This is a genomic window from Pseudomonas zanjanensis (assembly GCF_014268745.2).
GTDB lineage: Bacteria > Pseudomonadota > Gammaproteobacteria > Pseudomonadales > Pseudomonadaceae > Aquipseudomonas > Aquipseudomonas zanjanensis.
In genome coordinates this window covers 3,154,482-3,385,167 of the sequence record NZ_JABWRB020000001.1, presented here as the reverse complement: position 1 = coordinate 3,385,167, position 230,686 = coordinate 3,154,482, and the positions used below count along the sequence as shown (strand labels likewise).

Sequence of the window (230,686 nt, the reverse complement as noted above, 5' to 3'; positions counted from 1 at the left end):
CTCGATGACCTTCACGTTCGGGGTTTCGCTGGCGGCGATCATGCGGTCGGCGAAATCGTCGTGACCGACGCCGTTTAGCACGATCACGTCGAGGCCGCCGATACGCTTGATGTCTTCGGCCCGGGGCTCATAGGCGTGGGGGTTGAAACCGGCCGGGATCAGCGGCACGACCTCGGCCTTGTCGCCGACGATGTTGGCCACGTAGCTGTAATACGGGTGCAAGGTGATACCGATGCGCAGGCGCTTGGCTGTTTCGGCGCTCACCGGCGAGGTGAACAGGCAGGCCAGCAGGCCGATCAACAGCAGGCGCAGCAAGGGTCGGCGTTGGGATGCAATAGGCATGGGCAAACGGTCTTCTCTCGAATGAAGGCGTGGGGTCAGTGCCGGTGCTGGCGGGTTACGCCGGCATCGTATTGCGCGACGATCTGTCGCCAGCCAGCGGCGGACAACGCCGCGTCGTCCAGTATGGTGGGCGTCGCGAGGGCGGCTCCGCGGTTGAGCCAGATGTCCGGGGCGGCGTCGGACGCTTCGCCGATGCGCATCAGAAACGAACCGGCCACGGACGAATTGGCACTGGCGCCGAAGTAGGCCTGGTCCTGCAGTTGTTGCCAGGCATGGCCGCCGCGGCTGACGGAACTGGCGTCCTGGGCGAACGGCGCAAAGCCTTCCTCGGCCAGGGTTTGCGGGGCGGGCAGGGTATGTTGGTCTTCGCGCAGCAAGCGGATTTCATCCAGGGTCACCCGCAGGTCGGCATAGATACCTTGCTCGGCGGCGCTGAGATCGCGGCGGGCGTCGAGTTGGTTCGAGGCCAGGTGAGGGGCCTCTTCGGCTTTGCCATGCCACGCCACCACGGACCCGGCCACCAGCACGATGACCAGGCACAGCAACAACACATACAGGGTTTCATGACCCGCGCCGGCGGGACGGATGACTTGAGTCGTGGCGTTGCTCATGGGGCCTCGATGTCGGCTTGGTCGATTTCCACCACGTGGCCGGGGCCGGCGTCGAAGAGTACGTAGAATTCAGCGTTCGGTTTCTTGAAGGTCAGCTTCGAGTCGGCGCCGAGCTTGCCCGGGACGAGGATGGTTTCGTCATAACCGATCACGTCGAGGGTCACCCCCGGCGCACCGCTGCCGTCGGAAAAACCACCGGTGCATTGGATCTGCTCGGCGTCGATGGCCTTGCACTCGCACATCGGGTTGTGGGCCAGGACGCTGGTGCTTGCGCCCGCGCATAACAGCAGCGCCAGGCCCTTGGATAAGGCGCGAAGGGTCATGGTTTGGCTCCTTGATTCTTCAGCCAGGCAACAGTGGCCGGGGAGGCCTGGCTCAGGGGGATGGAAGCCTGATGCATCGAACCGTCCCAACCCTCAAGGGTTATCCACAGTTCGGCGTCGGGCTGGGTCTTTGCCGGGACTGGCAACAAGGCACCCATACGGTAGGGCGAGCCGAAGAAAATCACCCCGGCGGCCCTAAGGCTGCGAGGTTTGCCGATGCGCAGGTAGGTGGCCTTGACCTGGCCGATACAGCTTTGGCACAGGGCCGCGTTGAAGTGTTTCATGGGCCCGGCAGGCCCTTGGACGCGTGGGGCTTCGTTACGAAATTCCGCCAGGCGCAGGCTCCAGGGGCCGACCTGGACTTCGCCGACTTCCCGCTCGCCCAGCCCGGCATCACCGCGGAACAGCGCGGCTTCGGAGAGGTATTTGGGCATGAACCCCAGGGGGATCAGCAGCAACAGCACGTTGAGGTGGAAGCGCCATTTATGCCAGAACAGGCTCAGGCGCGACGGTGATGAAGCGGCATTGGATGGGTTCACAGGCTGCCCTCCGACGATTCGCGGTGGACGGACGGCTGCAATGCCTGCGTGAGGCGGGCGCCACGGGTAGATTTCTGGCTACGCTTGAAGGCATTGGCGGTGGCCAGGGCCGTGCGTTTGGTCCAGATCAGCAGCCCGCTGAGGACCATCATGCTCATGATCAAACCGAAGAAAAACCAAATGAGCTTGATCCAGAGGCCGCCAAAATCCCCGGTGTGCAAGGGCCGCATGGATTCGGTGACGAACTCCAGGGGCGTGCGATCGGACAGCAGCCGCGAGGCGGCCACGTCACCGTTGTAGGGGTTGATGGTGGCAGTCTGGAACATCAGCGGATACCAGCCGCGGCCGCCGATTTCCAGATGGCTGTAGGCATTGGCGGGCAGGCTGATGAAACTTGCTTCCAGTCCCGGGATGCGTTGCTGGGCGATCTCGATGGCTCGGTCCAGGTTCAACAGCGGGGGTGGCAGGCCGTCGACGGATAACGGCACGTTTTCACGGGCCACTACCGGGATGACCGGTTCGCTGGAAATGGAGATCTGGTTGTCGCCCAGCAAGGCCTGGATCAGGAACCAGGTGCCGGTGACGGAGATGACCGCGATGAACCAGATCGACCAGATCCCGCTGAGCCGGTGGAAATCACCCCAGAAAATCCGCGCGCCATGGCGAATTCGCAGGGTCGGACGCAAGAAGCCTTTCCAGAAACGCTTGTAGACCACCAGCCCGGTCACCAGGGACGCGAGCAACGGCAGGCCCAGGAACGACACCAGGTACCAGCCCCAGCTGTAGCCGTTGGTGAACGGCACCAGCCACCAGCCATGCAGGGCGCGGGTGAAGGCCTGGAAGTTGAACGTCGGCGCCGAGCCCTGGATGGCGCCGCTGTACGGGTTGACGTAGACCGTGTCGGGACGTCCGTCAGGGTAGGTCACGCCGACTTCCAGGGCAAAATGCGACTCGTCCGGGCGAATGATTCTTTGCACCTGGGTTTGCGGCTGGGCCTGCTTGATCGCGCTGATGATCTGGTCGTAGCTGAGCAGCGCGGCATCGTCCGAAGGCTTGCTGGCGCGCATCTCAGGGTTGACGAGCCAGACGATCTCCTGGCTGACCACCGCCAGGGTGCCGGTGACGCAGACAATGAGCACGAAGAACCAGATGGGCAATGCCAGCCAGCTATGGACCAGGAACCAGAGTTTGGAGCGGGATTTCTTCGACATGATTGAGCGTCTTGATTCGATGAAAGGTTCCGTATTACGGGCTTCGTAACACCAGTGAACCCAAAAAGCAGGCCGTGGCTTTTGCCGACGCGGCCTGCTGCATCTAATTAAGACGAACGAGCGATCCCAATCCTGAAGGGAAAGATGAAAGAAAATGTTTCGTGTTTAGTTTTAGTGCCTCTGTGGTCAGGAACTGAGCCCCCTGGCCACGGACGGTCAGCCTTGTTGAAACATCTCCCTGGCCCGTTGCTCGATCTGTTCCTGGCTCAGATCCTCTTTGTGTGTCGCCAGGAACCATAGATGCCCATAGGGATCCTTCAAAGTGCCGGTGCGATCCCCATAGAACTGGTCCTTGACCTCGGAAATCACCGTGCCGCCCGCGGCAATGGCCTGGGCGAATGCGCTGTCCACATCTTCGACATAGAGATGCAGACCGACCGATGGCGATGTGTCCGGGTTACTCAGCGGGCCTTGATCGCAAGGCGTGCCGAGCATGATCGGATACCCGTTGATCCGCAGTTCGGCATGCCCGATGCCGCCATCGGGCATGGCCAAGCGCATGACCTCGGTGGCATTGAAGGCTTTTTTATAGAAATCGATGGCTTCGGCGGCTTTTTGAATGCCCAGGTAGGGCGTGATGTTATGGAAACCTTGGGGAATAGCGTTGACGCCCATGACGTTTCTCCTTTTGTTATGGGAGGCGAAGAGAGTCTTCGTCGATTTGCGCCCCTCCACTATAGGCCTGCGAGCCTGGGTGGGCGTGGAGCCCGACGAACGCTTCAGGGCTATTCCAGCAGATGAGCTCCCGGCCCCTGCTGGCCCAGCACATCGCCCTGATTGCGCAGCGGACACGCTTCCATCGACAGGCATCCGCAGCCAATGCAGCCGTTGAGTCGATCACGCAGCGCCATCAATTGGCTGATGCGCTCGTCCAGGTCCTGGCTCCACTGCGCCGACAAGGTCTGCCAGTCGGCGGCCGTTGGGGCACGGTTGTCCGGCAGTTTTTTCAACGCCTCGCCGATCTCCGCCAAGGGAATGCCCAGGCGCTGGGCGACCTTGATCAGTGCCACGCGGCGCAATACCGCCCGTGGATAACGACGTTGGTTGCCCTGATTGCGCGTGCTTTTGATCAGTCCCTTGGATTCGTAGAAGTGCAGGGCAGTCACCGCCACGCCGCTGCGGGCGGCCACTTGGCCAACGGTGAGTTCCTTGTGGACATCGATTTGCGCCATCGCCTCAATTCACTGCTTGACCTTGACTTAACTAGAGGTTTTACCCTGCACGCCTTCGGATCGCAAGATCCGCCTGACCTGCATAGGGGACCTTTCATGCAATCGCCAAGGAACAATCGCAGTTTCACCCAGCTGATGGAATTCGACATCGAACCTCAATGGCAGCAGGCGCTGGTCACGGCCTTGTCGGAACAGACCGAGCGCCTGGCCCGGGACCACCAGGGTTTCCTGAGTGCGAGTATCCAGGCCAGCGAGGATGGTCGGCGCGTGCTCAACTATTTGCAGTGGCAAACCCGCGAGGCCGGCGAGGCGGCGCTTCGAAGCTTCGAAAGTGGCGACTCGGGTTTCTGGCGGCTGATCCAGGTTCATCGAGCCAAAGCCGTCACATTCGGCTCGTTCCAGGTGCTACGCAACATTGAGCGCAGCCTGGACAACGCGCTGCATTGCCAGTTGGTCGATTAAGCGCAACGGCTGATCCAAGTAGGCAATACCCACTATCGAGAGGGTTGATTTCTGCAGCGCAAGGCCGGCGGGTAGCCTTTGTTCATCGCCCAACTCCAGAACACCGGACACCTGCCATGAACCGTACCTTAGCTGTTTTGCTGCTGTTGACCGCCACCCTCTTGGGCGGCTGCGCCAGCTCCTCCCCGGAGCTGCGCCCCTACACCGCCGACGAGACTCGCGAGCTGGCCCTTGAAGCCTTGAATCGCCGAGGCCTTTCGTTCGAGGAGTACCACGCAAAGAAAGCCGAGCTGCTCGGCTCGTCACAGAAAAACGTGGGGTTCGACGATCAAGGCCAGATGAGCGCCGAGCAGGTCGTGCAACAGCCAGGTCGGTCAAGCTAAGGGACTGTACCGCTCAAAGTTTTGCCTAACTGTCCGTGGGTTTGGGCCAGGACGTGGGGTAGGGTCGTGACTTGACTGACCGCCCCTGATGGACTGACCTGACATGACCCTTTCGCTTGACCTGCTGCTGGGCTTCGCCCTGTTTGCCCTGGTGACTTCGATCACGCCCGGCCCTAACAACACCATGTTGTTGGCCTCGGGTGTCAATTTCGGTTTCAACCGCACCATTCCGCACATGCTGGGCATTACCTGCGGCTTCTTTTCCCTGGTGCTGGCGGTAGGCCTTGGCCTGGGTGCGGTGTTCCAGACTTATCCACTGCTCTATACCGTGCTGCGCTACATCGGTGCCGCATACCTGTTGTACCTGGCGTGGAAAATTGCCCACTCCGGTCCGGTTTCGGACAGCCAGCCGGGGAACGATACGCCGATCAGCTATTGGGGCGCCGCGGCGTTCCAATGGGTCAATCCCAAGGCCTGGATCATGGCCATCGGTGCCATCAGCACCTACACGCCACTCCAAGGCTACTTCTTCAATGTGCTGGTGATTGCGGCGGTGTTTGCCTTGATCAACCTGCCAAGCGTGAGCCTGTGGGTGGTGTGCGGCAGCCTGTTGCGCAACCTGTTGCGGGACCGTCGCTGGCTGCGCGTGTTCAACTGGGGCATGGCGCTGTTGCTGGTCGCTTCGATGTATCCGTTGTTGCTCGAAAGCATCAGTTGAGGGCTGAGCTTCGACGCGATGCCTGCTAAGCTCGCTGTTCAGGAGCGTTCCTACGCACTTTTAAATGAAGTCCGACTTCTTTAAGGTCTTTGATCAGGTATTGCTAGTCTCGAACCCAACGAGGGCGCCTGGTCCCGGAGCAGGCTCTGCGAGTTTCCTATGAATAAACGTCCTTTGTATTTCGACTACGCCGCCACCACGCCGGTGGATGAGCGGGTCATCCGAGTCATGGTCGAGTGCCTGGGTTTTGACGGCAACTTCGGTAACCCAGCTTCCAGTTCCCACGCCTTCGGCCAGGAGGCCCGGCGCTCGGTGGAGCGTGCCCGCCAGCAGGTGGCGCAGTTGGTGGGGGCCCAGCCCGAACAGATCGTCTGGACGTCCGGCGCCACCGAATCCAACAACCTGGCCCTCAAGGGTGTGGCCCAGGCACGGGGTGCTTGCGCCGGCCACATCATCACCAGCTTGATCGAGCACAAGGCGATTCTCGATACGGCGCGCCAACTCGAAGAGAGCGGCGTCGCGGTCACCTGGCTGGCGCCGGACGCCGAGGGCCTGGTCAGCCCACAGGCGGTTCGCGAGGCGTTGCGTGAAGACACGTTCCTGGTGTCGCTGATGCTGGTGAACAACGAACTGGGCACCGTCAACGACGTCATCGCCATCGGCGAGATCGTTCGCGAGCACGGTGCGTTGTTTCATGTGGACGCCGCCCAAGGCGCCGGCAAGGTACAGATCGACCTGTCCCGCTGGCCGGTGGACCTGATGTCTTTTTCCGCGCATAAAATCTACGGCCCCAAGGGCATCGGTGCGCTCTACGTCGGCGACCGTGCCCGGCCACGGCTGTCGGCGCAGATTCATGGCGGTGGTCATGAGGGCGGTTTGCGTTCCGGGACCCTGGCGACCCACCAGATTGCCGCCATGGGCGCCGCATTCGAATTGGCAGCCACGGGATTCGACGAAGAACTCGCTAAAGTCGCCCGATTGCGCAATCGATTGCTCGAGCCGCTGCTGGCCTTGCCCGGAGTGTGTATAAACGGCAGTGCAAGCTGCCGGATTCCCCACACCCTGAGCCTGACGTTCAACGAAGGTGAGTTCAATCCGGCGACATTGGGCGCATCGATTGCGTTTTCCGCGACCTCGGCCTGCAATTCGGCGCAGAACACGCCGTCCCACGTGCTGCTAGCCCTGGGTCACGATGCCCGGGCGGCCGGGCGGACCATTCGCTTGAGCTTGGGGCGCTTTACCACCGAGCAGGATATCGATGAGGCGGTGCGGTTGATCAAGGCCGCGTGCGCGACTGCGCCGGCATTCTGGGCCACCACTCAATAAGCCGTCTTCGGCATCGAACAACAATTTCAATGAGCAGGAGAAACAATGAGCACCGAGCCTTTGCCCCATGGACTGGTTCCCCAGCGCCTGGCCCGAATCCGTCAACTGATGAGCCGAGAGGGCGTTCACGCGTTGCTGGTGCCATCGGCCGACCCGCATCTGTCTGAATACCTGCCGGGTTATTGGCAGGGACGACAATGGTTGTCGGGGTTCCATGGTTCGGTGGGTACCTTGATCGTCACCGGCAGTTTCGCCGGTGTCTGGGCCGACAGCCGTTATTGGGAGCAGGCGACCAAGGAGCTGGAGGGCAGCGGTATCGAGTTGGTCAAGCTCATTCCGGGCCAGCCCGGTCCGCTGGACTGGCTGGCCGAACAAACGCCCGAGGGCGGGGTGGTCGCGGTCGATGGTGCAGTCATGGCCGTGGCCTCGGCCCGCATCTTGGGCGGCAAGCTCGCCGAACGCGGCGCGCGGTTGCGCACCGACATCGACCTGCTCAAGGAGGTCTGGGACGATCGCCCTAGTTTGCCGGATCAACCGGTCTATGCCCATTTGCCACCCCAGGCGACCGTCAGCCGCGTTGAAAAGCTCGCCAAGTTGCGCGAATCCCTCCAGGAGCGTGGTGCCGACTGGCATTTCATCGCCACGCTGGACGACATCGCCTGGTTGTTCAACCTGCGCGGTGCGGATGTGTCGTTCAACCCGGTGTTCGTCTCCTTTGCCTTGATTAGCCAGCAGCAGGCAACGCTGTTCGTGGCCCTGGACAAGGTTGACGCACCGTTGCGGGCCGTTCTGGCGCAGGACGGCGTGACCCTGCGTGATTACAGCGAAGCCGCCGCCGCGTTGCGTGAAGTGCCGGACGGCGCGAGCCTGCAGATCGATCCGGCGCGGGTGACGGTCGGTTTGCTGGATAACCTGGGCAGCGGCGTGAAGCTGGTCGAAGGCCTGAATCCAACGACGCTGGCTAAATCGCGCAAAAGCCTGGCCGACGCCGAGCACATCCGTCGCGCCATGGAGCAGGACGGCGCGGCGCTCTGTGAGTTTTTCGCCTGGCTGGAAGGAGCCTGGGGCCGCGAGCGCATCACCGAGCTGACCATCGACGAGCACCTGACCGCCGCCCGCATGCGCCGGCCAGACTTCGTCTCCCTGAGTTTCAACACCATCGCTGCCTTTAACGCCAACGGCGCGATGCCTCATTACCACGCGACGGAAGAAGCCCATGCGGTCATCGAAGGTGATGGCCTGTTGCTGATCGATTCCGGCGGCCAGTATTTGGGAGGCACCACGGACATCACCCGTATGGTGCCGGTCGGAACACCCACCGCTGAGCAGAAACGTGATTGCACGCGCGTGCTCAAGGGGGTGATTGCCCTGTCCCGGGCCAAATTTCCGCGGGGTATTCTTTCGCCCTTGCTCGATGCCATTGCTCGGGCGCCGATCTGGGCGGAGCAGGTCGATTACGGCCACGGCACCGGCCATGGCGTAGGCTATTTCCTCAATGTCCACGAAGGCCCGCAGGTGATTGCCTATCAAGCCGCTGCCGCGCCGCAAACGGCAATGCAGGCCGGGATGATCACCTCGATCGAACCGGGCACTTATCGTCCCGGCCGCTGGGGTGTGCGCATCGAGAACCTGGTGCTGAACCGCGAAGCCGGAAGCAGCGAGTTCGGTGAGTTCCTTGAGTTCGAAACCCTCACCCTGTGCCCGATCGACACCCGCTGCCTGGAACCTTCGCTGCTGACCCAGGATGAAAAAGACTGGTTCAACGCCTACCATGCCGAGGTTCAGCGTCGATTGAGCCCATTGCTGGACGGTGACGCACTGCAATGGCTCAACACCCGGACGATGGCGATCTGATCTATAGGATCAGGCGAGGGCTTCACGGACGAAGTCCAGCCGATCCTGGCCGAAAAACAGCTCGTCGCCGACAAACATGCTCGGGGCGCCAAATATGCCCCGGCCGATGGCTGCTTCGGTGGCGCTCTTGAGTGCTTGTTTAACCTGCTCGTTGCTCGTCAGGGCCAGCACGTAGTCGGCGTCGAAACCGCCTTCGTTCAGGACCGATGCGACAGTCGCCGGGTCATTGAGGTTGCGGGCGTCCACCCAAAAGGCGCGGAACAGGCAATCGACGAATGCCTCGAAGCGTTCGGGGTGGCGCAGTTGCATGCCGGTCACTGCGCGCATCAGCAACAGTGTGTTGACGGGAAAGTGTGGATTGAACTGGAACGCGACGCCGTAGCGTTTGGCGAAGCGATTCAGATCCTTGAACAGGTAAGGGTTCTTGGCCGGCACTGTTGCCGGCGATGCGTTGCCGGTCGCCTTGAAGACGCCCCCCAATAACATCGGACGGTAGATCAACTGGCTGTTTGTCTGTGCACACAGCGTTGGCAGCTGGGTGTAGGCCAGGTACGTGGTCGGACTGCCCAGATCGAAGTAAAACTCCACGGATTTGCTCATGGTAACTGTGCTCTTGTTGTTATGAGGGGAGGGGTTACCAGCGTTCGCTCCAGGGGCGCAGGTCCAGCTCGAAGGTCCAGGCGTCGCGGGGTTGGCTGTGCAGGTACCAATAATTGTCGGCAATGTGTTCGGGGTTCAGGATGCCGTCCTGATCCTTGGTGGCATACTTTTCCGGGAAATGATCGCGGATGAAGTCGGTGTCGATAGCGCCGTCCACCACCACATGAGCCACATGGATATTCAGCGGTCCCAGTTCACGGGCCATGCTTTGGGCCAGCGCCCGAATGCCATGCTTGGCCCCCGCGAATGCGGCGAACCCCGAAGCACCACGTAATCCCGCTGTTGCCCCTGTAAACAGGATTGTCCCGCGCTGGCGCTTGACCATGCGCTTGGCCACTTCCCGTGCGTTGAGAAAGCCTGAGAAGCAGGCCATTTCCCAGATCTTGAAATACTTGCGCGCGGTTTCTTCCAGGATGCTGCAGGGGACGTTGGCGCCGATGTTGAACACGAAGGCTTCGATCGGGCCGATCTGGTTCTCTATTTGCTCGATGAGTGCGATCACGTCGTCTTCTTTGCGTGCGTCACAGGCAAACCCGTGGGCTTCGCCGCCTTCGGCGCGGATGCCGTTGACCAGCGGCTCGAGTTTATCGGCGCTGCGACGGGTCACACAGGCCACGTAACCTTCCTGGGCGAAGCGTTTGGCAATCGCTCCGCCAGTGGCATCGCCTGCGCCAACAACCAGTACGACCTTCTTGTTATTCATGGTTAGCCTCATTGGTAAACGATCGTTAACTAAACGGACGTTATGCTAAGATCCCGCAAGCGTCAAGGTGAGCGATCAGGGGCAGGACCATGCGATATTCAGCCAATCACAAAATGGAAACCCGCGAGAAACTGCTGGCCAGCAGTGCCGTATCCGCCAAGAAATCAGGTTTCTCCACGGTCGGTGTCGATGGCCTGATGAAAGCGATCGGGTTGAGCGGCGGCGCGTTCTACAGCCACTTTTCATCCAAGGATGAGCTGTTCAAGGCCATTGTTGAGCGGGAACTGGCCCAAAGCCTCGACCGCTTGAGCGGCGACGGTGCCATGGACTCGATGAAACTGGAGCGCTGCCTCAAGCAGTATTTGAGCATGAGCCATATCGAGCAGCCCGAGGCAGGGTGTGCGTTGCCGGTACTGGGCGCTGAGATCGCACGATCGGATGTCCAAGTGAGGGAGGCGGCGCAAACGTGGATCTGTCGCTTGCACGAAAGTTGGGCACGGATATTGGGAAGCGACAGCCTGGCCTGGGCCATTCTGTCTCAATGCGTGGGGGCGTTGGTGGTTGCGCGGATGCTGGTCTCGCCGCAGGTCCAGCGTGACGTCCTCAGGTCCAGCCATGAGGAAATCAGTCGTCGAATGGCCGACCAAGGGCTCGACTAAGGTCGCTTATTTGCAGATGACAATCATGCTGCGGCTGGTATAGCCGGCGGGATTGAGGCCGAAGGGATAGTCCCCGGGTTCTTCGACGGCGTCGCCGGACTTGGCAATGACCTTGTAACCCTTGGGAGCGCATGAGTTGGCGGCGCTGGCGGCGCACTGGTCCCAGGATGAGGACAGGCCGGAGCAGTTGATGTGCAGGCCTTTTTTGCCGCGCTTGACTTCAGTTTTCGATGTCGCCGCACAGCCCGCTACTGCCAGTACGGCGATCAGTATCAAAATTCGTTTCATTCCCGTCCTTATAATCGCCGCGGATCTTGTGTCCGCGTACGATCGTGTTCGCTCTTGCGTGAAGCGTTCATGACGTCCTGTATGAAAAAATCCATGTCTGACATTAGGTTACGGACCTAAACATGGCCTAAATGCGCGGCAAATACCAGAGCTTCGTTAAATCCTGCTTCAATCTGCCGCGACGGCAGGCTTTGCCGTGTTGGCCATGGTCAGCGTTGCACCCACCGACGCGAGGATGATGCAGGTGATGGCCATCCACTGGGCCAGGGACAAGTACTCATGAAGAAAGACGAGTCCCGACAAGGCTGCGATTGCCGGTTCGATGCTCATCAGGGTGCCGAAGGTGCGGGCAGGCATTCGAGTCAGGGAAATCATTTCCAATGTATAGGGTAGGGCTGTGGACAGGATGGCGACGCCGATGGCGATTGGAATCAGGCTCGGTGTGAGCAGTGCGGCGCCCGCGTGGACAATGCCGATGGGCGCGACGAACAGGGCCGCGATCATGACCCCCAGTGCAGCGGTCTGCACACCATTGTCCGCTCCGGCTTTCTGGCCAAACAGGATGTACAACGCCCAGCAGAAGCCGGCACCGAGTGCGTAGCCGGCACCCACCAGGTCGATACTGGCGCTGGTCGCGCCGGTCGGTATGAGCAGCAACAGACCCACCACTGCCAGGGCAATCCAGAGAAAGTCGATGGCCCGGCGCGAGGCGTAAATGGCGACTGCCAGAGGCCCGGTGAATTCCAATGCAACGGCGATGCCCAGCGGAACGGTACGAACTGACATATAGAAGAGGAAATTCATGCCGCCCAGTGCCATCCCATAGACGATCACCGTGCGCAGGGACTGGGCGGTGAGCTTGGCGCGCCAGGGGCGTAGCATCAACAGCATGATGAGGCTGGCAAAGATGAGTCGCAGCGTCGTAGTCCCTTGTGCGCCCACTACCGGGAACATGCTTTTGGCGAGGGAAGCCCCCGCTTGAATGGAAGCCATGGCTATTAATAGCAAGGCAACCGGGTACAGGGTGGAGGCCAGGTTGCGATGTGAAGGGGGTGTCATTGCGAAGTGTCGTCCAGAGTAAGGGCGGAGAAGCTCAGTTGAGCAGTATATTGCGCATCTGCAGCGATTCCGTCTATATAGCGGCCATATTTAAGTGCCGTCTCGACGCGTTAGATAGAAAAATCAAATTAAGGGTTGACGGCAGATTCTGGAAGTCTATAATTCGCCCCACTTCCGGCGCAGTCGAAACGGAAAACTCCTTGAGATTCAATGAGTTAAGTAGGTTTCGAAGGTATAGGGCTTCAGTTCATCGAAGCTTGGAAGGAGCAGATAGGGTGGTGATGTTTGGCTCTATCGGCGGTTCGATCTTCTCGGTCGAAAGCGGTGAAAAAGAGGTGTTGACAGCAGCGAGTAACGCTGTAGAATTCGCCTCCCGCTAACGAGAGATCGGAAGCGCAAGTGGTTGAAGTTGAAAAGGAAACTTTGAAAACTTCTTAAAATAACCGCTTGACAGATACACGGGGCGCTGTAGAATGCGCGCCTCGGTTGAGACGAAAGACTCAGCCAGCCGCTCTTTAACAACTGAATCAAGCAATTCGTGTGGGTGCTTGTGGAGTCAGACTGCTAGTCAACAGATTATCAGCATCACAAGTTACTCCGCGAGAAATCAAAGATGTAACCAACGATTGCTGAGCCAAGTTTAGGGTTTTCTCAAAACCCAAAGATGTTTGAACTGAAGAGTTTGATCATGGCTCAGATTGAACGCTGGCGGCAGGCCTAACACATGCAAGTCGAGCGGTAGAGAGGTGCTTGCACCTCTTGAGAGCGGCGGACGGGTGAGTAATGCCTAGGAATCTGCCTGGTAGTGGGGGATAACGCTCGGAAACGGACGCTAATACCGCATACGTCCTACGGGAGAAAGCAGGGGACCTTCGGGCCTTGCGCTATCAGATGAGCCTAGGTCGGATTAGCTAGTTGGTGGGGTAATGGCTCACCAAGGCGACGATCCGTAACTGGTCTGAGAGGATGATCAGTCACACTGGAACTGAGACACGGTCCAGACTCCTACGGGAGGCAGCAGTGGGGAATATTGGACAATGGGCGAAAGCCTGATCCAGCCATGCCGCGTGTGTGAAGAAGGTCTTCGGATTGTAAAGCACTTTAAGTTGGGAGGAAGGGCATTAACCTAATACGTTAGTGTTTTGACGTTACCGACAGAATAAGCACCGGCTAACTCTGTGCCAGCAGCCGCGGTAATACAGAGGGTGCAAGCGTTAATCGGAATTACTGGGCGTAAAGCGCGCGTAGGTGGTTCGTTAAGTTGGATGTGAAAGCCCCGGGCTCAACCTGGGAACTGCATTCAAAACTGTCGAGCTAGAGTATGGTAGAGGGTGGTGGAATTTCCTGTGTAGCGGTGAAATGCGTAGATATAGGAAGGAACACCAGTGGCGAAGGCGACCACCTGGACTGATACTGACACTGAGGTGCGAAAGCGTGGGGAGCAAACAGGATTAGATACCCTGGTAGTCCACGCCGTAAACGATGTCAACTAGCCGTTGGGAGCCTTGAGCTCTTAGTGGCGCAGCTAACGCATTAAGTTGACCGCCTGGGGAGTACGGCCGCAAGGTTAAAACTCAAATGAATTGACGGGGGCCCGCACAAGCGGTGGAGCATGTGGTTTAATTCGAAGCAACGCGAAGAACCTTACCAGGCCTTGACATCCAATGAACTTTCCAGAGATGGATTGGTGCCTTCGGGAACATTGAGACAGGTGCTGCATGGCTGTCGTCAGCTCGTGTCGTGAGATGTTGGGTTAAGTCCCGTAACGAGCGCAACCCTTGTCCTTAGTTACCAGCACGTTATGGTGGGCACTCTAAGGAGACTGCCGGTGACAAACCGGAGGAAGGTGGGGATGACGTCAAGTCATCATGGCCCTTACGGCCTGGGCTACACACGTGCTACAATGGTCGGTACAGAGGGTTGCCAAGCCGCGAGGTGGAGCTAATCCCACAAAACCGATCGTAGTCCGGATCGCAGTCTGCAACTCGACTGCGTGAAGTCGGAATCGCTAGTAATCGCGAATCAGAATGTCGCGGTGAATACGTTCCCGGGCCTTGTACACACCGCCCGTCACACCATGGGAGTGGGTTGCACCAGAAGTAGCTAGTCTAACCTTCGGGAGGACGGTTACCACGGTGTGATTCATGACTGGGGTGAAGTCGTAACAAGGTAGCCGTAGGGGAACCTGCGGCTGGATCACCTCCTTAATCGACGACCGCAGCTGCTCCATGAGCTCCCACACGAATTGCTTGATTCATTGAAGAAGACGATAGAAGCAGCTTTAAGCTCCAAGCTGATAGCTCACAGCTAACAGTTACAAGCTCGAAATTGGGTCTGTAGCTCAGTTGGTTAGAGCGCACCCCTGATAAGGGTGAGGTCGGCAGTTCGAATCTGCCCAGACCCACCAATTTTGTTATGGGGCCATAGCTCAGCTGGGAGAGCGCCTGCCTTGCACGCAGGAGGTCAGCGGTTCGATCCCGCTTGGCTCCACCATAAACTGCTTCTGAAAGCTTAGAAATGAGCATTCCATCAAGGTGATGGTGAATGTTGATTTCTAGTCTTTTGATTAGATCGTTCTTTAAAAATTTGGGTATGTGATAGAAAGATAGACTGAACGTTACTTTCACTGGTAACGGATCAGGCTAAGGTAAAATTTGTGAGTTCTCTTAGTTGAGAAATTCGAATTTTCGGCGAATGTCGTCTTCACAGTATAACCAGATTGCTTGGGGTTATATGGTCAAGTGAAGAAGCGCATACGGTGGATGCCTTGGCAGTCAGAGGCGATGAAAGACGTGGTAGCCTGCGAAAAGCTTCGGGGAGTCGGCAAACAGACTTTGATCCGGAGATGTCTGAATGGGGGAACCCAGCCATCATAAGATGGTTATCTTGTACTGAATACATAGGTGCAAGAGGCGAACCAGGGGAACTGAAACATCTAAGTACCCTGAGGAAAAGAAATCAACCGAGATTCCCTTAGTAGTGGCGAGCGAACGGGGACTAGCCCTTAAGCTTCTTTGATTTTAGCGGAACGCTCTGGAAAGTGCGGCCATAGTGGGTGATAGCCCTGTACGCGAAAGGATCTTAGAAGTGAAATCGAGTAGGACGGAGCACGAGAAACTTTGTCTGAATATGGGGGGACCATCCTCCAAGGCTAAATACTACTGACTGACCGATAGTGAACTAGTACCGTGAGGGAAAGGCGAAAAGAACCCCGGAGAGGGGAGTGAAATAGATCCTGAAACCGTATGCGTACAAGCAGTGGGAGCCCACTTTGTTGGGTGACTGCGTACCTTTTGTATAATGGGTCAGCGACTTATTTTCAGTGGCGAGCTTAACCGAATAGGGGAGGCGTAGCGAAAGCGAGTCTTAATAGGGCGTCTAGTCGCTGGGAATAGACCCGAAACCGGGCGATCTATCCATGGGCAGGTTGAAGGTTGGGTAACACTAACTGGAGGACCGAACCGACTACCGTTGAAAAGTTAGCGGATGACCTGTGGATCGGAGTGAAAGGCTAATCAAGCTCGGAGATAGCTGGTTCTCCTCGAAAGCTATTTAGGTAGCGCCTCATGTATCACTGTAGGGGGTAGAGCACTGTTTCGGCTAGGGGGTCATCCCGACTTACCAAACCGATGCAAACTCCGAATACCTACAAGTGCCGAGCATGGGAGACACACGGCGGGTGCTAACGTCCGTCGTGAAAAGGGAAACAACCCAGACCGTCAGCTAAGGTCCCAAAGTTATGGTTAAGTGGGAAACGATGTGGGAAGGCTTAGACAGCTAGGAGGTTGGCTTAGAAGCAGCCACCCTTTAAAGAAAGCGTAATAGCTCACTAGTCGAGTCGGCCTGCGCGGAAGATGTAACGGGGCTCAAACCATACACCGAAGCTACGGGTATCACGTAAGTGATGCGGTAGAGGAGCGTTCTGTAAGCCTGTGAAGGTGAGTTGAGAAGCTTGCTGGAGGTATCAGAAGTGCGAATGCTGACATGAGTAACGACAATGGGTGTGAAAAACACCCACGCCGAAAGACCAAGGTTTCCTGCGCAACGTTAATCGACGCAGGGTTAGTCGGTCCCTAAGGCGAGGCTGAAAAGCGTAGTCGATGGAAAACAGGTTAATATTCCTGTACTTCTGGTTATTGCGATGGAGGGACGGAGAAGGCTAGGCCAGCTTGGCGTTGGTTGTCCAAGTTTAAGGTGGTAGGCTGGAATCTTAGGTAAATCCGGGATTCCAAGGCCGAGAGCTGATGACGAGTTACCCTTTGGGTGACGAAGTGGTTGATGCCATGCTTCCAAGAAAAGCTTCTAAGCTTCAGGTAACCAGGAACCGTACCCCAAACCGACACAGGTGGTTGGGTAGAGAATACCAAGGCGCTTGAGAGAACTCGGGTGAAGGAACTAGGCAAAATGGCACCGTAACTTCGGGAGAAGGTGCGCCGGTGAGGGTGAAGCACTTGCTGCGTAAGCCCACGCCGGTCGAAGATACCAGGCCGCTGCGACTGTTTATTAAAAACACAGCACTCTGCAAACACGAAAGTGGACGTATAGGGTGTGACGCCTGCCCGGTGCCGGAAGGTTAATTGATGGGGTTAGCTAACGCGAAGCTCTTGATCGAAGCCCCGGTAAACGGCGGCCGTAACTATAACGGTCCTAAGGTAGCGAAATTCCTTGTCGGGTAAGTTCCGACCTGCACGAATGGCGTAACGATGGCGGCGCTGTCTCCACCCGAGACTCAGTGAAATTGAAATCGCTGTGAAGATGCAGTGTATCCGCGGCTAGACGGAAAGACCCCGTGAACCTTTACTATAGCTTTGCACTGGACTTTGAATTTGCTTGTGTAGGATAGGTGGGAGGCTTTGAAGCGTGGACGCCAGTCTGCGTGGAGCCATCCTTGAAATACCACCCTGGCAACTTTGAGGTTCTAACTCAGGTCCGTTATCCGGATCGAGGACAGTGTATGGTGGGTAGTTTGACTGGGGCGGTCTCCTCCTAAAGAGTAACGGAGGAGTACGAAGGTGCGCTCAGACCGGTCGGAAATCGGTCGTAGAGTATAAAGGCAAAAGCGCGCTTGACTGCGAGACAGACACGTCGAGCAGGTACGAAAGTAGGTCTTAGTGATCCGGTGGTTCTGTATGGAAGGGCCATCGCTCAACGGATAAAAGGTACTCCGGGGATAACAGGCTGATACCGCCCAAGAGTTCATATCGACGGCGGTGTTTGGCACCTCGATGTCGGCTCATCACATCCTGGGGCTGAAGCCGGTCCCAAGGGTATGGCTGTTCGCCATTTAAAGTGGTACGCGAGCTGGGTTTAGAACGTCGTGAGACAGTTCGGTCCCTATCTGCCGTGGACGTTTGAGATTTGAGAGGGGCTGCTCCTAGTACGAGAGGACCGGAGTGGACGAACCTCTGGTGTTCCGGTTGTCACGCCAGTGGCATTGCCGGGTAGCTATGTTCGGGAAAGATAACCGCTGAAAGCATCTAAGCGGGAAACTTGCCTCAAGATGAGATCTCACTGGGACCTTGAGTCCCCTGAAGGGCCGTCGAAGACTACGACGTTGATAGGCAGGGTGTGTAAGCGCTGTGAGGCGTTGAGCTAACCTGTACTAATTGCCCGTGAGGCTTGACCATATAACACCCAAGCAATTTGCTGACTCGAAAGAGCACCAGATTGCGGTGTGTGAAGACGAAACGAACCGAAAGTTCGAATCTCACAAAACACCGAAAGCTATCACATACCCAATTTGCTGAAGCGAGGCCATCAGGCCATGACTCAGTACCCGAATTTCTTGACGACCATAGAGCATTGGAACCACCTGATCCCATCCCGAACTCAGCAGTGAAACGATGCATCGCCGATGGTAGTGTGGGGTTTCCCCATGTGAGAGTAGGTCATCGTCAAGATTAAATTCCGAAACCCCTATCTGCTGATGCAGGTAGGGGTTTTGTTTTGCCCGTAATAAAAGCGCTGACCAAAAAAAGGATGACCTGCAGAGGTCATCCTTTTTACATCCCGGCTATCAAGCCTCGGGTACAGGGCAGCTCAGATCCCCTTCCTTGCACTTGAGATAGGTTTTGAATGCCTCGACCCGGGCTTTGGTCTGGGCGGTGATGCAATTGCCATAGATCAGCGGATAGACGCTGCCGCCCTCGACGCCAGAGGCGGAGAATTCACATTCGGCATCACGGAAGCCTATCCAGGCACGCTGTGCCTTGACCAACATTTTCGTGGCCTCTGGATTGTCCTTCAGGCGTGCGGTGATCTGCTTGTACAAGCTGTTCAGCTCGTTGTCGGCGGCTTTGCTTTCCTTGGCTGCGCACTGGTTCATTTCGCCTTGGGTGATGGCGTTGGCGCAGTCGTCGGCCTGGGCGGCGGCGACAAAAAGCAACGGTGTCAGGGCCAGAAGCCAGCGTGGGGACATGTCGGGTCTCTCCTTGAGGGGTGGAAAACGCCGGGGGAGTTTACAACGCTTCATACTGTTTTAACGTCGGCAGCGCTAAACAACTCTCTGATACAACTTTCCGGTTGGTCTTGTGGTCTTACAAGCCTACTGTTTGAACACAGGAGCTGACCCATGCATTCATCCGACCGCATTGAACGAAAGATCCTGCTCAAGGCCCCGCGCTCCCAAGTCTGGCGCGCCCTGGCCAATGCCGAAGCCTTCGGCCAGTGGTTTGGTGTCGCCCTTGAGGGGAAACGGTTTGTGGCAGGTGAGCGTACCCAGGGGCAAATCACTTACCCAGGTTACGAACACCTTATTTGGGACGTCGCGGTGGAGCGGGTGGAACCCGAGCGAGTGTTCTCGTTTCGCTGGCATCCTTACGCAGTCGAACCGCAGGTGGATTATTCAAAAGAATCTGAAACCCGGGTGTTATTCGAACTTGAAGACATGGATGGCGGTACTTTGCTCAAAGTCGTGGAGTCGGGTTTCAACAACATCCCCGAGGCTCGCCGACTCAAGGCTTTTCGCATGGACAGCCGTGGCTGGGATGAGCAAATGGCCAATATTGAAACCTTCCTGAACAAGGCTTGAGATCGAACGGCTGGTGGCGCTAAGGGTTTTCGGAAGGGCAGGTATAGCGAATGTCTTACACGAGATGGTAGCTATGTCGTCTATTTCGCTTTGGATCCGAGGCGTAATCTGGACTCATCCACTGAAGCACAGGAAGTGCTCAGGATCAGGGACGATCGACCATGCAAGGATTAGCTATCGACAGGGAGTCGTAATGGTCTTGGAAAAACCCGCTTCGGCGGGTTTTTTTTCGTCTGCTGGAAAGTGTCAAAGGGTTCTATAGCGAAACGCTTACACGGCGTTGCTGCTTTCTCGTCTTTTCCCAGGACACCGGCAGGCCTAATCTATGTTCATCCACTGGGTACAGGGAGTGCTCAGGGTCATGGATGATTGGACCAGGCATGGAATGCCGGACAGGGAGTCAAATTGGTCCTCAAAAAACCCGCTTCGGCGGGTTTTTTTTCGTCTGTGAAAAAGTAGCCTGATGTGCCAAACGTAGGGTCAAGCGCCACTGGCTTGCAGCGCCTGGGCACGCAAACGAGCGATGTCCTTGCTCGGCGAGGCGCCAAATAGACGGCTGTATTCGCGGCTGAACTGCGAAGGACTTTCATACCCCATCTTGTAGCCGATTGACGAAACATCGCTGCTCTGCGCCAACAACAACCGGCGGGCCTCTTGCAGGCGCAGCTGTTTCTGATATTGCAGGGGGCTCATGGCGGTCACGGCCTTGAAGCGGTGATGCAGGGCCGAAGGGCTGAGGTTGATCATTTGTGCCAGGCTGTCGATGCTCAGCGGCTCGGCGTAATGGCTATTGAGCCACTCGATGGCGCGGCTGATGCGATGGGTCTGGGTGTCGGGAATGGCAATATCGTGCAAGCGTCGGCCTTGGACGCCACGCAGCAGCCGGTAGAAAATTTCCTGTTGGGCCAGCGGCGCGAGCGTGGCGATATCGTCCGGGCTGTCCAGCAGCCGCAGCAAGCGCAACACCGCGTCCAGCAATGGCGCATCGATGCGATCGAGGAACAACCCGCGTCCGGTTCTTTCGCTCGGCACGCCGATGGGACTGGCGTCGGCAATCAGGCGACAGATCTGTGCCGGATCGATGTCGAGGCGGATGCACAGGTAGGGGCGCTCGGGACTGGCTTCGATCACCTGGCCGGCCAACGGCAGGGTCACCGAGACGACGAGGTAATTGAGCGGGTCATACACGTAGCATTCGTCCGCCAGGCGCACTTCCTTGCGCCCCTCGACAATCACGCACAAACCAGGCTTGTGCACGGTGTGCAGGGCTTCGGTTGGCTCGTCGCTGCGGATCAGGTGCAAGGCCTCGATGGCCGTGGGATGGACGCCGAAGTCTGGAGCGAAGCGCATCATCAGGCTCGCCAGTTCGGCGCGACGCTGACTAACGCCGTCGTCTGACGCCATGTGGATGGACGTGGATACCGACATGCCGATCAATCTCCCAGGCCAAATGAGTGGACCGCGCTAGTAAAACCGATTGCGCGGTTGTCGGCCAGAGTCGGATTTATCGCTACAGGATCGTGCAAGTGCGCAGGAGGATCCGACTAACCCAGGCAAAGGTCGGTTGCCTAATCTGGACCTGTCAAAACGCTCCCACCCGGGGGCCAACACGTCCAGACGAGGAAACCATCATGTCCGATATTCAAAACAAAGTCGTGGTCATCACCGGCGCCAGCAGCGGGATTGGTGAAGCAGCGGCGCGGTTGCTCGCGGCTCGCGGTGCTCGTGTCGTACTCGGCGCCCGGCGTATCGATCGTTTGCAAGCGCTGGTGCAGGAACTCGAAGCCGCCGGCCAGCAGGCGGCCTGCAAATCCGTGGACGTGAGCCGCCGCGATGACGTCCAGAGCCTGATTGACTTCGCTGTCGAACGGTTCGGTCGGGTCGACGTGATCATCAACAACGCCGGGGTCATGCCGCTCTCCAAACTCGAGGCGCTGAAAGTCGAGGAGTGGGACCGTATGATCGACGTCAATATCCGTGGCGTGCTTCACGGCATCGCCGCCGGCCTGCCGCTGATGCAGCGCCAGCGTAGCGGGCAGTTCATCAACATCGCATCCATCGGTGCCTACGCCGTCAGCCCGACGGCCGCTGTGTATTGCGCCACCAAGTACGCCGTGCGGGCGATTTCCGAGGGCTTGCGCCAGGAAGTCGGAGGCGATGTGCGCGTGACGGTGATTTCCCCCGGCGTGACCGAGTCGGAACTGGCCGAGAGCATTTCCGATGAAGGTGGGCGTGCCGAAATGCGTGAGTTTCGCAAGATCTCCATTCCGGCCGAAGCCATCGCCCGGGCTATCGCCTATGCCATTGAACAACCCGCGGATGTGGACGTCAGCGAACTGATTGTGCGACCCACTGCCAGCCCGTTCTGAATCGAGTTGACCCGGCAGGAAAACCCTTTGTGGCGAGGGAGCTTGCTCCCGCTGGGTTGCGAAGCGAACCCAAGATTTTGCGACTGCTGCGCAGTCGAGCGGGAGCAAGCTCCCTCGCCACAATGGGACTGCCTCAAGGTTGTGTCCAACCCGACATCGTCTGTGCCTCGGCTTGGGGTTTATCGTTACGCCAGTTCCAACCGCGCCGCAGCACGCTGGGTGATTTGCGAGCGCACCCGGAACGATTCGGCCGCACGCCGTTGGGCTTCTTCCAGGACGCGCGTCGGCGCGGTGTCCGGGCTGCCGGCGGTAAACGGCGGGGCAGGGGCGTATTCGAGTTGCAGTTGGACTAGCTCGGCGGTGTCCTGGTCGAACAGTTCGGCCGCCAGGGTCAAGGCAAAATCGATCCCGGCCGTGATGCCGCCCCCGGTGAGCAGGTTGCCGTCGCGGACCACGCGATCCTTGACCGGCGTCGCGCCCAGGGTTTGCAACAGGCTGTGATAGGCCCAGTGAGTGGTGGCGCGCTTGCCTTGCAACAGGCCTGCCGCACCGAGCACCAACGCACCGGTGCACACCGAGGTGATGTATTTCGCGTCGGCGGCTTGTCGCTTGATGAAGGCCAGCGTCTGCTCGTCTTCCATCAGCGGCCCGACGCCGGTCCCGCCGGGGACGCAGATCACATCGAGCTTCGGGCAGTCCTCGAACGTGGTGGTGGGCAGCAGTACCAGCCCGGTGCTCGCGGTGACTGGGGCCAGGTCCTTCCAGATCAGGTGGACCTTCACGCCTGGCAACGAGGCCAGCACGTCATATGGGCCGGTCAGGTCCAACTGCTGGACTTGGGGGAATAACAGCAAACCGATCTGCAACGTCATGTCGCGTTCTCCTTTGGATGATGCCCGAGGGGTGGACGGTTTTACTTTAGATCCGTAGGCTCTGGCGTATACGCCAATAAGCCCACGAATCACGCCAATATGCCTAACCCACCGAAAACCGTTCATGTCCTGGCCTTCGCCAACGTGCAAGTGCTGGATGTCACCGGGCCCTTGCAGGTGTTTGCCTCGGCCAACGATTTGGCTCGCCAGCAAGGCCTGCCGCTGCCCTACACACCAACAGTCATCGCGGTGGGTGGCGGGGCGGTGATGTCCTCGGCGGGGTTGGCGCTGATGGCCGAGCCGCTGCCGAGCGAGGGCAGCGACACATTGCTGATTGCCGGTGGCTGGGGCGTGTACGACGCGGCGAAGGACCCGGCGCTGGTGGCCTGGGTCAAGGCGCACGGCCTGCGTTCGCGAAGGGTGGCGTCGGTGTGCACCGGGGCGTTCCTGCTGGCCGCCAGCGGTTGGCTGGACGGACGGCGCGTGGTGACGCACTGGACCCGCTGCGAGCAACTGGCCGAGCAACATCCGCAATTGCGGGTCGAACCCAACCCGATTTTTATCAACGACGGTCCGGTCTGGACCTCGGCCGGGGTGACGGCCGGCATCGACCTGGCCCTGGCGCTGGTCGAGGAGGACTTGGGCCGCGCGGTGGCGCTGGAGGTCGCCCGGCAACTGGTGGTGTTCCTCAAGCGTCCTGGCGGGCAATCGCAGTTCAGCGTGACGTTGTCGCTGCAAAAACAGGGCAGTCGGTTCGATGACCTGCACGCCTGGATCGCCGAAAACCTCACCCGTGACCTTGGCCTGTCGAGCCTGGCCGCCGAGGTGGGCATGAGCGAGCGCAGCTTTGTGCGTCACTACCGCGCCGACACCGGCCAGACCCCGGCGCGGGCCGTCGAGTTGATTCGCGTGGAAACCGCGCGCCGTTTGTTGTCCGACACTGCGGTGTCAATCAAACGGGTGGCGGTGCAATGTGGTTTTGGCAGTGAGGAAACCTTGCGCCGAAGTTTCCTACGGGCCATGGGCGTGACACCCCAGGCCTATCGCGAGCGGTTCGCCGTCAACCCTCAAGCAGATCCAGCAACGCCTTGAGCGTGGCCTCGGGGGCTTCCTGGGGAATGTTGTGGCCGACACCGGCGAGCACTCGGCGCTCGTAAAAACCGCTGAAATGCTCGGCATCTTCATCGTGCTTCGGCGCGGGCCCCACGCCGTCGTCGCCCCCGCACAGGGAAATGCTAGGCACGCTGATGGCCGGTTGCGCCGTCAATTTTTCCTCCATCCACTCCAGCGTCGGATCGCCCGGTGCGTACATGAAGCGATGGCGGTAGGAGTGGATTACCACGTCGACGAAGTCCGGGTTGTCGAACGACGCTGCGCTGAGGGGATACAGTTCGGCGCCACGTTTCCAGGTCGGCGACCACAGGCGCCAAAGCAAGCCACACAGCTCGCGCCGGTTCTGGGTCAGGCCCTCGACACCCCGGGCCGTGTGGAAGTAGTACTGATACCACAGCCGATGTTCGGTTTCCGGGTCCAGCGGTTGCCTGGAGCGCGGAATATCCTGCAGGTTGTAGCCATCGCCGGTCACCAGGCAGCGCACGCGCTCGGGCCACAGCGCCGCGACGATACACGCCGCCCGACCGCCCCAGTCGTAGCCACACAGCGCCGCTTGGGGGATGGAGAGTGCGTCCATCAGGTCCAGCAGGTCCTGGGCCAGGGCGGCTTGCTGGCCGGAGCGCAGGATGGCCGGGTTGTTGAAACGGGTCGGGCCGTAGCCGCGCAGGTAGGGCACGACGACCCGATAGCCACGTTGGGCCAGGGCCGGCGCGACTTCGTCGAACGCCCTGGGATCGTAAGGAAAACCGTGCAGCAGGATGATCGGGTCGCCGCTGGCGGGACCGTGTTCTTCGTAGGCAATGCGCAGCAACGGCGTGACGGCGAAGTTGATCCTGGGCTCAAGGTTCATGTCGGCCTCCGGCAGTGTGCGGTTGTGTTCAGGCAGGTTCCTGGTTGACGTATTTGGCCCGATCCGGCGTGAACGTCACAATCATATTGGTGTTGGAACAGGTCAGGGTGCGCTCCTGGGTCAGGTCGATGTCCAGGTCTTCACCGCGCAGGCCCTGCCACTGGGCGAGGTATTTGAGGCAACCGAATTTTTCGTTTTTCTTCAAGCTGCGGCTGACGCCACCTTTCCACCCCAGCACCGGCAACTCCCCGGCCACACAGCGTTGCGCCAGTTCGGGAAACTTCGCCGAACGTTCGCGGCCGATTTCCCAGCACTTGATCAAGCCCCGGTCGTGGCCTTCCCAGAGGTCTTCGCGGGTCAGGCCTGTTCGGGGTGGGGTGGTGATGGGGCGTTTGATATGGGTCATGTCAGGTCCTTGAGTCGGGTTTTTATCGGGCAGCTCCGCTGCACCCGTGAGAGCGTCGATCTTAGGAGGGGTTGGCGGGGCTGGCAACTCGAAAGGGGGCGTAACGCTAAATGGGTGACTTGCGGTGATTGCTTTTGTGGCGAGGGAGCTTGCTCCCGCTGGGTTGCGAAGCGACCCCATACCAGACGCTGATTCTTTGGAGGCTAGAAGATTTTTGCGCCTGCTGCGCAGTCGAGCGGGAGCAAGCTCCCTCGCCACAGTGGTGCGGTGTTCCTACAAAAAAATAGGTGAACCGGAATTTTCTGACGAGTCGCGTCGGTTGTCGGTTCGGAAGGGGCGGGGATAGGCTTTGCCCGTCGCTGCAAAATCAGCGACCGGGTTTGGTCGCCCGGGTTTAGAATGGCGCACAATGCCGCGCGAGCGGCTGTCTGCTTTATGGCTGACTGTGCGTGGGAGGGCTTCGGGCCCTGCCGGGTATCCATTCCCTGGTCGACCAACCTGCGTACAGTTCGCCACCCTTCTGCTTGGTCGCGGAAATGGCGAACTCCACTTTCGAATGGAGATTCACATCATGGTCAAGATCACCCCCAACCCACCACGCGCCGAAAACCTCTCTGCCTACACCACCTTCGATACACAAAAACTCCGTGAAGCCGCCGACCGGGCGCTGAACATTCACTTGTCTCCTCCCGCCCCACCCAAGCCCGACACCCAGGACGGCCAGGTTTTCACCGTGGTTCCCGGCCTCAATACCGAATCGGTGCTGACCACCCTCAGCGAAACCCTGGCCTCGGCCGATGCGCTGGTCAGTGACCTGGGGTTCGAGTTGGAAGGTTCCCGGCGCCATGTAGCGCTGGGGATTCAGCAATTGATCGAACTGGCCAGGTTGCTGGCCAACCGAGCGTTGGATGACCTCGAACTGGCTGACTCAACACAATAGCCAGCCCACCGTTTTCCCTGTGGCGAGGGAGCTTGCTCCCGCTCGACTGCGCAGCTGGCGCAAAATCTTGGGGTCGCTTCGCAACCCAGCGGGAGCAAGCTCCCTCGCCACAGGGCGCCGCGTTCAGCCTGAGGGCCAATTCAGCTCACGGCTGCCAATGATTCTTCTCGCCGCTCAACTTGCGGTCCAGGAAGCTCGCCGCACTGATCAGCGCCAGGTGGGTCAGGGCCTGGGGAGTATTGCCCAGGTGGTAGCCGTGGCTGTCGAACTCTTCGGCGTACAACCCCAGCGGGTTGGCGTAGCGCAGCAGTTGTTCGAATTCCAGCTGGGCTTTTTCCACGCGGCCGGCGCGGGCCAGGCATTCGACGTACCAGAACGAGCAGGCGGCGAAGGAGCCTTCGGTACCGCTGAGACCGTCGATGGGGCTGTCGTCGTTGCGGTAGCGGTAGACCATGCCGTCGCGCACCAGGCTTTTTTCGATGGCGTCGAGTGTCGACAGCCAGCGCGGGTCGCGGGCGCTGACGAAACGCACCAAAGGCATCAACAGCATTGAACCGTCCAGGGTGGTGCTGCCCAGGCGTTGGATAAAGTGCTGGTGTTCGTCGTTCCAGAAGTGGGTCCAGATGTCTTGGTAAATGGCCTGGCGCGTCTCGTCCCAGCGAGCGAACGGGGCGGGCAGGGAGCGTTTTTCAGCCAGGCGGATGGCGCGGTCGACGGCGACCCAGCACATCAGCCGCGAGTGCAGGAAATGCTGTTTGTCGCCGCGCATTTCCCAGATGCCCACGTCCTTGTCCTGCCAGACAGTGCATACCTGGTCGATCACCTCGACGGTGTGTTTCCAACCTTGATGGGAAATGGCTTCGCCGTATTTGTTGACCAGGTACACGGCGTCCATCAGCTCGCCGAAAATATCCAATTGCACCTGTTGGTAGGCCAGGTTGCCGATGCGCACCGGTTGCGCGTTGCCGAAGCCGCTCAAGTGCGGCAGCTCGGTTTCCGGCAGTTCCTGCCTGCCGTCCAGGCCATAGAGGATGTTGAGTTTGGTCGGCTGGTCGCAGCAGTCGCTGACCCGGCCCCGCAGCCAGCGCATGTAGGCGTTGGCTTCGTCGACGAAACCCAGGCGCATGAACGCATAGACCGTGAACGAAGCGTCGCGGATCCAGGTGTAGCGGTAATCCCAATTGCGCTCGCCCCCGCGGGTTTCCGGCAGGCCGAAGGTGGCGGCGGCGAGGATGGCGCCGTGTTTGCGCGAGGTCAGCAGTTTCAGCGCCAGGGCCGAGCGGTTGACCACTTCGCGCCAGCGCCCGCGATAGTTGGATTGGCCGATCCAGCCGCGCCAGAACGCCAGGGTCCGCTCCAGGCACATCGCGCTGGCATCGTCCTGCAGGCGCGGGTCGTCGATGCCGCCCAGCAGGAATTCGGCGCGCTGGCCCTGTTCCAGGGTGAACTCGGCCACGGCGGTGTTGCCGTCCAGCGTCATGGGCTGATCGCCGCATAAACGCAAGCTCGGATGCCCCGGCGCGCTGAAGCAAATGTGGCTGCCGTCCTGGCTCGCGATCGTCGCGGCCCGGGCATAGTCATGCCGCACCGCGCAGCGCAGGCGAAACGTTGCACTGCCGACGGTCATGTGGACCTTGCGCATCAGCACCGGCAAATCGTCTTCGCTGTCGCCGATGGGCAGCAGGTCGGTGATTTCCACCACAGCGCCGTCGCTCAGCCAACGAGTTTGCAACACGTTGGTGTCGGGCAGGTAGATCTGTTGCCGACGGGCGTTCGGCAGGTCAGGCGCGAGTTGGAAAATGCCCGCCTCCGGAGTATCGAGCAGGGAACAGAAGATCGACGGGCTGTCGAATTCCGGCCAGCAGAAGAAATCGACGCTGCCCCGGTCGTTGACCAGCGCGGCGCTGCGCATGTCGCCGATGATGCCGTGGTTCTCGATGGGGCTTTGCGGTTCGTCATGATCAGCCATTGCCGCGAAACCCCGGATAAAGGCTCATCCCGCCATCGATGAACAGCGTGGTGCCCACCACATAATCGGACCAGTCCGAGGCCAGCCAGACCACCGCATTGGCGACGTCCTCGACATCGCCGACGCGACCGTAAGGAATCAGCTCCAGCAGTTTCTGCTCCTGCTCGCCCTCGGTGGCTTCGCGGTTGATGGCCGTGCGGATGGCGCCAGGGGCGATGCTGTTGATGCGGATGCGCTGGTGGCTGGTTTCCTGGGCCAGGCTCTGCATCAGCAGATCGACACCGCCCTTGGACGCGGCGTAATTGACGTGGCCGGCCCAGGGAATGCGCTGGTGCACCGAGCTCATGTGGATGATTTTGCCGGCGGCCCGGGACACGCCCTGGCGAACGCCCTGGCGGTTGAAGATTCGCAGGGCGGCGCGGGCGCAAAGGAACTGGCCGGTGAGGTTGGTGCCGATCACGGTGTTCCAGTCTTCCAGGCTCATATCGACGGCGGCGGCGTCTTTTTGCAAACCGGAATTGGCCACCAGGATGTCCAGGGTGCCAAAGGCATCGAGGGCTTCGGCGAACAGGTGCTCGACCTCCTGTTCCTTCGACACGTCGGCCCCCACGGCGATGGCGCGGCCGCCGTTGGCGTTGATTTCACGGGCCAGTTCTTGCGCCGGCTCGGCGTTGGAATGGTAGTTGAGCACCACGGCGGCACCCACATCTGCCAACGCCTTGGCCGCGCCTGCGCCAATGCCGGAGCTGGCGCCGGTGACCAGGGCAACCTGTCGGGCGAGGGATATCTGCATGGTCTAGCACCTTGAGTTGAGGGCCTTACCTGCTGACTGGTTTGAGGTGGGTGGAGTTCAGTTGGGTGAGGTGGTCTTCATATTCCAGGTCCAAACACAAACCTGTGGCAAGGGACTGTGGGAGCAAAGCTTGCTCGCGAAACAGGCGACTCGATTTCCGAAAGACCGCATTGTCTTCATCGCGGGCAAGCCTTGCTCCCACAATCTGTCTGCCAGAAAAAGAATGTGCTTCAGGGCCGCTGTTACCACCCCCGCCCCGAATTCACCCAGAAATTAACCGACAACGACGTCGACACCGACTCCACCTGGTGAAACCAGCCTTCCGGCAAAAACAGCAAATCTCCAGCCTCCAGCGTCACGCGCAGGAAGGTCACGTCACGGGCCCGGGGGAAGCGTTGGTAGTCCGGCGCGTCCGGGTTGAAATCGCAGCCGTCCAGCCCGCCTTGGGGCGCCGTGGACCAGGTGCCCAGGGCTTCGCGATGATGAGGCGCGGCGAGGGTGAAAGTTTTCTGGCCCCAGACCTGGGCGAACAGATTGTCGGTGTCGTCGCGATGCAGGGGCGTCAGGGTGCCCTTGGGGCCGATCCAGATACGCGGTGGGATGAACAACGACGGGTCGAAGTAGGGCGGGTACTTGATCTGCTCCATCAGCTGCGCCGGCAGGATGTTGTTGCCCATGTAGGCCGGTGGTTCACCGTCGGCACCCTTGGCCGCCGGGCTGTCGAGGGAAGCGATAAAGTCGGCCATGGACGTGGAGCGAAAATCCCGCTCGGTGGAGAAGGTCTTCTTCACGTAGTCGCCGTGACGGGTGATGCCTTGCAGCTCGGCGAAATGCACCAGGGATTCTTCGCGGCTGAGCTTGAACAATGGCCAGTCCTGCAGGGCATCGCTGATGACCAGCGGAATGCCGTGGGGCAGGTACTGGGCGCGGAACTGCTGCACCGACAGCCCGCTGCGCGGCCGCCGTTCCACGCTGCGTTGGGTCGGCAGGCTGGCGGTGAGTTTTTCGCTGAAGCGCGGCGGGGTCGGGTAGCGCTTGTTCATGTCGACCTTTTCCACCACGCCACCGCCATGCCGGGCATGGTCGATGATCTGCGGCAGCAACGTCGCCAGGCCCATGTTGCCGCCGATTTTCAGGCGACCGCTGGCGAACAGTTCCTCGACATTGGCCATGCCGGCCATGATCCCGAGGAAGTCCTTCTCCGCCACCTCGATGGTCACGTCGGGGCTGGTGTGGCGGCCCGCCTCGGTGCGGCTGCTGGCCTTGACCTCGGACCAGTACGCCTGGTGCGGGCCGAACACGAATTGGAAGACGCCTTCGATACCAACGGCGCCGGCATTGGCGAACAGCTTGCCCAGGATGGTGTGCAGGTCCACGGCGGTCACTCTTGCGGGTTTTTGGTCTTAGCAGGTAACGAGGGCCCGGATCAGAAATTTAGGCCCTGTCGCTGCGTCATCGACCCTCGCCCTAGCGTGTCGCGACCATGAACAGCCGGGGAAACGGCAGCAGCACCGTCCCATCGTCCTGGGCTGGGTAAGCCTGTTCGATCGCCTTGAGATACTGCGCCAGGTATTGCTCGCGCTGTGTTTCGTCCAGCGGCTCGAGAAACGGCCGCAAGGCGCTGCCCTTGAACCATTCCACCACGCCTGCGGCACCGCCGGCCAAGGGGTGATGGTAGGTGGTGCGCCACACATCGACGCGGCTGCAGTGGGGCTTGAGCATCGCGTAATAGGCGCTGGCATCCGCCATCTCGGTACGCGAATCAGCCGCCGCGGCCAGTTGGCTGGCCCAAGGCCCGTTGGCGGCGATTTCCCGCATCAAGCGGTGGGAGGGCTGGTGCAGGTTGTCGGGCATCTGGATCGCCAGGCTACCGCCGGGGGCGAGTTTGCCCATCAGCGCGGGCAGCAGGGTGGCGTGGTCGGGCAGCCATTGCAGCACCGCGTTGGCGAAGATCACGTCGAACGGCCCGGGTTCATCCCATTGGCCAATGTCGGCCGTATCGAATGCCACGGCGGGCAAGCGCTTGCGTGCGGCGTCGACCATGTCGCTGGAACTGTCCAGGCCGCGTACCGTGGCGCCGCTGAAATGTTCCACCAACAACTCGGTGGAGTTGCCCGGGCCGCATCCCAGGTCGATCACCGTGCGTGCCTCCACGGGAGGAATGGCGGCGAGCAGGTCCCGGGACGGACGGGTGCGTTCCTGTTCGAAGGTGACATATTGCTTGGCGGACCAGCCCATGGCGTTCTCCTGTGCAGTGATCGAGATGTCGCCAGTATAAGGTCGTGTGGGAAGATGAACCGCGTTATCGTTCATCGCGGGCAAGCCTTGCTCCCACATGCCTGGCTCTCACATGCCTTGCTCTCACAAGCCTTGCTCCCACATGCCTCGCTCTCACAAGGGGTAGGCATCTTGTCGCGAACGTCACGGTTTTGACTAATTCCATGGGTTAGGATTTCGTTATCCTCCCTACACGACCGATCGGAGAAAACCGCAGTGACCCAACTGACCCTGCTGTGCCTGCCTTATTCCGGCGCCAGCGCGATGGTGTATAGCCGCTGGCGGCGCACGTTGCCGCAATGGCTGCACGTGCAACCGGTGGAATTGCCGGGGCGCGGTGCACGCTTCGACGAGCCACTGCACACCGACATGGGCCCGTTGGCGATGCAACTGGCGCGGGAGCTGCACCCGACGCTCCAGGCCCCGTACGCCTTGTTCGGCCACAGCCTGGGCGCGCTGCTGGCCTGCGAAATTGCCCATGCCCTGCGTGAGCTTGGCAGCCCGGAACCGGTGGCGCTGTTTGCCTCCGGCACCGCGGCGCCGACGATGCGCGCCGACTATGATCGCGGTTTTGCCAAGGCGAAAACCGACGCTGAGTTGATCGAGCAACTGCGCACCCTCAATGGTACGAGCGAGGAGATCCTGGCCAATGAAGAGCTGATGGACCTGACCCTGCCGATCCTGCGGGCCGACTTTTTGCTGTGCGGTCGTTTCCAGCCACGGCAACGGCCGCTGCTCAAGTGCCCGGTGCATGTATTCGGCGGCACGGCCGACAAGGCCACCACGGAGCAACTGATGGGCTGGCGGCGGGAAACCACGGGCAGTTTCTCGGTGGACATGCTGGCGGGCGGGCACTTCTTCATTCATGAGCACGAGGCCAAGGTGCTGCGGCTGATCAAGGATCAGTTGAGCGTGCATCATCGGCGGCATGGGTTGGCGATCAGCGCCTAGCCCGTTCAAGACCCGCTTCTGTGGCGAGGGAGCTTGCTCCCGCTGGGCGGCGAAGCCGCCCCAAAGAAACTTGCAGTAGTCCAGACAGACCGCATCAGCCGGTTTACGACTGCTGCGCAGCCGAGCGGGAGCAAGCTCCCTCGCCACGGGTTTCTTCCTTTCTGACACTTGTTCCCAAGCGCTAATTTTTCCGGTTTGCATTCGTTTCATAGGGACGACTTGCCTTTGTGCCTTGTGCCCACTGATTCCGGATACCCCAGAAATGAATGCTGAAGACGCCTTGAAACTTGCTCGCCGGTTTATCGGGTTGCCCTTGGAAAAGCGCCGGATGTTCCTGGCCGCGTTGGCCAAGGAGGGCGTGGAGTTCAGCGGGTTTCCCATTCCCCAGGGCGTCGAGGCCGAGGACCGCCAGGCGTTGTCCTATGCCCAGCAGCGCATGTGGTTTCTCTGGCAACTGGAGCCGGACAGCGGCGCCTACAACCTGCCCGGGGCGGTGCGGCTCAAGGGCGCGTTGAGCCTGCCTGCGCTGGAGCAAGCCTTCGCCAGCCTGGTGGCCCGTCATGAAACCCTGCGCACGGTGTTCCAGCGCCAGGCCGACGACAGCCTCCTGCAAGTGCCCTCCAGCGCCGCACTGGTGATCGGGCACAAGGACTTCAGCGCCTTGCCGGTTGCCGAGCGCGAGCAGGCGGTGCGCCAGGCCGCCGAAGCCCAATCGCTGCAGCCCTTCGACCTGTCCAGCGGCCCGTTGCTGCGGATCGAACTGCTCAAGCTCGATGATCAAGAGCACGTGCTGCTGCTGACCTTGCATCACATCGTCTCGGACGGCTGGTCGATGAACGTGCTGATCGACGAATTCATTCGCTGCTATGACGCCCATGAGGCGGGGGTGGAACCACAACTGGCCGACTTGCCGATCCAGTACAGCGACTATGCCTTGTGGCAGCGCCGCTGGCTGGAAGCCGGCGAGCTGCAACGTCAACTCGATTACTGGCAAGCGCAACTGGGCGACGAACATCCGGTGCTGGAGCTTCCTATCGATTATCCACGCCCGGTGCTGCCGAGTTATCGCGGTCGTCGCCTGGAACAGGTGGTGGACGCGGCGCTGGTCGAGCAACTGCGCGGCGTTGCCCGCCAGCATGGGGTCACGTTATTCATGCTGCTACTGGGGACGTTCAATGTCCTGCTGCACCGCTACACCGGGCAAGACGACTTGCGCGTCGGCGTCCCGATCGCCAACCGCAACCGCCGGGAAATCGAAGGGCTGATTGGTTTCTTCGTCAACACCCAGGTATTGCGGGTGCAACTGGATGGCCGGACGCGCCTCGGCGACCTGTTGCATGACATCAAGGAAACCGCCCTCGGCGCCCAGGCCCACCAGGATCTGCCCTTCGAACGGCTGGTCGAGGCGCTGAAACTTGAGCGCAGCCTCAGCTACAACCCGTTGTTCCAGGTGATGTACAACCACCAGCCGGAAGTGGCCGACGTCACCACGCTGAAAGTCGGCAGCGGTCTGGAGCTGGGGGTCATCGAATGGGAAAGCCGCAGCACCCAGTTCGACTTGAGCCTGGACACCTACGAAAAGGGCGGACAGTTGCATGCGGCGTTCACCTACGCCAGTGACTTGTTCAACCCCGACACCATCGAGCGTATGGCGCGGCATTGGACGCTGCTGTTGCGCAACATCGTCAACGACCCGCAGCAGCGCGTCGGCGAGCTTGCTTTGTTGGCGCCGGCCGAATATCGGCAGTTAGTCATGGATTGGGGGCGTCACGACGCGACCTGGCCGAGTGATCGCCCGGTGCATGAGCTGTTCGAGGTGCAAGCTGAACGCAGCCCGGATGCCGTCGCCTTGATCTGCGATGGACAACGATTGAGCTATGGCGAGCTCAACGCCCGCTCCAACTGCCTGGGGCGCACGTTGGTGGCGGCGGGCGTCGGTCCGGACGTGCTGGTGGGCATCGCCGTCGACCGGAGCCCGGACCTGGTGGTGGCCATTCTCGCCGTGCTCAAGGCCGGTGGTGCCTACGTGCCGCTGGACCCCCAATACCCGGTCGATCGCCTGCGCTTCATGATCGAAGACAGCGCCAGCCGTTTGCTCTTGAGCCAAAGCCATTTGCTTGAACGGCTGCCGGTGCCCGACGGCGTGCGTTGCCTGTGCCTGGATCAGGCCGAGTCCTGGGTAAACGCTGAACCCGGCAATCTGCAACGCAAGGTGTGGGTCGATAGCCTGGCCTACGTCATGTTCACGTCCGGCTCGACGGGGCGCCCGAAAGGTGTCGGTATCAGCCACGGCGCGCTGAGCAAGCATGGGTTCGCCTCGCAGCACTATTACGGCTTGAGCAGCGCTGATTGTGTGCTGCAATTCGCGACCTTCAACTTTGATGCTTTTGGCGAGCAGCTGTTCGGTCCGCTGACCTGCGGCGCCTCGGTGGTGTTGCGCGGCAACGAGGTGTGGGACAGCGAAACCCTGTACCGCCAGATCGTCGAGCAGGGCATCACGGTCATGGACTTGACCACTGCCTACTGGAACATGATCGCCAAGGAATTTGCCGCTGTCGGTCCGCGTGACTATGCGGCGCTGCGCCAGGTCCACAGTGGCGGTGAAGCCATGCCGCCCGAAGGCGTACAGGCCTGGCGCCGGGCCGGGCTGGAGCAGGTCAAGCTGCTCAACACCTACGGTCCGACCGAGGCCACGGTCACGGCCACCACGCTGGATTGCAGCGATTACGTCTTCAATCGTCGGCCGCTGCCGCTGACCTTGCCCATTGGTCAACCGCTTCCTGGCCGGCATACCTATCTGCTGGACGCGCATCTGGCGCCCACGCCGGTTGGGGTAACCGGCGAGCTGCTGATTGGCGGCGAGTTGCTGGCGCGTGGTTACTTCCAGCGTCCGGCCTTGACCGCTGAACGTTTCATTCCCGATCCGTTTTCCACCACGGGTGCGCGCCTGTATCGCACCGGCGACTTGGCGCGCTTCAATGCCTTGGGCCAAATCGAATACGTGGGCCGCGTAGATCATCAAGTGAAGATCCGCGGCTTGCGCATCGAACTGGGCGAAATCGAAGCGCGCCTGCTGGAACTGGAGGCGGTCAGCGACGCCGTCGTACTGGCGGTGCAAGGTGGCAGCAGCCTGCAACTGGTGGGTTACGTGGTGCCCAAGGATGCAACGCTGGTGTCGGCCTCGGCGGATGAACAGGGCGCTGCGCGGGAATCCCTCAAGGCGCAACTCAAGGACTGCGTGCCAGACTACATGGTCCCGACCCAATGGTTGTTCCTTGGGCAATTGCCGCTGAGTCCCAACGGGAAGCTCGACCGCAAGGCCCTGCCTTCAGCCGATGCCAGCCAACTGCAACAGGCCTTTATCGCCCCTCGCAGCGAACTGGAGCGAGGCATCGCGGCGATCTGGCAGGACGTGCTCAAGCTTGAACAGGTCGGCTTGACCGACAACTTCTTCGAGCTGGGCGGTGACTCGATCATCTCGATCCAGGTGGTCAGCCGCTCGCGGCAGGCCGGGATCCATTTCACCCCCCGTGACCTGTTCCAGCATCAAACCGTGCAAGGCCTGGCGAGCGTCGCGCAACAAGGCGGCAGCGAGCTGCAGATCGATCAGGGACCGGCCAGTGGCGAACAGCCGTTGCTGCCCATCCAGCAGATGTTTTTCGAGGAGGCGATTGCCCAGCGCCACCACTGGAACCAGGCCGTCTTGTTGCGCAGCCATCTACCCTTGCAGGCACCCGCGCTGCTGCAGGCGCTCAACGCCGTGTTGGCGCATCACGATGCCTTGCGTTCGCGCTTCGTCGAAACCCCGGCGGGCTGGCGGGCCGAGGTGGCGCCGATCGTGGTCGATCCTGAGGTGTTGTGGACGGCGGACAACCTGACCGCCGCTGAGCTGCAAGACTTCTGTGCCAAGGCCCAGTGCAGCCTCGGCCTGCACAACGGCCCGTTGCTGCGTGCGGTGCTGGCGAGCATGGCCGATGGCAGCCAGCGTCTGTTATTGGCCGTGCACCACCTGGCCGTGGACGGTGTGTCGTGGCGCATCCTGTTGGAAGACCTGCAACGGGCTTATCAACAGGCCAGCGTCGGCGCCGCCGTCAAGCTGCCGGCCAAGACCAGCGCCTATAAAGCCTGGGGTGAGCATTTGCAGGCCTACGCCACGACCGAAAACGTTCAGTCCGAGCTGACGTTCTGGCAGCAACAACTGCAAGGCGCTGTCGTGGATCTGCCATGGGATAACCCCCAAGGCAGCCGACAAAGCCGTTACGCCAAAGTGCTGCACAGCCGTCTCGACAAAACCCTCACTCAGCAACTGCTGCAACAGGCGCCCGCGGCGTATCGCACCCAGGTCAACGATCTGTTGCTAACCGCCCTGGCGCGGGTGATCTGTCGCTGGACCGGCCACGTCGACACCTTGATCCAACTGGAAGGCCATGGCCGCGAAGAGTTGTTCAGTGGCGTCGACCTGACTCGTACGGTCGGCTGGTTTACCAGCCTGTTCCCTGTGCGCCTCACACCGGCGGATGGCGTGGCCGCCACGATCAAGCAGATCAAGGAGCAACTGCGGGCGATCCCGAACAAGGGCATCGGTTTCGGCGTGCTGCGCTACCTGGGCGACGAGGCGGCGCAAGCCTGTCTCAAGGCCTTGCCATTGCCGTGCATCACCTTCAATTACCTCGGCCAGTTCGACGGCAGTTTCGATGCCCGGGAGGGGGCGCTGTTCAGCCCGGCGGGGGAAAGCGCCGGGCGCGAGCAGAGCCTTGATGCGCCCCTGGACAACTGGTTGGGTGTCGAAGGCCAGGTCTATGACGGCGAGCTCGACTTGCGTTGGACGTTCAGCCATGAGCAATTCGACGAGGCGACCATCGCCCGCCTGGCCGATGACTATACCCGCGAGCTGGAAGCGCTGATTGGCCATTGCTGCCAGGCCGATGCCATGGGCACCACGCCGTCGGATTTCCCGCTGGCGCGCATCACCCAGGCGCAGTTGGACGCGATCCCAGTGCCGGCGACCGCTATCGAAGACATTTATCCACTGTCGCCAATGCAGCAAGGCATGCTGTTTCACACCCTGTACGAGCAGGGCACCGGGACCTACATCAACCAGTTGTGCGTGGATGTCGATGGCCTGGACCCCGAGCGTTTCCGCGCGGCGTGGCAGGCGACAATGGATGCCCACGAAATCCTGCGCAGCGGTTTCATCTGGCAGGGCGAGTTGCAGCAACAGCTGCAGATCATCCACCGCCGCCTGGCGCTGCCCTACACACTGCTCGATTGGCGTCAACGCCGTGACGTCGACCAGGCTCTCAAGGATTTCATTGCCGCTGATCTGGCCATGGGCTTCGACCTGACCCAGGCTGGGCTGCTGCGGGTCACGCTGATTCAACTGAGCGATGAGCGTCATCATCTGATCTTCACTAACCACCATATTTTGATGGATGGCTGGAGCAGCGCGCAGATGCTCGGTGAAGTGCTGCAACGCTATGCCGGTCAACAGCCGCCGCGGCCGGTCAGCCGCTATGCCGATTACATCCAGTGGTTGCAGCGCCAGGACGCCGCCCTCAGCGAAGCGTTCTGGCTGGCGCAACTGGCCGATCTCCAGGAGCCGACGGTATTGGCGAACGCTGCGGCGGCGGGTGGCGAGGTGCGCCGCGAAAGCGGTCACGCCCTCAGGCATTACCAACTGGATGCGTCGGGTACGGGCCGTCTCAACGCCTTCGCCCGTCAGCAGAAAGTCACCGTCAACACCCTGGTGCAAGCGGCGTGGCTGTTGCTGTTGCAGCGCTATACCGGCAGCGACTGCGTGGCGTTCGGCACCACCGTGGCCGGGCGGCCCGCAGAGCTGGTTGGCATCGAGCAACAGGTCGGCCTGTTCATCAACACCTTGCCAGTGATCGCGGGCTCGCGTCCGGACCAGACCGTCGCGGCCTGGCTGGCCGCCGTACAGGCCCGGAACCTGAGCCTGCGTGAGTTCGAGCACACGCCACTGGCGAGCGTCCAGCGCTGGGCCGGGCAGGGCGGGGGCGCGCTGTTCGACAGCCTGCTGGTGTTCGAAAACTTCCCGATTTCCGCGGCGTTGCAACACGGCACCGCCCAAGGCGTGGTGTTCGGCGAAGTCGCCAACCAGGATCAGACCCACTACCCGCTGACCCTGGGCGTGACCCTGGGTGAGACGCTGGCCCTGCACATGAGTTTCGACCAGGCGCATTTCAGCGTTGCAACCATTGAGCGCTTGAGTGCGCAGTTGCTGCTCCTGCTGGAGCGGTTTGCCGAATCCGCCGAGCGTCGCCTCGGCGAGATCGCCCTGGCCAATGACGAGGAGCACAGCGGGCAACAGGCCGCCAATCATCCGCAGCCGTACCCGACCGACATCCCCGTACATCAACGCATTGCCGATCTGGCGGCGCACAAGCCCCACGCCACGGCAGTGATCTTCGACGGCCAGCGTTTCAGCTATGGCGACATCGACCGTCGCGCCAACCGCCTGGCCCACCAGCTCATCGAACTGGGCGTGGGGCCGGAAACCCGCGTTGGCGTGGCCCTGCCGCGCAGCGAAGGGGTGATCGTCGCGCTGCTGGCGGTGCTTAAGGCCGGCGGCGCCTATGTGCCGCTGGACACCAGCTACCCACGGGAACGCCTGGCGTACCTGATCGAGGATTCCGGGCTGGCGCTGTTGCTCACCGACTCCCGGGTGTCGGCGCAATTACCGCTGGAGGGTGCCGACCAGGTGCTGGAGCTCGATCGCCTGGACCTGAGCCAGCAACCGAGCAACGCCCCAGCCGTGTGTATCGATCCGCAGAACCTGGCCTACGTCATCTACACCTCCGGCTCCACCGGCAACCCCAAAGGCGTGAGCGTGGCCCACGGTCCGCTGGCGATGCACTGCCAGGCCATCGGCGAGCGCTACGAGATGCGCGACAGTGATTGCGAATTCCATTTCATGTCCTTCGCCTTCGACGGTGCCCATGAGCGCTGGCTCACCAGCCTGACCCACGGCGCCTCGCTGCTGATTCGCGATGACAGCCTGTGGACCCCGGAACAGACCTACAACGCCATGGGCGAGCACGGCGTGACGGTGGTGGCGTTCCCGCCGGTGTACCTGCAGCAGCTGGCCGAACACGCCGAACGCGAGGGCAACCCGCCGAAGGTGCGCATCTACTGCTTCGGCGGCGATGCGGTGCCCAACGCCAGCTTCGAACGGGTCAAGCGTGCCCTCGACCCGGACTACATCATCAACGGCTACGGCCCGACCGAAACCGTGGTCACCCCGCTGATCTGGAAGGCCGGCCGCGATGTAGCGTGCGGCGCCGCCTATGCGCCCATCGGCAGCCGCATCGGTGACCGCAGCGCCTACGTGCTCGACGCCGACTTGAACCTGCTGCCCCTAGGCATGGCGGGTGAACTGTACCTGGGCGGCAGCGGCCTGGCGCGGGGTTACCTGAACCGTCCGGGCCTGACCGCCGAGCGATTTGTCGCCGACCCGTTCAGTCGCAGCGGAGGCTTGCTCTACCGCACCGGCGACCTGGTGCGCCAACGCGCCGATGGCACTTTTGATTACCTGGACCGTATCGACAATCAAGTGAAGATCCGTGGCTTCCGCATCGAGCTGGGGGAAGTCGAAGCCAGCCTGCAAGCCCTTGAAGGCGTGCGCGAAGCGGTTGTCGTGGCGCAGGAAGGTGCTGCTGGCAGCGGCAAGCGCCTGGTCGCCTATGTGGTGGCCAATGAAGCCGTGCAAAAGGATTTCGCCGAGCACCTGCGCGAACAACTCAAGACGACATTGCCGGCGCACATGGTACCGGCCTATCTGCTGCTGCTCGATCGCCTGCCGCTGACCCCCAACGGCAAGCTCGACCGCAAGAACCTGCCCAAGCCCGACGTCAGCCAATTGCAGCAAACCTACGTGGCCCCGCGCAGCGCGCTGGAGCAGCAACTGGTGTCGATCTGGCAGGACGTGCTCAAACTTGAACGCGTGGGCCTGCGGGACAACTTCTTCGAACTGGGCGGCGATTCCATCGTCTCGATCCAGGTGGTCAGCCGCGCGCGGCTGGTCGGTATCCACTTCACGCCGAAGGATCTGTTCCAGCACCAGACCATCGAGGCGCTGGCCGCCGTGGCACAGACGGGCGCGCGACTGCAATTGATCGACCAGCAACCCGCGACCGGCGAAACCGCACTGCTGCCGATTCATCAATGGTTCTTCGCCCAGCCGATCCCCGACCGCCATCACTGGAACCAGTCGGTGATGCTCAAGCCGACCCAGGCCCTCGATCCCCAGGCATTGGAGCGGGCTTTGGGTGCGCTGGTCGTGCACCACGACAGCCTGCGCCTGGACTTCATCGAGCAGGACGAACGCTGGACCGCGCGTTATCGCGATGTCGAGGCGCAGGCCGCCGACACGCTGCTCTGGCAAGCCGATGTCGCCGATCTCGCCGCACTCGAAGTGCTGGGCAACCAGGCCCAGCGCAGCCTGCGACTGGCGGGCGGGCCGCTGATCCGCGCACTGCTGGCGAACCTCGCCGATGGCACCCAGCGGCTGTTGCTGATCGTCCATCACCTGGTGGTGGACGGTGTGTCCTGGCGGATTCTGTTCGAAGACCTGCAAAGCGCTTATCGCCAGGTCCTCACCGACGCGACGGTGCAATTGCCGGCCAAGACCAGCGCGGTCAACGCCTGGACCGCTGCGTTGCAGGACTATGCCGCCAGCGCACCCTTGCAGGCCGAGTTGGGCTTTTGGCAGCGGCAGTTACAGGGCGCCTCGGCGAGCTTGCCGTGGGACAACCCCGAGGGTGGGCAGCAACAGGGGCAAGCCGTGACGATCCGCACGGCACTGGACAAGAACCTCACCCGGCAATTGCTGCAGCAAGCACCGGCGGCCTATCGCACCCAGGTCAACGACCTGCTGCTGACGGCGCTGGCACGGGTGATGGTGCGCTGGACCGGCGATGACAGTGTGTGGGTGCAGCTCGAAGGCCACGGCCGTGAGGATCTGTTCACCGACATTGACCTGAGCCGTACCGTCGGCTGGTTCACCAGCCTGTTCCCGGCCCGATTGACGCCGGTAGCGGATGACATTGGCGCCTCGCTGAAGCAGATCAAGGAACAACTGCGGGTCATCCCCAACAAGGGCGTTGGCTTCGGGGCCTTGGCGCACCTGGGCGATGACGCCGCACGTCAAACCCTGCAAGCCTTGCCGAAACCGCAACTGACCTTCAACTACCTCGGCCAGTTCGACGGCAGTTTCGATGCGGCCGCCGATGCCTTGTTCGTCCCGACCACAGAGCGCGGTGGCGAGGAAGTGAACCTGCACGGTCCCCTGGGCAGCCCGCTAGCCCTCGACGGCCAAGTGTTTGGCGGCGAGCTGGACTTGAGCTGGACCTTCAGCGGCGAGCTGTTCAATACCGCGACCATCCAGCGCCTGGCGGATGACTATCTGCAAGAGCTCACTGCGCTCATCGTCCATTGCTGCGACAGTCACAGCCGGGGCGTGACGCCGTCGGATTTCCCGTTGGCGCGGCTGACCCAGGCGCAACTGGATACGCTGGTCCCAGCCCCCCAAGCCATCGACGACCTCTACCCGTTGTCGCCGATGCAGCAAGGCATGCTGTTCCATTCCTTGCTTGGGCAGGGCAGCGGCGACTACATCAACCAGATGCGCCTCGACGTCGACGGTCTCGATCCGCAGCGTTTTCGCGCCGCCTGGCAAGCGGTGGTCGATGCCCATGACATCCTGCGTACCGGGTTCTTCTGGCAGGGCGACCTGGAGCAGCCAGTGCAAATCGTCCAGCGCCAGGTCGAGGTGCCGTTCCGTGTGCTCGACTGGAACGGGCGGACGGAGATTGAGGGTGCCTTGCAAACCCTCGCCGATGAAGAGCGAGCCCAAGGCGTGGACCTGACCCAGGCGCCGCTGATGCGCCTGGTGCTGGTGCGCACGGCGACTGATCGGCATCACCTGATCTACACCAACCATCACATCCTGATGGATGGCTGGAGCAGCGCGCAGTTGTTCGGCGAAGTGTTGCAGCACTACCGCGGCGACAGCGTGGCCCGCCCGGCTGGCCGTTATCGCGATTACATCGCCTGGCTGCAACGCCAGGACGCGAGCCTCGGCGAAGGGTTCTGGATGCAACAATTGCGCACACTGGATGAACCGGTGCGCCTGGCCCAGGTGTTTGCGCGCCCGGCCCAGGACGTCTCGGCGAACCTGTACGGTCATCATCATGTGCAACTGGATGCGCAGCAGACCCAACGCCTGGCCGAATTCGCCCGCCAATCCAAAGTGACCGTCAATACCCTGGTGCAAGCGGCCTGGCTGTTGCTCTTGCAGCGCTACACCGGCAAAGCCAGCGTGGCGTTCGGCGCGACGGTGGCGGGGCGGCCGGCGGACCTGGTGGGCGTCGAGGGCCAGATCGGCCTGTTCATCAACACCTTGCCGGTCATCGCCAGCCCGCGTCCGGAACAGACGCTGGGCGACTGGCTGCACAGCGTCCAGGCGCAGAACCTGGCCTTGCGCGAGTTCGAGCACACGGCGTTGTTCGACATCCAGCGTTGGGCCGGGCTGGGCGGCGAAGCGTTGTTCGACAACATCCTGGTGTTCGAGAACTACCCGATTTCCGAAGCCCTGGAGCACGGTGCGCCTGACGGCTTGCGTTTCGGTGCCGTGGATAACCTGGAACAGACCCACTACCCGCTGACCCTGCTGGTCAGCCTTGGTGCCGAGCTGGCGGTGCAGTTCAGCTACCAGTGCGCCAGTTTCGCCCCGGCCTCGGTCGAGCAGATCGGTGCGCATCTGCGGCGCTTGCTGCTGCAAATGACCGCCGGCACGCAACGGCCCCTGGGGGAGCTGAGCTTGCTCGACAGCGGTGAAACCCACCAGCAGGTGCAAGGCTGGAACGCCACCGCCGCCGCTTATCCGGATGAGCATTGCGTCCATCGCCTGTTCGAGGCCCAGGCCCGCCGAACGCCGGATGCCACCGCGCTGGTGTTCGCTGAACAGGCGCTGAGCTACGCCGAACTCAACGTCCGGGCCAACCGCCTGGCCCATCGCTTGATCGAGCAAGGCGTCGGGCCCGATCAATTGGTCGGCGTCGCCCTGGAGCGTGGCGTGGAGATGATTGTCGCTTTGCTGGCCATCCTCAAGGCCGGTGGCGCCTACGTGCCGCTTGACCCGCAGTACCCGGCCGACCGGCTGGCGCACATGATCGAAGACAGCGGCATCGAACTGCTGCTGACCCAACGTTCGCAACTCAACCCATTCGCGCCACCCTGTGGGAGCGAGCCTGCTCGCGATGGCGGTGTTTCAGTCAATGGTGATGGTGGGTGTGCCGACGCTATCGCGAGCAGGCTCGCTCCCACAGGAGTTTGCGTTAACACGCTGGTATTGGACCAGGACGGTGACTGGCTCGACGGTTATGCCTACGAGGCGCCGGCGACGCGCCTGGATGCGGAGCACTTGGCCTACGCCATCTACACCTCGGGTTCCACTGGCAAACCCAAGGGCGTGATGGTACGGCATGGGGCGCTGGTGAATTTCGTCGCGAGTATGGTCCGCGAACCGGGTATCGCCGCCAGTGATCGGGTGCTGTCACTGACCACGTTCTCGTTCGACATCTTCGGCCTGGAACTCTATGGCGCGCTGCTGAGCGGTGCCTGCGTGGTGTTGGTGGACAAGCAGAGTGCCCACGACCCCGAGACGTTGCTCAAGACCATCGACCAGCAACAGGTCAGCGTGGTCCAGGCCACGCCATCGACCTGGCGCATGCTGCTCGACCACCCGGCGTCCGCCTTGCTGGCCGGGCGCAAATGCCTGTGCGGTGGCGAGGCGTTGGCCGAGGATCTGGCGGAGCGGTTGCTGGATGTCGCCGGCGAAGTCTGGAACCTGTACGGCCCGACCGAAACCACCATCTGGTCGGCGGTCTACCGCTTGACCGCCGAGCAGCGCCTGCCGTACCTCGGCCGGCCGATTGCCAACACGTCGCTGCATATCGTCGGCGATCACTTCGCGCCGAACCCGGTCGGGCTCATCGGCGAACTGTTGATTGGCGGCGACGGCCTGGCCCGGGGTTACCACGACCGTGCGGCGCTCACCGCCGAGCGCTTCCTGCCGGACCCGTTCGGCAACGGCGCACGGGTGTACCGCACCGGTGACCTGGCGCGCCAGCGGGGCGACGGCGTGATCGAGTACATCGGCCGGGTCGATCATCAGGTGAAGATCCGCGGTTTCCGCATCGAACTGGGGGAAATCGAAGCCTGCCTGCTGGCCCAGGCGTCGATCCGCGAAGCGGTGGTGGTGCCGCAACAAGGGCCGGGCGGCCTGCAGTTGGTGGCATACCTGATCGCCGCGCATCCAGAAACGGCGGAACCGGCGGCCCTGCGCGACGCCCTCAAGGCCCAGCTCGCGCCTTTACTGCCCGACTACATGATGCCGGCGCACTGGCTGTTGCTCGAACGCTTCCCGCTGACCCCCAACGGCAAGCTCGACCGCAAGGCTTTGCCGCTGCCGGACGCCCAGCAACTGCTGCGTGCCTACGTGGCGCCCGAGGGCGCGCTGGAGCAGGGCATCGCCGCCATCTGGCAAGACGTGCTCAAGCTCGAGCGAGTAGGGCGCGACGACAACTTCTTTGAACTGGGTGGGCATTCCCTGCTGGCGACGCAAGCGACGGCGCGCCTGCAAATGCAGCAAGGCGCCGCGGTGCCCCTGGACTTGCTGTTCAGCACCCCATCCCTGGCCGACTACGCCGCGCAACTGGCGGCCCATCTGAGCCCTCACTCCAGCGACGACCTGAGTGAGATGCATGATTTCCTGGCAGACCTGGAGACCCTTTGAATGACTCAGCTCGATAACCTGTCTCTGGTTCAGCGATTCATCCGTTTACCGCTCGCCCAACGGCAAGCGTTCCTGCACAAGCTGCACAGCAAGCACATGAGCCTGGCGGCGTTGCCGATCCCGGCGATGCGCGACGAGTTCGCGACGCTCGACCTGTCCTATGCCCAGGAACGCCAGTGGTTCCTCTGGCAACTGGACCGCCACAGCGCGGCCTACCACGTGCCCACGGCGCTGCGCCTGCGCGGCGCCCTCGACCTGTCGGCGCTGCAATGCAGTTTCGACGCCTTGCTGGCCCGTCACGACGTGCTGCGTACGGTCTTCATCGACAGCACGGAGGGCCCCCAACAAGTGGTGCAGGCCCACTTGAGCCTGGCGATCGAACCCCAGGTGGTGTCGGGGCCGGCGGATGAGGCTGCGCTCAAGGCCCTGATCGATGATGAAATCGCTGGATTGTTCGACCTGCAACAGGGGCCGCTGCTGCGGATCAAGCTGCTGCAACTCGCCGCGGACGATCATGTGCTGGTGCTGACCCAGCACCACATCATTTGCGACGGTGCGTCGACGCAGATCATGGTCAATGACCTGGTCCAGCTCTACGCCGCTCACCGCAGCGGCCAAGCGCCGAGCCTGGCGCCTTTGCCGATCCAATACGCCGACTATGCGATCTGGCAGCGCAAATGGATGGAGGCCGGCGAGCTGGAGCGGCAACTGGCCTATTGGACCGAACGACTGGGGGACGGCGGCGAAGTCCTGCCGTTGCCAACGGATCGCCCGCGCCCGGCGGTGCAGAGCCATCGCGGCGCACGCCTGGACCTGACCGTTGACGCCGGGCTGACCCAAGGCCTGAAGCAATTGGCCCAGCGCGAAGCCTCGACGCTGTTCATGGTCTTGCTGGCGTCGTTCCAGGCCTTGTTGCACCGCTATAGCGGCCAATCGGACATCCGTGTCGGCGTACCGGTGGCCAACCGTAATCGCCCGGAAACCGAAGGCCTGATCGGATTTTTCGTCAACACCCAAGTGCTTAATGCCCAGGTGCGCGGCGACCTGCCTTTCGACCAATTGCTGGCGCAGGTCAAACAGGCTTCGCTGGGCGCGCAGGCCCATCAAGACCTGCCGTTCGAGCAGTTGGTGCAGGCACTGGCACCCCAGCGGCAGGCGAGCCACAGCCCGCTGTTCCAGGTGATGTTCAACCACCAGAGCGGCGGCGCGGCCCAGGCCCTGCAACTGCCGGGGCTGCAGGTCGAGAGCCTCGACTGGAGTTCCCACACCGCCCAGTTCGACTTGACCCTCGATACTCACGAAACCCACGGTGAACTGGGCGCATCCCTGAGCTACGCCACTGACCTGTTCGACACCAGCACCGTGCAGCGCCTCGCGGAACACTGGCTGAACCTGTTGCATGGCATCGTTGCCAATCCCGGCCAACGCATCGGTGAATTGCCGTTGCTGACGGCCACCGAGCACCAGCAACACATCGCCCAATGGAACCCGGCGCCACGCAGCTTCCCGGGCGAGGCCTGCCTGCATCAGCGCATCGCCGAACAGGCGCGCTTGCGTCCCGACGCCATCGCGTTGCGTTTCAACACCCAAACCCTGACCTACGGTGAACTCAACGCCCAGGCCAACCGCCGCGCCCATCAGTTGATCGCCCACGGCGTCGGCCCGGATGTACGGGTGGGATTGGCCGCCGAGCGGGGCTTCGACATGCTGGTGGGCCTGCTGGCGATCCTCAAGGCCGGCGGCGCCTACGTGCCGCTGGACCCGACGTATCCCCAGGATCGTCTGGCCTACATGATGCAGGACAGCGGCATTCGCTTGCTGCTGACTCAAGCGGCCCTGGTCGATCAATTACCGGTGCCGGAGGGCATGCAGACGCTGCTGCTGCTGGACGCCGATGTCAGCACGTTTGCCGACAGCGATCCGCAGGTGGCAATGGACGCCGCGAACCTCGCCTACGTGATCTACACCTCCGGCTCCACCGGTAACCCAAAAGGCACCTTGCTGCCGCACCACAACGTGTTGCGCCTGTTCGAGGCTACCGAGCCCTGGTTCAACTTCGGCGCGCAGGATGTCTGGAGCCTGTTCCATTCCTACGCGTTCGACTTCTCGGTCTGGGAAATCTTTGGCGCATTGCTGCACGGTGGCGAGCTGTTGATCGTGCCGTATGACGTCAGCCGCTCACCGCAGCAGTTCCATGAACTGCTCTGCGACGCCGGGGTGACGGTGCTCAACCAGACACCGTCGGCGTTCAAGCAATTGATGCACGAAGCCTGCGCCGATGACCGGGCCAACGCCTTGCGTTACGTGGTGTTTGGCGGCGAGGCGCTGGACGTCAAGTCCCTGCGCCCTTGGTTCGAGCGCTTTGGCGATGCCGCGCCGCAGTTGATCAACATGTACGGGATCACCGAAACCACCGTGCACGTGACCTACCGTCCGCTATCAGTGGCGGACCTGGAACAGGATGCCAGCAGCCCCATCGGCGAACCGATTGCCGACCTGTCGTGGTACTTGCTGGACGGCGACCTCAATCCGGTGCCGAAAGGCTGCGTCGGTGAACTGTACGTGGGTCGCGCCGGCCTGGCCCGGGGCTACTTGAATCGTGGCGACCTTACCGCGTTGCGGTTCATCCCCGACCCGTTCGGCGAAAGCGGCGCACGGCTGTACCGCACCGGCGACCTGGCGCAGTACCGCAGCGACGGCGTGATCGAGTACGTCGGTCGCATCGACCACCAAGTGAAAATTCGCGGTTTCCGCATCGAACTGGGCGAGATCGAAGCGCGCCTGAACGCCCTGGATTCAGTGCGCGAAGCGTTGGTGTTGGCCCAGGAAGGGCCGAGCGGCCAGCAACTGGTGGGCTACGTGATCCCGACGCACATCGGCGAGGCCCCAGCCGGCCTGCGCGATGAGATCAAGACCCAGCTCAAGGCCGAGCTGCCGGACTACATGGTGCCGACGCACCTGTTGTTCCTCGAACAATGGCCGTTGACCGCCAACGGCAAGCTCGACCGCAAGGCCTTGCCCACCGCCGACGCCAGCCAGGTCCAGCAGGACTATGTGGCGCCGCGAAGTGAACTGGAACAACAGATCGCGGCGATCTGGCAAGACGTGCTCAAGGTCGAGCGGGTCGGCTTGAGCGATAACTTTTTCGAACTGGGCGGCCATTCGCTGCTGGCGACGCAGATGGTGTCGCGCATTCGCCAGGCCCTCGGCCTGAACCTGCAATTGCGCCAGTTGTTCGAGAACGCCAGCCTTGAGGCTTGTGTGGCGGCGCTGATGGACGGCGACGTGGCACGACCGGCGAGCATCCCGCGTCTTTCCCGGGACCAGGCACCGTTGCCGTTGTCCTACGCCCAGCAACGCCAGTGGTTCCTCTGGCAGATGGAGCCCGACAGCGCGGCGTACCACATTCCGGCGGCGCTGCGGATTCAGGGCGACCTGGACCTGGAGGCTTTGCAACAGAGTTTCGCCGCCTTGGTGCGGCGCCACGAAAGCCTGCGTACCACCTTCGTCCAGGTCGACGAGCAAGCGTTCCAGGTCATTCACCCACAGATGAACCCGGTGGTAATCCCGCAGATGCTCGAGGGCGGCAATGAACAGATCCAGGCCTTCGTCCGCCAGCAGATCGCCCAGCCCTTCGACCTGCAAAACGGCCCGCTGCTGCGGGTCGGCCTGCTGCGGGTGGCGGCCGACGAGCATGTGCTGGTGCTGACCCAGCACCACATCGTCTCCGATGGCTGGTCGATGCAATTGCTGGTGCAAGAACTGATGCAAGGTTATGCCGCGTGCCGCCAGGGTGAGTCCCTGGCATTGGCCGAGCTGCCGATCCAGTACGCTGATTACGCGGTATGGCAACGTCAGTGGATGGACGCCGGCGAGCGGGAACGGCAACTGGCGTATTGGACCGATGTGCTGGGGGGCGAGCAGCCGTTGTTGGCGCTGCCCACCGACCGGCCGCGCCCGACCCGGCAGAGTTTTGCCGGCGCCCGCCTGGCAATCGACTTGCCGCAGGCCTTGGGCCAACAGCTGCGACAGCTGGCCCAGCGCGAAGGCAGCACGCTGTTCATGGTCTTGCTGGCCTCGTTCCAAGCCTTGCTGCACCGCTACAGCGGCCAGCCGGACATTCGTGTCGGCGTGCCCATCGCCAACCGCAACCGGGTGGAAACCGAAGGCCTGATCGGCTTCTTCGTCAACACCCAGGTGCTCAAGGCCGAGGTCGATCCGCAGCAGCGTTTCAGTCAATTGCTGGCGCAGGTCAAACAGGCGGCCATCGGCGCCGAAGCCCATCAGGACCTGCCGTTCGAACAACTGGTCGAAGCCCTGCGGCCTGAACGCAACCTGAGCCACAGCCCGTTGTTCCAGGTGTTGTACAACCACCAGAGCGTGGCTCGCCAGGCACTGCCGGCGCTGCCCGGTCTGGTGATCAAGGCCCAGGAATGGGAAAGCCAGACTGCCCAGTTCGACCTGACCCTCGACACCCTGGAAGCCGAGGGTGAACTCGGTGCGGCGCTGACTTATGCCACTGACCTGTTCGACGCCAGCACCGTGCAGCGCCTGGCCGAACACTGGCTGAACTTGCTGCACGGCATCGTCGCCAATCCCGGCCAACGCATCGGTGAATTGCCGTTGCTGACGGCCACCGAGCACCAGCAACACATCGCCCAATGGAACCCGGCGCCACGCAGCTTCTCGGGCGAGGCCTGCCTGCATCAGCGCATCGCCGAGCAGGCGCGCTTGCGTCCCGACGCCATCGCGTTGCGTTGCAACGCTCAAGCCCTGACCTACGGTGAACTCAACGCCCAGGCCAACCGCCGCGCCCATCAGTTGATCGCCCACGGCGTCGGCCCGGATGTATTGGTGGGATTGGCCGCCGAGCGGGGCTTCGACATGCTGGTGGGCCTGCTGGCGATCCTCAAGGCCGGCGGCGCCTACGTGCCGCTGGACCCGACGTATCCCCAGGATCGTCTGGCCTACATGATGCAGGACAGCGGCATTCAATTGCTGCTGACCCAAGCGGCCCTGGTCGATCAGTTGCCAGTGCCGGAGGCCGTGCAGACGCTGCTGCTGGGCGCTGATGTCAGCGCCTTCGCCGACAGCGATCCACAGGTGGCGATGGACGCCGCGAACCTCGCCTACGTGATCTACACCTCCGGTTCCACCGGTAATCCAAAGGGCACCTTGCTGCCGCACCACAACGTGCTGCGCCTGTTCGAGGCCACCGAGCCCTGGTTCAACTTCGGCGCGCAGGATGTCTGGAGCCTGTTCCATTCCTACGCGTTCGACTTCTCGGTCTGGGAAATCTTTGGCGCGTTGCTGCATGGCGGTGAGTTACTGATCGTGCCGTATGACATCAGCCGTTCACCGCAGCAGTTCCACGAATTGCTCTGCGATGCCGGGGTGACGGTGCTCAACCAGACACCGTCGGCGTTCAAGCAATTGATGCATGAAGCCTGCACTGACTCGCGAAGCAATGCCTTGCGCTACGTGGTGTTCGGCGGCGAGGCGCTGGACATCCAGTCCCTGCGCCCCTGGTTCGAGCGCTTCGGCGATGCCGCGCCGCAACTGATCAACATGTACGGCATCACCGAAACCACCGTGCACGTGACCTACCGTCCGCTGTCGATAGCGGACCTGGAACAGGACGCCAGCAGCCCGATTGGCGAACCGATTGCCGACCTGTCCTGGTACTTGCTGGACGGCGATTTGAACCCGGTACCAAAAGGCTGCATCGGTGAGTTGTACGTCGGTCGCGCCGGCCTGGCCCGGGGCTACTTGAATCGTGGCGACCTCACCGCATTGCGGTTCATCCCCGACCCGTTCGGCGAAAGCGGCGCACGGCTGTACCGCACCGGCGACCTGGCGCAGTACCGCAGCGACGGCGTGATCGAGTACATCGGTCGTATTGACCATCAAGTGAAGATCCGCGGTTTCCGCATCGAACTGGGCGAGATCGAAGCGCGCCTGAACGACCTGGCGTCGGTGCGCGAAGCACTGGTGTTGGCCCAGGAAGGACCGAGCGGCCAGCAACTGGTGGCTTACGTAATCCCGGCGCACATCGTCGAGGATGAAGCTGGCCTGCGCGACCAGATCAAGACCCAGCTCAAGGCCGAGCTGCCAGACTACATGGTGCCGACGCACCTGTTGTTCCTTGAGCAATGGCCGCTGACCGCCAACGGCAAGCTCGACCGCAAGGCCTTGCCCACCGCCGACGCCAGCCAGGTCCAGCAGGATTACGTGGCGCCGCGAAGTGAGCTGGAACAACAGATCGCCGCGATCTGGCAAGACGTGCTCAAGGTCGAGCGGGTCGGCTTGAGCGATAACTTCTTCGAGTTGGGCGGCGACTCGATTGTCTCCATCCAAGTGGTCAGCCGCGCCCGCCAGGCGGGCATTCGCTTTACGCCCAAGGACCTTTTCCAGCACCAGACCGTGCAGGCGCTGGCAAGTGTCGCCCAGGTCGGTGGGGAAGCGTCGGCAATCGATCAGGCGCCGGCTGAAGGATCGACGCCGCTGCTGCCGATTCAACAGGCGTTTTTCGCCGAGGCGATTCCCCAGCGTCACCATTACAACCAGTCGGTGCTGCTGCAACCGGCCAGTGCGCTGCAAGCATCGGTGGTGGAGCAGGCTTTGCAGGCGCTGGTGCTGCACCACGACGCCTTGCGTTTGTCCTTCAATGAAACCGCCGAAGGTTGGCGCGCCGAGCACCGTGAGGTGGCGGCGCAACAGCAAGCTTGGGGGAATGACGGTTTGCTGTGGCAGCGTGACGTGGCCGATGCCAGCGCGCTGGAAACCCTCGCCAACCAGGCCCAGCGCAGCCTCGACCTGCACGCCGGGCCGCTGCTGCGCGGCGTCCTGGCGACCTTGGCCGACGGCAGCCAGCGCCTGTTGCTGGTGGTCCATCACCTGGCGGTGGACGGTGTGTCGTGGCGGATCCTGTTCGACGACCTGCAAACCGCCTACCAGCAGTTGCTCGCCGGCCAAAGGCTGCAACTGCCGGCCAAGACCAGCTCGGTCAAGGTGTTTGCCGAGCAGTTGCAGGCCCACGCCCGCAGCGCGGAACTGCAACAGCAATTGGCCTACTGGCAAGGGCAACTGCACGACGCCCCGACCGACCTGCCGTGCCTCGACCCCGAGGCGATCGGGCAAAACCACGAGGCCGTCACCGTTCATACACGGCTCGACGCGCACTTGACCCGGCAGTTGCTGCAAGAGGCGCCGGCGGCCTATCGCACCCAGGTCAACGACCTGTTGCTCACGGCCCTGGCCCGGGTGATCTGCCGCTGGACCGGTCACGACAGCCTGTTGCTGCAGCTCGAAGGCCATGGCCGCGAAGAGCTGTTCGCCAATGTCGACCTGACCCGCACGGTGGGGTGGTTCACCAGCCTGTTCCCGGTGCGGTTGTCGCCGGCCGTCGAACTGGCGGACTCGATCAAGTCGATCAAGCAAGGGCTGCGGACGATTCCCGACAAAGGTGTGGGGTTCGGTGCGCTGCGTTACCTGGGCGATGACGCCAGCCGGGCGGCCCTGGAAGCACTGCCGGTGCCGCGCATCACGTTCAACTACCTCGGTCAGTTCGACGGCAGTTTCGATCAGGACCAAGGCGCGCTGTTCAGCCCGGCCAGCGAAAGCGCCGGTGACGAGCAAAGCCCGCTGACCACCTTGGGCAACTGGCTGACGCTCAACGGCCAGGTGTTCGAGGGCGCGCTGCGGTTGGGCTGGACGTTCAGCCAGCGACAGTTCGAGCCGGCGACCATCCAGCAATTGGCCGATGACTACGCCAGCGAGCTGGCGCTGTTGATCGCCCATTGCTGCGACCCGACGAACCAGGGCATGACGCCGACGGATTTCCCCCTGGCCGGCCTGACCCAGGCGCAGCTCGATGGCCTGGCGCTGTCGGCGCGCGGCGTGGAAGACCTTTACCCGCTGGCACCGATGCAGCAGGGCATGTTGTTCCACAGCCTCTACGAGGCGGGCAGCGGCCAGTACATCAACCAGATGCGCCTGGACATTGAAGGCCTCGACCCACGGCGTTTCGAGGCCGCCTGGCAAGCGGCGGTCGATGCCCATGACATTCTGCGCAGCAGTTTTATCTGGCAGGGCAGCGAGCGCCCGGTGCAGGTGGTGCACAAGCAGGTGCGCGTGCCATTCACCTCCCTGGACTGGAGCGCCCGTGCCGAAGTCAGTCAGGCCCTGGACGCACTGGCGGATGCCGAACGCGAGCAGGGCTTCGACCTGGCCTGCGCGCCGTTACTGCGCCTGGTGCTGGTGCGCACCGCCGAGCGGCGTTATCACCTGATCTACACCCATCACCACATCCTGATGGATGGCTGGAGCAACTCGCAGTTGCTCGGCGAGGTGCTGCAACGTTATGACGGCCAGGCCCTGCCGCGCCCGGCTGGGCGCTATCGGGACTACATTGCCTGGCTGCAAGGCCGCGACGCCCAGGCCAGCGAAACCTTCTGGCTGGCGCAACTGCAACCCCTGGAGGCGCCGACGCGTCTGGCCGAGACCCGTTTCGCGCCGCTGCAATCGGCGCTGGAAAGCAGCCACGCCAGCCACTATCACCACCTGACGCCCGAGCAGACCCAGCGCCTGGGTGAGTTCGCCCGCCAGCAGAAAGTCACCCTCAACACCGTCGTCCAGGCGACCTGGCTGTTGCTGCTGCAGCACTACACCGGACACGCCACCGTGGCCTTCGGCGCCACCGTGTCGGGGCGTCCGAGCGAGCTCAAGGGCGTCGAACAGCAGATCGGCCTGTTCATCAACACCTTGCCGGTCATCGCCAGCCCGCGTCCGGAGCAAGCGCTGAGCGAGCTGCTGCTACAGGTCCAAGGCCAGAACGTGGCCTTGCGCGAGCACGAACATACGCCGCTGTTCGAGATCCAGCGCTGGGCCGGGCAGGGCGGCGACGGTTTGTTCGACACCTTGCTGGTGTTCGAAAACTACCCTGTGTCCCAGGCCCTGCAAGAGCAGGCGCCCTCGGGCTTGAGCTTCGGCAGCGTGGCCAGCCAGGAACAGACTAATTTCCCGTTGACCCTGGCCGTCAATCTAACTGACATCCTGAGCCTGCACTTCACCTATGCCCATGCTGCTTTCCCTACACACACCGTCGAGCGCCTGGCTAAGCAGGTGGCACACGTGCTCGCGCAGATGGTGAGCCTGCCGGCTGGCGGTTGCGTGGGCGACATCCAACTGCTGGATGCGACGACCCGCGACAGGCTGCTGGGCGACTGGAACGCCACGTCGGTGGTGGAACCGCCTCGGCGCCTGGTCCATCAATGGATCGAGGCCCAGGCCCAAAGCAGCCCCGACGCGGTCGCCCTGGTCAGCGAGCAGGAAACGCTCACTTACGCCGAGCTCAATGCCCGGGCCAATCGCCTGGCCCATGGCTTGATCGAACGCGGCATTGGCCCCGATGTCTTGGTGGGCCTGGCGTTGTCGCGCAGCGTGCAGATGGTCGTCGGCTTGCTGGCAGTGCTCAAGGCCGGTGGCGCCTACGTGCCGCTGGACCCGGCCTATCCCCGGGATCGCCTGGCGTACATGGTCGAGGACAGCGGTATCGCCTTGCTGCTCACTGAAACCGAGGTGCTGCCGCTGTTCGGCGACGCTGCCGTGGCCGCGCTGCTGTTGGATCAACCCGGGCAATGGCTGGCCGGCTACAGCGAGCGCGACCCTGGCGTGGTCATCGACGGCGAAAACCTCGCTTATGTGATCTACACCTCCGGCTCCACCGGCAAGCCCAAGGGCGTGACCTTGCGCCATGCCGCCCTGAGCAACCACATGGCGTGGATGCAAGGTTGCTTGAAACTGACGGCCGCCGACCGCGTCCTGCAGAAAACCGCGATCAGCTTCGATGCCTCGGTCTGGGAATTCTGGCTGCCGTTGATGAGCGGCGCGCAACTGGTGCTCGCCAACCCGCACCTGAACCTCGACCTGACCACCCTCTGGGCCGACGTGGCGCGGTGGCGCATCAGCGTGCTGCAAATGGCGCCGTCGCTGTTGCAGGCGTTGCTGCCCGTGGCGACCCGCGAACAGCTGGCCTCCCTGCGCCTGTTGCTGTGCGGTGGCGAAGCCCTCAGCGCGCACCTGTCGCGCCAGGTCATGGCGCTGTTCGAGGGTGAACTGCGCAACCTGTATGGCCCGACCGAAGCGACCATCGACACCAGCAGCCATGCCGTGGTGCGCGACAGCGAGGACGACGCCGAGCGAATCATCGCCATCGGCCGTCCCATCGATAACGTGCGCACCTACGTGCTGGATGCGGCGTTGCAGCCTTGCGCGGTGGGCGCTGTCGGCGAGTTGCACATCGCCGGTGACTCCCTGGCCCGTGGTTACCACCAACGACCGGCACTGTCCGCCGAGCGCTTCATTCCCGATCCGTTCGCCCCCGTTGCGGGCGGTCGCCTGTATCGCACCGGTGACCTGGCGCGTTATGGCGCGGACGGGGTGATCGAGTACCTCGGCCGGATCGACCATCAAGTGAAGATCCGTGGCCTGCGCATCGAACTGGGGGAAATCGAAGCGCGCCTGCAGGCCGATGCCGAGGTGCGCGATGCGGTGGTGCTGGCGCGGGACGACGTGAGCGGACCGAACCTGGTGGCCTATCTGGTCGGCCAGGACGGCTCCCTGGATTCGGCCAGCCTGGGCGACCGACTCAAGGCGCGACTGGCGGCCCAGGTGCCGGACTTCATGGTGCCGACCCATTGGGTCTTCCTCGACCGCTTGCCGCTGACCCCCAACGGCAAGCTCGATCGCAAGGCCTTGCCGGCACCGGGCACCCGTGCCCTGCAACCGGCTTACCTGGCGCCCCGGAGCGACCTGGAATGCCGGGTCGCGGCGATCTGGCAAGACGTGCTCAAGGTCGAGCAGGTCGGGCTGGGCGACGACTTCTTCGAGCTGGGCGGGCATTCGCTGCTGGTGGTGAGCGTGGTCTCGCGCCTGCAACTGGAACTGGGCCTGACCTTGACCCCGCAACTGATTTTCCAATTCCCGGTACTCGGCGCGTTCGTGGCGCAACTCGAGCCTGCCGGCGAACCCATGAGTACGTCGAAATTGAGCAAGCTTGAAGCGCTGCTCGATGAATTTGAGGAGGTTTGATGGACACCGCTGTCGCACAACGTATTGCCAGGCGCTTCATAACGCTGCCGCTGGAAAAACGTCGCTTGTACTTGCAGAAAATGCTCGAAGAGAACGTTTCCCCGGCGAACCTGCCCATTGCGCCTGTCAGTGCCGAGTTCGACACGTTGTCGCTGTCGTTTGCCCAGGAACGCCAATGGTTCCTCTGGCAGTTGGACCCCGAGAGCGCGGCTTATCACATGCCCACGGCCCTGCGCTTGCGCGGGCCGCTGGACATCGCTGCGCTGGAGCAAAGTTTCACGGCGTTGGTGGCGCGTCACGAGAGCCTGCGCACCACCTTCCAGATCCATGGCGAGCAGGTCGTGCAGCACGTGCACGCGGCGGCGCCGGTGCGTTTGCAGGCCGACGCCCTGGAACCATTGCCGGACGAGACGCAGCTGCGCCGGTTGATCGAAGCAGAAACTCGCCAGCTCTTCGACCTGCAACAGGGGCCGCTGCTGCGTACGCGCCTGCTGCGGTTGGCGGCGGATGATCACGTGTTGATCGTGACCTTGCACCACATCGTTGCCGATGGCTGGTCGATGCAGGTGATGGTCGAGGAATTGGTCAACGGCTACGCCGCCTTCAGCCAGGGCCGCGCGCTGGAACTACCGGCGCTGCCGATCCAGTACACCGACTACGCCATCTGGCAGCGGCACTGGATGGAAGCGGGCGAGCGCGAACGCCAGTTGGAATACTGGACCGCACGCTTGGGGGGCCAGCAACCGGTGCTGGAACTGCCGACCGATTTCCCCCGTCCGGCGGTGATGAGCTATCGCGGCGCGCGACTGGAGCTCGCCATCGACGGGGTACTGGCCGGCGACCTCAAGCACATGGCCCAGCGTGAGGGCGTCAGCCTGTTCATGATTTTGCTGGCCTCGTTCCAAGCGCTGCTGCATCGCTACAGCGGCCAGAACGACATCCGCGTCGGCGTGCCGACGGCCAACCGCAACCGGGTCGAGACCGAGCGCCTGATCGGCTTTTTCGTCAATACCCAGGTGCAGGGCAGCGATGTGCAGAGCGAGGATGCGTTTGGCGCCTTGCTGCAACAAGTGAAACAGACAGCCCTGGGCGCCCAGGCTCACCAGGAGCTGCCGTTCGAACAATTGGTCGAAGCGTTGCAGCCTGAGCGCAACCTGAGCCACAGCCCGCTGTTCCAAGTGATGTTCAACCACCGGACCCAAGGCCCGGCGGGCGAGGGGCCGGTCGGTGCGTTGAAAGTCGAGGGGCTGAGCTGGGATTCTCACACGGCACAATTCGACCTGACCCTGGAAACCGTCGAGCATGGCGAAGGCCTTTCGGCTGCACTGATCTATGCCACCGACCTGTTTGGCGCCGAGACGATTGCGCGCATGGCCGGGCATTGGCAGAACCTGTTGCGGGCCATCGTGGCCGACCCGGCGCAGCGCATCGGTGAATTGCCATTGCTCGACGCAGCCGAGCGCCAGGCCCTGCTCGACGACGGCCAGCGCACCGCGGTGCCGGCGCCCGAGGCGGGTTTTGTCCACCAACTATTCGAGCGACAAGCGGCGCGCACCCCGGACGCCCCGGCGCTGGTGATCGACGGCGAGCGCTGGAGCTACGGCCAACTCAATGCCCGGGCCAATCAACTGGCGGGGAAACTGCAGAGCCTCGGCGTGACTTCCGATGTCCTGGTGGGCATTGCCGTGGAGCGCAGCGCGCACATGCTGGTGGGCCTGCTGGCGATCCTCAAGGCCGGCGGCGCCTACTTGCCGCTGGACCCGGCGTTCCCCCAGGACCGCCTGGCATACATGATCGAAGACAGCGGCATCGAGCTGCTGCTGACCCAACGCTCGTTGCTCAACCAATTCTCGGCATCCTGTGGGAGCGAGCCTGCTCGCGAAGGCGGTGGTTCAGTCGATGGCGATGGTGGGTGTGCCGACGCTATCGCGAGCAGGCTCGCTCCCACAGGGGCGGGGGTTGGCGTTAAGACATTGGTGTTGGATCAGGAGGGTGACTGGCTCGACGGTTATGCCTGTGAGGCGCCCGTGACGCGCCTGGATGCGGAACACCTGGCCTACGCGATCTACACCTCCGGCTCCACCGGCAAGCCCAAGGGCGTCATGGTGCGCCACGGCGCGCTGACCAACTTCGTCGCGAGCATGGCCAAGGCACCGGGCATGACGGCCCAGGATCGGGCGTTGTCGTTGACCACGTTCTCGTTCGATATTTTCGGCCTGGAAATCTACGTGCCGCTGATGGTCGGCGCATGCATCGTGCTGACCGGCCAACACGTCGCCCAGGACCCGTACGCGGTGTTGGCATTGATCGCGGCCGAGCAGGTCAATGTGCTGCAGGCCACGCCGTCGACCTGGCGCATGTTGCTGGACAATGAAAACGCCCAGGGTCTGCGCGGCTGCAAATGCCTGTGCGGGGGCGAGGCGTTGCCCCGGGAACTGGCCGTGCGCATGCTCGCCCTCGGCGGTGAAGTGTGGAACCTCTACGGCCCGACGGAAACCACCATCTGGTCGGCCTTGCACCCGTTGCAAACCCAGGCCGCGCAACCGTGGCTCGGCGGGCCCATCGACAACACCACGCTGTACATCGTCGGTGCCGACCTGATGCCGGTGCCTTATGGCGTGGCCGGGGAATTGCTGATCGGCGGCCAGGGCCTGGCCCGTGGTTATTTCCAGCGCCCGGCGCTGACCGCCGAACGCTTCGTGCCCCATCCGTTTGTCGCCGGCGAGCGTCTGTATCGCACCGGTGACCTGGCGCGCCAGCGTGCCGACGGGATCCTTGAATACCTCGGGCGCATCGACCATCAAGTGAAGATCCGCGGCTTTCGCATCGAGCTGGGAGAGATCGAGGCACGTCTGCTGGAACAGGACAGCGTGCGCGAAGCGGCGGTGCTGGCCCAGGACGCGCCGGGCGGCCAGGCGTTGGTGGCGTACATCGTGCCGAGCGCTGAATTGAGTGACCTGGACGCCACCGCCCAGAGCGGCCTGCGCGACAGCCTCACCACACGGCTCAAGGTCAACCTGCCCGACTACATGGTGCCGTCCCACGTGGTGCTGTTGCCGCGCTTCCCGCTGACGCCCAACGGCAAGCTGGATCGCAAGCAATTGCCCAAGCCCGATGCCAGCCAATGGCAGAAAACCTATGTCGCGCCGCAGACGCCCACGCAGCAGGCGGTGGCGACGATCTGGGCCGATATCCTCAAGGTCCAGCGGGTCGGCCTGGACGACAGTTTCTTTGAACTGGGTGGCCACTCCTTGCTGGCGACCCAGGTGATGTCACGGATTCGCCAGCAACTGAATATTCAGGTGCCGTTGCGCCTGTTGTTCGCCCATCACAGCCTGCGGGCGTTTGTCGAGGCCATGGGCACGGCATCGGCGCACGATGAAGCGAGCATCCCACGCATTGCTCGCGACCAGCCGCTGGCGCTCTCTTTTGCCCAGCAACGACAGTGGTTCCTCTGGCAACTGGAACCCACCAGCAGCGCCTATCACATTCCCGTAGCGCTGCGTTTGCGCGGTGCCCTCGACCGTGCCGCGCTGCAACAGAGCTTCGATGCGCTGGTGGCGCGTCATGAGAGCCTGCGGACCCGCTTCTTGCTCGACAACGAGCGCCCCCTGCAAGTGATCGACGAACCGGCGCCGCTGGCCCTGGCGGTCGAATCAATCGACGCCACTGTCGATGACCAGGCCTTGCGCGGTTTGATCGAAGCCGAAACCCGGCAGTTGTTCGATTTGCAGCGCGGTCCGTTGCTGCGGGTCAAGTGGCTGCAATTGGGGGCTGATGACCATGTGCTGATCCTGACCCAGCACCACATCGTCTCCGATGCCTGGTCGATGCAGATCATGGTCGACGACCTGCTGCAGTTGTACGCAGGTTTCAGCCAGGGCCAGGCCGTGGAGCTGGCGCCGCTGCCGATCCAGTACGCCGACTACGCGCACTGGCAGCGGCGATGGCTGGCGGCGGGGGAGCAGCAGCGTCAACTCGACTACTGGATTGAGCAGTTGGGCGGCGAGCAACCGATTCTCGAACTGCCGACCGACCATCCGCGCCCGGCCCAGCAAAGTTATCGCGGCGCGCGGCTGCCCATCGTCATCGAACCGGCGTTGGCCGAAGCCCTCAAGCGCCTGGCCCAGCAGCACAACAGCACGCTGTTCATGCTCTTGCTCGCCGGCTTGCAGACCTTGTTGCACCGCTACAGCGGCCAGGACGACATCCGCGTCGGCGTGCCGATCGCCAACCGCAACCGGGTGGAAACCGAGCGCCTGCTGGGCTTCTTCGTCAACACCCAGGTGCTCAAGGCCGACATCGACGGCAACCTGCGATTCGACCAGTTGCTCGATCAGGTCAAGCAACGCGCATTGGGGGCCCAGGCCCACCAGGACCTGCCATTCGAACAACTGGTGGAACGGCTGGAGCCAGCGCGCAACCTGAGCCACACGCCGCTGTTCCAAGTGATGTTCAACCATGCCAGCGATGCCCGCCGGGATCTGTCGGCGTTGCCGGGCCTGAGCCTGGAGCCACTGACCTGGGATGCAGGCACCGCCCAGTTCGACCTGACCCTGGACACCTTCGAATACGCCGATGGCCTCAGCGCCGCGCTGACCTATGCCAGCGACTTGTTTGAGCCGAGCACCATCGCCCGCCTCGGCGAGCACTGGCTGAACCTGTTGCGCGCCATCGTCGCCAATCCGACCCAGCGCATCGCCGAACTGCCGATGCTGGACGGGGCGCAGCGGCGCCTGATCGTCGAGGACTGGAACCGCACCTTCGCCGATTACCCGAACCATCTCCCGGTGCATCAGTTGATCGAAGCCCAGGTCGAGCGTGACCCCCACGCCGAGGCGCTGGTGTTCGAAGGGCAGTCGCTGAGCTATGCCCAGCTCAACGCCCGCGCCAACCCGTTGGCCCACGCCTTGATCGCCCGCGGCGTCGGCCCGGATGTGCTGGTGGGCATCTCGGTGCAGCGCAGCGTGGAAATGGTCGTTGGCCTGCTGGCGATCCTCAAGGCCGGCGGCGCCTACGTGCCGCTGGACCCGGATTACCCGCCGGAGCGCCTGGCCTACATGATCGAGGACAGTGGCATCGAGCTGCTGCTGATCCAGAGCTCATTGCTCAATCAATTCTGTGGGAGCGAGCCTGCTCGCGATAGCGGCCTGACAGTCGATATTGATGTTGAATGTGATGGCCTCTTCGCGAGCAGGCTCGCTCCCACAGAGGGTGGTGTCACCACGCTGGTGCTGGATGGGGATGACGATTGGTTGCGCGACAACCCCACCGACAATCCGCCTGCCCGGGTCGTCGCCGAGAACCTGGCTTATGTGATCTACACCTCTGGCTCCACCGGCAAGCCCAAGGGCGCCGGCAACAGCCATGGCGCGCTGACCAACCGCTTGTGCTGGATGCAACAGGCCTATGGCCTGGGCGCTGGTGACAGCGTCCTGCAGAAGACGCCGTTCAGTTTCGACGTGTCGGTCTGGGAGTTCTTCTGGCCGTTGATGACCGGCGTACGCCTGGTCGTCGCGGCACCGGGCGATCATCGTGACCCGCAAAAACTGGTCAGCCTGATCGAACGGGAAACCATCACCACCCTGCATTTCGTGCCGTCGATGCTGCAAGCGTTCGTGCTCGACGCCAACGTCAGCCGTTGCACCAGCCTGTCTCGCATCGTCTGCAGCGGCGAAGCCCTGCCGGTGGATGCCCAGCAGCAGGTGTTCGCCAAGTTGCCCAATGCCCGGCTGTATAACCTCTACGGTCCGACCGAAGCGGCCATCGACGTGACCCATTGGACCTGCCGCGACGAAGGGCGCGATGCAGTGCCCATTGGCGAGCCGATTGCCAACCTGATGACCTACATCCTCGACGATGAGCTGAACCCGGTTCCGAGCGGCGTCAACGGCGAGCTGTACCTCAGCGGCCAGGGCCTGGCCCGCGGTTATCACCGTCGTCCCGAACTGACCGCCGAGCGTTTCGTCGCCAGCCCGTTCGTGGCCGGCGAGCGGCTGTACCGCACCGGCGACCTGGCGCGCTATCGCCCGGACGGGGTGATCGACTACATCGGTCGGATCGACCATCAGGTGAAAATCCGTGGGTTCCGTATCGAGTTGGGGGAAATCGAAGCACGTCTGCTCGAACACGGTGCGGTGCGCGAAGCGGTGGTAGTGGCCCAGGACAGCCGCAGCGGCAAGGTGCTGAGCGGCTACGTGGTCGCCCAGGCCGAGGCAACCGGCAATTGGTCGCAATTGCGTGAAGCGCTCCTGGGCCATTTGCGCCTGAGCCTGCCGGAACACATGGTGCCGACGCACCTGACCCGCCTGGAACACATGCCACTGAGCCCGAACGGCAAGCTCGACCGCAAGGCGCTACCGGCGCCGGACCTGGCCGAGCGCCAAGAGGCGTTCACCGCACCGGTCAACGCCATCGAGCGGGCGCTGGTGGAGATCTGGCAAGGGGTGCTCGGCGCCGAGCGGGTGGGCACCGCCGACAACTTCTTCGCCCTGGGCGGCGACTCGATCAACTCGATCCAGGTGGTCAGCCGGGCGCGTGCCCAAGGCATCGGCCTGACCCCCAAGGATCTGTTCCTGCACCAGAATATCCAGGCCCTGGCGCGGGTCGCCACCGCCACTGACGAAGGGCTGATCGACCAGGGGCCGGTCACCGGCGACAGCCTGCTGGTGCCGATGCAGCACTGGTTCTTCGCCAGTGATATCCCGCATCGCGACCACTGGAACCAATCGGTCCTGCTGACCCCGCGCGAACCGCTGGACATCGCGCACCTGCAACAGGCCCTCGCTCACGTGGTGGCCCATCACGATGCCCTGCGCCTGCGGTTCACCCAGGCCGACGATGGCCGTTGGCACGCTAGCCACCAGGCCATGGATGAGCAGCCCCTGGAGATCTGGCAGCGCACTGCGCAGGATGCCAGCGAGATCGTCGCCATCGCCGACCAGGCGCAACGCAGCCTCGACCTGCAACACGGCCCATTGCTGCGTTGCAGCCTGATCGCGGTGCAGGACGGCAGTGCGCGCCTGCACCTGGCGATTCATCACCTGGTCATGGACGGCGTGTCGTGGCGGGTGCTGCTGGAAGACCTGCAAAACGTATATCGCCTATTGCGGGCGAACCAGGCGCTGGCCTTGCCGGGCAAGTCCACGGCGTTCAAGGCCTGGGCCGCGCGGTTGCAGGACTACGCCCACAGCGAAACCCTGAACAAGGAACTGGATTACTGGGTCGGGCAACTGGACCAGCCCTTGCCGCCGTTGCCACGGGCCCGTCCCGAGGGCAGCCAGGCCGCGGCCCATGGCCGTTCGGTGAGCACGCGCCTGGATGCCAAGCAGACCCAGCGTTTGCTCAAGCAAGCGCCGACGGCCTATCGCACCCAGGTCAACGATTTGCTGCTCAGTGCATTGGCGCAAGTGGTCTGCCAATGGACCGGGCAACCGGCCTGCCTGGTGCAACTCGAAGGCCATGGCCGCGAAGAGCTGTTCGAGGGCGTCGACCTGAGTCGCACCGTCGGTTGGTTCACCAGCCTGTTCCCGGTGTTGCTGACGCCGGCGAGCGACCCGGCCGAATCGATCAAGCGGATCAAGGAACAACTGCGCGCAGTGCCGAACAAGGGCTTGGGCTATGGCGTGCTGCGTTACCTGGGTGCCGAAGCGGTCCAGCAACGGCTGGCAAAACTGCCGCCAGCGCGCATCACCTTCAACTACCTGGGGCAGTTCGACCAAAGCTTCGATGAGCAGGCGCTGTTCGTCCCGAGTGAGGAGGGCAGTGGCGCAGGGCACGGCGACGACGTGGCGCTGGGCAACTGGCTGACCCTCGACGGGCGGATTTTCAACGGCCAGTTGTCCCTCGATTGGACCTTCAGTGGCGATGTCTTCGACGAGGCCACGCTCCAGCAATTGGCCGATGCCTACGCCGTGGCGTTGCAGCAACTGATCGACCACTGCTGCACCGACGGGCACCTGGGCCTGACACCTTCCGACTTCCCGCTGGCGCGCCTGAGCCAGGCGCAACTCAACGGCCTGCCGGTGCCGGTGGCGCAGGTGGAGGACATCTACCCACTGTCGCCGATGCAGGACGGCATGCTGTTCCATACCCTGGCCGACGACAGCTCCGGCTTGTACATCAACCAGATCTGCCTGCCGGTGCATGGCCTGGACACCGAGCGTTTTGCCCGGGCCTGGACCTCGGTGATCGAGCGCGAGGACATCCTGCGCACCAGTTTCCACTGGCAGGATGGCTTGAGCGCGCCGGTGCAAATCGTCCATCGCCAGGTTGAATTGCCGCTGCAGGTCGAAGACTGGCGTGGACAGGACATCAGCGAGCAGGCGATCAGCGCCCGGGCGACCGCCGACTACCTGGCCGGTTTCGACTTGAGCCGCGCGCCCCTGCAACGGGTGCTGTTGCTGCGCCTGGAAGATGATCGCTACCAGATGATCTGGACCTGCCACCACATCCTCATGGATGGCTGGAGCAGTTCGCGGTTGTTCGGTGAAGTGCTGCAATTCTACGCCCACGGGCAGGTGCCCAACCGCAATGGTCGCTATCGCGAGTTCATCGAATGGCTGCAACGCCAGGACCAGGGTGCGCTGGAACGCTTCTGGCGCAGCCGTCTCGATACCCTGGAGCAGGCGACCTCCCTCAACCAGGCGATGTTCCCGCGTCACGCCGAGGCACTGCCGGGGCACGAGGCGTTGTATTCGCGCTGGGACGTGACGCAGACCGCTCGCCTGCAACAGGCCTGCCGCGCCTTGCAGATCACCCCCAATACCTTGATCCAAGGGGCGTGGCTGCTGTTGCTGCAACGCTTTACCGGGCAGGACACCGTGGTTTTCGGCGCCACCGTCGCCGGGCGTCCGGCGGGGCTGGTCAACGCCGATAACATTCTCGGCCTGTTCATCAACACCTTGCCGGTGATCCAGACCCTGGATCCCGAGCAGCCGCTGGATCAATGGCTGCAACAGTTGCAGGCCTACAACCTGGACCTGCGTGAGCATTCCCATGCGCCACTGGCGGACATCCAGCGCTGGTCGGGCCTGGGCGGGCAAGGCTTGTTCGACAGCATCATCGTGTTCGAGAACTACCCCATCGACGAACGCCTGGGCGAGCAGCAGGACACCGGCCTGAGCTTCGGCGAGTCGCGCAACCATGACGTGACCAACTTCCCGATGGACCTGGCGGTCAACCTGGGCGAAACGCTGTCCATCGAGTACCTGTTCCTGCGTAACGCCTTCAGTGTCGAAGCGGTGGAACGCATCCGCCGGACGATGGAAGACACCCTGGAAGCGATGGTCCACGCACCCCACGCGTGCCTGGGCAATTTGCAGCGCTTGTCGGTGGAACAATGGCAGGCCTTCGAACAATGGAGCGCGGCGCCGAACGGCTGCTATCAGCCGCAGCTGTTGCCGGAGCTGATTGGCCGGCATGCCCAGTCGCGACCGCAGGCCACGGCGCTGGTGTGTGGCGACGATTCGTTGAGTTACGGCGAACTGGAGCGCCGGGCCAACCGCCTGGCCCACCGCTTGATCGAACTCGGCGCCGGCCCGGAAGTGGTGGTCGGCGTGGCCCTGGAGCGTTCGGTGGACATGGTCGTGGCGCTGCTGGCAGTGATGAAAAGCGGCGCGGCGTATGTGCCGCTGGACATCGATTATCCACCCGAGCGCCTGGCGTTCATGATCGAAGATTCGGCCATGGCGCTGTTGCTGACCCACAGCCGGGTACAGGGGCGCTTGCCGGATCTCGACGGTTTGCCGCGCCTGGCCATCGACGGTTTCGACAGTCGTGGCTACAGCGACTTGCCGCCGCGCAGCGGTTTGCTCGGCGGCAACCTGGCCTACCTGATCTACACCTCGGGTTCCACCGGTCGACCCAAGGGTGTCGCCGTGGCGCACGGGCCGATGAGCATGCACTGCCAGGCCATCGCCGGGCTGTATGACATGGACGAGGACACTCGTGAGCTGCACTTCATGTCGTTCGCCTTCGACGGTGCCCATGAACGCTGGTTGAGCACGTTGTTCAGTGGCGGCACCCTGGTGATTCGCGACGGCGCACTGTGGACACCGGAGCAGACCTTCGACGCCTTGCACCGCCATGGCATTACCATCGCCTGCTTCCCGCCGGCCTACCTCAAGCAACTGGCCGAATACGCCGCCAACAGCCAACTGGCGCCACCGCAGGTGCGGGTGTACTGCTTCGGCGGCGATGCGGTGCCGGACCAGACCTTCGAGCAAGTGAAGGCGGCGCTGCGTCCGCAATTCTTCACCAACGGCTACGGCCCGACGGAAACCGTGGTCACACCCATGTTGTGGAAGGTGCCGGCCAGCCAACGTTGCGAGGCCGCCTACGCGCCGATCGGGCGGGCGGTGGGCGAGCGCGCCTTGTATGTGCTCGACGACCACCTCAACCCGTTGCCACCGGGCATCGCCGGCGAGTTGTACATCGGTGGCGCGGGCATCGCCCGTGGTTATCATCGTCGCCCGGACCTGAGTGCCGAGCGCTTCGTGCCGGACCCATTCGGCCAGCCGGGCGATCGCCTGTACCGCAGCGGCGACCTGGTGCGCCAGCGCGCCGACGGCGTGCTCGATTACGTCGGGCGTATCGACCACCAGATCAAGGTGCGGGGCTTCCGCATCGAACTGGGGGAAGTCGAGGCCAGCCTGCGGCAACTGGACGATGTCAGCGATGCGTTGGTGATCGCCCGTGACAGCGCCTCGGGCAAGCAACTGATCGGCTACGTGGTCACCCCCGATGGCGTGGCCATCGGCGATCGGCTCAAGGCCGAGCTGCGGGTGCAATTGCCGGACTACATGGTGCCGGCCCAGGTGATCTGCCTGGAGGCGTTGCCGGTCACGCCAAACGGCAAGCTCGATCGCCAGGCCCTGCCGGAGCCGGAGTTCAAGGGCAGCGAGTATGTGCCGGGGCGCAACCGCGACGAGCAACTGTTGGCCAAGGTTTGGGCTGAGGTGTTGCAAGTCGAGCGGGTGGGCATCACCGACAATTTCTTCGAGTTGGGCGGTGACTCGATCCTCAGCCTGCAAGTGGTTTCGCGGGTGCGCAACCATGGCGAGCTGAAGATGGAGCTCAAGCTGCGGGACCTGATGCGCGGCCAGACCATCGAGGCGATTTTCGACCAACGTTCGAACACGCGCGCCGTGACGGCCGAGGATATGACCCAGGTGGCCGCCGAAGGGCAGTTCAACCTGATTCCGATCCAGCAGTGGTGGTTCGACCAGCGCATGAGCGAACCCCATCACTACAACCAGGCACTGATGCTGCGGGCCCGCCAAGGGTTGAACCTGACGGCGTTGGAATTGGCGTTGCGCGGCATGATGCAGCAGCACGACGCCTTGCGCCTGCGCTTCAGCGAAGCCGGCGGACGTCACCTGCAGCATTACCAGGCGCTGGAAGACATGCAGGCGCAGTGGGCCAGCGAACCCTTGCTGTGGCAGCACAGCGTGGCCGATGAGGCTGAACTGGAGTTGTACGCCGAACAGGTGCAACGCAGCCTCGATCTGCACAACGGCCCGGTGTGGCGCACCGCGCACGTGACCTTGGGCAACGGTGAAATCCGCGTGTTGATGGTCATTCATCACCTGGTCATCGACACGGTGTCGTGGCGTTTGCTGCTGCAGGATTTGCAGACCGCTTATACGGCCTACAGTGAGGGCCAGGCACCGAACCTGCCGATTCGCACCAGCAGCTACCGGGCCTGGGCCGAGGGCCTGCAAGCCTATGCGCTGGATTATCCGGCGCAGGAAAAAGCCTGGTGGCTGGAACAGATTGACCAGCCGGGCAGCGAGTTGCCGTGTGACAACCTGCGGGGCAAGAACCAGGTGCAGTACCAGTCGGTGGCGCATTTGAGCTTGTCGGAGCAGCACACCCAGCAGTTGCTCAAACAAGTGCCGGCGGTCTACCAGACGCAGATCAACGACGTGTTGCTGGCGGCGCTGAGTCGGGTGTTGTGCCGTTGGAGCCAGCAGCCTTCGGTGCTGATCCAGTTGGAGGGGCATGGTCGCGAGGACTTGGTCAAGGACATCGACCTGAGCCGCAGCCTGGGCTGGTTCACCAGCATGTTCCCGGTGCGACTGGCCCCGAACCCTGAAGCCGATATCGGCACGTCGGTGCGGGCGGTGCAGCGGCAGTTGGCCGCGGTGCCGAACAAGGGCTTGGGCTACGGCGTGTTGCGCTACATGAGCGGCGAGCCGCTGGCCGCCACCTTGGGGCGTGCGCCCCAGGCCCGGGTGACGTTCAACTACCTGGGGCAGTTCGACCAGAGCTTCGACGACAAGGCATTGCTGGTGCCGGCGGCGGAAAGCTACGGCAGTTGCTACAGCCCCCATGCCGCGCTGGGCAACTGGCTGGAAGTGGTGGGGCAGGTGTATGACGGGCGCCTGGCGCTGCGTTGCATCTTCAGCACCCGCCGCTACCGTGCCGAGACTGTCGAGGGCTTGATGCGTGCTTACCAGGAGGAACTGGAAGCGTTGATCGAGCACTGCGTGGCGCAGGCGGCTTAAATCTTGTCTCTGTGGCGAGGGAGCTTGCTCCCGCTGGGTCGCGAAGCGGCCCCAAGCCTTTTGTCTGGGAACAAAAACTTGGGCCTGCTGCGCAGTCCAGCGGGAGCAAGCTCCCTCGCCACAGGGTTTTGCATGGGCCTGTGTGGCTCAGCTTTTATCCCTGGTTTTTCATAAGGAACCCCTCCGATGTCCCTGCATCCGGAACTCAATGCCTTCCTCGACCTGGCCGAAGAAAGCCAGGCCGAGGGCCCCGGGCCGTTTCACCTGTCGACACCGGCCCAGGCCCGTGAGGCGTTCGAGCGCACCACGGTGCAATTGCGCTGGAGCGCTCCGGCTGATGTGCAGTGCGCCGCGCACTCATTCACGACCCGTGACGGCGCGACGCTGGCGCTGCGCCTGTACCGTCCCGCCACGGCGTCGGCCCAGGCGCTGCCGGTGCTGGTGTACTTTCACGGCGGTGGTTATGTGGTCGGCAGCCTGGAATCCCACGACGGCGTCTGCCGCGAATTCTGCGCGCGGACACCCTGTGCGGTGTTGTCGGTGGGCTATCGCCTGGCCCCGGAACACACTTTCCCGACCCCGCTGAACGACGGCGCCGATGCCCTCGACTGGCTGGCCCGGCAGGCCCACGTCGAGGGTTTGGATATCAGCCGCGTGGCGTTCGGCGGCGACAGCGTCGGCGCGACCCTGGCGACGGTGCTGGCGCTGCAATCGGCCTTGGAACCCGTCTCCCTGGCGGTCAAGCCGTGCTTTCAACTGCTCTGCTACCCGGTGACCGATGCGTCCACCAGCAGCCCGTCCACCGAGTTGTTCGGCGAAGGTTATCTGCTGGAGAGCGACACCCTCGAGTGGTTCTACCGGCACTACGCCAATGAGCCCACCGATCGCCTGGACTGGCGTTTCTCGCCCTTGCTGGCGCCCGGTTGCCCAGGCCTGGCCCCGGCCCTGATCGCCCTGGCCGGCCATGACCCGCTGCTGGACGAAGGCCGCGCCTACGCCCGGCGTTTGCAAGAGCAGGGGGTGAGCGTGGAACTGATCGAATTCACCGGCCTGATCCACGACTACCTGCGCTTGCAGAGCGTGGTGCCGGAGATTGATGAGGTGTATGGGCAACTGAGCCAGGCGCTGCGGGTTGCACTGACTGCCTGAGACACCACCATTCCCTGTGACAGGTCTCAGAATTTACATGCCACGAATACCCTGTGGGAGCGAGCCTGCTCGCGATAGCGGTAGGTCAGCCGGCATTTGAAGCGACTGATACACCGCTATCGCGAGCAGGCTCGCTCCCACAGTTATGTTTGGGTGGTCTGAGGATTTGCATACGCCACAAATCCCTTGTGGGAGCGGGCTTGCTCGCGAAAGCGGAGGGTCAGCCGGCATTTGAAGTGACTGATACACCGCCATCGCGAGCAGGCTCGCTCCCACAGTTATGTTTGGGTGGTCTGAGGATTTGCATACGCCACAAATCCCTTGTGGGAGCGGGCTTGCTCGCGAAAGCGGTGGGTCAAACGACATCGATGTTGACTGTGCTGCCGTCTTCGCGAGCAAGCCCGCTCCCACAGTGTTTTTGGGATGACTTCAAGATTTGCAGGCACAAAAAAACCGGGCCAGGCCTAATGCCTGTCAGTTAAGTGGATAGCACGGGCAAACACACAAACCGTGGCGAGGGAGCTTGCTCCCGCTGGGCCGGTCCGACGCCTCGGGCGTAGCAGCCCCAAAACAGGGCCGCTTCGCGACCCAGCGGGAGCAAGCTCCCTCGCCACAGGGTTACTGCCGGGTTTTATTTCACTTAACGGATCGGCATTAGGGCCCGGCCCGGTTTTTCGTGTGCGGTGTTGCTTAGAAGTCGTAGGTCACGTCCAGCGAGGCCACGCGTTCCTGGCCGTAGTAGCAGCCGAACGAGTAGTTGCAGTTGGACACGTATTCGCGGTCGAAGACGTTCTGCACGTTCAGGCTGGTGGTGACGCCACGCAGGCTCGAGGTGGCCTTGCCCATGTCATAGCTGATGGTGGTGTCGAACACGGTGTAGGCTGGGACGTCGAACGAGTTGGCCGCGTCGCCCGGCTTGCGGCCGGTGTGGCGGGCGCCTGCGCCGAAGGTCAAGCCATTGAGCGTGGCCTGGGTGAAGTGGTAGTTGGCCCACAATGTGGCGGAGAACGGTGCCTGTTGCTCGCTGCGGTTGTCCTCGTTGCCGTAGTTGTCCTTGGTGTAGAACGAGTCGAGGTAAGTGGCGGCGGCCATGACTTCGATGTTGTCGAGGGTGGATTTGATTTCCAGCTCGACACCCCGTGAACGTACCTGGCCCGACTGGATCGAATTCTGGGGATCGGCAGGGTCGCCGGTGACCAGGTTCTTCTGTTTGATCTGGAACACCGACGCGGTAATCATCGTTTTGTCGAACGGCTGGTATTTCACACCCACTTCGTATTGTTCACCCTCGGTCGGCTTGAAGGCATTGCCGCTAGCGTCCGTGCCCGTGGTCGGCAGGAAGGATTCCGAGTAACTGATATAGGGCGCGAGGCCGAAATCGGTGACATAGGTCAGGCCGATCCGGCCGGTGAACTTGTTGTCACGCAGTGAGGAAACGGTGCGTGCCAGCAGGTCCTTGTTATCCACTTCGGCCCAGTCCTGGCGACCCCCCACGGTCAGGATCCACTTGTCCAGCTTGATCTGGTCTTGCAGGTAGACGCCGGTCTGGCGAACGGTGTTGTCCCATTGGGTGTCCAGCGTCGGGGTTACGTCGCTGGTGTCGTAGTTGTTGTTATTGCCGTACAGGTCGATTGGCGCGCCTGTGATGTTGTAGCCCTTGTATTTGCGGTTGAAATGGCGATAGTCCACGCCCGCCAGGGTGGTGTGCTCGAGGGCGCCGGTGTTGAATTTGTATTCCACATTGTTATCGATGGTGTAGGCGGTGTTGTGCTGCTGCCAGTCGAGTTTGTTGCGAGTGGCCTGGGTCTGGTCATTCCCAACGAAACCACGCAGGTAGAAGCCCCGATACTGGTCACGCACATCGGTGTAACGGGCGGTGGAGCGGAATGTCAGGTCATCGGTGAAGTTGTGGCTGAAGTCGTAGCCGAGAACGAACTGGTCACGCTTGTAGTCGTTCCACCGAGTGTCGCCGGAGAAAAAGTCCCGGTCGATCCGCTGGCCGTTGGGGCCGCGCTTCAGGGAGCCGATCATCGGCAGGGCCTGATAGTCTTCCAGGCCGTCATCGCGCTGGATTTGCGCCAGCACCGTCAGCGAGGTGTCTTCATTGGGCGCCCAGGTCAGGCTCGGTGCGAGCAGCATGCGTTCGCTGTGGGTGTGATCGACCTGTTGGTTGCCTTTTTTCGCCACGCCGATGACGCGGTAGCTGAATTCCTTTTGATCGTCGATCGGGCCGCTGGTGTCGAACGCGCCGTTGACCCGGTCGTAGCTGCCCGCGCCCAGTTTGATCTGGCTGCGCTGTTCAGTGGTCGGGCGCTTGGAGACCATGTTGATCAGGCCGCCCGGCTGGTTCTGCCCGTACAGCACCGATGAAGGGCCCTTGAGCACTTCGATGCGTTCCAAGGTATACGGATCGATTTGCGGCGCGCCGCCCAGGCTGCCGGCATAGGGCAGGTAGGCACCGTCGAGGTACAGCTGTGTCGGCGCGAACCCGCGGCTGGTGATTTCATCGGCGATGGTGTTGCGGTCGGTGAAGCCGCTGGTGTCCAGGCCCGGCGTGTAGCGCAAGGCCTGGGTCAGGTTGCGTGCGCCCTGGATGGCGATCTGGTCGGCGGTGACCACGTTGATGGTCTGCGGGATCTCCAGGATCGGCGTGTCGGTCTTGGTGCCGGTGGCGCTGCGGGTGGCGACGTAGCCGTCCACCGGACCGTAGGCCGATTCTGCGGTTTTACCGGTGATGGTTGTGGCGCCCAGTTCCAGCGAATCCCCTGACGTCCTGGCGCGCACGCTGGCCGTGTTGCCCTGGATGGTGAACATGACGCCGGTCCCCACCAGCATCTGCGACAACGCTTGCGCCGGCGACAACCGGCCACTGACCGGCTGGCTGCGCAGGCCCTGGACATCATCGGCGCTGTAGAGCACTTGCATGTTCGTTTGATTGCTCAACGCCTGCAGGGCACTCGACAGCGATTGCGCCGCGATGTTGAGGTCGACTTCCTGTGCCTGGACCTGTGCGCTGAACGGCATGGCCAGTGCCAGGCTGAACGCGGTGGCGCTGAAGCCTGGTTGCAGCAGGCGCCGCATGATCAGTGCCTTGGTAAAACGTGGAATCCCCGGAGTTGCTGGCATGTGTTTCACTCTTGCAGGTTTTAGTTTTAATAGGGTGTAGTTGTGATCGATTCTTAATTAGGACGCACCACCCCAGAAAAACCAGAATGAGAATCGTGATTATTCAGGCGGATGTCAGTTCGGTGATGACGCGGCCGGCTTCCATGCGCACCAATTGGTCGGCCACGTCGAAGTAACGGTCGTCGTGGGAAATCACGATGATGGTCTTGCCCAGGCGCTTGAGGTCCGGCAGCAACTCCGTGTAGAAAATCCGCCGGAAGGTCGGGTCCTGGTCGGCGGCCCATTCGTCGAAGACCAGCACCGGACGCTCTTCCAGCCACGCATTGACCAGCGCCAGGCGCTTGCGCTGGCCGGTGGACAGGTCGGTGGTGGTGAAAGCGCCGTCGCGCACGCTGACCTTGTGGGCGATCTCCAGGCGTTGCAGGTATTGGTTGGCGTCGTCCGGGATATGGGTGTCGCCCTGGACGATGTCGTCGAACAGGTAGTAGTCGGCAAAAATCGTCGTGAACAACTGGCGATAGTCATCGCGGGTCACGGCCGTCACGGCGTGGTCGTTGAGGCGGATTTCTCCTTGCTGCGGCGCGTAGAGGCCCAACAGCAGCTTGATCAGCGTGGTCTTGCCACAGCCGTTTTCACCCACGATGAACACGATGTCGCCCTGGTCGATCTTCAGGTTCACCGGCCCCAGGCGGAACGGCGCGGCGCCTTCCACCGCCGGGAAGCTATAGGACACGTTGCTCAGTTCCAGCGTCTGCACCGGCGTTTTCGGCTGGCCTTGGTCGTTGAGTAACAAGTGGGGTTCAGGGGATGAAAACTGTTCCGACAATTCGGCGATGCGGCGGAAGGCGATCTGCGCACGACTGACGATGGGCAGGGTACCGATCAGGTGTTCCAGCGGGCCTTTCATGTACAGCAACACCAGCACGAAACCGCTCATCACCGCTTTGTCGGCGCTCGGCCATAGCGACTGCAGGGCCAGGGCCAGGCCGATCACCACGAAGAACAGCATCGAGCCGAAGGTCTTGGCGATCACGAAAATGTTCACCGAGCGGATCTGCGTGTCGCAGATCTTGTCGGCGGTGTGCTCGATGCCCGAGACGAACATGCGGTGTCGACGAGGGCGATGGATGCGCAGCTCCTTGGCGCCTTCGGCGATGGCGTTGTAGTGCTTCTGCAACTCGTCCTCGGAGTCGCGCGCCTCCATGAAGCCCTTGATCCCCCGCCCGCGGGCGATGTACTGCACCACGGTGCCGATGATGATCGCCACGACCATCATCAGGAACATCGGCCACGACAGCATTGCCAGGTACCCCATGCACCCAAGGGTGACGGTCAGGGAAATGGCCAGGGGGGCGAAGGCGAAGGCGAAATCGCTGATGGTGTCGACGTCGTGGGTCAACACCGGGATCAGGCGATGGCTGCGGTAGCGTTCGATCTGCTGGATCGGTGCCGACAGGACTTTTTCCCCCAGCTCCTTGCGCAGCTTGGCGATGATCTTCTGGCCGACGTAGTTGGTGCCGATGTCGGAACAGATGGAACTGATCAGGGCCAGCAGGCACAACCCGGCGAACACGCCCACCACGGTGTGACTCAGCCCGCCTTCGGCGTGCAGCACCTGGTTGATGGTGGCCAGCAGCACGGTGACGCTCAGGCCACCGACCATGCCCAGCAGGATGGCGCCGATGACAATCAGCCGGAAGGGTTTGAGCAGGGTGAACAATTCATTGATCACCCCGCGTTTTGGTTGGCTCATGGAGGTTTCCCTGCAAGATGAAAAGGACGAACGCCATCGCGGGGACATTCACCGCATGGGCTGGAGGACGGCGGCACGCCGGATTGGGTCGCGCCCATCTGTAGAACGATTGGACGGGAGGGGGATTTAGCGAGGAACCGGCTGACACACAATTGTGGCGAGGGAGCTTGCTCCCGCTCGGTTGCGCAGCGACCGCAAAATCTTGGGGCCGCTTCGCCCGAAGTGTCGGACCGGCCTAGCGGGAGCAAGCTCCCTCGCCACCGTTGTGTTCGCAGCCCTGGTATTGGCTGTGTCCATGGAATCCAGGATTAAAAGGCCGGCGCCCAACAGAGCCGGCCTTTTTTTTGATCATTTTCGCGAATGATAAGTAAAGTCATTCCGGTTTTGTCAGATGCTGCGTCTTACTTAGGTAGGTGGGCACATCGGGTCGGCCACGCCCTGACACATTGCCCTGGGGCGGGTTCACGTGTGCCGGCGAGCGGCGGGCCCTTCGGCCCCATGGACTTTTACTTCGACCAATAATAGAGAACACGATGTCATCCATTCATGAGTTGAAACCTCTTTTCAAGGCACTCGTCATGTCCCGCGGCCTGCGTTCGCGGCGGGTGTTGGCCGGTTTGGGGTGGGTCTGCGTACTGCCCCTCAGCACTCAGGTAATGGCGCAAGACGTCAGCATCGACATCCCAGCGCAACCGCTGCCGCAGGCACTGCAAGCCTTCGGTCAGCAGACCAACCAGCAAGTGATCTACAACGCTGGCGACATGGCCGGGCTGAAAAGCACCCGCGTCAGCGGCACAATGAGCCCGCAGGCGGCCATCGCCGAGTTGCTCAAGGGCACAGGCGTGCGCTACAGCCTCGAGGGCAATACCTGGATGTTGATGCGCAGCCCTGCCACGGGAGGCCTTGAGCTGGGTGCGACCACCATCAGTGCACAAGCGTTGGACGCGACAACCGAAGGCAGTCATTCCTACACCAGCAAGGCCGTGACCCTCGGCAAGGGCACTCACACCCTCAAGGAAATTCCCCAGTCGATCACCGTGATGACGCGCAAGCAGATGGATGACCAGAACCTGGTCAGCCTCAAGGACGCCGTCAACCAGACCACCGGCATCGTCGGCCTGCAGGGCGTCGGCCAAGGCATGATCCTGTCGTCACGCGGTTTCCAGATCGACGATTGGCAATATGACGGCGTGCCGATCCTGCGCAATAACTATTCGCTGGGCAACTGGGCGACCCAAGACCTGATCTTCTTCGACCGCCTGGAAATCATGCGCGGCGCGGCCGGCTTGCTGCAAGGCACTGGCAGCCCCGGTGGTGCCGTCAACCTGGTGCGCAAGCGTGGCCAGCATGCGCCGACCGTAACCCTGACCGGCAAGGCCGGCTCCTGGGATCACTACGGCCTGCAACTGGACGCTGGCGGCCCGCTGAACCAGGCCGGCAATATCCGCGGCCGTGTCGTCATCGACGAAGACCAGAGCAATTCGTTCGTCGATCATGCGTGGAGCAAGACCCACTCGCTGTACGGTGCGCTGGATGTCGACCTGAGCGAAGACACCACCCTGGGCCTGGCGGTCAGCCAATCCAACGGCGAATCGCGCGGCAACATCCGTGGCCTGCCACGCTACGCCGACGGGTCGATGCCGGACGTGTCGCGTTCGACCTATACGGGGGCGCGGTGGAACCGTTCGGAAATCGATGTCACCACCTACTACACCGACCTGGAGCATCGGTTCAACGATGACTGGGCGTTCAAGGTGGGTGCCGTGTACATGACTGAAGACAACCAGGCGAAAAACCAGCGAGTGCAAAGGGGGGGTGGTCTATTGCCTGATGGCAGTGGCGTGCAATATGCCGATTTCGTGACTGATTTCCAGTCCACGAAGTCTGGTCTGGACATGAACCTGATCGGCAAGTTCGAAGCCTTGTCGATGGAGCAGGAAGTCATGCTCGGCGGCAACTTCTCGCAGTTGGAGACGGATGATCGCTACGCCCGTACATTCAACAGCACCAGCGACTCCATCTTCGACCTGAACAATAACCGGCCGGACATCAGCTATGAGAGTCTGATCAACAGCCCGGGCGGGCGGGGCGTCCTCAGTAAGTACGATATCCGCCAGAAGGGTGTGTATGGCACTTGGCGCGTCAAGCCGATCGATGATCTGACGCTGGTGCTGGGTTCCCGGGTCAGTTGGTATGACTTCAGCTACAAGTCGAGAACCGAAGACTCAACCGGTATTACCCCCTACACGGCAAACACAGGAACTGAAACCGGAGTGGTCACGCCCTACGGCGGTATCATCTATGACCTGAGCCGTGAGTGGGCGGTGTACGCCAGCTACACCGATGTATTCCAGCCCCAGACCGAGGTCGATACCAGCGGTTCGGTGCTCAAGCCCATCGTTGGCACCAACTACGAAGTCGGCCTCAAGGGTGAGCTGATGGACGGTCGGGTCAATACCTCTCTGGCTGTCTTTCGTTACGATCACGAGAACCGCGCCATCCAAGACATCGCGGGCGGGATGGTATGTGAGGGAGGGTATTGCTCGGCAGCCTCGGGGAAAGTGCGCAGCCAGGGTTTCGATGCGGAAATCAGTGGTGAAGTGGTAGACAATCTGCAGTTGTTCGCGGGCTACACCTACAACACCACCAAGTACCTGGAGGAGCCGGGGAAGGACGGTGTTGTCTTCAGTAGCTGGACGCCGAAACACATGCTGCGGGTATGGGGCAACTACCAGCTGACCGGCGACTGGAGCCGTGTCAGCACTGGCCTGGGCTTCACCACCCAAAGCCACACACTGGTTTACCAGGAAAAGACCGACGTACCGGGTTATACCGTGTGGAATGCCCGTGTCGGCTACCAGCTGACGCCAGAAATCGCTTTGGCGCTCAATGCCAACAACCTGTTTGACAAGACGTATATAACGCCCGCTTACAACCAGCTTGATGGCAACAACAACTTCGGTGATCCGCGAAACCTGATGTTCAGCGTGAAGTACACCCCGGAGTTCTGATTCTTGTGGGAATGAAATAGACCTGCCTTGTGCGTGATGCTGTTCACTTAGACAAAACGGCGCTTCTTCAGAAATGGGAAGCGTCTTTTTTTTGTCTTTTTTTTGGGGGGGATTACAGCCAATGAAAAGGTTGGATGTGCCGGCCTCATCGCGAGCAAGCTTTGCTCCCACAGAAGGACTCCGGGTGCGCGCGGATATTGTGGGTGCTGAAGATCCAATGTGGGAGCGAGCCTGCTCGCGAAGGCGGCGTCACAATCAATGAAAAGGTTGGATGTGCCGGCCTCATCGCGAGCAAGCTTTGCTCCCACAGAAGGACTCCGGGTGCGCGCGGATAGTGTGGCTGCAGAAGATCCAATGTGGGAGCGAGCCTGCTCGCGAAGGCGGGATTGCAGCCAATGAAGTTGTTGAATGTACTGGCCTCTTCGCGAGCAGGCTCGCTCCCACAATTTGCCTGCGGTGAACACAAGTGAGGTGGTCGCCGCAGGCATAGTGTGGGAGCAAGCTTGCTCCCACAGGGGGCGCCTACATATCCCGCGCCACCCGAAAACCGATCCAGTCGCCGCGGTCGCCTGGCACCAGCGCATTGCGATTGCCGGAGCGGGAGAACACCGGCGCCTCGCCCCAGTCGTTGCCGCGGATGCGTTTGAATTCGCATTTGCCGGTCAGCCAGGCGCTGCCGTCGCTCGGGGCGCCCACGTAGTTTTCGTTGTAGCAATCGGCGGTCCATTCGTAGATGTTGCCGTGCATGTCATACACGCCGAAGGCGTTGGGTGCGAAGCTGCCGGCCGGGGCGGTGAAGTTGTAGCCGTCGGCGGCGCCGTAGGTGTTGGCATGCTGGGCGATGCTGTAGTCCTTGCCCTCGTCGAACGGGAAGGGGAACGGCCCGGTGCTGCCGCCGCGTGCCGCATACTCGCGCAGGGATTCGCTGACCAGCCGGTATTGCTTGCCGGTCTTTTTCGACAACCAGGCCACGTAGGCATTGGCCTCGGCGAAGTCCATGCACACCGCCGGGTGCCGGTCGGTGTACTGCTTGCGCGGGTCGCTGCCCTGGTAGTCCGGGATGCCGGCCTTGCATGCCCGGCCGGGGCGCTCGTCGCCGTCGGGCATCGTGTAGCCGGTGTCGCGCAGGTAGGCGAACCATTCACCCTTGAGCACCTGGAAGCGACTGATCGCCAGCGGTTTGGCGAACGTCACCGGGTGCATCGGGCCTTCGTCGGGCTCGCGGCCTACTTCGTCTTCCGGGGTGCCCATCTGGAAGGTGCCGGTGGGCAGCACGACCATTTCCGGGCAGTCCTTGCAATCACGAAAGACCTGGCCCGCTTGAGACGCCTGGGCGCCGGAGGGCAGCAGGGCGGCGAGGGCCAGTGCCGGGAATAACGTCAACGAAAAACTGTTCATCCATCTCTCTCGATAAGTCAGGTTCAGAGTGTCTTGCCCAGCAACCCCATGAAGCGATCGATCTCGGCTTCGGTGTTGAGCAGCCCCGGTGCGGTGCGGACCACCGGCCCCGCGTCGCGATGCACGGCGTCGGCGATCACGTGGTTTTTCATCAGGTAAGCGGCGACCTCGTCGCTGTCGCGGCCCTTGACCCGGAAGAAGGTGAAGCCGGCGGACAGCGCCGGGCTAATCGGGGTGACCAGTTCGATCTGCGGCTGTGCCAGCAGCTGTTTTTTCAAATAGCTATTGAGGGCATGGATGCGCGCCTGCACCTCGGCCTTGCCCAATTGCAGGTGCAACTTGAACGCCTCGTCGGCCGCCCAGCGATGCTCGAAGGCGTGGTAGCCGCCCGGGGTCATGGTGGTGGAAAACGCCGTGGCTTCAGAGAACGTTGGAATGATCGGCGTGACGTACTTGAGCTCTTCGCTGCGGCTGCACACCAGGCCCGTACCGCGCGGGCCGAACATCCACTTGTGGGTGCCGGCGATGAAAAAATCGCAATTCATGGCAGGGAAACTGAGGTCTTCGACGCCGAAACCGTGCACGCCGTCCACTACATAAATGATCCGCTGCTCATCGCTGCGGCCTTGGTTGTGCTTGTCCACCAGGGCGCCGATCTTGTCGATCGGCAGCTTCACGCCGCTGCCCGAGTGCACCCAGGTCATGCCCAGCACCCGAGTTTCGGGGCGGATGTTGCGGTCGATGGCCGTGAGGATCTGTTCGTGGCTGGCGTCGTGGGCGTTGTCGAAGAGCTTGATCTTGCGCACCCGTGTGCCAGTCCGTTGGGTGCGCAGGTCGAGAATGGTGTGGGTCGCGTAGTGTTCGTGGACGGTGGTGAGGATTTCCTGGTCGGCCGCCACCTGGACACCGCCGTAGATCATCGACAGGCCTTCGGTGGTGCTGCCGGTGAGGGCGATCTGCGCAGGATTCGCCTGCAGGTAGCGGCCGGCCCAGGTGCGGACGTTTTCCTCGCGTTCTTCGGTGACGCCCAGATCCCAATCCATCAACAGCCCGGGGTTGTTATCCAGGGCTGCGCGGTGTTTTTCGATGGCCTCGCGCACCGGGCGCGGGTGGGTGGTGACCAGGAAGTTGGAGAAGTGCAGGTAGTCCGGGTCCTGGTTGAACAGCGAGCGCAGTTGCGCCCATTTGTCCTTGGGCAGCGGTGGCAGGGGAGCGGCGCTGGCCGTGGCGGGCAGGCTGGCGGCGAGGGGCAGGCCGGCGGCGAGGATCCCGGCCTGCTTCAGGAAGGTGCGACGCTCATTCATGGCTGGGCCGCCTTCTGGGTCGAGGCGATGGCGGGGCGGGCGGCTTTCTGGACCTGATCCCAGACCCGCAGGAAATTGCCGCCCCATAGTTTGGCGATGTCGGCTTCCGAGTAACCGCGGGTCAGCAGTTCGGCGGTGACGTTGCGAATGTCGCCGACGTTCTCCCAGCCTTCCACACCGCCGCCTTCGTTGAAGTCCGAGCTGATGCCGACGTGGTCGATGCCGATCTTGCGTACGGTGTAGTCGATGGCGTCCCCCAGGTCCTTGAGGCTGGCCTTGGGTTCCTCTTCGAGGATGCCGTAGAGCTGGCCGGCATATTCGCCGAACTTTTGTTCCGGCCACGCAGCGATGATCGGGTCGCCGGGCATCAGCGCCATCGCCAGGTTGGGCAGTGGCGGCAGGTCGAAGCGTTCGCGCAGGGCGTTGAGTTTGTCCTGGGTCTTTTGCGTCAGCGGCCGCAGGTACTGGGAAAAACCGACGACCTGCACCACGCCGCCGCTGGCCTTGATCAGTTGCATTTCCTTGTCGCTGAGGTTGCGCGGGATGTCGACCATCGCCCGTGGCGCCGAATGGGAGGCCACCAGCGGCGTGCGGCTCAGTTGCGCGACTTGCTCCAGGGCCTGGGTCGACATCTGTGACACGTCGATGATCACGCCCAGGTCGTTCAAGCGCGTCACCGCTTGCTTGCCGATGTCCGACAGGCCGCCGAGGGCGTCGGGCGAGTCGTTGAAGAACGGCAGTGGACGGGAGGAGTCGGCCCAGTCGTTGTTGCCGATGTAGCTGAAACCGAACATGCGCATGCCCCGTGCGGTCCACAGGTCCAGCAGGTTCAGGTCGTGGCCGAGGGGATAGGCGTTGAGCATGCTGATGAAAATCGCGAACTTGCCTTCACCATGCAGGCGACGGAAATCATCCGGGGTGTAGGCGATGGCGACCTGGTTGGGAAAGTCGCGGACCAGGCCGGTGATGATCTTGTAGCGCACTTCCTGCTGGTTGCGCGCTTCCTCGACGAAGCCGGCGGTGGGCTTGTGTGGCGCGTTGGGGCCGTTCCACAACTCCGGCCAGCCAAACACCGTCAGGGCCGCACCGGACAATTGCCCGCGGTTGGCTTTCACCAGGTCGAACTGGCCGCTGCCGTCCTTGTCGGCTTCATTGCCGGCGGTGCCAAAATCCAGCGGTACGGTGATGTGGCTGTCGAAGGACAGCAGGCGTTCGTGCAGCTCCCTGGCTTCGTTCATGACTTTGACCGGGTAGCCGGGGTTATCCCGCCACCAGTGGTCCCAAGCCGCGACGCCAGCACCGACGGCCAACGCCAGGGCCAGGGGCAGGCCGATGAAAAGAGCCTTTTTCGAACGAGGTGTTGTCATTGCCGATCTCAGTCAGGTTCGCCTTGGAAGGACAGGCGCGGGGCCTTTGCTATCTGGGGAGAACGAGTGGTCGGGCGGGAAATTTAGGCGCTCTCGGGGCGGCCATCGCGAGCAAGCTTTGCTCCCACAGTGGAATTGCAATGCGCTCACCTGTGGGAGCAAAGCTTGCTCGTGATAGTGGCCTTGAAACCCACCCATCTCTTGCGGATGTACTCAGATCCATTGTGGGAGCGAGCCTGCTCGCGATGAGGCCCTCACAGCTGCCTATAAATTTGTCAGCCCACCCAACGTTCTAGCTTGGATAAAGCCCACCCCAGGGCGAACACAGGTAAGGCAATGACGATTTCTCGACGATGGTTCATGGCAGGCCTGGCGCTGACCGGTGCCGCCGTGCCTGCGGTGTATTACGGGCATCGCGAACTGACCCGGCCGGACCCGACCATCACCCCCGGCGAGGCCTCGTTCGACGTGGCCGACGTGGCGGGCCAGCGCCGGGCCGATACGTTGCGGGGCATCTGGACGATCCGTTTCACCGGCCGCGACGCCGGCCTCGAAGGCTTGCCCCAGGACGGTCTGCAGGTCTTCCTCGACATCGGCCAGAGGGGCCGTGGCCTGGTGGGTTACCTCGACAGCGCCGAACGTTTGCGCGCCGCCGATGAACCGCGTTACCGGGTGTTGGGCGATTTGGCCGGCACCGACCCGAAGCAACTGAGCTGGCGGCTGACAGGGGCTCAGCACGACGCGCCGGACTATGAATTCATCATGACCCTGGACGAAGTCTGGGCCGGTTTCGGCAATGCCGGCAGCGCTACCCTCAGCGGTCGCGTGTTGCGCCTGGACCGTCCCCTGGCGCTGCCTGAACAGGACAATCATTTCATCGCCATCAAGCAACGCTTCCCCGAGGCCCGGGAACGCACGCCGCTGAGCCCGGCGCTGCTGGCCTGGCTGGTGTCGCCCGAGCATCGGCTGTTCCATCAGCTCTGGCACGCCTCGCGGGACAAATGGCACACCCTGGACGAGGACAAGCGCAATGCCCTGCGCGGCATCGGCTGGCAGCCCGGCCCGCGGGACCAGGAGCGTGATGCCCGTGGCCCGCGCAAGGATCGCAACGGCTCCGGCGTGGATTTCTTTTTCATGCACCGGCACATGCTCGGCACGGCCCGTTCGTTCCAGCCGCTGCCGTCGTGGCCGCGCTTCCCCTTGCCGCAACCGGAGCTTGCGCGTGATCGCCTTGGGTTCGCCCGCTACCTCGACAACCACGATGGCACGGCCTTGCCGCCGACCTGGTTGGCCGATGGCGACGAGCAGTACGCCCAGTGGGTCAGCGACATCAAGACCGCCGAGACTTATCACAGCAATTTCCAGGTCTGGGAGTCGCGCTACCGCGACCCGCGCTACCTGTCGAAACTGACCCTGGGCCAGTTTGGCTCGGAAGTGGAATTGGGCCTGCACGACTGGCTGCACATGCGCTGGGCCTCGGTGCCCCGTGATCCGTCCAACGGCCACCCGGTGCCGTTCGCCCGCGACCCGGACGACTTCGCCGCGCGCTGGTACGCCCCGGAAAACGACTTTCTCGGTGATCCGTTTTCCTCCCACGTAAGCCCAGTGTTCTGGGCCTTCCATGGCTGGATCGACGACCGCCTCGAAGACTGGTTCCGTGCCCACGAACGTTTTCATCCGGGGGAAGTGAGCCGACTCGACGTCAACGGCGTGCCCTGGTTCGCCCCGGGCCGCTGGGTCGAAATCGCCGACCCCTGGCTCGGCCCGGACACCCACGGTTGCAGCACCACGCCGGGGCTGCAGGTTGGACGTTCGGTGGAGATGGACCCGGAAACCATGAAGCTGGCGCTGCGCATCACCTTCGGCAGCGATGACAAAAAGGTCGCCGAACTGTTCCGCCGCGTGCCGCAGCGGCCTTGGTATGCGCGTAATCTCAAATCCAAACCGGTTTAACCCCAACTTGGACTGATCGTTCCCTATTTGGCCGGATGGACATCTTTGTGGCGAGGGGATTTATCCCCGCTGGGCTGCGCAGCAGCCCCGTTAGCCAGCACCTCGGTGTGTCAGATGTTTTGAGTGCGCTGGTTTGGGGCTGCTTCGCAGCCCAGCGGGGATAAATCCCCTCGCCACAATGTCGCTTGGCTTGAGATTAGTAAGATGTGTCAGCGCGGCGCGGCGATGTCCAGGGCACGGTTCGCCAGCAGCTCACTCAGCTCGACCATCTGCTGGATCCCCAGGGCAAAACTTCGCCGTGCGCCTTCCAGATCAAAGGCCAGTTCGTTGGCCATGGCATTGACCGAGGCGAGGGTTTCGCTGAGGTTGGCCAGCAGGCATTCCAGGTCCGCACTCTCTGCAACGGTGAACAACTGGCCCGGTGGTGGCTTGGGTGTTTCAGGTTTGGGGTCGAGGTAGTAGGCGAGGGCGCGGTCGGCGGCTTCGTCGAGTTTCTTGGAATCGTCTGCGGGAGGGTTGGGGGTGATCTTGAACATGGTGTAACTCCTAGTATTCATTTTCAGGAGCCGGAACCATCGCTACCAAACGATTGGGTGGCGGCCGTACGCGGGTTGGTAGACCGGAGCACTAGGAACCCGGCGCGCCCGAAGACGCCCTGCGCACGGCCACCATGACACAGACACGAGAGAGCATCTGTAGAAGGTGGCGCTTGCGCCTAGTTGACTCGCGGGCTACCAAACCCGATCGCTGACATCAGCGACCCGGAAACAGTAAAAGCCACGAGCCAAGCGCACAAGCCGGCGGATTCTGGCGTAGTTGTAGGCAATGACGCAAGGCAACGTAGCCTCGCTCGGGAGTCCTACATGGCCCGATAAACAGAGCCCAAGTCGAACACCGTTTATGAGAAGTGGAGAGTTATCTGTGGCGAGGGAGCTTGCTCCCGCTGGGCTGCGAAGCAGCCCCCAAACCAGTCCCCTCAAAACACCTGACCCACCGAGGTGCTGGCCATTGGGGCTGCTGCGCAGCCCAGCGGGAGCAAGCTCCCTCGCCACAGAAATAACCCTGGCCACCCTGTATTACTTGGCTTCGAAGGTGGGTTTGAGGCCTACATCACCCGCCAACCCCCACCCAACGCCCTGTACAACGCCACGCTCGCCTGCACCCGCGCCAATCGCAATTGCACGTTCATGTCCTGGGCGGCGTACAGCGTGCGTTGGGTTTCCAGTACCGTGAGCAAATCTTCGGCGCCGGCCTGGTAGCGGCGTTGGGCGATGTCGAAGGCGGTCTGGGCCTGGTGCAGTTCCTCGCTTTGCCATTGCCGTTGACGGTCGAGGCCGTGGATGCCGTTCAGGGCTTTTTCGACGTCGGCGAAGCCGTTGATGATGGCGGCGCGGTAGAGCTCCAGCAGTTCCTCTTGGCGGGCGCTGGCTTTGTCCCGTTCGGCCTTCAGGCGGCCGTTGTTGAAGATCGGCGCGGCCAGGCCAGCGGTGAGGTTGTAGACGTTGTTGCGCAGCAACTGATCGGCAATGTCGGCGCCGGTGGCGAGGCTCAGGCCCAGGGTCATGGTGGGCAGCATGGCGGCTCGGGCCACGGTGATGTCGGCCTGGGCGGCGGCGAGGCGGGCTTCGGCGGCGGCGATGTCGGGGCGACGGCGCAGCAGTTCGCTGGGCACGCCGGCGTCGATGACGGGCCAGTGCAAGCGGTCGAAACTGTCGTCGTCGAGCCTGACCGACTGCACCGGTTGCCCCAGCAGTGTCGCCAGGGTGATCAACGCTTCGCGGGCTTGTTGTTGCACTTGCGGCACGCGGCGTTGCTGGGCCGCTACCAGGCTTTTTTGCTGGGACAGTTCCAGGGCCGTGGCGCTGCCGGCGTCGTAGCGGGTCTGCACCAGATCGAGTACACGCTGGGCGTTGTCCAGGTTTTGTTCGGCGATGCGCTGTTGCTCGCGCAGGGACAACGCCTGGGTGTAGCTGTTGGCGACGCCGCTGAGCAGGGTCAACTCAACGGTCGCGCGGTCGAACTGGCTGGCCGACAACGTCTTTAATGCACTGTCCCGGGCCGCCCGTTTGCCACCCCAGAAGTCCAGCTCATAGGTGGCGCTGAGGTTGGCGTCGTAGTAATCGATGGTCCGGTTGTCTCGATCCACATCCAGTTGGCTATAGCCCTTGCCGCGCATCAACTCCTGGCGATTGCCGTTGAGCCCCGCCGTGACCGCTGGCAGCAATGGCGCGCCGGCGATCACCGCGCTGGCCTCGGCCTGGCGCACCCGGGCCATGGCGGCGGCCAGGTCGTGGCTGTCCAGGCGCGCCTGCTCGATCAAGCGATTCAATTGCGGGCTGCCGAAGTGCGTCCACCATTGCAGGTTTACCGCTTGGGCGCTGGGTGTATCGAGGCTCTGCCAAGCCTGTGGCGGTTGAATGCCGCTGTCGGGCGTCGACGATGGGGTGGCGCAGGCCGCCAGCAACAGGCTGGCGGCCAGGAGGGTCAGGTGCGCTTTCATAAAGTGGGGTTCATTCACTGGTGAGGGCCGCCACCGGGTCGAGGCGGGCGGCCTTGCGGGCAGGCATGAAGCCGAAGACAACGCCGGTGACCAGGGCGCAGCCAAAGGCGCCGAACACCGCCAGCCATTCGAAGGCCACGGCGATCTTGCCCAGCAACAGGGCGCCACCCACCAGCAGGGCCAGGCCGATACCGGCGAGCCCGCCGACCACCGAGAGCATCACCGCTTCGGTGAGGAATTGGCGCAGGATGTCCCGTTGGCGGGCGCCGGTGGCCATGCGGATACCGATCTCGCGAGTGCGTTCGCGCACGGTCATGAGCATGATGTTCATCACGCCGATGCCGCCCACCAACAGCGAAATAGCCGCGATAGCGCCGAGCATCAGCGACAGCGTGCCTTGGGTGCGGGCTTCGGCCTGGATCATCGCGGCGTTGTTGGTCAGCTCGAAATCCTGCTTGCCGTCGTGCAGGCGCAACAGCGTCCGGGAGACCGCCTGCTCGGCCTCCTGGACCTTGCCGGCGTCCCGGGCGGCGATCACCACGTATTCGGGATGGCGGGTGCCGAACAGCCGCACACTGGCGGCGGAGTATGGGATGGCGACGCGATTGTCGGCGTCCGAATCCCCGGAGCTGGCGCCTTTTTCCGCCAGTACGCCGACTACCTGGAATGGCATGTTCTCGATCAGGATGTAACGGCCGATGGGGTCGGCGACGTCCTTGAGCAGTTTCTCCCGGACCTTGTGGCCGATCACCGCCACCGCCGCGGCGCCGCGTTCGTCGGCATCGGTAAAGTAGCTGCCCTCGGCCACCGGCCAATTGAAGATGATCGGGAAGTTCGTATCGTTGCCGCCGACGTAGCTGGTGTGGTCGAGGTTGCCAAAACGCACGCTGGCTTCGGCGCCGTTGACCGGCATGATCCGCTGCACCTCGGGCAGGGCGGCGAGGGCGGCCAGGTCGTATTCGCTGATGATGCCCTTGGTGGCGCGCGGCGAGGGCGCGCTGCCGTTGAGGTAGATGATGTTCGAGCCGAACGCGCCCATCTGCGCCATGACCTGGCGCTTGCTGCCTTCGCCCACGGCCAGCATCACCACCACCGAGGCCACGCCGATGACAATGCCGAGCAAGGTCAGGGCGGTGCGAAAGCGGTTGATCCACATCACCCGCCACGCCGCCTGCACCGCGTCCACCAGCTCGCCTTTCCAGGCGCCGTTGTGTTCGCTGCCGGCGCTCAGGCGCTGGCGCAGGTCCACGGCTTGCAGTGCCTTTGGATTGGCTTGTACGTCGCTGGGCAGGGAGCTGGCGCTGTCACTGATGATCAGCCCATCGCGGATCTCGATGATGCGCTTGGCCCGGGCTGCCACTTCGCGGTCGTGGGTGATCAGGATCACCACGTGGCCTTGGCTCGCCAGTTCGTCGAGCAACGCCATGACCTCGATGCCGCTCTGGCTGTCGAGGGCGCCAGTGGGTTCGTCGGCGAGAATGATATGGCCGCCATTCATCAAGGCCCGGGCGATCGACACCCGCTGCTGCTGCCCGCCAGACAGTTGATGGGGACGGTTGCCGGTGCGGCTGGCCAGGCCCAGGCGGTCAAGCAAAGCGCTGGCCCGGGCGTGGCGCTCGGCGGCGGAGGTGCCGGCATAGATGGCCGGCATCTCGACGTTTTCCTGGGCTGTGCCGGAAGGAATCAAGTGATAACCCTGGAACACGAAACCGAACGCTTCGCGCCGCAGCCAGGCCAATTCATCGCTGCCCAGGTTGGCGACGTCTTCGCCCGCGAAACGGTACTCGCCGCGGGTGGGGCGGTCGAGGCAGCCAAGGATGTTCATCAAGGTGGATTTGCCGGAGCCGGACGCCCCGACAATCGCCAGGAACTCCCCGGCGTGAATGGCCAAGTCGATGCCGCGCAGCACCTCCACCCGAGGGCTGTCGCCGCCGCCATAGGCCTTGCGAATGTCCCGCAGTTCGATCAGGGGCGTATTCATTCAGCCTCCGCTGCCGCTGGCCGAGCCGATCAGCACCCGGTCGCCTTCGCTCAGGCCGTCGAGAATCTGCGTGCGCAGGCGATCGCTGACGCCCGTGCGAACGGTGCGCGGCTGGACATCGCCATTGTCGGCCAGCACCTGCACCTGATTGGCGTCTTGTAGGGCGGCGATGGGCACGGTCAGCACGTCCTTGGCTTGGGCGGCAACGAAAAACACCTGGGCGGTCATGTCGGTCATCAAGGCGCGGTCGGCGTTGTCCACGTCCAGCAACACGGTGTAGAGCACCACCCGTTCGCTGCCGCTGCGGCCACCGGTGGGGCTGCCGCCCTGGCTGGCTTCCAGCGGGCGCGGCGGCACCGGGAGGATCTGGCGCACGGTGCTGCTCCAGCGCCGGTTGCCGCCGGCCAGGGTGGTGAAGTAGGCGGTCATGCCCGGCTTGACGTGGCCGATATCGGCTTCCGACACTTCGGCCCAGACCGTCATCGGCGACAGCCGGGCGATGCGCAGGATCAGCGGGGTTTGCTGCTGGGCGTTGAGGGTCTGGCCTTCCCGTGCGCCGACGGCGACCACGGTGCCGCTCATCGGCGCATAGATACGTGTGTAGCCCAACTCGGCCTCGTCGCTGCGCAGGCTGGCCTGGGCCTGGCGGATCTGGGCCTGGAACATGTCGATGCGGGCCTGGGTCGCGCGCACTTCGGCCTGGGCGGTCTGCACGTCTTCCTCGCGGGTGGCGCCACCGGCCTTGAGTTGCTGCTGGCGACGGAATTTCTGCTGCGCCAGGTCGTGCTGGGCGCGTTGCTCCTGAAGCTGGGCCTTGAGGTTTTCGATGGAAAAGCGCCCGGCATCAAGCTTGGCTTTTTGCGTGGACGGGTCGATTTCCACCAGCAACTGGCCTTCACGGACCTCGTCGCCGGCTTCCACGTGAATCTTCTGGATCTGCCCGGACGCCTGGGCGCCGACGTCGACATAACGCCGCGGTTGCAAGGTGCCCAGGGCAGTGACGCTGTTTTCGATATCGCCCCGGGTGACGGGGGCAGTGACCAGGGGCTCACGACTTGGCGCGACCGCTTGCCACGCGGCGAAGGCCACGGCCGGAAGCAGGGCGAAGGTGAGAAGCCAGGCGCGTCGGGTAGGGCGGGGACGTTTCATGCAGGGTTCCGGCCGGTGATATCGGGCCCGTCGCACGGAGGGCCGGGACGGGGAAGCTGTTCTGGTAGACGAGCGTTCCGGGCGGGAATTTAGCGGGGTGAAATACTTGGTAGCAGTTGGCGGAAGGGCAAACCAATAACCAAGTCAGGTGAAGTTGTGGTGAGGGGATTTATCTGTGGCGAGGGGATTTATCCCCGCTGGGCTGCGCAGCAGCCCCAATGGCGAGCACCTCGGTGTGTCAGATGTTTGAGTGAGCTGGTTTTGGGGCTGCTTCGCAGCCAGCGGGGATAAATCCCCTCGCCACAAAAGCGGTGCTCGGCGCCATTGGAGATGAACGAATCAGCCTTGATACAAACCAACGCTTTAAATCTATATGAGAATTACTATAAATTACGCGATTGAATCTGCCACTATCGTGCCATGCCCTTTTCAGGCATGCCGGGTGGCCCAGGGATAGCTGTCGCAGTCATTGCGCACGGGAGTCATGTTGGAAAACTACTATCGCGAGCTGGTGTGTTTCCTGAACGCCAGGCTAGGCAACCGCCAGGCGGCCGAGGATGTGGTGCATGACGCTTATGTGCGGGTGCTGGAGCGTGCCAGCGACACGCCCATCGAACAGCCGCGGGCGTTTCTCTACCGCACGGCGCTGAACCTGGTGATCGACGGGCATCGGCGCAATACCCTGCGTCAGGTCGAATCCCTGGATGTGCTGGACAGCGAAGAACGCTTCTTCACCCCATCGCCCCATATCAGCTTCGACCATGGCCAGCGCCTGGACATGCTGCAGCGTGCCCTGGCCGAGCTGCCGCCGCTGTGCCGCGAGAGTTTCCTGCTGCGCAAGCTCGAAGGCCTGTCCCATCCGCAGATCGCCGAGCGCCTGGGCATTTCCCGGGCGCTGGTGGAAAAACACATCGTCAACGCCATGAAGCACTGCCGCGTTCGCGTGCGACAGTGGGACGCGCCCTGATTCGATCGTCACCGGTCACCCGGCGGTAAATTTTTTTTCATTGTCCTCGTTCCTCTCAACAGACGACTTGCCGGCGCCTCGAACGCCGGTCAGGTTCCCCAGGCTTTTCGTGCCCTGTTGAGGGGCTTTTCCAGAGGACACTGGACATGACACAGGCAATTGCATCGCCCATCGTTCACGACTTGATCGGCATTGGCTTCGGCCCTTCGAACCTGGCGTTGGCCATCGCGCTGCAGGAGCGGGGGCCGGCCCAGGGTGAACTGGACGTGTTGTTCCTCGACAAGCAGGCCGACTACCGCTGGCACGGCAACACCCTGGTGACCCAGAGCGAGTTGCAGATTTCCTTCCTCAAGGACCTGGTGACCCTGCGCAACCCCACGAGCCCGTATTCGTTCGTCAATTACCTCAAGCACCACGGCCGCCTGGTGGATTTCATCAACCTCGGCACCTTCTACCCGTGCCGCATGGAGTTCAATGACTACCTGCGCTGGGTGGCCGGGCACTTCACCGAGCAGAGCCGTTATGGCGAGGAAGTGCTGCGCATCGAACCGGTGCTGCATCACCAGCAGGTCGAAGCGCTGCGAGTGATTTCCCGCGATGCCCAGGGTGAAGAGTTGATCCGCACCACCCGCTCTCTGGTGGTCAGTGCCGGCGGTACCGCGCGCATCCCCGAGGCGTTCAAGGCGTTCAGGGATGATGCGCGGGTGTTCCACCATTCCCAGTACCTGGAGCGCATGGCGAGCCAGCCGTGCGTGAAGGGCCAGCCGATGAACATCGCCATCATCGGCGGTGGGCAGAGCGCGGCGGAGGCCTTTATCGACCTTAATGACAGCTTCCCTTCGGTACAGGTCGACATGATCCTGCGCGGCTCGGCCCTCAAACCGGCGGATGACAGCCCGTTCGTCAACGAAGTGTTCTCTCCGGAATTCACCGACCTGGTGTTCCAGCAACCCCACAGCGAGCGCGAGCGGTTGGTCAACGAGTACCACAACACCAACTATTCGGTGGTGGACATCGATTTGATCGAACGCATCTACGGGATTTTTTACCGCCAGAAAGTCTCCGGCATCGCCCGTCATGCGTTCCGCACCCTCACCACGATTGAGAAAGCCACGGCCACCGACGCGGGCGTGGAACTGGCGGTGCGCAACAACGCCACGGGCGAGCTGACGGTGCGCCGTTATGACGCCGTGGTCTTGGCCACCGGTTACGAGCGGCAGATGCACCGCACCCTGCTGGAGCCGCTGGCGCAGTACCTGGGGAATTTCGAGGTGGATCGCAACTACAAGCTAATCACCGACGAGCGCTGCAAGGCGGCGATCTACATGCAGGGCTTCTGCCAGGCCAGCCATGGCCTGAGCGACACCCTGTTATCGATCCTGCCGGTGCGTGCCGATGAAATTGCCGGCTCGCTGTATGAACATGGGAACAATCGTGGGCAGGCGCGTCCGGTGCGCGATCGGTTGCTCGCCGCTGTGTAGGCCAGACCTGCGCCAAGTGTCAATCAATGCAAAACCCCCTGTGGGAGCGGGCTTGCTCGCGAAGGCGGTGTGACAGTTGGCATCAATGTCACTGACTCACTGCCTTCGCGAGCAAGCCCGCTCCCACAGGTCATAGGTTTGGCCCTGAAGGGGGCGACCTGGGTCACTTGCAGGAAATTTTTCAGAAACTTCCTACACTCATGTCATGCGTCTGTTCGACAGGCGCATCGACGGTTCGCTGTTCCCTCGTATTGGCAGTCTGAACCCCCAACCGGTCACCCTGACTGAAGTCGGTGGTTTCCGGGCCGACTACGCCATGCGAAACACCTCGAACAGATGAAGCTCCTTCTACGCACGGGCCTGGTGGCGCTGCTGGGCTCATTGAGTATGGCGCCACAGGTGGGCGCGGCGCCTGAGTCGTTGCAGGTGCTCGGGCGCTCCCATGTGGATGATTATTCGGTGTCCCTCGCCGCCGCCGACTGGGGCTGGTTGCGCCAGAAGGGCACGTTGCTGCTGGGCGCCTCGGCGCCGGACTATGCGCCTTTCAGCATCACCGGCAATGGCCGCGACTACGAAGGCCTGACCGCGGACTACGCACAATTGCTGGGGCAACTCCTGCACATCAAGGTGCAGGTCCAGCGCTACCCGTCCCGTGCCGAATCGCTCCAGGCCCTGCGCGGCGGTGAGATCGACCTGCTCGGCACCGCCAATGGCTTCGAAGCCGCCGATCCGGACCTGGCGATGTCCCAGGCCTATGCCGATGACCTGCCCACCCTCGTGGCCCGCATCGACGACAGCCAGGATTTGCCCACGGACCTGGCCGGCAAGCGCGTGGCGATGCTCTATCACTACTTGCCGCCGGAGACGGTCGAGGCGTTTTATCCCGACGCTGCCTTTCAATTGTTCCCCTCGACCTTGGGCGCCATCGGAGCCGTGGCGTTCGGTCAGGCCGACGTCTACCTGGGAGACTCGATCAGTTCCAACTACCTCATCAGCAAGAATTACCTGAACAACGTCCAACTGGCCGATTTCTCGCGCCTGGAGGTGCAGCCGTTCGCCTTTGCGGTCAGCCGCGACAATGCGCGGATGCTGCGCATCGTCAACGCCGCGCTGCAAGCCATTCCTGCCAGCGAACGCATGATCATCCTGCGGCGCTGGAGTGCCGGTGGCGCCAGCATGCCGGGTCAGCAGGCGCTGCATTTCAGCGTCAGCGAACAGCGTTGGCTGGACGCCCATCCGCGGATCAAGGTGGCGGTCAACGAAAACTTCCTGCCGCTGACGTTCTTCGATGAACAAGACCATTTGCGCGGCATCGGCGCCGATGTGCTGGCCCGGATCAGCTTGCGCACCGGTTTGAAATTCGATGTGCAGCGGGGCGATTCGGTTGACGATTTGATCGGCCAGATCAAGAGCGGCAAGGCCGACGTCTTGGCCACCGCCATCCCCAGCGCCGAACTCGAAGATGAGTTGCGTTTTACCCGACCCTACCTGGCGAACCCGTTCGTGCTGGTGGTGCCGCTCAAGGCCAAGGCGCTGACCCTGGACCAGATGGCCGGCAAGCGCCTGGCGCTGGTGCGTGGCAACGTGCTGCGCGAATTCCTGCTGGAGCAGTTCCCCCGGGTGCAGTTGGTGGCGGCGCAGAACGCGGCCGACGCCATGGCCATGGTCGCCGCCGGCACGGCGGACGCGGCGATCAATCCGCTGATCAGTGCCCGCTACATGATCTCCCGCCAGTACCGCGACACCCTGCAAGTCACCAGCACCGTGGGCACCTTGCCCGCCTACGTTGCCCTGGCGACGAACCGGGACGCCTTGGCGCTTCATTCGATCCTGGACAAGGCTCTGTTGAGCATTTCGCCCGAGGAAATGGACGAGCTGACCAACCGCTGGCGCAGTGAAGTGGTGATCGACAACAGTTATTGGCTGCGCAACCGCACCACGATTCTGCGAGGGTTTACCGTTGCTGCGTTGCTGTTGCTGGTGGCCTTTGGCTGGGGCGTTTATCTGCGGCGGCTGCTGGAACAGTTGCGCGTGGCCAAGGAAAGCGCCGACGAAGCCAATCGGGCCAAGACCACCTTCGTGGCGACCATGAGCCATGAGATCCGCACGCCGATGAATGCGGTGATCGGCCTGCTGGAGCTGGCCTTGAAAAAAGCCGACCAGGGCGTCGTGGACCGCTTCGCCATCGAAGTCGCGTCGGGCGCCGCCCATGGCATGCTGGACTTGATCGGCGACATCCTCGACATCGCCCGAATCGAGTCGGGCAAGCTGTCGCTGGCGCCGCAACGGGCCAATCTACGCGGGTTGATCGAGTCGGTGGCGCGGATCTTCGAGGGCCTGGCCTGGCAGAAACACTTGCGTTTGCACTGGGTACTGGATGCTACGGTCGATTGCGACGTGTTGGTCGATCCGTTGCGTTTCAAGCAGGTCGTCTCGAACCTGCTGGGCAACGCCATCAAGTTCACCGACCAAGGCGAAGTGCGCCTGAGTGTGCGCGGCGAGTTGAACCCCGAGCACAAGCACTTGGGCATTTGCCTGCGGGTCGAGGACACCGGTTGCGGTATTTCCCCCGAGGACCAGCGCTGCCTGTTCAGCCCCTTTACCCAGGCCGGCCATCACCCCCAGTCGGCCCGCAGCGGTTCCGGGTTGGGGTTGGTCATCAGCCGCACGTTATGCGAAATGATGGGCGGCACCTTGGCATTACACAGCGTGCCAGGGGAGGGCACACAGGTCGAAGTCTTGCTGGACTTGCCCATGCTCGACGCGCTGTCGACGCTGCCGCCCAGCCAGGACGAGGCGCTGCCGGCGGTCCGGGCGCTGAGTATCCTGGTGGTCGACGACTACCCGGCCAACCGCTTGCTGCTGTCTCAGCAACTGGGCTACCTGGGTCATCGTGTCCAGGAGGCACAGAACGGTATCGACGGCCTGCAGGCTTGGCGCAGCGAACATTTCGATGTGGTCATCACCGACTGCAACATGCCCTTGATGAGCGGCTACGAACTGGCCCGGGCCATTCGCGACGAAGAGCGCGACCGCAACCTGTCGCCCGTGGTGATCCTGGGGTTCACGGCCAACGCCCAGCCTGAGGAAAAGCAGCGCTGCGCCGAAGCCGGGATGGACGATTGCCTGTTCAAGCCCATCGGCCTCAGGGAGCTCAATGCGTGCCTGGCCTCGGTCACGCCGGACGCGCTGGCGCCCCGGCCCCGCGATGGCATCGACTTGGCCGGCCTGGAACAACTGACCGGCAGCGACACGAGCGCCATGAAGGCGTTGTTGGAAGAACTGGTCAGCAGCAATGCCGAAGATCTCGTGCGACTGCTGCACTTGGCCACCCGACAAGACTTGCCGGGCCTGGCGGACCTGGCGCACCGGATCAAGGGCGGGGCGCGGATCATCCAGGCGCAACGCCTGATTGCTGCCTGCGAGGCGCTGGAAGAGGCTTGCCGAGAAGGCAACGTGTCGCTGCTCACCGAAGCCGTGGAAAACCTACGCCAAGCCATCGACCACCTGGCCGAACAACTGAAAACCTACATGGAAGGGGTAAGAACTGAGTAGGAGCTGTAGGAACTGTAGGAGCCGTAGGAGCTGACGAGTGCAACGAGGCTGCGATCTTTCCCCTGACACTTGAGTCCCAAGTGAAAGATCAAAAGATCGCAGGCTTCGCCAGCTCCTACAGAATCCGAGCAAAAAGATAAATGTCTTCGCCACAAGGGCTTCGTCTGGCTTCATTTTAGGAATAGTCCTACATCGCCCTTCAAACGCTTCCTCTAGCCTGAGCGCCCTTAATGTTCTTGAGCCGGTGCCTACCTGGCGCGTTGCTATTGGAAAGCTTGCCATGCCGAACAAAGCACTTCGTATCCTGATTGCCGATACCCAACACACCCATCGAATCGTGCTGGAACGTCTGTTCAATCAACAAGGCTACTTCCGGATTGTCCCCGTGAGCCATTTGCAAGAGTTGCTGACGCTGGTGGAGTACGGCAGCGAGCCGTTCGACCTGATTGTCGTCAACGCGCAGTTGGCAGGCGAGGCGCTGGATTTGCACGATTTTGTTGTCTATAACCCACAGGTTCGCCACGGGATGCTTTACAACGCGCAATCGGCCAGTCAGTCGCCGGTGCCTGTCGCGCGTCGATCGAACCTGCATCTGAGCCCGGCGCCACTGCCGGACCTGGCTTCGCTGCGGCGTTTGATGGAGCGGGTTGATCCTCAGGTCCATGAGCCGTTGCAGGCGTGGGCGCGCGCCCTCAGGCAGGGTCATAGACACTGAACCCGACCGTCGGTCCGCACTGTCAGGTCTGACAGGTGGCAAGGCCAGGCACTTGTGCAAAAGTCCGGTGCGGTCATGGCGCCGGTGCCGTTTGTATTGTTTTGGGGAGTTGCCTTGAAAGACGTGTTGATCGTGGATGACCACCCTGTCATACGAGGGGCGCTGCGGCTCATTTGCCAGAATGAGGCATTCACCCACATCCGGGACGCCAGCGGGGCGGCCGATGCCAGGGCCATCATCAAGGAGGGCGCGCCGGACCTGGTGATCCTGGACCTGGTGATGAACGGTTTCGATGGCCTCGACCTGCTGGTCTGGATCATGGCCCAGTTTCCTGAATGCAGCGTGTTGGTGTTCACCTCCCAGGACGCTCAGCACTTCTGCAACCGCTGCATCTCGGCCGGGGCCCGGGGGTTTGTGACCAAAAAAAGCGACCTGAAGGAACTGACCAAGGCCATCCAGGCGTTGAAGTCCGGTTATGCCTATTTTCCCCAGACATCCGTCCGGCTGGATTTCCAACAACGCAGTGAACAGCAAGCCCTGGAAAGCCTTTCCACCCGCGAACTGTCCATCTTGCGCATGCTGGCCATGGGCATGCGCGGCAAGGACATCGCCGAAAGCCTGTTCTTGAGCCCGAAAACCGTCAGCACCTACAAGACGCGCCTGTTGGAAAAACTCGGCTTGCAATCCTTGGTGGGGCTGTCGGAGTTTGCCAAGCGCAATCACCTTTGAATGAGTGACACCGAAACCTGTGGGAGCGGGCTTGCTCGCGAATGCGGTGTGTCAGCAAGCATTTACTTCACTGACACTCCGCATTCGCGAGCAAGCCCGCTCCCACAAGGGGAAATGTGGGGACATTGTAGTTTTTCCAGATGCTTAATCGTTCTCTGGATAGAACGCTAAAGCCGGTTTTTGCCGTCTAGTGCTTCAAGGGTGTCGGTTTTAAGCTATCTCCATCGAGTTGCAACACCTGATTTGGAGACACGGCATGAAAAACATCATCGGCCTCTACACCAGCCCGCGGCCCCATTGGGTCGGCGATGGCTTCCAGGTGCGCACGCTGTTTTCCTACGACAACCTGGGCAAGCACATCAGCCCGTTCCTGCTGCTGGACCACGCCGCCCCCACCGAATTCACGCCCACCACCGAGCGGCGTGGCGTCGGCCAGCACCCGCATCGTGGGTTCGAAACCGTGACCATCGTCTACCAGGGCGAACTGGAGCACCGTGATTCCACCGGCAGCGGCGGCAAGATCGGTCCCGGCGACGTGCAATGGATGACTGCCGCTTCCGGCATCATCCACGAAGAGTTCCACTCCGAAGCCTTCGCCCGGCAGGGCGGCTTCATGGAAATGGTCCAGCTGTGGGTCAACCTGCCCGCCAAGGACAAAATGGCCCCGGCCGGTTACCAAACGATCCTCAAGGGCGACATTCCGAACATTGCCCTGAAGGACAACGCCGGCAGCCTGCGCCTGATCGCCGGGCGCTTCGAAGGGCATCAAGGCCCGGCGCGGACCTTCACGCCCATCGACGTCTGGGACATTCGCTTGAATGCCGATAAGAACCTCACCCTTGACCTGCACGAAGGGCACAACACCGCCCTGGTGGTGCTGCGGGGCTCGGTCCAGGCCAATGGCCGCGAACGGATCGAGGCCGGACAGATGGCCCTGTTCGACCGGGCCGGCGACCAATTAAGCCTGCAAGCCAATAACGACGCGGTGGTGCTACTGCTCAGTGGCGAGCCGATCGACGAGCCCATCGTCGGCCATGGTCCGTTCGTGATGAACAGTGAACAGGAAATCCACCAGGCCTTCGAGGATTTCCATTCCGGACGCTTTGGCCGGATGCAAGACTGACGCTAGCCACGCAGGGCCAATGTGGGAGCGGGCTTGCTCGCGAAGGCGGTGTGTCAGTGAAGTAAATGTCTGCTGACACACCGCCTTCGCGAGCAAGCCCGCTCCCACAGGAGTCTTGTGGGGGATCTCTACAGCGTCTTCAATCTGTGCCAATCTTCGCCAATCGCCCTCCTGGAGCTGTTCCGATGCTGTTTCTGATCTCCGAGCACCCGTTGCTCTGTGCCCTGGCACTGCTGGTGTTCGACTTGTTGATGTGGCACTTGGTCAGTGCGGATCGGATCTATTGGAAAGTCGGCGCAAGGCTGGTGATTTTTTCGCTGTTCAGCGTGCTGCTGTTCAACGAAGGCCTCAACCCCATGGTGCCGGCGCAGTGGGTCGACGATGTGCCTCGGCACCTGGCGGCGACCGGTTTGCAGATCACCTGGTGGCTGTTCGCCGCGCGAACCCTGACCGTGCTGATCGTGGCGGCGTTGATGCAACGGGTCGGCCACACCGGGCGCTTGTTGCAGGATTTGCTCGGCGCGGTGATTTTCCTCATCGCCGTCATCGCGGCACTTGCCTATGTGCTGGATCTGCCGGTCAAGGGCGTGCTGGCGACGTCCGGCGCAATGGCGATCATCGTTGGCCTGGCCTTGCAGAGCACACTCAGCGACGTGTTTTCCGGGATCGTGCTCAATACCACCAAGCCCTACCAAGTCGATGACTGGATTTCCATCGATGGCACCGAAGGCCGGGTCACCGACATCGACTGGCGTGCCACGCGATTGCAAACCTCCCAAGGCAGCATGGCGGTGATCCCCAACTCGCTGGCGGCGAAAGCCAAGATCGTCAACTTCAGCCGACCCAGCGACATGCATGGCTTGGCCATCAGTCTCCAGGTCAGCCCCCATGCGCGTCCGCAAAAGGTGATCGACGCGTTGGAGCGGGCAATGATCGGTTGTCGTGCGCTGCTTGCCACTCCGGCGCCCTGTGTCACGCTCAAAAGCACCGGTAGCGGCGGGGCGGAATACGAGATCAGCGGATTCGTGGCGTCGATGGGGCAGAAGCGGGAGGTGCGCAATCAACTGTTCGACCTGGCGTTCCGGCATTTGCAAGCGTCGGGCGTGAGTCTGTTGTCCACCAGCGAAAGCACGGCCTCCATCGGCGTGTCGCGCCCTCGGGCGCTGCTGGAAAGCTCGAGCATTTTTTCGACGCTACGCCCGGACGAAAAAGATGTTTTCAGCCAGAACATGACATTACAAAGCTTCCGCGCCGGCGATGTGATCCTGGCGGCGGGAGAGGTCAGCGATCATCTGTTCATCATTGAATCCGGGGTGGTCAGCGTGACCCTCATGCGCAACGGCCAGCCACTCGAGGGCGGGCGCATGGGGCCAGGGGAGGTGATCGGCGAAGCCGGGATCGTCGCCGAGCAGGCGGCGCTGGCTAATTTTAACGCCAAGACCTTCTGCACTCTTTACCGCATCGAGAACAGCTACCTCAAGCCGTGCCTCGAAGCCCGCCGCGACATCAACGACGCGATGAAAAACCTGCTGGACGTGCGCATGCACCTGGCCCAGAACCTGACCCGCGAAGCCCCCAAGCCGATCGCCAAGAAGCGCTTTTTGCAATGGTTGCGCAGCCGGGCCTGACCTCTATCTCGAAGTCTCCACGGTCCCCTGTGGCGAGGGAGCTTGCTCCCGCTGGGTCGCGAAGCGGCCCCAAAACCTGCCGAATGCGCAGCACCAGGCACACCGCACCGGCCGGTTTACGACTGCTGCGCAGCCGAGCGGGAGCAAGCTCCCTCGCCACAATGGCTTGCGTCCATTTCCAGGTTGAGCCTCGGCCTTCATTGGCCACCCGAACTTCCCAACAATTGGCTATTTGTACCGCGCCCCTGCACCGCTAACGTAGCGCTACACCCAATTGCTGTCCTGGAGTTCACCATGCAACCGCGCATCGATTTCTACACCGCTTCCCCCGACGCTTTCAAAGCCATGCTGGCCCTGGAAAATGCCGCCTCGAACCTGGGCCTGGAGAAGTCCCTGCTGGAGCTGGTCAAGCTGCGTTCCTCACAGATCAACGGCTGCGCCTTCTGCATCGACATGCACACCGCCGATGCCCGCAAGGACGGCGAGACCGAACGTCGCCTGTACGCCGTGACCGCCTGGCGTGAAGCGCCATTCTTCACCGGCCGCGAGCGCGCCGCGCTGGCCTGGACCGAAGCCCTGACGCGCCTGAGCGACACCCACGCGCCGGACGCCGACTATGCCTTGCTGAGCGAACATTTCAGCCCCAAGGAAATGGTCGACCTGACCGTAGCGATCAACGCCATCAATGGTTGGAACCGCTTGGCGGTGGGCTTTCGCAAGATGCCTGAGGCCTGAGACGCCTCGATCCAGAAAGGGTGAGCCCTGTGGGAGCGAGCCTGCTCGCGATAGCGGTCTGACAGTTCATGCACCATTGACTGACACACCGCCATCGCGAGCAGGCTCGCTCCCACAGATTGATCATCGATAGGCTCTTTCCTAGGCGCCCAGGCTCCAGTCATCCCGCGCTGGGAACTTCGCCCGTTTGATCTTCTTCTACCCACAAGCGGCGTCAGCCGTCTTTTGCAAAGGAGTCGATCATGCAAATTCAAGTCAATAGCAACGATATCGAAGGCAGCGCCCGCCTGCAGGAGTGGGTGGGCGGTACGGTGGTGGACACGCTGCAGCGTTTCGAGGGGCAACTGGCCCGGGTTGAAGTTCATGTCAGCGATGAGAATGCCCAAAAGGGCGGCGCTGCCGACAAGCGCTGCCAGATCGAGGCACGCCTGCAAGGGTTCTCGCCGATGTCTGTCTCCCACAAGGCCGCAAGCCTCGAACTGGCCGTGGAGGGCGCCGCCGATAAAATGCTGCACGCGCTCGATCATCAGATCGGCAAACTCAACCCCGCCATCGAACCGATGGGACGCGTGACTGCGCCCACTGATGAAGCACCACCCGAGGTGGTGGACGCGATGCTGGAGGAAGATTTCCTCGAAAACCAAGAGGCGCGTGGCAAAGAATAAGGAGGCGATCATGACCGCTCATCAACCTTTCAACCGGCAGGTATTGGCCGAACTCCTGGCGTTCGACGAACAGCCGAGTCTTTCGTTGTACATGCCCACGCACCGTACATTCCCTGAACGCAGCCAGGACCCGATCCGCTACAAGAACCTGGTTCGCGACCTGCAGGCGCAACTGGAACAACAGCACCCGGACCTTGACGGTGCGCCGTTGCTCCAGTCTTTTCACGCGTTGGTGGACGACCAGGACTTCTGGAACTCTAATCGGGACGGCATTGCGGTGTTCGGCGCCCGCGACTACTTCAACGTCATTGCGGTGAATCAACGCTTGCCGCAACGCGCCGTCGCCAACAGTCACCCTTATCTCAAGCCGTTGTTGCGGCTGGTCCAATCCACCGACCGTTATCAAGCGCTGTGCCTGACCCGCAACGAAGTCTGGCTGTATGAAGGCTCCTCGGAGCAGCTAGAGAAAATCGAGCTGGCCGAGCAGGTGCCGCGCAACCAGAACGAGGCCCTGGGCGACGAGCTGACCCCGGGCAACCAACAGGGTTTTCCTAACGGTTTCAGCCGCAGTGGCGAGCGTGGCGATGCGATGATGCATGAGGCCGCCGGCGGCGGTAAGCAGGACGAAATCAACCTCGACCGCGAGCGGTTTTTCCGCGTCGTGGATAAAGCGATCCTGCAATACCATTCGCAACCTTCAGGGCTGCCGATGATCCTGGTGGCCCTGCCGGAGAACCAGGCCGTGTTCCGTGCCGTCAGCCACAACTCGCAACTGCTGGGCCAGGGGATCGAGATAGACCCGTCCAGGCTTGGCGTCGAGGCGTTGCGTGTCCACTGCTCGAAGCTCATGGCCCACAGCTATGCCGATCACGTTGTCGACAGCTTGAATCGCTACGGCATCGCGGTGGGGCAGGGACGGGCACTGGATAACCTGGCCGACGTCGCCAAGGCCGCCTGGGAAGGCCGCGTCGCGCTGCTGCTGGTGGAGGCCGAGCGCCAGGTTCCTGGCCAGCTCGACCTGGACAAGGGACGGTTGCTGATTGACGAGAGCGGCGATGAACTGGCCCCGGATGTACTGGATGAACTGATCCTGGCCGTGACCCGGCAGGGGGGCGAAGTGGTGGTGATTCCACCCGAGCATGTGATGCCGACCGACACGGGCGCGGCGGCGGTGTGCCGGTTCTAGTTCGATCGTGGTTTAGCGCTAAACCCCGTGGGAGCGGGCTTGCTCGCGAAAGCGGCGTGTCAGGCGACATCATTCTCGAATGTGCTGCCGCCTTCGCGAGCAAGCCCGCTCCCACATTATTTTTATGTCAGGCGGTCGGACGGCGTTTGCTTCCTATTAATAGGAAGCATTACTATTCACGCCCCGTTTCCACAGCACGCCGTGATGACCCCCAAGCTGCCCCGCAGACCCGGCTTTTTCGAGCATTACGAAGAGTTGATCGGCACCTGGACCCGTCGCCTGCGCAATCGCCAGCAGGCCGAGGATCTGGCCCACGACACCTTCGTACGGGTGCTTGAGGCCGATTCGAGCGGGGTCGAGCTGCCGCGGGCCTATTTGCATCAGACGGCGCGCAACATTGCAGTGGATGGCTATCGGCGCGAAGATCGACGGGGGGCCATGGAAGAGGCTGTCATCGACCCTGGTCAGTCGTTTTCGGGCGACCCGGAGCATTTCATGCACGCGATCCAACTGGCGGACTCCATCGAGCGGGCGCTTGCCGAGCTGCCTGCCAACTGCCGCACGGTGTTCGTCTGGCAGAAGATCGAAGGCCTGACCCAGGCGGAAATCGCCGAGCGCCTGGGCCTGTCAAAAAACATGGTGGAAAAGTATATGATCCGCACCCTGCGGCATCTGCGCGATCGCCTGGACGGACCAGGCCAATGATCCGTCGCCCTCTTTCACCTGAGCCACAGGACCTTCCATGATGGATAGCCGTGAATGCCCGTGCGGGCAGGACAGGGTTCGCGACGCGGCGGCGCATTGGTTCGTGCGTTTGCAAGCGCCCGCCATGAGTATCGAGGAGCGCCAGGCTTTCAACGCCTGGCTGGACGAACATCCCAACCACCGCGACGAAATCCAGTTGCTCCAAGGCATCTGGAGCGCCACCGACCTGCTGCCCAAGGAACGCCTGCAAGCCTTGTGCGAACCACCTGCCGAACGTCCCAAGCGTCGGCCGCTGTTGCGCTACGCCGTTGCCGCCGGGTTGTTCGCGGTGGCCTTGGGGTTGGGGCTGTTCAGCGGCTTGAGTTCTTCCACCGACTACAGCGGCGAATACGCCACCGCCTTCGGCGAGCGTCGGCATATTGCCCTGCCGGACGGCTCGGTGATCGACCTCAACAGCCGCAGCCGCGTGCGGATTGAATTCGCACACCGTCAACGCCGGGTGGAACTGGCCGAAGGCGAGGCCTTGTTCACGGTCGAGCATGATGCGGGCCGGCCCTTCACCGTCGAGACGGGCAACGGCCAGGTGACGGTGACCGGAACGCGCTTCGATGTGCGCCGTGACGCCGACAGGACTCGGATTGCGGTGGCGCAGGGCAGCGTCAAGGTCCAGGGACGCGCCGCGCCCCCGGCTCGGTTCGTCAGCCTGACGGCGGGTCTGGGCACCCAGATCGATGCCCAGGGCCAAGTCGCCACGCCTTACGCGGTCAACGCCGAGGCGCTCACCGCCTGGCGCAGCGGCAAACTGGTGTTCGACAACGCGCCGCTCAAGGATGTGGTTGAAGAAGTTTCCCGCTATCGCACCCAGCCCCTGCGGGTCGGCAGCGCGGCGGTGGGCAACCTGCGCCTGACCAGCGTGTTCCGCGCCGACGATCCCGAGGCACTGCTCAAGGCGCTGCCGAACATCCTGCCGGTGGCCGTGCGCACGCTGGATGACGGCAGCCAGGAAATAATTTCGAAATAAATTCAGGTTTTTTCCGAGTTCATCGTCTTCTTGTCCAACTGCAACTGGTTTGCATTAACAGACGCGTATTCTTGCGATCAACAGGACAAGGTTCGACGTGAAAAAAACCGCCAAACACCACAACCGTACCCCGGCACGCTGGCTGCCGCTGGCCCTGACCCTAGCGGTCAGCGCCGCAGTGCCCCAGGCGTTCGCCGACCAGGCCGCCACCGCCATTCACATCCAGGCGCAGCCGTTGGGCCAAGCCTTGAGCCAGCTCGGCCAGCAAACCGCGTTGCAGGTGTTCTTCAGCCCCGAGCTGGTGGCGGGCAAGCAAGCGCCGGCGGTGGACGGCAACCTGTCCCCGGAAGCGGCCTTGCGCCAATTGCTCCAGGGCAGCGGCCTGCAATACCAGATCGATAATGGTTCGGCGACCGTGTTGCCGGCGCCCTCGGCCTCCAGCGCTGGCCCGCTGGAACTGGGTGCCACTGAGATCCAGGTGGTCGGTGACTGGCTCGGCGACGCCAATGCCGAGGTGGTGCAGAACCACGCCGGTGCGCGTACGGTGATCCGCCGCGAAGCGATGGTGGAGCAGGGCGCCATGAATGTCGGCGATGTGCTGCGGCGCGTACCGGGTGTGCAGGTCCAGGACGCCAACGGCACCGGCGGCAGCGATATTTCCCTGAACGTCGGCGTGCGCGGCCTGACCTCGCGCTTGTCGCCACGCTCCACGGTGTTGATCGACGGCGTACCGGCGGCATTCGCGCCCTACGGCCAGCCGCAACTGTCCATGGCGCCGATTTCCTCGGGCAACCTGGACAGCATCGACGTGGTGCGCGGCGCCGGTTCCGTGCGCTACGGGCCGCAGAACGTTGGCGGGGTGATCAACTTCGTGACCCGTGCCATTCCGGAAAAAGCCACCGGTGAAATCGGCACCACCCTGGAAACCTCCCAGCGCGGTGGTTGGAAGCACATCGACACGGCCTTCCTCGGTGGCACTGCCGACAACGGCCTGGGCGTGGCGCTGTTGTATTCGGGCGTCAACGGCAACGGCTATCGCCAGAGCAACAACGGCAACGACATCGACGACGTGATCCTCAAGACCCATTGGGCACCGACCGACGTCGACGACTTCTCGCTGAATTTCCACTATTACGACGCGAAGGCCGACATGCCCGGTGGCCTGACCCAGGCCCAATACGATGCGGACCCGTACCAGTCCGTCCGCGACTGGGACAACTTCAGCGGCCGGCGCAAGGACGTGTCGTTCAAGTGGATCCGCGAGATCAACGAGCGCACCCAAGCCGAGGTGCTGACCTATTACTCTGACAGCTACCGTGGCAGCACCATCGCCTCCCGGGATCAGCGCAACCTGGTGTCCTACCCGCGCACCTATTACACCTTCGGCATCGAGCCTCGGGTCTCCCACGTGTTTGACTTGGGGCCCACCACCCAGGAAGCCAGCGTCGGTTATCGCTACTTGAAGGAAGGCATGCACGAAGAAGCCAGCCGCCTGGCGTTGCTGGATAACCAGCCAGTGGTGCGCCCGGGTGCCGACGGCCACGTCTACCAGGACCGTACCGGAGGCACTGAAGCCCACGCGGTGTATATCGATGACAAGATCGATGTCGGCAAATGGACCATCACCCCGGGCATCCGCTTCGAAAGCATCAGCACCGAATGGCACGACCGTCCGGTGCTCGACACCGCCGGCCGTCCCGTGCAGGAAAAACGCCGCAGCATCGACAGCAACGAGCCGCTGCCGGCCCTGAGCGTGATGTATCACCTGTCGGACGCCTGGAAGCTGTTCGCCAACTACGAAACCTCGTTCGGCAGCCTGCAATACTTCCAGCTCGGCCAGGGGGGCGATGGCAACAACACCGCCAACGGCTTGAGCCCGGAAAAGGCCAAGACCTACGAGATCGGTACGCGTTACAACGATGACGTCTGGGGCGGGGAAGTGACGCTGTTCTACATCGACTTCGACGACGAGCTGCAATACATCAGCAACGACGTGGGCTGGACCAACATGGGCGCCACCAAGCACCAAGGCCTGGAAGCTTCCGTGCACTACGACATGGCCGCGCTCGATCCTCGCCTCGAAGGCCTCACCGCCACCGCCGGTTTCACCTACACCCGGGCGACGTATGAAGGTGAGATCCCCAGCTTCAAGGGCCGTGACCTGCCGTTCTATTCCCGCCAGGTGGCCAACATGGGCCTGCGGTACGAGGTCAACCGCTGGACCTACAACCTCGACGCCTTCGCCCAGTCCAAGCAACGCTCACCGGGCAACAGCGTGAACGCCGATGGCAGCTTCAGCGGCGACTACATCACCGATGGCACCGCCGATGGGCAATACGGCGACATGCCGGGTTATGTGCTCTGGAACGTGCGCGCCGGCTATGACTTCGGCGAGCAACTGTCGAACCTGAAAGTCGGCGCCGGGGTGAAAAACCTGTTCGACCACCAGTACTACACCCGCTCCAGCGACAACAACTCGGGCATCTACGTCGGCGCACCGCGCACGTTCTTTGTGCAGGCGAGTGTGGGGTTCTGATCTGGAACCCAGATTCCAGGGGCTGAAAACAGCTTTTGCAGCTCAATACCCTCCTGTGGCGAGGGAGCTTGCTCCCGCTGGGCCGCGAAGCGGCCCCAAAACCTACTGAACACCGCATCCACAGGTTTACGACTGCTTCGCAGCCGAGCGGGAGCAAGCTCCCTCGCCACAGGGAATGGGATGAGGCCTCAACAAGCGGTGCCAGGCCTCAGACCTTCAACACCTTCCCACTGGCCGCCACCGCCACCAGCGATAGCGCAATCAGCCCGAAGGCAATGCTCAAGCTGCTGCCATGGGCAACGAAACCGATCAGCGCCGGGCCGGCGAGGATGCCGGCGTAGCCGATGGTGGTGATGGCCGGCACGGCGATCGCTTCCGGCATCAGGGTCTGTTTGCCGACAGCGGTGTACAACACCGGCACGATGTTTGAACAGCCGGCGCCCACCAACGCATACCCCAGCAACGCTGCTTGCCACATCGGTGCGAGGGTCGCCAGCAGGAACCCCGCCGCAGCGATCGACCCGCCGTAGATGATCACGCGCTTGGCGCCCAGGCGATGCACCACCGCGTCGCCGGTCAGGCGGCCGACGGTCATGGTCAGCGCGAACGCGGCATAACCCAGCCCGGCATAGGCGGTATCCACCGCGCGCTCGGTGGTCAGGAACACCGCGCTCCAGTCCAGCACCGCGCCTTCAGCCAGGAACACGATGAAACACAGGATGCCGATAAACAGCACAACGCCATGGGGAATGGCAAACGCCGGTCCCGAGCTTTCACTGCCATACGGCAACAGGTGCGGCGCCGCCTTGAACAACGCCACCAACAGCACCCCATTGACCACCAACGTCGCCCCCAGCGGCGAAAGTCCCAGGCCGAGCAGGGCGCTCACTCCGGCTGCGCCAATGATCCCGCCAAGGCTGAACATGCCGTGGAAACCCGACATCATGGTCTTGCCGCTGGCCCGCTCGACGATCACCGCTTGCAGGTTCACGGTCGAGTCCACGGTGCCGAGCCCGGCGCCAAACAGGAACAGCGCAGCCACCAGCCAGGGCAGGGAGGTCATCGTCGCCAGCAACGGCAACGCCAGGCAGATCAGGATCGTGCCGCCGCTGAGCACCCGACGGCAGCCGAACCGCGTCGCCAGCGCGCCGGAAATCGGCATCGCCAGGATCGACCCGACCCCAAGGCATAGCAGCAGCAAGCCGAGGGTGCCTTCATCCAGGTTCGCCCGCACCTTGGCGTAAGGCACCAGCGGCGCCCAGGCGGCGATGCCGATGCCGGCGATGAGATAGGCGATGCGGGTGGACATTTGTTCCAGGCGTCCGGGGACAAAGGTAGGCGGGGGCGTGATGGCAGTCATGAAACGTCCTTGGCTTTCGTGCGGTGCGGTGCGGTGATGCAGGCAGGGGGCCTATGCTTGCATATCCACTGACCGCACCGCGACCCCAAGGTGCCGACGGGAATGGCCGGGTTGCCCAGCCAACTTTGCTCCCCCGGCCTTTGCCGACATAAAGTAGCAGCCCTTGCTGGTTGATATTGGGTCTGGTCCATGACGCAGTTTTATGACGCACGCGGCAATATTTATGGGGTCGTTTCACCGCAGCAGGTGCGTGATCACGGCATTGCTCTGCCCCAGTCAGCCGCCCAGGCCGCACAGGCTCGCGAATCCTGGGCAACGGCGGTCGTGCACGCCTTCTGCGCCTGGGCGCCGGGCGAAGCGCCGCCGGATGCCAAGGCCCATCGCAGTGATGGTTTGCTGATTGGCCCGTTCCAGAATGAGCCACCCTTTGATCTGTTGATCGTCAATACCGACGGGACATTGGCCGAGCGCAGTGGTAATGGCTTGACGATTTTCTCCCAGGCCCTGCAAGAACAAGGCTTGATGGCGGCGCCTGGTGATTGCGTGCTGCAGGTTCATCACGATAAACCCGACGGCGTGTCACCGCTGCAAACCTCGGTTCGCGCCGCTGGATTCGAAGGGGTGCAAGGTTTCTGGCTGGACCTGGGCAAACCGCTGTTCGGGCCCCAGGCCGTTGGCGCCCAGGAGGTCGAGCGGGTGATGTTCAACCAGCGTGATGTCAGCCGTGTGGCGGCGCTTGAACGGTTGGACCCGGCGTGGGGCAACAGTCAGTTCGTGAACATCGGCAATCCGCATTGCGTGACGTTGGTGGAGGGGGGCGAGGCGTTGCCAAGCAATGCGCAGATGCGTGCTGCGGCGCTGTCACGGGGCTTGACCCGCATCGCTTATGCGGTGCCCGGTGGGGCTGGTGTTCCATGCACCAGGGGGGTGAATCTGCAATGGGCCCGGCTCGAAGCCGAAGGGCAAATCGCCGCCCGGGTGTTTGAGCGGGGCGAAGGCCCTACCGCGTCCTCGGGCACCAGCGCCAGCGCCGTGGCCAGTGCCGCCTGGCGGGTGGGTTGGGTGAAGGCGGGGGCGGTGAGGGTGGTGATGCCCGGCGGTACGGCGCCGATCTTGTTGGAGGAAGAGGCGGGGGAGCTGGTGCGGGTCAGGTTGTTTGGTGCGGCGCGGCTTGTGCCATAAGCGCTTCTGGACGTTTTGCGGTGTGGCCGAGGCCGTCTTCGCGAGCAAGCCCGCTCCCACAGTGGACCAGTGTCGGACACAACATTTGTGATCACCGAAGGCCCCTTGTGGGAGCGGGCTTGCTCGCGAAGACGGTGGCACATCCAACCTTGATGCAACTGACCCACCGCTATCGCGAGCAGGCTCGCTCCCACAGTGGATCGGTATTGGACACAACTCTCATGGCCACTGAAGATTCCTTGTGGCAGTCAGCCTGGCTGCTGGGCAAACTCCACCACCGGCATCTGCCGCTTCATCAGCACTTCGCCATTGCGAATCGAGTAGAGCGGCAACCCTTGGCTGCGAATCACTTCGTAATCGCTGTCCGCTGAAAGGATCAGCAAGTTCGCCGGGCGGCCCGGTTCCAGTCCGTAGCGCTCGCCCAGGTTCATGGCCTTGGCGCTGTTGTCGGTGACCAGGTCGAGGGCGCTTTGCAGGTTGCGATAGCCGAGCATGTGGCAGATATGCAGCCCCGCTTCCAGCACCCGCAGGATGTTGCCGTTGCCCAATGGGTACCACGGATCGACGATGGAGTCCTGGCCGAAACACACATTCATCCCGGCTTCGAGCAGCTCATTGACCCGGGTGACGCCGCGGCGTTTGGGAAAGGTGTCGAAGCGGCCTTGCAGGTGGATGCTTTCGGTCGGGCAAGAGACAAAATTGATGCCCGAGTGCCCGAGCAGGCGGAACAGCTTGGCGCAATAGGCGTTGTCGTAGGAGCCCATCGCCGTGGTATGGCTGGCGGTGACGCGGGCGCCCATGTCGCGGCTGCGGGCTTCTTCGGCGAGCACTTCGAGAAAGCGCGAATGCGGGTCGTCGGTTTCGTCGCAATGTACATCCACCAGGCACCCGGTACGTTCGGCCAGGTCCATCAGGAACTTCACCGAGCTGACGCCTTGGTCGCGGGTGTATTCGAAGTGGGGAATGCCGCCCACCACGTCGGCACCCATGCGGATCGCTTCTTCCATCAGCTCGCGGCCGTTGCGGTAGGACTCGATGCCTTCCTGGGGGAACGCGACGATCTGCATGTCGATCAAGTGACGGCTTTGCTCGCGCACCTCCAGCATTGCCTTGAGGGCGGTGAGTTCGGGGTCGGTCACGTCGACGTGGGTACGCACATGCTGGATGCCATGGGCGGCGAGGGCCTGGATGGTTTTCTTGGCGCGGGTGCTGGTGTCTTCCTGGGTGATGGTGGCCTTGCGTTCGCCCCAGCACTCGATGCCTTCGAACAACGTGCCGCTCATGTTCCAGCGCGGCTCGCCGGCGGTGAGGGTGGCGTCCAGGTGGATGTGCGGTTCGACGAAGGGCGGGACCACCAGGTTGCCGCCGGCATCGAGGTCTTCCGGGCCGAGGCTGGGGGCCTCGGTCTGGCGGGCGATGCTGGCGATCAGGCCGTTTTCCAGGTGCAGTTCATGCAAGCCTTCGTGGTTGCGCAGGCGGGCGTTGATGATGTGCATCGGGCGAATCCTTTATAGGTCTTGTAGGGGCGCGTCAGCGGTGCGGGTACCCATTACGCCGATCAATAGCACATACGTTAGCGCGCCGGTGGCGATTCCTACCAGTGGCGCGACCCACGGCGAATTGAACGCGGCGAGCGTGCCGAGCCCATAGGCCGCCAGCCCCGGCCAGTTGAACGCCGGCAACCGGGCTTCGGCCAGGCGCGGATAACGGCCGCGCCAGCGGAAGAAGAAATCGGCCATGATCACCCCGCCAATGGGCGGGATCACGGTGCCCAGCAGAATCAGGTACGGCACCAGCAGGTCATACATGCCCAGCAGCGCCAGCAACGTGCCGATCACCGCGCCGCCGAGGGTCACGGCTCTGCGCCGGCGGGTGCGCAGCAGGTTGCAGCCGGCCACGGCGAAGTTGTAGATAGTGTTGTCCTGGGTGCTCCAGATGTTGAGCAGCAGCATCGCCATCGCCGCCATGGCGAAGCCCTGCAGCAGCAACACTTCGACCACGTCCGGTTGTTGATAGACGATGGCCCCGTAGGCGCCGATCAGCACCATCAAACCGTTGCCCAGGAAAAAACCGATCAGGCTCGCCAGCACCGCGACCTTCGCCGAGCGGGAGAACCGCGTCCAGTTGGTCGCCTGGGTCGCGCCGCTGACGAAGGTGCCGAACACCAGGGTGATGGCGGTGGACCAATCGAGGCTGCCGGTGGGCACCACCGCCAGCAAGCCCTCGAAGCCACCGACCTTCACCGTGGCGACCCACATCGACAGCATCAGCAGCAACATCATGGCCGGCACGGCGAGATACGAGAGAATTTCCAGGCCACGATAACCAACATAGGCCGTGGCACAGAACCCCAGGCCGAACAGCACCATCAGCCACAGCACCGTGCCCTGGCCCAATTCGAAATACTTGCCCAGCACCACCGCGGCTGTCGCCGTGCCCCAGGCATACCAGCCGATCTGGGTGAACCCCAAGATCAAGTCACTGAGCTTGCTGCCCACCTCGCCGAAACAGAAACGGCCCATCAATACCGAATTGAGTCCGCTCTTGAAGGCGATGTAACCCAGGCCGGCGGCATAGAGACCCAGCAGCAGATTGCCGATGACGATGACCGTGAGCATCTCGGCAAAACTGAACGCCACGCCGAGCTTGCCACCGGCAAACATCGTGGCGGTGAAAAAGGTGAAACCCAGCAGCACCATGGCCGTGGAAGCCAGGCCCTTGCGCGCGTGCAGCGGTACTTCGCTCAGGGGATAGTCATTGCCCGGATCGTTCTGAGTCATGTGGCGGTCCTTGCGGAAGAGGGGATGTCGCAAGCGTGCAGCGGCCGTGCCAAACGGGTGAGCGTGAGGTTATTTATAGACAATCCTGGGGATTGGGTGGGCGAAGGGGGCGAAAGCGGTGCGGTGGTGATTCAAGTTGGAACACAGTTCTCTCTGCCTACGATCTCTCCCTTGTGGGAGCGGGCTTGCTCGCGAAGGCGGTGTGTCAGCCGATGTATTCATAACTGATACACCGCCTTCGCGAGCAAGCCCGCTCCCACAGGGGGAATGCAGTGTTCTTCAGGTCGGGGAACGCAACGCCAGAAACCGCAACACCGCCGCAACCACCGCTTCCGGCGCATCTTCCTGGACCAGATGCCCGGCATTCGGCACCGGGTGCAGTTGCGCCCCTGGAATCAGTTGGTGCAGGGCCCGGCCGCGCTCGATGGGGATCCACTGGTCCTCCTCACCCCAGAGGATCTGGGTCGGGCAGCGCACGGTCGGGTACAGGCTTTCGACCTCGCGGGTATAGCGCTCGTCCATCTGGGCGATCTGCCGGTAGAGCGCCGCCTGGCCCGGTTCGCCAAGCCATGGTTGCACGTAGGGCGCCAGTTCGGCGTCCGGGATGTCCCGTTTGATCGCGCCGCGAATATAGGTCGGCACGATGGCCCGTTGGATGTAGTCGGGCAGGCCGCTGAAGGCCGCTTCGTGCTGACGGACATGCTGCACGAAGGGCGAACCCCAGGGCGATAGCGCCACAGGATCGATCAGGGTCAGGCTGCGATAGTCCTTGCCGTTGAGCAAATGCGTACGCAGGACCGTGGCGCCGCCGAAGTCATGGGCCACCACGTCCGGGCAATCCAGGCCCCAGTGCTCCAGCAATTGCGCAAGCAGATGGTTTTGCACACCGAGGGACACGTCGGCATCGGGCTGGGCGGACTGGCCATACCCCAGCAGGTCGAAGTAATGCACCCGGTGGGTGGCGAAGAACAGCGGGGCGATGCGGTGCCACACGTAGGAAGAGAAGGGCGTGCCGTGGACGAACACCAGCGGCGGGCCATCGCCGTGGATGGCATAGCGGATGGGGTGTCCGTTGAAGTCGTACGTTTGATCCAGCGGCCAGTGGGTCATGCTTGATACTCCCCTGAAAATGGCTCAGGGGACCAAGCATAGGCCAATGCGATTCAGCAGGGGAGACACCTTTGTGGCGAGGGAGCTTGCTCCCGCTGGGGCGCGAAGCGGCCCTGAAACCTGGCGGCGCGGTGTTTCAGGCGGATTGAGTGGCCTTTTGGATGGGGCTGCTTCGCAGCCCAGCGGGAGCAAGCTCCCTCGCCACAGAAGGCTCCCAGGCCAGGAAGCAGCACCTGTCTTATTCGCCGTGGTAAATGCAACCGCTGGTGCAGGTCTCGTGGATGCGGATGGCGCTGAGTTCCGGCAGCAACGGCTTCAACTCATTCCAGATCCACTTGGCCAAGACTTCGCTGGTGGGGTTTTCCAGGCCAGGGATGTCGTTGAGGTAGTTGTGGTCCAGGCGTTCGTAGAGCGGTTTGAAGATCGCCTTGATCTCCGAGAAGTCGCGAATCCAGCCGGTGTGCGGATCGATATCGCCGCTCAGGTGGATCGCCACCTTGAACGAGTGACCGTGAAGGCGGCCGCACTTGTGGCCGTCCGGCACGTGGGGCAGGCGGTGGGCGGATTCGAAGGTAAACTCTTTGAAGATTTCCACAGGTTCGGGCTCTTTAGATATCGGTCGCGAGGCAGGCGGCGGAGTTTATCAGTTTGATCACGGCGTTGCGCGACCGTGCTGACTAAAGGGTCAGCAAACGCTCGCCCAAGCCACCGTTGGCCGTCAGCTCCAGAAACTCATCACCGAGCCGCCGGCTCTCATCCATCGCCGTGCGCCAATACTTGCGACGGCTCGAGTCATCGCCCATGAAGCGCTTGAAATCGTTGCGGTCCGGCAGCTTGCCGTAGGGCAGGCGCGCCAGGTATTCCCGGGACGGTGCCAGCAGCAACACGTCTTGCAGGCGTTCGACGTTGCCCCGGCGCCAGGGCAGGCCCTTGTCGAACCAGCCGGGAATGACCCGGTCGGTGAAGTGCGGGTACAGTACGATATCCTCGCCGCTGTACGGCAAGTCCAGGTGATAGTCCAGCAAACCGCCGTCGCGAAAGGTGCCGGCACCGGCACCCGGCAGGTCGCGCACGCCTTCCATGACCATCGGGATCGAGCCCGAAGCCAGCAGGGCCTGGCGCAGGTTACCGGCCGCCAGGGGCACGAAGCGCGACGGAAAGTCATTCAGCGGATGCAGGGGTGGGGCCAGGCGCGGGTCATGGATGATCAACCGTTCGAAATGCCGCGACAACCGCCCACGGCCCCGCAGGTTGTCGGCGATCACCGACGACAATCCCAGGCCCAGCCGGCCGCGATGATCCTGGGCGAGCAGACCATGGCTCTTGACGACCATGATGTTGAGCCGGTATCGCGGGTTGTCGAGGATCGAAGTGTCGCGGCCGTCGAGCAAGTCATCGAGCATGCGCTGCGAACTCTGGCTGACCCCGGCCATGGTCACGCCTTTGGCGAAGCTTTGTTCGTTGTACAAAGTGCCCAGGCGTCGGATCCCTTCGGCGGCATCCGGCAGGCAGGCGCTGGCGAAGCGCCACGCCCCCACCGAGGCCCCGATCAGCGAGCGCTCCCGGGGCGCGGCGGGTAGCCATTCGCCGAACAGCGCAAGATCGAGCCCCTGGATGCCCAGGGCCTTGGGGCCACCGGCGGCGCCCGGCAGGATGCCGACGTCGACGGCGTTCAAGCCGGCCTGGCGAATCCGTCCGAACGCACGGGGGCCGGCCTTGAGGGTGAGGGCGGGAAACTTGATGTGGATAGCGGTCATACCGGGCTCGAATACGGGTAGGCGGCTGATTATAACGACACAAGTCAATGTGGGAGCGAGCCTGCTCGCGATAACGTCGGTTCAGCTACATCGATGCCAGGCAGAGAGACCGCTATCGCGAGCAGGCTCGCTCCCACAGAGGATTTTTCACGCATGATGGCCATTCAGTTTCAGTTAAGTTCACCCCGATACAGTCCCCCGGCAAAGATTATAAAAAGGAGACAACCCATGAACCGCCTGACTGCCTTTTTCATCGCGACCCTCATGGCCCTCGGTACGAGCCTGGCTCACGCACGAGACCTGGGCGTGGACGAAGCCCGTAAGCTGCAAGACGCTGGTACCATCCTGTCCGTCGAAAAGCTCGATGCCGCCGCCCTGGCCAAGCACCCTGGCGCCACCTTGACCGAGACCGAGTTGGAGGAAGCGTACGGCAAGTACATTTACCAGGTGGACCTGCGCGATACGAAGGGCATTGAGTGGGACCTGGAATTGGACGCCACCAATGGCAAGGTACTCAAGAATCATCAGGATCTGTAATGAAGCTTAATTTATGCGCCCGCAGCCGATGGGCGCTGGCGTTGCTGGCGTTTTGTTCGCTGGCCGTGGCCCGCGACCTGGACCAGGACGAGGCCCTGCAACTGCGCCAGCAGGGCGTTATCCTGCCGCTGGAGCATCTGTTGCAACAGGCGCTGGACCGCCACCCGGGCGCCAAACTGCTGGAAGCCGAGTTGGAGGAGAAACACGGCGTCTATATTTACGAAGTCGAGCTGCTGGACACCGACGGCGTCGTGCGCGAACTGGACCTGGAGGCCACGACCGGCCGTTTACTCAAAGATAAGGAAGACTGATGCGCCTGCTTCTGGTGGAAGATCACGTGCCCCTGGCGGACGAATTGATGGCCGGGCTTGCACGGCAAGGGTACGCCGTCGATTGGCTCGCCGACGGGCGCGACGCGGTGTACCAAGGCAGCAGCGAGCCCTACGACTTGATCATCCTCGACCTCGGCCTGCCAGGTGTGCCGGGGCTCGACGTGTTGGCCCAGTGGCGTGCTGGTGGCCTGGCGACGCCGGTGTTGATCCTCACCGCCCGAGGGTCCTGGGCCGAGCGCATCGAGGGGCTCAAGGCCGGCGCCGATGACTACCTGACCAAGCCGTTTCATCCTGAAGAACTGCACTTGCGGATCCAGGCACTGCTGCGCCGCTCCCATGGGCAGGTCAACCAGCCGACGCTCAAGGCCGCCGGGTTGCACCTGGATGAGAGTCGCCAGTGCGTGGTCCGCGACGGCACCGACATCCAGCTCACGGCGGCCGAGTTTCGCCTGTTGCGCTATTTCATGCTGCATCCCGAACAGATCCTTTCCAAAAGCCATCTCGCCGAACACCTGTACGACGGTGAGACCGAGCGCGATTCCAACGTGTTGGAAGTTCATGTCAATCACCTGCGGCGCAAGCTGGGACGCAGCGTAATCGAAACCCGTCGCGGCCAGGGTTACCTGTTCGGCGGGCAGGCGCAGTGAGATCCATCCAGCGGCGCCTGAGCCTGGGCCTGATCGGTGTAATGCTGGTGGTCGGCCTGATCCTGGCGCAAACCAGCCTGTGGCTGTTCGAGCTGGGCTTGCAGCGTTACCTGGAAGCCGGCCTGCGCAACGACAGTGAAAACCTGCTGGTGGCCCTGGTGCGCGGCCCGCTGGGCTTGCAACTGGATGAACGGCGCCTGTCGCCGGCCTATCAGCGACCGTTCTCCGGGCATTATTTCCGCATCGATTTTGCCGATGTGCACTGGCGTTCCCGTTCGCTGTGGGACCAGGAGTTGCCCCGGCTCGACCACCCAGGCTTGCACAGCAATCTGCAACTGGGCCCGGAGGGCCAGAAGCTGCTGGTGCTGCGTACCGACTATCGGCGGCTGGGCCAGGGGATTTCCATCAGCGTGGCCCAGGACTATACGCCGGTGCGTGACAGCTTTCGCCGGATGCAACAGGTCGGCCTCGGGCTCGGGTTGGCGGGGCTGTTGCTGATCCTGTTGCTGCAACGCCTCACCGTGCGCCGGGCCTTGCGTCCGCTGGACCGGGCCCGGGAGCAGATTGCCCAGTTGCAGCGCGGGCAGCGCACGCAACTGGACGAACAGGTGCCACGGGAGCTTGAACCGTTGGTCGCGCAAATCAACCATCTGCTGGCCCACACCGAAGACAGCCTCAAGCGTTCGCGCAACGCCCTGGGCAACCTCGGCCATGCCTTGAAAACCCCACTGGCGGTGCTGCAAAGCCTGGCATCGAACGAGAAGCTCGACCCCTATCCCGAGCTGCGCAAACTGTTGCTCGACCAATTGGAGCAGGTCCGCCAGCGCCTGAACCGCGAACTCAACCGCGCCCGCTTGTCCGGCGATGCCTTGCCCGGCGCGCACCTGGACTGCGACGCCGAACTGCCAGGGCTACTGGCCACGCTGAACATGATCCATGGCGAGCACCTGCACCTGAGCTACGTCGCCCCACCGGGCCTGCACCTGCCCTGGGATCGTGAAGACTTGCTGGAACTGCTGGGCAACCTGCTGGACAACGCCTGCAAATGGGCCGATGCCGAGGTGCGCCTGACCCTGACCGAAACCGCCGAAGGGTTCAGCCTGGCGGTGGAGGACGATGGCCCGGGCATTCCCGCGGACCGCCGCGAGCAGGTGTTCAGCCGTGGCACGCGACTGGACGAACAGACCGATGGCCACGGCCTGGGCCTGGGCATCGTGCGGGACATCGTCGACACCTGGGGCGGGCTGTTGGCGTTGGATGACAGCGAGTGGGGTGGGTTGAAGGTTGTGATCGAGTTGCCCAAGCGTTGAGGTCTGCATTAACCCTTTATGCTGGGCCACAGATCCTCTGTCTGACTTGGCCCCTGTGGGAGCGAGCCTGCTCGCGATGACGTCCGCTCAGCCACATCAATGTCTACTGACAGACCGCTATCGCGAGCAGGCTCGCTCCCACATTGGTTTGTGGTGACTGCAAACCTTGTGAAAACCCGCCCCACGGCCCTTGCAGCTTGCCGCCGCTTGCTGCAAAGTCGCGACCTTTTTGTCCGGTGGCTTTCCATCGCTGTGCTTTGAGGTAACGATGATAAATGCAGTAATTGCCGCGGTTGGCGTCATGCTCGTGCTCAGCCTGTCTCGTGTGCACGTGGTGATCGCGCTGATTATCGGCGCGTTGGTGGGCGGCCTGACGGGCGGCCTGGGGATCGAGGCGACGCTCAAGGCGTTCAATGCCGGCCTGGGTGGCGGTGCGACGGTGGCATTGTCCTATGCCTTGCTCGGCGCCTTCGCCGTGGCGATTGCCAAGTCCGGCATGGCCCACGCCCTGGCGGACAAAGCCCTGGCCCTGGTGGATCGCCAGGACGTCGCCGGTGGCTCGGGCGTCAAATGGGTGCTGATCGGTCTGCTGGGCACGGTCGCGGTCGCTTCCCAGAACATCCTGCCGATCCACATCGCTTTCATCCCGCTGCTAGTGCCGCCGCTGCTCTACGTGCTGACCAAGCTGCAGCTGGACCGTCGCTTGATCGCCTGCGTCATGACCTTCGGTCTGATCACCCCCTATATGTTCCTGCCGGTGGGCTTCGGCAACATCTTCCTCAATGAAATCCTGCTGGCCAATGTCGCCCGCAGCGGCGTCGACATCAGTGGCATCAATATCACCCACGCCATGGGCATCCCGGCGCTGGGCATGGTGTTTGGCCTGGCGCTGTCGTTCATCACGTACCGCAAGAAACGCGTCTATGACCTGAAGAAGATCGCCAAGGCCGAGCAAGTGGCCGTGCGCTACAACCCGCTGAGCCTGATCGTGGCCGGGGTTGCGGTGGCGGCGGCATTCGCGATCCAGCTGCTGGTGGACTCGATGATCATCGGCGCCCTGGCCGGGTTCCTGATTTTCTCGCTGTCGGGGGTGGTGCGCTGGCGTGAGACGGACGACCTGTTCACCGAAGGCATGAAGATGATGGCGATGATCGGCTTCATCATGATCGCCGCCTCAGGGTTCGCCGAGGTGATGAAGGCCACCGGTGAAGTCCAAAGCCTGGTGGAAGCTTCGGCGGCCTGGATCGGCCACAACAAGGGCATCGGCGCGCTGATGATGTTGCTGGTGGGGCTGCTGGTGACCATGGGCATCGGCTCGTCGTTTTCCACGGTGCCGATCCTGGCGACGATTTTCGTGCCGCTGTGCCTGCAGTTGGGCTTCAGCCCGCTGGCAATCGTCTGCATCGTCGGCACCGCCGGCGCCCTGGGCGATGCCGGCTCGCCTGCCTCGGACTCGACCCTGGGCCCGACCTCCGGCCTGAACATCGACGGCCAGCATCATCACATCTGGGACACCGTGGTCCCGACCTTCATCCACTACAACCTGCCGCTGCTGGCGTTTGGTTGGGTGGCGGCGATGGTGTTGTAAGGCTGATTCAACAAGACTCAAGGACTGAGTCGCAACCTTCGCGAGCAAGCCCGCTCCCACACTGGATCTGCTGTGAACACAGAATATGTGTACACCAGCAATCCCTTGTGGGAGCGGGCTTGCTCGCGAAGAGGCCCTTGAATCCAGCGACTCTGCCAGCTGACCGTTCACCTTGTCCTACAGTTTTGCCGTGCGCTGCCGTTAATACAGCTAACCACGCCAATAACACCAACAAGAGTGAACAGCATGCGCCTGAGCCTGAAGGCTAAAGTCCTGTCCCTTGCGATACTGCCGGTATTGCTGTCCGCCGTGATCATCAGCCTGACCACGGCTTTCATCTTGAAGGAACAAGCGAGTAAAGAAGTCCAGCAAACCCGCGAGCGCCTGCTCAGCGAGGCCAAGGCCACGCTGCAGAACTACGTGGCGGTGGGCCTGACCGCGATCAAGCCGCTCTACGATGCCGCCGCGCCGGGTGATAACGAGGCGCGCGCCCAGGCCATCAAGCTGCTGTCGAACATCAGCTACGGCAAGGACGGCTATTTCTTCGGCTACGATTCCGAGACCATTCGTCTGTTCAAGGCCAACAGCCCCGATGGCGTGGGCAAGAGCTTCAAGGACAACCGCGATCCGAACGGTGTCTACGTCAACCGCGACCTGGTGAAAGTCGCCAAGGACGGCACGCATTACCTGGAATACAGCTCGCCGCTGCCCGGCAGCAAGGACCTGGTGCCCAAGCTCGGCTACACCGAATACCTGCCCAAGTGGGACCTGGCGGTTGGTAGTTCAGTCAACCTGGACGGCATCGAAGCCCAGGTGGCGCTGGTGGAAGCCAAGGTCCACGATCGCCTGCAAGGCGTGGTACTGAGCATCGTCGGGATCGCCGCCGTGGTGTTGCTGGTGATTGCGGTGGTGGGCCTGGTGCTCGCCAACACGATCCTGCGCCCCCTGCACCTGATGAAAGACAACCTCGATGACATCGCGGCGGGCGAGGGTGACCTGACCCGGCGCCTGGCGATTACCAGCCAGGATGAACTGGGCCAACTGGCCGGTTCGTTCAACCGCTTCGTCGACAAGATCCACGGCCTGGTGCGGCAGATCACCGACATGACCTCGCAACTGACCGGCCTGGTGACCCAAGTCTCCGAGCAGGCCCAGCGCTCCGAGCAGGCGATGGAGCGTCAACGCCACGAAACCGATCAGGTCGCCACGGCGATCAACGAGATGTCCTCGGCGGCCCAGGAAGTCGCTCGCAGTGCCCAGGGCGCTGCCGTCGCGGCCCAGCAGACCGACGAAGAAGGCCAATCGGCCAAGCGCGTGGTGGCTGGCAGCATCCAACAGATTCATGCGCTGGTGAACGATATCCGCAGCAGCGGCGTGTCCTTGGACAGCCTGCAGCAAGATGTGGCCTCGATTGTCAGTGTGCTCGGGGTGATTCGTTCGATCGCCGAGCAGACCAACCTGCTGGCCCTCAACGCCGCCATCGAGGCCGCGCGTGCCGGCGAGGCGGGGCGTGGGTTCGCGGTGGTGGCCGATGAAGTGCGGGCCCTGGCCAGCCGGACCCAGCAAAGTACCCAGGAAATCCAGGGCATGATCGACCGGCTGCAATCGGGCACCCACGCGGCAGTGGAAGCGATGCGTCGTTCCAGCGAGGCCGGCGATGGCACCTCGGAACGGGCCAACGAGGCGGGCGCGTCCCTGGACACCATGGCGCAGTTGATCGGCACCATCAACTCGATGAACGCCCAGATCGCCAGCGCCGCCGAAGAACAGACTGCCGTGGCCGAAGAAATCAACCGCAGCGTGCATCAGATCGCCGTGGCCGTGGACAGCGTCGCCGACGAAACCCAACTCGGCGCCCAGACGTCCCGCAGCCTGGCCGACCTGGGCCAGCGCCTGGGTCAACTGGTGGGGCAGTTCCGCATCTGACCCGGAGCAGCAGGAGCTGCCGAAGGCTGCGATCTTTCGCTCTCGATCCAGATGTTTTCGCCTGGGCTACCAGGCCCTATCGGAAGCGGAGGATCGCAGCCTTCGGCAGTTTCTGCCGGGAGCTAAAGATTTGTGGCATGCAGAATCTTGTGTCCACCACAAATCCCCTGTGGGAGCGGGCTTGCTCGCGAATACGGTGTGTCAGCCAATGTATTCACTTCTGACACACCGCCTTCGCGAGCAAGCCCGCTCCCACATTTGTTCGGTGGCGACTATGGCTCACGCACATCCCGCATCAACAACCCAAACCGCAGATCCACCGCATCCGGGATCGGCACGTACACCACATGCCCATCCCCCGGTGCCACTTCGATGGCCTGGCCCTTGATGTCCTGCAACTGATGCAGGTCGAAGTGAAAGTTGCCCTTGGGGGTCATCAGTTCCATGTGATCACCCAGGCCAAAACGGTTCTTCACCCGCACTTCGGCCAGGCGTTCGCGCCGTTCGCCGGTCAGTTCGCCGACGAACTGCTGGCGCTCCGACACTGAGCTGCCGTTCTGGTAGTTCTGGTATTCGTCATGCACGTGGCGTCTCAGGAAGCCTTCGGTGTAGCCACGCTGGGCCAGGGACTCCAGGTCGGTCATCAGGCTGCGGTCGAATTCCCGGCCGGCCACCGCATCATCGACGGCCCGGCGATACACCTGGGTGGTGCGCGCGCAATAGAAATGCGACTTGGTCCGGCCTTCGATCTTCAAGGAATGCACGCCCATGCGCGCCAGGCGCTCGACGTGTTGCACGGCCCGCAGGTCCTTGGCGTTCATGATGTAGGTGCCGTGCTCGTCCTCGAAGGCCGGCATGGACTCGTCCGGGCGATTGGCTTCCTGGAGCAGAAACACCTGGTCGGTGGGCGCGCCGAGGCCCAGGGTCGGTTCGGGCCGATAGCTCTGCACAATGTCGCCCACGGCATTTTCCACCGCCGGCTGCGCCGAGTATTTCCAGCGGCAGGCGTTGGTGCAGCTGCCCTGGTTGGCGTCGCGCTTGTTCATATAACCGGACAGCAGGCAGCGCCCCGAATAGGCCATGCACAGCGCCCCATGGACGAACACTTCCAGCTCCATGGCCGGGACTTGCTCGCGAATCTCGGCGATTTCTTCCAGGGACAGTTCCCGGGACAGGATGATCCGGCTCAAGCCCTGCTGCTGCCAGAACTCAACGCTTGCCCAGTTCACCGTGTTGGCCTGCACCGACAGGTGAATCGGCATCTGCGGAAAATGCCGGCGAACCAGCATGATCAACCCCGGGTCGGACATGATCAGCGCGTCCGGCGCCATGGCAATCACCGGTTCGAGGTCTTTGAGGAAGGTCCGCAGCTTGGCGTTGTGCGGGGCAATGTTCACCACCACGTAGAAGCGCTTGCCCATGGCCTGGGCTTCGGCGATGCCCAAGGCCAGGTTCCCGTGGTCGAATTCGTTGTTGCGCACCCGCAGGCTGTAGCGCGGCTGGCCGGCGTACACCGCGTCGGCACCGTAGGCGAAGGCATAACGCATGTTTTTCAGGGTGCCGGCGGGTGCCAGCAGTTCGGGGGCGGCGAGGGTCATGGTGGGGTCGGGTCGCAAAAAGCGCGGAGGGTACGCCAGGGCCGGCCAGGCCTTATTGACTTGGATCAAGGGCACAACGCAAGCGTGATGGCACTCCGGCGAGTCCTGGCTGACTAATGTGTATCCCGCCTTTGGACATGGAAAGCTGATGAATCGAAAGATGCTGCAAAACAAAGCCCAGATGTTGCTGCTGGTGCTGGTCACGGTCGCCTTTATCTGGATTCTGCTGCCGTTCTACGGGGCGGTATTCTGGGCGGTGATCCTGGGTATCGTCTTTGCGCCGATGCAGCGCCGCCTGCAGTTCAAGTTCGGTTGGCACCGCAATCTCACATCGTTGTTCACCTTGAGCATCTGTGTGGTCATCGCGATCCTGCCGGTGATCGTCATCAGCATGTTGCTGGTCCAGGAGGGAGCGGCGCTGTACAAGAGCCTGGAAAGCGGAGAGCTGGACATTGCCGATTACCTGGCCCGCTTCAAGGATGCCTTGCCGCCGTACTTCCAGCACCTGCTGGACCGCTTCGGCCTGGGCAACCTGAACGGCTTGCGTGACAAGATCGTCAAGAGCGCGATGCAAGGCAGCGAATTCTTCGCCACCCAGGCCTTCAGTTTCGGTCAGGGTACCTTTCAGTTCCTGGTCAGCTTCTTCGTGATGCTCTATCTGCTGTTCTTCTTTCTGCGCGACGGTGCGGAGCTGGTGCGCAAGGTGCGCACGGCCATTCCCTTGGCGGAACATCAAAAACGCCGCTTGCAGTTGAAATTCAATCGGGTGGTGCGGGCTACCGTGAAAGGCAACCTGTTGGTCGCCATTACCCAAGGTGCGCTGGGTGGGCTGATCTTCTGGATCCTGGGGATCCCTACGGTATTGCCCTGGGCGGTGCTGATGGCGTTCCTGTCATTGTTGCCTGCGGTGGGGGCAGGTCTTGTCTGGGCGCCGGTGGCGGTGTATTTCCTGCTCTCGGGAGCGATTTGGCAGGGCGTGGTGCTGACGTTGTTCGGGGTGTTCGTGATTGGCCTGGTGGACAATTTCCTGCGACCGATCCTGGTGGGCAAGGACACCAAGATGCCCGACTATCTGGTGCTGGTCTCGACACTGGGTGGGCTGGCGGTGTTCGGACTGAACGGCTTCGTGATCGGGCCGCTGATCGCGGCGTTGTTCATGTCGTGCTGGGCCTTGTTTGTCGAGGGCTCGCCGCGTGTGCAACTGCCCTAGGCGTTCATCAGGTAGGGGCCGATACGTTGTGACAGCGCCTCGGCGGCGGGCAGTGAAGTCAGCGGGCCGCTGATGGTCACGCCGTCCTGCACCAGATACCAGCAGGCCAGCAACCCGAGCTCCCGGAGTGGGGCGGGGACGGCGCTGCCAATGACAGACATGATTTGAACCTTGGGCATGGGAAACCTCCATCAATCGATGGGGTTACCTTAAGGCTCAGGGGGAAGGACGGAAAATCAACTGGCTCAATAGTAGGAATCGATGCCGCTCAATCGACGACCAGATCGAGCATGTGCACCACTTCCTGCTCATTGAGCAGGCCCTTGCGCACCAGGTTTTCCGCCAGCAGGGAAAGGAATTTGGCGCTGCGGTGGCCTTCCAGTTGCTTGAGTTCGGTCAGTACGTTGTACACCTTGCTGGAGGTGCACAGGCCGACAATGCGATGGGGGTTTTGTGTGGGCATACCTTCGTCCTTGTTTTTATGAAGCTGTTGTTGGCGGACAGGACCAGTGTGCGGCCCTGTCATGACGCTCACGTGACAGCTTGGGTTGTCGGAAAAAGAAAGCAGGATCCGGACCATATTGCCTTTTTGGTGCCGGATTGTTGTTCCGGCAGCGACCTCGGCCAGGCTTATATGGCCATCCACCTGTTTTTTGCCCACAAAAAAGCCCCTGGATCTTTCGAACCAGGGGCTTCTTGTGTGTTGCTGTCTGGCTCCACGACCTGGACTCGAACCAGGGACCCAGTGATTAACAGTCACTTGCTCTACCAACTGAGCTATCGCGGAATGGCGCGTATGTTACTGATTGGAAAAGAGAAGTCAAGCGTCTATTGCCGGGCGGCGCATTCCTGCTGCCCATTGAAGGACAATCAACGATTGGCAGTTACCGCATGGGCAGGAGAGGGCTACCATGGTTGCCCGGAAGTGGCAGGACGCACTGCCGGCCATTCGCCGACATTGAGGTACGCGCCATGAACCATCTGTTACCCCTTCACACAGCCCGTCGCGCCGAGGTGTGCCTGTGAGTACCGCCCAGATCAGTTTGCCCAAGGGCGTGGGGCCTCATGCCGAGAAACTGTACGACGCCATTACCCAGGCCAGCACCGCCGAGGCGCTGAATCGCGCCGGTGGCAAGGCCGAGGGGTTTGTCCTGGGGTTGGAAAGCACCAAGGCGATCAAGAGCCAAGTGGCCGAGTCGTTGTATGTCATCTATGACGATGCGGCGAGCCAGCGGGCTACGGAGCTGTAGCTTCAGCCAGAGTGTCGTGCCCGGTGCTTTTGTGGTTTTGTTTTTGTGGTTTTGCTTTTGTGGCGAGGGAGCTTGCTCCCGCTGGGCTGCGAAGCAGCCCCAAAATGCTTGGTTAAATCAGTCTGAAATACCGAGGTGGTTGGTTTTAGGGCTGCTGCGCAGCCCAGCGGGAGCAAGCTCCCTCGCCACAGAAACAAAACCACAGAAGCAGGCTACAGAAGCAGGCTACAGAAGCAGGCCACAAAAACATCGGGTCAAAAAAAGGGAAGCCAATGGCTTCCCGTTTTTTCATCCAGCGTCGAGGCGTCAGATCACCTGGACGATGGCCTTGGTCACCGCATCGATGTTGTTCTGGTTCAGCGCGGCCACGCAGATGCGACCGGTGTCCAGGGCATAGATACCAAACTCGTTGCGCAGGCGCGTCACTTGTTCAACGGTCAGGCCGGAGTAGGAGAACATCCCGCTCTGGCGGGCGACGAAGCTGAAGTCGTGGTGCGGGGCGGCCTTGGCCAGCATGTCGACCATCTGGTCGCGCATGCCGCGAATCCGCAGGCGCATTTCGGCCAGTTCGGCTTCCCATTGCGCGCGCAGCTCGGGGCTGTTGAGCACAGCGGCGACGATGCTGGCGCCGTGGGTTGGCGGGTTGGAGTAGTTGGTGCGGATCACGCGTTTGACCTGGGACAGCACGCGGGCGCTTTCTTCCTTCGATTCACTGACGATCGACAGGGCGCCAACGCGCTCGCCGTACAACGAGAACGATTTGGAGAACGAGCTGGAGGCAAAGAAGGTCAGCCCCGACTCGGCGAACAGGCGTACAGCCGCCGCGTCTTCATCGATGCCTTCGCCAAAGCCCTGGTAGGCCATGTCCAGGAACGGTACGTGGTTCTTGGCCTTGACGACCGCCAGCACGTTTTTCCAGTCTTCCGGGCTCAGGTCCACGCCGGTCGGGTTGTGGCAGCAAGCGTGCAGCACAACGATCGAACGGTCGGGCAGGGCGTTGAGGTCTTCCAGCAGGCCGCTGCGGTTCACGTCGTGGGTGGCGGCGTCGTAGTAGCGGTAGTTCTGCACCGGGAAGCCGGCGGTTTCGAACAGGGCGCGGTGGTTTTCCCAGCTCGGGTCGCTGATGGCGACGACGGCGTCAGGCAGCAGTTGCTTGAGGAAGTCGGCACCGATCTTCAGTGCGCCGGTGCCGCCCACGGCTTGGGTGGTGATGACGCGGCCGGAAGCGATCAGCGCCGAGTCCTTGCCGAACAGCAGGGTCTGTACGGCCTGGTCGTAGGCGGCAATGCCGTCGATTGGCAGGTAACCACGGGAAACGTGCTGAGCCACGCGAATCGTCTCGGCTTCGACAACGGCGCGCAGCAATGGAATGCGCCCTTCCTCGTTGCAGTAAACACCCACGCCCAGGTTCACCTTATTGGTACGGGTGTCGGCGTTGAAAGCTTCGTTGAGGCCCAGGATGGGGTCGCGGGGTGCCAATTCGACAGCGGAAAACAGGCTCATTAGTGCGCGGCTCTGAATGGAGAGTGAGGGGACGTGTGGCGCTCCAGCCGAATGCACTAGAGCGGTGCACAAACGGGGAGCTAGTATAGAGGCCATCACCCGGCACGGCGACAGGCGATTCGGCTTTTACGGTAAGTTTTTTCGATTTTTTTCGACCGTTAGTCCTCTCGCCGCGTCAAAGTCTTCAAGGCGTGTAGGACGTTCGTCTTGAAAGCGAAGGCATTCACCTCCACATTGTGTGCATCCCAGCTTTTTCCTCGGGCGACATCAGTCGTTTCGGTCTTTCTCGTTCCTGTCGGCTGGCCGACAGGGGTGAATCCAGAGGTTATGTCATGTCTGAATTCCAGCTAGTCACCCGCTTCCAGCCCGCCGGCGATCAGCCGGAAGCCATCCGCCTGATGGTCGAGGGTATCGAGGCCGGGCTGGCGCACCAGACGTTGCTCGGTGTGACCGGTTCGGGCAAGACCTTCAGCATCGCCAATGTGATCGCCCAGGTGCAGCGCCCGACCCTGGTACTGGCGCCGAACAAGACCCTGGCGGCGCAGCTCTATGGTGAGTTCAAGGCGTTTTTCCCGAACAACGCCGTGGAGTACTTCGTTTCCTACTACGACTACTACCAGCCCGAGGCCTATGTGCCGTCCTCGGACACCTTCATCGAGAAGGATGCCTCGATCAACGACCACATCGAACAGATGCGACTGTCGGCGACCAAGGCGTTGCTCGAGCGCAAGGACGCGATCATCGTCACCACGGTGTCGTGCATCTACGGCCTGGGCAGCCCGGAAACCTACCTGAAGATGGTGCTGCACGTGGACCGCGGCGACAAACTCGACCAGCGTGCCTTGCTGCGTCGCCTGGCGGACTTGCAGTACACCCGCAACGACATGGATTTCGCCCGGGCGACGTTCCGGGTGCGCGGCGATGTGATCGACATCTACCCGGCGGAATCGGACCTGGAAGCGATCCGCATCGAGCTGTTCGACGATGAAGTGGAGAGCCTCTCGGCGTTCGACCCGCTGACCGGCGAAGTGATCCGCAAGTTGCCCCGCTTCACTTTCTACCCCAAGAGCCACTACGTGACGCCTCGGGAAACCCTGCTGGACGCCATCGAAGGGATCAAGGTCGAGTTGCAGGAGCGCTTGGAGTACCTGCGTTCGAACAACAAGTTGGTGGAAGCCCAGCGCCTGGAACAACGCACCCGCTTCGACCTGGAGATGATCCTGGAGCTTGGCTACTGCAACGGCATCGAAAACTACTCGCGCTACTTGTCGGGTCGCCCGGCGGGTGCGCCGCCGCCTACGTTGTATGACTACTTGCCCGCCGATGCCTTGCTGGTGATCGACGAATCCCACGTCAGCGTGCCCCAGGTTGGCGCCATGTACAAAGGCGACCGTTCGCGCAAGGAAACACTGGTGGAGTACGGTTTCCGCCTGCCCTCGGCCCTGGACAACCGGCCGATGCGTTTTGACGAATGGGAGAGCGTGAGCCCGCAGACGATTTTCGTCTCGGCCACGCCTGGCAACTACGAGGCCGAGCATGCCGGTCGCGTCGTCGAGCAAGTGGTACGGCCGACTGGGCTGGTGGACCCACAAGTCGAGGTGCGTCCGGCCCTGACCCAGGTCGATGACCTGCTGTCGGAAATCACCAAGCGCGTGGCGGTGGAGGAGCGGGTGCTGGTCACCACGCTGACCAAGCGCATGGCCGAAGACCTCACCGACTACCTGGCCGACCATGGCGTGCGGGTGCGTTACCTGCACTCGGACATCGACACGGTGGAGCGGGTCGAGATCATCCGTGACCTGCGCCTGGGCACCTTCGATGTACTGGTGGGCATCAACCTGCTGCGCGAAGGCCTGGACATGCCGGAAGTGTCGCTGGTGGCGATTCTCGATGCGGACAAGGAAGGTTTCCTGCGTTCCGAGCGTTCGTTGATCCAGACCATTGGTCGCGCGGCACGTAACCTCAATGGCCGGGCGATCCTGTATGCCGACCGCATCACCGGTTCCATGGAGCGGGCCATCGGCGAGACCGAGCGCCGCCGCGACAAGCAGATCGCCTTCAACCTGGCCAACGGCATCACCCCCAAGGGCGTGTTCAAGGACGTCGCCGACATCATGGAAGGCGCCACCGTGCCCGGCTCACGCAGCAAGAAGCGCAAGGGCATGGCCAAGGCCGCCGAAGAGAGCGCCCGCTACGAGGCCGAACTGCGCTCGCCGAGCGAAATCACCAAGCGTATCCGGCAGTTGGAAGAGAAGATGTACCAACTGGCCCGGGACCTGGAGTTCGAGGCGGCGGCGCAATTGCGCGATGAGATTGGCAAGTTGCGGGAGCGGTTGCTGACCGTTTGAGTTTTGCGGTGGTTTCGATGGCCTCTTCGTCGGAACGCCGCCCGGAGCAAGCCCGCTCCCACAGTTGACCGAGTCGTCCAGGCTGCATGCGATCTCCTGTGGGAGCGGGCTTGCTCGCGAAGGAGGCGACTCGGTCTGAGAGATGCCACACAAATCCCGCTCTCACTGGAGCCCGCCCGCCATCGCCTGTTACCATTCGCCCCCTGTTCGATCTTCGCTTTTATCTTCTTTCCGAGACATGCCATGACCACCGTCCGCACCCGCATCGCGCCTTCGCCTACTGGCGATCCCCATGTCGGCACCGCCTATATCGCTTTGTTCAACTATTGCTTTGCCAAGCAGCATGGCGGCGAGTTCATCCTGCGGATCGAGGACACCGACCAGTTGCGTTCGACCCGCGAGTCCGAACAGCAGATCTTCGATGCCCTGCGCTGGTTGGGGATCGACTGGAGCGAAGGCCCGGACGTCGGCGGCCCGCACGGCCCGTATCGCCAGAGCGAGCGCGGCGAGATCTACAAGCAGTACTGCCAGCAGTTGGTGGACATGGGGCATGCGTTCCCTTGCTTCTGCACCGCCGAAGAACTGGACCAGATGCGCGCCGAGCAAATGGCCCGTGGCGAAACCCCGCGCTACGACGGCCGGGCGCTGCTGCTGTCCAAGGAAGAAGTCGCCCGTCGCCTGGCCGCTGGCGAGCCCCACGTGATTCGCATGAAAGTACCGACCGAGGGCGTCTGCGTCGTGCCGGACATGCTGCGTGGCGATGTCGAGATCCCGTGGGATCGCATGGACATGCAAGTGCTGATGAAGACCGATGGCCTGCCGACGTACTTCCTGGCCAACGTGGTCGACGATCACTTGATGGGCATCACCCACGTCCTGCGCGGTGAGGAATGGCTGCCGTCGGCGCCGAAACTGATCCTGCTCTACGAATACTTTGGCTGGGAACAGCCGCAGCTGTGCTACATGCCGCTGCTGCGTAACCCGGACAAGAGCAAGCTGTCCAAGCGCAAGAACCCGACCTCGGTGACCTTCTACGAGCGCATGGGCTTCATGCCCGAGGCCATGCTCAACTACCTGGGCCGCATGGGCTGGTCGATGCCGGACGAACGCGAGAAGTTCTCGTTGCAGGAAATGGTCGAGCACTTCGACCTGTCGCGCGTCTCCCTGGGCGGGCCGATCTTCGACGTCGAGAAGCTGTCGTGGCTCAACGGCCAGTGGCTGCGGGACCTGCCGGTGGAAGAGTTTGCCGCTCGCGTGCAGAAGTGGGCATTGAACCCTGAGTACATGATGAAGATCGCTCCCCATGTGCAGGGCAGGGTAGAGACCTTCAGCCAGATCGCCCCGCTGGCCGGTTTCTTCTTCGCCGGTGGTGTGACGCCGGACGTGAAGTTATTCGAATCCAAGAAGCTCTCCGGCGACCAGGTGCGCCAGTTGATGCAACTGATCCTGTGGAAGCTGGAAAGTCTGCGTCAGTGGGAGAAGGACAGCATCACCGCGACCATCCAGGCCGTGGTGGAGTCGCTGGAGTTGAAATTGCGCGATGCCATGCCGCTGATGTTCGCCGCCATTACCGGCCAGGCCAGCTCGGTTTCGGTGCTCGATGCGATGGAAATCCTCGGGCCGGACCTGACCCGTTTCCGTCTGCGCCAGGCCATCGATCTGCTCGGTGGCGTGTCGAAGAAGGAAAACAAGGAGTGGGAAAAACTGCTGGGCGCGATCGCCTAAGCGCTCCATGAGGCAGGACATACCCCGGTTTTCCGGGGTTTGTCGGTAAGTGATTGTTATCCCGGCAAAAAATTTTCAAATTTGTTGAAAATAAATTTGACAGCCCTCCGATACGCCCTTAAGATTCGCCCCGTCCTCAGCGATGAGGGGCTATAGCTCAGCTGGGAGAGCGCTTGCATGGCATGCAAGAGGTCGACGGTTCGATCCCGTCTAGCTCCACCAATTTACACTTCAAGGCCTGGCCACACCGGCCTTGAAGCGATCAACACTCAGCGTTGATCAGTTGTATAGAAGGGTTTGCGTCCCCTTCGTCTAGTGGCCTAGGACACCGCCCTTTCACGGCGGTAACAGGGGTTCGAGTCCCCTAGGGGACGCCAGTTTTACAGAAGCGATGTTGCAAGATGTCGCTCCGCCGCGAGGCGAAAAATCCGGGGCTATAGCTCAGCTGGGAGAGCGCTTGCATGGCATGCAAGAGGTCGACGGTTCGATCCCGTCTAGCTCCACCAATTTACACTTCAAGGTCTGGCCACACCGGCCTTGAAGCGATCAGCTCTCAGCACTGATCACGTTAGAAGGTTTGTGTCCCCTTCGTCTAGTGGCCTAGGACACCGCCCTTTCACGGCGGTAACAGGGGTTCGAGTCCCCTAGGGGACGCCACGATTACCCGCTCTGCGGGATTTTATAAGGGTCATTCAATTCTTGAATGGCCCTTTTGTTTGTCTGGCGTTCGGCCAATTTCCTATCCTTGAAAAACACTTCTGACCGGCGGTCAAAATTTCCGCTTGCGGAAAATTATTACATGGATAATATTTCAATCGTAATATTCGGAGGCGACGATGAGCGATAAAAAGGCACAAACCCGTGAACGCATTCTCAAGGCCGCCAGCGACGCGCTGATCCAGCGTGGGCCGGCAGAGCCGAGCGTGGGCGAGGTGATGGGCGCAGCCGGACTGACGGTGGGCGGTTTTTACGCCCATTTCGAAAGCAAGGATGCCTTGATGCTGGAGGCTTTCAAGCAATTGCTCAATCGCCGCCGCGGCTTGATCGCCGATATGGACGGCGAGCTGACAGGCGAAGAGCGGCGCGCCCTGGTCGCCGCGTTCTATCTGTCACGCAAGCACCGCGATTCCACCGAGCAAGCCTGCCCGATCCCGGCGTCGGTCGGTGAACTCGGGCGGCTGCCGGATGCGTTTCGTGAAGTACTCAATGAGCACATCGAGTTGATGGTTGCGCAATTGGCGGCCAGCCCGGAGGACGCCGACAAGGCTTTGGCCGACATCGCCTTGATGGTCGGTGGCCTGGCCCTGGCACGGGCATTGGGCCCGGGAGAGTTATCGGATCGTTTGCTGCGTGCCGCCAAGTCGGCGGTGCGTTGAACTGAGGCGCAAGCCCTGGAGATGAGCGATGGACAGGTTGAGCTGGATTCGTGGCGTCAATGGCACGCTGGGTTGGGTAGCTCCGGGCTTGGTGGCAAAACAGATGCGCTCGCTGTTCATGCGCCCTCGAAACTTGCCGCCACGGGATTGGGAACTGCCGCTGCTGGCGACGTCCCAACGAGTCACCTTGCGCTTCGGTCTCTCGGCCTTACGCTGGGGCAAAGGTCCGGCAGTCCTGCTGATGCATGGCTGGGAAGGGCGGCCCACCCAGTTCGCGGCGCTGATCACGGCCCTGGTGGACGCCGGTTACACGGTCGTGGCACTGGACGGTCCGGCCCATGGTCGCTCGCCGGGTCGCGAGGCGAATGTCCTGTTGTTCGCCCGGGCCATGCTCGAAGCCGCCGCCGAGCTGCCGCCGTTGCAGGCGGTGATCGGGCATTCCATGGGCGGCGCCAGTGCCATGTTGGCCGTCCAGCTGGGGTTGCGTACCGAGACGCTGGTCAGCATCGCCGCGCCTGCGCGCATTCTTGGGGTGCTGCGCGGTTTCTCCCGGATGATGGGCCTGCCGCCGAAGGCGCGTTCGGCCTTCATTCGCCAGGTGGAAAACGATGTGGGCATGCCGGCCTCGAAGATGGATGTAGCGCATTATCAGCTGGACGTGCCGGGGTTGATCGTCCATGCCGAGGACGACACATCGGTTTCGGTCAAGGAGTCGCAGTTGATTCATGAGGCCTGGTTCGACAGTCGCTTGCTGCGACTGCCGCAGGGCGGGCATCAGCGGGTGCTGGCCGATCCTCGTGTCATTGATGGCGTGTTATCACTGCTGGCCGGTCGCAGCCTGCAAGCGCGGCAATCGGCTTGAGCATCCGGTACACTGCCCCGATCCAAATTCGACCGGGAGAGGGGCATGGGCTGGGATCGGGCAACGCCATTCATCATTGATCTTCAGGTCAATGCCGAAGACATCGACGGGCTGGGCCACGCCAACAACGCGGTGTACGTCACCTGGCTCGAGCGCTGCGCCTGGCGCCATTCCCAGCGCCTGGGCCTGGATCTGGTGGAGTACCGGCGCCTGGATCGGGCCATGGCGGTGGTGCGGCATGAAATCGATTACCTGGCGGCCGCCTATGAAGGCGACGAGCTGCAATTGGCGACCTGGATCGTCGACTGGGACCAGCGCCTGAAAATGACCCGGCATTTCCAACTGGTCCGTCCCAGCGACAACACCACGCTGCTGCGGGCCCAGACCACCTTTGTTTGCATCGAACTGTCCAGCGGCCGGCCCAAGCGCATGCCGCCGGAGTTCATCGAAGGCTATGGCGTGGCGCTGAACTCATCTGGCCTCCTCATGGACTGACCCACCGCCATCGCGAGCAAGCTCGGCTCCCACAGGGATTGATGGTGGACTCCAATTCCGTGAACACCTCGGAACCCTGTGGGAGCGAGCCTGCTCGCGAAGACGGCAGCACATCCAACATCAATGCAAGCTGACCCACCGCCATCGCGAGCAGGCTCGGCTCCCACAGGGGATTTGTGGTGAGTGCAGGATTTTGAACGCTCCAGGATCTGTGTGGGAGCGAGCCTGCTCGCGAAGACGGCAGCACATCCAACATCAATGCAAGCTGACCCACCGCCATCGCGAGCAAGCTCGGCTCCCACAGGGATTGATGGTGGACTCCAATTCCGTGAACACCTCGGAACCCTGTGGGAGCGGGCTTGCTCGCGAAGACGGCAGCCCATCCAGCATCACGGCAAACTGACCCACCGCTTTCGCGAGCAAGCCCGCTCCCACGAGGGATTTGTGGTGGATGCCGGAAATGTGGGCAAAATCCGGTAAACTGCCGCACGTTTTTCGTTCGAGTGTGTGTTTCCATGCAAATTGCCCTGGCGCCCATGGAGGGGTTGGTCGACAACATCCTGCGGGATGTCCTGACCCGTGTTGGCGGTATCGACTGGTGTGTCACCGAGTTCATCCGCGTCAACGACCGTCTGCTCACGCCGGCCTATTTCCACAAGCTCGCTCCTGAGCTGCTGACCGGTGCCCAAACGGCTGCCGGCGTGCCGTTGCGGGTGCAGTTGCTCGGCTCCGATCCGGTATGCCTGGCGGAAAACGCCGCGTTGGCGTGTGAATTGGGCTCGGAGGTGATCGACCTGAACTTCGGTTGCCCGGCCAAGACGGTGAACAAATCCCGGGGTGGGGCGGTATTGCTCAAGGAACCGGAACTGCTTAACGAAATTGTCGAGCACGTGCGCCGCGCCGTGCCGAAACACATTCCCGTCACGGCCAAGATGCGCCTGGGTTTCGATAGCCCGGACGGTGCATTGGTCTGTGCCACGGCGTTGGCAGAAGGCGGCGCGGCGCATATCGTGGTGCATGCGCGAACCAAGGTCGACGGCTACAAACCCCCAGCCCATTGGGAGTGGATCCCCCGCGTCCAGGAAGTGGTCAAGGTGCCGGTGTTCGCCAATGGCGATATCTGGAGTGTCGAGGATTGGCGCCGTTGCCGCGAAATCAGCGGCGTTGAGGACATCATGCTCGGTCGCGGCCTCGTTTCCCGCCCTGACCTGGCCCGGCAGATCGCCGCCGCCCGGGCTGGCGAAGAGGTGGTCGAGATGTCCTGGGCCGAGCTGCAACCGATGCTCCACGACTTCTGGGTGCAAGTGGTCGAGCAACTCACTCCTCGCCAGGCGCCGGGCCGTCTGAAGCAGTGGCTGGCGATGTTGACCCGCAATTACCCCGAAGCGGTGGCGCTGTTTACCGCCCTGCGCCGGGAAACCGACCTCGACGCGGTGGGGCATTTGCTGGGAGTTCAGCGCACCGAAGCGGCCTGAAAAAAATTTCAGAAAAACCTCTTGAAAAGTGTTTGGCGGACCCTAGATAGGGGTTACGCGATGCCGAATTCGGGTCGCGGAGACAAAAAACCTTGCTGAATTTTTCAGGAGATTTGAATCATGAGTACTGCATTTTCGCTGGCCCCCCTGTTCCGTTCCTCGGTAGGCTTCGACCGTTTCAACGATTTGTTCGAAACCGCCCTGCGCAACGAACCAGGCAGCAGCTATCCACCCTACAACGTGGAAAAACACGGTGATGACGAGTACCGCATCGTGGTCGCCGCCGCCGGGTTTCAGGAAGAAGACCTGGACCTGCAAGTGGAAAAAGGTGTGCTGACCATCAGTGGCGGCAAGCGTGAAGCCAGCAACGACAGCGTCACTTTCCTGCACCAGGGCATTGCCCAGCGTGCGTTCAAGCTGTCCTTCCGGTTGGCGGACCATATCGAGATCAAGTCCGCTGGCCTGCGTAACGGTCTGTTGAGCATCGACCTGTTGCGAGTGGTTCCGGAAGAGGCGAAAGCCAAGCGCATCCCGATCAACGGGACGCAGCAGCAACCCGCGCTGCAAAACTGATGCATCGCAACTGAAGAAGGGCGCCATATGGCGCCCTTCTTCATTTTGGAGTGATTGCCAGGTTAATTGTGGCGAGGGAGCTTGCTCCCGCTGGGCGCGAAGCGCCCCTGAAACCAGTCAACTCGGTGCGTCATGCTGGTCTGAGGCGAATCTTCTATTTTTGGGGCCGCTGCGCAGCCCAGCGGGAGCAAGCTCCCTCGCCACAAAAGCTCCCATTCCGAACGCCTACGGCAACAACCGCTCAAACGCCTCCAGCGGCAACGGCCGACTGTGCAGGTAACCCTGGTACAAATGGCAATCGAGCCCTTGCAGGAAGTGCAATTGCTCCAGGGTCTCCACGCCTTCGGCAATCATTATCAGGTTGAGGCTGCGGGCCATGGCGACGATAGCGCGGATGATTTCGGCGTCGTTGGGGTCGCTGGTGGCGTCGCGCACGAATGACTGGTCGATTTTCAGCGTGTCCACCGGCAGGCGCTTGAGGTAGGTCAGCGACGAATAACCGGTACCGAAATCGTCCATGGCGAAGCTCACCCCCAATTTCTTGAGCCGGCGCATCTTGGCGATGGTGTCGTCGAGGTTCTGGATCACGATGCCTTCTGTGATCTCCAGTTTCAGCAGCGAGCAAGGCAGGCCGTGGTGGGCCAGGCTGTTTTCGATGCGTTCGACGAAGTCACTCTGGCGGAACTGCCGTGGGCTGATGTTGACGCACAGGCTGAATCGCTGCGGGTCGATCTTGCCCTTGGCGATCAGTTGCTTGAAGCCGTCGCAGGCTTCATCGAGGATCCAGGTCCCGACTTCGAGGATCAGGCCGCTGTCTTCCAGCACTTTGATGAATTCATTGGGCGACTGGGCGCCGAGTTCCGGGTGGTGCCAGCGCACCAGGGCTTCGGCGCCGACGATGCGGTTGTCCCTGGCATCGACCTGAGGCTGGAAATGCAGGCTGAACTCGCCGCGGGCCAGGGCCTGGCGCAGATCGGTTTCCATGCGCAGCCGTTCGCTGGCAGCTTTTTGCATGGTGTTGTGAAACATCTGCGAGGTGTTGCGTCCCGAATCCTTGGCGCGGTACAGCGCGATGTCCGCGCGCTTGAGCAAATCGGTGGGCGTGGAACCGTGGTCGGGGATCAGCGCGATGCCGATGCTAGGCGTGACCTGCAGGCGTTGGCCATCGAGAAACATGGGTTCCGAGAGCAGTTCACGCAGGGTGTCGGCCAGGGTCTGCACTTGCTTGCTGACCTGGCTGCGCGAGCCTTCCAGGCCACTGAGCAAGACCACGAACTCGTCGCCGCCCAGTCGTGCAACGGTGTCTTCCAGGCGCACGCTGGCTTCCAGGCGGGCGGTGATGATTTTAAGCACGGTATCGCCCACCGGGTGACCGAGGGAGTCGTTGATGTGCTTGAAGTGGTCCAGGTCGAGAAACAGCAGGGCACCCCGCAAGTTGTGACGCTTGAGCAGGGCGATCTGCTGGCTCAGGCGGTCCAACAGCAAGGCCCGGTTGGGCAGGTTGGTCAGCGAGTCGTGATAGGCCAGGTGACGGATCTGGGCTTCGGCGTTGCGCAGCAGGCTGACGTCCCGGGCGGTCAGCAGCAGGCAGGCGGTTTCATTGAGGGTGATGGGCTCGACCGAGACCTCCACCGTAAGGATTTCCCCTCGTTTATTGCGCCCGAGCATTTCCTGGTGGACTACACGACCCTTGAGTTGCAGTTCGGCCAGCAGGGCGGCGCGCTGTTTTTCTTCGGCCCAGATGCCCACTTCGTGGACCGTACGCCCGATCACTTCGTCGGCGCGGTAGCCGGTCAGCCGGCAGAAGCCGTCATTGACCTCCAGGTAGCGGCCGCTTTCGAGTTCGGTGATGGTGATGGCGTCGGGGCTGGAATGAAACGCCTTGGCGAATTTCTCCTCGCTGGCCTTGAGGGCGGCTTCGGAGCGTTGCTGCTGCGTGATGTCGCGCAAGGTCGTGACGATGCACGGCTGGTTGCCAACGTTGATTTGCCGGCTGGAAATCACGCAGGTCAGCGGCTGGCCGTCCTTATGGTGAACGACGATGGCGACATTGTTCAGCGATTGTTCACGGATCACCCGTTCGATGCGTTGCAGGCTGCTGCCCGAGGCATCCCAGAGGCCAATTTGGTCGGCACTGAGGCCGATCACGTCGCGGGTGGTCCAGCCAAAAGTCTGGGTGAAGCTGGAGTTGATCTCGAGGAACCGACCACTGTCCTGGTGGGTGACGCAGATCGGGTCGGGACTGACCTGGAACAGCGTGGCGAATTTCTCTTCCGAAGCGGCCAGGCTCTGTTCGCGTTCCACCTGGTCGGTGATGTCCAGCAAGGTCCCGGCCATGCGCAAGGGGCTGCCGTCGTTGTTGCGGTAGAGGCGGGCGCGGCTTTCCAGGTAGCGCGAGCTGCCGTCCGGCAGTTGCACGCGGTAGGTCAGCTGGTAGTTGCCCGCCGGGCCTTCCCGCAGGCTGCGGTAGGCGTTGCGCATGTTATTGCGTTCTTCCGTGGGGACCCCTTCGAAAAACGCATCAAACGATTCGTGGAACGGCTTGGGTTCCAGGCCATGGAGCTGCGCGGCCCGGGCCGAGCCGTAGAGCATGCCGCTGGGGATGTGCCAGTCCCAGGTGCCCAGTTGCGCCGAATCGAGGGCCAGGTCCAGGCGTTCCTGGCTGTCCTTGAGCGCCTGCTCGGCGAGTTTGCGCTCGGTGGTGTCGAGGAAGGTGCTCAGCAGGTACGGCTGGCCTTCGAGTTCGACTTTCTGCGCACTGAGAATCCCGTTATGGATCTGACCGTTGCTGGCCCGGAATTCCACTTCCATGCTGATCAGTTCACCCTTGGCCTTGGTCGCCTCCACCAGTTTCGCCCGCTGCCTGGGGTCAACCCACAAACCCAGCTCCAGTGTGGTGCGGCCGATCACGTCATGCACCGGCCAACCGAACAGGCTTTCGAAATACTGGTTGGCCTCGCTGATCAGGCCGTCTTCCTGGCGGGTCAGCAGGACCATGTTCGGGCACAGATGAAAGAGCGTGGCGAAGCGTTTTTCCGAGCTGCGCAGCGCCTGTTCCCGCTCGCGCTGATGGGTGATTTCGCGAATCACCCCGATCATGCGCGGACGACCGTGTTTGTCGGGCAGCACGCTGCCACTGATCTCCAGCCAGTGCAGGCTGCCGTCGGGCCAGACGATGCGATGGTGCATCGCCTGTTCCAGCGGCGCCCCGGCCACTGCCGCATGAAAGGCGCGCACGGCCCTGGCCCGGTCTTCGGGCAACAGCAGGTCGAGATAGTCCACGTCGGCTGGCAACGGCTGGCGCGGATCGAAGCCGAACAGCGCCTGGGTGCCGCGGGACCAACTGATCCGTCCGCTCTCGATGTCCCACGACCAGGCGCCCAGCCGGGCGCCGTTCAGGGCGGCCAGCAACTGTGGCGCGCTGTCCCAGCTTTGCTCGGACCGCTTCGGGTCGAGCGCCTGGATGCGCGGCAGGGGCGGGAGATGGTCTGCGGGTTTGGGCATTTTTCTAGCGAGCCTTGAGCGGGTGTGGGCATTAAGCACAAGCATTCAAGGCCCTACGGGCGTGGCACAACCTATGCCTTTTTCCTTGGCAAATCGATTTGTGCGTCCAGTAAGGCCATGAAAGCCCGTGCGGCGTTCGATAGCGTCCGTTCGGTGTGCAAGATATAGCCTAGCTGGCGACTGAGCTGTATGCCCGGTAAAGGAATGCGCGCCACCTGTTCATCGAGCATGGTGCGCGGCAGGACGCTCCAGGCCAGGCCGATGGAGACCATCATCTTTATGGTTTCCAGATAATTCGTGCTCATGGCGATGTTCGGCGTCAGGCCCTGGGCCTCGAACAGCCGTTGAACGATGTGATGGGTAAAGGTGTTGCCCCCGGGGAACACCGCCGGATGCAAGGCGATGTCCGCCAGGCTCACCGCGCCCTTCTCCAGCAAGGCATGCTCCGGGGCGACCACGAAATCCAGGGGGTCGTCCCACACCGGCGTGGCCCGTACCAGCGTGTGGGGTTCGGGGGCGAGGGTGATGACGGCCAGTTCCGCCCGGCCATGGAGGATTTCTTCGTAGGCCACTTCCGAATCCAGGAACTGGATGTCCAGCGCCACCTGGGGATAGCGGCGTGTGAACTCTCTCAGTAAAGGCGGCAGGCGATGCAGGCCGATGTGGTGGCTGGTGGCGAGGGTCAGGCGCCCGGTCACTTCGCCGGTCAGGTTGGTCAGGGCGCGGCGGGTGTCGTCGAGCACGTTGAGGATCTGATAAGCCCTTGGCAACAGGGCTCGGCCGGCCTCCGTCAGGCCCACTTCACGACCCAAGCGGTCGAACAGGCGCACCTTGAGCTGCTGCTCAAGACCGGCAATACGCTTGCTGATGGCCGGCTGGGTCAGGTGCAGGCGTTCGCCGGCGCCGGAGAAACTGCCCGTCTCGGCGATGGCAATAAAAGCATTGAGGTTGGCGAGGTCCATGGCGGTTCCGGTTGGATTCCAGTTGGTTATGCAAAGCATGAAAAATATGAATTTGAGTTATTTAATGTAACCCCATAGGATCAGCCTCACAAGCCAAGGGGTTATTGATTCGTTCAAGGCCCGGGGCATAGAAACAAGCTGATGAGGAAACCGTCTGATGGCCGGCAAAACGCTCTACGACAAGCTCTGGGATTCGCATTTGGTCAAGCAGCGCGACGATGGCTCGGCGCTGATCTACATCGACCGTCACATCATTCACGAAGTGACGTCGCCGCAGGCCTTCGAAGGCCTGCGCCTGGCCGGGCGCAAGCCGTGGCGCATCGATGCCAACATCGCGACCCCGGACCACAACGTACCGACCACGCCGGAGCGCAAGGGCGGCATCGAAGCGATTGCCGACCAGGTCTCGCGCCTGCAAGTCCAGACCCTCGACGATAACTGTGACGAATACGGCATCGTCGAATTCAAGATGAACGATGTGCGCCAGGGCATCGTCCACGTCATCGGCCCGGAGCAGGGCGCGACCTTGCCCGGCATGACCGTGGTCTGCGGCGACTCGCACACCTCGACCCACGGTGCTTTCGGCGCCCTGGCCCATGGCATCGGCACCTCCGAGGTGGAGCATGTGCTCGCCACCCAGTGCCTGGTCGCCAAGAAAATGAAGAACATGCTGGTGCGCGTCGAAGGCAAGTTGCCGTTCGGGGTGACCGCCAAGGACATCGTCCTGGCCGTGATCGGCAAGATCGGCACCGCCGGCGGTAACGGCCATGCCATCGAGTTCGCTGGCAGCGCGATCCGCGACTTGTCCGTCGAAGGCCGCATGACCATCTGCAACATGTCCATCGAGGCTGGCGCCCGCGTCGGCCTGGTGGCCGCCGATGAAAAAACCGTGGAATACGTCAAGGGCCGCCCGTTCTCGCCAAAAGGCGCGGAATGGGACATGGCGGTCGAGGCCTGGAAAGACCTGGTCTCCGATACCGATGCCAAGTTCGACACGGTGGTCGAGCTCGACGCGACGCAGATCAAGCCGCAAGTGAGCTGGGGCACGTCCCCGGAAATGGTCTTGGCCGTGGACCAGAACGTACCGGATCCGGCCAAGGAAATGGACCTGGTCAAGCGCGATTCCATTGTCCGCGCCTTGAAATACATGGGCTTGAGCGCCAACCAGGCGATCACCGACATTCAGCTCGACCGCGTGTTCATCGGTTCCTGCACCAACTCGCGGATTGAAGACTTGCGCGCCGCAGCGGTGATCGCCAAGGGCCGCAAAGTGGCCTCGACCATCAAGCAGGCCATCGTGGTGCCGGGCTCGGGCCTGGTGAAAGCCCAGGCCGAAGCGGAAGGGCTGGACAAGATTTTCCTCGAAGCCGGTTTCGAGTGGCGTGAGCCAGGGTGCTCGATGTGCCTGGCGATGAACCCCGATCGCCTGGAGTCGGGCGAGCATTGCGCCTCCACCTCCAACCGTAACTTCGAAGGCCGTCAAGGCGCCGGTGGCCGTACGCACCTGGTGAGCCCGGCCATGGCCGCCGCGGCCGCCGTCAACGGCCGTTTCGTCGACGTCCGCGAATTGATCTGAAGGAGCGCAGCATGAAAGCTTTTACCCAGCACACCGGTCTTGTCGCGCCTTTGGATCGTGCCAACGTCGACACCGACCAGATCATTCCCAAGCAGTTCTTGAAGTCCATCAAGCGCACCGGTTTCGGCCCGAACCTGTTCGACGAATGGCGCTACCTGGATGTCGGCCAGCCGTACCAGGACAACTCCAAGCGGCCGCTGAACAAGGATTTCGTGCTCAACGCCGAGCGCTACCAGGGCGCCAGCGTGTTGCTGGCCCGGGAGAACTTCGGCTGCGGTTCGAGCCGCGAGCACGCGCCATGGGCCCTGGAAGAATACGGTTTCCGCAGCATCATCGCGCCGAGCTACGCCGACATCTTCTTCAACAACAGCTTCAAGAACGGCTTGCTGCCGATCATCCTCAGCGATGCTGACGTGGATGAACTGTTCCAGCAGGTCGAGGCCAACCCTGGCTATCAACTGCAGATCGACCTGGCCGCCCAGACCGTAACCCGTCCCGACGGCAAGGTGCTGGGTTTCGAGATCGATGCGTTCCGCAAGCATTGCCTGCTCAACGGCCTGGATGACATCGGCCTGACCTTGCAGGACGGCGAGGCGATTGCCGCGTTCGAAGCCAAGCACCGGGCGAGCCAGCCTTGGTTGTTTCGCGATGCCTGATTGACCTGAGATTGATGTCGTCAGTGCAGGCCCCTTCGCGAGCAAGCCCGCTCCCACACTGGATTTGCGGCGTTCACAAAACCCCTTGTGGGAGCGGGCTTGCTCGCGAAGACGGCAGTACTGACACCACAAGATTACATCCCAAAAAGGAAGTCCCCATGACCAGCACCGCCCACAGCCAAGTCGTCCAAAAGCAATTCGGTGAGCAGGCCTCGGCCTACCTGAGCAGTGCCGTGCACGCCCAGGGTGCTGAATTCGCGCTGCTACAGGCTGCGTTGGCCGGGCGTGGCGATGCCCGTGTGCTGGACCTGGGGTGCGGCGCTGGCCATGTGAGTTTCCATGTGGCGCCACTGGCTGGTGAAGTGGTGGCTTATGATTTGTCCCAGCAGATGCTTGACGTGGTCGCCACGGCGGCTGCCGAGCGTGGCTTGGGCAATATCAGCACGGTTCGTGGCGCCGCCGAACGCCTGCCGTTCGCCGACGCTGAGTTCGACTTCGTGTTCAGCCGTTATTCGGCGCATCATTGGAGCGACCTCGGCCTGGCGCTGCGGGAAGTACGGCGGGTGCTCAAGCCGGGCGGGGTGATGGCGTTCATCGACATCCTGTCGCCGGGCATGCCGTTGTTGGACACGTACCTGCAAAGCATCGAAGTGCTGCGCGACACCAGCCATGTGCGCGATTATTCGGCCGACGAATGGTTGCGCCAGGTCAGTGACGCGGGGCTGCACACCCGCAGCACCTCGCGCCAGCGCCTGCGCCTGGAGTACCGCTCCTGGGTCGAGCGCATGCGCACGCCCGAGGTGATGCGTGCGGCGATTCTCCAGCTGCAGCGTTCGATGGGCGACGAAGTGCGTGAATATTTTGAGATTGAGGCCGATGGTTCGTTCAGTACAGATGTACTGGTGCTGTGGGCTGAGCGATAGCATTTTTCCCGGCCCGGCCTTGGGTACGAAGCCCGGGCCCGTGTCGACAGAGCAAATGAGGAAAGCATGAGCAAGCAGATTCTGATTCTCCCAGGTGATGGCATTGGTCCGGAAATCATGGCCGAGGCGGTCAAGGTCCTGGAACTGGCGAACGACAAGTACGGCCTGGGCTTCGAACTCAGCCACGACGTGATCGGCGGCGCCGCCATCGACAAGCACGGCGTGCCCCTGGCCGATGAAACCCTGGATCGTGCCCGTGCCGCCGATGCCGTGCTGCTGGGTGCCGTGGGCGGCCCGAAATGGGACAAGATCGAACGCGACATCCGCCCTGAGCGCGGCCTGTTGAAGATTCGCGCGCAACTGGGCCTGTTCGGCAACCTGCGCCCGGCGATCCTTTACCCGCAACTGGCCGATGCCTCGAGCCTGAAGCCGGGAATCGTCTCGGGCCTGGACATCCTCATCGTCCGTGAGCTGACCGGCGGTATCTACTTCGGCGCCCCGCGTGGCACCCGTGAGCTGGAAAACGGCGAGCGCCAGGCCTACGACACCCTGCCGTACAGCGAAAGCGAAATTCGCCGTATCGCCCGGGTCGGCTTCGACATGGCCCGCGTGCGTGGCAAGAAACTGTGCTCGGTGGACAAGGCCAACGTGCTGGCTTCCAGCCAACTGTGGCGTGAAGTGGTCGAGCAGGTGGCCCAGGATTACCCGGACATCGAGCTGAGCCACATGTACGTCGACAACGCCGCCATGCAACTGGTGCGTGCGCCGAAGCAGTTCGACGTGATCGTCACCGACAACATGTTCGGCGACATCCTGTCCGACGAAGCGTCGATGCTCACCGGTTCCATCGGCATGCTGCCGTCGGCCTCCCTGGACGCCAACAACAAGGGCATGTACGAGCCGTGCCACGGTTCAGCGCCGGACATCGCCGGGCAAGGTATTGCCAACCCATTGGCGACCATCCTGTCGGTGTCGATGATGCTGCGCTACAGCTTCAACTTGAACGATGCCGCCGACGCGATCGAAAAAGCCGTCAGCGTGGTCTTGGACCAAGGCTTGCGCACCGGTGATATCTGGTCGCAAGGTTGTACCAAAGTCGGTACGCAGCAAATGGGCGATGCAGTAGTCGCGGCGTTGCGGAATCTGTAATCTTTCGGGCCCACCGCTTCGACGGTGGCCCACTTTTGTATAGGTGTAGTTGCGATGAAACGTGTAGGTCTGATCGGTTGGCGCGGCATGGTCGGTTCCGTGCTCATGCAGCGAATGCTGGAAGAGCAGGATTTCGATCTCATTGAGCCGGTGTTTTTCACCACGTCCAATGTCGGTGGCCAGGGCCCGTCCGTGGGCAAGGACACCGGTGTGCTCAAGGATGCCTACAGCATCGAAGAGCTCAAGACCCTCGACGTGATCCTGACCTGCCAGGGCGGCGACTACACCAGCGAAGTATTCCCCAAGCTGCGTGAAGCCGGCTGGCAGGGTTACTGGATCGACGCCGCTTCCAGCTTGCGCATGCAGGACGACGCGGTGATCATCCTCGACCCGGTGAACCGCAAGGTCATCGACCAGCAGCTGGACGCGGGCACCAAGAACTACATCGGCGGCAACTGCACCGTCAGCCTGATGCTGATGGGCCTGGGTGGCCTGTTCGAAGCCGGTCTGGTGGAGTGGATGAGCGCCATGACCTACCAGGCGGCGTCCGGTGCCGGTGCGCAGAACATGCGTGAGCTGATCAAGCAGATGGGCGCGACCCACGCCGCCGTCGCCGATGACCTGGCCAACCCGGCCAGCGCCATCCTCGACATCGACCGCAAGGTCGCCGAGGCGATGCGCAGCGATGCCTACCCGACCGAAAACTTCGGCGTGCCGCTGGCCGGCAGCCTGATTCCTTGGATCGACAAGGAACTGCCTAACGGTCAGAGCCGTGAAGAATGGAAGGCCCAGGCCGAAACCAACAAGATCCTGGGTCGCTTCAAGAGCCCGATCCCGGTGGACGGCATCTGCGTGCGCATCGGCGCCATGCGTTGCCACAGCCAGGCGCTGACCATCAAGCTGAACAAAGACGTGCCGATCGCCGACATCGAAGGCCTGATCAGCCAGCACAACCCTTGGGTCAAGCTGGTGCCGAACAATCGCGAGACCAGCATGCAGGAGCTGAGCCCGACCAAGGTCACCGGCACCCTGAATGTACCGGTGGGCCGTCTGCGCAAACTGAACATGGGTTCGCAATTCGTCGGTGCCTTTACCGTCGGCGACCAGCTGCTGTGGGGCGCGGCCGAACCGCTGCGCCGCATGCTGCGGATCCTGCTCGAGCGTTGATCGATTGTCGCTGTGAAAGAACCCGTGCCTTGTGAGAGGCGCGGGTTTTTTTATGGAGCTGGATGCATGGGATCAATTGTGGGAGCGGGCTTGCTCGCGAAAGCAGAGTGTCAGTCACTAGTTCTTGGTTGGCACACCGCATTCGCGAGCAAGCCCGCTCCCACAGGGGATCTTTAGTGGCCGCAAGACTTGTGGGAGCGAGCCTGCTCGCGATGGGGCCAACCCAGGCACCGCAAATCCCCCTGCCCAATTGCCTGCCTACCCACCACCCGGTAAAGTGCCGCTCCCCACGTTTTACCTGAGGTAGACCCATGAGCCAGTCCTTTGATATTGCCGTGATCGGCGCCACCGGTACTGTCGGCGAAACCCTCGTCCAGATTCTCGAAGAGCGGGACTTCCCGGTCGGCAGCCTGCACCTGCTGGCCAGCAGCGAATCGGCAGGCAGCTCGGTGATGTTTCGCAATAAAAACGTGCGGGTACGCGAGGTCGACGAATTCGATTTCGGCAAAGTCCAACTGGTGTTCTTCGCCGCCGGCCCGGCGGTGACCCTGAGTTTCGCCCCACGAGCCACGGCGGCCGGCTGTGCACTGATCGATTTGTCCGGCGCGTTGCCGCCCGAGCAGGCGCCGCAGATCGTGCCGGAAGCCAACGCCCAGGTCCTGGCTGGCCTGGGCAAGCCGCTGCAGGTCAGCAGCCCCAGCGCATCGGCCACGGCCTTGGCGGTGGTGCTCGCGCCGCTGCGCGAATGCCTGGATCTGCAGCGCATCAGCCTGACCGCCAGCCTCGCGGTATCGGCCCAGGGCCGCGTGGCCGTGAGCGAGCTGGCGCGCCAGACCGCCGAGCTGCTCAACGCCCGTCCGCTGGAGCCAACGTTCTTTGACCGGCAAATGGCGTTCAATCTGTTGGCCCAGGTCGGCGCGCCGGACGAGCAGGGCCATACGTCGCTGGAAAAGCGCCTGGTCCGTGAGTTGCGCCAGGTGCTGAATCAACCTTTGTTAAAGATTTCCGTCACTTGCATTCAAGCCCCGGTGTTTTTTGGCGATAGCTTTAGCGTGACCGTGCAGTCTGCCAATGCCGTCGACCTGGCCAAGGTGAACGCGGCCTTGGAAGCGGCGCCCGGTATCGAGTTGGTGGAGGCGGGCGATTACCCGACCGCGGTGGGTGATGCAGTGGGGCAGGATGTGGTCTACGTTGGTCGGGTACGCGGTGGGATCGACGATCCGGCTGAACTAAATATGTGGCTGACGTCAGATAACGTGCGCAAGGGCGCGGCGCTCAATGCCGTGCAGGTGGCTGAGTTGTTGATAAAAGAGTTGCTGTAAAAGATACTTGGCGTCAATTTGTCGAATGATTCTAGCTGGGCGCTATGCTTGGTCGGAATGCTGAAGGCGAACATCCCTCTGGGGGACTTCCCGGGGCATGAGTGAAATGATCGCGCGCACCGTCGCTTCGGGGCTGCGCGCAATGCCTTACGGCAGCGGCATCAATACCTTCTCGCTGGCCGAGGAATGTTCAAACAAAGGAAGAGGCTATGGTTCAAGTTCGCAAACTGGTGTTAGCAATAGCGGCCGCCTCGGCGCTGTCCTCCGGTATGGCGCAAGCGCTCGGGCTCGGGGAATTGACCCTCAAGTCGCCGCCGAACCAGCCCCTGGTCGCCGAAATCGAACTGCTCGATGTCCAGCAACTGACTGCCGCCGAAGTGGTGCCGAGCCTGGCTCCACCCGAAGAATTCGCCAAGGCGGGCATTGATCGCCAAGCCTTTCTCAGCGACCTGAGCTTCACCCCGGTGATCAACGCCAACGGCAAGAGTGTCCTGCGGGTCACGTCCAGCCGGCCGTTGTCCGAACCGATGGTCAAGTTCCTGGTGCAAGTGATGTGGCCCAACGGCCGCCTGTTGCGCGACTACAGCGTACTGCTCGACCCATCCAAATTCTCGCCACAGGCCGCCGATGCCGCCCGGGCGAAACCGCCCCAGGTCGTGTCCACGCCGGTCACCGGGGCCACCAAGCCTTTCCAGTACACCACCACGCCGCGCGATACCCTGTGGGAAATCGCCGCGAAGGTGCGCAACGGTGGATCGGTCCAGCAAACCATGCTGGCGATCCAGGCGTTGAACCCGAACGCGTTCATCAATGGCAACATCAACCTGCTCAAGACCGGCCAGGTGTTGCGCCTGCCTGACCCGGTACAAAGCACAGCGTTGCCGCAACCCCAGGCCATCGCCGAAGTGGCGGCGCAGAACGCCGCCTGGCGCTCGGGACGGCGTGGCGTGGCGGGTGCCGGCAAGCAGCAGTTGGACGCCACCAAGCGTGGCCGCGGTGAAGGCGCGCCGGCCCAGGCGGCCGGTCGCGACAACTTGAGCCTGGTGTCGGCCGATGCGGCGAAGGCGGGCGGCAAGGGTGCTGCCGGCGATGCGCAGGCGCTTTCCAACAAGCTGGCGGTTACCCAGGAAAGCCTCGATTCGGCGCGCCGGGATAACGAAGAACTGAAAAGCCGCATGGCGGATCTGCAGAGCCAACTGGACAAGCTGCAGCGCCTGATCGAGCTGAAGAACAATCAACTGGCGAAGATGCAGGCCGAAGGCGCCGCCATTCCTCCGGCTGGCGAGGCACCCGTTGGCGAGGTGCCCCCGGCGATGTCCGCCGAGTTGACCCCTGCGCCAGCGCCACAGGCCCCTGCGGCTGCACCCACGCCGGCCCCGGAAGCGACCCCGCCTGCCACAGCGGTCGAGCCGACGCCTGCCGCGTCCAACGAGCAAAAATACAACGACCTCCTGACCAATCCGATCCTGTTGGGTTTGATTGGCGGTGGCGCGCTGCTCCTGCTGTTGCTGCTGTTGCTGCTTGCCCGTCGCCGCAAGGCCCAACAGGAAGCGGAAAAACACTTGCGCATGGCCCGAGCCCTTGAGGAGGAGGCTGACTTCTCCCCGGAGCTCGATCTGCCCCCGAGCAGCTTCGAGGGCATTGATGTTCCACCGCCTAGCGTAAAACTCGAGCCAAAACCCGAGCCGGCCCCTGCGCCAGTGCCCAAGCCGGCCCCGGTGATCGCGCCTGTGGTGGTCACGCCGCCTATCGCCGCGCCATTGGTGGCGCCGGCCGCCGAGCGCTCCGACGACGTGCTGCCCCAGGCCCAGTCCCATATCGACCGCGGCCGCTTGAACCAGGCCGCCGACCTGCTCGAACAGGGCATCAAGGCCGAGCCCCAGCGCAGCGACCTGCGCCTGAAGTTGATGGAAGTCTACGGTCAGCAGGGCGACCGCGACGCCTTTGTCGCCCAGGAGCGCCAATTGGTGGCCAATGGCGACAACTTTGCCCAGGTCGAACAGCTGAAAAGCCGTTTCCCGGCCATGGTGGTCGCCACCACCGCTGGCCTGGCTGCTGCGGCCGTTGCGGCAGAACTGGACGCGCAGTACGTCAAGGACTTGCTGGAAGACAAATCGCCGACCGATGAGGAGCTGGACAGCGCCTTCGACCTGAGCCTGGATGACCTGGAGGCGGCCCCGGCCGCGCCGGCACCGGAGCCTGTCGCCGAACTGGACGCGTTCCCGGAAGACGACGACCTGAGCTTTGAATCGGTGCTCAAGCAGCAGACCGAGGCCAACGAAAGCCTGGACGACTTGTCGGAATTCGACTTGGACCTGGGCGCCGATGCGCCGACCCCGATCCCTGCGCTCGAGGATGAAGACTTCCTGCTGGACCTGGACGACGACCTCAAGGGCCTGGATGCGCCTGCGACTGAAACGCCAGCCTTGGCCGATGCGCCAGCCGACGATCTTGAGCTGCCGGCGGATTTCGATCTGTCCCTGTCGGACGAAATGGATGCGCACGATGCGCCCAAGGATGCCTTCGAGTCCGAGCTGGACGATGTCAACGCCGAGCTGGATCGCCTGTCCGACAGCCTGGGCCAGCCGACATTCACCGCCGAAGATGCCCTGGTTGGTGCTGAAGACGAACCGGACTTCGACTTCCTCAGCGGCACCGATGAGGTGGCGACCAAGCTCGATCTGGCCCAGGCCTACATCGACATGGGCGACAACGACGGCGCCCGCGACATCCTCGGCGAAGTCCTCAGCGAAGGCGACGCCACCCAGAAGAGCGAAGCGCAGGAGATGTTGTCGCGCCTCGCGTGAGATTGTCGGGTTTAAGCCGATAGGTGTGGGAGCGGGCTTGCTCGCGAAGGCAATGTGTCAGGCGACATCAATGTTGACTGTACCGCCGTCTTCGCGAGCAAGCCCGCTCCCACATTGGTTTGCGGCGTTAACAAATCCTTGTGGGTGCGAGCTTGCTCCGGGCGGCGATCCGACGATGGCGTCAGTCCATTCACCACAGGGCCATCTATTGCACTGGCATCCCGCCCAGCCGGCCTTATAATGCCCGCCTTTGCGTACCTCAGCAGGCTGTAATTCCTTGGCAAACATAGACAACCCGGCCGCCGAAATGGCGGCCGACGGCTTTTTCCGGATCGCCCTGGGCGTTGAATACAAAGGCTCGCGCTACCGTGGCTGGCAGCGCCAGGCGTCTGGTGTATTGACGGTGCAGGAAACCCTCGAAAACGCACTGTCCAAAGTCGCCGATTCACCCGTGTCGCTGCATTGCGCTGGCCGTACCGATGCCGGTGTGCATGCCTGTGGCCAGGTGGTGCATTTCGACACCCAGGTCGAGCGCTCGATGAAGGCCTGGGTCATGGGCGCGAACATCAACTTGCCCCACGACGTCAGCGTCAGTTGGGCCAAGGTGATGCCGGCGCATTTTCACGCGCGCTTCAAGGCCATCGCCCGGCGTTACCGCTACGTGATCTACAACGACCAGATCCGCCCGGCGCACCTGAACGAAGAGATCACTTGGAACCACCGGCCACTGGATGTCGAGCGCATGGCCGAGGCCGCGCAATACCTGGTCGGCGTCCACGACTTCAGCGCCTTCCGTGCCGGCCAGTGCCAGGCCAAGTCGCCGATCAAGGAGTTGCATCACCTGCGGGTGACCCGTCACGGCAAGATGATCGTGCTCGACATCCGCGCCAGTGCCTTCTTGCATCACATGGTGCGCAACATTGCCGGCGTGCTTATGACCATTGGTGCCGGCGAGCGGCCGGTGGAATGGATCAAGGAAGTGCTCGACAGTCGCATTCGCCGTTCCGGTGGTGTCACGGCGCACCCGTTTGGCTTGTATCTGGTGCAGGTCGAATATCGCGATGAATTCGAACTGCCAGAGCGTTACATCGGGCCACATTTCCTCACGGGCTTCTCGGAACTTGACGGCTGACGCCCTCCGCAGCATTTGTTACCATCCGGGACTTTCAAGGATTTGCCCGAGGTTTTAGCCACCATGCCGGTCGTTCGCAGCAAGATTTGCGGGATCACTCGCGTCGAGGACGCGTTGGCGGCGGTCGAGGCCGGGGCTGATGCCATCGGGCTGGTGTTCTACGCCAAGAGCCCGCGGGCGGTGACGGTGCAGCAGGCGCGGGCGATCATCCAGGCCCTGCCACCGTTCGTGACCCCGGTAGGGTTGTTCGTCAATGCCAGTCGTTGCGAGCTGGGTGAGATCCTCGATGCGGTGCCGCTGGGCCTGTTGCAGTTCCATGGCGATGAAACCCCGGCCGATTGCGAAGGCTGGCATCGTCCGTACATCAAGGCGTTGCGGGTCAAGGCCGGTGACGACATCGCCGCCGCTTGCGAAGCCTTTGCCAGTGCCAGCGGCATCTTGCTGGACACCTATGTGGAAGGCGTGCCCGGCGGTACCGGCGAAGCCTTTGATTGGTCGCTGGTGCCACAAGGGCTGAGCAAGCCGATCATCCTGGCCGGTGGCTTGACGGCGGAAAACGTCGCCTCGGCCATTCGCCAGGTTCGTCCGTATGCGGTGGATGTGAGTGGCGGGGTGGAGCAGGGCAAGGGCATCAAGGATCCGGCAAAGATTCGTGCATTCCTGGCTGCTGTTCGCAACAGCCAGTAGTCAATGTGACGGCTGGCAGACTGCCGCCGTCCATACCTGCACTGTACAAAGCAGGCAGGCACCGCCTTCGGGTGGGCCGATAGCGTAGGGGCAACCGCGGCGCAGCGGTTGCCGGGATGGCAGAGGAGGTTGGGCTGCACGCAGGTCATGTTTCGCGCTGACCGTGGTGGCCGTTCGACCCTCGCCGCACAATGAATTTAGCTCAAGGGCATACGCGGGGCCGCGAACCAGAGCGTTCGGGCCGCCGGTACTGGAGAAAGAAAGCATGAGCAACTGGTTGGTAGACAAACTGATCCCTTCGATCATGCGTTCCGAGGTGAAGAAAAGCTCGGTGCCTGAAGGTCTGTGGCATAAATGTCCATCCTGCGAGGCGGTGCTGTACCGTCCCGAGCTGGAAAAGACCCTGGACGTTTGCCCCAAGTGCAACCACCACATGCGCATCGGCGCGCGTGCCCGTATCGATATCTTCCTGGACGCGGAAGGCCGCGTGGAGCTGGGCGCCGACCTGGAGCCGGTGGATCGCCTGAAATTCCGTGACGGCAAGAAGTACAAGGATCGCCTGACCGCTGCCCAGAAGCAGACCGGTGAAAAAGACGCCCTGGTGTCCATGAGTGGCACCTTGCTGGGCATGCCGGTGGTGGTCTCGGCTTTCGAGTTCTCCTTCATGGGCGGTTCCATGGGCGCCATCGTCGGCGAGCGTTTCGTTCGCGCCGCCAACCATGCCCTGGAAAACCGTTGCCCGATGATCTGCTTCGCCGCTTCCGGCGGTGCGCGGATGCAGGAAGCACTGATCTCCCTGATGCAAATGGCCAAGACCTCCGCGGTGCTGGCGCGTCTGCGTGAAGAAGGCATTCCGTTCATTTCGGTGCTGACCGACCCCGTCTACGGTGGTGTTTCCGCCAGTCTGGCGATGCTGGGCGACGTGATCGTCGGCGAGCCGAAAGCCCTGATCGGTTTTGCCGGGCCGCGTGTGATCGAGCAGACCGTGCGTGAAAAACTGCCGGAAGGCTTCCAGCGCAGTGAATTCCTGTTGGAGCACGGCGCCATTGACATGATCATCCATCGTCAGGAGCTGCGTCCGCGCCTGGGCAACTTGCTGGCGCAACTGATGGGGCTGCCGACGCCGAAGTTCGTCGCCGCGCCGATCGAGCCGATCGTCGTTCCGCCAGTGCCTGCCGGGCTATGACCCAACGCACCTTGGGCGACTGGCTTGCCTACCTCGAGCAGTTGCATCCAACAGCCATCGACATGGGGCTGGAGCGCTCGCGAACGGTAGCGTCCCGCATGGGACTGGCCAGGCCGGCACCCCGGGTGATCACCGTCACCGGCACCAATGGCAAAGGTTCGACCTGCGCCTTCGTGGCCTCGCTGCTGCGGGCCCAGGGGCTGAGCGTCGGTGTCTACAGCTCGCCACATCTGCTGCGCTACAACGAGCGGGTGCAGGTGAACGGCGTCGAAGCCACGGACGCCCAGCTGTGCGAAGCCTTTGCCGCGGTGGAAGCCGGGCGAGGCGATACAACCCTGACCTATTTCGAGATGGGCACCCTGGCGGCGTTCTGGTTGTTTGCCCGTGCCGGTCTCGATGCCGTGGTGCTGGAAGTCGGCCTGGGCGGGCGCCTGGACACGGTCAACCTGGTGGACGCCGATATCGCACTGGTCACCAGCATTGGCGTGGACCATGCCGATTACCTGGGCGATACCCGCGAATCCGTGGCCTTCGAGAAGGCCGGCATCTTTCGCCAGGGAGCGCCTGCACTCTGTGGCGATCTCAATCCTCCCCAGCCATTGCTGGACAAGGTCCGCGAGCTCAGTTGCCCGTTCTTTCTGCGTGGGCGGGATTTCGACCTGGCGATGACCGAACAGCATTGGCAGTGGCGCGGCACTGACCCGCGCGGCAATCCGGTGGAGTTACGCGATCTGCCACTGCTGGACCTGCCGATGGAAAACGCCGCGCTGGCGCTCCAGGCCTACCTGTTGCTCGGCTTGCCCTGGGAAGCCGGGCAAATTGTCCAGGCGTTGCAGGCGACCCGTGTGGTCGGGCGCCTTGATCGCCGTCAGTTCGATTGGCAAGGCAAGCGCCTGAACCTGTTGCTGGACGTCGGCCATAACCCCCATGCGGCGCAGTACCTGGCCGAGCGCCTGGCGCGACGGCCCGTGGCAGGGCGGCGCCTGGCGGTGTTCGGACTGCTGTCCGACAAGGATCTGGATGGCGTTGTCGAGGCGTTGAATGCTAGTGTCCAGCACTGGGCGGTGACGCCGCTGGATTCGCCGCGCACGCGTACGGCCGCTGAGTTGCACGGCGCTTTGCAGCGTCATGGCGCTTCAGTGCAAGCCTACTCCAGCGTGGCCGCCGCCCTGGAAGGGCAGTGTGCCCTGGCGACGGCCGATGATGAAATCCTGCTGTTCGGATCATTTTTTTGTGTTGCCGAGGCCCTTCAATGGTTGGCCCGGCGCTCCACGGAGGAAGCTGCAGATGGCATTGCTGGATAAGGCGTACAAGCAGCGCATGGTCGGGGCCCTGGTGTTGGTGGCCCTGGCGGTGATTTTCCTGCCGATGCTGTTTTCCCGTCAGGACGAGCAGCGCCAGGTCACGGTCGACGCGCCAGCCGCCCCCCAGGCGCCTTCGATGCCGCCCGTACAGGTCGAGCCCGTGGTCGTGCCTGAGCCCCAGGCGTTGCCTCAAGAGCCTGTGCCAAGCGACGAGGAACTGGCTGAGCAACCTGTTGTGCCTTCCACGCCGATTGCACCTGCGCCTGCCACGCCGGCTCCCGCCGCGCCAAGCAAACCGTCTGTCGCACCCGTGCCTGTTCCGGCGACGCCGGCGGTCAAGCCGGCCCCGAGCCAGCCGATCACCGCTGCTCCGGCCAAGCCGGACACGACCCAGAGCCGTGTGGATGCCAATGGCCTGTCGGTCAGTTGGTCGGTACAACTGGCCAGCCTGACCAGTCGCGAAAGTGCCGAGAACCTGCAGAAAACCTTGCGCAGCCAGGGCTACAACGCCTATATCCGTTCCGCCGATGGCAAGAACCGGGTGTTCGTCGGTCCGCTGATCGAGCGCGCCGAGGCCGACCGCCTGCGTGACCTGCTCAGCCGCCAGCAGAACCTCAAGGGTTTCGTGGTGCGCTTCCAGCCAGAGCGCGGCTGACAGCGTTTTAGCTGATTTGAATCACGTAGCTTACCGACAGCCCTGCGCTCTGCTAAAATGCGCCGCCTTATCCGTCTGTAGGCTGCACCGTGCCATTTACCTGGGTTGACTGGGCGATCGTTGCGATCGTCGCCATCTCCGCATTGATCAGTCTGAGCCGCGGCTTCGTCAAGGAAGCCCTCTCGCTGCTGACCTGGATCATCGCGGGAGTCGTCGCCTGGATGTTTGGTGGTTCGCTGTCCCAGTACCTCGCCGGATACATCGAAACTCCCTCGGCCCGCGTGATCGCGGGCTGTGCCATCTTGTTTATCGCCACCTTGCTGGTGGGCGCAATGATCAATTATCTGATCGGCGAACTGATTCGCGTCACCGGGCTTTCCGGGACGGACCGGTTCCTGGGCATGGCCTTCGGCGCGGCGCGTGGCGCGTTGCTGGTGGTTGTGGCCGTCGGGCTCTTGAGCCTGGGGCCGGTACAGCAGGATACGTGGTGGCAGGAGTCCCGGCTCGTGCCACAATTTCTATTGGTCGCAGACTGGTCCAAAAACCTGATCCTGGGTTGGAGCAGTCAGTGGCTTGCCAGCGGTATCAGCGTACCCGCTGAAATACCGTTCAAGGAACACCTCTTGCCGACGGCCAAAACGCCGCAGTAAGTGTGTTCAGTTCAGATCCATTAAGTAGGGGTTGCGTCGCATGTGTGGCATCGTCGGTATCGTCGGTAAGTCGAACGTCAATCAGGCGCTGTATGACGCGCTAACCGTGCTCCAGCACCGCGGCCAGGACGCTGCCGGTATCGTGACCAGCCATGACGGCCGGTTATTCCTGCGCAAGGACAACGGCCTGGTGCGTGACGTGTTCCACCAGCGTCACATGCAGCGCCTGGTCGGCCACATGGGTATCGGCCACGTGCGCTATCCGACCGCGGGCAGCTCGACGTCGGCTGAAGCCCAGCCGTTTTACGTCAACTCGCCTTACGGCATCACCCTGGCGCACAACGGCAACCTGACCAACGTCGAGCAGCTGGCCAAGGAGATCTACGAGTCTGACTTGCGCCACGTCAACACCAGTTCCGACTCGGAAGTGATGCTCAATGTGTTCGCCCATGAGCTGGCCCAGCGCGGCAAGCTGCAGCCGACCGAAGAAGACGTGTTCGCCGCCGTGACCGACGTGCACAACCGTTGCGTGGGCGGCTACGCAGTCGTGGCGATGATCACCGGCTACGGCATCGTCGGTTTCCGCGATCCCCACGGCATCCGTCCGATCGTGTTCGGCCAGCGTCACACCGATGAAGGCGTCGAGTACATGATCGCCTCGGAAAGCGTGTCCCTGGACGTGCTGGGTTTCACCCTGATCCGCGACCTGGCCCCGGGCGAAGCGGTCTACATCACTGAAGATGGCAAGCTGCACACCCGTCAGTGCGCGACCAACCCGTCCCTGACCCCGTGCATCTTCGAGCACGTCTACCTGGCGCGTCCGGACTCGATCATCGACGGCATCTCGGTCTACAAGGCGCGCCTGCGCATGGGCGAGAAGCTGGCCGACAAGATCCTGCGCGAGCGTCCGGAACACGACATCGACGTGGTCATCCCGATCCCGGACACCAGCCGCACCGCGGCCCTGGAACTGGCGAACCACCTGGGCGTCAAGTTCCGCGAAGGCTTCGTGAAGAACCGCTATATCGGCCGGACCTTCATCATGCCGGGCCAGGCCGCACGGAAAAAATCCGTACGCCAGAAGCTCAACGCCATCGAACTGGAATTCCGCGGCAAGAACGTGATGCTGGTGGATGACTCCATCGTCCGTGGCACCACCTGCAAGCAGATCATCCAGATGGCCCGTGAAGCCGGCGCCAAGAACGTATATTTCTGCTCCGCGGCCCCGGCCGTGCGCTACCCGAACGTCTACGGCATCGACATGCCGAGTGCCCACGAGCTGATCGCGCATAACCGCACGACCCAGGACGTGGCCGACCTGATCGGTGCCGACTGGCTGATCTACCAGGACCTGCCGGACCTGATCGAAGCAGTGGGCGGCGGCAAGATCAAGATCGAGCAGTTCGATTGCGCGGTATTCGACGGCAAGTACGTCACCGGCGACATCGACGAGGTCTACCTGAACAGGATCGAGAACGCGCGTAACGATGCGTCCAAGGCCAAGACCCAGGCGGTCAGTGCGATCATCGATCTGTACAACAACTGAGTCACCAACCGGCCCCGAGGGGCCGGTTTGCGTTTAACCGATTACAGGAGTGGCAGCATGAGTCAGGATTGGGATGCCGGTCGGCTGGACAGCGACCTTGAAGGCGTAGCGTTCGATACCCTGGCGGTTCGCGCGGGTCAGCACCGTACACCGGAAGCCGAACATGGCGATCCGATGTTCTTCACCTCCAGCTACGTGTTCCGCACCGCCGCCGACGCCGCGGCGCGGTTTGCCGGCGAGGTGCCGGGCAACGTCTACTCGCGCTACACCAATCCGACCGTGCGGGCGTTCGAGGAGCGCATCGCCGCCCTGGAAGGAGCCGAGCAAGCCGTGGCGACCGCCACCGGCATGGCCGCGATCATGGCCGTGGTGATGAGCCTGTGCAGTGCCGGCGATCATGTGCTGGTATCGCGCAGCGTCTTCGGTTCGACCATCAGCCTGTTCGAAAAGTACTTCAAGCGTTTCGGTGTGGAAGTCGACTACGTGCCCCTGGCGGATCTGTCCGCTTGGGATGCTGCCATCAAGGCCAATACCAAGCTGCTTTTCGTCGAGTCGCCTTCCAACCCCCTGGCCGAACTGGTGGACATCGCCGCACTGGCGGAAATCGCCCACGCCAAGGGCGCCATGCTGGTGGTCGATAACTGCTTCTGCACCCCGGCGCTGCAGCAGCCGCTGAAGCTGGGCGCGGACGTGGTGGTGCATTCGGCAACCAAGTTCATCGATGGCCAGGGTCGCTGCATGGGCGGCGTGGTGGCCGGCCGTGGCGAGCAGATGAAAGAGGTGGTGGGCTTCTTGCGCACCGCTGGGCCGACCCTCAGCCCGTTCAACGCCTGGATCTTCCTCAAGGGCCTGGAAACCCTCGGCCTGCGCATGAAAGCCCATTGCGCCAACGCCCAGGCCCTGGCCGAGTGGCTGGAGCAGCAGGACGGCATCGAGAAAGTGCACTACGCCGGCCTCAAGAGCCATCCGCAACATGACCTGGCCCTGCGTCAGCAACGCGGTTTCGGCGCGGTGGTGAGCTTCGAGGTCAAGGGCGGCAAGGAGGGCGCCTGGCGCTTCATCGACGCGACCCGGTTGATCTCCATCACCGCCAACCTGGGCGACAGCAAGACCACGATTACCCACCCGAGCACCACGTCCCACGGTCGCCTGTCGCCCCAGGAACGTGAATCGGCGGGTATTCGTGACAGCCTGATCCGTGTTGCGGTCGGCCTGGAAGATGTGGCGGACCTGCAAGTCGACCTGGCTCGCGGGTTGGCGGCCTTGTGATCGAGCTGGCTACGCCGCCGAGCGGCACTCATGGCCGGGTTGCACTGGTTACGGGCGCCGCACGGGGCATTGGCCTGGGCATTGCCGCCTGGCTTATTTGTGAAGGCTGGCAGGTGGTGCTGACCGATCTGGATCGCGAGCGCGGGTCCAAGGTGGCGAAGAGCCTGGGTGACAATGCCTGGTTCATTGCCATGGACGTGGCGGATGAAGGGCAGGTTGCCACCGGTATCGCCGAGGTGCTTGGACAGTTCGGGCGGCTGGACGCGCTGGTGTGCAACGCGGCCATCGCCGACCCGCACAACATCACCCTCGAAAGCCTGGACCTGGCTTATTGGAATCGGGTCCTGGCGGTGAACCTGGGCGGGCCGATGCTGCTGGCCAAGCACTGCGCACCGTACCTGCGCGCCCATAACGGCGCCATCGTCAACCTGGCCTCGACCCGCGCTGCGCAATCGGAACCCGACACCGAGGCCTATGCGGCGAGCAAGGGCGGCCTGTTGGCCCTGACTCATGCCCTGGCAATCAGCCTTGGGCCGGAGATCCGGGTCAACGCTGTCAGCCCCGGCTGGATCGATGCGCGAGATCCGTCCCAACGTCGCGCGCAACCCCTGACCGACGCCGATCACGCCCAGCATCCGGCGGGCAGGGTAGGGACGGTAGAGGACGTAGCGGCGATGGTGGCGTGGCTGTTGTCGCGCAATGCCGGTTTTGTCACGGGGCAGGAGTTCGTGGTGGACGGCGGCATGACCAAGAAAATGATTTATGAGTGAGGGGCAGCTGCAAGCGGCAAGTTTTAAGCTGCAAGCAGCGTGGTGCGGGTCCGGTGCTTTTACTTGTAGCTTGGCGCTTGCCGCTTGAAACTGTTTTTGAAAAAAATCCAACGCTGCTATTGACTTAGCTTCGGTACCTGCGTAAATTTCGCGGCCTCAACGAAGCAAAGGGTGATTAGCTCAGCTGGGAGAGCGTCTGCCTTACAAGCAGAATGTCGGCGGTTCGATCCCGTCATCACCCACCATGTTTTACGAGAGTTTTGCGAAAGCAAGACGGAAGCTGTCAAAAGCCTCCACCGACGCGCAGCGGTAGTTCAGTCGGTTAGAATACCGGCCTGTCACGCCGGGGGTCGCGGGTTCGAGTCCCGTCCGCTGCGCCATATTTTCCGAAGCAGGTTCGCCTGGTTCGAGATCCAGACCCAAGGGTTTTGATCAGACGAGTTAACTGGACGCAAGTCCATAGCGATACGCAGCGGTAGTTCAGTCGGTTAGAATACCGGCCTGTCACGCCGGGGGTCGCGGGTTCGAGTCCCGTCCGCTGCGCCATATCTGCTTCGAGGCCCACTGAACGCCTTGAAGCTAGGAAGAAAGCTGCAAAGCTCCTTCTAGTCGATAGCAAAGACCCTGGTCGAAAGACCGGGGTTTTTTGTTTTCGGGATTTGAAAGATTGGAACAAGCCCCGTGGCGAGGGAGCTTGCTCCTGCTGGGCTGCGTAGCAGCCCTTGTTGTAGGTGGCCTCAGAACCCCAATTTATCCCGCAACCCGTAATACCAAGCCCCCAACGCCGCAAACGGCGTACGCAACAACTGACCGCCGGGGAAGGGGTAGTGGGGCAGGTCCGCAAACGCATCAAAACGCTCAGCCTGCCCACGCAGCGCCTCGGCCAGGACCTTGCCCGCCAAGTGCGTATACGTCACGCCGTGACCGCTGCAGCCCTGGGAATAATAAATGTTATCCCCCAGCCGCCCGACCTGCGGAAGACGCGACAGCGTCAGCAGGAAATTGCCGGTCCAGGCGTAATCGATCTTCACATCCTTGAGTTGCGGGAATGCCTTGAGCATCTTCGGCCGAATGATCGCCTCAATGTTCGCCGGATCCCTCGCGCCATATACCACGCCGCCGCCGAAGATCAGACGCTTGTCGCCTGTCAGACGGTAGTAGTCGAGCAAGTAGTTGCAGTCTTCAACGCAATAATCCTGTGGTAACAGGCTGCGAGCCAGCTCATCGCCCAACGGCTCGGTGGCGATCACTTGGGTACCACAAGGCATCGACTTGGCCGCCAACTCCGGCACCAGATTGCCCAAGTAAGCGTTACCGGCCACGATAATGAACTTGGCCCTGACCTTGCCCTGCGGCGTATGCACAACCGGGCTGGCGCCACGCTCGATGCGCACCGCAGGCGACTGCTCATAAATCACCCCACCCAGCGACTCCACCGCCGCCGCTTCGCCCAGCGCCAGGTTGAGCGGATGAATATGCCCGCCGCTCATATCGAGCATGCCGCCCACGTACTCGTCGCAAGCCACCACCTCGCGAATGCGTCGCTGGTCCAGCAGTTCCAGCTGGGTATGACCGAAACGCTCCCATAAACGCTTCTGCGACTCCAGGTGACCCATCTGTTTAGCAGTGAGGGCGGCGAATACACCGCCGTCCTTCAAATCACACTGAATCTGATACTTCGCCACCCGCTCGCGAATGATCCGTCCACCCTCGAACGCCATGTTGCCCAGCAACTGCGCCTGCTGAGGACCGACGCTGCGCTCGATCACATCAATGTCGCGACTATAACTGTTAACGATCTGCCCGCCGTTGCGACCCGAAGCGCCAAAGCCAACCTTGGCCGCCTCAAGCACGGTGACCTTGAAACCGTTCTCCAGCAAAAACAGCGCAGAAGACAACCCCGTATACCCCGCACCGATCACGCACACATCGGTTTCGACATCGTCCTGCAGGGCAGGGCGCGACGGCGCCGGGTTGGCCGATGCGGCGTAATAGGACGCTGGGTAGGATGTGTTCGTCATTCTGGAACCTCTGTTTTATATTTTTTACGAATGCGACGATCCTACCCGAGATAAAAATCGGCCGCCAGCCACCCCCGATTCTTCGTTGCGGCAGGGAAATTAAATATTTTGCATATTCATAGGGTTAGGTGAAAAAAAGGTGTTGACACCCCTCCGGAATTCCGTAGAATGCCGCCTCACAGCAGGCACGTAGCTCAGTTGGTTAGAGCACCACCTTGACATGGTGGGGGTCGTTGGTTCGAGTCCAATCGCGCCTACCAAACAAAATCCGCTCTGCTGGGCGGTCTAGAAGGGCTCACCGAAAGGTGGGCCCTTTTTTGTTGGATGCGATTTGCAAAACTTTTGCAAAACTTTTGCAAAACCCCCACCTCAGAACGCCAATTCGGCGCCCACCTCGACGTATTCAATTGTCTTGTTGCCGTGTCCCTCCTGGTAGTGCCTGGTCATCTTCTCATCCGCATGGCCAAGCAGCGCCTGGATATATTCCTGTGGGAAATTCTGCTGCTCGTACAGCCATGCGCCCAAAGCGCGGATCTCGTGAAAAGTGGGGCGCTCGCCGGCCGGCACGTGGTCGTAGGCGTGTGCCGCGTCTCGGGCCTTGCTGAACTCCTTGGTCAGGTAGTCCGGTGTCACCGATGTCCAATGGTCCTTAGCGTCGATCTGCTCCCGACGACGCGCCTTCGGCTTGTAGTGGATCAGGTAAGGCGAAGCCAGGGGCGAACGCAGGCACTCGCCAACTACCTCCCGGAGCGCGGCGCCCATCTTTATTTTGAGGTGGACAGGGTTGTCATAACCCTGGGTCTTGCCAGGCGATACCGTCAGAGTGTTTTTTTCCATGTCGGCAGCTGATTTCAGCCATGTCACGATATCTTCGCGGCGCTGTAGACTGGTCAGCGCCAGGCGGATTGCTCGCTTCAGCCAGGGCGGCGTGGTCGCCGCGTCGATGATCGACTTCAACCCCTCCAGCGTGTGCCGCTGCCGCTTCTTCTCCGCCTCCTTCTTCACCAGAGTCAGCTCGGCGTTATTTCGCTCGGCCAAGCCCTTGGCCACAGCAAACGCGAATATCTGCACCCACAGCCCTCTGTGCTTGGTGTAGGCGTTGTTGCTGAACTGGTCCAGATACTCGGCCATAGCCAGCACGTCCATCTGCCCGATCAGCCTATCTCCAAGGTCCTGCCGGTATCGCTCAATCTTGAATTTGATCTCTTCCAGGGTGCGCGCGGCGTAGCCCTTATCCACCAGCCATTCATCGTGGAAGCGCTGGAGCAAGTTGCTGACAGTCGGCAGGCGATCCCCCGTCAGCAGGGTGAGCAGCGCGCCGTCGTCGACAACGAGCGCCGCCAGTTTCAAGTTCGCCGCCCTGGCTAGTTTTATGGCCTCCTCTATAGGGCGGTTGATGCTCGTCATCAGTCCGGTGATTGGGTTGCGATACCGCCAATACTTCCCGTTGGGGTAAAGGTTCGGCGGTAACTTCCTGTTTTTCAGTGTGCGCGGCCGGGCAGCCATCAGCCGATCTCCATCATTTTGGCCAGCAGCGGGTCAGTAGATCCCATCACTGCGGCCTGGACGTCCACGAAATACATACCGCCCTTCACCTCTCCTGCCACCTCGCCTTCCTCAATCCATTTCTTCAGCTGCTGCACGCTAGGCTTTCCCCCGACGTAGCGCAGCTTCCGGTATTCGCTCACCTCCATAAGCCGGGGGAGCTTTATCGTCATTTGTGCAATGACCTTTGGCATATTGTTGCTCCGTGTCGCGCCTGGCGGCTGAAAGGTTTACGCGGGGCGCGCCTTCTGGATGATGTAAATGAGGATGCAGGCGGTGGCGGCTAGCCAGACCATCGAGCCGAAGCCGGCGGTAATTAGGGCAGCGTCGGACCCGTGCTCGACCATCTGTGGCGCGGCGTAGACGAACCAGAGCAGGGTGATCAGCAGGTACAGCAGGGCGTAGATCAGGACTTCAAACAGCTTTTTCGCTGACATAGGAATTCCTCGCCCGCCGTTCACCGGCAGGCTGTAGGTGGATTGGGGTTAGGAGGTCTTGCGTTTTGGCGGGGAGGGCGGGAAGCCGAAATACATGCGGCGTTTTCCGGTGTAGCCGCACTCCTGGCAACCGCCGGCTTTGTGCGAGGCATACCCATAGCTGCAGGTTGAGCAGTCACAGCTGCATCCTGAGCACTCAACGGTGCACTGGGCTTCCTGCTCGACTTCGCCTGCTCGGGTGATCAGGAAGCTGGAGCGGCGATCCAGGCGAAAGCCCGTGATCTTTTCGGCTTCCTCATACGTGGCGGGCTCCCTGCGGAACCCCCATTTCGCTGCAGGGTCATCGACGATGCGTGTGACCTTCCTCATGGCCTGGGCCCCCTGTATATGAGCCAGGCCATGTAGAGCAGGGGGAGGATCATGGCGTCACCAGTTCGTCAGGGACCTCAAAGAAGCCGAGCCGGCCCTTGAGCGGGGTGAATGGTAGCGGTTTCGGTTCGCGCAGCAGGAGCGCCTTCTGCCCCATGTACCAGGGCGAATCGCTGGAATCGAGGCTGTCGACCAGCTCGACGGAGCCGACTATGCCGCCGCGCTGCAGATCCTCGAACATAGGGAAGTTGCGAAGCACCTCTATGTCAGCGCCCTTCACTCCGACTTCTAGCGCCTCGACGTATTCGGCGCGGGTCATGCCCTTGGAAGCATGTACCAGGAAGCGTCCACGCAACTTTGTGTGCCGGCTGCGGTTCTCGACGTCCTTGCCGCCGTGGATGATCAGCCAGGCCCAGGGTTGACGAATTGAAAGTGCTTTCATGGCGTCACCTCTCGGCGTGCCCACCAGCAGACCGGGCCGTCATCGGTATCGTGAATCGCCAGGCAGAACCAATCCTCGCCTTCGGGGCGGTCAGGCTCCCAGTAGCTGCAGTCCGGGTCGCCCGCTTCGAAGTAGCGCTCCGAGACTGTTTCGTCGCTGTGGTATTCGAGCTCAACCATCCTCACCTGCAGGCGCTGTTCAGCGATCCAGGCTTTGGACTTTTCACCGTCACCCTCTTCAAAGTCGGGCAGGTCAGGGTGTTGGTAAAAGCCGTTCTCGTCGCGCACGACTGGGGCGGCCTGGATCAGTTTGATTTCTTCAGGCATAGCGATTCCTTTGCCGCTATAGCGGCTGACTTTGAAGGGGGAGGGTGGTTTTCTGTTACAGTTAAGGGAATTACAAGGAGATTGATTGAGATGGTACGGACAATAAAGAAAGACAAAACAGCTGGCGAAAAGCCAAAGCTAATATGTGCAGAGTGCCGCATTTCTCAAAATCATGTAGTGCTAACTTCCATGGAAGACTGCATTGACGAGAGTAATTTTGAATCTCAAAAATCGTACCAAATAGTTCAGTGCCTTAACTGTGAAGCACTCTGTTTTCGTAGTGAGTATGATGATTCTGAATCTCATGCTTATGATATGGAAACAGGGGAAGACTTTCATTGGACTGCAGTGGATATTTTTCCCCATAGAACTGCAGGGAGGTTCAAGATCAAAGACTCATTCTTGCTACCGCCCATCGTTCGTAAAGCCTATGACGAACTAGTTGATGCTATGAATGCTGGCCAAACAATTCTTGCGGGCCTAGGGATTCGTGTTGTTCTTGAGTCAATTTGCGTTGATCTTAAGGCTGAGGGCGATAATCTATTCAAGAAAATAAACGATCTTTTGGTAAAGGGTGCGATAACTAAAAGTGATGTTTCGGTTCTTCATAAATTAAGATCGCTAGGAAATACAGCCGCTCATGAAGCAAAGCCAAGTAGCCCAGAACAGCTTGACTTGGCGATGAACGTACTTGAGCACTTATTGCTCGGTACGTATTTGCATCCAAGGCTGGCTGATACTGTTTTCAAAACATGATTTTTGTTCAACGGTAGTTCATAGAAAGTGCAGAACTTCATACCGCCATCTGCTGCCGTTCCTTGCTTAATGCCTGCTGAACTGCGTCAATGATCCACTCCAGGTAGGCGTAATCCGGATTCGGCTCGGTGGCATCATCAGTCAGATACCACCACTCATCCCCGAAGAGCTTTGTCATCAGTTCGCTGTGGGCGCCGTGAAGGTGTTCAATTGATTGGGAGCAGCGCAGGTCTTCAGCCTCATCGAAAAGCTCGCGGGCTTCCTCTGACCCGTAGCAGAACATACGTCTTTCCTTCAGGACTGTGCGCTTGGCCTTGTCCGCCAGAGCCTCGCCACTGAATCGCCTTGAGCGAAGTCCCTGATCGAAATAGCCGATGATGTAGCTGGTGTTCAGCTCGCAGAAGAACTGGCCGATGCTCAGGCCTTCCCACATCCCGCCCCAATACGCCGCCCAGCTCTTGCCCCAGCAGCTGACCGTTATCTTGCCCTTGCAGGGGGCCAAGTCCTCAAGAAACACTGTGATCGGATCGAGACTCTGTGCGCCGGTAACGACCAGTTTAGTGACCGTGGACCGCTGAACCGTCAGAGGCTCGGCCTGTTTGTTTTCCGCGGGCATGGCTATGTCCTTGCCGGGGCATGCCCGGGCTTTTGAGGGTGTCTAGCGAGAGGAGGGGGGCTGCTAAGTCGGTAATGAAAATTTTGGTCGACCGTGCGATGCTGCCGAAAAAGGAGCTCTAAATGAATATCATCGATGCTATCTGGCCTATCCCTGGGCCAATTGCTGCCGCGCTTGTTGCCGGACTTGTCTCATTCGTCGTAACTGTGCTGGCGAAAGATCAAAAAACGTCGGAGTTCAGACAAGCTTGGATCGACGGGCTGAGAGCCGACGTAGCTGATTTTGTGGGCCTTGCAAGAGCCATGCTCGCAGTGGTTAACGCCAAGACAACTCGAAAGGAGGATGCGAGCTCTTATGTGATTGAACGTCATGACGACTTTACAAAGATTTATTCTTTGATAACCAGAATTCGATTGCGCCTAAACCCAGATGAACACGGCGAGATGCTCGAACTTTTGAATACCTTTTTCACTGAAACCCCGGCTATATCTCCCGCAGAAATGAGCGACGCTGTCAAAGGAGTTGTTTCTTGCAGTCAGAAGATCTTAAAGTCGGAATGGAAACGAGTAAAACGAGGAGAACCTGCTTTTCTGTGGCTGAAGAGAGTTTCGCTGGTGTTTATTCTTGCTGCTGTAATTGGTGGGTTTGCGTTGGCTGTTCAGACCTCAAAAGGATTGACCAGCGAAAATAAGCCGCCCGCTCCTCCTGCTTCGGTTGCCACTCCGAAAATCCAGCCTTCGGCGCCTTCGTCTTCGGGTTGATGATCGGCTTGTCCTTGACGTCTACTTACACCGCCTTGGCCCTAATCTACATATCGCGGCATCTCAAGGTTTGTGAGCATGCTCAATGAACTGCTCAGCGTACTGTCGCGCGTCGAACAGTGGCTAGAGCTGGCGAACCGCCCCTAAAGGTGCTCATGGGTTGTCTCAAAGTGCGCATCGGCCTCGCCGGTTGGCGTGATTCGTGATTGGTAGCTATGACTTGTTAGAGCTCACACTGACCGGAGGCCGACATGAGACTGCAAAGCGACATAGATGCACTCGCGGCAATAGAGGAGGACGCGAGGGCGATGCTGAAATGGCTGGGGTTGCCTGACAACACCCAGAAGCTTGCGATGGTCGTATTCCTTCGCCAGGTCATTGATTTGGCGACCTACACCGAGTCGGCGGGGTTGCTTCCAGAGCCGCTGGATTTCAGCTGAGTAGGGGTTAGGGAGTTGAGGACAGGGCCAGTAGCTCGTCACCGCCGCGCCCGATACCTGCGTGCAATTTCACTGAGCGACCAGCCAACATGCCGGCGATCTGCGCATTCAAGTCGATATCGATATCACGTGCTTTGCGGGCTTTTCCCACGCCTTTGTTTGCTAGGTACTCGTCGATCAGAACCTTGTCCTGCGCTTCGACGGCGATAATGTCCCGGCCTTCGCTCGCTGTCGGAGCGGCGTCTTCGCCTTTTGGGACAAGCGCAGTGAGCTTCCCATAGACCTCATTTACCCAAGCCAGGGCGAAGTGATCGCCTGCTGTTTCGGCTGAGTGAGAGCTGCGATGTACGCCTGCACGTACTGCTGCGACATATTTCTTCCGGGCATATTTCACCTTTGTCAGCAGCGCCTCGAACGCATACAGCGCGATGTGCTGGGCAGGTGTCACGCCGACGAAGGAGACGCGGGCGAGGATCCGATCCTTTTCCTTGCAGTACCGCCGCCCGTACAGCGCAGTGCACCCGAACACGCTAGAAACGGCACCGCTCAAGTTTCGCTCCCAAGTGGGTAGGCGTTCGGCCCGGGTAAATCGGGACTCGACTTCACCGACATCGCTCAACTTCACGTCCATCTCGGTAAGCCGGTACTCGCGCATCAGCGCCTGAGCCTGCCGGAGCGCTGTGGCTGCTTCGTTCTCGTTGGCGCTTTGGGCCAGTGCGAGGCAGTGCTTGATCTTGCGGATCGCGCGCTCGAGTTTTTTCTCGTCGATCTGTTGTGCGGACATAGGTAATCCTCACCGGTATAGTTCCGGGATCTACAGGGGAGTGGGTTATGAGTCGTGATTGGGTTGTTTGGCTTGGGTGCTTCTTGCTTTTCGGATGCGGTGCTGTGTGGGCTGAGATACCGATAAAGAACGGTTTTTTTATCGTCAACGACGTGCATGATTTTTTTGAGATTCTCGGCTCTTTAGCTACGGTTGTTGCAGTTTGTGTTGCAGCCGTGAGCATCAATTCTTGGAAGCATCAAGTTAATGCCGTTGCGGATTTGGAATTGGCTCGGAGTTTGGTGTTCTGCTTGCAGCGCTATAAGGACCAAATCATTGGTGTATGGGTAATCGCCGAGTTCGCTGCCTCGCAAGCTAAGGGGGCGGAGACTCCGAATATCGAGCTTTCGACGCTTGTCGATGCTGGTTTCGAGAAGGAGTTGGATAAATTGAGCGCAATCCAATCGGAAATAAAAGATTTACTCTTGCGCTGCCAATCAGCGTGGAAGCTGGATCTGAGTACGGAGTCTAGAAATATTAATCGTTTTTCTGAGCGCTGCTCTCTCGTCGTTAAAAACTATATGCTTTTATCGCGGAAGACTCCTGTTTTTCCTAATATGTCAGTGCGCCTGAGAACCGCAGTGGTTAATCATTGGTCTTGGTTTGAAAACAATAATTTCCACACCTACGAGTCTGCGACCCTACATGTAAGCGACTTAGTCTCTAGGCTAGAGGCGAGGGTTGACAAAAAATTATCAATAGCGTGATTTGAGTTTGTGGGCTATTGGTTATGGCCCGGCATGAGGCCGGATCAGGCTGTAATGCGCTCGCCAATCACGGTGGTGGTGAACTGCACTGTGTACTCGGTGACCAGTTCGAATTCGCCGCCGCAGGTGTCACAGGCCATGTTCTTGTCGCCGTAGTCTTCCGACTCGATGTGAATCACCGTTGCGCAGTGAGGGCACTTGCATTCGTCTTGGGCGCGATAATCCCACTCGTCGTAGTCGCGCTCTGCGACCTTGGCCAGCGCCTCGGCTTTCGCGACTGCGTCTTCGGCGTCCTGACAGGGTTTGCATGTGAAACCGTCAGGGTGGCCCCATGGTGTTTCCGTGAGCTTAGAACGGTGAGTGCCGCACAGGCGGCAAACGTTGTGCTTGTCGCACACCGAGTAACTGTACTTCTCGCCGGTTCCGTTGCACTTGGCGCAGCCAGACACCCAATACCAAGCGCCATCGATACGCTCGGCATAAAGCCCTGTTTCGGGAGGGTCAAGCCTGACCTCAGGCAAGCCATTGGTGTGCGACTTGCCATGCCTGGCTTCGTTCCAGATGTTTGTTTTCCCTGAGCGCAGCCGTTGTGTCCATTCGCCGGGGATTTCCGGGATCAGGATCTTCGTGTTCTTGTCCATGGATTATCTCCAGTCAGGCGCCGCCCTCCGTGGCCGGTGGTGGCAATTTGGTTTGGGTTGGGGTATTACGGGTGACCAGCACCTAACGAATTGAGGCGATTACATGGGCGAGCGGAATCGGCATGGCTTAGCGCGTCACGTACCTAAAGAAATTCGACGTGAGGTTCGGCAACGATGTGGTTTTGGCTGCGTGAGGTGCGGATTAGCGTATTATGATTTTGAGCATTTTGATCCAGACTTCAAAGATGCTTTAAGACATGACCCGGACGGGATAACGCTATTGTGCATGCAGTGTAACCAAAAGCGTGCTAGAAAAACTTTATCTGCTGAAACTGTTGCTCGAGCAAACAAAAATCCAAAATGCAAACAAGACGGTTTTGCTTCCGAGTTGTTTGATTTTGGTCCCGATGGAATTACGGTCAATTTTGCCGGCTCGAAATATTTTAACTGTAGAGTTCTCCTTAGGATCGCTGGCGTTGATGTTTTGTCCATCCGGAAGCCAGATGCAGCAGGCGAGCCAATGCTTCTGAGTGGTTTGTTTTCTGATATTACTGGAGCGACAACGTTAAAGATTGAAGACAACGTGTGGACTGCCGGTGATGAAAACTGGGATGTAGAAGTGGTTGGGCAAACAATAACTATATTTCGTGCGCCAAACGATATTGCATTGAAGATTAAAATCGATCCGCCTGGTTCGATAACTGTTCAAAAAATACAGATGGAAATAGAGGGGTACTACCTCTTAGGAAACGAAGATTTTTTGCAAGTACATGATGCTGGGGGGCTGCGCGTTCATCATGAAGGCAACGTCGCCTACGGCTATGATGTCGCCGTGAATTTATTCGCTCTCGAGTCAGACAATTCCAGTTCTGGTTTCGCCACATGAGTGCTCGGCGAACTTGAACCCATTCTCTCGGCCAATCAGTTGCACTCGCTTGAGGTGCATCTTCAGATCGATGGCGATTTGGCTGGCGGTCTTTCCAGCCGCTACCAGCTCCCGCACCTGGGGCGCGATCTTGTCGCGCTCGGCTCGGAGTTTCGCGTGGTGCGCGGTGGTGCGCGGTGGTGCCGAAGAAGGGTGCCTCTGCACTCACGCCGCTTTCGATCTGCTGGATGGTCTTCCCGCTACCGAAGAACTGCTCCAGCTTCTGGTTCAGGTCCTGGATGATTGCGTCCCGCGGGTTGGGCATTGGCTCGCCGATCATTGCCGGTCACCTGAGAGCGTGACCTTGACGCCGGCGGCTCGCGATTCCAGCTGCTGTGCGAAGTTGACCGCGGCCTTGTAGGTGAAGCGGAAGCCCCGAACCTTATCGGTAGCCAGTTCGACAATGTGGTACGCGCTTTCGCCCTTGGTGACGACCTGGTAGCGAATCTTCTGCACGGGTGGCTCCTTGCCGATCAGGGCGTAGAACTCGGCGGTGGCGATGGTCGAGCGAGCGTGCAGGGCCGCGACCCCGTCGACTCTCTGTTGAATGGATGGATGCATGGCTGATCCCTCGATGGTGGGGTTGCGTTTATTCGTCAGCACTCTGCTCACCTGCCGTTTGCCGTGGGGCGCAGGGGAGAGTGCTGGCGCAATAAAGCCTGTGGGAGCGAAGTGATGTGTTTCAGATGGCTTTTCGATTGCCAGGCCCCGGAATAGAGCGGACAGACCTGTGGGAGCGAGAATCAAAAAGCCCGATCGAGACCGGGCTTTGTTGGCTTCACACAGACCTCCCTATGTGAGCGCTGGGTGCCTTCGTTGGAAGGGCTTGGGGTTGGCTATTTCATGATGGCGATCCTCCGTTGTTCGCTCACTGGGCAGGCAGTGGCCACCTGTGAATCCGCATTGGGGTGTGTCCGGTCGCCACTGGCGGCCCCAGGCTTTCGTTGGGGCAATGGGTCTGGGCCGGACACACTCCGATGCGGCCTGGTGCTGGGGAGTACCAGGTGCTCGGGCAGCCAGCGACAGGCTGCCGCGGGGTGTAGCTATTCGTGAGGTAGGGAAGCTGATAGGGTTTAGGTTCAATAATCAGGGAGCGGATTGAAAAATGGCTGTGACGACGAAATGCCCAAAATGTGATTCGAGCTCTTTTGAGCTATCGACCCAAACTAAAGTGAAGGGTAGCGGCCACGCTATTTACTTCGTTCAATGCGCATCTTGCGGCTGCGCTATCTCCGCGATGAATGCTCAGGAAGTGCATCTTGTTGAGCAGATTGCTAAGAAAGTTGGCGCTCGATAAATTTTGCATTTTTTGTCTTCTGCCCACTCACGGAATGGGCAGAAGTGATGCCTATTGCACGGCGCGCAGCTCGCTACGCAGCACCCAATTGCCAGAGACCTTAGCCATGCAGCCCACTAAGGCTGCATATTTGGTTTCCCTGTCGGTTTGGTAGCCGAAGTAGGAGCATGTGCCGCGATTGACGAGGCTGTTGATCAGCATGCCCGTGGCGAATACCGCACAAGAAATGATCAGAAGCCGCCGCAACCGTCTGGTCACGCCTCGATACCGAAGTCTTTGAGGCGCAGGCCCAGCTCCACGCCGATCTCGGCCAGGACCTTCATTTCCTCGGGACTGATGTTCCCGTCGCCCTCGGCCACGGTCAGCATGTTGACGAACACCTCCTCGGCGTCAGCGGGGTTGTTCTTGATGTCGCGGATCTCGCGCAGGATGTTCATGCGCCCCAGCCGGAAGCCCGCCTGCAGCTGTTCCGTGAACAGGTTTACTGTGCTGGTGATTTCCGACCCAAAGTGTTCCAGGGCCTTGTTGGCACGGATCTGGATATCGATCTGTGCTGCCTCGTTCTTGCTGATCTCGCCATCGGCCGCAGCCACCAGCAGGCAGCCACCGACGATGGCCTGCATCAGGTCGCGATTTTCCAGCTTCTTGACTGCGCGCTTGGCGCCGAACAGTTTCTTTCCAATACCAAACATGGGTTATTCCTCTGGGGTGGGTTACATCCCGCTGCACCCTGTCGCCAAGGTGCAGAAGTGATGCCTTGCCTTCCTTTAAGCGATAAAGACACCATCGTTCGATTCCCCAACTGGACCTTGAGGTTTCGGACTGTCAGCCTGTCCAACGATGATTTCTCGCCTCATCGCTTCGGCAATCGCCGCCGATTGGCGATGCACTCCAAGCTTGAACATGGCGTTTGAAATGCGCTTGACCACCGTCCCTGGTTCTACATCGTGGGTGCGGGCGATCTGTTTGGCTGTGAGGCCCTGCGCGACCAAAAGCAAAAACTGAAGTTCTCTGCGAGCAAGCCCACGGCCGAGATGGCCGATCCACGTGCCGCTCTTGATGATTGATTCCATGCTGCGTGCCTCTCGGTTGATTTCCCAATGCACCCGTCACCAGGTGCATCAGTGAAAAATTCCGCTGTCCCTTCGGCGCTACTGGCGCGGTACGGGCTCATTCAAATTGTTCTTCCAGCCGCGGGCCTTTCGGCTTGATCTCCCGCTGGATAACTGTTTTTGGCGCTTTACGCTGCGCGCCCGGGTCAGTTGCCAACCCTCTGAACCGTTGAGGCCGGTTCATCGCTGCCTTCCATCTGGCCGGTTGTTATCCGGCGATGGAGTTAATTTAGCTTCAAGCTAAATAGGTCGTCAATAGCCGTGAGCTAAATAATTTAGCTTGGTGCCGGGGAGGGGGAAATTTAGGCAATAAAAAAACCCGCACAAGGCGGGCTTTAGAGGTTGGCGCAGAGGGGATTTAAAAGAACATTCCGCTCCAGAAGACTCTGCCAATTAAGCAGATAGATTGGCTTTCCAGCTCCGCCAGCGTGTAGTCCTCATCGGCATGCTCATCCCTGTTGAAGCTGCGTAGGCGGATACCTCCACCAGGGAGACGATAAACCTGCTTCACGCGTAGCTGCCCGTCATGGTTGATGGCATATATGTCGCCGTCGACGATCCCTCGCATATCGCTCTTCCCGCGATCAACGCCGACTGTCGCCCCGTGTCTGAGCACTGGCTCCATGCTATTTCCGTTGATTGGCACGCACACAGCCTGGCTAGCCTGCACACCAATTTTGCTAAGGGTGAACTTGCCGAACCTCAGTTTGAAGCTACTTGACTCTTGAATCACCGTGCGGCCTGAGCCGGCTGAAAGCTCGACCTCCTTAAGGAATGGAACCTCAATTTCATCGTCATCGAGAGGAGTCTGATCATCCCACGCTCGCACCTCTTGGATGTCGGGGTGCTGAGCCAGATTTCTTTCACCGCTAACAGATTGGGCAGCCCTGACATTGTCCAAAAATCCATTCGCTAAGCCTTCAGCCATTTCAATACGACGTGCGAGTTCGTCCCCCAGGTTTCGTACCGGGTTCTTTGACAGGATCTGGCTGAGGACTGATGGAGATGTCCCCCATTTTTCAGCGCACTCCTTCCTGGTCCTGCCGGTGGACAGGGTCTCAAGGTTTTTCTTTCTGATCGCGTAAATATCCATACGCCAATGATTACAGCTCTTAGCTAAATGATAAATATTCTCTAAGCTAAACTCTTGCTTGCTTAACTATTTAGCTAAGCGCTAAGCTTGCGCCGAGATAACTGGAGAAACCCATGACCACAATGCAAGCGTGGCTGAAGCAAGCGGCCGATGAAGAGCGAGATCGAGTAGCGAAGGCGGCGGGTACGAGTGTCGGCTACCTGTACCAGATTGCTGGCGGCCATCGGAAAGCTTCGCCTGAGCTTTGCAAAAAGCTCCAAGACGCAACCGACGGCGTTCTGACCGTCTCGATGATCCGTCCTGATCTTTACCTGCTGATCGTAGGCGCCGATCCGAAATCAGCTGCTTGATTTGGCCATTGTCGGTTTTTTTTCCCAGATTTAGCAGAGCAACGGATTAGCTGTTGATCCATCCAGTAGCGGATTCAAAAACACGAAGGGGAAGGGCATGAACAACACGAATAACGACGCAGGCTATCCGGTTGATGGCGGGGCGGCCGAAAAGCTCGACTACCTCGCCAGCAAGATTTCTACCGCTTCACTTTGCCTATGCCAACCAACAGGTTTTCGATCGCAGCTTGATGGACTCCTGGCCCGCCTACCCACTTGGGTTCGCTTGGCATCGTTCCCATCACTGCTGCCGCGTCGCGCTTCAGCTCCTCGATGTCCAGATGTGGATTCATTGCAATCGCCTTCCCAACAAGTTGCATCGCAACACAAACACCAAGTTCGAAAGGGGTGATTACTTTTTCATCGCTCATGTCCGGCCTCCAATGGCCTTTTCGTGTGGAAGCAAAAAGCTACCACGGATGCGCCGGACACCCATAGCGCCTGAATCGCAGGCATAAAAAAACCGCCTGGCAGGGCGGTTCTTCCAACAACTTGTAAAACACAGTGGGGCCATTATGAGCATGATCATCGCTCCGTGCAATACGGCTGCAAAACTCCAAGGAATCTCGTCGTGAGCGTTCAAGCTATGTCCTGGGCGCTTTCTCTGCCCGTTCAAACTCTCAAGGACTCCAGCGCTCGCCACGTGCTGCTGTGCCTTGCCAACTATGCCGGCTCCAACGGTGCTGGTGCCTTCCCATCGGCCACCACCCTGGCTCAGGACACTGGTCTGTCCGAGCGTACCGTGCGTTACAAACTAGACGTCCTGGAAGAGTCGGGCCTGATCAAAAAGGGCAACCAGGCCATCGCCGCCGTTCACATTGATCGCCACGACCGGCGGCCAGTGGTTTACGACCTTCAGCTTATGCGGGGTGCAAATCCTGCACCCCGTACAGAGCGGGGTGCAAATGACGCAACGGGGTGCAGCTCACAACAGAGCGGGGTGCAGCCTGAGACAGAACGGGGTGCAGAATCTGCACCCAATACGTCAATTAACCATCAAGTAACCGAACAGCAGCTGCAGCGCGAGTTTTCCGATGTGGTTGCTGAGCAGGACAGCCAAGCCCTCGAAGGCACCGATCCCCGTCAACGCTTTTCCATGTTCGCCGAGTGGGCCTACAACCCCAAGCAACTGGAAAGCCAGCTCCACCTGATGGGCCTGAAGTTCGACGCCGTAAACGACGAGATGGTCGGTTCATTCAAGGGTTTTTTCGTCGCGAAGAGCGAAACCCGCGACTCGTCCGGCGGATGGTGTTACCGCCTGGCGAAGTGGATCAAGCGTGGCAGCGCCGTGAAGCGCGGCGAGCCTGCCGACGACATGGACGGTACCGGCGATTGGACTGCCAAGGGGGTGCGCCTGTGAAAACCCCAACCCACGTCAGCGACCTGATTGCTACCCGCCGGACCGATGTCTCCTACCAGGCGCCAGCCGACCCAGTTGTAGCGGAAGTCGATCCCGCGACGAAGGCCGTGATCGATGACCTTTTCCTGCGGTTGCGTGGAGCCTGCGGTGCCTGGCGTCAGTCCTGGTCTACCGAGGCGGTGATGAACGCCGCCAAGCTGGAGTGGCTGGGTGAGTTCATGCGCTCGGGCATCACACGGATGGAGCAGATCGACCACGGCATGCGGGTGCTGAGCGCGAGCAAAGTCGCATTCGTCCCAGCGCCTGGGGTTTTTGTCAGTTGGTGTTTTGCTCCGGAAGGACTGGGTCTGCCCAGCGTGGAGAAAGCGTATGCCCAGGGCTTGCGCAACTGCCACCCGGCGATGCGTGCCTCGGCGAAGTGGATGCACCCGGCCGTTTATCACGCCACGGCCGCCGCCGGCTTTCACAGCCTGCCGCTACTGTCCCGGGAACTGGGGCTTGCCAGTTTCGAGCGGCATTACCTGGCCCAGTGCCGGAAGATTTGGAAAGGCGAGGCCCTGGGCCCAATCCCAGCCGCCGAACTCGCCGCGCCTAAGCCTGAGCGTAACCCCGAGGTGGGCAACTCTGCCTTAGCAGAACTGCGTGCAATGCGCGCCAAAGGAGGTGCCCGTGGCTGATTTCCGTCTCGCCCCCACAGACCCAACGGATTACCGCTACGCCGTGCATTGCTGTGGGCACAAGCTGGACCTGACGGACAAGGCTGATCGCGCCGTAGCGCTGTTCGAACACCGGGCAGCGGCTCAGCAGTTCGGCCGGATGCTGTGGCCGACAACTTTTGAAATTGTCGACCTCCACACTGGAGAGAAGGTATGAGGCTGTCCACGCCGAAACTCTTCAAGCCAAAGGCTAAGCGGGCGAAACCAGTTGATCGCGAAGGCCTGGAGCAGGCCGCGCTGTTGAAGGAGGTCACCCTGCGTTACCCGGCGGCCGCGAAACTGATCTACCACGTCCCGAACGGCGGTCACCGGCACAAGCTGGTGGCGATCAAGCTGAAAGAGCAGGGCGTGAGGGCCGGGGTTCCTGACCTGGTACTGCCGATGGCCCGTGGCGGGTACTTCGGGCTGTACATCGAGTTCAAGGCCATGCCGCCGTTCGACGCGGCCGTTTCTGCCAACCAGGACGCCTACATCCAAGCGCTGACCGAGCAAGGCTATCTGGCCATCGTTTGCCGTGGGCACATCGACGCCCTGGAAGCGATTCGCGCGTACCTGCTCCAACCACTAACGAGGGTCGCTGCATGATTGAGCCAATCAAAATGGCGCCTTGTCCTTTCTGCGAAGGGCCGCCTTGCATCATCGCGCACAACTGGATCACCAGAGAGGAAGTGTTCGAGGAGCACAAGCAGAACGAAGATTTCGACGAGGCGTACGAGGCTCATGTCTGGTGTCACGACTGCGGCGCCCAGGGCCCAAACATCAACACATGCTCGCTCGGCACATTCGAGCAGATCTATGACCTTGAGGTGGCTGACGTGATGCGGATCGCCATCGAGCGTTGGAACAATCGGCACAACAAAGCCCGCAGCTGCTATGACAGCGGCGAAAAACAAGGTTTGAACATCTGGCCGAGGCCTGACCTATGATCACTGTAGCCGTGAAAATCTCCGATGCCGAGATCGCGCGCCAGGCCGCGAACGCAGACGTCTACAGTCTTCGTGACCCGGGCAACCCTGGGCTCTATCTGCGGTTCTCCACTGATCGCACCCGAGGCTCCTGGTACCTGCTGGTCAAACGCCAGTGGTACAAAATCGGTGCATACCCAGGTTTGAGCGCGAAGCAGATGATTGGGGCACTGCCCGATATCCGCCTGCGCATTGCCAGCCACGGCGGGGCGGTGGTGTCCGAGTGGGGCGCTGTGGGCGAGGTGCTGGCGTGGTTCGCTGAGCGCATGGCCAAGGACCGCAACCTGTCCGACAAGCGCAAGAAGACGGCCGCCTCGGCGATCAAGTGCCATTTGATACCGCGCCTCGGTGAAGTGCCGCTGGCCGACCTGGACCGCCAAACCTTGGATCGGTTACTGATGTGGCCGCTTCAGGAGATCCTGAAGATTGACACGGTGCGGCTGGTGTTCCAGCTGCTGGCCAAGGCCTTTCGCCAGGCAATGGTCCTGCGCCTGATAGACAAGAACCCAATGCAGGGCATCAAGTTCAGCGACTTCTCCAAGGCCAAGGTGCGCGTGAAGCCGTCAAAGCTTCGGGTCGCTCACCTTGATGACTTGATCGTGAGCCTGATCGAGGAGTTCGAGACCCATCCCGAGGACGCCCTGCTGGCGCTGCTGATGCTGTGCCATGGCAATCGCGTGGGGGAAACCCGCCTGGCTGAGTGGCCGCACCTGAGCATCGCCGAGCGAACCTGGTTCATCCCACCGGAGAACACCAAGACCCGGGCCGAGCATTCTCTGCCGCTGACCGACCAGGTCTGCGCGTTGCTGGCCAAACACAAGGCCAACCAGCAGTCCGCCGGCTATACGGGCCGTTATCTATTCCCGGGGCGCAACGGCAAGCCACTCAGCGAGAGCCAGACCAGCGCCATGTTCCGGCGTCTGGGCAGGGGAGAGTGGACCAGCCACGACCTGCGCAAGCTGGCTCGCACCGCCTGGGCGGATATAGGCGTCGACCACTTGATTGGCGAGCTGCTGATCAACCACGCCATGGGCCACAACGTGAAGGTCTACATCCAGTCGGATGTGATGGCCCGCAAGCGTGCCGCCCTGGAACTGTGGCACGCCTATCTAGACAGCAAGGGTTTTGCCCTGATTCACGGCTACACAGGTGCTACATCTGGTGAATCCGATAATTCGCTCAAAGCCACGCCGCATAAGGGCTGTGAGGCTACTCACGAATCAACCGTAGGCGAGGTTTCAAAATGATCAAAAAGACTCACGGCCCCGCCTTGCAGCGCTGGCCAATCCCCCTCACCAACTGCCCGTCATGTGCTGGTCAAGGCCACATCCAGGGCGTTTTTCACACGCTTGCCTGCGTCGGTTGTCACTCATCTGGGCAGGTCCACGCGATGACCTTGGAACCACTGCCTATTGAAGAGCTTGTGGTGCAGTTGGGCATGGCGCTACGCCGGGAACGCCGACAGCTCGTCGGCAATAACCCGGCTCGCTGCATCGTTGACGAGTACCAGCAGAACAACAGCCGCGGCCCTGGCGGCTCATCGTTCAAGGGGGATTGAGCCATGGCCATGTATAAAGACGTGATGGGCACTCTGGTGCGGGTGCTGGCAGCGGACAACATCGACAACAGCACCAAGCAGTCCTGGCAGAAGCTGATCGACGCAGACCTGCGCCAGGGTGGCACCGGCAGCACGCTGTCAGTGCGTGACAAGTTTGACTATGACTGTTGCCTTTACGCGCTGCTGCACCGGCAGCTTGAGCCGGCGCAGTGGGATGTGCTGGTGGCCAAGTATTCGACGCACAAGGCTAATAAGGTCAGTGCCATTGGCAGGCTGGTAGCTCGCATGGTTTCTCCGGCACCTCAGTTGTTCATCTACAAGGCGCTGACGGCCTGGGCCATACCGAAGCTCAGGGGTGTGCAGGTAGGGAAGCGATCCACAGACATGATCGTGTTGCCGTCCGAGTTCTACGACATGAATACCTGGGATCTGGCGGGCTCCCCAGAGCGCACGCGCCGCAATTGGCGAGGCGGAATCCACAAGCGGCTTGAATCTCTTGAGGAGCAGGCCGTGATCCATGCCACTGAGATATTCGACCGTGAACAAATCTTTGTTGATGCCGCTTGACCTGTTTGCCGGCTGGCCGTAAATTAATCCCATCATGTCGATCTTGCGTGTGGTGATAATCACCCGAGCGCAACGACACACATAAAGCCCCGCCACTGAGCGGGGCTTTTTCGTTTTCGGCTCCTGCACACCCATCGTTCCGAACTGGGAGTGAGCCAGGAGTCGGATCTATTCGCTCCCCGAAAGGGAGGAAGCTGAGATGCCGAACATGCCAGACAAACCAGACACCTGGGCGATAGCGCTTGCGTGGTTGAGCCAGCATTCGCCAATCCTCTACGCGGCATCGTTGTCCTGTGCAATGGCTGTGCTGAGGATCACCTATGGTGGCGGTACGCGCCGCCAGATGATTGTGGAAGGCGCGATCTGCGGCGGGCTCGCCCTGACGATTATCAGTGGGCTTGAGTTCTTCTCGCTCCCACAGAGCATGGCTACCTTCGTTGGTGGCTGGGTTGGCTTCCTTGGCGTCGAGAAGATTCGCTCGATTGCTGACAGGGTGACTGACTTCAAGTTGCCCAGCCGTAAGGCCGAATGATGGCCTGCACCGGGTGTGCCGCACGCCGAGCCAGGGCGATTAAATGGCTGAGGATCGCAGCGGACCGAGCTGCTTCAGTGCTTTCAACCAAACCTCATGACGGAGCATCACCTAATGGGAAGGCTGAAGACGCTGGGAAGCAGGGTTCAAACCCAGCCTGACCGCCTCGTTGCCGTTAACACCAACTCCTGGCGAGCGACGAAGGAAACCTCTGCTCAGCGTGGCTACGGCTACAAGTGGCAGAAGGCTCGCGAGGGCTGGCTCAATGCTCACCCGCTCTGTGCCTACTGCGAGCGATTGGGTCGAGTGACAGCCGGCTCAGTCGTCGACCACATCGAGGCTCACCGTGGTGACATGGCCCTGTTCTGGGATAGGAACAACTGGCAGACCCTGTGCAAGCCGTGCCATGACTCGGTCAAGCAGGCCGAAGAGGCTGCTGCTTCGCGGTCGTGGTGAGGGGTTGCCAAATGCGATGAATTCCCATCTAACAAGCACTAAAATGGTGCAATTGAAAGATCCTATGGAGGGGGGGGGCTAAATATAGGGGGTATATCGCTTCCAGACCGCGCCCGATCCCATTTGCACTTTTTTTCCCGACCCCAAGGTATTTTGTTAATGGTGTTAACAGACAAACAACGACAGTTTGTTGACGCTAAAGCCCGTGGTGCGTCAAACAAAGAAGCGGCTGAAGCCGCGGGCTGCAAGGCTTCCACGGCTTCCGCCGCCGGTTCGCGCTGGGCTAATGATCCCAAGATTTGCAGCGCAATCCTTGCTCGCCGATCCGAGCTGAGTGTTAAACCCGAAAAGCAGCGAAAACAGAAAACGACCTCCGACGACCAAGCACCTGAAGTGGACGAGGCCGGCGGTGAGTACCTCGACTGCCTGCCCACCACTGAAGATCCTCTTGCGTGGTTGTTGGCGCTGATGAATGAGCCAAGGGCCAAAATTTTCGACCGGCGAAACGCGGCTCAGACGGCTGTTCCCTACGTGCATGGCAAGAAAGGGGAGGCCGGCAAGAAAGATATCAAGGCAGAGGCCGCGAAAGAGGCTGGAAAAGGCAAGTATGCCGCGGGTAAGCCACCGCTTACTGTAGTGAAGAGGTAGCCCATGCAATGGACAACAGCCTGCCCGGATTGGTGGCGGCGCCTCTCTGCCGGCGAATCGATAATTCCACCACCCCTTTTCCCGGCCGAAGCTGAAGAAGGCCTCGAAGTATTTCGCTCGCTGAAGATCGTCGATGCGCCAGGTTGCCCGACAATCGAGTCAGCATGCGCACCCTGGGTTATCGACTTTGCCGGGGCAATTTTTGGTAGCTACAACAGCGAGACAGGCCACCGCCTGATCAGCGAATACTTCCTGTGCATTCCGAAGAAGAACTCAAAGTCTACGATTGCTGCGGCGATCATGCTGACCGCCCTGATTCGCAACTGGCGGCTGGAAGCCGAGTTCATCATCCTGGCCCCGACCAAGGAAATTGCCGACAACGCGTTCAAGCCTTGCGCGGCAATGGTCAAGCATGATGAAGAACTGAGCGATCTGCTTCACGTCCAGCCGCACCTGAAACTGATCACGCACCGCGAGACCGGTGCCACGTTGAAAGTGGTTGCAGCGGATAGCGATGTGGTCGGCGGCAAAAAAGCCGTTGGCGTGCTGATCGACGAGGCCTGGCTGTTTGGCAAGAACGTCAAGGCCCCGGATATGATCCGCGAGGCTACGGGCGGCCTGCTGTCCCGTCCAGAAGGCTTCATCATCTGGCTGACGACTCAGTCAAACGAGCCGCCGGCCGGCATATTCAGGTCGAAATTGAGCTATGCCCGCGGCGTGCGGGAAGGTCGGATTGAGGATCCTCGGTTCCTCCCTGTGATCTATGAATTTCCGCCTGACATGATCGAGAGCGGAGAGGCCCGCCGGCCGGAAAATTTCCACCTGGTAAACCCGAATATGGGCTACTCGGTGGACAGGCCAACCCTCGAACGTCTGTTTATGCAGGCTGAGATGGACGGCGAAGCAGAAGTTCGCGGCTTCCTCGCCAAATTCCTAAACATCGAGATCGGCCTGGCGCTGATGTCGGACAGCTGGGTCGGTGCTGACTTCTGGGAGCCCCAAGCCGAAGCGGGTCTTACCCTCGACTCCCTGATTGAGCGTTGTGAGGTGATCGTCGTCGGTGTCGACGGCGGCGGCCTTGATGACTTGCTTGGTCTCGCGGTGATGGGGCGGGTTAGGGAGTCCAGGACCTGGCTGCATTGGGCTCACGCCTATGCACATCCATCGGTGCTTACACGGCGAAAAACCGAAGCGCCGCGCCTCATGGATCTCGCGGCGGTTGGTGATCTGACCCTGGTGAAAAAGATCGGCGATGACGTCGAGCACCTCGCCGCAACGGTGGCCCGCATCAATCAAGCCGGGTTGCTGGACAAAGTTGGCCTTGACCCCGCTGGCATCGGCGCCGTGCTTGATGCGTTGGCTGACGCGGGCGTCGAGGAAGACAAGATCATCGGCATATCGCAGGGTTGGAAGCTAACCGGTGCCATCAAAACCACTGAGCGGAAGCTCGCCGAGGGGGCGTTTTTACACTGCGGTCAGCCTCTGATGGCTTGGGCCTGCGGTAACGCGAAAGGCGTGCCCTCGGCAAACGCTTTCCTTATCACCAAGCAGGCGTCGGGTACCGCCAAAATTGACCCGCTCATGGCCACGTTCAACGCCGTTTCGTTGCTGTCTCTGAACCCAGAGGCTCTCGGAGGCATGGACGACTACCTCAATAACGGCTTTTTCGGACTAGTAGGCTGACCATGGCATTTCGTTGGTATAACCCCCGGACGTGGGGATTTTTCGGGTACACCGACCCGACCACGGGCGACTATGTCGAAGTGGATATGGAGGTCGGCGGCAAGCGCACCAAAGCCGGCGTCCGTGTGACCACCAAGACAGCCTTGTCGATCAGCATGGTCTGGTCCTGCGTGAAGATCCTGTCGGAATCCTTGAGCGGATTGCCACTGAAGCTATATGACGAGGCCGGTGGCACTCGAACGGTGGTGAAGAGCAAGGATCGGGAGCTCAAACTGCTGCGAAAGCCAAACCCCTACATGACGCTATTGAACTTCTTGAAGTTCGTGGTAGTGAACATGGCGCTGCGGGGTAATGCCTTTGCCCTTATTGAGCGCAACCGTAACGGTGAGGCAATCGGTTTTGTGCCCCTGGACTGCAAGACCATCACGATAGATACAGACGACGAGTTGATCTACTGGGTAACTCCAAAAGACGGGGATAGATTTCCCGTTTCACCTGAGAACATGCTGCATTTCAAGTTGTTCAGCCTGGACGGCATCGTCGGTCTGTCACCCATCGAATACCAGGCGGAAACCATGGGTTTGGCCAAAGCCGGCCAACAATGGTCTTCGCGCTTCATGCGCAAGGGCGGATTTACTGGCGGATACGTGATCTACGAGCAGTTCCTGACCAAGGTGCAGCAGGCCCAGGTCATGGAGAAGTTCCCGGACGTGCGCCAGGGTGACGTGGATGACATCGGGAAGATGGCCATTCTGCAAGGCAACCCGAAGATCGTGCCCGCCGGCCTAAGTCAGAAAGATGCTCAGTTCATTGAATCCCAGCAGTTTCAAGAAGAAGCGTTGGCCGGCATCTACGGCGTGCCTCTCTGGCTGGCGAACAGGGCCGGCAAGACCTCGATTATGGGCTCAAACCTTGAGCAGCAACTCACCGGCTTTATCACCTTCGGCCTGAAGCCCTACATCGACGCCGTCGAGGATGAGTTCAACGACAAGGTTTATCGAAAAAACTCTCGATTTGTCGAGTTTACCGTTGAGGGCTTGTTGCGGGCCGATAGCGCGGGCCGAGCCGCCTATTACCAGGCAGCACTTGGTGGTTCCGGCGGATCAGGGTGGATGACCATCAACGAAGTCCGCGAAAAGGAAAATCAAACGCCCTTGGATGGCGATGAATACAACCGGATCACCCGATGGGAGATGCAGACCAATGTCAAAACTTGAAGTCCCGTTTGAACTCAAGACGGTGGACGACGCTGGTAATTTTGAAGGTTACGCAGCGGTGTTCAACAACGTTGATCTTGGTGATGACGTCATCCTTCCCGGTGCTTTTACTCGAGTGAAGTCCACCCGCGGTGGCAAGTTGAAGCTTGCGCTCTATCACGACCTGACGCGCTTGGTCGGCGCTGCCGACTACACCCAGGACGACCACGGCCTGCTGCTCAAAGGGCGGGTCAATCTTGCGGTCAGTTATGCGCGCGATGCCTACGAGCTGATGAAAGCCGAGATTCTCGACAGCATGTCGATCGGCTTCAACACCATCAAGGAAAGCTTCGAGGAGCGCGCCGGACGCCGTGTCCGGATCATCAAGGAGGCCGAGCTGTGGGAGGCCTCCTTCGTGCCGTTCGGGATGAATCCCGAGGCGCAGATCCTCACTGTGAAATCTGACATTCGACTTTTCGAGAACGCCTTGCGTGAGCGCATCGGGCTTTCTCAGAAGGAAGCGGCGGCAGTCGCTTCGCTCGGCTACTCCGCACTACGCCGTGATGGCGGCAGTGAGGCCACGGTGATCGTGGATGAGCTGAAAGACATATCCACCTTGTTCGCCCACCATTTTGGAGTATCACCATGAGCGAAGTAAAAGAACTGAAGGAATCCCTCGATCTGCAACTTAAAAGCGGTTTCGAAGGGCTGCAAAAGAAATACGACGCCGCTATCGCGGAGGTTGAAAAGGGCAACCAGGTCACCACTGACCTGAAAAGCCAGATCGACAATCAAAAAGGCGAACTGCAGCGAGTCATCGACCAGGTGCAGGATCTGGAGCAGAAAGGCGTCAAGCTGCGCGGCCAACCAGGCGAAGGCAAAAGTTTCATCGACATGGTCAAGGGCGACGACAATTACAAGGGGCTGCAGCAGAAGAACGTCAGCACCGCGCTCATCGAAGTCACGAAGTCTGATCTGGCCTCGATGAAGGAAATGAAGGTCACGAGCGCTGGCGTCGTAGCACCAATCTACGATCCGGTGATTCAACCCGGTATTCGCCAGGAGCTGCGCATCCGCGACCTGCTCACCACCATCCCAGTGACTGGGCAGAGCTACACGTATTTTCGCGAGAACCTGCACACCCGAGGCGCTGGGCCGGTGGCTGAAGGTGGCTTGAAGCCAACCAGCAACGTGACCTTCACCACCGAAACCGATCGCGTAAAAAAAATCGCGGTCTGGATGCCGGCTACCGACGAGGTGCTCTCCGACGTGCCTCAGATGTTTGCGTACCTGCAACAACTGCTGCGCTACGACCTCAAACTCGAGGAAGAAGGCCAGATTCTCAAAGGCGACGGTACCGGCGAGAACCTCAACGGCTTGATGACTCAGGCCACGACCTACAACACCGCGCTGAGCAAGGTCGGCGACACCGCCATCGACCTTGTGCGTCGTGCGATCTACCAGGTCCGCAAGCAGTCGCAGATGTCCGCCGACGGTGTCGTGATGACCGAGCTCGACTGGATGAACATCGAGCTTCAGAAGGATGGCGAAAACCGCTACCTGTTCGCCAACTTGCAGGGTCTGGTCACGCCAATCCTGTGGGGCCGCCCGGTCATCACCTCTGACAGCATGGACGAGGGTGACGTTGATACGGGCGGCGAGTTCCTCGTGGCCAACTTCGCTCGCTCCACCACGTTGTTCGACCGCATGTCGTTCCAGTTCAAGATGGGCCTGATCAATGATCAGTTCATCCGCAACGAGATCGCGCTGTTGGTCGAAGAGCGTCTGGGCCTGGGCGTGCGTCGCAAAGAGGCGCTGGTCAAGGGTCAATTCCCAATCGCGCCGTAATTCACCAAACCCCATGAAGGCCGGCGTATCGCCGGCCTTCTTGTTTCCGGAGGCAATATGAAAGTTAAAGCTCTGTGGGGCTTCGTTGGCAATGCTGAACTGCTCGGCGCTGACTCGCCAAAGGTCTCGCGAGGTCAAGAGTTCGATATCGCTGACGAAGAGTATGCGCACGCCCTGGTCGGCAAAGGGCTGGTCGTTGAGCTCGATGCCAACGGCAAGCCAAAAACCGCCAAACCCAAGGACGGCAAGCCTGCTGCGCCGAAAGAGGCTAAGTAAATGATCGAGCTGGCCACCTTGAAGATGCACCTGCGGGTCGATGGCGACGAAGAAGACGCCTTGATCGGTGCCTACCTCGAAGCGGCCAAAGCTCACATTGAGCAGCACTGCGACCGCAGATTGGTCGAGGCAAATCCGGTTGAGCCCGACGAAATGGGCCTTACCAGGGATGTTGAACAGGCGCTTCTGCTGCTGGTCGGGCATTGGTACGCCAACCGTGAAGCGGTGGTGATGGGCGGGGGGCCGTCAGCGGTTCCTCTCGCAGTCGACAGGCTGCTCTGGTACAGGAAGCGATTCTAATGCAGGCCGGCAAACTCAGGCATCGAATTCAAATCCAGCAGAAAGTAACTGGACAGGATCCGCAAACCGGAGAGCAATTGACTGAGCAATGGGTCGATTTCGCCAAGGTTTGGGCTTCAGTCGAGGATTTGAGCGCTCGCGATCTCATTGCGGCGCAGGCCGGCCAATCCGAAGTCAAATCCCGCATCGTCATACGGTATCGCGAGGGCATAACCCCTGAGATGCGCGTTGTACTGAGTACCGGCGCTATCTGCGGAATCGTTGGTCCGCCGTTGGCCGACACCAACTCACGAAAGGAATACCTGACGCTGCTGGTTTCCTCGGGGGTGAATGATGGGTGATTGGGTCACGTACAACCTCAAGGGTGCCGATGCATTGTCTGCCAAGTTCAAGGGCTTGACAGAGGAAATGCGGCGCAAGGTTGTGTTGCCGGCCGCCAAGGATGCCATGGACATCGTGCTGCTCGACGCGAAGGATCGCGCGGCGCGGATCGACGACCCGGAAACGGCCAACTTCATCCCGGCCAACCTGGCGATGATAGAACGCAAGGCGCTGGGCCAGGAGGTCGGCGCAGTGGTCGTTTCCGTGGGTGTTCGCATGCGCAAGCGAGGGCAGAAGGGCGGCAACACTTTCTACTGGTGGTGGGTGGAATTGGGCACCGAGAAGAACCGGGCAAAACCGTTCCTCCGGCCGGCGCTGGCCAACAACCGCGAGGCGCTGTTCAAGGAGTTCTTGAGCTCGGCCAAGTACCAACTGATCAAGCTGGGGGTGAACTGATGACCGCCCCCATCTTCACGGTGTGCGCCGCGGCACCATTGGTTACTGCGCTGCTTGGCACCGGCCCGACAAGACTGTACCCGCACGGTGAGGCGCCGGAAGGAACCACCAAGCCCTATGCGGTCTGGCAGGTCGTCAGCGGCTCGCCGATCAACTACGTCAACGGCGTTCCGGACACGGATCGATATGGCCTCCAGGTGGACGTTTACGCCGATACGGCATCGTCCGCTGATGCCGTTGTGGGGGCGCTCCGCAAAGTGATTGCGCGGTATGCATACGTCACAGGGTTCGGCGTTGATGACCGGGACAAGGACACGCACAACTACAGAAAAGGTTTCGACGTCGCCTGGCTCGTGAGCCAGTAGACCGCACCAGAAAAAACGACCCGCCCCGGCGGGTTTTTTTATGCCCGTCAAACAGTGATTTCGCAGGAAATCGGGGAGTACGAAATTGACCATTAACACCCAAGGCACGGAGCTTTTCGCGCTGGATCCAGCTGACAACAGCGTCATCGATGTCGGTTGCTTCACCTCGCTGGACGGGATTGACACTGCAATCGCGCAGATCGACGTAACGTGCACCAAATCCAAGGCTCGCGAGTATGAAGCGGGCTTGGCCGAGCCGGGATCTGCATCGTTTGGCCTGAACATCGACCCGAAAAATCCTTCCCATCTGCGACTGCACCAACTGAAGAAAGCGGGAACCAAACTCAAGTGGGTGGTGGGCTGGTCGGACGGATACGACTTTGAAGCGGAAACCGGCATCCCGCCCCTGGTAGGTGCTGAAGGCACGCTGGCTGGCATCGTGCTGAACTCTGCGGGCACGGATTACACCACGGCTCCAGCCGTTGCCATCACCGGCGGTGGCGGTAGCGGTGCGACTGCTACGGCCCAAATTGCCGACGGAAAAGTCACCGGTTTCACCATCACCAACGCTGGTTCTGGTTACACCACCATTCCGACGGTGGCTCTCACCGGTGGCGATGGTACTGGCGCTTCTGCTCGTGCATTGATCAACGAAAGCGCGGACTTCGACCTGCCCAATACCCGGACCTGGCTCACCTTCGAAGGCTACATGAACGCCTTCCCATTCACCTTTGGACTCGGTGATGTCGTGAAGTCCAACGTCGGTATTCAGGTATCCGGCGAGATCGAACTGATCGTTAAAACCTCTGCTTAAGGAAGTCCCATGGATCTGAGTATCGCAGCGCTGGCAGCCGCCGGCGCATTCGCCGCGCCGCCGGTGAAGAAGGAAATCCAATGGCATTCAGGTGGCAAGCTTCAGAAAGCCACGGTCTATGTGGCTCATGAGTCGTATATCTCGGTCACGCAGCGTTGGGATGCGCAGAACCAGGGCGGGGACATTACTGCTCAACGCATTGCTTCTTGCATCGTCGATAAGGATGGCAAGCCGGTGTTCACCGTGGCTGACGTGGTTGGCGGACCGGATACAGGGCATGGTGCGTTGTGCGCTGAGCTCGCAATCGTGTTGCTCGCTGCCATTGGCGAGGTCAATAAGGTGCCGGAGGGTGCCCTGGAAAAAAAATCGACGCCGAGGAAGAGTTCTGGCACGAGCTCGTCCTCGCGGGCGTCGGCGGCCGTACGATCCGGGAAGCAAAGCAAAACCTGACATATGTCGAGGCGCTGGCCTGGATGCAGTACGCCCAGAAGGCGGGCTCGCTGAATCTGGGGCTTCGCGTCGAGCATGGGTTTGCGATGCTGGCGACGCTGCTAAACAACGTGCACGGCGGAAAGGCGACCTTTGAAGACTTCCTTCCTGATCGTGGACAGAAGCCCGAGCCAAAAGCAGCCACGCCGCAGGATCTTTTAGCGCTGCTGCAGTCGGTCAAGAGGTGATTTATGGCTGTTGATTCACTTGGCCAACTGACGGTCGATCTGGTTGCCAACACTGGCGGCTTTGAAAAGGGTATGGACCGGGCACAACGCTCTCTCAAATCCGCCACGCGGGAAGCCAAGTACCAAGCCGACCAGTTGGATAAGCTGGTCGGCCAGATTGACCCAGTCATTGGGGCCTATGGCCGCCTCGACAAAATGGAAGAGCAGCTGCGCAAGCACCGAGCGGCAGGCCGGCTGGACAATGCCGACTTCACCATGTACCTCGATAAGCTGAAGGAGCAGCGTGACGCGGTTGAAAAGGTGGACCGGGTAATGGCCAAGAACGGCCAGACCGCTAAGCAATATGCGGCCAACCTGCGGGGCGTGCCTGCACAGTTCACCGATATCGCCGTTTCCCTGCAGGCTGGGCAGAATCCGCTGACGGTTTTCCTCCAGCAGGGCGGGCAGCTCAAGGATATGTTCGGCGGAGCCGGTCCGGCGGCTAAGGCTTTGGGCGGGTATGTTCTGGGGCTGGTGAATCCGTTCACCGTTGCGGCGGCTGCGGCCGCGGTGCTCGCGCTGGCGTACAAGCAAGGTTCCGACGAGGGAACGGCGTTTACTACCTCGCTGGCAATGACCGGGAATACCGCCGGCACCACGGCAAGCAGCTTGGCATCCATGGCTCGCCAGGTGTCGGGCGCTAGCGGTACGGTCGGCAAAGCATCCGAAGTGCTGGCGCAGTTGGCGGCATCTACGCGCATACCAGTGGCTGCGTTCGAATCCATGGCCGCCGCGGCGATCAAGTTCGAATCGGCTACCGGCATCGCTGCAGAGACCACGGTCGAAAACTTCAAGCGGATCGCCAAGGACCCTACAGCGGAAATTCTGAAGCTCAACGAGTCTATGAATTTCCTGACGGCGACCACTTACGAAAACATCAAGTCGTTGCAGGAGCAGGGGAAGACCCTGGAAGCCGCCGCGCTGGCAACCGCCGCGTATGAAGACGGGTTGAACCGCACATCCACATCCATCAAGCAGAACCTCGGCGTCCTTGAGGCTAGTTGGGGGGCGGTGAGGAATGCCGCCAAAGGGGCCTGGGATGCGGCGCTGAACATTGGGCGTGAGGAAACGCTTGATCAGCAGATCGCGAAACTGGATGAACAACTCAACGCGATCGCCGACAGTGCGGCACTGCGTAGCAAGCGCGATCCCAGAGGAAGGCCAGCGGATCCCTTGAGCAATCTGACGCCCGATGACAGCTTCCGCAAGGACGCCCTTGAGCGGGAGAAAACCGAAAAACTGGTGCTTAAGTCCGAACAGGATCGACGGGCCGCCGCGAAAGGCTTTCAGCAGCAACAACAGCAGCAATCGCTGGAAGACCAGGTGCGCCTGGACAAGCTGCGCAAAGAAACGGAGAGCAACTCGGTCAAGCGTGAACGCGAGGTGGGGGAGTACCGGCTGCTGGTTGAGAGGCGCGTCACACAGTCGAAGGCTTCGGGCGATAAGTCGTTGTTGATCTCTGCAGAGCAGCAGGCGAAGGATATCGCCGCTATCAACGAGAAATACAAGGATGCCAAGACCGCCAAGGCACCGGCGTATCGTGAAGACGCCGGCATGAAGGCGCTTGACCAGGCGAAGCAGCAGTACGCAGTGATCCAGCAACAGAGTGCGCTGATTGGGGATCAGTCGGCGGCGAGCCAGACGCTTGGTGCGAATGCGAAAAAGCTGGTTGAGTGGGAACAGCAGCTGGCCGACATCAAGAGCAAGAAAACGCTCACTGCTGAACAGCAGTCGCTGCTGGCCAACAAGGAACTGATCACCGCCCAACTCAAGCGCAACGCCGCGCTCGAAACTGAGAACACGCTGCGTGAGAAAGCGCTGGAGACCCGTCGAAAATTGTCGGCATTCGATGAGAACCTGAAGAGCCAGCTTTCCAGTGCACAGCAGGGCCTCGACAACAACCTGGCCGGCATCGGCATGGGTGATGAACAACGCAAGCGTTTGCAGGAGCAGCGCAGCATCCAGCAATCCTATCAGTCGCAGATGGACAAGCTGACTTCCGATTACAACAAGAGCAACAAGGACCAGTTCAGCACCGAGCTGTACGACAAGGAAACCCAGGCGTTGAGGTCGGCGCTCGATCAACGCCTGGCCATGCAACACAAATTCTACGCCGATGAGGATGAAGCCCGGGGTGATTGGACGCTGGGAGCATCCTCGGCTTTTCAGAACTACGTGGATCAGGCGAAGGACGTCGCTGGCCAGGCGAGGGCGGCCTTCACATCGCTCTATGACGGTCTCACTGACGCCGCGGTTGATTGGGCGTTCGGTGCCGACCAGAGTTTTGGAGAGGTGGCCACGAGCTTTGCGAAGATGATCGCCAAGATGGCATTGGAGTCGGCCGCATCCGGCGTCTTCAGCAGCATCGCGGGGAGCGCCCTGGGCACGGCAATTGGGAGTGCGTTCGGCGGCGGCAGTGCGCCGGTTTCGGCGGGGAGCACTGCCGCTGGCTATAGCGCCCAATATGGGTTTGATGATGGCGGCTACACCGGCCCAGGCGGTAAGTACGAGCCGGCCGGCATAGTCCACGGTGGTGAGGTGGTAATCCGCAAGGAGGTTGTGGACCGGCCAGGCATGAAGGAATACCTGGTCAATCTGAACAAGCGAGGGTATGCGGATGGCGGCTATGTTGGGTTGTCGGGCGGCTCGTCCGGCTCGCCGGCGGCGCCTGGGCAGATCGTCATCAATCAGTCCTTTGAGGTGCAGAGCGCTGGCGCCGGAGCATCGCAGCAAGACTCTCAAGCCCTGGGCCAAGCCTACGCTGATGTCGCAAAACGCGGCGCACAGCAGGAAATCGTTAGGGAAACCCAGCCTGGCGGAAAAATCTGGAGGCTCGTGAATGGCCGTTGAAACGTTCGACTGGTGCCCAATGGTCGAGTCCACCAGCACGCCGGAATACCGAACCCGCTCTTCGAAGTTCGGCAACGGTTACGAGCAGGTCGTCGGGGACGGCCCGAACAATCGTGTCGACTCCTGGCCGCTGACGTTTGTGGTTAGGGAAGCGGTGGCGCTGGAAATCAAAGCGTTTCTGGATCGCCACGCCGGGCACAAGTCGTTCTTATGGACGCCGCCGCTTGGGGAGCTCTCATTCTTCCGCGGCACTGCACCGTCGATCACGCCGAAAGGTGCCGGGTGGTTCACCCTGACCACTACCTTCACCCAATCGTTTCTCCCTTAAGGGGCAATCATGCCGCTGATCAGTGAAATCCAGGTTCTCGAGCCTGGCAGCGAAGTGCTGCTTTTCGAATTGGACGGGTCTGACTATGGCGCAGATGTCCTGCGCTTCCATGGGCACTCGATACCGTACACGGCTGCGGAACTGATCGCCGCCGGCGCCGCGGCAGATGAATTGCAGGCCAAGTCGATTTACTGGCAGGGCAACGAGTACGGCGCCTGGCCGATGCAGATCGACGGCATTGAATCCAACGGCGACGGCACGGCCGTCCGCCCAACGTTGTCGGTGGGTAACGTCAATGGTCGGATTACCGCCCTGTGCCTGGCCTTCGATGACTTGCTCGAGTTCAAGCTGACCATGCGCCACACGCTGGGCACGTACCTCGACGCAGAGAACTTCCCCGGCGGCAATCCTCAGGCCGACCCAACCCAAGAGACGATCGATGTGTGGTACATCGACCAGAAGACGAATGAGGACGGTGAGACGGTCACTTGGGAGCTTGCCAGCCCTGGTGACGTGGGCGGGGAGTCCATCGGGCGCCAGGCCACGACGCTGTGCCATTGGTGCCTTACCGGCGGCTACCGTGGGCCGAACTGCGGCTACACCGGGCCCTACGTGACAAAGGATGGGGTGGTCACCGATAACCCAGAACTCGACGAATGTGATGCCACGCTTGGCCGGGGATGCATTCCACGCTTCGGCGAGGGAAACGCCTTGCCATTCGGCGGTTTCCCTGCTGTTTCCTTGATCGCCCGGAGCTGACCATGCGCAAACACATCTTGAGCGCGATTCAGTTGCACGCGGCGGCCGAGTACCCGAAAGAGTGCTGCGGGCTGCTGCTGGCGCTGGGCCGGAAGCAGCAGTACCTCCCTTGCACGAACATCGCGACGGAGCCGAGCGAGGAGTTCCGCATAGATCCTGAGGAATACGCCGCGGCTGAAGACCTGGGCGAAGTGATCGGCATCGTTCACTCGCACCCGGACGCCACCAGCAGACCGTCACCGCGCGACCTGGCGATGTGCGAAGCCACGGCCATGCCCTGGCACATCCTGAGCTGGCCGGAGGGCGACTTGCGGACGATAGTACCCACCGGCGAGACGCCATTACTGAAGCGGCCATTTGTCCACGGCGCCTGGGATTGCTGGCAGGTCTGCGCGGATTGGTACAAACGCGAGTGGGGACTCGAGTTCGAGGCCTTTATGCGCGCCGACGGCTGGTGGGAGAGCAAGGACAATGCCAGCCTGTACGAGGCGAACTACGAGGCCGCTGGTTTCTACCGGGTCGACCAGCCACAGCGCGGCGACATGATTGTGATGGAGGTGGGGCGGACGGTTCATCCGAACCACGCTGGTATTTTCCTTGGCGCTGATCCGGTGCTTCCCGGCGAGGATGCCGCTACCTTCGGCCCAGGGCCATTCCTGCTGCACCACCTGTATGGGCGCCCGAGCGAAATAATCGTCTTCGGTGGGCCGTGGCTTGACCGAACCCGGCTGATTCTTCGGCATAAAAATGCAAGCATGTAATCTGTTGACATGCTTGCAAGTGTGGCGCTAAATGCAAGCATACACATCCAGAGTATGCTTGCATGACCGAATTAAAGGGTAAGGCCAAAGGTGGTGCAGCACGAGCGCTGGCACTGACATCAGAAGCTAGAACAGAAATTGCGAAAAAAGGGGCCGCAACTCGCTGGGGAACAGGTGTCGCGCACCAGGGCAACTTTAAGGAGGCGTTCGGCATTGATGTTGAGTGCTACGTCCTTAATGATTCACAGAAAACCGCTGTGATTGGTCAGCGTGGGATGGCTGTAGCTCTCCTGAATTCGGACTCTAGCGGCACCGCACTGTCTAGGTTTGTCCACGGCAAAACCATCTCGAAAGCTCTGGGAGCGAACCTACTAAAAAAAGTGGATAACCCATTGATTTTTAAGGGTTCTGACCCGGGAGCGAAACTGCCTCTTCCTCGAAAAATTCATGGTTACGAGGTAGGCTTGCTGATCGACATCTGCCAGGCGCTCGTGGCGGCTAATGCGCGTGGTGATTTGCTTCCAAGGCACGCGAAAATCGTTGCCCAGGCCCAAATTATTCTGGGAGCGTCTGCTAAAGCCGGTATTCAGGGGTTGGTCTATGCGCTGGCCGGATACGACAGGACCAAAGAGGAAGTCATTGCGGCGTACAAAATGTACGTTGCGGAAGAAGCTCGCGAGTACGAGAAGGAATTCTCCCCAGAACTGTACGAACAGTGGTATCGGTTGTATGGGCTCGTGAAGCCCGAAAGAGGCCGGCCCTGGGAATTCAAGTATTTGACGATCGACCACATTTACAAGCCGTTAGCGAAAAGCGCGGGAAAAGTCTTCAGCTTGGCTAAAGCAAGCAAGCAAGAAAACGGCGAGAAAGGCGATAAGATTCACATGTTTCTCAGTGAGATTGGCGTAAAAGCACTGCGGACCCAGGTAGGCAAGATTATGGGTATCGCATCTGTCTCGAGGAGTCGTGAAGAGTACGAGCGGCACATTGCCGAACAGATTCACGGACAGCGATCCCTTAACCTTTAAGTGCCGACTTCCCCGCTCACTCACAAAGCCCAGCCCACCCGCTGGGCTTTTTCATTTCTGATATCTTGTGGCCATCTTCCACAGGAGTGACCCCATGAGATTGTTCGTAGGCGCGGTAGCTGTCGCTTTGCTGGCGGGGTGCTCATCGCCATCCGACCTGATGTCATCAGCCCCGGCAGTCACTGTTACATCCACCAAGGCGCCGAAAGCCTTCGCCCTCTGTGTGTTCCCTGAATGGCAGGAGCACAACTCCAATGCGAGCATGAGCGAAACGCCGGCCGGATATCGCCTTGTAAGCGGTTTCGCGCAGCAAACTGACGATGTGCTGGACATAAGCCATGCCAAGTCTGGCAGCGTCGCCAAGCTATACCAGCGTGTTGCATGGTCGCAGCTGGGACGAGGAGCTCTTCGAGACTCGCTTCAAAAATGTCGATAAAAACGAAACCGCCGAGAGGCGGTTTTTTTATGGAAGGAGAAGGCGATGGCCGACGCTGTTTCATTCAATTCAGGCATGACTATGGTCAAGCTGTCAGGGTCGCTGGCCAGGAAGTTTGGACGCGATCATCCCAAGCAGATCGACTCTGGAACCTCTCGTGAGGTGTTCAAAGCGTTGAATTGCACCATTGATGGATTCGAAAAGGAAATCAAACGGCTCGCCTCCTTGGGGATGCGCTTCGCTGTGTTCCGCAATCGTAGGAACGTAGGGGAAACAGAGTTTGACCTGGGCGGAACGCGCGAGATTCGAATCGTTCCAGTGGTTGAAGGCAGCAAGCGAGGCGGCGTATTGCAGACTGTAGTGGGTGTGGTTCTGCTGGCGATTTCCTATGTATTTCCGGTTACTGCACCATATTTGACTCCTGCGGGCATTGGCCTCATCGCCGGCGGCGTCATCCAGATGCTCAGCCCCCAGGCCTCCGGACTCAAGCAAAGTGCCGGACCTGAGAACGCACCGTCCTACGCCTTCGGCAGCGCCAAGAACACCACGGCCAGCGGCAACCCTGTCCCGATCTGCATCGGCGAGCGCCGGTGGGGTGGGATGATCATTTCCGCCTCGATCTACGCCGAAGACAAAACGTAAACCGAACGCAGTAAGCAGGCCGCCCATGAGGCGGTTTTTTTTCGCCTGGAGGAAAGCATGGGCGCAGCACGCAAGATCGATATTCATGGCGCGAAAGGCGGAGACAAAAAGCCTAAGTCCCCGACTGAGGCCAGCGACAACTTGCGCTCGACGAACGTGGCGAAGCTGCTCATTGCGGTGGGAGAGGGTGAATTTGAAGGGGTGCCCACGGCTGCCGACATCTACCTGGACAACACGCCGATCAACGACGCCAGCGGCAACGTCAACTTCCCCAACGTGAAGTGGGAGTGGCGATCCGGGTCTGTCGATCAGACCTACATCCCCGGAATTCCATCTGTTGAGAACGAGACATCGTTGAACATCGAGCTGCGCAGCGATGCGGCCTGGGTTCGGTCCGTTACGAACACCCAACTTTCAGCCGTGCGCCTGCGCTTCGCCTGGCCCGCGCTTCAGCGCCAGGACAACCAAGGCAACATTGGCGGCTATCGCATCGAGTACGCAATCGACGTGGCTACCGACGGCGGAGCCTATCAGCAGGTGCTGATAGATGCTGCGGATGGGAAGACCACCACCCGCTATGAACGCTCCAAGCGTGTCGATCTGCCAGAGGCAACCACAGGCTGGCAGATCCGCGTCCGCCGCATCACGCCGAACCAGAACAGCAACAAGATTGCCGACACCATGCTGATCGCCGGCTTCACCGAGGTGATCGATGCGAAGCTGCGCTACCCGAACACCGCGCTGCTGTACATCGAGTTCGACGCCGAGCAGTTCACCAACATCCCAGCCGTCACCGTGAAGTGCAAGGCCCGGAAATGGCAGGTCCCGAGCAACTACGACCCGATCAGCCGCACCTACACGGGCACGTGGGACGGCAGCATGAAGCTGGCCTGGACCAATAACCCGGCCTGGATCACGTACGGCGTTTGCACTGAAGACCGTTTCGGCCTGGGCAAGCGCATCAAGGCGTTCATGGTCGACAAGTGGGAGCTGTACCGGATCGCACAGTACTGCGACCAGCTCGTTCCCGACGGCCTGGGCGGCACAGAGCCGCGCTTCCTCTGTGACATGAACCTGCAAGGCAAGGCCGACGCCTGGACGCTGCTGCGGGACATCTCCGGCATCTACCGCGGGATGACCTACTGGGCCCAGGGCCAGCTGATCATGCAGGCCGACATGCCGCGTGCGCAGGACTTCGACTACGTATTCACCCGGGCGAATGTCATCGACGGGAAGTTCTCCTACGGCAGCGCCTCGGCGAAGACCCGGTATACCCGGGCCCTTGTCAGCTACGACAACCCGGCGAACAACTACGACACCGACGTCATTCCGTTTTCTGATCTGAGCCTTCAGCGCCGCTATGGGGACCGACCAACTGAACTGAGTGCCATTGGCTGCACCCGTGCATCCGAGGCCCAGCGCCGTGGTAAGTGGGCGATCCTGAGCAACAACCTGGACCGCACTGTCACTTTCAAGACCGGCATGGAAGGCGTGATCCCGCTCCCGGGCCACATCATTCCTGTGGCCGATTCTCTGCTGGCTGGCCGGGAGATTGGCGGGCGGATATCGGCTGTGGCCGGTCGTGTTGTGACTCTTGACCGCGACACCCTGGCGAAGGCCGGGGACCGACTGATCATCAACCTGCCCGGCGGGCGCGCAGAAGGGCGCACCGTACAGAGTGTCGCTGGCCGTGCCGTGACCGTGACCGTCGCCTACAGCGAGGCGCCGCGGGCACAGCTTCAGTGGGCGCTGGATGCTGACGACCTAGCGATCCCGTTGTACCGGGTCCTGCGGACCAAGCGCACCACCGAGGGCGACTTCGAGATCAGTGCTCTGCAGTACGAGCCAAGCAAGTTCGCCTTTATCGACACCGGCGCACGCCTGGAAGACCGGCCGATCAGTGTCATTCCGATCACCGTCGTGCCTGCGCCTACGAGTGTCACAGTCGTATCGACCTCCTCGGTTGTCCAGGGGTTGGCAGTGGCCACCATGACAATCAGCTGGCCTGCCGTCGATGGGGCGGTGGCCTATGACGTCGAATGGCGAAAGGACAGCGGGAACTGGATCAAGGTCCAGCGCACCGGCTCGACCAACGTCGATGTAGTGGGCATCTATGCCGGCGCCTACGTTGCCCGCGTCCGCGCGGTGAGTGCATTCGACATCTCGTCGATCTGGCGTAACTCCATGCTGACCGAGCTCAAGGGCAAGGAAGGCCTGCCGCCGGCGGTGTCGTTCCTGACGGCGACCTCGCTGCTGTTTGGCATCGGCCTCAAGTGGGGATTCCCTGCTGGCGCCGAGGACACCCAGCGGACAGAGATCTGGTACGGCCCAACCAACGTCCTGGAAAATGCCACGAAGCTGGCCGACCTGGCGTATCCCCAGAACGATTACAACCTGCAAAGCCTGCTGGCCGGGGCTACGTTCTTTTTCTGGGCGCGCCTGGTGGACCGCACCGGGAACATCGGGCCATGGCACCCAGTCGGCAACGGGGTGCTGGGCCAGGCCAGTTCGAACGCCGGGCCGATCCTTGATTTGATCAAGGGGCAGATCACGGAAACGGAGCTCGGTGAGGATCTGCTCACGGAAATCGAGAAAATACCCGGCCTCCAGGACCAGATCGACGCGCTCGACGACATCCTGCTCTATGACCCGGCCAAGACCTATGTCAAAAACGACATCGTTCGTCAGGGGCAGCGGCTGTACCAGGCCAAGGCCCCCGTGCCGATTAACAAGCCGCCGCCAAACACCACCTACTGGCTCGATGTGGGGCAGTCGGTCGAGACGGCCAATGGCCTGGCTCAGCAGGTGGCGACCAATACCGCTGACATTACCGAGATCGACGGCGTGGTCACCGCCCAGGCCACGGCCTTCGAAGCCTTGCGGGCTGCGTATCGGGACGACAACGGGGAAGGGGAGCTGGCCGATGCCATCAAGGGGTGGACCAGCACCGCGGCTATAGCCTCGGAGAGCAGCGTTCGAGCCTCTGAAAACGAAGCCTCGGCCCGGCGCTTGACCACTTTGGATGCCCAGGTGGCCGGCACCGCGGCGAACGTCACCCTGCTCGAACAGGTGGTCGTCACCAATCAGCAGGCCACGGCGCAGCAGCTTTCCCAGATCAGCACCACCGTTGGCCAGCAACAAACCGCTATCCAGCAGAACACGTCGATCATCAACGACGTGAACGGGAAGGTGAACGCGAGCTGGTCCGTGAAGATGCAGTACAACTCCGGAACAGGGCAATACATCACCGCAGGCGTTGCCTTGGGCATCGAGAACGGCCCGGCGGGCCTGCAAAGCCAGTTCCTCGTGAGTGCTGACCGGTTCGCGATTGTGAACACCATCGCTGGCGGCGCCGTGTCGGTTCCGTTTGCGGTCCAAGGCGGCCAGGTGTTCATGAACTCGGCCTTCATCCAGGACGGCAGCATCACGATGCTGAAGATCGGCCAGTACCTGCAATCGGATAACTACGTTGCCGGCTCGCAGGGCTGGCGCTTGGATAAAGCCGGAAACCTGGAGTTCAACGGTCCAGCACCTGGCGGTGGGCGCCTGACCATGACCAATCGCGCGATCAAGGTCTACGACGAAAACGGCGTGAAGCGCGTGCAACTTGGAGATCTTTCGGCATGAGTTACGGGCTGGAAATCCGGGATGAGAACGGCAACGTCACGCTCGATCCTTCGTCGTTCACGATGAGAGTTGTGTACAGCGGTGTAGTCACTGGAAGTAACTCGAAAAATTTCCAAACTATATCTGTGCCCGGGCTGACACCAACCAACGGGACTGCCTTTGTAGTCCCGATTGGGAGTTACGATATTAATCTGTCTTCGCAGCTTGAAACGGAAGTTATAACCGATGCTGTCCGTGTTTATAGCTATGTTCGTGGTCGCGAGCAGTACAGTAGTACCACTGGCGTAACAATGCGTCTAATCGCCATAAGGTTTTCCTAATGTCTTTCGGACTAGAATTCAAAAACGATAGCAATGTCGTGACTGTAGATTCCGAGTTCACTCGACTCGTTGTTTTGGCGAAGGGTACTTATTCTCCGACACAAGAGTCTGGGCTAGGGTCAGTGACATCGTTTCCACGAACCATTACCAGCCAGGAGCCGCCGCTAGTATTTGTCCGCCCTGCCGGAAGTAGCGGCATAGCTGGTCTGTGCTTGATGCGGGTAATCGGATCCCCCGGCGCTTGGACCGGCTTCTACGTACGGGCCTACAACGAAAATACCTTGCAACCGAACGGTTCATACTTCGCTTGCGGGTTCGCAGCCACTGCACTTGCAGATTTTGGGATGAGGATTTGGGATGGTAGCTCAAAGCTTTTGTTTGATAGCGGCACCCCATACGCTAGATTTACAAGGTCTTTCCAGAACTGGACATATATAAAAAGTGATAACACCTCCCAAGGGGTGACCCGAAGTTATTACCGGGTCAATTTTGATTTCCCGGTTGGCGAATACATGCTCATCAACACGTTTAGCATGCACATGCTGGCTGATGATGGACTTAATCGGGCGTTATATTGTTGGTGGGATTTTTCGGGCGGGAACCTCTACGCGATAACAGTTGGGCCGTCCAATCCAATTGTATTCTTCATGCCCGCTGTATTTGCGAAACTATAAAGGAAATTTTTATGCCCTGGTATAAAGCGGGGACGGTCAACGTCACCCTGAATTCCAATGCCGTTACAGGTACTGGCACCGCCTTCATCGTAAACAGCCGGGTCGGTGATGCATTTCGTGGGCCGGATGGCCGGTGGTATGAGGTCACCAACGTAGCGAGCAACACGGCGATCTCCATCGATCCTCCGTACATCGGCGCGACGGCATCTGGCGGCAGCTATGCGCTGGCACCCATGCAGGGCTACGTCAAGGATTCAGCTGATGCGCTTAGATCCATCGTGAACGCCTACGGCACCCAGCTCGCAGCCCTCAAGACCACCGGCAACTACGACGTGCTGCCGCTCAACAAGGGTGGTACTGGCGGTACGGATCTCCAAACCGCACGCGAAGGTCTGGGGCTTGGGACGGCCGCACCAGCCACGCTGACTACCTCCGCGGCTGATTCGACAGTCGGCCGCGTCCTCAGGGTCGGTGACCACGGTATCGGTGCTGAATCGTTGAATAGCGTGGCCGGGACCACTATCGATGCTCTCAGGTCCAATGGGTTCTATTATGTTGCGTCAGGCGCAAACCAGGGCAGCGCACCTTCCTCTACCAACGGTTATCTTTGGAACAGGAGTATCACGCAGGCTTACGCTATCCAAAATTATTACGTGGTCACAACCGGCGTTGAATACAAGCGAGTGCTCAACAGCGGGACTTGGACGGCCTGGAGTGTGGTAGGTAGTCCTATTGTCGGGACGACGTCTCAGTCTGGCGGGGTTCCGACAGGAGCTATTATCGAGCGGGGTACAAACTCTAACGGAGAATATACCCGCTTCGCTGACGGTACTCAGATATGCATGGTTAGTATGCCTACCATAGCCCAAGCCGTTAACACTGCGTCAGGCACTCTTTTCCAATCGGCAAGCGTCTCTATTACTTGGCCAATGCCATTTTTTGCTACACCTACAGTTTCTAGTTTTGTTGGCAGGAACTCGTCTGACACCATCTCATTAGGAATTACATTGCGCACTGTGTCTAACACAGCGTGCGATTTCAAATGGTGGAGCACTTTCTCTTCAGCATCGTTGGGAGTGTTTGGTTCTATTATTGCAATTGGAAGGTGGTATTGATGAAAATCATACTTAGCCCTCAGCGGCGAGATGACACGCTAGAGGTAATAAAGAACGGCGATGTCCTGACGGTTAATGGCGAAGACTTCGACTTTTCGCCAGTCGGCGATGGCGACACGTTACCGCGGCATGCAATAAATTCGATCTGGTTCGCTGGGGATGTAGATCGAATCAATGGCGAGCTGGTTCTGACACTGCTGCTCCCGAACCCCTGGAACTACAGCCCCGAACAGGCCTTCCCGGTTCCGCTCAAAAATGTCCTGGATGGCCCGGTTGTGTTCCCTGGACCACTTTTCGAGGCTGGAATATGAGCAATATTGACTGGTCCCAACTGATTACCAAAGCCATCAAGGATGCCGCAGCAGCGGCCGCTCAACTGGCCGCAGCGAAGGCCGAGCTATCAGCCCGGAATGCCAGAGCTCTGGCGCAAATCGAGCGCATCCAGGATCGCATCGACACCATCGGCTTCGGCATCGACATCGGCGAGGCAACGCCAGAGGAGGAGGCTGAACAGGTCGCGCTGGGGGCGCCGCTCAAAGCCTGGAAAACGTACAAGTTCGCCCTCGGCAAGGTCACGGTTCAGCCGACTTGGTACCAGGCCCCGGTCTGGCCTGTTGAGCCGCCAATGCCGGAGATTATCGCAGCTCCGATGCTGGCCGCCGCTGAACCCATCTGACGTAACTAGAACACCGCAACCCGCCATCGAGCGGGATTTTTTTTGCTCGGAGAAAAGTTATGACCGCAACCGAGAAGGACCGCGACATCCTCGCGCGCACGCTGTGGGGCGAAGCCCGTGGCGAGAGTTTCGCCGGCCAGGTGGCCGTGGCCTGCGTCATCCGCAACCGCGTGAACGACGGTAAGGATCGTTCGTGGTGGGGCGAGGGCTACGCCGGCGTCTGCCTGAAGCCATACCAGTTCAGCTGCTGGAACAAGAACGACCCGAACTATCCCTACCTGAGCGGCGCCAAGCCGATCCCGCCGAAGCAGTTCGCCCAGGCGCAGCGGGCGGCCGACCTGGTGATCTCCGGCCAGGAGCCTGACATCACCAATGGCGCGACCCATTACTACGCGACCACGATGCCGAAGCCGCCAGCCTGGGCCAAAGACGCAACCCAGACCTTCCGCCTGGGCAACCACATCTTCTTCAAGGACGTGCCATGAGCCCCGCCAGCCTGAAGCTGATGATCGCCGGCATGGCCGTGGCGTTGATTCTGGCCATGAGCGCTACGTGGAAGGTGCAGGACTGGCGGCATAGCGGTCAGCTCGCCGATCAGACCAATGCGCACCTATCCGACCTTGCCAAGATCGGCAGCGCGGCCGCTGATCAGGTCCAGGCAGAGCAGGGCAAGCGTCTGGCCCTGGAGCAGCAGCTCGCCGCAGATGACCAAACCCACCACCGAGTGCTTACCGATGTCCAACGTAATCAAGATCGCCTGCGCGATCGCCTTGCCACTGCTGATTTGCGGCTGTCAGTCCTCCTCGCCGAGGATCCTGCCGGTTGCAACGGAGTGCCTGCCGCCACCGGCGCCGTCGGCGTGGTTCATGGAGCCCGTCGAGCCCAACTTGACCCAGCGCATGCTCAAAGAATTATCGCCATCACCGACACCGGCGACCGGGGGTTGATCGCGCTGCAGGCGTGCCAGGCCTACGCTAAAGAAGTGGGTCGGCGATAGGCCTGATCAGTTCGGGGCCTTGGTTGCGCACATTGCCGACGGCGCGGTCCACCTTGAACCACTCGAAGGCCTCGGCCGGCTCGCCCTGATGCAGGACTATCTGCTCTGCCCGCTCCTTTGGTGTGGCCGGATCCAGCCACTCGCGGGCCAAGTCCGGCGTCAGCACCACCGGACGGCGGTCGTGGATGTCGACCATGCCGCCCACGCTGTCGGCGGTGATGATCACAAAGCCGTCGTGCTCACCCGGCTCACGTCCACCACCGGGGAACTGGCCGATGGACGCGCACAGGACAGGAGCCTGGTCTCGCCGGCGGATCAAGTAGGGCTGCTTCTTGGGGCCGCCCTCATCGACCCACTCAAACCAGTTGTTGATAGGCGTGATTGCGCGGTTCGGCCAGATCGACCGGTAGAACGGTCCGTGGGCGACTTTCTCGACCCGGGCATTGATCGGCGCTGCCCGGTCTTTGGCCCAGGCCGGCCGCCAGCCCCAGCGCACCATATCGGCGTGTAGGACATCATCCTCCAAGTGGAAGAGGGCGAGCTGCTGCGACGGGGCGCCGTTGTACTTCTCCAGCGGCAGGTCGCCGGCGGAATTGACCAAAGCGTTGGGCATGCTCAGGGCCGCCACGAAGTCGTGGATGCCGGAGTACTGCGAGAGTCGTCCACACATGTTCAACCCCCTGAATTATGAAGATAGCTACGGCTCAAGAGCTTGGGGACGAAACCCTGGCCGTCGCATACAGTGCAATCCTCTCGTTTGCCAAAGCGGTCTAGGCACGTCGAGCACTGACGGAATCTCGCCAGTTCCAGAAAGGGCCTGATTCTCTCCACGATGTCGACGTCCCGGGTTTCAGTGGCGACCTGGACGACATCGACCATCCAGCGATACACGTCTGGATCCTCAATAGCTGTGTACACCTTTCCCTGCACCATCCGCCTGGCCTCGATCAGGTCGAACTGCCTTCCGTCTGCCATAGTCAGGACTAACCCCTCGATGCTCCCGGTCTCCGTCGAGGAACTGTATTTCAGCACCAGCCCAGTCTCGTCCCGGTAAACCTTCCCATCATAGGGGCGGAGTGAATCGCTACTGCTTGCATCCAGGCGGAGAACAGAATGGAAAATCGTCCCGATCCTTGGCCCTCCGCCTCGGGGAAGGACGTCATAGCCATATGAGGGCCGGAAAATAGTCGGGTTCGATTGCAGCTCTTCCACCGCGTGCCAGTACGCGGCGTTCGCCATTTCATCCATCTCGAACTGTTCAATCCGATCAATGAGCCCTTCCTCTGCTAGCCGGGCGCTTGACTCGAGGAGGGTGGAACGATGCGCCTCCGGGCTCTCCATTCGGAAGTCGTGGTCGTCGAGGGTTGTTCGCCAGAGCTGGATCCTCAGCGCCTTGGCCTGTTCAAAGTTCATGATGGGGATCGCTTGCTAGGTACTGTTTGTATGTACAGTAATCGAGGCGATGAGACCCGGGCGAGTGTGAGCCGACGAGCAGCGTTATTTCATTCCGGCGCCATCAGCACGGCAAGCGTCAGCTTGATAAATTCTTCGTTCCTGTCGATGGTGTCCAGGGCGCCGCGCACGTTGTCGGCCACGTCAGCCGAGCCGCGTGCCTCTACCCAATTGGATAGCTCCATGATGGCGGCCTCAAGCGCGAGCTGGTTCTCGTTGATTTTGCACAGCAGGGAAGGGAGAAGGTCCGAGTTGGGCATGTGACGACTCCTTGGGCAATGGAGTCAGCGTAGCAGTTTGGGGAAGAGGGGCTTGTCGGCAGGACGCCGGAGGAGGGGCAATACTGTAGGAATATACAAGGCTAAGTTATTGATTCTTATAGGGTGATACGTCGAACTTAAAACACTCGGCGGGGGGAAACTTTCCTTTATTTTTCATGATGTTACACTTGCTTCACGGTCACCTTGACATGGTGGGGGTCGTTGGTTCGAGTCCAATCGCGCCTACCAAACAAAATCCGCTCTGCTGGGCGGTCTAGAAGGGCTCACCGAAAGGTGGGCCCTTTTTGCGTCTGGGGGTTTTTAACGCTGCGACGTAGGAGGTTTCTGAAAATCTCTTCAAGGGCACTAATCTGACCCCAAGCCCCTCGCCGGAGGTTTTCCATCGCGTTACGCTCTGGATGTTTTCAGGAAAAAGGTTTGGTAAACGGTGGATAGGCGTATCGCTGGCTTTAACTACCGGCTGCTCGCTGCCATGCATCGAGCCTTGATTTCACTGTATAGTATTTGAGCAATTCGATAGATTTGGTGACGTTATGACAGTAGCAGCTCAAAGCAAAGGCTCTTGGTCGGGGCCGACCATCGCCATGACTATGGTTGCGGCATGCTTGGTCATGACTGATCAAATGGCGCATGCGGAAGTAGTGCCAGCCAAACAATCAACTGCAGCGAAGCGGACCCAGGCGAATGTGCAGGATCTTGTGAACTTGTGAAAAGTGTTGTTGGCGAACTGCGCAGGCTCGAAACCGACATGAGTAAATACACCAGGATTTTGTGCGAGGCAGACGTTCCAGAATGCCATCTGGAAGACCATCCTTTTGGCTTGATCGCAGACAACCTGAGGTTTGTAGAGAAGAGGCTCCGTGAAGCAGGTATTCCGGTCGGGAGCGAAAAAGAGTTCAATACGCTGCTTCGAGCTGTAGCGAAGGCGCGCTCGGTTGCGGCGATGAATGATTCCCTGATACGTCAACGCACAATCGTCCCGAATGTCATCGAGAGCGATATCGACTTGGAAGGGCTGAAAACCCTGACGACCCGCAACACACAGCGTCTGATCGATCAAGTCGGATAGTGGTTATTCGAGTCGAAATCCATCCTGAATTGCGGGCTGATATCGAGTTGGCACTCGCAGCCCATCCTTTTGCACTAGACCAGATAATTAAAGATTTTACCGTCTGCATGGATAGCAAAGGTCAGACACTTCCCAGTTATATGGGGGTGTGATCAGCCATACCACGAGCCGGCAGCGGCTCGATCCGGCCAACTTCGCCATATTCATATCGCTCTACCACCCCAAAAGTTCAGGGCTTCCGATCGGCAAGCCTACAGAAAATGCGACATAAGGCGGCCGCAGCTGAATGCCGCTTTAGTCTACGTACAGGGCGAGCTTTACGAAGACCGATACATGATCCTGGCTTTTTTCGCGCCGTATGCGCACGACAAGGCGAAGGTCGATGCCGTGATGACTAGGCTTGGGATACTGGCTAAAAAATTCCGAGACGAAAACTGAATTATGATGAAAACCTGTTTGAGGACGCTCGGAGCTCGCCTCGCTAACAGTGTAGTGATCCCCGCCGCTTGGGTATCGGGGCTTGCGATGATAGGACTCTTGTGGGGCATGATAGAGTTTTCGTCCGGTAAGCTTACAGTCGAAGGACGTCAGCTCTTCCTGGCTTCTGTTTCTATTTTTTGCCTCGCTATGTGGCATTTGATACGGCGCAAGAGACGAGCAAAAGCACTTGTAGCGTCCATCAACCTAAAAGAAGGTCTAAGCCTTGACGATACTCAGTTGCTCGGCTTTCCAAGCCCCCTATTTTTTGCCTTTGACCCTTCCAACAAAAAACTCGCTCAATGCCAAAGCGCAACCGGTGACTATCAAATTCGTGACTTCACGTGGGTAACAGGCTGGCAGTTTGAGTGGCAACAGATTAACAGCAAGGTATCGGGCGGCGTTCTTCAAATAGTCGATGGGGCGGGCATGGGCGTTCCAGCCGACGAGATTCGGCGTAGATTCATAAGATTCACATTGGTTCTGATGGTTGCCGATACAAGTCATCCTCCGCTCCGTTTTCCAATGAGCCGGAGCGCAGCTGAAGGGTGGTGTGCCCGGTGCAATGTGCTTTTCAAGTGCTGAACCCGGGAAAGCGGGGGACAGACCGATTATGAGACTGGCCGATTATAGACGGACAAAAATTGTGATCTGTCCCCCTCGGTTCCCCTGAGCCCAAAAGCGTTACCGGCGTTAGCTTCCTTCCGGGAACCTTCAGCTGGTTCCGCATCAACCCGGGGTGGTGTCGAGTCCGATCGTAAGAAGCACAGCAGTGTGAGGAGCAGGATGAAGCGAAAAATGAAGCGGGATAGCTTGGACATTGTCGACACCTGAAGTTGAAGTCGACTCCTATTGTCTATATCCGCTCTCGCAGTTCCACTCAACTCGGTGTAATTACGCTGTGCCAGCTTTTGACGGTCAACAATCGAAGAAGCGAGGACAGACCACAACTATGGGGAAGTTGAGTACAGGTGAGCTCTAATCGTGGTCTGCCCCTAATTCACTCAGCGCCGGGCTTCTTTTATCTGCCTACCGATTCTTGGCCGAATCGTAGACGCTGCTTCGTTCCCGCTTGCCGACGGCCAGCACCAGGATGACAATTCGTCCATCCTCAACGCGGTACACGAGTCGGTAGCCGGCGCCGCGCAATTTGATCTTGTAGCAGTCCTTCATGCCGTGAAGCTCATCTCCTGGCACTCGTGGCTCGGCCTGTCGTTCTTGGAGCTTTCGCAAAAACTGGAGGCGGATGGTGCCGTCGAGTTTGCGCAGTTCCTTCAGCGCTTTCGGATCCCACTCGACTCTGTACTCAACGGCCATTGGCGATATCTGCCTCGGCCTCGCCGATGAGGTCGTCGAGAGATACTCGGACGGGTGTTTCGTTGGCATCGAGCCGTGCCTTGACCAAGTGAACCAGTTCCAGTTCGTCCAGACGCTCAACCATCGCCTCGTACACGTTGGCAGGGACCATATAGCCCATAACGCGGTTGTGATTCAGCACGGCCACGGGCAAGCCGTTGGCGCCGCTCAGGACCGCAGAGGGATTCTTCTTGAGTTCGGATACGCTGACGGCCACATCGGCCAGGATATTCTGCATAGATAAGACTCCGATTTAGGTCGTTATTCTGGTCTTTTGATGCTGTGTAGGCAAGCGTTCAGCGTTCCAATCCCTCGTTCTAAGGTTGGATGGAGCTTGACTGCGCCGGACGTTTTTGTTTCGGGAGAAAGGGGGGCGGGAAAAGGGAAAAGGAGAGGTTTTTTTTGCCGCTGTGGCTTATGAAGGCTCAAGCGAGCGCCGCGAGAGGCATTGACGCAAATTCCTACACAAACCTCGGAAACCAGCGCATTGCAGCATCTGGATAGGCAACTTATTGTCTCTACATCGCCCAGATGGCGATTCGGGTTTGGCGACTCGATTGAATGAAGCGCAGAAGCTCCTGCTCCTTATCAATTGAAGAGGTACTGCTCATGACCCGATACATGCCCATCACCGGCATCGACTGCATCCCCGCAACCCTGCTCATCGACACCGAAGCGCCTCTAGACGTCCTTTTCGAAACCGCCGATTACCGCATCCGCACGGTGACCCAAGTCTTGGAAAATATCGCGTTTCGCTCGGACATCAGCTCAGACACGGTGGTGCTCACTGATTTTTGTAAATTGCTGACCACATCGTTACGCGATGGTTGTGATGTCATGGATGTGATCGGAAGACGATTGCGGGCGCAGGTGGCGGAATAATGAAAACGGGCGACTAATCAGTCGCCCGTTTTCATAAAGCTTGGGAAAAAATTCAAGAGGGCCAGGGAATGTGTCCCGATTGACTGCTGGGCATGGGTCAAGAAGAGGACAAGCCAAAGAACAAGAAGGAACCCACTCTCAGGCTGGTGAATGATTACCCGCATGCCCAGGCTGCGCATGAAGATCAATGCCTAGCGCATGAATGACCTTGAGTACGGTATCGAATCTCGGCTTTGATCCAGGTGCGAACGCCTTCTACAAGCTTTCTCGGCCCCTGCCAGAGTCTTTAGCGATCTGCGCCATGCCTTGGGCCTTGGCGACATAGCCGATCGCTCGGAGAAATTCCTCGCTATCACCATCAGCCAGCACTTGAGAAAGGTATTCACTGATGGTTTCGTCGCTCTCGAGCAGTGCCGCCATGTCAGATGTCGTCAAGTGTTGGCTCATGTTCAAACCTCCTTGCCAATTTCTTCGCTTAAAACCTTGGACTGTCCCCAGTCTTTTGTCCTCAGTCTCTGCGGTTTGTCTGTAAAACCGCGCCTCCCCTTTTTAGGGCGGCTTCGCCACCCAGCGGGAGCAAGCTCCCTCGCCACATGGTTTGTGGTGTCGCGGCTCAGGCAGCCAAAGGCCAACCAATGCGCGCTGCACGGCGCAGGCTCGCCTTAACAACCAAGCGATGAAATGGCGCAATCACGAAGATGTAGGCCCGGCCCAGTCGGTTGTGGCACTGCACCACGGTTGAAAAAACCAGTTGGCGACTGCCTTCCTGCTCTACCTCTCCAGAACACAGGATCGATATGCGGAAGTCGAGGTGCTTGTCGTCCTCTCCCAACACGATTTCAGTCTGGTCGGTGCTGTAGACCTTGAAGATTTGAATCCGATGGGCAAGTGTCGCCAAATGCCTGGCTGTCTTGAGCCCAAAACAGGCAACGACAGTGTCTCGGACTTTCATGAGCCATCCGATCCAGGATGGCTGGTGGGAAAGGATGAATCGAGCGAGCACCTCTGGATCGCTGGATGTGCCCGCTGGGAGTCGAATCGCAAAAGCGTCCGCCAGGTTCGTCGACTTGTAAAGGTGGGTGACGCCGGACCTCGAGGGGACCGGCACAGACATAATGAGCTCAAATTCTCGGGGCATCGGGGATCTCTTCCTGAGTGCTAACTACCAATTAGATGACATGCCATGTCGCGTTTCTTGTTGGGAGGCGGCAAATTCTCCTTGTCGGATACTGAGCCCGATCAGCGCATCATACAGCGCCTGCTGCCCAGCGGGCAGGACAGGGAGCAGCGTCGCACGGCGCTTATTGGCATCGAACCAGGATTCAACCAACCATCCCACCAGATAGAGCGCCGAAAGGCATCCGCCAGCGGTTGCGACGTTGCCCTGGCATACAAGAGGCTGGTCCACGGGCTCAAGTCCCAGGGCTTGCAAGCCTGATCGTGCATCCGGGTGTGTCGTTGCTCGGCCGCTGAGCAGCCCAAGCCGTTGGAGAATGAAAGCGCCGGCGCAGATGGAGCCGATTCGCTGGCGTTTGGGGTCAAGTTCAAACGACGGCAGGAAATCCGGGGAGGCCAGTGCGGCGGGTATTCCTTCCTTGCCGCTGGCGAACAATACCGCGTCGGCACTATTGGCCTCGGAAAGCGGACCGTGCACCGAAACAGGCAGGCCATGCGCCGATGCTACGACAGGGCTGGAACCCAATATTCGGACGTGCCAGTCCTCGGTGTTGCGGCCTAAGATGTCCCACATCAGGAATAGGTCGATATCGGTGAATTGGTCGAAAGCAACCAGGACGATTTTCTTCAAGGCGAGCTCCATGAAAAGTGCTGGCGTGCAAAACGCAACGGCCATCTTTGCTGGTGTTCGCAGGGTATCGATCGGTTGCGCGCCATACACAGCCTGTATGGCGATAAATAAGGAGCGAAATAACGAATGGAAAAACTAACGCGTCACCATTGGATCGCGGCAGGTTTCGAGGCCCTCGACCAGACTGGGCATATTGGCGTGTCAGCCGAGAGTCTATCGCGCCGATTGAATGTGACCCGCGGATCGTTCTATCACCATTTCCGCAATCGCGAAGACTTTGTCCGCACCTTGCTGGCCGCTTGGGAAGAAGACTACACGGAGCGCATGCTCTCTTTTGCGGCGCAAGGTCGTAGCGCGGGCGAAATCTTGAAACGCTACTTGAGTATCGCTGCTGAGAAACAACCTGGGCGTGAAGTTTCCATCCGGGCCTGGTCGCTGCACGATCCGTTGGTAGGCGAGGTTCAGCAGCGTGTTGACGCACGACGATTGGACTTCGCGATACGGACGTGTCGTCGCTTGGCCCATAGGCCAGGCGAAGCAGAAGTGATGGGGCAGGTGGCCCACCTGTGCCTGATTGGGGGGCAGCAGGCGGGGCTGCGGCGTGATGCCGCTCGCTTCAACCGTTTCGTGCATCGAGCCTTTTCGCTTTTCGAAGGGGTTCTTCCACCGTGGCGGTCCAGGTCGTGAGAAGAAATGAGCAGGGGAGTGCCTGACCTGATAGCGTTGTGGGAAAAGGCCATGAATGAGCTGCGAATGGGCAAGCCATGTGTTTCGATGTCTATTCGGGATGAGGACCGATAATGCCGTACAACTACACGAACGGCCGCTACCTGGTCTTCAAAGGCAATGGCAGCGATGGGGCGCCCTTGGGCCGGCTTCATCAGGACGGAATAGTTCGAAATCTTCAGGGTGAGCCGCTGTATTACGTAAACACGGACGAACATGCGTTCAGTTCGGTCGATTTTATCTTTCAAGGCGGTATACAAAAATGTAGCGGCACGTTTTATGTGCTCGGCGACAAAGTTCTGTTCACGTTTTCCGAGATGACGGTTAAGCCACAGGGAAACGAAACCGAGGAAGAGGCGCTTCACAGGGAATTCAAAAAAAGGGCGTTAAGTTTGGCAGGGCAAATCGTCCAGGCGAAAAATGAGATGGTGCAGGCACGCCTGGATATGGCCTGGTCCAATTTAAATCTTTTCCGCCGTTTTCGTGCCTTCTTGACGAGCCGAGCCCGTAGGGAGCGAACATCACCAGGGTGGCGTTACAGCGGGCTCGACAGTGATCATGAGCTCAAATCGAATGTCTCTTCATCGTCACTCGCGACAATGGTTTTGTGCGCTGCGGACGCCAGGAAAACGCGGGCAGACCACGATTATGAGGCGGTCCGATTACACGTGAACTCAAATCGCGGTCTGTCCTCAGCCTTCTGGCGTCCGCCGTTTGAGGTGGGTTCTATAGCTGCACTTGCAGGAAGTCCTCGTCGTAACTCGCGCTGGGAAAACATCCAGTCAATCTATACGCCGCGTTTTGCCCGGACACTCGTCAAATTGATTGGGAATTAAATGAAACAGGTAGTGTTGGCACTTTCGCTGGTCACATTGGCAGCCTGTATGCCTTATCAATCAGTGAGCTCACCAGATCCAAATTGGATGCGTCTGGGTGGATATGAACCTGAAGGCTATCCGAGGACGTTTGTCGAGAACCTAAGCGGCGATTGCTCTTTGGTTACCGAGTCATGGTCTGACAGTAGAATCAACGGTCGTATTCTGTGGAAGAAGCGGCAGTCTCGAGAGCCTGTTGCCTGTCCATAGGCGCCTGTGTAAGGGCTGACTTCGCGTCGAAAAAAGGGGACAACCCACGATTTGAGACCGACAGATTAATGTACGCAATATCGAGGGCTGTCCCAGTTGTTCTGACTCCCGCCCTTGGCTCGTAGCAGCGAAGCAATGGTGCTAAATTCTGCGCGTCCAGCGTGTGGGCCCATCTGGCTCGGCGAGGATATTTAACGCCTCTCTCAACCGATTTTGTGGATATGGAAATTCAATGAACACACCTAAGCTTTCGATTGCGCTGTCCTGTGCTGTTGCAGTTTTGATGTTGAGCGGGTGCGCTGCCTCTGTAAAAAGCGGCGGAACTGAAACGCTCGTCATTCAGGAGTCAGCCAAGCAGAACCTGGTCGTAAACTTTGAGGGGAATAGCAAGGTTCAACAAAACGAGGACTGGCCTCGCTTGAAGCGGGAGTGGAATGACGCTCTGCAAGTCGAAGCAACTCGCGCCGGCTACAGGCTTACAGAGGCTCAGGCATCAAGCCAAGAGGGTAAGGAGGGTGTCGGTATCAAGATCAACGTGACCAATTTCCGTTACCTGACCCCAGGCGCTCGTTACGGAGCAGGGGTCATGGTGGGAAATGCATGGGTCAATTCCAGTGCCGATTACTCGGACCTGAAATCAGGCCGCCTGATTGGAACTCGCACCTATGACACCTCCTCGTCGGCTTGGGAAGGCGTTATGTCGGCCATGACCCAAGAGCAGGTTCAGGCTATTTCTCAGAAAATCATAAGTGACATCAAGAGCGCAAAAGCCAAGTAATGCGATCTTGGGTTTGCCAGTGTTGGTTAACCGGGGCATCGGCGGTGAAAGGTGCGGAGCTCCAGCCTAGCGTTCTGCCGTGCGATGTATTCGTGTCGAAGCTGATGAAACAACGCGCCCGAGGACGATTAATCAATGCCAAAGAAACTTCAGGAAAGCAAAGCAGCGACGGCTGCTGACATTGAGCGCTCCATCCAGGCACTGAACAAAATGGCAGAGCGCCTCTGGGGCGACGGTCGGGAGGCTGAGGCGAAAGCCTTGCTCGATGCCCTAGATGCTTTAAACAGGGCGCTCGACAGGATCAGGATTGGGGAGAGCCGCAGGGTTCTTCATTGAGCATCAGAGTGTTTACGAGATGCCCGCTCATCAACGGTCATCGCGATTGCGCAGCAGCCACTCATCGACGGCGTCTCCGAGCGTTTTCGGGACGCCATCACGTATCCAGGCCATGAAGTCCCGGTCAAATTTAAAGTTGTCGCCGCAGTGCTCCACCATGAATCGGCGGACATTTTGTGTGTTTCGGTAGTGCTTGCAAACTGGCGTATCTCTTGTGAGCTGGTCACTGTGCCAATTAAAACTCATGGGACGGGCTCCGTACTGGATGGTCAGACCTATAAATCCATGACACCGGATGCTTGGCGTCTTGCAAGCGGTATCCACACGTCCACGTAGCCCTTCCCTCGGGAGGGTTCGAAATCCGCGCTGTACTGCTCGAACTCAGGCGCGTCGGCTGTCTCATATTCAGACTCAGGCAACCAGTGATTGAAAATGGTGAAGAACGTCTGATGGATCGTCGAGATATGGCCTTGGTGTCGAAACACGCCATAGTTTTGCTGCGGCACCCTGAAATAGCGAAAAGCCGGAGGAAGACCATCGACGCAGGACACTTCTGTGCCGGCAATGTATTCAAAACTACCGTCCAGTCCAGGGTTACAGCACAGGCCATAGCTCCAGTTGTTGACCTGATCGGGTACCTGTCCCAGGTAGTGGGAGAACGCTTGCCACAAACCGACGATGCCTTCGTTCTTATCGAAGGTATAACGATCCCCCAGACCCGCGATGAAAAACGCTGCCCTGGTTTCAAAGCGAGGTTCGGAGAGTGTTATGAGCTTCCTTTCTTTCATACGTAAAGGCTCCACCAGCGAGAGATGTTCATCCTCGTGCCCACGCACTTGCTTCGGCGTGACCCCAAACAGATCGCAGAAGGCGCGCGTAAACGCTTCATGGGAACCGTAGCCGGCATCCAGCGCTACTTGCAGAATGTCCGGCGCACCTCGACGCAAGGCCAGTGCTGCTTGGCTCAACCGCCGAGCACGGATGTACCGCATCACCGACCAGCCCGTCGACAGCGCAAACAAACGGGCCAAGGCAAAGGGAGACAGGTTGCAATGGCGCGCGACACGTCCCAGATCGAGTTGGGATCCCAGCTCCAACTCGATGTACCACAGGGCCCTTTCGATATTCAGCATGACGGTCCTCCATGAATGCTGAAAGCGACGTTATCAAATGCAGGGGGAGAACATTTGATCGTTCTTGCGGTTTTTGCTTTCTACTGCCGTATAACTGGCTGCTGCCTATACGGGATTAACTCACTCATTCAAGGACCTGGAATGCTCATCGTCTTCAGCGGCCTTCCCGGCACCGGGAAAACGACTATCGCCCATGATCTCGCCGCTACGACAGGCGCCGTGTACCTACGGATCGATACGATTGAACAGGCGATTCGAAACTCGGGGGCGCTTGCGCAAGATGTGGGGCGCAGTGGTTACATGGTTGCCAACGAGCTGGCCCTGAGTAATCTTCGTTTGGGCCGCACGGTTGTCGTTGATTGTGTCAATCCGGTCCTCGACAGCCGAACCGCGTGGAGCGAAGTTGCCTCACGGGCGGGTAGTCGGTTGGTAAATATTCAAGTGATTTGCTCCGATAAACATGAACATCAGCGCCGGGTAGAAACGAGGAAAGGTGACATCCCCGGGCTGACGCCACCTACCTGGCAATCTGTACTGGATCATGAATTTGAGCCATGGGACGAAGCTCCGTTTTGCATAGACACAGCCATGGCCTCTCCGGCGCAAGCGGTCTCGATGATCATCAAGCGATTTCTGTCCAGGGAGTAGGATTGGGACCGGTAGAAGGTTGGCTTCGAAATGAATTGACCGGCGGTCCGACCGTTTGGAATTACCGCCGCCCGGGGAACTCCATTCATCGAGGAATATGTATTCCTCAATGGCGGTGAACACCGCCCGAGGCAAATGGAATGACGTCGTTCGAAGAATTCAGGGCCACATCCCATGAGCTTCTCAAAGAGCTGGATGCCGCGACGATTAAGATGATGATGTTGGTTTCTGCGAAAGAGGTATCCGGTCCTTTTTGGGAAGATGCCGCCCAACGGCATCATGACGCTGTAGATGCCTGGCATTCCTTTCTCAATATCCCTACGGATTTCGCGGCGAGTCCGCCTCTTCCCTGAGGGCGAGGAAAGAAGGGGCGCGAGTCGCGCTCCGCTGTCCTACTGCGTTGAAGGCGCTACAGGGATCCGTTGTGCTCGGACGGCTACAGATTCAGAAGATGGATTTTCCTTCTTGGCCTGGAGTGGGCTGGCAGGAACATCCGGTTTATCGTCAGGCGTGTGCTGCGCGCTCAAACAAATCTGCCCACATCCTACGATCTGATGCGGCTTCCTATGCAGGGATCCAAAAAGCCGCTCTTTAATCGGATAGCAAACGATCTTTCATGCTGATCCAATTCAACCAATACTCCACCCCAATAACCACTCACTAAAAGCCCTCACATCCACCTGCCGCTCCCGCCCCGGCACGCACACCACCGTATATCGCGCGCCCGCCAAACGAACCTCAGGCCGGTAATCAATCAACTCCCCCCGCGCAACCGCGTCGGCAACCAGCACATTGCTGGCGAGCACCAGCCCATGCCCGGCGATCGCCGCTTGCAGGGCGTGCTGTTCCTCGTCATAACGCCGAAAACGCGCATTTTCCAGCCAGCCCAGGGTACCGGCCTTGGTGCACCATGCCGGCCAGTCGATCGCCACCTTGGCGCTGCTCAGCCATGGCACGTCGATCAGTTCAACAGGCGAGCCCGCTGCGGGTGGTTGCCAGCCGGGGCGGCAATACACACCGAAATACTCATCCAGCAACGGCTGTTCGAACAGCTGTGGATCCGGCGTGAACAGGGCGCGGATCGCCAGGTCGATGCTGGCGTCACGTCGCAGGTCCACTACGTCGTTGCTGCTGTGCAGGCTGACGTCGATCTCCGGATGCAACCGATGGAAATCCCCGAGCCGAGGGATCAGCCACAGGCTGGCGAACGCCGGCGTAGTGCTCACCACCAGCGACTGGGCGGCACACAAGGGCGACAGTATTTGCAGGCCCTGTTGGATATCGAGTAGGGCGCGGTGCATGTAAGGGTGAAGGCGCTCGCCGTCGGCGCTCAGGCGCACGTTTTGGCTGGAACGTTCGAACAGGCGTACACCCAGGAAGGCTTCAAGGCTTTTGACTTGATGGGAGATCGCCGCCGGGCTGACGTTCAGTTCCTGGGCCGCGGCCTTGAAGCTGCCCAGCCGTGCGGCGGACTCGAAGCCGCGCAAGGCGGTGAGGGGCAGTTTGGCGAACATGCGGGTGGGTTACTCAGGTTGAGCGTGGCTCAATTTAGCTCAATTGTGCGCGGGGGCTCAACTTGCCAGGCTGTGGTCTTCCAACCCAGCCAAGGAGCCCAGCAATGCAAGGCACGCCCCGTAAAATCCTCCAGGCCATCCTCTATGAAGCCGGCGGTGTGCTGTTCGTGGCACCGGCGCTGGCGCTGACCTACGAACAAGGAATGGGCTATTCAACCCTGCTGTCCCTGGTGATTTCCGCCGTCGCGCTGGCCTGGAACATGCTTTTCAACGGCCTTTTCGAATGGTGGGAGCGTCGCCAACCCAGCCGCCATCGCAACTGGCAGCGGCGGTTGCTGCATTCCCTTGGTTTTGAAGGCGGCTTGACGCTGATCCTCACACCGGTGATTAGCGCATGGTTGGGCATCAGCCTGTGGCTGGCGCTGGTGACCAACCTGGGGTTGTTCGTGTTTTTCTTTTTTTACTCGCTGGTTTTTCAGTGGGTGTTTGATCGAGTGTTTGATGTTCCGCTTTCGGCGCAGGCCGATCAGGGTTCCGTCTCTAGCGCCCGCTGAGTCAGAGTTATGAATTTGTATGGGCCAACCGATATTGGGAATCCAGGTCTTTCGAGCCGCTAATAGATGCCCGGATGGTTTCGTTCGAAAGGCAGCAGACTGCTCTCCCAGATAGTGGCGATTAAATGGCATGATTAGCGCTCACCTAGGGAGAGACGCATGCAATTTTTACAAAAGGAAAAACGCCATTACCTGACTGACGAGTTCATCGGCACGGAGCAGGGGTGTGGCATATTCATACCGGCTAACAAAGCGCTCTACCGTTTCGTGCAAGAAAATCCCAGCCACACCGATCACGCGCAGGTGGCTTCAAAGGCGCTGATCATTGGTCGCAGTCTGGCGGCATCGGTCGAGCGTCGCACCAAGGATGAGGAGGATGGCTATGAAGGCTCCACAGGAGGCTTCTATTCGCGGTTGGCTGAATCTATTTGCAGCTCAGATGTAGGTTTGGAAGCGTCCCTTCTTCCAGTCGGGGAAAGGCTTGCCGGATCTGTCTGTACCGCGGTGGATAAGGTGCATTCCCGGCTCTGCGAGGCCATCAGTGCCGTCACTAACAAGGACGCGAGCAGCTTCGCTTCGAAGTATCTGCACTTCCATTATCCGACTTTGTTTCCAATGGTTGATTCGCGAGCCAGGGAAGCGCTGAAGTGGATCGCGGATGAGGAGGGGCTGGTTTTTGCTCCGACTACGGCGGGCATGTCAAAAAATTACGCGACCTACGTAGATTTCTACATACGCGTTCGTAGCCTGTTTGAAGAAGAACTTGGCCGGGAAATCAGCCTTAGGCAGATGGATAATATTTTGCTTAATCGCTACGACAATTGGGTTTAGGGGACCGTATGAAATGGACTGTGGTCGTTGCGATTGCAATCGCGATTCTGAGCGGGTGCACGACGGCGCCCGCCTGGAAGATATCCAGTGAAAGTGATGTATTCCCCAAAAGAACCAGTTTGGTCGTCACGACTGGAAATTACACAGCGGGTAACTCGTTTCTTAATACATTGAACATATTTCCAGTTGTACGTAAAGAGGGCGAGGAGATCTATGTCGGACTGATGTCCAATGGAGATGTTCGGATTCCGATCGTAACGGCTCAAATATGGATTGATCAGAACGAGGTATGGACAATCTCGTCTCAGGAGACCCCTATGATCTTGGGGAAGCCATCCCTGTATGATGTGTTGAGGCCACGCTCGGAGCTCACAAGGCAAGCCCAGGCGCAGGGTTTGAATATTCACAAAATATTGGGGGGGTGCGCAGTGACTGGAGGGGACAAGGCCAAGGCAATTCTTAAGCAGATGCTCAGGGGCAGCGTTTTAAAATTCAGGACGATTGGTATCGATAAAAACGTGTCTCCGACTCAGGAAGTCGTCTTGGACGAGTCGTTTTCTCAATCGCTCGGATGGGCTGGGATTGATCAGAAGAGTTTATAAACCTCTGCATTGCGTCTGGCCTTGGTTGTATTAGCGGTCCCGGTGGTGATTAACCGATTCCAATCGAATGCGTAGACCGAAAGGGGAATGGATTCTAGTGCTGTGCTGACGCTTTCCTGAAAGGGAGGGCGGTTTTGCTTGGGTCAGTTGAGACTGCCCGGGAAATAAATCCGCGCCCTTGTTTCAGGTGCTAGAAGAACTCATCCAGAAGCCGATAAAAATAAATTCGATCTTGATCGATCTCGATCACTCCATATCGCCGCAGAAACGGCGCCACCCATTGTTCTCCCAACGCCTCGGCGATGTCCCGAGTTGCCAACGCCAGGTCCTGATATCGATCCGCAACCCCCAGCCGACCGCAATCAATGAAACCCGTAAAACGACCGTTGTCGACGATGATATTGGGCAGGCACGCGTCGCCGTGGGTCACGACGAGATCTTGTTCGGCTGGTTGGCGGTTTAGCAATCTTTCAAAGAGTAGGGCGAGGGCGAGTCCCCGATGCTCTTCGTCCAGTTCCTCCTGATCGACAAGCCCGGTTTCCATCCGGGCTCGGGCCTTGGTAATGCGATGGTGGGCGCGATGGTCGAAGGGACAATCGGTCGGGTCGAGTTGATGGAGTTGGCGCAGAGCGCCGGCCATGACGTTGACCTTGGTCGCCTCGTCGATGGGAGCAGACAGCAGGTCAACCCCCGGCACTGCGCTTAACAACAGCCAGTCCCGGTCTGCTTCGTGGGCTTCATCAAGGGCATGAGCGCAAGGGGTGCCGGTAGAGGCCAGCCAACGCAGCCTTGCCGCTTCGTCGCGTAGCTCGTTTAACGCTCCGGCAGGTTCTGTCTTGATGAACACGGCGGGTGCACCGGGAGCATCCAGCCGAAAGACTGCGGCATCCGAACAGCCGACGGTCATTGGCTGCCAGCTGTGATGCTTGAGGCGCTCCCGCCAGCGGCTCGGGAGTTTCGTGATCATCTCTACGTGTAACGGGGTGGTGGTTGATTCGTCCTGGGTGTTCACCACAGCTCCTTGAAGGGTCTGGATAGACCGTTATGAAACCACACATTGGCCCGCCGGGGCAGGGTGCCATGGGGCGGCGACTCGTCTAGACCGGGGTTCCATGCCGGGCTAAGGGTTGCCACACAGATGGTTGGCGACTACCCTGAAAATGTTTGGATTGTTACGGGAGATCTCAAGCGTGGCGATTTTTGGTCAACCCACTTAAGGATGAGGTGAGCACAATGTTTTCTCATGAAGGTACTGCAATAGAGGTATTGCTCTTCATTTTTGGCTTTGCCGGGTTTGCCCTGGCACTGTGGTTTGTTCATGCCTATTTTGAGCGGAAGGCTCAAAGTGGTGTAAAAAAACAACATTCGGGTCATCAGGGCGGTTGAGCCTTGGCTGATGCTGCCTCCCCAACTATTTAACCCTCAGAAACAACAAGCCCGCACACTCATGACGAGGTGCGGGCTCTTGATGACCCAAGCCTGCAATCAGAGACGCATACCTTTGAACGGATTCCAGCCTTGTTCGCCTTTCACTTCCTTGAGGTAGTACGCGTAGTTGGCCATCAGCGCGTACATCATCGACATGGCAACGCTCAGCCCCGTGCTCAACGGCCGCGGAAACTCCATGCCAATGATGGCGAAAATGACGCTCAAGGCGATGTTGATCGCCAGGAAAATACCCAGCAGCGCCAGGTTCTTCTTCCAGAGGCCCAGGACGAACAGGTAGATAGGGCCGAAGAAAAATGCGATCACGTTTGCATTGATGAGTATTTTTTTCTTGAAGCCAGGCAGCGCCTTGAAGGCTTCCTTGTAGCGCGGGTCGCTTGGCGCACCGTAGGTGTCAAAGAAGTCGAAGCGTTCCTGCCACTTGGCGCTGTATTTACCGTTGCTTTGTACTTGTTCAGTCGTGCTCATTTTCAAGGCTCCTGTTTTCCATAATTAATTTTTTCTTTCTTCCAAGAAATCCTGTGCTCTGGTTCAGAGCATTGGCTGCTTTGGTTTTTGTCGCAGAACGCGCGTGAATCTTCAGGGCGCCCATTTTGCCGCTTTATGGCTGGAGGTGTGGAACATTCCGCACTGGCCGCTTGTACGGTCGCCTGGTCTGTGACGGGCTTCACTCTATTGATTCGCTGGATTGCCCGGTAAAAAGTTTTCGGCATACAGAATCAGCCTCATACTCCCAGTTTTACACCGTGGATAACCAGAAGAGGCGATGTTTTGTCGAGCGATCAACCCCATTTGCATGAGCTAACGCTGAAGCACATTTACGACGGTTTCAAGCAACTGATCCCCATTTCTCTTTTTGTCGTCGTGTTCGGCGTTGCTTTCGGCCTGGCGGCTGCGCAAACGGGCTTGAGCGATGCGTCAGCCGTGCTCATGAGCACTCTGGTTTTTGCGGGCGCTTCTCAATTTGCCGCGCTGGATCTGTGGGGGCAGCAAGTGCCGGTCGTTCCGCTGATGATCACCGTTTTCGCGATCAACGCCCGGCACCTATTGATGGGCGCGACACTTTACCCGTGGTTGCGGGAGCTGCCCGTCGCCAAACGCTACGGTGTCATGCTGGTTGTTTCGGACGCCAACTGGGCCATGGCGATGCAGGCGTTCAGTCGGGGCAAGCCGGGGCTGGGGATTCTATTCGGCGGCGGCATTGCGCTCTGGGTCACTTGGATCCTGGGCAGTTGGCTGGGGCTTCACTTTGGCAGCGCCATCGAGAACCCGGTCAGTTTCGGGCTCGATATGGTGATGGGCTGTTTCTTGTTGGCGATGGTCGTGGGCGGGAAAAAGAACCTGCGCATGTTCATCATCTGGACGGTGGCGGCCTGCTCATCGCTATTGGCCTTCTGGTATTTGCCGGCTAACAGCCATGTCGTGGTGGGCGCTTTGGCGGGAGGCGTTCTGGGCGCCGTGTGGATGGAGAAACAACGATGAACATTGAAACGGCGGGTTATGGCACCTTGCTTGTCATCTTGATCATGGCCGCAGTGACCTTGGCCACTCGGTGGGGCGGTGTTTTCGTGATGTCGTTCGTGCCGATCAACTATCGGGTGCAGCAGTTCATCACAGCCATGTCCGGCTCGGTGTTGGTGGCGGTTCTGGCTCCGCTGGCGGTTAAAGGTGACAACGGCGCACGCCTGGCTTTGCTGGCCACCGCAATCGTCATGCTGACCCTTAAAAAGCCGTTGCCGGCAATTGCGGCCGGCATACTTGCAGCGGCTTTAGCCAGACAGTTTTGAACGGCCGAGTCGCCCGCTTACAAACGGGCGACGGAGGCTCATCAACGCCCAGGTCAAAAACTCAGCGCAGCCGCTTCGCCGAACGAGTGATCTTGTACACCTGTCATAAAATGCAGCGACATCTCTTGGGGCGCCTCGATGGGGGGAATTTCAAAACTCCCCACCACCTGTCCCTGAAGCGCACTCAACCGCATCGACTCTTCTTCCTTTAACTTTGCCATTCTCGCGTGGTTCGCTGCGATTTCGTTGAGAGTTGACACGGTACATCTCCGTTTGCTGACCAAGCATTGATTAATTTGCCGCCGCGTCAGAATTATGTCGTTCTTGGCTGCTGAGACAGGCCAGTGCAAACCCTGAGCCAGACATGGTCGCCTGCAGATTCCACCATTCAACAGGTGACGAATGGTGGGAAGACGCGCATCGACGCTGGCAACGATGCAACCATGCCTCAAGAATAAGTCACTGATAATACAAGCCGAGGGTCAATCTGCATCGGTGCGGTAGACGCTTGTCCCCTGTGTTGATTGCCTGTTCATCACGACCACACCGACTCCGATCAGGCTGGTGACCACCGCCAGCAGCAGAATCACTTCCTGCGTCCCAACAGGCGCCGCCAACACCGCGACGAGCAAGCCCGCGAACGGTTGCGACAGGTTGTTGAGCAGCGTAATCACGCCGACGGTCTTGCCAAAGTCCTGTGGGGGAATGACCTGCTGACGGATGCTGCGCATGTACACGTTGAACATCTTGTCGAAGCCGACAATCAGCAGGAAACCGACGACGTAGCCCCAGAGGGTCGGGCTGAGCGCGGTGATGAAAGCGCCGACGGCAATCAGCGTGTAGGAGAGGGCGCCGAGAAGTTTCAAGGGCAAGGTGACCCGGGCCAGGAGAAACAGGATGACGATGGTGGTCACGGCACCGGCCGCCTGCAACCCGGCGTAATCATCTTTTCCGGCGCCATAATGGCCGATGACCATGGCTGCCGACGTGGCGAGGGTGACGCCGATGATCAGGTTGACGCCCACCGCCAGGCTGATGACTTTTTTCAGTTCCGCCAGGTTGCAAATGTGGCCCAGGGCAATGCGCAGCGGGTTCAACCAGAGGTCATGGTGCTGCTCGAAGGACTCAAGGGTGACCGAGCTGGTGCGCTGCCAGTACAACATGGCCAGGTCTGCCAGCAGGAACAGCCCGGCGATCGCCAGCACCACCCAGTGCCACGCCCACACCTCGAGCAACAGCGCTGCAACCAGCGGGCCCAGTACCAAGCCGGTCTGGTCGGCGATTTGCGAATAGGACAGCGTCTTGGTGTAGGTGTAGTGCTTGAAGATGTAAGGCAAGACCACTTCGCGGGCCATGATGCCTTGGGTGGTCAACACGCCACAGAGGGCCGACAGTGCCACGATCCAATAGACACCGCCGAAGACGCCATAGAGCACGACTGCGACGCCGCAGGCTGCGGCGCGATAGACCTGGCTGATGTGCAGGATGCGAATCGGCGGGAACTTGTCGCACAGCGCGCCGCAGATCGGGAACGCCAGGTAGCGCGGCAGGGATTCGACAAAGAACGCCAGGCCCGCCCAGGAGACGCTGTTGGTGGTCTGGAAAACAATCAGCGGGACGATGAACAGCAAGATCTGATCGGCCAACCGCGAGAGGAACATCGAGACGAAAAAAGACAGGTAATCCTTGCGCATGGAGCTCCTTGATTGCGGTGTTCAGGTGTTATCCGTCCAAGCAAGCGACGCGAAGCGTGATATGGAACTAATATCACCGTTAGTCTCTATATCTTTACAGGGGATGTCCCTTTTTCGAGAGAACTGCCATGTTCAAATCGCGCTCGTTGATTGCTGCTGTTACCTGTTTCGCCTTGGCGGCGGGCCCAGGCATTGTTGTCGCGGACCCGGGAAACGGCAAGGGAAACGCTCAATTCGATCAAGGGCCCGGTCAAGGGCAAGGAGGCAAGGGCGGGCAGGGCAACAAAGGTGGGCAAGGCAATCCTGGTAACAAGGGTAATCAGGGCGGTCAAGGCAATCCCGGCAACAAGGGCAACCAAGGCGGCAAGGGAAACCAAGGCGGTGGCGGTGATTGGCATAACGCCCCCAGCATTGACCGGGGCGGCATCCTGGGTGTGATTGGCGGTTATCGCGATTATTGGAGCCCCGGCCCGGCATTGCCGCCGGGCATCCAGAAAAATCTGGCCCGAGGCAAGCCGTTGCCACCTGGCATTGCCAAGAAGCTCGATGGCCGGCTGTTGGGGCGCTTGCCGCACTATGACGGTTATGAATGGCAGCAGGTCGGCACGGACCTGATCCTGGTGGCGATTGCCACTGGCATCATTTATGAAGTGCTCAACGGTGCGTTCGACTGAGTCGGTACTTCCAGTTAGGAAATGAAACCTGTGGGAGCGGGCTTGCTCGCGATAGCGGTGTGTCATTCAACGTTGATTTGGCTGACGCGACGCCTTCGCGAGCAAGCCCGCTCCTACAGGTTTTGTATCAGCTCTCCAACTGCCGCAGGCGTTTGTACAAGGTATTGCGGCTGACCCCCAGTCGTCGCGCCAGGTGCGAGATATTCCCGCCCACGGCCTGAAGCTGGCGGTTCAGGTCCTCGGCATCGTTGAGGTCCACCGTCAGTGGTTCAGGCGTTTCCACCGGTTCCATTTCCAGGTCGACAAAAAAGTCGTCGGGCAGGTGTTCCGGACGGATCGGCTGTTCCTCGGCCATCGCCAGGGCCACTTGCAGCACGCTGCTGACCTGTCGCAGGTTGCCCGGCCAGGGGTGGCGTTCAAACAGGTCCAATACCTCACGGCTCAGGCCGGCCCATTGGGTCGGTTCGCGGTGGTGTTCCCACAGGCGCTTGAACAGGGCCTGCTTGTCGCTGCGTTCGCGCAAGGGCGGCAGTTCCAGGGTCAGGCCGCCGATGCGGTAGTACAAGTCTTCGCGAAACCGCCCCAACTGCACCTGTTCGCGCAGCGAGCGGTTGGTGGCGGAGATGATGCGGATGTCCACCGGGAACAGCTCGGCGCTGCCCACCGGTTGCACGCAACGTTCCTGCAACACCCGCAGCAGCCGGGCCTGGGTCGGCAGGGGCATGTCGCCGATCTCGTCGAGGAACAGCGTGCCGCGGTCGGCCTTGCGGATCAGGCCAATGCTGCCTTTCTGGTTGGCGCCGGTGAACGCGCCTTTTTCATAACCGAACAATTCCGACTCCACCAACTCAGCGGGGATCGCGGCGCAGTTCACGGCAATGAATGGCTGCTTGGCGCGCGAACTGGCCTGGTGCAGGGCCTTGACGAACACTTCCTTGCCGACGCCCGTCTCGCCATGGATCAACAGTGGAATGTCCTTCTCCAGCAAGCGCTCGGCCTGGCGCACGGCTTTCTCCACGCGGCTGTCACCGAAGTGCAGGGTGTTGAGGCCGATGATGTTGCTGGCGGGGGCCGGCGCAGGCGTTGCTTCGGTGAACACGCGTGCCCTGATCGACACCTGACTCGGGCGCCTGAGCAAACATTGGAATCGATTGCTGCCAGACGCTTGCAGGGCGAACGGCAGGCCGTCGGGTTGGTTCAGCAGTTCCAGCAGCGACACCTTGAACAGGCTTTCGATGCTGACCCGTGACAAGCTCAGGCCCAGCAGATTATCCGCGCGTCGATTCGCCGAGAGCACCTGGCCGCTTTCATCGAAAATCAACAGCCCGGCCCACTGGCTGTCGAGGTTGTTCAAACCGGTGTTGAACGTCAGTTGGAAGTGTTCACCGCGAAACAGGTTGAGGATCAACCGGTTCTCCACGGTCTGGCTCATCATCTTGACCATGCCCAGGGTGTGGGACGGCGGCAGGTAGCTGTCGCTGGAGACGTCCAGCACGGCGATGACCTTGCGCTCGGCATCGAAGATCGGCGCGGCGGAGCCGGTCATGAAGCGGTTGGCCTTGAGGAAGTGTTCATCGTGTTCGATGTGCACCGCCTGTTCGCAGGCCAGCGCGGTGCCGATGGCGTTGGTGCCGGTGCAGCGCTCCATCCAGCTCGCCCCGGCGCTGAAACCATGGGCCAGTTTCGGCTCGATGAAGCGCTGGGTGCCCCAGGAGGTCAGCACTTGGCCCTGGTTGTCGGCCAGCATGATCAGGCAATTGGAGTTGCTGAGGATGTTCTCGTAATACGGCAAGACCTCCTGATGGGTGGTCTGCACCAGCGAATGCTGGCTTTCCAGCAAGTGGGCGATGCCTTGGGCGGGCAACTGATCGAAGGCCGGCACGCTCTGGTGATTCAGGCCGAAGGCGCGGCAACGGGACCAGGAAGCCTGGATGATGGCCTCGTGGGACAAGGCAGGAGCAGGTGCGGCCATGGGGCACTCTCGCAGGAGCTGTTTTTATTGTTGTGGCAAGTCTCGCACAGACTCCTTGTGCTGGGGCAGGCCTGAATACCACTTCATACACAGATCCTGTGGGAGCGGGCTTGCTCGCGAAAGCGTCGTGACAGTCGACATTTGTGCTGGCTGACACAGCGCCTTCGCGAGCAAGCCCGCTCCCACAGGATCGCAGCCAGGCTAGCCGAAAACGTTCTTTCAGTGTTGTTCAAAATTGTTCATTGTCAACCCGTCCATTGTTCAGTTGTTCATTCCTGATTGTTCACTTCTGTTCATCAACGAACGCCTTTTGCCTGCCAATCCAGGAAAAAATCAACTTGATCAAGGGTTTGTGATTTCTGGCACGGCTTTCGCTTTTAAGCTCGGGTCGCTTGACTCCAAATAATAAAAAGGCCGAGCCATGTCATTAAAGCTTGAGCACATCTGTCGCACCGTCGAAGGCCAGACCTGGATCGACGATGCCAATCTGAGTTTCGAACCCGGATCCTTCAACGTCCTGTTGGGCCGCACGCTGTCCGGCAAGACCAGCCTCATGCGCCTGATGGCCGGTCTGGACAAACCCGACAGCGGCCGCATCCTGATGAACGGCGTCGACGTCACCCACCGCCCGGTGCGGCTGCGCAACGTGTCGATGGTTTACCAACAGTTCATCAACTACCCGACCATGACCGTTTTCGAAAACATCGCCTCGCCGTTGCGCCAGGCCGGTGTGTCCGAAGAAATCATCCAAAGCAAGGTCCTGGAAACCGCAAGAATGTTGCGGATCGAGAAGTTTCTCAAGCGCCATCCACTGGAATTGTCCGGCGGCCAGCAGCAGCGCACGGCCATGGCCCGGGCCTTGGTCAAGGACGCCGAGCTGATCCTGTTCGACGAGCCTTTGGTGAACCTCGACTACAAGCTGCGCGAAGAGCTGCGCCAGGAAATGCGCGAGCTGTTCCAGGCCCGCCACACCATCGCCGTCTACGCCACCACCGAGCCTAACGAGGCACTGGCCTTGGGCGGCACCACCACGATCCTCCACGAGGGCCGGGTGATTCAGAGCGGCAAGTCGTCTTCCGTCTACCACCAGCCGCAAACCGTGCTGGCCGCCGAGCTGTTTTCCGAACCACCGATCAACCTCATGCCGGGTCGTATTGCCGGCAATGAAGTCAGCTTCGCCAATTTCGTGCATTTCCCGCTGAACGTCGACCTGCGCCCGGTGGGCGAGGGTGAGTTTCGTTTCGGCGTGCGCCCCAGCCATATTTCCCTGGTGCCAAGCAATGACGACGACCTCGAACTGGCGGTGACCGTCGAGGTGGCCGAGATCAGCGGCTCGGAGACGTTCCTGCATGTGCGCAACGAACATTTCCTGCTGGTGCTGCACTTGCCAGGGGTGCATGAGTACGACGTGGACGCGCCGATCCGCATCTACATTCCGACCCATAAACTGTTTGTCTTCGATGCCCAAGGCAAGCTGGTCCAGGCCCCGGGCCTGCGTATTGCGAGGGTTGCCTGATGGCTGAAATTCGTTTGCAGAACCTCGCCCACAGCTACACCAGCACCCCGGCGGGCCCCGAGGACTACGCGATCCGCGAGATGAACCATATCTGGGAGCAGGGCGGCGCCTATGCGCTGCTCGGCCCTTCGGGCTGCGGCAAGTCCACCTTGCTCAACATCATTTCCGGCTTGCTCAGCCCTTCCGAAGGGCAGGTGATGTTCGACAGCAAAGTCGTCAACGACCTGACCCCGGAACGCCGCAACATCGCTCAGGTGTTCCAGTTCCCGGTGGTCTACGACACCATGACGGTGTTTGACAACCTGGCGTTCCCGCTGCGCAACCAGGGCATGGCCGAGGCGAGGGTCCACACCAAGGTGCAGGAAATCGCCGAGGTCCTGGACCTGCAGAACCTGCTGGACAAAAAGGCCCGCAACCTCACCGCCGATGAGAAACAGAAAGTCTCCATGGGCCGCGGATTGGTGCGCGACGATGTGTCGGCGATCCTGTTCGACGAACCGCTGACGGTGATCGACCCGCACCTGAAATGGAAACTGCGGCGCAAGCTCAAGCAGATCCACGAGCAGTTCAACATCACCATGGTCTACGTCACCCACGACCAGTTGGAAGCCTCGACGTTCGCCGACAAGATCGCGGTGATGTACGGCGGCCAGATCGTGCAGTTCGGCACGCCTCGGGATTTGTTCGAGCGCCCCAGCCACACCTTTGTCGGCTACTTCATCGGCAGCCCGGGGATGAACCTGATCGAGGTCACGGCGCAGCCCGGTGGCGTCGGCTTCGCCTCGACCCATTTGCCCCTGTCGGACACCTTGCAACGGCGTATCGCCGAAGCCGAGGGCAAAAGCCTGAAGGTCGGCATTCGCCCCGAGTTCGTGCATGTCTGGGATGGCCCTTACGACGACGCGATGCGGGCCGACGTGGTCCACGTCGAAGACCTGGGCACCTACAAGATCCTGACCCTCAACCTTGATGGCGCACCGCTGAAGGTCCGCCTGGCCGAAGACAAGCCTGTACCGGAAGGCACGGCGTACATCAGTTTCCCGGCGCAATGGCTGATGGTCTATGCCGATGAATATCTGCTCGAATCCACTGGCGAGGTGCAGCCATGAACAAGGTGCAGAACAACAAGGCCTGGTGGCTAGTGCTGCCAGTATTCCTGCTGGTGGCCTTCAGCGCCGTGATCCCGATGATGACGGTGGTCAACTATTCGGTGCAGGACATCTTCGATCAGTCCAGCCGCTACTTCGTCGGCGCCGATTGGTACAAGCAGGTGCTGCTCGATCCACGGCTGCACGATTCGCTGCTGCGCCAATTCATCTACTCGGCGTGCGTGCTGCTGATCGAAATTCCCCTGGGCATCGCCATCGCCCTGACCATGCCGACCAAGGGCAAGTGGTCGTCCCTGGTGCTGATCATCCTGGCGATTCCGTTGCTGATCCCGTGGAACGTGGTTGGCACCATCTGGCAGATTTTCGGCCGCGCCGACATCGGTTTGCTGGGCTCCACCCTTAACGGCCTGGGCATCAATTACAACTATGCGGCCAACACCATGGACGCCTGGGTCACCGTGCTGGTGATGGACGTCTGGCACTGGACGTCGTTGGTGGCGCTGCTGTGTTATTCGGGGCTGCGGGCGATTCCCGACGTCTATTATCAAGCGGCGCGGATCGACCGGGCGTCCAACTGGGCGGTGTTCCGGCACATCCAGTTGCCGAAGATGAAGAGCGTGCTGCTGATCGCCGTGATGCTGCGCTTCATGGACAGCTTCATGATTTACACCGAGCCGTTCGTGCTCACCGGCGGCGGGCCGGGTAACGCCACCACGTTCCTCAGTCAGACCCTGACGCAGATGGCCATCGGCCAATTCGACCTGGGCCCGGCGGCGGCGTTTTCCCTGGTGTACTTCCTGATCATTCTGTTGGTGTCCTGGCTGTTCTACACCGCCATGACGCACTCCGACGCCAACCGTTGAGGCCCGCACAATGAGCAAGAGAAAGCTGATACCCCTGCTGATCTACATCCTGTTCCTGCTGGTGCCCATCTACTGGCTGCTGAACATGTCGTTCAAGAGCAACACCGAGATCCTTGGCGGCCTGACCCTGTGGCCCCACGATTTCACCTTCCACAACTACAAGGTGATCTTCACCGACCCGAGTTGGTACACCGGTTACCTCAACTCGCTGTACTACGTGAGCCTGAACACGGTGATTTCCCTGGGCGTTGCGTTGCCGGCGGCCTATGCGTTTTCCCGTTATCGGTTCCTGGGGGACAAGCATCTGTTCTTCTGGCTGCTGACCAACCGGATGGCGCCACCGGCAGTGTTCCTGTTGCCGTTCTTCCAGCTGTATTCGTCCATCGGCCTGTTTGACACCCATATCGCCGTGGCCCTGGCTCACTGCCTGTTCAACGTGCCGTTGGCGGTGTGGATCCTCGAAGGGTTCATGTCCGGGGTGCCGAAAGAAATTGACGAGACCGCCTACATTGACGGCTACAGTTTCCCCAAGTTCTTCGCCAAGATCTTCATTCCGTTGATCGGCTCCGGCATCGGCGTCACGGCATTTTTCTGCTTCATGTTTTCCTGGGTCGAGCTGTTGCTGGCCCGTACGCTCACCTCGGTGAATGCCAAGCCGATCGCGGCGGTCATGACCCGTACGGTGTCGGCGTCCGGTATCGACTGGGGGGTGCTGGCGGCGGCGGGGGTGTTGACCATCCTGCCGGGCATGCTGGTGATCTGGTTCGTTCGCAACCACGTGGCCAAGGGCTTTGCCCTGGGCCGGGTCTGAGGAGTCGATGATGGAATGGATGAACTGGACCGTCCCGACGGCGGCGTTTTTTGGTGTCATCGCCTTGCTGCTGGTGGGCATGACGACGTGGGAATTGCGTTCGCCGAGTATCCCTCGGCGTGGTTTCCTGCCGATTGCCACGACCCGTGGCGATCGGTTGTTTATTGGTCTTCTCGGTAGCGCCTATCTGCACCTGCTGGTGATTGGCGTGACCGACTGGAGCATCTGGATAGCGTTCGCGTTGTCTTTGGTGTGGCTGTTGGCAGTGATGCGGTGGGGCTAATCGCGACAACGCGACGATCAGGCTCTTAAACCCAAACAGGAGAGGTCTCTATGTTCGATAAAAACAATAAGCTGCGACATAGCGTTTCATTGGCAGCCATGCTGGCACTCAGCGGGCTGAGCGCTACGGCCTGGGCCGACGCCTATGAAGACGCCGCTAAAAAATGGATCGGCAGTGAATTCAAGCCGTCGACCCTGACAGCCGAGCAGCAGCTTGAAGAATTGAAGTGGTTCATCAAGGCCGCCGAACCGTTTCGCGGGATGAAAATCAACGTGGTGTCGGAAACCATCGCCACCCACGAGTATGAATCCAAGGTATTGGCCAAGGCCTTTAACGAAATCACCGGGATCCAGCTGACTCACGACCTGCTTCAGGAAGGCGACGTGGTGGAGAAGCTGCAGACCCAGATGCAGTCGGACAAGAATATCTATGACGGCTGGGTCAACGACTCGGACCTGATTGGCACGCACTTTCGCTACGGCAAGACCGAGTCGATCACCGACCTGATGGCCAACGAAGGCAAGAACTTCACTTCGCCGACCCTGGACCTGAAGGACTTCATCGGTATTTCCTTCACCACCGCGCCGGACGGCAAGGTTTATCAACTGCCCGACCAGCAGTTCGCCAACCTGTACTGGTTCCGCGCCGACTGGTTCGAGCGTGCGGACCTGAAGGCCAAGTTCAAGGAAAAGTACGGCTACGAGTTGGGCGTACCGGTGAACTGGTCGGCCTATGAAGACATCGCCAAGTTCTTCTCCGAAGACGTCAAGGAAATCGACGGCAAGCGCGTCTACGGCCACATGGACTACGGCAAGAAAGACCCGTCCCTGGGCTGGCGCTTCACCGATGCCTGGTTCTCCATGGCCGGTGGCGGCGACAAGGGCCTGCCCAACGGTTTACCCGTGGACGAGTGGGGCATTCGTGTCGAGGACTGCCATCCGGTCGGTTCCAGCGTGACCCGTGGCGGCGACACCAATGGTCCTGCGGCCGTGTTCGCCACCACCAAA

At 60.9% G+C, this 230,686-nt stretch carries 198 protein-coding genes, 11 tRNA genes, 3 rRNA genes and 2 pseudogenes (2 of these 214 only partly in view); 141 read left to right on the top strand and 73 right to left on the bottom strand.

Annotated elements, in window-relative coordinates; genetic code table 11:
* From HU715_RS14260 to soxR, 7 genes are all read right to left on the bottom strand, one after another.
* A protein-coding gene (locus HU715_RS14260) for a metal ABC transporter solute-binding protein, Zn/Mn family (protein WP_186709654.1) crosses the window boundary here: on the bottom strand, positions 1–342 show its start. Its footprint begins 588 nt before the window's first position; 342 of the gene's 930 nt are visible here — the first part of the coding sequence; the start codon lies at positions 340–342; the stop codon falls past the left edge of the window.
* A 35-nt stretch (positions 343–377) separates the two neighbouring features.
* Positions 378–953, bottom strand: a complete 576-nt coding sequence (locus HU715_RS14255; RefSeq protein WP_186709648.1) for a DUF6162 family protein — start codon at positions 951–953, stop codon at positions 378–380.
* On the bottom strand, positions 950–1,276 hold the full coding sequence (locus HU715_RS14250) for a hypothetical protein (protein ID WP_186709646.1): 327 nt from the start codon (positions 1,274–1,276) through the stop codon (positions 950–952). The genes HU715_RS14255 and HU715_RS14250 overlap by 4 nt, the downstream gene beginning before the upstream one ends.
* The gene (locus HU715_RS14245) at positions 1,273–1,815 is read right to left on the bottom strand and encodes a PA2404 family protein (protein ID WP_186709644.1); all 543 of its coding nucleotides are present in this window, start codon (positions 1,813–1,815) and stop codon (positions 1,273–1,275) included. The genes HU715_RS14250 and HU715_RS14245 overlap by 4 nt, the downstream gene beginning before the upstream one ends.
* Positions 1,812–3,026, bottom strand: coding sequence for a PepSY-associated TM helix domain-containing protein (locus tag HU715_RS14240; protein WP_186709642.1), 1,215 nt, complete (start codon positions 3,024–3,026; stop codon positions 1,812–1,814). Before HU715_RS14240 ends, HU715_RS14245 begins: the two co-directional genes overlap by 4 nt.
* Positions 3,027–3,242: 216 nt before the next feature.
* Entirely contained in the window at positions 3,243–3,701 is a 459-nt protein-coding gene (locus tag HU715_RS14235) for a VOC family protein (RefSeq protein WP_186709640.1), read from the bottom strand.
* 110 nt (positions 3,702–3,811) lie between these two features.
* The gene (gene soxR / locus HU715_RS14230; protein ID WP_186709638.1) at positions 3,812–4,258 is read right to left on the bottom strand and encodes a redox-sensitive transcriptional activator SoxR; all 447 of its coding nucleotides are present in this window, start codon (positions 4,256–4,258) and stop codon (positions 3,812–3,814) included.
* Positions 4,259–4,354: 96 nt separating this feature from the next.
* On the opposite strand from soxR, the gene HU715_RS14225 reads away from it, so the two are divergent.
* From HU715_RS14225 to HU715_RS14205, 5 genes are all read left to right on the top strand, one after another.
* Positions 4,355–4,720 (top strand): antibiotic biosynthesis monooxygenase, encoded by a 366-nt coding sequence (locus HU715_RS14225; RefSeq protein WP_186709636.1) that lies wholly within the window; start codon positions 4,355–4,357, stop codon positions 4,718–4,720.
* A gap of 116 nt (positions 4,721–4,836) precedes the next feature.
* Positions 4,837–5,103 carry a hypothetical protein gene (locus tag HU715_RS14220; RefSeq protein ID WP_122568696.1) on the top strand — a complete coding sequence of 89 codons (267 nt, stop codon included), beginning with the start codon at positions 4,837–4,839 and terminating at the stop codon, positions 5,101–5,103.
* Positions 5,104–5,206: 103 nt separating this feature from the next.
* Positions 5,207–5,821, top strand: a complete 615-nt coding sequence (locus HU715_RS14215; RefSeq protein ID WP_186709633.1) for a LysE family translocator — start codon at positions 5,207–5,209, stop codon at positions 5,819–5,821.
* Between the two features lie 159 nt (positions 5,822–5,980).
* On the top strand, positions 5,981–7,147 hold the full coding sequence (locus HU715_RS14210; protein ID WP_186709631.1) for a cysteine desulfurase family protein: 1,167 nt from the start codon (positions 5,981–5,983) through the stop codon (positions 7,145–7,147).
* 45 nt (positions 7,148–7,192) lie between these two features.
* Complete coding sequence (locus tag HU715_RS14205; RefSeq protein WP_186709629.1) at positions 7,193–9,001, top strand: aminopeptidase P family protein; 1,809 nt, start codon at positions 7,193–7,195, stop codon at positions 8,999–9,001.
* Positions 9,002–9,010: 9 nt separating this feature from the next.
* Here the strand turns inward: HU715_RS14205 and HU715_RS14200 are convergent, their stop codons facing one another.
* A complete protein-coding gene (locus HU715_RS14200; protein ID WP_186709627.1) occupies positions 9,011–9,601 on the bottom strand; it encodes a 2-hydroxychromene-2-carboxylate isomerase in 591 nt (196 codons plus the stop codon).
* A gap of 34 nt (positions 9,602–9,635) precedes the next feature.
* Positions 9,636–10,364 (bottom strand): SDR family oxidoreductase, encoded by a 729-nt coding sequence (locus HU715_RS14195; RefSeq protein WP_186709625.1) that lies wholly within the window; start codon positions 10,362–10,364, stop codon positions 9,636–9,638.
* A gap of 89 nt (positions 10,365–10,453) precedes the next feature.
* Here HU715_RS14195 and HU715_RS14190 point away from each other — a divergent pair, with 89 nt between their 5' ends.
* Positions 10,454–11,023, top strand: a complete 570-nt coding sequence (locus HU715_RS14190; protein WP_186709623.1) for a TetR/AcrR family transcriptional regulator — start codon at positions 10,454–10,456, stop codon at positions 11,021–11,023.
* Between the two features lie 6 nt (positions 11,024–11,029).
* On the opposite strand, the gene HU715_RS14185 is transcribed toward HU715_RS14190, so the two are convergent.
* Both HU715_RS14185 and rhtA read right to left on the bottom strand, forming a co-directional pair.
* Entirely contained in the window at positions 11,030–11,311 is a 282-nt protein-coding gene (locus tag HU715_RS14185; protein ID WP_014337379.1) for a hypothetical protein, read from the bottom strand.
* A 168-nt stretch (positions 11,312–11,479) separates the two neighbouring features.
* Positions 11,480–12,370, bottom strand: coding sequence for a threonine/homoserine exporter RhtA (rhtA, locus tag HU715_RS14180; RefSeq protein ID WP_186709621.1), 891 nt, complete (start codon positions 12,368–12,370; stop codon positions 11,480–11,482).
* Positions 12,371–13,040: 670 nt separating this feature from the next.
* On the opposite strand from rhtA, the gene HU715_RS14175 reads away from it, so the two are divergent.
* From HU715_RS14175 to rrf, 5 genes are all read left to right on the top strand, one after another.
* Positions 13,041–14,577, top strand: a 16S ribosomal RNA gene (locus HU715_RS14175).
* A gap of 123 nt (positions 14,578–14,700) precedes the next feature.
* A tRNA-Ile gene (locus HU715_RS14170) sits at positions 14,701–14,777 on the top strand.
* Between the two features lie 10 nt (positions 14,778–14,787).
* Positions 14,788–14,863 (top strand) — tRNA-Ala (locus HU715_RS14165).
* Positions 14,864–15,105: 242 nt separating this feature from the next.
* A 23S ribosomal RNA gene (locus HU715_RS14160) occupies positions 15,106–17,997 on the top strand.
* 157 nt (positions 17,998–18,154) lie between these two features.
* Positions 18,155–18,270: ribosomal RNA gene (gene rrf / locus HU715_RS14155) — 5S ribosomal RNA — on the top strand.
* The 16S, 23S and 5S rRNA genes sit together here with 2 tRNA genes alongside, the layout of an rRNA operon.
* A gap of 116 nt (positions 18,271–18,386) precedes the next feature.
* Here the strand turns inward: rrf and HU715_RS14150 are convergent.
* A complete protein-coding gene (locus tag HU715_RS14150) occupies positions 18,387–18,788 on the bottom strand; it encodes a lysozyme inhibitor LprI family protein (protein ID WP_186710399.1) in 402 nt (133 codons plus the stop codon).
* A 153-nt stretch (positions 18,789–18,941) separates the two neighbouring features.
* Between HU715_RS14150 and HU715_RS14145 the strand changes: the two genes are divergently transcribed.
* Entirely contained in the window at positions 18,942–19,400 is a 459-nt protein-coding gene (locus HU715_RS14145; protein ID WP_186710398.1) for an SRPBCC family protein, read from the top strand.
* A gap of 480 nt (positions 19,401–19,880) precedes the next feature.
* Here the strand turns inward: HU715_RS14145 and HU715_RS14140 are convergent, their stop codons facing one another.
* Entirely contained in the window at positions 19,881–20,828 is a 948-nt protein-coding gene (locus HU715_RS14140) for an AraC family transcriptional regulator (protein ID WP_186710397.1), read from the bottom strand.
* 203 nt (positions 20,829–21,031) lie between these two features.
* Here HU715_RS14140 and HU715_RS14135 point away from each other — a divergent pair, with 203 nt between their 5' ends.
* Entirely contained in the window at positions 21,032–21,769 is a 738-nt protein-coding gene (locus tag HU715_RS14135) for an SDR family oxidoreductase (protein WP_186710396.1), read from the top strand.
* Positions 21,770–21,954: 185 nt separating this feature from the next.
* Here HU715_RS14135 and inhA read toward each other — a convergent pair whose 3' ends face one another.
* Positions 21,955–22,641, bottom strand: a complete 687-nt coding sequence (inhA, locus tag HU715_RS14130; protein WP_186710395.1) for an isonitrile hydratase — start codon at positions 22,639–22,641, stop codon at positions 21,955–21,957.
* A gap of 99 nt (positions 22,642–22,740) precedes the next feature.
* Between inhA and HU715_RS14125 the strand changes: the two genes are divergently transcribed.
* Positions 22,741–23,733: a GlxA family transcriptional regulator gene (locus tag HU715_RS14125; RefSeq protein WP_186710394.1), complete on the top strand. Its 993-nt coding sequence runs from the start codon at positions 22,741–22,743 to the stop codon at positions 23,731–23,733.
* Here HU715_RS14125 and HU715_RS14120 read toward each other — a convergent pair.
* Both HU715_RS14120 and HU715_RS14115 read right to left on the bottom strand, forming a co-directional pair.
* Positions 23,702–24,604, bottom strand: coding sequence for an alpha/beta fold hydrolase (locus HU715_RS14120; protein ID WP_186710393.1), 903 nt, complete (start codon positions 24,602–24,604; stop codon positions 23,702–23,704). The two genes, HU715_RS14125 and HU715_RS14120, sit on opposite strands and share 32 nt — an antisense overlap.
* A gap of 28 nt (positions 24,605–24,632) precedes the next feature.
* Positions 24,633–25,010 (bottom strand): hypothetical protein, encoded by a 378-nt coding sequence (locus tag HU715_RS14115; protein WP_186710392.1) that lies wholly within the window; start codon positions 25,008–25,010, stop codon positions 24,633–24,635.
* 571 nt (positions 25,011–25,581) lie between these two features.
* On the opposite strand from HU715_RS14115, the gene HU715_RS14110 reads away from it, so the two are divergent.
* A complete protein-coding gene (locus tag HU715_RS14110; RefSeq protein WP_186710391.1) occupies positions 25,582–25,950 on the top strand; it encodes a DUF6124 family protein in 369 nt (122 codons plus the stop codon).
* A gap of 145 nt (positions 25,951–26,095) precedes the next feature.
* Here HU715_RS14110 and HU715_RS14105 read toward each other — a convergent pair whose 3' ends face one another.
* The 4 genes from HU715_RS14105 to tam all read right to left on the bottom strand — a co-directional run bounded on the left by HU715_RS14105 (position 26,096) and on the right by tam (position 30,950).
* Positions 26,096–27,919 carry a glycoside hydrolase family 15 protein gene (locus tag HU715_RS14105; protein ID WP_186710390.1) on the bottom strand — a complete coding sequence of 608 codons (1,824 nt, stop codon included), beginning with the start codon at positions 27,917–27,919 and terminating at the stop codon, positions 26,096–26,098.
* On the bottom strand, positions 27,912–28,712 hold the full coding sequence (locus HU715_RS14100) for an SDR family oxidoreductase (protein ID WP_186710387.1): 801 nt from the start codon (positions 28,710–28,712) through the stop codon (positions 27,912–27,914). Before HU715_RS14100 ends, HU715_RS14105 begins: the two co-directional genes overlap by 8 nt.
* A 242-nt stretch (positions 28,713–28,954) precedes the next feature.
* Positions 28,955–30,088 carry a cupin-like domain-containing protein gene (locus HU715_RS14095; protein ID WP_186710385.1) on the bottom strand — a complete coding sequence of 378 codons (1,134 nt, stop codon included), beginning with the start codon at positions 30,086–30,088 and terminating at the stop codon, positions 28,955–28,957.
* Between the two features lie 91 nt (positions 30,089–30,179).
* Positions 30,180–30,950: a trans-aconitate 2-methyltransferase gene (gene tam / locus HU715_RS14090; RefSeq protein ID WP_186710383.1), complete on the bottom strand. Its 771-nt coding sequence runs from the start codon at positions 30,948–30,950 to the stop codon at positions 30,180–30,182.
* Positions 30,951–31,205: 255 nt separating this feature from the next.
* On the opposite strand from tam, the gene HU715_RS14085 reads away from it, so the two are divergent.
* The 5 genes from HU715_RS14085 (at position 31,206) to HU715_RS14065 (ending at position 69,506) form a co-directional block, all read left to right on the top strand.
* The gene (locus HU715_RS14085) at positions 31,206–31,940 is read left to right on the top strand and encodes an alpha/beta fold hydrolase (RefSeq protein ID WP_186710381.1); all 735 of its coding nucleotides are present in this window, start codon (positions 31,206–31,208) and stop codon (positions 31,938–31,940) included.
* Positions 31,941–32,202: 262 nt separating this feature from the next.
* A complete protein-coding gene (locus HU715_RS14080) occupies positions 32,203–44,757 on the top strand; it encodes a non-ribosomal peptide synthase/polyketide synthase (protein WP_186710379.1) in 12,555 nt (4,184 codons plus the stop codon).
* Positions 44,758–55,848, top strand: a complete 11,091-nt coding sequence (locus HU715_RS14075; RefSeq protein ID WP_217884315.1) for a non-ribosomal peptide synthase/polyketide synthase — start codon at positions 44,758–44,760, stop codon at positions 55,846–55,848. It abuts the gene before it with no gap.
* The gene (locus tag HU715_RS14070; protein WP_186710697.1) at positions 55,848–68,357 is read left to right on the top strand and encodes a non-ribosomal peptide synthase/polyketide synthase; all 12,510 of its coding nucleotides are present in this window, start codon (positions 55,848–55,850) and stop codon (positions 68,355–68,357) included. Before HU715_RS14075 ends, HU715_RS14070 begins: the two co-directional genes overlap by 1 nt.
* 186 nt (positions 68,358–68,543) lie before the next feature.
* On the top strand, positions 68,544–69,506 hold the full coding sequence (locus HU715_RS14065; protein WP_186710700.1) for an alpha/beta hydrolase: 963 nt from the start codon (positions 68,544–68,546) through the stop codon (positions 69,504–69,506).
* A gap of 690 nt (positions 69,507–70,196) precedes the next feature.
* On the opposite strand, the gene HU715_RS14060 is transcribed toward HU715_RS14065, so the two are convergent.
* Together HU715_RS14060 and HU715_RS14055 are read right to left on the bottom strand one after the other, a co-directional pair.
* Entirely contained in the window at positions 70,197–72,632 is a 2,436-nt protein-coding gene (locus tag HU715_RS14060; protein WP_186708666.1) for a TonB-dependent siderophore receptor, read from the bottom strand.
* 103 nt (positions 72,633–72,735) lie between these two features.
* A complete protein-coding gene (locus HU715_RS14055; protein WP_186708668.1) occupies positions 72,736–74,385 on the bottom strand; it encodes a cyclic peptide export ABC transporter in 1,650 nt (549 codons plus the stop codon).
* 533 nt (positions 74,386–74,918) lie between these two features.
* Here HU715_RS14055 and HU715_RS14050 point away from each other — a divergent pair.
* A complete protein-coding gene (locus HU715_RS14050; protein ID WP_186708670.1) occupies positions 74,919–77,396 on the top strand; it encodes a TonB-dependent siderophore receptor in 2,478 nt (825 codons plus the stop codon).
* Between the two features lie 522 nt (positions 77,397–77,918).
* Here HU715_RS14050 and pvdO read toward each other — a convergent pair.
* Genes pvdO through pvdM form a run of 3 tightly spaced genes read right to left on the bottom strand, consistent with a single transcriptional unit; the run spans position 77,919 to position 81,465 of the window.
* Entirely contained in the window at positions 77,919–78,794 is an 876-nt protein-coding gene (gene pvdO / locus HU715_RS14045) for a dihydropyoverdine dehydrogenase (RefSeq protein WP_186708671.1), read from the bottom strand.
* A 23-nt stretch (positions 78,795–78,817) separates the two neighbouring features.
* Positions 78,818–80,098 carry a pyoverdine-tailoring periplasmic protein PvdN gene (gene pvdN, locus HU715_RS14040; protein ID WP_186708673.1) on the bottom strand — a complete coding sequence of 427 codons (1,281 nt, stop codon included), beginning with the start codon at positions 80,096–80,098 and terminating at the stop codon, positions 78,818–78,820.
* The gene (gene pvdM, locus HU715_RS14035; RefSeq protein ID WP_186708675.1) at positions 80,095–81,465 is read right to left on the bottom strand and encodes a pyoverdine-tailoring dipeptidase-like protein PvdM; all 1,371 of its coding nucleotides are present in this window, start codon (positions 81,463–81,465) and stop codon (positions 80,095–80,097) included. The genes pvdN and pvdM overlap by 4 nt, the downstream gene beginning before the upstream one ends.
* A gap of 336 nt (positions 81,466–81,801) precedes the next feature.
* On the opposite strand from pvdM, the gene pvdP reads away from it, so the two are divergent.
* Positions 81,802–83,418, top strand: a complete 1,617-nt coding sequence (pvdP, locus tag HU715_RS14030; protein WP_186708677.1) for a pyoverdine maturation tyrosinase PvdP — start codon at positions 81,802–81,804, stop codon at positions 83,416–83,418.
* Positions 83,419–83,627: 209 nt separating this feature from the next.
* On the opposite strand, the gene HU715_RS14025 is transcribed toward pvdP, so the two are convergent.
* The 4 genes from HU715_RS14025 to HU715_RS14010 all read right to left on the bottom strand — a co-directional run bounded on the left by HU715_RS14025 (position 83,628) and on the right by HU715_RS14010 (position 89,048).
* Positions 83,628–83,954: a DUF6124 family protein gene (locus tag HU715_RS14025; RefSeq protein WP_186708679.1), complete on the bottom strand. Its 327-nt coding sequence runs from the start codon at positions 83,952–83,954 to the stop codon at positions 83,628–83,630.
* Positions 83,955–84,523: 569 nt separating this feature from the next.
* Positions 84,524–85,918, bottom strand: a complete 1,395-nt coding sequence (locus tag HU715_RS14020; protein ID WP_186708681.1) for an efflux transporter outer membrane subunit — start codon at positions 85,916–85,918, stop codon at positions 84,524–84,526.
* 10 nt (positions 85,919–85,928) lie between these two features.
* Positions 85,929–87,899, bottom strand: coding sequence for a MacB family efflux pump subunit (locus HU715_RS14015; protein ID WP_186708683.1), 1,971 nt, complete (start codon positions 87,897–87,899; stop codon positions 85,929–85,931).
* Complete coding sequence (locus HU715_RS14010; protein WP_186708685.1) at positions 87,900–89,048, bottom strand: efflux RND transporter periplasmic adaptor subunit; 1,149 nt, start codon at positions 89,046–89,048, stop codon at positions 87,900–87,902. It abuts the gene before it with no gap.
* Positions 89,049–89,532: 484 nt separating this feature from the next.
* On the opposite strand from HU715_RS14010, the gene HU715_RS14005 reads away from it, so the two are divergent.
* From HU715_RS14005 to HU715_RS13945, 13 genes are all read left to right on the top strand, one after another.
* On the top strand, positions 89,533–90,015 hold the full coding sequence (locus tag HU715_RS14005; RefSeq protein WP_186708687.1) for a sigma-70 family RNA polymerase sigma factor: 483 nt from the start codon (positions 89,533–89,535) through the stop codon (positions 90,013–90,015).
* A gap of 146 nt (positions 90,016–90,161) precedes the next feature.
* Positions 90,162–91,496 carry a lysine N(6)-hydroxylase/L-ornithine N(5)-oxygenase family protein gene (locus HU715_RS14000; protein ID WP_186708689.1) on the top strand — a complete coding sequence of 445 codons (1,335 nt, stop codon included), beginning with the start codon at positions 90,162–90,164 and terminating at the stop codon, positions 91,494–91,496.
* Between the two features lie 336 nt (positions 91,497–91,832).
* On the top strand, positions 91,833–95,051 hold the full coding sequence (locus tag HU715_RS13995; RefSeq protein ID WP_186708691.1) for an ATP-binding protein: 3,219 nt from the start codon (positions 91,833–91,835) through the stop codon (positions 95,049–95,051).
* 280 nt (positions 95,052–95,331) lie between these two features.
* Positions 95,332–95,766, top strand: a complete 435-nt coding sequence (locus HU715_RS13990) for a PleD family two-component system response regulator (RefSeq protein WP_186708693.1) — start codon at positions 95,332–95,334, stop codon at positions 95,764–95,766.
* Positions 95,767–95,880: 114 nt separating this feature from the next.
* Complete coding sequence (locus HU715_RS13985) at positions 95,881–96,495, top strand: response regulator transcription factor (RefSeq protein WP_225917599.1); 615 nt, start codon at positions 95,881–95,883, stop codon at positions 96,493–96,495.
* A gap of 256 nt (positions 96,496–96,751) precedes the next feature.
* Positions 96,752–97,618 carry a pirin family protein gene (locus tag HU715_RS13980; protein WP_186708695.1) on the top strand — a complete coding sequence of 289 codons (867 nt, stop codon included), beginning with the start codon at positions 96,752–96,754 and terminating at the stop codon, positions 97,616–97,618.
* Positions 97,619–97,803: 185 nt separating this feature from the next.
* Positions 97,804–99,246: a mechanosensitive ion channel family protein gene (locus HU715_RS13975; RefSeq protein ID WP_186708697.1), complete on the top strand. Its 1,443-nt coding sequence runs from the start codon at positions 97,804–97,806 to the stop codon at positions 99,244–99,246.
* A 294-nt stretch (positions 99,247–99,540) separates the two neighbouring features.
* Entirely contained in the window at positions 99,541–99,981 is a 441-nt protein-coding gene (locus tag HU715_RS13970; RefSeq protein WP_053123536.1) for a carboxymuconolactone decarboxylase family protein, read from the top strand.
* 242 nt (positions 99,982–100,223) lie between these two features.
* Positions 100,224–100,646, top strand: a complete 423-nt coding sequence (locus tag HU715_RS13965; RefSeq protein WP_186708699.1) for an HPF/RaiA family ribosome-associated protein — start codon at positions 100,224–100,226, stop codon at positions 100,644–100,646.
* A 10-nt stretch (positions 100,647–100,656) separates the two neighbouring features.
* Positions 100,657–101,832 (top strand): baeRF3 domain-containing protein, encoded by a 1,176-nt coding sequence (locus HU715_RS13960; protein WP_186708701.1) that lies wholly within the window; start codon positions 100,657–100,659, stop codon positions 101,830–101,832.
* Positions 101,833–102,036: 204 nt separating this feature from the next.
* On the top strand, positions 102,037–102,537 hold the full coding sequence (locus HU715_RS13955; RefSeq protein WP_186708703.1) for a sigma-70 family RNA polymerase sigma factor: 501 nt from the start codon (positions 102,037–102,039) through the stop codon (positions 102,535–102,537).
* 37 nt (positions 102,538–102,574) lie between these two features.
* Positions 102,575–103,558, top strand: a complete 984-nt coding sequence (locus HU715_RS13950) for a FecR family protein (protein WP_186708705.1) — start codon at positions 102,575–102,577, stop codon at positions 103,556–103,558.
* A gap of 97 nt (positions 103,559–103,655) precedes the next feature.
* A complete protein-coding gene (locus tag HU715_RS13945; RefSeq protein WP_186708707.1) occupies positions 103,656–106,094 on the top strand; it encodes a TonB-dependent siderophore receptor in 2,439 nt (812 codons plus the stop codon).
* A gap of 208 nt (positions 106,095–106,302) precedes the next feature.
* Here HU715_RS13945 and HU715_RS13940 read toward each other — a convergent pair whose 3' ends face one another.
* Positions 106,303–107,454 (bottom strand): MFS transporter, encoded by a 1,152-nt coding sequence (locus tag HU715_RS13940; protein WP_186708709.1) that lies wholly within the window; start codon positions 107,452–107,454, stop codon positions 106,303–106,305.
* A gap of 189 nt (positions 107,455–107,643) precedes the next feature.
* Here HU715_RS13940 and HU715_RS13935 point away from each other — a divergent pair, with 189 nt between their 5' ends.
* Entirely contained in the window at positions 107,644–108,636 is a 993-nt protein-coding gene (locus HU715_RS13935; RefSeq protein WP_186708711.1) for a diaminopimelate epimerase, read from the top strand.
* 248 nt (positions 108,637–108,884) lie between these two features.
* Here the strand turns inward: HU715_RS13935 and codA are convergent, their stop codons facing one another.
* The 5 genes from codA to HU715_RS13910 all read right to left on the bottom strand — a co-directional run bounded on the left by codA (position 108,885) and on the right by HU715_RS13910 (position 114,283).
* Positions 108,885–110,132 carry a cytosine deaminase gene (gene codA, locus HU715_RS13930; RefSeq protein ID WP_186708712.1) on the bottom strand — a complete coding sequence of 416 codons (1,248 nt, stop codon included), beginning with the start codon at positions 110,130–110,132 and terminating at the stop codon, positions 108,885–108,887.
* Positions 110,133–110,144: 12 nt separating this feature from the next.
* Positions 110,145–111,416 carry a cytosine permease gene (gene codB / locus HU715_RS13925; protein ID WP_186708713.1) on the bottom strand — a complete coding sequence of 424 codons (1,272 nt, stop codon included), beginning with the start codon at positions 111,414–111,416 and terminating at the stop codon, positions 110,145–110,147.
* Between the two features lie 279 nt (positions 111,417–111,695).
* Complete coding sequence (locus tag HU715_RS13920) at positions 111,696–112,526, bottom strand: alpha/beta fold hydrolase (protein ID WP_186708714.1); 831 nt, start codon at positions 112,524–112,526, stop codon at positions 111,696–111,698.
* A gap of 238 nt (positions 112,527–112,764) precedes the next feature.
* Entirely contained in the window at positions 112,765–113,121 is a 357-nt protein-coding gene (gene queD / locus HU715_RS13915; protein WP_003203918.1) for a 6-carboxytetrahydropterin synthase QueD, read from the bottom strand.
* Between the two features lie 82 nt (positions 113,122–113,203).
* Positions 113,204–114,283, bottom strand: coding sequence for a patatin-like phospholipase family protein (locus HU715_RS13910; protein ID WP_186708715.1), 1,080 nt, complete (start codon positions 114,281–114,283; stop codon positions 113,204–113,206).
* Between the two features lie 228 nt (positions 114,284–114,511).
* On the opposite strand from HU715_RS13910, the gene HU715_RS13905 reads away from it, so the two are divergent.
* The 6 genes from HU715_RS13905 (at position 114,512) to ctpM (ending at position 120,623) form a co-directional block, all read left to right on the top strand.
* Positions 114,512–114,820 (top strand): PepSY domain-containing protein, encoded by a 309-nt coding sequence (locus tag HU715_RS13905; protein WP_186708716.1) that lies wholly within the window; start codon positions 114,512–114,514, stop codon positions 114,818–114,820.
* Positions 114,820–115,131 (top strand): PepSY domain-containing protein, encoded by a 312-nt coding sequence (locus HU715_RS13900; RefSeq protein ID WP_186708717.1) that lies wholly within the window; start codon positions 114,820–114,822, stop codon positions 115,129–115,131. Before HU715_RS13905 ends, HU715_RS13900 begins: the two co-directional genes overlap by 1 nt.
* The gene (locus tag HU715_RS13895) at positions 115,131–115,799 is read left to right on the top strand and encodes a response regulator transcription factor (RefSeq protein ID WP_053123507.1); all 669 of its coding nucleotides are present in this window, start codon (positions 115,131–115,133) and stop codon (positions 115,797–115,799) included. Before HU715_RS13900 ends, HU715_RS13895 begins: the two co-directional genes overlap by 1 nt.
* Positions 115,796–117,109 (top strand): sensor histidine kinase, encoded by a 1,314-nt coding sequence (locus HU715_RS13890; protein ID WP_186708718.1) that lies wholly within the window; start codon positions 115,796–115,798, stop codon positions 117,107–117,109. Before HU715_RS13895 ends, HU715_RS13890 begins: the two co-directional genes overlap by 4 nt.
* Before the next feature lie 271 nt (positions 117,110–117,380).
* The gene (locus HU715_RS13885) at positions 117,381–118,697 is read left to right on the top strand and encodes a Na+/H+ antiporter NhaC family protein (RefSeq protein WP_186708740.1); all 1,317 of its coding nucleotides are present in this window, start codon (positions 117,381–117,383) and stop codon (positions 118,695–118,697) included.
* A gap of 246 nt (positions 118,698–118,943) precedes the next feature.
* The gene (gene ctpM, locus HU715_RS27780) at positions 118,944–120,623 is read left to right on the top strand and encodes a methyl-accepting chemotaxis protein CtpM (RefSeq protein WP_186708719.1); all 1,680 of its coding nucleotides are present in this window, start codon (positions 118,944–118,946) and stop codon (positions 120,621–120,623) included.
* Positions 120,624–120,895: 272 nt separating this feature from the next.
* Here the strand turns inward: ctpM and trhP are convergent, their stop codons facing one another.
* The gene (gene trhP / locus HU715_RS13875) at positions 120,896–122,221 is read right to left on the bottom strand and encodes a prephenate-dependent tRNA uridine(34) hydroxylase TrhP (protein WP_186708720.1); all 1,326 of its coding nucleotides are present in this window, start codon (positions 122,219–122,221) and stop codon (positions 120,896–120,898) included.
* Positions 122,222–122,369: 148 nt separating this feature from the next.
* On the opposite strand from trhP, the gene HU715_RS13870 reads away from it, so the two are divergent.
* Positions 122,370–123,431: an AI-2E family transporter gene (locus HU715_RS13870; protein ID WP_186708721.1), complete on the top strand. Its 1,062-nt coding sequence runs from the start codon at positions 122,370–122,372 to the stop codon at positions 123,429–123,431.
* Here the strand turns inward: HU715_RS13870 and HU715_RS13865 are convergent.
* From HU715_RS13865 to HU715_RS13855, 3 genes are all read right to left on the bottom strand, one after another.
* Positions 123,428–123,610, bottom strand: coding sequence for a hypothetical protein (locus HU715_RS13865; RefSeq protein WP_186708722.1), 183 nt, complete (start codon positions 123,608–123,610; stop codon positions 123,428–123,430). The genes HU715_RS13870 and HU715_RS13865 overlap by 4 nt on opposite strands.
* An 89-nt stretch (positions 123,611–123,699) precedes the next feature.
* Positions 123,700–123,894, bottom strand: coding sequence for a hypothetical protein (locus tag HU715_RS13860; protein ID WP_003203896.1), 195 nt, complete (start codon positions 123,892–123,894; stop codon positions 123,700–123,702).
* 248 nt (positions 123,895–124,142) lie between these two features.
* Positions 124,143–124,218 (bottom strand) — tRNA-Asn (locus tag HU715_RS13855).
* Between the two features lie 235 nt (positions 124,219–124,453).
* On the opposite strand from HU715_RS13855, the gene HU715_RS13850 reads away from it, so the two are divergent.
* A complete protein-coding gene (locus tag HU715_RS13850; protein WP_014337443.1) occupies positions 124,454–124,681 on the top strand; it encodes a hypothetical protein in 228 nt (75 codons plus the stop codon).
* Positions 124,682–124,987: 306 nt separating this feature from the next.
* Here HU715_RS13850 and HU715_RS13845 read toward each other — a convergent pair whose 3' ends face one another.
* Positions 124,988–126,184 (bottom strand): amino acid aminotransferase, encoded by a 1,197-nt coding sequence (locus HU715_RS13845; protein WP_186708724.1) that lies wholly within the window; start codon positions 126,182–126,184, stop codon positions 124,988–124,990.
* 332 nt (positions 126,185–126,516) lie between these two features.
* Here HU715_RS13845 and uvrB point away from each other — a divergent pair, with 332 nt between their 5' ends.
* From uvrB to HU715_RS13790, 11 genes are all read left to right on the top strand, one after another.
* The gene (uvrB, locus tag HU715_RS13840) at positions 126,517–128,532 is read left to right on the top strand and encodes an excinuclease ABC subunit UvrB (protein WP_186708725.1); all 2,016 of its coding nucleotides are present in this window, start codon (positions 126,517–126,519) and stop codon (positions 128,530–128,532) included.
* A 243-nt stretch (positions 128,533–128,775) separates the two neighbouring features.
* Positions 128,776–130,257, top strand: a complete 1,482-nt coding sequence (gltX, locus tag HU715_RS13835; protein ID WP_186708727.1) for a glutamate--tRNA ligase — start codon at positions 128,776–128,778, stop codon at positions 130,255–130,257.
* A 146-nt stretch (positions 130,258–130,403) separates the two neighbouring features.
* A tRNA-Ala gene (locus HU715_RS13830) sits at positions 130,404–130,479 on the top strand.
* Between the two features lie 79 nt (positions 130,480–130,558).
* Positions 130,559–130,634, top strand: a tRNA-Glu gene (locus HU715_RS13825).
* A gap of 53 nt (positions 130,635–130,687) precedes the next feature.
* A tRNA-Ala gene (locus tag HU715_RS13820) sits at positions 130,688–130,763 on the top strand.
* 75 nt (positions 130,764–130,838) lie between these two features.
* Positions 130,839–130,914 (top strand) — tRNA-Glu (locus tag HU715_RS13815).
* Positions 130,915–131,093: 179 nt separating this feature from the next.
* Positions 131,094–131,633: a TetR/AcrR family transcriptional regulator gene (locus HU715_RS13810; RefSeq protein WP_058546579.1), complete on the top strand. Its 540-nt coding sequence runs from the start codon at positions 131,094–131,096 to the stop codon at positions 131,631–131,633.
* Positions 131,634–131,661: 28 nt separating this feature from the next.
* Positions 131,662–132,495, top strand: a complete 834-nt coding sequence (locus tag HU715_RS13805; protein WP_186708730.1) for an alpha/beta fold hydrolase — start codon at positions 131,662–131,664, stop codon at positions 132,493–132,495.
* A gap of 45 nt (positions 132,496–132,540) precedes the next feature.
* Positions 132,541–132,990: an acyl-CoA thioesterase gene (locus tag HU715_RS13800; protein ID WP_186708733.1), complete on the top strand. Its 450-nt coding sequence runs from the start codon at positions 132,541–132,543 to the stop codon at positions 132,988–132,990.
* Between the two features lie 515 nt (positions 132,991–133,505).
* Positions 133,506–134,465 (top strand): tRNA dihydrouridine synthase, encoded by a 960-nt coding sequence (locus HU715_RS13795; RefSeq protein ID WP_186707432.1) that lies wholly within the window; start codon positions 133,506–133,508, stop codon positions 134,463–134,465.
* A 120-nt stretch (positions 134,466–134,585) separates the two neighbouring features.
* A complete protein-coding gene (locus tag HU715_RS13790; RefSeq protein ID WP_186707433.1) occupies positions 134,586–135,038 on the top strand; it encodes an Hsp20 family protein in 453 nt (150 codons plus the stop codon).
* A gap of 225 nt (positions 135,039–135,263) precedes the next feature.
* Here HU715_RS13790 and HU715_RS13785 read toward each other — a convergent pair whose 3' ends face one another.
* Complete coding sequence (locus HU715_RS13785) at positions 135,264–138,542, bottom strand: PAS domain S-box protein (protein ID WP_186707434.1); 3,279 nt, start codon at positions 138,540–138,542, stop codon at positions 135,264–135,266.
* A gap of 71 nt (positions 138,543–138,613) precedes the next feature.
* Entirely contained in the window at positions 138,614–139,504 is an 891-nt protein-coding gene (locus HU715_RS13780) for a LysR family transcriptional regulator (protein ID WP_186707435.1), read from the bottom strand.
* Between the two features lie 157 nt (positions 139,505–139,661).
* Between HU715_RS13780 and leuC the strand changes: the two genes are divergently transcribed.
* The 19 genes from leuC to HU715_RS13685 all read left to right on the top strand — a co-directional run bounded on the left by leuC (position 139,662) and on the right by HU715_RS13685 (position 158,849).
* Positions 139,662–141,080 carry a 3-isopropylmalate dehydratase large subunit gene (gene leuC, locus HU715_RS13775; RefSeq protein WP_186707436.1) on the top strand — a complete coding sequence of 473 codons (1,419 nt, stop codon included), beginning with the start codon at positions 139,662–139,664 and terminating at the stop codon, positions 141,078–141,080.
* An 11-nt stretch (positions 141,081–141,091) separates the two neighbouring features.
* Positions 141,092–141,736, top strand: a complete 645-nt coding sequence (gene leuD, locus HU715_RS13770) for a 3-isopropylmalate dehydratase small subunit (RefSeq protein ID WP_003203864.1) — start codon at positions 141,092–141,094, stop codon at positions 141,734–141,736.
* A gap of 158 nt (positions 141,737–141,894) precedes the next feature.
* Entirely contained in the window at positions 141,895–142,659 is a 765-nt protein-coding gene (locus HU715_RS13765; protein WP_186707437.1) for a class I SAM-dependent methyltransferase, read from the top strand.
* Between the two features lie 66 nt (positions 142,660–142,725).
* The gene (gene leuB, locus HU715_RS13760; RefSeq protein WP_186707438.1) at positions 142,726–143,808 is read left to right on the top strand and encodes a 3-isopropylmalate dehydrogenase; all 1,083 of its coding nucleotides are present in this window, start codon (positions 142,726–142,728) and stop codon (positions 143,806–143,808) included.
* A 54-nt stretch (positions 143,809–143,862) separates the two neighbouring features.
* Entirely contained in the window at positions 143,863–144,975 is a 1,113-nt protein-coding gene (gene asd / locus HU715_RS13755; RefSeq protein WP_053185893.1) for an aspartate-semialdehyde dehydrogenase, read from the top strand.
* A 311-nt stretch (positions 144,976–145,286) separates the two neighbouring features.
* Positions 145,287–146,297 (top strand): aspartate-semialdehyde dehydrogenase, encoded by a 1,011-nt coding sequence (locus tag HU715_RS13750; protein WP_186707439.1) that lies wholly within the window; start codon positions 145,287–145,289, stop codon positions 146,295–146,297.
* Between the two features lie 209 nt (positions 146,298–146,506).
* Complete coding sequence (locus HU715_RS13745) at positions 146,507–149,104, top strand: FimV/HubP family polar landmark protein (protein WP_186707440.1); 2,598 nt, start codon at positions 146,507–146,509, stop codon at positions 149,102–149,104.
* A 307-nt stretch (positions 149,105–149,411) separates the two neighbouring features.
* Entirely contained in the window at positions 149,412–150,236 is an 825-nt protein-coding gene (truA, locus tag HU715_RS13740; RefSeq protein ID WP_003203852.1) for a tRNA pseudouridine(38-40) synthase TruA, read from the top strand.
* Between the two features lie 63 nt (positions 150,237–150,299).
* Positions 150,300–150,923, top strand: a complete 624-nt coding sequence (locus HU715_RS13735; RefSeq protein WP_186707441.1) for a phosphoribosylanthranilate isomerase — start codon at positions 150,300–150,302, stop codon at positions 150,921–150,923.
* 265 nt (positions 150,924–151,188) lie between these two features.
* Positions 151,189–152,109: an acetyl-CoA carboxylase, carboxyltransferase subunit beta gene (gene accD / locus HU715_RS13730; RefSeq protein WP_003179765.1), complete on the top strand. Its 921-nt coding sequence runs from the start codon at positions 151,189–151,191 to the stop codon at positions 152,107–152,109.
* Positions 152,106–153,413, top strand: coding sequence for a bifunctional tetrahydrofolate synthase/dihydrofolate synthase (folC, locus tag HU715_RS13725; RefSeq protein ID WP_186707442.1), 1,308 nt, complete (start codon positions 152,106–152,108; stop codon positions 153,411–153,413). The genes accD and folC overlap by 4 nt, the downstream gene beginning before the upstream one ends.
* A complete protein-coding gene (locus tag HU715_RS13720) occupies positions 153,397–154,068 on the top strand; it encodes an SPOR domain-containing protein (RefSeq protein WP_186707443.1) in 672 nt (223 codons plus the stop codon). The genes folC and HU715_RS13720 overlap by 17 nt, the downstream gene beginning before the upstream one ends.
* Positions 154,069–154,157: 89 nt before the next feature.
* Positions 154,158–154,718 carry a CvpA family protein gene (locus HU715_RS13715; RefSeq protein WP_030142022.1) on the top strand — a complete coding sequence of 187 codons (561 nt, stop codon included), beginning with the start codon at positions 154,158–154,160 and terminating at the stop codon, positions 154,716–154,718.
* Between the two features lie 40 nt (positions 154,719–154,758).
* Positions 154,759–156,264, top strand: a complete 1,506-nt coding sequence (gene purF / locus HU715_RS13710) for an amidophosphoribosyltransferase (protein ID WP_186707444.1) — start codon at positions 154,759–154,761, stop codon at positions 156,262–156,264.
* A gap of 57 nt (positions 156,265–156,321) precedes the next feature.
* Positions 156,322–157,533, top strand: coding sequence for an O-succinylhomoserine sulfhydrylase (locus HU715_RS13705; protein WP_186707445.1), 1,212 nt, complete (start codon positions 156,322–156,324; stop codon positions 157,531–157,533).
* Positions 157,530–158,303 (top strand): SDR family oxidoreductase, encoded by a 774-nt coding sequence (locus tag HU715_RS13700; protein WP_186707446.1) that lies wholly within the window; start codon positions 157,530–157,532, stop codon positions 158,301–158,303. Before HU715_RS13705 ends, HU715_RS13700 begins: the two co-directional genes overlap by 4 nt.
* A 169-nt stretch (positions 158,304–158,472) precedes the next feature.
* A tRNA-Val gene (locus tag HU715_RS13695) sits at positions 158,473–158,548 on the top strand.
* A gap of 58 nt (positions 158,549–158,606) precedes the next feature.
* A tRNA-Asp gene (locus HU715_RS13690) sits at positions 158,607–158,683 on the top strand.
* Between the two features lie 89 nt (positions 158,684–158,772).
* Positions 158,773–158,849, top strand: a tRNA-Asp gene (locus HU715_RS13685).
* Between the two features lie 191 nt (positions 158,850–159,040).
* Here HU715_RS13685 and HU715_RS13680 read toward each other — a convergent pair.
* The gene (locus tag HU715_RS13680) at positions 159,041–160,324 is read right to left on the bottom strand and encodes an NAD(P)/FAD-dependent oxidoreductase (RefSeq protein WP_186707447.1); all 1,284 of its coding nucleotides are present in this window, start codon (positions 160,322–160,324) and stop codon (positions 159,041–159,043) included.
* Positions 160,325–160,507: 183 nt separating this feature from the next.
* Between HU715_RS13680 and HU715_RS13675 the strand changes: the two genes are divergently transcribed.
* Positions 160,508–160,584 (top strand) — tRNA-Val (locus tag HU715_RS13675).
* A 109-nt stretch (positions 160,585–160,693) separates the two neighbouring features.
* On the opposite strand, the gene HU715_RS13670 is transcribed toward HU715_RS13675, so the two are convergent.
* The 5 genes from HU715_RS13670 to HU715_RS13650 all read right to left on the bottom strand — a co-directional run bounded on the left by HU715_RS13670 (position 160,694) and on the right by HU715_RS13650 (position 163,443).
* Complete coding sequence (locus tag HU715_RS13670) at positions 160,694–161,830, bottom strand: tyrosine-type recombinase/integrase (protein ID WP_186707448.1); 1,137 nt, start codon at positions 161,828–161,830, stop codon at positions 160,694–160,696.
* Positions 161,830–162,063 (bottom strand): hypothetical protein, encoded by a 234-nt coding sequence (locus HU715_RS13665; RefSeq protein ID WP_186707449.1) that lies wholly within the window; start codon positions 162,061–162,063, stop codon positions 161,830–161,832. Before HU715_RS13665 ends, HU715_RS13670 begins: the two co-directional genes overlap by 1 nt.
* 36 nt (positions 162,064–162,099) lie before the next feature.
* The gene (locus tag HU715_RS13660; RefSeq protein WP_186707450.1) at positions 162,100–162,306 is read right to left on the bottom strand and encodes a hypothetical protein; all 207 of its coding nucleotides are present in this window, start codon (positions 162,304–162,306) and stop codon (positions 162,100–162,102) included.
* 418 nt (positions 162,307–162,724) lie between these two features.
* Positions 162,725–163,117, bottom strand: a complete 393-nt coding sequence (locus HU715_RS13655) for an ASCH domain-containing protein (RefSeq protein ID WP_186707452.1) — start codon at positions 163,115–163,117, stop codon at positions 162,725–162,727.
* Positions 163,114–163,443: a hypothetical protein gene (locus tag HU715_RS13650; protein ID WP_186707453.1), complete on the bottom strand. Its 330-nt coding sequence runs from the start codon at positions 163,441–163,443 to the stop codon at positions 163,114–163,116. Before HU715_RS13650 ends, HU715_RS13655 begins: the two co-directional genes overlap by 4 nt.
* A 90-nt stretch (positions 163,444–163,533) precedes the next feature.
* On the opposite strand from HU715_RS13650, the gene HU715_RS13645 reads away from it, so the two are divergent.
* On the top strand, positions 163,534–164,199 hold the full coding sequence (locus tag HU715_RS13645; RefSeq protein WP_186707526.1) for a DUF4145 domain-containing protein: 666 nt from the start codon (positions 163,534–163,536) through the stop codon (positions 164,197–164,199).
* Between the two features lie 37 nt (positions 164,200–164,236).
* On the opposite strand, the gene HU715_RS13640 is transcribed toward HU715_RS13645, so the two are convergent.
* Complete coding sequence (locus tag HU715_RS13640; RefSeq protein ID WP_186707454.1) at positions 164,237–164,815, bottom strand: phiTE_072 family protein; 579 nt, start codon at positions 164,813–164,815, stop codon at positions 164,237–164,239.
* A 122-nt stretch (positions 164,816–164,937) separates the two neighbouring features.
* Here HU715_RS13640 and HU715_RS13635 point away from each other — a divergent pair, with 122 nt between their 5' ends.
* Both HU715_RS13635 and HU715_RS13630 read left to right on the top strand, forming a co-directional pair.
* Positions 164,938–165,576 carry a hypothetical protein gene (locus tag HU715_RS13635; protein WP_186707455.1) on the top strand — a complete coding sequence of 213 codons (639 nt, stop codon included), beginning with the start codon at positions 164,938–164,940 and terminating at the stop codon, positions 165,574–165,576.
* 251 nt (positions 165,577–165,827) lie between these two features.
* Complete coding sequence (locus HU715_RS13630) at positions 165,828–166,016, top strand: hypothetical protein (RefSeq protein ID WP_186707456.1); 189 nt, start codon at positions 165,828–165,830, stop codon at positions 166,014–166,016.
* A gap of 7 nt (positions 166,017–166,023) precedes the next feature.
* On the opposite strand, the gene HU715_RS13625 is transcribed toward HU715_RS13630, so the two are convergent.
* The gene (locus tag HU715_RS13625) at positions 166,024–166,800 is read right to left on the bottom strand and encodes a DUF2786 domain-containing protein (RefSeq protein ID WP_186707457.1); all 777 of its coding nucleotides are present in this window, start codon (positions 166,798–166,800) and stop codon (positions 166,024–166,026) included.
* Positions 166,801–166,847: 47 nt separating this feature from the next.
* Between HU715_RS13625 and HU715_RS13620 the strand changes: the two genes are divergently transcribed.
* Complete coding sequence (locus HU715_RS13620; protein ID WP_186707458.1) at positions 166,848–167,546, top strand: hypothetical protein; 699 nt, start codon at positions 166,848–166,850, stop codon at positions 167,544–167,546.
* A gap of 44 nt (positions 167,547–167,590) precedes the next feature.
* Here the strand turns inward: HU715_RS13620 and HU715_RS13615 are convergent, their stop codons facing one another.
* Positions 167,591–168,187, bottom strand: a complete 597-nt coding sequence (locus tag HU715_RS13615) for a hypothetical protein (protein ID WP_186707459.1) — start codon at positions 168,185–168,187, stop codon at positions 167,591–167,593.
* Positions 168,188–168,290: 103 nt separating this feature from the next.
* Between HU715_RS13615 and HU715_RS13610 the strand changes: the two genes are divergently transcribed.
* Positions 168,291–169,073, top strand: coding sequence for an HNH endonuclease (locus HU715_RS13610; RefSeq protein ID WP_186707460.1), 783 nt, complete (start codon positions 168,291–168,293; stop codon positions 169,071–169,073).
* A gap of 315 nt (positions 169,074–169,388) precedes the next feature.
* Here HU715_RS13610 and HU715_RS13605 read toward each other — a convergent pair whose 3' ends face one another.
* The 5 genes and pseudogenes from HU715_RS13605 to HU715_RS27495 all read right to left on the bottom strand — a co-directional run bounded on the left by HU715_RS13605 (position 169,389) and on the right by HU715_RS27495 (position 172,614).
* Positions 169,389–169,673 (bottom strand): hypothetical protein, encoded by a 285-nt coding sequence (locus HU715_RS13605; protein WP_186707461.1) that lies wholly within the window; start codon positions 169,671–169,673, stop codon positions 169,389–169,391.
* A 990-nt stretch (positions 169,674–170,663) separates the two neighbouring features.
* A complete protein-coding gene (locus HU715_RS13600) occupies positions 170,664–171,101 on the bottom strand; it encodes a tellurite resistance TerB family protein (RefSeq protein WP_153388617.1) in 438 nt (145 codons plus the stop codon).
* A gap of 147 nt (positions 171,102–171,248) precedes the next feature.
* Positions 171,249–171,482, bottom strand: a pseudogene (locus HU715_RS13595) (response regulator transcription factor); the annotation flags it as partial.
* 97 nt (positions 171,483–171,579) lie between these two features.
* Entirely contained in the window at positions 171,580–171,705 is a 126-nt protein-coding gene (locus HU715_RS27465; protein WP_264083860.1) for a hypothetical protein, read from the bottom strand.
* Between the two features lie 174 nt (positions 171,706–171,879).
* The gene (locus tag HU715_RS27495) at positions 171,880–172,614 is read right to left on the bottom strand and encodes a S24 family peptidase (protein WP_186707463.1); all 735 of its coding nucleotides are present in this window, start codon (positions 172,612–172,614) and stop codon (positions 171,880–171,882) included.
* Positions 172,615–172,727: 113 nt separating this feature from the next.
* Between HU715_RS27495 and HU715_RS13585 the strand changes: the two genes are divergently transcribed.
* On the top strand, positions 172,728–172,964 hold the full coding sequence (locus HU715_RS13585) for a helix-turn-helix domain-containing protein (protein ID WP_186707464.1): 237 nt from the start codon (positions 172,728–172,730) through the stop codon (positions 172,962–172,964).
* A 179-nt stretch (positions 172,965–173,143) separates the two neighbouring features.
* Here HU715_RS13585 and HU715_RS13580 read toward each other — a convergent pair whose 3' ends face one another.
* Positions 173,144–173,374: a hypothetical protein gene (locus tag HU715_RS13580; protein WP_186707465.1), complete on the bottom strand. Its 231-nt coding sequence runs from the start codon at positions 173,372–173,374 to the stop codon at positions 173,144–173,146.
* A 215-nt stretch (positions 173,375–173,589) separates the two neighbouring features.
* Here HU715_RS13580 and HU715_RS13575 point away from each other — a divergent pair, with 215 nt between their 5' ends.
* The 37 genes from HU715_RS13575 to HU715_RS13400 all read left to right on the top strand — a co-directional run bounded on the left by HU715_RS13575 (position 173,590) and on the right by HU715_RS13400 (position 201,993).
* Positions 173,590–174,363 (top strand): helix-turn-helix domain-containing protein, encoded by a 774-nt coding sequence (locus tag HU715_RS13575; RefSeq protein WP_186707527.1) that lies wholly within the window; start codon positions 173,590–173,592, stop codon positions 174,361–174,363.
* Positions 174,360–175,040 carry a replication protein P gene (locus HU715_RS13570; protein WP_367617210.1) on the top strand — a complete coding sequence of 227 codons (681 nt, stop codon included), beginning with the start codon at positions 174,360–174,362 and terminating at the stop codon, positions 175,038–175,040. The genes HU715_RS13575 and HU715_RS13570 overlap by 4 nt, the downstream gene beginning before the upstream one ends.
* Positions 175,033–175,236 (top strand): hypothetical protein, encoded by a 204-nt coding sequence (locus HU715_RS13565; protein ID WP_186707467.1) that lies wholly within the window; start codon positions 175,033–175,035, stop codon positions 175,234–175,236. Before HU715_RS13570 ends, HU715_RS13565 begins: the two co-directional genes overlap by 8 nt.
* Positions 175,233–175,664, top strand: a complete 432-nt coding sequence (locus HU715_RS13560; protein WP_186707468.1) for a VRR-NUC domain-containing protein — start codon at positions 175,233–175,235, stop codon at positions 175,662–175,664. Before HU715_RS13565 ends, HU715_RS13560 begins: the two co-directional genes overlap by 4 nt.
* Entirely contained in the window at positions 175,661–176,005 is a 345-nt protein-coding gene (locus HU715_RS13555; protein WP_186707469.1) for a Lar family restriction alleviation protein, read from the top strand. The genes HU715_RS13560 and HU715_RS13555 overlap by 4 nt, the downstream gene beginning before the upstream one ends.
* On the top strand, positions 176,002–177,291 hold the full coding sequence (locus HU715_RS13550) for a tyrosine-type recombinase/integrase (protein WP_186707470.1): 1,290 nt from the start codon (positions 176,002–176,004) through the stop codon (positions 177,289–177,291). The genes HU715_RS13555 and HU715_RS13550 overlap by 4 nt, the downstream gene beginning before the upstream one ends.
* Before the next feature lie 143 nt (positions 177,292–177,434).
* Positions 177,435–177,602: a hypothetical protein gene (locus HU715_RS13545; RefSeq protein ID WP_186707471.1), complete on the top strand. Its 168-nt coding sequence runs from the start codon at positions 177,435–177,437 to the stop codon at positions 177,600–177,602.
* 3 nt (positions 177,603–177,605) lie between these two features.
* Positions 177,606–178,169, top strand: coding sequence for a hypothetical protein (locus HU715_RS13540; protein ID WP_186707472.1), 564 nt, complete (start codon positions 177,606–177,608; stop codon positions 178,167–178,169).
* 199 nt (positions 178,170–178,368) lie between these two features.
* A complete protein-coding gene (locus tag HU715_RS13535; RefSeq protein ID WP_153388605.1) occupies positions 178,369–178,701 on the top strand; it encodes a phage holin, lambda family in 333 nt (110 codons plus the stop codon).
* 114 nt (positions 178,702–178,815) lie between these two features.
* On the top strand, positions 178,816–179,157 hold the full coding sequence (locus HU715_RS13530) for an HNH endonuclease (RefSeq protein WP_186707473.1): 342 nt from the start codon (positions 178,816–178,818) through the stop codon (positions 179,155–179,157).
* A gap of 159 nt (positions 179,158–179,316) precedes the next feature.
* Entirely contained in the window at positions 179,317–179,805 is a 489-nt protein-coding gene (locus tag HU715_RS13525; protein ID WP_186707474.1) for a terminase small subunit, read from the top strand.
* Positions 179,806–179,808: 3 nt separating this feature from the next.
* Positions 179,809–181,488 (top strand): terminase large subunit, encoded by a 1,680-nt coding sequence (locus tag HU715_RS13520; protein WP_186707475.1) that lies wholly within the window; start codon positions 179,809–179,811, stop codon positions 181,486–181,488.
* A gap of 2 nt (positions 181,489–181,490) precedes the next feature.
* The gene (locus tag HU715_RS13515; protein ID WP_186707476.1) at positions 181,491–182,705 is read left to right on the top strand and encodes a phage portal protein; all 1,215 of its coding nucleotides are present in this window, start codon (positions 181,491–181,493) and stop codon (positions 182,703–182,705) included.
* A complete protein-coding gene (locus HU715_RS13510) occupies positions 182,692–183,333 on the top strand; it encodes an HK97 family phage prohead protease (RefSeq protein WP_153388601.1) in 642 nt (213 codons plus the stop codon). Before HU715_RS13515 ends, HU715_RS13510 begins: the two co-directional genes overlap by 14 nt.
* The gene (locus HU715_RS13505; protein WP_186707477.1) at positions 183,330–184,532 is read left to right on the top strand and encodes a phage major capsid protein; all 1,203 of its coding nucleotides are present in this window, start codon (positions 183,330–183,332) and stop codon (positions 184,530–184,532) included. Before HU715_RS13510 ends, HU715_RS13505 begins: the two co-directional genes overlap by 4 nt.
* A 57-nt stretch (positions 184,533–184,589) precedes the next feature.
* Complete coding sequence (locus tag HU715_RS13500; RefSeq protein WP_186707478.1) at positions 184,590–184,808, top strand: hypothetical protein; 219 nt, start codon at positions 184,590–184,592, stop codon at positions 184,806–184,808.
* On the top strand, positions 184,809–185,108 hold the full coding sequence (locus HU715_RS13495; protein WP_186707479.1) for a head-tail connector protein: 300 nt from the start codon (positions 184,809–184,811) through the stop codon (positions 185,106–185,108). It abuts the gene before it with no gap.
* Complete coding sequence (locus HU715_RS13490; RefSeq protein ID WP_186707480.1) at positions 185,108–185,449, top strand: phage head closure protein; 342 nt, start codon at positions 185,108–185,110, stop codon at positions 185,447–185,449. The genes HU715_RS13495 and HU715_RS13490 overlap by 1 nt, the downstream gene beginning before the upstream one ends.
* On the top strand, positions 185,442–185,885 hold the full coding sequence (locus HU715_RS13485; protein ID WP_186707481.1) for an HK97-gp10 family putative phage morphogenesis protein: 444 nt from the start codon (positions 185,442–185,444) through the stop codon (positions 185,883–185,885). The genes HU715_RS13490 and HU715_RS13485 overlap by 8 nt, the downstream gene beginning before the upstream one ends.
* Positions 185,885–186,250: a DUF3168 domain-containing protein gene (locus tag HU715_RS13480; protein ID WP_186707482.1), complete on the top strand. Its 366-nt coding sequence runs from the start codon at positions 185,885–185,887 to the stop codon at positions 186,248–186,250. Before HU715_RS13485 ends, HU715_RS13480 begins: the two co-directional genes overlap by 1 nt.
* Before the next feature lie 85 nt (positions 186,251–186,335).
* Positions 186,336–187,064, top strand: coding sequence for a phage tail tube protein (locus HU715_RS13475; RefSeq protein ID WP_186707483.1), 729 nt, complete (start codon positions 186,336–186,338; stop codon positions 187,062–187,064).
* A gap of 9 nt (positions 187,065–187,073) precedes the next feature.
* Positions 187,074–187,514 (top strand): phage tail assembly chaperone family protein, TAC, encoded by a 441-nt coding sequence (locus HU715_RS13470; protein WP_186707484.1) that lies wholly within the window; start codon positions 187,074–187,076, stop codon positions 187,512–187,514.
* Positions 187,430–187,741 carry a phage tail assembly protein T gene (locus HU715_RS13465; protein ID WP_186707528.1) on the top strand — a complete coding sequence of 104 codons (312 nt, stop codon included), beginning with the start codon at positions 187,430–187,432 and terminating at the stop codon, positions 187,739–187,741. The genes HU715_RS13470 and HU715_RS13465 overlap by 85 nt, the downstream gene beginning before the upstream one ends.
* A 3-nt stretch (positions 187,742–187,744) precedes the next feature.
* The gene (locus HU715_RS13460) at positions 187,745–190,630 is read left to right on the top strand and encodes a phage tail tape measure protein (protein WP_186707485.1); all 2,886 of its coding nucleotides are present in this window, start codon (positions 187,745–187,747) and stop codon (positions 190,628–190,630) included.
* Positions 190,620–190,958 carry a phage tail protein gene (locus HU715_RS13455; RefSeq protein ID WP_186707486.1) on the top strand — a complete coding sequence of 113 codons (339 nt, stop codon included), beginning with the start codon at positions 190,620–190,622 and terminating at the stop codon, positions 190,956–190,958. Before HU715_RS13460 ends, HU715_RS13455 begins: the two co-directional genes overlap by 11 nt.
* A gap of 9 nt (positions 190,959–190,967) precedes the next feature.
* Complete coding sequence (locus HU715_RS13450) at positions 190,968–191,717, top strand: phage minor tail protein L (protein ID WP_186707487.1); 750 nt, start codon at positions 190,968–190,970, stop codon at positions 191,715–191,717.
* Between the two features lie 2 nt (positions 191,718–191,719).
* Complete coding sequence (locus tag HU715_RS13445; protein WP_186707488.1) at positions 191,720–192,478, top strand: C40 family peptidase; 759 nt, start codon at positions 191,720–191,722, stop codon at positions 192,476–192,478.
* A 62-nt stretch (positions 192,479–192,540) separates the two neighbouring features.
* Positions 192,541–193,506, top strand: coding sequence for a P63C domain-containing protein (locus HU715_RS13440; protein WP_186707489.1), 966 nt, complete (start codon positions 192,541–192,543; stop codon positions 193,504–193,506).
* Between the two features lie 94 nt (positions 193,507–193,600).
* Positions 193,601–193,942, top strand: coding sequence for a hypothetical protein (locus HU715_RS13435; protein ID WP_186707490.1), 342 nt, complete (start codon positions 193,601–193,603; stop codon positions 193,940–193,942).
* Between the two features lie 45 nt (positions 193,943–193,987).
* Complete coding sequence (locus tag HU715_RS13430) at positions 193,988–194,584, top strand: tail assembly protein (protein WP_186707491.1); 597 nt, start codon at positions 193,988–193,990, stop codon at positions 194,582–194,584.
* A 57-nt stretch (positions 194,585–194,641) separates the two neighbouring features.
* Entirely contained in the window at positions 194,642–198,211 is a 3,570-nt protein-coding gene (locus HU715_RS13425) for a TipJ family phage tail tip protein (protein WP_186707492.1), read from the top strand.
* Between the two features lie 319 nt (positions 198,212–198,530).
* Complete coding sequence (locus HU715_RS27305; RefSeq protein WP_225917597.1) at positions 198,531–199,205, top strand: hypothetical protein; 675 nt, start codon at positions 198,531–198,533, stop codon at positions 199,203–199,205.
* Positions 199,206–199,216: 11 nt separating this feature from the next.
* Positions 199,217–200,320 carry a pyocin knob domain-containing protein gene (locus HU715_RS27300; RefSeq protein WP_225917596.1) on the top strand — a complete coding sequence of 368 codons (1,104 nt, stop codon included), beginning with the start codon at positions 199,217–199,219 and terminating at the stop codon, positions 200,318–200,320.
* A complete protein-coding gene (locus HU715_RS13415; RefSeq protein WP_186707493.1) occupies positions 200,320–200,631 on the top strand; it encodes a hypothetical protein in 312 nt (103 codons plus the stop codon). Before HU715_RS27300 ends, HU715_RS13415 begins: the two co-directional genes overlap by 1 nt.
* Positions 200,628–200,996 carry a phage tail protein gene (locus HU715_RS13410; protein WP_186707494.1) on the top strand — a complete coding sequence of 123 codons (369 nt, stop codon included), beginning with the start codon at positions 200,628–200,630 and terminating at the stop codon, positions 200,994–200,996. The genes HU715_RS13415 and HU715_RS13410 overlap by 4 nt, the downstream gene beginning before the upstream one ends.
* A 59-nt stretch (positions 200,997–201,055) precedes the next feature.
* Positions 201,056–201,481 carry a cell wall hydrolase gene (locus tag HU715_RS13405; RefSeq protein WP_186707495.1) on the top strand — a complete coding sequence of 142 codons (426 nt, stop codon included), beginning with the start codon at positions 201,056–201,058 and terminating at the stop codon, positions 201,479–201,481.
* On the top strand, positions 201,478–201,993 hold the full coding sequence (locus HU715_RS13400; protein ID WP_186707496.1) for a lysis system spanin subunit: 516 nt from the start codon (positions 201,478–201,480) through the stop codon (positions 201,991–201,993). Before HU715_RS13405 ends, HU715_RS13400 begins: the two co-directional genes overlap by 4 nt.
* On the opposite strand, the gene HU715_RS13395 is transcribed toward HU715_RS13400, so the two are convergent.
* The 3 genes from HU715_RS13395 to HU715_RS13385 form a co-directional block, all read right to left on the bottom strand.
* Positions 201,971–202,663, bottom strand: a complete 693-nt coding sequence (locus tag HU715_RS13395; protein WP_186707497.1) for an SOS response-associated peptidase family protein — start codon at positions 202,661–202,663, stop codon at positions 201,971–201,973. The genes HU715_RS13400 and HU715_RS13395 overlap by 23 nt on opposite strands.
* A gap of 2 nt (positions 202,664–202,665) precedes the next feature.
* Positions 202,666–203,406, bottom strand: a complete 741-nt coding sequence (locus tag HU715_RS13390) for a hypothetical protein (protein ID WP_186707498.1) — start codon at positions 203,404–203,406, stop codon at positions 202,666–202,668.
* A gap of 89 nt (positions 203,407–203,495) precedes the next feature.
* The gene (locus HU715_RS13385; RefSeq protein ID WP_186707499.1) at positions 203,496–203,705 is read right to left on the bottom strand and encodes a hypothetical protein; all 210 of its coding nucleotides are present in this window, start codon (positions 203,703–203,705) and stop codon (positions 203,496–203,498) included.
* A gap of 769 nt (positions 203,706–204,474) precedes the next feature.
* On the opposite strand from HU715_RS13385, the gene HU715_RS13380 reads away from it, so the two are divergent.
* The 3 genes from HU715_RS13380 to HU715_RS13370 all read left to right on the top strand — a co-directional run bounded on the left by HU715_RS13380 (position 204,475) and on the right by HU715_RS13370 (position 205,857).
* A complete protein-coding gene (locus HU715_RS13380) occupies positions 204,475–204,795 on the top strand; it encodes a hypothetical protein (RefSeq protein WP_186707500.1) in 321 nt (106 codons plus the stop codon).
* Between the two features lie 93 nt (positions 204,796–204,888).
* The gene (locus HU715_RS27530; RefSeq protein ID WP_186707529.1) at positions 204,889–205,233 is read left to right on the top strand and encodes a type II toxin-antitoxin system YafO family toxin; all 345 of its coding nucleotides are present in this window, start codon (positions 204,889–204,891) and stop codon (positions 205,231–205,233) included.
* Positions 205,234–205,341: 108 nt separating this feature from the next.
* Positions 205,342–205,857 (top strand): hypothetical protein, encoded by a 516-nt coding sequence (locus HU715_RS13370; protein ID WP_225917595.1) that lies wholly within the window; start codon positions 205,342–205,344, stop codon positions 205,855–205,857.
* Positions 205,858–206,301: 444 nt separating this feature from the next.
* Here HU715_RS13370 and HU715_RS13365 read toward each other — a convergent pair whose 3' ends face one another.
* Together HU715_RS13365 and HU715_RS13360 are read right to left on the bottom strand one after the other, a co-directional pair.
* Positions 206,302–206,589: a type II toxin-antitoxin system RelE family toxin gene (locus tag HU715_RS13365; RefSeq protein WP_186707502.1), complete on the bottom strand. Its 288-nt coding sequence runs from the start codon at positions 206,587–206,589 to the stop codon at positions 206,302–206,304.
* On the bottom strand, positions 206,579–206,866 hold the full coding sequence (locus tag HU715_RS13360) for a type II toxin-antitoxin system Phd/YefM family antitoxin (RefSeq protein WP_053123436.1): 288 nt from the start codon (positions 206,864–206,866) through the stop codon (positions 206,579–206,581). Before HU715_RS13360 ends, HU715_RS13365 begins: the two co-directional genes overlap by 11 nt.
* Positions 206,867–207,237: 371 nt before the next feature.
* Here HU715_RS13360 and HU715_RS13355 point away from each other — a divergent pair, with 371 nt between their 5' ends.
* Complete coding sequence (locus HU715_RS13355) at positions 207,238–207,510, top strand: hypothetical protein (protein ID WP_018610855.1); 273 nt, start codon at positions 207,238–207,240, stop codon at positions 207,508–207,510.
* A gap of 138 nt (positions 207,511–207,648) precedes the next feature.
* On the opposite strand, the pseudogene HU715_RS13350 reads toward HU715_RS13355, so the two are convergent.
* From HU715_RS13350 to HU715_RS13340, 3 genes and pseudogenes are all read right to left on the bottom strand, one after another.
* A pseudogene (locus HU715_RS13350) lies at positions 207,649–207,957 on the bottom strand (addiction module antidote protein).
* Positions 207,958–208,123: 166 nt separating this feature from the next.
* Complete coding sequence (locus HU715_RS13345; RefSeq protein ID WP_186707503.1) at positions 208,124–208,648, bottom strand: DUF2867 domain-containing protein; 525 nt, start codon at positions 208,646–208,648, stop codon at positions 208,124–208,126.
* Positions 208,649–208,672: 24 nt separating this feature from the next.
* Positions 208,673–209,317, bottom strand: a complete 645-nt coding sequence (locus tag HU715_RS13340) for a DJ-1/PfpI family protein (protein WP_186707504.1) — start codon at positions 209,315–209,317, stop codon at positions 208,673–208,675.
* A 126-nt stretch (positions 209,318–209,443) separates the two neighbouring features.
* On the opposite strand from HU715_RS13340, the gene HU715_RS13335 reads away from it, so the two are divergent.
* The 4 genes from HU715_RS13335 (at position 209,444) to HU715_RS13320 (ending at position 212,242) form a co-directional block, all read left to right on the top strand.
* The gene (locus tag HU715_RS13335) at positions 209,444–210,004 is read left to right on the top strand and encodes a TetR/AcrR family transcriptional regulator (RefSeq protein ID WP_186707505.1); all 561 of its coding nucleotides are present in this window, start codon (positions 209,444–209,446) and stop codon (positions 210,002–210,004) included.
* A gap of 113 nt (positions 210,005–210,117) precedes the next feature.
* Entirely contained in the window at positions 210,118–210,879 is a 762-nt protein-coding gene (locus HU715_RS13330) for a hypothetical protein (protein WP_186707506.1), read from the top strand.
* Between the two features lie 481 nt (positions 210,880–211,360).
* Positions 211,361–211,906 carry a DUF4410 domain-containing protein gene (locus HU715_RS13325; protein ID WP_186707507.1) on the top strand — a complete coding sequence of 182 codons (546 nt, stop codon included), beginning with the start codon at positions 211,361–211,363 and terminating at the stop codon, positions 211,904–211,906.
* 135 nt (positions 211,907–212,041) lie between these two features.
* Positions 212,042–212,242 (top strand): hypothetical protein, encoded by a 201-nt coding sequence (locus HU715_RS13320; protein WP_013693816.1) that lies wholly within the window; start codon positions 212,042–212,044, stop codon positions 212,240–212,242.
* Positions 212,243–212,272: 30 nt separating this feature from the next.
* Here HU715_RS13320 and HU715_RS13315 read toward each other — a convergent pair whose 3' ends face one another.
* Together HU715_RS13315 and HU715_RS13310 are read right to left on the bottom strand one after the other, a co-directional pair.
* Positions 212,273–212,488, bottom strand: a complete 216-nt coding sequence (locus tag HU715_RS13315; protein WP_186707508.1) for a DUF6434 domain-containing protein — start codon at positions 212,486–212,488, stop codon at positions 212,273–212,275.
* A gap of 29 nt (positions 212,489–212,517) precedes the next feature.
* Positions 212,518–213,375, bottom strand: coding sequence for an AraC family transcriptional regulator (locus HU715_RS13310; protein ID WP_186707509.1), 858 nt, complete (start codon positions 213,373–213,375; stop codon positions 212,518–212,520).
* Between the two features lie 141 nt (positions 213,376–213,516).
* Here HU715_RS13310 and HU715_RS13305 point away from each other — a divergent pair, with 141 nt between their 5' ends.
* Both HU715_RS13305 and HU715_RS13300 read left to right on the top strand, forming a co-directional pair.
* Positions 213,517–214,023: a P-loop nucleotide/nucleoside kinase family protein gene (locus tag HU715_RS13305; RefSeq protein WP_186707510.1), complete on the top strand. Its 507-nt coding sequence runs from the start codon at positions 213,517–213,519 to the stop codon at positions 214,021–214,023.
* Between the two features lie 140 nt (positions 214,024–214,163).
* Positions 214,164–214,376 (top strand): hypothetical protein, encoded by a 213-nt coding sequence (locus tag HU715_RS13300; RefSeq protein ID WP_053123419.1) that lies wholly within the window; start codon positions 214,164–214,166, stop codon positions 214,374–214,376.
* Between the two features lie 276 nt (positions 214,377–214,652).
* On the opposite strand, the gene HU715_RS13295 is transcribed toward HU715_RS13300, so the two are convergent.
* The gene (locus HU715_RS13295; protein WP_186707511.1) at positions 214,653–215,537 is read right to left on the bottom strand and encodes a LysR substrate-binding domain-containing protein; all 885 of its coding nucleotides are present in this window, start codon (positions 215,535–215,537) and stop codon (positions 214,653–214,655) included.
* Between the two features lie 104 nt (positions 215,538–215,641).
* Here HU715_RS13295 and HU715_RS13290 point away from each other — a divergent pair, with 104 nt between their 5' ends.
* The 3 genes from HU715_RS13290 (at position 215,642) to HU715_RS13280 (ending at position 217,524) form a co-directional block, all read left to right on the top strand.
* On the top strand, positions 215,642–216,091 hold the full coding sequence (locus tag HU715_RS13290; RefSeq protein WP_186707512.1) for a PACE efflux transporter: 450 nt from the start codon (positions 215,642–215,644) through the stop codon (positions 216,089–216,091).
* 159 nt (positions 216,092–216,250) lie between these two features.
* Positions 216,251–216,922 (top strand): hypothetical protein, encoded by a 672-nt coding sequence (locus HU715_RS13285; protein ID WP_186707513.1) that lies wholly within the window; start codon positions 216,251–216,253, stop codon positions 216,920–216,922.
* A gap of 8 nt (positions 216,923–216,930) precedes the next feature.
* A complete protein-coding gene (locus HU715_RS13280; protein ID WP_186707514.1) occupies positions 216,931–217,524 on the top strand; it encodes a hypothetical protein in 594 nt (197 codons plus the stop codon).
* A 190-nt stretch (positions 217,525–217,714) separates the two neighbouring features.
* Here the strand turns inward: HU715_RS13280 and HU715_RS13275 are convergent, their stop codons facing one another.
* Complete coding sequence (locus HU715_RS13275; RefSeq protein WP_186707530.1) at positions 217,715–218,491, bottom strand: APH(3')-II family aminoglycoside O-phosphotransferase; 777 nt, start codon at positions 218,489–218,491, stop codon at positions 217,715–217,717.
* Positions 218,492–218,757: 266 nt separating this feature from the next.
* On the opposite strand from HU715_RS13275, the gene HU715_RS13270 reads away from it, so the two are divergent.
* Positions 218,758–218,910 carry a hypothetical protein gene (locus tag HU715_RS13270; RefSeq protein ID WP_186707515.1) on the top strand — a complete coding sequence of 51 codons (153 nt, stop codon included), beginning with the start codon at positions 218,758–218,760 and terminating at the stop codon, positions 218,908–218,910.
* 99 nt (positions 218,911–219,009) lie between these two features.
* On the opposite strand, the gene HU715_RS13265 is transcribed toward HU715_RS13270, so the two are convergent.
* Positions 219,010–219,438: a DUF2628 domain-containing protein gene (locus HU715_RS13265; RefSeq protein ID WP_186707516.1), complete on the bottom strand. Its 429-nt coding sequence runs from the start codon at positions 219,436–219,438 to the stop codon at positions 219,010–219,012.
* 303 nt (positions 219,439–219,741) lie between these two features.
* Between HU715_RS13265 and HU715_RS13260 the strand changes: the two genes are divergently transcribed.
* Positions 219,742–220,452: an AzlC family ABC transporter permease gene (locus HU715_RS13260; RefSeq protein ID WP_186707517.1), complete on the top strand. Its 711-nt coding sequence runs from the start codon at positions 219,742–219,744 to the stop codon at positions 220,450–220,452.
* On the top strand, positions 220,449–220,757 hold the full coding sequence (locus HU715_RS13255; RefSeq protein ID WP_186707518.1) for an AzlD family protein: 309 nt from the start codon (positions 220,449–220,451) through the stop codon (positions 220,755–220,757). The genes HU715_RS13260 and HU715_RS13255 overlap by 4 nt, the downstream gene beginning before the upstream one ends.
* A gap of 53 nt (positions 220,758–220,810) precedes the next feature.
* Here HU715_RS13255 and HU715_RS13250 read toward each other — a convergent pair whose 3' ends face one another.
* Positions 220,811–221,017: a hypothetical protein gene (locus HU715_RS13250; protein WP_027912993.1), complete on the bottom strand. Its 207-nt coding sequence runs from the start codon at positions 221,015–221,017 to the stop codon at positions 220,811–220,813.
* Positions 221,018–221,239: 222 nt separating this feature from the next.
* Positions 221,240–222,451 carry an MFS transporter gene (locus HU715_RS13245; protein ID WP_186707519.1) on the bottom strand — a complete coding sequence of 404 codons (1,212 nt, stop codon included), beginning with the start codon at positions 222,449–222,451 and terminating at the stop codon, positions 221,240–221,242.
* A gap of 128 nt (positions 222,452–222,579) precedes the next feature.
* On the opposite strand from HU715_RS13245, the gene HU715_RS13240 reads away from it, so the two are divergent.
* Positions 222,580–223,125, top strand: a complete 546-nt coding sequence (locus HU715_RS13240; RefSeq protein ID WP_186707520.1) for an anti-virulence regulator CigR family protein — start codon at positions 222,580–222,582, stop codon at positions 223,123–223,125.
* A gap of 127 nt (positions 223,126–223,252) precedes the next feature.
* On the opposite strand, the gene HU715_RS13235 is transcribed toward HU715_RS13240, so the two are convergent.
* Positions 223,253–225,097, bottom strand: a complete 1,845-nt coding sequence (locus HU715_RS13235) for a sigma-54-dependent Fis family transcriptional regulator (protein ID WP_186707521.1) — start codon at positions 225,095–225,097, stop codon at positions 223,253–223,255.
* A gap of 421 nt (positions 225,098–225,518) precedes the next feature.
* Here HU715_RS13235 and HU715_RS13230 point away from each other — a divergent pair, with 421 nt between their 5' ends.
* The 6 genes in view from HU715_RS13230 to HU715_RS13205 are tightly spaced (at most 50 nt apart) and all read left to right on the top strand, a layout consistent with a single transcriptional unit that may run on beyond the window.
* Positions 225,519–226,613, top strand: a complete 1,095-nt coding sequence (locus tag HU715_RS13230) for an ABC transporter ATP-binding protein (protein WP_186707522.1) — start codon at positions 225,519–225,521, stop codon at positions 226,611–226,613.
* Positions 226,613–227,722: an ABC transporter ATP-binding protein gene (locus tag HU715_RS13225; RefSeq protein WP_186707523.1), complete on the top strand. Its 1,110-nt coding sequence runs from the start codon at positions 226,613–226,615 to the stop codon at positions 227,720–227,722. The genes HU715_RS13230 and HU715_RS13225 overlap by 1 nt, the downstream gene beginning before the upstream one ends.
* Complete coding sequence (locus tag HU715_RS13220) at positions 227,719–228,585, top strand: carbohydrate ABC transporter permease (RefSeq protein WP_030142069.1); 867 nt, start codon at positions 227,719–227,721, stop codon at positions 228,583–228,585. Before HU715_RS13225 ends, HU715_RS13220 begins: the two co-directional genes overlap by 4 nt.
* Positions 228,586–228,595: 10 nt before the next feature.
* Positions 228,596–229,396, top strand: a complete 801-nt coding sequence (locus HU715_RS13215) for a carbohydrate ABC transporter permease (protein WP_014337490.1) — start codon at positions 228,596–228,598, stop codon at positions 229,394–229,396.
* 10 nt (positions 229,397–229,406) lie between these two features.
* Positions 229,407–229,679: a DUF2160 domain-containing protein gene (locus tag HU715_RS13210; RefSeq protein WP_186707524.1), complete on the top strand. Its 273-nt coding sequence runs from the start codon at positions 229,407–229,409 to the stop codon at positions 229,677–229,679.
* 50 nt (positions 229,680–229,729) lie between these two features.
* Positions 229,730–230,686, top strand: the 5' portion of a protein-coding gene (locus HU715_RS13205) for an ABC transporter substrate-binding protein (protein ID WP_186707525.1). Its footprint extends 786 nt past the window's final position; only the first 957 of its 1,743 coding nucleotides appear in the window; it begins with the start codon at positions 229,730–229,732; its stop codon lies off the right edge, out of view.

Excerpts from the sequence above, each read along its gene's own strand:
- HU715_RS14255 (WP_186709648.1), bottom strand. The coding sequence starts at position 953 with ATGAGCAACGCCACGACTCAAGTCATCCGTCCCGCCGGCGCGGGTCAT.
- HU715_RS14250 (WP_186709646.1), bottom strand. The coding sequence starts at position 1,276 with ATGACCCTTCGCGCCTTATCCAAGGGCCTGGCGCTGCTGTTATGCGCG.
- HU715_RS14240 (WP_186709642.1), bottom strand. The coding sequence starts at position 3,026 with ATGTCGAAGAAATCCCGCTCCAAACTCTGGTTCCTGGTCCATAGCTGG.
- HU715_RS14235 (WP_186709640.1), bottom strand. The coding sequence starts at position 3,701 with ATGGGCGTCAACGCTATTCCCCAAGGTTTCCATAACATCACGCCCTAC.
- soxR (WP_186709638.1), bottom strand. The coding sequence starts at position 4,258 with ATGGCGCAAATCGATGTCCACAAGGAACTCACCGTTGGCCAAGTGGCC.
- HU715_RS14225 (WP_186709636.1), top strand. The coding sequence starts at position 4,355 with ATGCAATCGCCAAGGAACAATCGCAGTTTCACCCAGCTGATGGAATTC.
- HU715_RS14220 (WP_122568696.1), top strand. The coding sequence starts at position 4,837 with ATGAACCGTACCTTAGCTGTTTTGCTGCTGTTGACCGCCACCCTCTTG.
- HU715_RS14215 (WP_186709633.1), top strand. The coding sequence starts at position 5,207 with ATGACCCTTTCGCTTGACCTGCTGCTGGGCTTCGCCCTGTTTGCCCTG.
- HU715_RS14210 (WP_186709631.1), top strand. The coding sequence starts at position 5,981 with ATGAATAAACGTCCTTTGTATTTCGACTACGCCGCCACCACGCCGGTG.
- HU715_RS14205 (WP_186709629.1), top strand. The coding sequence starts at position 7,193 with ATGAGCACCGAGCCTTTGCCCCATGGACTGGTTCCCCAGCGCCTGGCC.
- HU715_RS14200 (WP_186709627.1), bottom strand. The coding sequence starts at position 9,601 with ATGAGCAAATCCGTGGAGTTTTACTTCGATCTGGGCAGTCCGACCACG.
- HU715_RS14195 (WP_186709625.1), bottom strand. The coding sequence starts at position 10,364 with ATGAATAACAAGAAGGTCGTACTGGTTGTTGGCGCAGGCGATGCCACT.
- HU715_RS14190 (WP_186709623.1), top strand. The coding sequence starts at position 10,454 with ATGCGATATTCAGCCAATCACAAAATGGAAACCCGCGAGAAACTGCTG.
- HU715_RS14185 (WP_014337379.1), bottom strand. The coding sequence starts at position 11,311 with ATGAAACGAATTTTGATACTGATCGCCGTACTGGCAGTAGCGGGCTGT.
- rhtA (WP_186709621.1), bottom strand. The coding sequence starts at position 12,370 with ATGACACCCCCTTCACATCGCAACCTGGCCTCCACCCTGTACCCGGTT.
- HU715_RS14150 (WP_186710399.1), bottom strand. The coding sequence starts at position 18,788 with ATGTCCCCACGCTGGCTTCTGGCCCTGACACCGTTGCTTTTTGTCGCC.
- HU715_RS14145 (WP_186710398.1), top strand. The coding sequence starts at position 18,942 with ATGCATTCATCCGACCGCATTGAACGAAAGATCCTGCTCAAGGCCCCG.
- HU715_RS14140 (WP_186710397.1), bottom strand. The coding sequence starts at position 20,828 with ATGTCGGTATCCACGTCCATCCACATGGCGTCAGACGACGGCGTTAGT.
- HU715_RS14135 (WP_186710396.1), top strand. The coding sequence starts at position 21,032 with ATGTCCGATATTCAAAACAAAGTCGTGGTCATCACCGGCGCCAGCAGC.
- inhA (WP_186710395.1), bottom strand. The coding sequence starts at position 22,641 with ATGACGTTGCAGATCGGTTTGCTGTTATTCCCCCAAGTCCAGCAGTTG.
- HU715_RS14125 (WP_186710394.1), top strand. The coding sequence starts at position 22,741 with ATGCCTAACCCACCGAAAACCGTTCATGTCCTGGCCTTCGCCAACGTG.
- HU715_RS14120 (WP_186710393.1), bottom strand. The coding sequence starts at position 24,604 with ATGAACCTTGAGCCCAGGATCAACTTCGCCGTCACGCCGTTGCTGCGC.
- HU715_RS14115 (WP_186710392.1), bottom strand. The coding sequence starts at position 25,010 with ATGACCCATATCAAACGCCCCATCACCACCCCACCCCGAACAGGCCTG.
- HU715_RS14110 (WP_186710391.1), top strand. The coding sequence starts at position 25,582 with ATGGTCAAGATCACCCCCAACCCACCACGCGCCGAAAACCTCTCTGCC.
- HU715_RS14105 (WP_186710390.1), bottom strand. The coding sequence starts at position 27,919 with ATGGCTGATCATGACGAACCGCAAAGCCCCATCGAGAACCACGGCATC.
- HU715_RS14100 (WP_186710387.1), bottom strand. The coding sequence starts at position 28,712 with ATGCAGATATCCCTCGCCCGACAGGTTGCCCTGGTCACCGGCGCCAGC.
- tam (WP_186710383.1), bottom strand. The coding sequence starts at position 30,950 with ATGGGCTGGTCCGCCAAGCAATATGTCACCTTCGAACAGGAACGCACC.
- HU715_RS14080 (WP_186710379.1), top strand. The coding sequence starts at position 32,203 with ATGAATGCTGAAGACGCCTTGAAACTTGCTCGCCGGTTTATCGGGTTG.
- HU715_RS14075 (WP_217884315.1), top strand. The coding sequence starts at position 44,758 with ATGACTCAGCTCGATAACCTGTCTCTGGTTCAGCGATTCATCCGTTTA.
- HU715_RS14070 (WP_186710697.1), top strand. The coding sequence starts at position 55,848 with ATGGACACCGCTGTCGCACAACGTATTGCCAGGCGCTTCATAACGCTG.
- HU715_RS14065 (WP_186710700.1), top strand. The coding sequence starts at position 68,544 with ATGTCCCTGCATCCGGAACTCAATGCCTTCCTCGACCTGGCCGAAGAA.
- HU715_RS14060 (WP_186708666.1), bottom strand. The coding sequence starts at position 72,632 with ATGCCAGCAACTCCGGGGATTCCACGTTTTACCAAGGCACTGATCATG.
- HU715_RS14055 (WP_186708668.1), bottom strand. The coding sequence starts at position 74,385 with ATGAGCCAACCAAAACGCGGGGTGATCAATGAATTGTTCACCCTGCTC.
- HU715_RS14050 (WP_186708670.1), top strand. The coding sequence starts at position 74,919 with ATGTCATCCATTCATGAGTTGAAACCTCTTTTCAAGGCACTCGTCATG.
- pvdO (WP_186708671.1), bottom strand. The coding sequence starts at position 78,794 with ATGAACAGTTTTTCGTTGACGTTATTCCCGGCACTGGCCCTCGCCGCC.
- pvdN (WP_186708673.1), bottom strand. The coding sequence starts at position 80,098 with ATGAATGAGCGTCGCACCTTCCTGAAGCAGGCCGGGATCCTCGCCGCC.
- pvdM (WP_186708675.1), bottom strand. The coding sequence starts at position 81,465 with ATGACAACACCTCGTTCGAAAAAGGCTCTTTTCATCGGCCTGCCCCTG.
- pvdP (WP_186708677.1), top strand. The coding sequence starts at position 81,802 with ATGACGATTTCTCGACGATGGTTCATGGCAGGCCTGGCGCTGACCGGT.
- HU715_RS14025 (WP_186708679.1), bottom strand. The coding sequence starts at position 83,954 with ATGTTCAAGATCACCCCCAACCCTCCCGCAGACGATTCCAAGAAACTC.
- HU715_RS14020 (WP_186708681.1), bottom strand. The coding sequence starts at position 85,918 with ATGAAAGCGCACCTGACCCTCCTGGCCGCCAGCCTGTTGCTGGCGGCC.
- HU715_RS14015 (WP_186708683.1), bottom strand. The coding sequence starts at position 87,899 with ATGAATACGCCCCTGATCGAACTGCGGGACATTCGCAAGGCCTATGGC.
- HU715_RS14010 (WP_186708685.1), bottom strand. The coding sequence starts at position 89,048 with ATGAAACGTCCCCGCCCTACCCGACGCGCCTGGCTTCTCACCTTCGCC.
- HU715_RS14005 (WP_186708687.1), top strand. The coding sequence starts at position 89,533 with ATGTTGGAAAACTACTATCGCGAGCTGGTGTGTTTCCTGAACGCCAGG.
- HU715_RS14000 (WP_186708689.1), top strand. The coding sequence starts at position 90,162 with ATGACACAGGCAATTGCATCGCCCATCGTTCACGACTTGATCGGCATT.
- HU715_RS13995 (WP_186708691.1), top strand. The coding sequence starts at position 91,833 with ATGAAGCTCCTTCTACGCACGGGCCTGGTGGCGCTGCTGGGCTCATTG.
- HU715_RS13990 (WP_186708693.1), top strand. The coding sequence starts at position 95,332 with ATGCCGAACAAAGCACTTCGTATCCTGATTGCCGATACCCAACACACC.
- HU715_RS13980 (WP_186708695.1), top strand. The coding sequence starts at position 96,752 with ATGAAAAACATCATCGGCCTCTACACCAGCCCGCGGCCCCATTGGGTC.
- HU715_RS13975 (WP_186708697.1), top strand. The coding sequence starts at position 97,804 with ATGCTGTTTCTGATCTCCGAGCACCCGTTGCTCTGTGCCCTGGCACTG.
- HU715_RS13970 (WP_053123536.1), top strand. The coding sequence starts at position 99,541 with ATGCAACCGCGCATCGATTTCTACACCGCTTCCCCCGACGCTTTCAAA.
- HU715_RS13965 (WP_186708699.1), top strand. The coding sequence starts at position 100,224 with ATGCAAATTCAAGTCAATAGCAACGATATCGAAGGCAGCGCCCGCCTG.
- HU715_RS13960 (WP_186708701.1), top strand. The coding sequence starts at position 100,657 with ATGACCGCTCATCAACCTTTCAACCGGCAGGTATTGGCCGAACTCCTG.
- HU715_RS13955 (WP_186708703.1), top strand. The coding sequence starts at position 102,037 with ATGACCCCCAAGCTGCCCCGCAGACCCGGCTTTTTCGAGCATTACGAA.
- HU715_RS13950 (WP_186708705.1), top strand. The coding sequence starts at position 102,575 with ATGATGGATAGCCGTGAATGCCCGTGCGGGCAGGACAGGGTTCGCGAC.
- HU715_RS13940 (WP_186708709.1), bottom strand. The coding sequence starts at position 107,454 with ATGACTGCCATCACGCCCCCGCCTACCTTTGTCCCCGGACGCCTGGAA.
- HU715_RS13935 (WP_186708711.1), top strand. The coding sequence starts at position 107,644 with ATGACGCAGTTTTATGACGCACGCGGCAATATTTATGGGGTCGTTTCA.
- codA (WP_186708712.1), bottom strand. The coding sequence starts at position 110,132 with ATGCACATCATCAACGCCCGCCTGCGCAACCACGAAGGCTTGCATGAA.
- codB (WP_186708713.1), bottom strand. The coding sequence starts at position 111,416 with ATGACTCAGAACGATCCGGGCAATGACTATCCCCTGAGCGAAGTACCG.
- HU715_RS13920 (WP_186708714.1), bottom strand. The coding sequence starts at position 112,526 with ATGACCCACTGGCCGCTGGATCAAACGTACGACTTCAACGGACACCCC.
- HU715_RS13910 (WP_186708715.1), bottom strand. The coding sequence starts at position 114,283 with ATGACCGCTATCCACATCAAGTTTCCCGCCCTCACCCTCAAGGCCGGC.
- HU715_RS13905 (WP_186708716.1), top strand. The coding sequence starts at position 114,512 with ATGAACCGCCTGACTGCCTTTTTCATCGCGACCCTCATGGCCCTCGGT.
- HU715_RS13900 (WP_186708717.1), top strand. The coding sequence starts at position 114,820 with ATGAAGCTTAATTTATGCGCCCGCAGCCGATGGGCGCTGGCGTTGCTG.
- HU715_RS13895 (WP_053123507.1), top strand. The coding sequence starts at position 115,131 with ATGCGCCTGCTTCTGGTGGAAGATCACGTGCCCCTGGCGGACGAATTG.
- ctpM (WP_186708719.1), top strand. The coding sequence starts at position 118,944 with ATGCGCCTGAGCCTGAAGGCTAAAGTCCTGTCCCTTGCGATACTGCCG.
- trhP (WP_186708720.1), bottom strand. The coding sequence starts at position 122,221 with ATGACCCTCGCCGCCCCCGAACTGCTGGCACCCGCCGGCACCCTGAAA.
- HU715_RS13870 (WP_186708721.1), top strand. The coding sequence starts at position 122,370 with ATGAATCGAAAGATGCTGCAAAACAAAGCCCAGATGTTGCTGCTGGTG.
- HU715_RS13865 (WP_186708722.1), bottom strand. The coding sequence starts at position 123,610 with ATGCCCAAGGTTCAAATCATGTCTGTCATTGGCAGCGCCGTCCCCGCC.
- HU715_RS13860 (WP_003203896.1), bottom strand. The coding sequence starts at position 123,894 with ATGCCCACACAAAACCCCCATCGCATTGTCGGCCTGTGCACCTCCAGC.
- HU715_RS13845 (WP_186708724.1), bottom strand. The coding sequence starts at position 126,184 with ATGAGCCTGTTTTCCGCTGTCGAATTGGCACCCCGCGACCCCATCCTG.
- uvrB (WP_186708725.1), top strand. The coding sequence starts at position 126,517 with ATGTCTGAATTCCAGCTAGTCACCCGCTTCCAGCCCGCCGGCGATCAG.
- gltX (WP_186708727.1), top strand. The coding sequence starts at position 128,776 with ATGACCACCGTCCGCACCCGCATCGCGCCTTCGCCTACTGGCGATCCC.
- HU715_RS13810 (WP_058546579.1), top strand. The coding sequence starts at position 131,094 with ATGAGCGATAAAAAGGCACAAACCCGTGAACGCATTCTCAAGGCCGCC.
- HU715_RS13805 (WP_186708730.1), top strand. The coding sequence starts at position 131,662 with ATGGACAGGTTGAGCTGGATTCGTGGCGTCAATGGCACGCTGGGTTGG.
- HU715_RS13800 (WP_186708733.1), top strand. The coding sequence starts at position 132,541 with ATGGGCTGGGATCGGGCAACGCCATTCATCATTGATCTTCAGGTCAAT.
- HU715_RS13795 (WP_186707432.1), top strand. The coding sequence starts at position 133,506 with ATGCAAATTGCCCTGGCGCCCATGGAGGGGTTGGTCGACAACATCCTG.
- HU715_RS13790 (WP_186707433.1), top strand. The coding sequence starts at position 134,586 with ATGAGTACTGCATTTTCGCTGGCCCCCCTGTTCCGTTCCTCGGTAGGC.
- HU715_RS13785 (WP_186707434.1), bottom strand. The coding sequence starts at position 138,542 with ATGCCCAAACCCGCAGACCATCTCCCGCCCCTGCCGCGCATCCAGGCG.
- HU715_RS13780 (WP_186707435.1), bottom strand. The coding sequence starts at position 139,504 with ATGGACCTCGCCAACCTCAATGCTTTTATTGCCATCGCCGAGACGGGC.
- leuC (WP_186707436.1), top strand. The coding sequence starts at position 139,662 with ATGGCCGGCAAAACGCTCTACGACAAGCTCTGGGATTCGCATTTGGTC.
- leuD (WP_003203864.1), top strand. The coding sequence starts at position 141,092 with ATGAAAGCTTTTACCCAGCACACCGGTCTTGTCGCGCCTTTGGATCGT.
- HU715_RS13765 (WP_186707437.1), top strand. The coding sequence starts at position 141,895 with ATGACCAGCACCGCCCACAGCCAAGTCGTCCAAAAGCAATTCGGTGAG.
- leuB (WP_186707438.1), top strand. The coding sequence starts at position 142,726 with ATGAGCAAGCAGATTCTGATTCTCCCAGGTGATGGCATTGGTCCGGAA.
- asd (WP_053185893.1), top strand. The coding sequence starts at position 143,863 with ATGAAACGTGTAGGTCTGATCGGTTGGCGCGGCATGGTCGGTTCCGTG.
- HU715_RS13750 (WP_186707439.1), top strand. The coding sequence starts at position 145,287 with ATGAGCCAGTCCTTTGATATTGCCGTGATCGGCGCCACCGGTACTGTC.
- HU715_RS13745 (WP_186707440.1), top strand. The coding sequence starts at position 146,507 with ATGGTTCAAGTTCGCAAACTGGTGTTAGCAATAGCGGCCGCCTCGGCG.
- truA (WP_003203852.1), top strand. The coding sequence starts at position 149,412 with ATGGCGGCCGACGGCTTTTTCCGGATCGCCCTGGGCGTTGAATACAAA.
- HU715_RS13735 (WP_186707441.1), top strand. The coding sequence starts at position 150,300 with ATGCCGGTCGTTCGCAGCAAGATTTGCGGGATCACTCGCGTCGAGGAC.
- accD (WP_003179765.1), top strand. The coding sequence starts at position 151,189 with ATGAGCAACTGGTTGGTAGACAAACTGATCCCTTCGATCATGCGTTCC.
- folC (WP_186707442.1), top strand. The coding sequence starts at position 152,106 with ATGACCCAACGCACCTTGGGCGACTGGCTTGCCTACCTCGAGCAGTTG.
- HU715_RS13720 (WP_186707443.1), top strand. The coding sequence starts at position 153,397 with ATGGCATTGCTGGATAAGGCGTACAAGCAGCGCATGGTCGGGGCCCTG.
- purF (WP_186707444.1), top strand. The coding sequence starts at position 154,759 with ATGTGTGGCATCGTCGGTATCGTCGGTAAGTCGAACGTCAATCAGGCG.
- HU715_RS13705 (WP_186707445.1), top strand. The coding sequence starts at position 156,322 with ATGAGTCAGGATTGGGATGCCGGTCGGCTGGACAGCGACCTTGAAGGC.
- HU715_RS13680 (WP_186707447.1), bottom strand. The coding sequence starts at position 160,324 with ATGACGAACACATCCTACCCAGCGTCCTATTACGCCGCATCGGCCAAC.
- HU715_RS13670 (WP_186707448.1), bottom strand. The coding sequence starts at position 161,830 with ATGGCTGCCCGGCCGCGCACACTGAAAAACAGGAAGTTACCGCCGAAC.
- HU715_RS13665 (WP_186707449.1), bottom strand. The coding sequence starts at position 162,063 with ATGCCAAAGGTCATTGCACAAATGACGATAAAGCTCCCCCGGCTTATG.
- HU715_RS13660 (WP_186707450.1), bottom strand. The coding sequence starts at position 162,306 with ATGTCAGCGAAAAAGCTGTTTGAAGTCCTGATCTACGCCCTGCTGTAC.
- HU715_RS13655 (WP_186707452.1), bottom strand. The coding sequence starts at position 163,117 with ATGAAAGCACTTTCAATTCGTCAACCCTGGGCCTGGCTGATCATCCAC.
- HU715_RS13650 (WP_186707453.1), bottom strand. The coding sequence starts at position 163,443 with ATGCCTGAAGAAATCAAACTGATCCAGGCCGCCCCAGTCGTGCGCGAC.
- HU715_RS13645 (WP_186707526.1), top strand. The coding sequence starts at position 163,534 with ATGGTACGGACAATAAAGAAAGACAAAACAGCTGGCGAAAAGCCAAAG.
- HU715_RS13640 (WP_186707454.1), bottom strand. The coding sequence starts at position 164,815 with ATGCCCGCGGAAAACAAACAGGCCGAGCCTCTGACGGTTCAGCGGTCC.
- HU715_RS13635 (WP_186707455.1), top strand. The coding sequence starts at position 164,938 with ATGAATATCATCGATGCTATCTGGCCTATCCCTGGGCCAATTGCTGCC.
- HU715_RS13630 (WP_186707456.1), top strand. The coding sequence starts at position 165,828 with ATGAGACTGCAAAGCGACATAGATGCACTCGCGGCAATAGAGGAGGAC.
- HU715_RS13625 (WP_186707457.1), bottom strand. The coding sequence starts at position 166,800 with ATGTCCGCACAACAGATCGACGAGAAAAAACTCGAGCGCGCGATCCGC.
- HU715_RS13620 (WP_186707458.1), top strand. The coding sequence starts at position 166,848 with ATGAGTCGTGATTGGGTTGTTTGGCTTGGGTGCTTCTTGCTTTTCGGA.
- HU715_RS13615 (WP_186707459.1), bottom strand. The coding sequence starts at position 168,187 with ATGGACAAGAACACGAAGATCCTGATCCCGGAAATCCCCGGCGAATGG.
- HU715_RS13610 (WP_186707460.1), top strand. The coding sequence starts at position 168,291 with ATGGGCGAGCGGAATCGGCATGGCTTAGCGCGTCACGTACCTAAAGAA.
- HU715_RS13605 (WP_186707461.1), bottom strand. The coding sequence starts at position 169,673 with ATGCATCCATCCATTCAACAGAGAGTCGACGGGGTCGCGGCCCTGCAC.
- HU715_RS13600 (WP_153388617.1), bottom strand. The coding sequence starts at position 171,101 with ATGTTTGGTATTGGAAAGAAACTGTTCGGCGCCAAGCGCGCAGTCAAG.
- HU715_RS27465 (WP_264083860.1), bottom strand. The coding sequence starts at position 171,705 with ATGAACCGGCCTCAACGGTTCAGAGGGTTGGCAACTGACCCGGGCGCG.
- HU715_RS27495 (WP_186707463.1), bottom strand. The coding sequence starts at position 172,614 with ATGGATATTTACGCGATCAGAAAGAAAAACCTTGAGACCCTGTCCACC.
- HU715_RS13585 (WP_186707464.1), top strand. The coding sequence starts at position 172,728 with ATGACCACAATGCAAGCGTGGCTGAAGCAAGCGGCCGATGAAGAGCGA.
- HU715_RS13580 (WP_186707465.1), bottom strand. The coding sequence starts at position 173,374 with ATGAGCGATGAAAAAGTAATCACCCCTTTCGAACTTGGTGTTTGTGTT.
- HU715_RS13575 (WP_186707527.1), top strand. The coding sequence starts at position 173,590 with ATGTCCTGGGCGCTTTCTCTGCCCGTTCAAACTCTCAAGGACTCCAGC.
- HU715_RS13560 (WP_186707468.1), top strand. The coding sequence starts at position 175,233 with ATGAGGCTGTCCACGCCGAAACTCTTCAAGCCAAAGGCTAAGCGGGCG.
- HU715_RS13555 (WP_186707469.1), top strand. The coding sequence starts at position 175,661 with ATGATTGAGCCAATCAAAATGGCGCCTTGTCCTTTCTGCGAAGGGCCG.
- HU715_RS13550 (WP_186707470.1), top strand. The coding sequence starts at position 176,002 with ATGATCACTGTAGCCGTGAAAATCTCCGATGCCGAGATCGCGCGCCAG.
- HU715_RS13545 (WP_186707471.1), top strand. The coding sequence starts at position 177,435 with ATGACCTTGGAACCACTGCCTATTGAAGAGCTTGTGGTGCAGTTGGGC.
- HU715_RS13540 (WP_186707472.1), top strand. The coding sequence starts at position 177,606 with ATGGCCATGTATAAAGACGTGATGGGCACTCTGGTGCGGGTGCTGGCA.
- HU715_RS13535 (WP_153388605.1), top strand. The coding sequence starts at position 178,369 with ATGCCGAACATGCCAGACAAACCAGACACCTGGGCGATAGCGCTTGCG.
- HU715_RS13530 (WP_186707473.1), top strand. The coding sequence starts at position 178,816 with ATGGGAAGGCTGAAGACGCTGGGAAGCAGGGTTCAAACCCAGCCTGAC.
- HU715_RS13525 (WP_186707474.1), top strand. The coding sequence starts at position 179,317 with ATGGTGTTAACAGACAAACAACGACAGTTTGTTGACGCTAAAGCCCGT.
- HU715_RS13520 (WP_186707475.1), top strand. The coding sequence starts at position 179,809 with ATGCAATGGACAACAGCCTGCCCGGATTGGTGGCGGCGCCTCTCTGCC.
- HU715_RS13515 (WP_186707476.1), top strand. The coding sequence starts at position 181,491 with ATGGCATTTCGTTGGTATAACCCCCGGACGTGGGGATTTTTCGGGTAC.
- HU715_RS13510 (WP_153388601.1), top strand. The coding sequence starts at position 182,692 with ATGTCAAAACTTGAAGTCCCGTTTGAACTCAAGACGGTGGACGACGCT.
- HU715_RS13505 (WP_186707477.1), top strand. The coding sequence starts at position 183,330 with ATGAGCGAAGTAAAAGAACTGAAGGAATCCCTCGATCTGCAACTTAAA.
- HU715_RS13500 (WP_186707478.1), top strand. The coding sequence starts at position 184,590 with ATGAAAGTTAAAGCTCTGTGGGGCTTCGTTGGCAATGCTGAACTGCTC.
- HU715_RS13495 (WP_186707479.1), top strand. The coding sequence starts at position 184,809 with ATGATCGAGCTGGCCACCTTGAAGATGCACCTGCGGGTCGATGGCGAC.
- HU715_RS13490 (WP_186707480.1), top strand. The coding sequence starts at position 185,108 with ATGCAGGCCGGCAAACTCAGGCATCGAATTCAAATCCAGCAGAAAGTA.
- HU715_RS13485 (WP_186707481.1), top strand. The coding sequence starts at position 185,442 with ATGGGTGATTGGGTCACGTACAACCTCAAGGGTGCCGATGCATTGTCT.
- HU715_RS13480 (WP_186707482.1), top strand. The coding sequence starts at position 185,885 with ATGACCGCCCCCATCTTCACGGTGTGCGCCGCGGCACCATTGGTTACT.
- HU715_RS13470 (WP_186707484.1), top strand. The coding sequence starts at position 187,074 with ATGGATCTGAGTATCGCAGCGCTGGCAGCCGCCGGCGCATTCGCCGCG.
- HU715_RS13460 (WP_186707485.1), top strand. The coding sequence starts at position 187,745 with ATGGCTGTTGATTCACTTGGCCAACTGACGGTCGATCTGGTTGCCAAC.
- HU715_RS13455 (WP_186707486.1), top strand. The coding sequence starts at position 190,620 with ATGGCCGTTGAAACGTTCGACTGGTGCCCAATGGTCGAGTCCACCAGC.
- HU715_RS13450 (WP_186707487.1), top strand. The coding sequence starts at position 190,968 with ATGCCGCTGATCAGTGAAATCCAGGTTCTCGAGCCTGGCAGCGAAGTG.
- HU715_RS13445 (WP_186707488.1), top strand. The coding sequence starts at position 191,720 with ATGCGCAAACACATCTTGAGCGCGATTCAGTTGCACGCGGCGGCCGAG.
- HU715_RS13440 (WP_186707489.1), top strand. The coding sequence starts at position 192,541 with ATGACCGAATTAAAGGGTAAGGCCAAAGGTGGTGCAGCACGAGCGCTG.
- HU715_RS13435 (WP_186707490.1), top strand. The coding sequence starts at position 193,601 with ATGAGATTGTTCGTAGGCGCGGTAGCTGTCGCTTTGCTGGCGGGGTGC.
- HU715_RS13430 (WP_186707491.1), top strand. The coding sequence starts at position 193,988 with ATGGCCGACGCTGTTTCATTCAATTCAGGCATGACTATGGTCAAGCTG.
- HU715_RS13425 (WP_186707492.1), top strand. The coding sequence starts at position 194,642 with ATGGGCGCAGCACGCAAGATCGATATTCATGGCGCGAAAGGCGGAGAC.
- HU715_RS27305 (WP_225917597.1), top strand. The coding sequence starts at position 198,531 with ATGTCTTTCGGACTAGAATTCAAAAACGATAGCAATGTCGTGACTGTA.
- HU715_RS27300 (WP_225917596.1), top strand. The coding sequence starts at position 199,217 with ATGCCCTGGTATAAAGCGGGGACGGTCAACGTCACCCTGAATTCCAAT.
- HU715_RS13415 (WP_186707493.1), top strand. The coding sequence starts at position 200,320 with ATGAAAATCATACTTAGCCCTCAGCGGCGAGATGACACGCTAGAGGTA.
- HU715_RS13410 (WP_186707494.1), top strand. The coding sequence starts at position 200,628 with ATGAGCAATATTGACTGGTCCCAACTGATTACCAAAGCCATCAAGGAT.
- HU715_RS13405 (WP_186707495.1), top strand. The coding sequence starts at position 201,056 with ATGACCGCAACCGAGAAGGACCGCGACATCCTCGCGCGCACGCTGTGG.
- HU715_RS13400 (WP_186707496.1), top strand. The coding sequence starts at position 201,478 with ATGAGCCCCGCCAGCCTGAAGCTGATGATCGCCGGCATGGCCGTGGCG.
- HU715_RS13395 (WP_186707497.1), bottom strand. The coding sequence starts at position 202,663 with ATGTGTGGACGACTCTCGCAGTACTCCGGCATCCACGACTTCGTGGCG.
- HU715_RS13390 (WP_186707498.1), bottom strand. The coding sequence starts at position 203,406 with ATGAACTTTGAACAGGCCAAGGCGCTGAGGATCCAGCTCTGGCGAACA.
- HU715_RS13385 (WP_186707499.1), bottom strand. The coding sequence starts at position 203,705 with ATGCCCAACTCGGACCTTCTCCCTTCCCTGCTGTGCAAAATCAACGAG.
- HU715_RS13380 (WP_186707500.1), top strand. The coding sequence starts at position 204,475 with ATGAGTAAATACACCAGGATTTTGTGCGAGGCAGACGTTCCAGAATGC.
- HU715_RS13370 (WP_225917595.1), top strand. The coding sequence starts at position 205,342 with ATGATAGAGTTTTCGTCCGGTAAGCTTACAGTCGAAGGACGTCAGCTC.
- HU715_RS13365 (WP_186707502.1), bottom strand. The coding sequence starts at position 206,589 with ATGGCCGTTGAGTACAGAGTCGAGTGGGATCCGAAAGCGCTGAAGGAA.
- HU715_RS13360 (WP_053123436.1), bottom strand. The coding sequence starts at position 206,866 with ATGCAGAATATCCTGGCCGATGTGGCCGTCAGCGTATCCGAACTCAAG.
- HU715_RS13355 (WP_018610855.1), top strand. The coding sequence starts at position 207,238 with ATGACCCGATACATGCCCATCACCGGCATCGACTGCATCCCCGCAACC.
- HU715_RS13345 (WP_186707503.1), bottom strand. The coding sequence starts at position 208,648 with ATGCCCCGAGAATTTGAGCTCATTATGTCTGTGCCGGTCCCCTCGAGG.
- HU715_RS13335 (WP_186707505.1), top strand. The coding sequence starts at position 209,444 with ATGGAAAAACTAACGCGTCACCATTGGATCGCGGCAGGTTTCGAGGCC.
- HU715_RS13330 (WP_186707506.1), top strand. The coding sequence starts at position 210,118 with ATGCCGTACAACTACACGAACGGCCGCTACCTGGTCTTCAAAGGCAAT.
- HU715_RS13325 (WP_186707507.1), top strand. The coding sequence starts at position 211,361 with ATGAACACACCTAAGCTTTCGATTGCGCTGTCCTGTGCTGTTGCAGTT.
- HU715_RS13320 (WP_013693816.1), top strand. The coding sequence starts at position 212,042 with ATGCCAAAGAAACTTCAGGAAAGCAAAGCAGCGACGGCTGCTGACATT.
- HU715_RS13315 (WP_186707508.1), bottom strand. The coding sequence starts at position 212,488 with ATGAGTTTTAATTGGCACAGTGACCAGCTCACAAGAGATACGCCAGTT.
- HU715_RS13310 (WP_186707509.1), bottom strand. The coding sequence starts at position 213,375 with ATGCTGAATATCGAAAGGGCCCTGTGGTACATCGAGTTGGAGCTGGGA.
- HU715_RS13305 (WP_186707510.1), top strand. The coding sequence starts at position 213,517 with ATGCTCATCGTCTTCAGCGGCCTTCCCGGCACCGGGAAAACGACTATC.
- HU715_RS13300 (WP_053123419.1), top strand. The coding sequence starts at position 214,164 with ATGACGTCGTTCGAAGAATTCAGGGCCACATCCCATGAGCTTCTCAAA.
- HU715_RS13295 (WP_186707511.1), bottom strand. The coding sequence starts at position 215,537 with ATGTTCGCCAAACTGCCCCTCACCGCCTTGCGCGGCTTCGAGTCCGCC.
- HU715_RS13290 (WP_186707512.1), top strand. The coding sequence starts at position 215,642 with ATGCAAGGCACGCCCCGTAAAATCCTCCAGGCCATCCTCTATGAAGCC.
- HU715_RS13285 (WP_186707513.1), top strand. The coding sequence starts at position 216,251 with ATGCAATTTTTACAAAAGGAAAAACGCCATTACCTGACTGACGAGTTC.
- HU715_RS13280 (WP_186707514.1), top strand. The coding sequence starts at position 216,931 with ATGAAATGGACTGTGGTCGTTGCGATTGCAATCGCGATTCTGAGCGGG.
- HU715_RS13275 (WP_186707530.1), bottom strand. The coding sequence starts at position 218,491 with ATGATCACGAAACTCCCGAGCCGCTGGCGGGAGCGCCTCAAGCATCAC.
- HU715_RS13270 (WP_186707515.1), top strand. The coding sequence starts at position 218,758 with ATGTTTTCTCATGAAGGTACTGCAATAGAGGTATTGCTCTTCATTTTT.
- HU715_RS13265 (WP_186707516.1), bottom strand. The coding sequence starts at position 219,438 with ATGAGCACGACTGAACAAGTACAAAGCAACGGTAAATACAGCGCCAAG.
- HU715_RS13255 (WP_186707518.1), top strand. The coding sequence starts at position 220,449 with ATGAACATTGAAACGGCGGGTTATGGCACCTTGCTTGTCATCTTGATC.
- HU715_RS13245 (WP_186707519.1), bottom strand. The coding sequence starts at position 222,451 with ATGCGCAAGGATTACCTGTCTTTTTTCGTCTCGATGTTCCTCTCGCGG.
- HU715_RS13240 (WP_186707520.1), top strand. The coding sequence starts at position 222,580 with ATGTTCAAATCGCGCTCGTTGATTGCTGCTGTTACCTGTTTCGCCTTG.
- HU715_RS13235 (WP_186707521.1), bottom strand. The coding sequence starts at position 225,097 with ATGGCCGCACCTGCTCCTGCCTTGTCCCACGAGGCCATCATCCAGGCT.
- HU715_RS13230 (WP_186707522.1), top strand. The coding sequence starts at position 225,519 with ATGTCATTAAAGCTTGAGCACATCTGTCGCACCGTCGAAGGCCAGACC.
- HU715_RS13225 (WP_186707523.1), top strand. The coding sequence starts at position 226,613 with ATGGCTGAAATTCGTTTGCAGAACCTCGCCCACAGCTACACCAGCACC.
- HU715_RS13220 (WP_030142069.1), top strand. The coding sequence starts at position 227,719 with ATGAACAAGGTGCAGAACAACAAGGCCTGGTGGCTAGTGCTGCCAGTA.
- HU715_RS13215 (WP_014337490.1), top strand. The coding sequence starts at position 228,596 with ATGAGCAAGAGAAAGCTGATACCCCTGCTGATCTACATCCTGTTCCTG.
- HU715_RS13210 (WP_186707524.1), top strand. The coding sequence starts at position 229,407 with ATGGAATGGATGAACTGGACCGTCCCGACGGCGGCGTTTTTTGGTGTC.